Source organism: Microbacterium sp. ZXT2-5 (assembly GCF_055329545.1).
The window spans coordinates 2682616-2909347 of the sequence record NZ_JBUZWD010000001.1 but is presented as its reverse complement, the minus strand read 5'-3'; the positions used below and the strand labels follow the sequence as shown (position 1 = coordinate 2909347).

Annotated in this window: 204 protein-coding genes, 4 tRNA genes and 1 pseudogene (1 of these 209 cut by a window edge); 110 read left to right on the top strand and 99 right to left on the bottom strand. The window is 71.6% G+C overall.

The genetic code is table 11. The features are described from left to right. Window positions 1-43 precede the first annotated feature (43 nt). From ACZBH1_RS12975 to ACZBH1_RS12960, 4 genes are all read right to left on the bottom strand, one after another. Window positions 44-2806, bottom strand: a complete 2763-nt coding sequence (locus ACZBH1_RS12975; RefSeq protein ID WP_463646588.1) for a cation-translocating P-type ATPase — start codon at window positions 2804-2806, stop codon at window positions 44-46. A gap of 73 nt (window positions 2807-2879) precedes the next feature. Further along, window positions 2880-3914, bottom strand: a complete 1035-nt coding sequence (locus tag ACZBH1_RS12970; RefSeq protein ID WP_336396478.1) for a ribose-phosphate diphosphokinase — start codon at window positions 3912-3914, stop codon at window positions 2880-2882. Beyond that, window positions 3889-5361: a bifunctional UDP-N-acetylglucosamine diphosphorylase/glucosamine-1-phosphate N-acetyltransferase GlmU gene (gene glmU, locus ACZBH1_RS12965; RefSeq protein WP_463646587.1), complete on the bottom strand. Its 1473-nt coding sequence runs from the start codon at window positions 5359-5361 to the stop codon at window positions 3889-3891. The genes ACZBH1_RS12970 and glmU overlap by 26 nt, the downstream gene beginning before the upstream one ends. A 1-nt stretch (window position 5362) precedes the next feature. After that, a tRNA-Gln gene (locus ACZBH1_RS12960) sits at window positions 5363-5434 on the bottom strand. Between the two features lie 99 nt (window positions 5435-5533). Between ACZBH1_RS12960 and ACZBH1_RS12955 the strand changes: the two genes are divergently transcribed. After that, entirely contained in the window at window positions 5534-6037 is a 504-nt protein-coding gene (locus tag ACZBH1_RS12955) for a MarR family winged helix-turn-helix transcriptional regulator (RefSeq protein WP_336396480.1), read from the top strand. 11 nt (window positions 6038-6048) lie between these two features. Here ACZBH1_RS12955 and ACZBH1_RS12950 read toward each other — a convergent pair whose 3' ends face one another. Further along, window positions 6049-7848, bottom strand: coding sequence for an ABC-F family ATP-binding cassette domain-containing protein (locus ACZBH1_RS12950; RefSeq protein ID WP_378881517.1), 1800 nt, complete (start codon window positions 7846-7848; stop codon window positions 6049-6051). Window positions 7849-7858: 10 nt separating this feature from the next. Next, entirely contained in the window at window positions 7859-8143 is a 285-nt protein-coding gene (locus ACZBH1_RS12945; protein ID WP_378881520.1) for a metal-sensitive transcriptional regulator, read from the bottom strand. Between the two features lie 104 nt (window positions 8144-8247). Between ACZBH1_RS12945 and ACZBH1_RS12940 the strand changes: the two genes are divergently transcribed. The 5 genes from ACZBH1_RS12940 to ACZBH1_RS12920 are packed head-to-tail and all read left to right on the top strand — an operon-like array spanning window position 8248 to window position 11523. After that, window positions 8248-8433, top strand: coding sequence for a DUF8730 family Cys-rich protein (locus ACZBH1_RS12940; protein WP_336396483.1), 186 nt, complete (start codon window positions 8248-8250; stop codon window positions 8431-8433). Between the two features lie 11 nt (window positions 8434-8444). Continuing rightward, window positions 8445-8825 (top strand): thioredoxin, encoded by a 381-nt coding sequence (gene trxA, locus ACZBH1_RS12935; protein WP_336396484.1) that lies wholly within the window; start codon window positions 8445-8447, stop codon window positions 8823-8825. 21 nt (window positions 8826-8846) lie between these two features. Beyond that, window positions 8847-10289 (top strand): MBL fold metallo-hydrolase, encoded by a 1443-nt coding sequence (locus tag ACZBH1_RS12930; protein WP_463646586.1) that lies wholly within the window; start codon window positions 8847-8849, stop codon window positions 10287-10289. A 40-nt stretch (window positions 10290-10329) separates the two neighbouring features. Next, window positions 10330-11109, top strand: a complete 780-nt coding sequence (locus ACZBH1_RS12925; RefSeq protein WP_463646585.1) for a sulfite exporter TauE/SafE family protein — start codon at window positions 10330-10332, stop codon at window positions 11107-11109. A gap of 57 nt (window positions 11110-11166) precedes the next feature. Beyond that, window positions 11167-11523 (top strand): rhodanese-like domain-containing protein, encoded by a 357-nt coding sequence (locus ACZBH1_RS12920; protein ID WP_463646584.1) that lies wholly within the window; start codon window positions 11167-11169, stop codon window positions 11521-11523. Window positions 11524-11530: 7 nt separating this feature from the next. On the opposite strand, the gene ACZBH1_RS12915 is transcribed toward ACZBH1_RS12920, so the two are convergent. From ACZBH1_RS12915 to ACZBH1_RS12905, 3 genes are read right to left on the bottom strand one after another with little or no spacing between them, the layout of a single operon-like run. Continuing rightward, window positions 11531-12910: a GNAT family N-acetyltransferase gene (locus tag ACZBH1_RS12915; protein ID WP_463646583.1), complete on the bottom strand. Its 1380-nt coding sequence runs from the start codon at window positions 12908-12910 to the stop codon at window positions 11531-11533. Between the two features lie 48 nt (window positions 12911-12958). Next, the gene (locus ACZBH1_RS12910; protein ID WP_463646582.1) at window positions 12959-13885 is read right to left on the bottom strand and encodes a 4-(cytidine 5'-diphospho)-2-C-methyl-D-erythritol kinase; all 927 of its coding nucleotides are present in this window, start codon (window positions 13883-13885) and stop codon (window positions 12959-12961) included. Next, window positions 13882-14949, bottom strand: a complete 1068-nt coding sequence (locus ACZBH1_RS12905) for an aldo/keto reductase (protein ID WP_463646581.1) — start codon at window positions 14947-14949, stop codon at window positions 13882-13884. The genes ACZBH1_RS12910 and ACZBH1_RS12905 overlap by 4 nt, the downstream gene beginning before the upstream one ends. Window positions 14950-15132: 183 nt before the next feature. Between ACZBH1_RS12905 and ACZBH1_RS12900 the strand changes: the two genes are divergently transcribed. After that, on the top strand, window positions 15133-16719 hold the full coding sequence (locus ACZBH1_RS12900; RefSeq protein ID WP_463646580.1) for a stealth conserved region 3 domain-containing protein: 1587 nt from the start codon (window positions 15133-15135) through the stop codon (window positions 16717-16719). On the opposite strand, the gene ACZBH1_RS12895 is transcribed toward ACZBH1_RS12900, so the two are convergent. Next, window positions 16667-17587, bottom strand: coding sequence for a phosphodiesterase (locus ACZBH1_RS12895; protein WP_463646579.1), 921 nt, complete (start codon window positions 17585-17587; stop codon window positions 16667-16669). The two genes, ACZBH1_RS12900 and ACZBH1_RS12895, sit on opposite strands and share 53 nt — an antisense overlap. Before the next feature lie 120 nt (window positions 17588-17707). Next, the gene (rsmA, locus tag ACZBH1_RS12890) at window positions 17708-18565 is read right to left on the bottom strand and encodes a 16S rRNA (adenine(1518)-N(6)/adenine(1519)-N(6))-dimethyltransferase RsmA (RefSeq protein WP_378881538.1); all 858 of its coding nucleotides are present in this window, start codon (window positions 18563-18565) and stop codon (window positions 17708-17710) included. A 133-nt stretch (window positions 18566-18698) separates the two neighbouring features. Here rsmA and ACZBH1_RS12885 point away from each other — a divergent pair, with 133 nt between their 5' ends. The 3 genes from ACZBH1_RS12885 to ACZBH1_RS12875 all read left to right on the top strand — a co-directional run bounded on the left by ACZBH1_RS12885 (window position 18699) and on the right by ACZBH1_RS12875 (window position 23081). Then, a complete protein-coding gene (locus tag ACZBH1_RS12885) occupies window positions 18699-20135 on the top strand; it encodes a sugar porter family MFS transporter (RefSeq protein ID WP_336396494.1) in 1437 nt (478 codons plus the stop codon). Between the two features lie 77 nt (window positions 20136-20212). After that, a complete protein-coding gene (locus ACZBH1_RS12880; protein WP_463646578.1) occupies window positions 20213-21514 on the top strand; it encodes an MFS transporter in 1302 nt (433 codons plus the stop codon). Between the two features lie 52 nt (window positions 21515-21566). Next, window positions 21567-23081 carry an HNH endonuclease signature motif containing protein gene (locus ACZBH1_RS12875; protein WP_463646577.1) on the top strand — a complete coding sequence of 505 codons (1515 nt, stop codon included), beginning with the start codon at window positions 21567-21569 and terminating at the stop codon, window positions 23079-23081. A 109-nt stretch (window positions 23082-23190) separates the two neighbouring features. Here the strand turns inward: ACZBH1_RS12875 and ACZBH1_RS12870 are convergent, their stop codons facing one another. From ACZBH1_RS12870 to ACZBH1_RS12855, 4 genes are all read right to left on the bottom strand, one after another. Next, window positions 23191-23712 (bottom strand): NUDIX hydrolase, encoded by a 522-nt coding sequence (locus ACZBH1_RS12870; protein ID WP_463646576.1) that lies wholly within the window; start codon window positions 23710-23712, stop codon window positions 23191-23193. Window positions 23713-23715: 3 nt separating this feature from the next. Continuing rightward, complete coding sequence (locus ACZBH1_RS12865) at window positions 23716-24594, bottom strand: TatD family hydrolase (protein ID WP_336396499.1); 879 nt, start codon at window positions 24592-24594, stop codon at window positions 23716-23718. Continuing rightward, entirely contained in the window at window positions 24594-26168 is a 1575-nt protein-coding gene (gene metG, locus ACZBH1_RS12860) for a methionine--tRNA ligase (protein WP_463646575.1), read from the bottom strand. The genes ACZBH1_RS12865 and metG overlap by 1 nt, the downstream gene beginning before the upstream one ends. 121 nt (window positions 26169-26289) lie before the next feature. After that, window positions 26290-27306: a LacI family DNA-binding transcriptional regulator gene (locus ACZBH1_RS12855; protein ID WP_463646574.1), complete on the bottom strand. Its 1017-nt coding sequence runs from the start codon at window positions 27304-27306 to the stop codon at window positions 26290-26292. Window positions 27307-27497: 191 nt separating this feature from the next. On the opposite strand from ACZBH1_RS12855, the gene ACZBH1_RS12850 reads away from it, so the two are divergent. The 5 genes from ACZBH1_RS12850 to ACZBH1_RS12830 all read left to right on the top strand — a co-directional run bounded on the left by ACZBH1_RS12850 (window position 27498) and on the right by ACZBH1_RS12830 (window position 35706). Further along, window positions 27498-29534, top strand: a complete 2037-nt coding sequence (locus tag ACZBH1_RS12850) for a beta-galactosidase (RefSeq protein ID WP_463646573.1) — start codon at window positions 27498-27500, stop codon at window positions 29532-29534. Window positions 29535-29569: 35 nt separating this feature from the next. Then, window positions 29570-30799 carry a sugar ABC transporter substrate-binding protein gene (locus ACZBH1_RS12845; protein WP_194395841.1) on the top strand — a complete coding sequence of 410 codons (1230 nt, stop codon included), beginning with the start codon at window positions 29570-29572 and terminating at the stop codon, window positions 30797-30799. A 142-nt stretch (window positions 30800-30941) separates the two neighbouring features. Further along, entirely contained in the window at window positions 30942-32555 is a 1614-nt protein-coding gene (locus ACZBH1_RS12840; protein WP_463646572.1) for an ABC transporter permease subunit, read from the top strand. Further along, window positions 32555-33469 (top strand): sugar ABC transporter permease, encoded by a 915-nt coding sequence (locus ACZBH1_RS12835; RefSeq protein WP_336396504.1) that lies wholly within the window; start codon window positions 32555-32557, stop codon window positions 33467-33469. Before ACZBH1_RS12840 ends, ACZBH1_RS12835 begins: the two co-directional genes overlap by 1 nt. A gap of 41 nt (window positions 33470-33510) precedes the next feature. Next, window positions 33511-35706 carry a glycosyl hydrolase 53 family protein gene (locus ACZBH1_RS12830; protein WP_463646571.1) on the top strand — a complete coding sequence of 732 codons (2196 nt, stop codon included), beginning with the start codon at window positions 33511-33513 and terminating at the stop codon, window positions 35704-35706. A gap of 21 nt (window positions 35707-35727) precedes the next feature. Here the strand turns inward: ACZBH1_RS12830 and rsmI are convergent, their stop codons facing one another. Beyond that, window positions 35728-36546, bottom strand: coding sequence for a 16S rRNA (cytidine(1402)-2'-O)-methyltransferase (gene rsmI / locus ACZBH1_RS12825; protein WP_378881565.1), 819 nt, complete (start codon window positions 36544-36546; stop codon window positions 35728-35730). A gap of 23 nt (window positions 36547-36569) precedes the next feature. Between rsmI and ACZBH1_RS12820 the strand changes: the two genes are divergently transcribed. Then, window positions 36570-38153: a dolichyl-phosphate-mannose--protein mannosyltransferase gene (locus tag ACZBH1_RS12820; protein WP_463646570.1), complete on the top strand. Its 1584-nt coding sequence runs from the start codon at window positions 36570-36572 to the stop codon at window positions 38151-38153. Window positions 38154-38162: 9 nt separating this feature from the next. Here ACZBH1_RS12820 and ACZBH1_RS12815 read toward each other — a convergent pair whose 3' ends face one another. Together ACZBH1_RS12815 and ACZBH1_RS12810 are read right to left on the bottom strand one after the other, a co-directional pair. Further along, window positions 38163-40025 (bottom strand): thioredoxin domain-containing protein, encoded by a 1863-nt coding sequence (locus ACZBH1_RS12815; protein ID WP_463646569.1) that lies wholly within the window; start codon window positions 40023-40025, stop codon window positions 38163-38165. A gap of 26 nt (window positions 40026-40051) precedes the next feature. Then, window positions 40052-40888 (bottom strand): aldo/keto reductase, encoded by an 837-nt coding sequence (locus ACZBH1_RS12810; RefSeq protein ID WP_336396508.1) that lies wholly within the window; start codon window positions 40886-40888, stop codon window positions 40052-40054. Window positions 40889-40977: 89 nt separating this feature from the next. Here ACZBH1_RS12810 and hrpA point away from each other — a divergent pair, with 89 nt between their 5' ends. The 12 genes from hrpA (at window position 40978) to ACZBH1_RS12750 (ending at window position 57471) form a co-directional block, all read left to right on the top strand. Next, complete coding sequence (gene hrpA, locus ACZBH1_RS12805) at window positions 40978-44952, top strand: ATP-dependent RNA helicase HrpA (RefSeq protein WP_463646568.1); 3975 nt, start codon at window positions 40978-40980, stop codon at window positions 44950-44952. An 81-nt stretch (window positions 44953-45033) separates the two neighbouring features. After that, window positions 45034-45975 (top strand): quinone oxidoreductase family protein, encoded by a 942-nt coding sequence (locus tag ACZBH1_RS12800; RefSeq protein ID WP_452324982.1) that lies wholly within the window; start codon window positions 45034-45036, stop codon window positions 45973-45975. Window positions 45976-46057: 82 nt separating this feature from the next. Next, window positions 46058-47443 carry an O-acetylhomoserine aminocarboxypropyltransferase/cysteine synthase family protein gene (locus ACZBH1_RS12795; RefSeq protein WP_463646567.1) on the top strand — a complete coding sequence of 462 codons (1386 nt, stop codon included), beginning with the start codon at window positions 46058-46060 and terminating at the stop codon, window positions 47441-47443. Window positions 47444-47472: 29 nt separating this feature from the next. After that, window positions 47473-48465, top strand: a complete 993-nt coding sequence (locus ACZBH1_RS12790) for a Gfo/Idh/MocA family protein (RefSeq protein WP_336396512.1) — start codon at window positions 47473-47475, stop codon at window positions 48463-48465. Window position 48466: 1 nt separating this feature from the next. Further along, the gene (locus ACZBH1_RS12785) at window positions 48467-49330 is read left to right on the top strand and encodes an NYN domain-containing protein (protein ID WP_463646566.1); all 864 of its coding nucleotides are present in this window, start codon (window positions 48467-48469) and stop codon (window positions 49328-49330) included. Between the two features lie 63 nt (window positions 49331-49393). Beyond that, window positions 49394-50596 carry an ROK family transcriptional regulator gene (locus tag ACZBH1_RS12780; RefSeq protein ID WP_336396514.1) on the top strand — a complete coding sequence of 401 codons (1203 nt, stop codon included), beginning with the start codon at window positions 49394-49396 and terminating at the stop codon, window positions 50594-50596. Beyond that, complete coding sequence (locus tag ACZBH1_RS12775; RefSeq protein WP_336396515.1) at window positions 50593-51702, top strand: substrate-binding domain-containing protein; 1110 nt, start codon at window positions 50593-50595, stop codon at window positions 51700-51702. The genes ACZBH1_RS12780 and ACZBH1_RS12775 overlap by 4 nt, the downstream gene beginning before the upstream one ends. Before the next feature lie 54 nt (window positions 51703-51756). After that, on the top strand, window positions 51757-52674 hold the full coding sequence (locus ACZBH1_RS12770) for an ATP-binding cassette domain-containing protein (RefSeq protein WP_378881585.1): 918 nt from the start codon (window positions 51757-51759) through the stop codon (window positions 52672-52674). Next, a complete protein-coding gene (locus ACZBH1_RS12765) occupies window positions 52671-53918 on the top strand; it encodes a sugar ABC transporter permease (protein ID WP_378881588.1) in 1248 nt (415 codons plus the stop codon). The genes ACZBH1_RS12770 and ACZBH1_RS12765 overlap by 4 nt, the downstream gene beginning before the upstream one ends. Before the next feature lie 297 nt (window positions 53919-54215). Continuing rightward, window positions 54216-55304, top strand: coding sequence for a sugar ABC transporter substrate-binding protein (locus ACZBH1_RS12760; protein WP_378881591.1), 1089 nt, complete (start codon window positions 54216-54218; stop codon window positions 55302-55304). A 92-nt stretch (window positions 55305-55396) separates the two neighbouring features. Beyond that, window positions 55397-56206, top strand: coding sequence for an ATP-binding cassette domain-containing protein (locus ACZBH1_RS12755; RefSeq protein ID WP_336396519.1), 810 nt, complete (start codon window positions 55397-55399; stop codon window positions 56204-56206). Further along, window positions 56203-57471 carry a sugar ABC transporter permease gene (locus tag ACZBH1_RS12750; protein WP_336396520.1) on the top strand — a complete coding sequence of 423 codons (1269 nt, stop codon included), beginning with the start codon at window positions 56203-56205 and terminating at the stop codon, window positions 57469-57471. Before ACZBH1_RS12755 ends, ACZBH1_RS12750 begins: the two co-directional genes overlap by 4 nt. Window positions 57472-57551: 80 nt before the next feature. Here ACZBH1_RS12750 and ACZBH1_RS12745 read toward each other — a convergent pair whose 3' ends face one another. The 3 genes from ACZBH1_RS12745 to ACZBH1_RS12735 are packed head-to-tail and all read right to left on the bottom strand — an operon-like array spanning window position 57552 to window position 60444. Then, window positions 57552-58259, bottom strand: coding sequence for an NAD-dependent deacylase (locus tag ACZBH1_RS12745; protein ID WP_336396521.1), 708 nt, complete (start codon window positions 58257-58259; stop codon window positions 57552-57554). After that, entirely contained in the window at window positions 58256-58876 is a 621-nt protein-coding gene (locus ACZBH1_RS12740) for a hypothetical protein (protein WP_336396522.1), read from the bottom strand. Before ACZBH1_RS12740 ends, ACZBH1_RS12745 begins: the two co-directional genes overlap by 4 nt. Window positions 58877-58908: 32 nt before the next feature. Continuing rightward, entirely contained in the window at window positions 58909-60444 is a 1536-nt protein-coding gene (locus tag ACZBH1_RS12735; protein ID WP_378881599.1) for a CitMHS family transporter, read from the bottom strand. Between the two features lie 175 nt (window positions 60445-60619). Between ACZBH1_RS12735 and ACZBH1_RS12730 the strand changes: the two genes are divergently transcribed. Together ACZBH1_RS12730 and ACZBH1_RS12725 are read left to right on the top strand one after the other, a co-directional pair. Beyond that, the gene (locus ACZBH1_RS12730; protein ID WP_463646565.1) at window positions 60620-62284 is read left to right on the top strand and encodes a sensor histidine kinase; all 1665 of its coding nucleotides are present in this window, start codon (window positions 60620-60622) and stop codon (window positions 62282-62284) included. Next, on the top strand, window positions 62281-62937 hold the full coding sequence (locus ACZBH1_RS12725) for a response regulator (protein WP_378881605.1): 657 nt from the start codon (window positions 62281-62283) through the stop codon (window positions 62935-62937). The genes ACZBH1_RS12730 and ACZBH1_RS12725 overlap by 4 nt, the downstream gene beginning before the upstream one ends. 18 nt (window positions 62938-62955) lie before the next feature. Here the strand turns inward: ACZBH1_RS12725 and ACZBH1_RS12720 are convergent, their stop codons facing one another. Continuing rightward, window positions 62956-64521, bottom strand: a complete 1566-nt coding sequence (locus tag ACZBH1_RS12720; protein ID WP_463646564.1) for an ATP-dependent DNA ligase — start codon at window positions 64519-64521, stop codon at window positions 62956-62958. Between the two features lie 145 nt (window positions 64522-64666). Between ACZBH1_RS12720 and ACZBH1_RS12715 the strand changes: the two genes are divergently transcribed. Next, window positions 64667-65914, top strand: a complete 1248-nt coding sequence (locus ACZBH1_RS12715) for an endonuclease/exonuclease/phosphatase family protein (RefSeq protein WP_463646563.1) — start codon at window positions 64667-64669, stop codon at window positions 65912-65914. Between the two features lie 9 nt (window positions 65915-65923). Here the strand turns inward: ACZBH1_RS12715 and ACZBH1_RS12710 are convergent, their stop codons facing one another. After that, complete coding sequence (locus ACZBH1_RS12710; protein ID WP_463646562.1) at window positions 65924-66694, bottom strand: LLM class flavin-dependent oxidoreductase; 771 nt, start codon at window positions 66692-66694, stop codon at window positions 65924-65926. Next, entirely contained in the window at window positions 66691-67563 is an 873-nt protein-coding gene (locus ACZBH1_RS12705; protein WP_463646561.1) for an LLM class flavin-dependent oxidoreductase, read from the bottom strand. Before ACZBH1_RS12705 ends, ACZBH1_RS12710 begins: the two co-directional genes overlap by 4 nt. Window positions 67564-67690: 127 nt before the next feature. Between ACZBH1_RS12705 and ACZBH1_RS12700 the strand changes: the two genes are divergently transcribed. Next, window positions 67691-68410, top strand: a complete 720-nt coding sequence (locus ACZBH1_RS12700) for a DUF72 domain-containing protein (RefSeq protein ID WP_452324995.1) — start codon at window positions 67691-67693, stop codon at window positions 68408-68410. A 99-nt stretch (window positions 68411-68509) separates the two neighbouring features. Here the strand turns inward: ACZBH1_RS12700 and ACZBH1_RS12695 are convergent, their stop codons facing one another. The 3 genes from ACZBH1_RS12695 to ACZBH1_RS12685 all read right to left on the bottom strand — a co-directional run bounded on the left by ACZBH1_RS12695 (window position 68510) and on the right by ACZBH1_RS12685 (window position 72102). Beyond that, complete coding sequence (locus ACZBH1_RS12695; protein ID WP_463646560.1) at window positions 68510-71068, bottom strand: ATP-dependent Clp protease ATP-binding subunit; 2559 nt, start codon at window positions 71066-71068, stop codon at window positions 68510-68512. Between the two features lie 107 nt (window positions 71069-71175). Further along, window positions 71176-71640 (bottom strand): DUF3817 domain-containing protein, encoded by a 465-nt coding sequence (locus tag ACZBH1_RS12690; RefSeq protein WP_463646559.1) that lies wholly within the window; start codon window positions 71638-71640, stop codon window positions 71176-71178. Between the two features lie 24 nt (window positions 71641-71664). Further along, window positions 71665-72102, bottom strand: coding sequence for a MarR family winged helix-turn-helix transcriptional regulator (locus ACZBH1_RS12685; RefSeq protein WP_463646558.1), 438 nt, complete (start codon window positions 72100-72102; stop codon window positions 71665-71667). A gap of 92 nt (window positions 72103-72194) precedes the next feature. On the opposite strand from ACZBH1_RS12685, the gene ACZBH1_RS12680 reads away from it, so the two are divergent. Further along, window positions 72195-73304, top strand: a complete 1110-nt coding sequence (locus tag ACZBH1_RS12680; RefSeq protein ID WP_463646557.1) for a class I SAM-dependent methyltransferase — start codon at window positions 72195-72197, stop codon at window positions 73302-73304. A 3-nt stretch (window positions 73305-73307) separates the two neighbouring features. On the opposite strand, the gene ACZBH1_RS12675 is transcribed toward ACZBH1_RS12680, so the two are convergent. From ACZBH1_RS12675 to nrdH, 6 genes are all read right to left on the bottom strand, one after another. Further along, the gene (locus tag ACZBH1_RS12675; RefSeq protein WP_463646556.1) at window positions 73308-73970 is read right to left on the bottom strand and encodes a hypothetical protein; all 663 of its coding nucleotides are present in this window, start codon (window positions 73968-73970) and stop codon (window positions 73308-73310) included. Window positions 73971-74121: 151 nt separating this feature from the next. Continuing rightward, entirely contained in the window at window positions 74122-76182 is a 2061-nt protein-coding gene (locus ACZBH1_RS12670; RefSeq protein ID WP_378881631.1) for an elongation factor G, read from the bottom strand. A 738-nt stretch (window positions 76183-76920) separates the two neighbouring features. Then, entirely contained in the window at window positions 76921-77895 is a 975-nt protein-coding gene (gene nrdF, locus ACZBH1_RS12665; protein ID WP_463646555.1) for a class 1b ribonucleoside-diphosphate reductase subunit beta, read from the bottom strand. A gap of 32 nt (window positions 77896-77927) precedes the next feature. Then, the gene (gene nrdE / locus ACZBH1_RS12660) at window positions 77928-80081 is read right to left on the bottom strand and encodes a class 1b ribonucleoside-diphosphate reductase subunit alpha (RefSeq protein ID WP_336396538.1); all 2154 of its coding nucleotides are present in this window, start codon (window positions 80079-80081) and stop codon (window positions 77928-77930) included. Further along, the gene (gene nrdI / locus ACZBH1_RS12655) at window positions 80066-80509 is read right to left on the bottom strand and encodes a class Ib ribonucleoside-diphosphate reductase assembly flavoprotein NrdI (protein WP_452325001.1); all 444 of its coding nucleotides are present in this window, start codon (window positions 80507-80509) and stop codon (window positions 80066-80068) included. The genes nrdE and nrdI overlap by 16 nt, the downstream gene beginning before the upstream one ends. A gap of 3 nt (window positions 80510-80512) precedes the next feature. Continuing rightward, window positions 80513-80746, bottom strand: coding sequence for a glutaredoxin-like protein NrdH (nrdH, locus tag ACZBH1_RS12650; RefSeq protein WP_336396540.1), 234 nt, complete (start codon window positions 80744-80746; stop codon window positions 80513-80515). Window positions 80747-81110: 364 nt separating this feature from the next. On the opposite strand from nrdH, the gene ACZBH1_RS12645 reads away from it, so the two are divergent. Further along, a complete protein-coding gene (locus ACZBH1_RS12645; RefSeq protein ID WP_463646554.1) occupies window positions 81111-82319 on the top strand; it encodes an MFS transporter in 1209 nt (402 codons plus the stop codon). A gap of 55 nt (window positions 82320-82374) precedes the next feature. Here ACZBH1_RS12645 and ACZBH1_RS12640 read toward each other — a convergent pair whose 3' ends face one another. Together ACZBH1_RS12640 and ACZBH1_RS12635 are read right to left on the bottom strand one after the other, a co-directional pair. After that, window positions 82375-82779 (bottom strand): pilus assembly protein CpaE, encoded by a 405-nt coding sequence (locus tag ACZBH1_RS12640; protein ID WP_336396542.1) that lies wholly within the window; start codon window positions 82777-82779, stop codon window positions 82375-82377. 25 nt (window positions 82780-82804) lie between these two features. After that, entirely contained in the window at window positions 82805-83170 is a 366-nt protein-coding gene (locus ACZBH1_RS12635; RefSeq protein WP_336396543.1) for a DUF7882 family protein, read from the bottom strand. 129 nt (window positions 83171-83299) lie between these two features. On the opposite strand from ACZBH1_RS12635, the gene ACZBH1_RS12630 reads away from it, so the two are divergent. The 8 genes from ACZBH1_RS12630 to ACZBH1_RS12595 all read left to right on the top strand — a co-directional run bounded on the left by ACZBH1_RS12630 (window position 83300) and on the right by ACZBH1_RS12595 (window position 89317). Further along, window positions 83300-83530 (top strand): hypothetical protein, encoded by a 231-nt coding sequence (locus tag ACZBH1_RS12630; RefSeq protein WP_463646553.1) that lies wholly within the window; start codon window positions 83300-83302, stop codon window positions 83528-83530. Between the two features lie 21 nt (window positions 83531-83551). Further along, on the top strand, window positions 83552-84049 hold the full coding sequence (locus ACZBH1_RS12625) for a MarR family winged helix-turn-helix transcriptional regulator (protein ID WP_336396545.1): 498 nt from the start codon (window positions 83552-83554) through the stop codon (window positions 84047-84049). A 43-nt stretch (window positions 84050-84092) separates the two neighbouring features. Then, complete coding sequence (locus ACZBH1_RS12620) at window positions 84093-84848, top strand: alpha/beta fold hydrolase (protein WP_336396546.1); 756 nt, start codon at window positions 84093-84095, stop codon at window positions 84846-84848. A 39-nt stretch (window positions 84849-84887) separates the two neighbouring features. Next, a complete protein-coding gene (locus ACZBH1_RS12615) occupies window positions 84888-86060 on the top strand; it encodes an acyl-CoA dehydrogenase family protein (RefSeq protein WP_463646552.1) in 1173 nt (390 codons plus the stop codon). A 102-nt stretch (window positions 86061-86162) separates the two neighbouring features. Beyond that, entirely contained in the window at window positions 86163-87434 is a 1272-nt protein-coding gene (locus ACZBH1_RS12610; RefSeq protein ID WP_336396548.1) for a DUF445 domain-containing protein, read from the top strand. Window positions 87435-87531: 97 nt separating this feature from the next. Then, complete coding sequence (locus ACZBH1_RS12605; protein WP_336396549.1) at window positions 87532-87882, top strand: gamma-glutamylcyclotransferase family protein; 351 nt, start codon at window positions 87532-87534, stop codon at window positions 87880-87882. A gap of 80 nt (window positions 87883-87962) precedes the next feature. Next, window positions 87963-88850, top strand: coding sequence for an agmatinase family protein (locus ACZBH1_RS12600; RefSeq protein WP_463646551.1), 888 nt, complete (start codon window positions 87963-87965; stop codon window positions 88848-88850). Continuing rightward, window positions 88847-89317: a SixA phosphatase family protein gene (locus ACZBH1_RS12595; RefSeq protein WP_463646550.1), complete on the top strand. Its 471-nt coding sequence runs from the start codon at window positions 88847-88849 to the stop codon at window positions 89315-89317. The genes ACZBH1_RS12600 and ACZBH1_RS12595 overlap by 4 nt, the downstream gene beginning before the upstream one ends. A gap of 50 nt (window positions 89318-89367) precedes the next feature. On the opposite strand, the gene hutI is transcribed toward ACZBH1_RS12595, so the two are convergent. The 3 genes from hutI to hutH all read right to left on the bottom strand — a co-directional run bounded on the left by hutI (window position 89368) and on the right by hutH (window position 93911). Continuing rightward, the gene (hutI, locus tag ACZBH1_RS12590) at window positions 89368-90540 is read right to left on the bottom strand and encodes an imidazolonepropionase (RefSeq protein ID WP_463646549.1); all 1173 of its coding nucleotides are present in this window, start codon (window positions 90538-90540) and stop codon (window positions 89368-89370) included. 33 nt (window positions 90541-90573) lie between these two features. Further along, a complete protein-coding gene (hutU, locus tag ACZBH1_RS12585) occupies window positions 90574-92265 on the bottom strand; it encodes a urocanate hydratase (RefSeq protein ID WP_463646548.1) in 1692 nt (563 codons plus the stop codon). A 95-nt stretch (window positions 92266-92360) separates the two neighbouring features. Next, entirely contained in the window at window positions 92361-93911 is a 1551-nt protein-coding gene (gene hutH / locus ACZBH1_RS12580) for a histidine ammonia-lyase (RefSeq protein ID WP_463646547.1), read from the bottom strand. A 61-nt stretch (window positions 93912-93972) separates the two neighbouring features. Here hutH and ACZBH1_RS12575 point away from each other — a divergent pair, with 61 nt between their 5' ends. Next, complete coding sequence (locus tag ACZBH1_RS12575; protein ID WP_463646546.1) at window positions 93973-94770, top strand: IclR family transcriptional regulator; 798 nt, start codon at window positions 93973-93975, stop codon at window positions 94768-94770. Here the strand turns inward: ACZBH1_RS12575 and ACZBH1_RS12570 are convergent. Further along, a complete protein-coding gene (locus ACZBH1_RS12570) occupies window positions 94765-95781 on the bottom strand; it encodes a LacI family DNA-binding transcriptional regulator (protein ID WP_378881661.1) in 1017 nt (338 codons plus the stop codon). The genes ACZBH1_RS12575 and ACZBH1_RS12570 overlap by 6 nt on opposite strands. A 191-nt stretch (window positions 95782-95972) precedes the next feature. On the opposite strand from ACZBH1_RS12570, the gene ACZBH1_RS12565 reads away from it, so the two are divergent. From ACZBH1_RS12565 to ACZBH1_RS12550, 4 genes are read left to right on the top strand one after another with little or no spacing between them, the layout of a single operon-like run. Then, entirely contained in the window at window positions 95973-97232 is a 1260-nt protein-coding gene (locus ACZBH1_RS12565) for a sugar ABC transporter substrate-binding protein (protein WP_463646545.1), read from the top strand. An 11-nt stretch (window positions 97233-97243) separates the two neighbouring features. Further along, window positions 97244-98449, top strand: coding sequence for a carbohydrate ABC transporter permease (locus ACZBH1_RS12560; RefSeq protein ID WP_463646544.1), 1206 nt, complete (start codon window positions 97244-97246; stop codon window positions 98447-98449). 41 nt (window positions 98450-98490) lie between these two features. After that, complete coding sequence (locus tag ACZBH1_RS12555; protein WP_336396768.1) at window positions 98491-99351, top strand: carbohydrate ABC transporter permease; 861 nt, start codon at window positions 98491-98493, stop codon at window positions 99349-99351. Beyond that, on the top strand, window positions 99348-101297 hold the full coding sequence (locus ACZBH1_RS12550) for a glycogen debranching N-terminal domain-containing protein (protein ID WP_463646543.1): 1950 nt from the start codon (window positions 99348-99350) through the stop codon (window positions 101295-101297). The genes ACZBH1_RS12555 and ACZBH1_RS12550 overlap by 4 nt, the downstream gene beginning before the upstream one ends. 14 nt (window positions 101298-101311) lie before the next feature. On the opposite strand, the gene ACZBH1_RS12545 is transcribed toward ACZBH1_RS12550, so the two are convergent. Further along, window positions 101312-104464 carry a M14 family metallopeptidase gene (locus tag ACZBH1_RS12545; RefSeq protein WP_463646542.1) on the bottom strand — a complete coding sequence of 1051 codons (3153 nt, stop codon included), beginning with the start codon at window positions 104462-104464 and terminating at the stop codon, window positions 101312-101314. A 143-nt stretch (window positions 104465-104607) separates the two neighbouring features. Then, window positions 104608-105084 carry a YbaK/EbsC family protein gene (locus ACZBH1_RS12540; RefSeq protein ID WP_336396769.1) on the bottom strand — a complete coding sequence of 159 codons (477 nt, stop codon included), beginning with the start codon at window positions 105082-105084 and terminating at the stop codon, window positions 104608-104610. A gap of 224 nt (window positions 105085-105308) precedes the next feature. Between ACZBH1_RS12540 and ACZBH1_RS12535 the strand changes: the two genes are divergently transcribed. From ACZBH1_RS12535 to ACZBH1_RS12525, 3 genes are all read left to right on the top strand, one after another. Then, complete coding sequence (locus ACZBH1_RS12535) at window positions 105309-106394, top strand: Glu/Leu/Phe/Val dehydrogenase family protein (protein WP_452325011.1); 1086 nt, start codon at window positions 105309-105311, stop codon at window positions 106392-106394. 64 nt (window positions 106395-106458) lie between these two features. Beyond that, the gene (locus ACZBH1_RS12530) at window positions 106459-107241 is read left to right on the top strand and encodes a ZIP family metal transporter (RefSeq protein WP_378881682.1); all 783 of its coding nucleotides are present in this window, start codon (window positions 106459-106461) and stop codon (window positions 107239-107241) included. A 46-nt stretch (window positions 107242-107287) separates the two neighbouring features. Beyond that, window positions 107288-109198: a heavy metal translocating P-type ATPase gene (locus ACZBH1_RS12525; protein WP_463646541.1), complete on the top strand. Its 1911-nt coding sequence runs from the start codon at window positions 107288-107290 to the stop codon at window positions 109196-109198. A 25-nt stretch (window positions 109199-109223) separates the two neighbouring features. Here ACZBH1_RS12525 and ACZBH1_RS12520 read toward each other — a convergent pair whose 3' ends face one another. Continuing rightward, window positions 109224-110474 carry a glutamyl-tRNA reductase gene (locus ACZBH1_RS12520; RefSeq protein ID WP_463646540.1) on the bottom strand — a complete coding sequence of 417 codons (1251 nt, stop codon included), beginning with the start codon at window positions 110472-110474 and terminating at the stop codon, window positions 109224-109226. Between the two features lie 17 nt (window positions 110475-110491). Here ACZBH1_RS12520 and hemE point away from each other — a divergent pair, with 17 nt between their 5' ends. From hemE to ACZBH1_RS12485, 7 genes are all read left to right on the top strand, one after another. Continuing rightward, on the top strand, window positions 110492-111550 hold the full coding sequence (gene hemE / locus ACZBH1_RS12515; RefSeq protein ID WP_378881688.1) for a uroporphyrinogen decarboxylase: 1059 nt from the start codon (window positions 110492-110494) through the stop codon (window positions 111548-111550). After that, complete coding sequence (locus ACZBH1_RS12510; protein ID WP_463646539.1) at window positions 111543-112748, top strand: protoporphyrinogen/coproporphyrinogen oxidase; 1206 nt, start codon at window positions 111543-111545, stop codon at window positions 112746-112748. Before hemE ends, ACZBH1_RS12510 begins: the two co-directional genes overlap by 8 nt. 55 nt (window positions 112749-112803) lie before the next feature. Next, entirely contained in the window at window positions 112804-113487 is a 684-nt protein-coding gene (gene hemQ, locus ACZBH1_RS12505) for a hydrogen peroxide-dependent heme synthase (protein ID WP_463646538.1), read from the top strand. Next, on the top strand, window positions 113484-114401 hold the full coding sequence (hemC, locus tag ACZBH1_RS12500) for a hydroxymethylbilane synthase (RefSeq protein ID WP_463646537.1): 918 nt from the start codon (window positions 113484-113486) through the stop codon (window positions 114399-114401). Before hemQ ends, hemC begins: the two co-directional genes overlap by 4 nt. Then, the gene (gene hemB, locus ACZBH1_RS12495; protein WP_463646536.1) at window positions 114398-115375 is read left to right on the top strand and encodes a porphobilinogen synthase; all 978 of its coding nucleotides are present in this window, start codon (window positions 114398-114400) and stop codon (window positions 115373-115375) included. The genes hemC and hemB overlap by 4 nt, the downstream gene beginning before the upstream one ends. After that, window positions 115372-116688, top strand: coding sequence for a glutamate-1-semialdehyde 2,1-aminomutase (gene hemL, locus ACZBH1_RS12490; RefSeq protein ID WP_336396569.1), 1317 nt, complete (start codon window positions 115372-115374; stop codon window positions 116686-116688). The genes hemB and hemL overlap by 4 nt, the downstream gene beginning before the upstream one ends. A 67-nt stretch (window positions 116689-116755) precedes the next feature. Continuing rightward, entirely contained in the window at window positions 116756-117670 is a 915-nt protein-coding gene (locus ACZBH1_RS12485; RefSeq protein WP_463646535.1) for a macro domain-containing protein, read from the top strand. Between the two features lie 63 nt (window positions 117671-117733). Here ACZBH1_RS12485 and ACZBH1_RS12480 read toward each other — a convergent pair. From ACZBH1_RS12480 to galU, 4 genes are all read right to left on the bottom strand, one after another. Continuing rightward, a tRNA-Ala gene (locus ACZBH1_RS12480) sits at window positions 117734-117806 on the bottom strand. Window positions 117807-117872: 66 nt separating this feature from the next. Further along, the gene (locus tag ACZBH1_RS12475; protein WP_463646534.1) at window positions 117873-118898 is read right to left on the bottom strand and encodes a large exoprotein; all 1026 of its coding nucleotides are present in this window, start codon (window positions 118896-118898) and stop codon (window positions 117873-117875) included. A gap of 126 nt (window positions 118899-119024) precedes the next feature. Continuing rightward, window positions 119025-119654, bottom strand: coding sequence for a GNAT family N-acetyltransferase (locus ACZBH1_RS12470; protein ID WP_336396572.1), 630 nt, complete (start codon window positions 119652-119654; stop codon window positions 119025-119027). 23 nt (window positions 119655-119677) lie between these two features. Then, window positions 119678-120565: a UTP--glucose-1-phosphate uridylyltransferase GalU gene (gene galU, locus ACZBH1_RS12465; protein ID WP_336396573.1), complete on the bottom strand. Its 888-nt coding sequence runs from the start codon at window positions 120563-120565 to the stop codon at window positions 119678-119680. A gap of 82 nt (window positions 120566-120647) precedes the next feature. Between galU and ACZBH1_RS12460 the strand changes: the two genes are divergently transcribed. Genes ACZBH1_RS12460 through mscL form a run of 3 tightly spaced genes read left to right on the top strand, consistent with a single transcriptional unit; the run spans window position 120648 to window position 122013 of the window. Then, window positions 120648-121244, top strand: a complete 597-nt coding sequence (locus tag ACZBH1_RS12460; RefSeq protein WP_378881709.1) for a 5-formyltetrahydrofolate cyclo-ligase — start codon at window positions 120648-120650, stop codon at window positions 121242-121244. Window positions 121245-121264: 20 nt separating this feature from the next. Further along, window positions 121265-121546, top strand: a complete 282-nt coding sequence (locus tag ACZBH1_RS12455) for an FmdB family zinc ribbon protein (RefSeq protein ID WP_336396575.1) — start codon at window positions 121265-121267, stop codon at window positions 121544-121546. Between the two features lie 44 nt (window positions 121547-121590). Next, window positions 121591-122013 carry a large conductance mechanosensitive channel protein MscL gene (gene mscL / locus ACZBH1_RS12450; protein ID WP_463646533.1) on the top strand — a complete coding sequence of 141 codons (423 nt, stop codon included), beginning with the start codon at window positions 121591-121593 and terminating at the stop codon, window positions 122011-122013. A 96-nt stretch (window positions 122014-122109) separates the two neighbouring features. Here the strand turns inward: mscL and ACZBH1_RS12445 are convergent, their stop codons facing one another. Next, window positions 122110-122310, bottom strand: coding sequence for a hypothetical protein (locus ACZBH1_RS12445; protein WP_336396577.1), 201 nt, complete (start codon window positions 122308-122310; stop codon window positions 122110-122112). Next, window positions 122297-126088 carry an AAA family ATPase gene (locus tag ACZBH1_RS12440; RefSeq protein WP_463646532.1) on the bottom strand — a complete coding sequence of 1264 codons (3792 nt, stop codon included), beginning with the start codon at window positions 126086-126088 and terminating at the stop codon, window positions 122297-122299. The genes ACZBH1_RS12445 and ACZBH1_RS12440 overlap by 14 nt, the downstream gene beginning before the upstream one ends. 163 nt (window positions 126089-126251) lie before the next feature. Between ACZBH1_RS12440 and ACZBH1_RS12435 the strand changes: the two genes are divergently transcribed. Beyond that, window positions 126252-126797 (top strand): methylated-DNA--[protein]-cysteine S-methyltransferase, encoded by a 546-nt coding sequence (locus tag ACZBH1_RS12435; protein WP_463646531.1) that lies wholly within the window; start codon window positions 126252-126254, stop codon window positions 126795-126797. Window positions 126798-126853: 56 nt separating this feature from the next. On the opposite strand, the gene ACZBH1_RS12430 is transcribed toward ACZBH1_RS12435, so the two are convergent. Next, a complete protein-coding gene (locus ACZBH1_RS12430; RefSeq protein WP_336396580.1) occupies window positions 126854-128467 on the bottom strand; it encodes a monocarboxylic acid transporter in 1614 nt (537 codons plus the stop codon). Continuing rightward, complete coding sequence (locus ACZBH1_RS12425; protein WP_336396581.1) at window positions 128464-128820, bottom strand: DUF485 domain-containing protein; 357 nt, start codon at window positions 128818-128820, stop codon at window positions 128464-128466. The genes ACZBH1_RS12430 and ACZBH1_RS12425 overlap by 4 nt, the downstream gene beginning before the upstream one ends. Before the next feature lie 140 nt (window positions 128821-128960). On the opposite strand from ACZBH1_RS12425, the gene ACZBH1_RS12420 reads away from it, so the two are divergent. Together ACZBH1_RS12420 and ACZBH1_RS12415 are read left to right on the top strand one after the other, a co-directional pair. Then, window positions 128961-129866 (top strand): helix-turn-helix transcriptional regulator, encoded by a 906-nt coding sequence (locus ACZBH1_RS12420; protein WP_463646530.1) that lies wholly within the window; start codon window positions 128961-128963, stop codon window positions 129864-129866. Between the two features lie 167 nt (window positions 129867-130033). Then, window positions 130034-130390 carry a histone-like nucleoid-structuring protein Lsr2 gene (locus ACZBH1_RS12415; RefSeq protein WP_336396582.1) on the top strand — a complete coding sequence of 119 codons (357 nt, stop codon included), beginning with the start codon at window positions 130034-130036 and terminating at the stop codon, window positions 130388-130390. A gap of 43 nt (window positions 130391-130433) precedes the next feature. On the opposite strand, the gene pntB is transcribed toward ACZBH1_RS12415, so the two are convergent. Both pntB and ACZBH1_RS12405 read right to left on the bottom strand, forming a co-directional pair. Continuing rightward, the gene (gene pntB, locus ACZBH1_RS12410; RefSeq protein ID WP_336396583.1) at window positions 130434-131849 is read right to left on the bottom strand and encodes a Re/Si-specific NAD(P)(+) transhydrogenase subunit beta; all 1416 of its coding nucleotides are present in this window, start codon (window positions 131847-131849) and stop codon (window positions 130434-130436) included. Further along, the gene (locus tag ACZBH1_RS12405) at window positions 131846-133393 is read right to left on the bottom strand and encodes a Re/Si-specific NAD(P)(+) transhydrogenase subunit alpha (protein ID WP_463646529.1); all 1548 of its coding nucleotides are present in this window, start codon (window positions 133391-133393) and stop codon (window positions 131846-131848) included. Before ACZBH1_RS12405 ends, pntB begins: the two co-directional genes overlap by 4 nt. 300 nt (window positions 133394-133693) lie before the next feature. Here ACZBH1_RS12405 and ACZBH1_RS12400 point away from each other — a divergent pair, with 300 nt between their 5' ends. The 7 genes from ACZBH1_RS12400 to ACZBH1_RS12370 all read left to right on the top strand — a co-directional run bounded on the left by ACZBH1_RS12400 (window position 133694) and on the right by ACZBH1_RS12370 (window position 138876). After that, window positions 133694-134320: a DUF4956 domain-containing protein gene (locus ACZBH1_RS12400; protein ID WP_463646528.1), complete on the top strand. Its 627-nt coding sequence runs from the start codon at window positions 133694-133696 to the stop codon at window positions 134318-134320. Further along, window positions 134317-135165 (top strand): polyphosphate polymerase domain-containing protein, encoded by an 849-nt coding sequence (locus ACZBH1_RS12395; protein ID WP_463646527.1) that lies wholly within the window; start codon window positions 134317-134319, stop codon window positions 135163-135165. Before ACZBH1_RS12400 ends, ACZBH1_RS12395 begins: the two co-directional genes overlap by 4 nt. Next, the gene (locus ACZBH1_RS12390) at window positions 135147-136883 is read left to right on the top strand and encodes a carbohydrate-binding domain-containing protein (RefSeq protein ID WP_463646526.1); all 1737 of its coding nucleotides are present in this window, start codon (window positions 135147-135149) and stop codon (window positions 136881-136883) included. Before ACZBH1_RS12395 ends, ACZBH1_RS12390 begins: the two co-directional genes overlap by 19 nt. A 149-nt stretch (window positions 136884-137032) precedes the next feature. Then, window positions 137033-137314 carry a Fe-S cluster assembly protein HesB gene (locus ACZBH1_RS12385; protein ID WP_336396588.1) on the top strand — a complete coding sequence of 94 codons (282 nt, stop codon included), beginning with the start codon at window positions 137033-137035 and terminating at the stop codon, window positions 137312-137314. 137 nt (window positions 137315-137451) lie between these two features. Next, complete coding sequence (locus tag ACZBH1_RS12380) at window positions 137452-138018, top strand: hypothetical protein (RefSeq protein WP_463646525.1); 567 nt, start codon at window positions 137452-137454, stop codon at window positions 138016-138018. 22 nt (window positions 138019-138040) lie between these two features. Then, a tRNA-Arg gene (locus tag ACZBH1_RS12375) sits at window positions 138041-138112 on the top strand. 410 nt (window positions 138113-138522) lie between these two features. After that, window positions 138523-138876 (top strand): DUF7882 family protein, encoded by a 354-nt coding sequence (locus ACZBH1_RS12370; RefSeq protein WP_463646524.1) that lies wholly within the window; start codon window positions 138523-138525, stop codon window positions 138874-138876. A gap of 11 nt (window positions 138877-138887) precedes the next feature. Here the strand turns inward: ACZBH1_RS12370 and ACZBH1_RS12365 are convergent, their stop codons facing one another. After that, window positions 138888-139835 (bottom strand): diacylglycerol/lipid kinase family protein, encoded by a 948-nt coding sequence (locus ACZBH1_RS12365; RefSeq protein WP_463646523.1) that lies wholly within the window; start codon window positions 139833-139835, stop codon window positions 138888-138890. Window positions 139836-140273: 438 nt separating this feature from the next. Between ACZBH1_RS12365 and ACZBH1_RS12360 the strand changes: the two genes are divergently transcribed. Together ACZBH1_RS12360 and ACZBH1_RS12355 are read left to right on the top strand one after the other, a co-directional pair. Further along, window positions 140274-140537 (top strand): hypothetical protein, encoded by a 264-nt coding sequence (locus ACZBH1_RS12360; RefSeq protein ID WP_463646522.1) that lies wholly within the window; start codon window positions 140274-140276, stop codon window positions 140535-140537. A 106-nt stretch (window positions 140538-140643) separates the two neighbouring features. Next, window positions 140644-143316 (top strand): AMP-binding protein, encoded by a 2673-nt coding sequence (locus ACZBH1_RS12355; protein WP_463646521.1) that lies wholly within the window; start codon window positions 140644-140646, stop codon window positions 143314-143316. On the opposite strand, the gene ACZBH1_RS12350 is transcribed toward ACZBH1_RS12355, so the two are convergent. The 4 genes from ACZBH1_RS12350 to ACZBH1_RS12335 all read right to left on the bottom strand — a co-directional run bounded on the left by ACZBH1_RS12350 (window position 143276) and on the right by ACZBH1_RS12335 (window position 147305). Further along, window positions 143276-144406 (bottom strand): ABC transporter ATP-binding protein, encoded by a 1131-nt coding sequence (locus ACZBH1_RS12350; RefSeq protein WP_463646520.1) that lies wholly within the window; start codon window positions 144404-144406, stop codon window positions 143276-143278. The genes ACZBH1_RS12355 and ACZBH1_RS12350 overlap by 41 nt on opposite strands. Then, complete coding sequence (locus ACZBH1_RS12345; RefSeq protein WP_463646519.1) at window positions 144403-145893, bottom strand: ABC transporter permease; 1491 nt, start codon at window positions 145891-145893, stop codon at window positions 144403-144405. Before ACZBH1_RS12345 ends, ACZBH1_RS12350 begins: the two co-directional genes overlap by 4 nt. 62 nt (window positions 145894-145955) lie before the next feature. After that, a complete protein-coding gene (locus ACZBH1_RS12340; protein WP_463646518.1) occupies window positions 145956-147008 on the bottom strand; it encodes an iron ABC transporter substrate-binding protein in 1053 nt (350 codons plus the stop codon). Window positions 147009-147107: 99 nt separating this feature from the next. Further along, window positions 147108-147305 carry a hypothetical protein gene (locus ACZBH1_RS12335; RefSeq protein ID WP_336396616.1) on the bottom strand — a complete coding sequence of 66 codons (198 nt, stop codon included), beginning with the start codon at window positions 147303-147305 and terminating at the stop codon, window positions 147108-147110. Between the two features lie 66 nt (window positions 147306-147371). Here ACZBH1_RS12335 and ACZBH1_RS12330 point away from each other — a divergent pair, with 66 nt between their 5' ends. The 3 genes from ACZBH1_RS12330 to ACZBH1_RS12320 are packed head-to-tail and all read left to right on the top strand — an operon-like array spanning window position 147372 to window position 149152. After that, complete coding sequence (locus ACZBH1_RS12330; RefSeq protein WP_463646517.1) at window positions 147372-147707, top strand: DUF2188 domain-containing protein; 336 nt, start codon at window positions 147372-147374, stop codon at window positions 147705-147707. A gap of 12 nt (window positions 147708-147719) precedes the next feature. Then, the gene (locus tag ACZBH1_RS12325; protein WP_463646516.1) at window positions 147720-148421 is read left to right on the top strand and encodes an ANTAR domain-containing protein; all 702 of its coding nucleotides are present in this window, start codon (window positions 147720-147722) and stop codon (window positions 148419-148421) included. Further along, the gene (locus ACZBH1_RS12320; protein ID WP_463646515.1) at window positions 148418-149152 is read left to right on the top strand and encodes a GAF and ANTAR domain-containing protein; all 735 of its coding nucleotides are present in this window, start codon (window positions 148418-148420) and stop codon (window positions 149150-149152) included. Before ACZBH1_RS12325 ends, ACZBH1_RS12320 begins: the two co-directional genes overlap by 4 nt. Before the next feature lie 139 nt (window positions 149153-149291). Here ACZBH1_RS12320 and ACZBH1_RS12315 read toward each other — a convergent pair. Next, window positions 149292-149585, bottom strand: a pseudogene (locus ACZBH1_RS12315) (DUF7882 family protein); the annotation flags it as partial. Between the two features lie 110 nt (window positions 149586-149695). Here ACZBH1_RS12315 and ACZBH1_RS12310 point away from each other — a divergent pair. Further along, on the top strand, window positions 149696-150493 hold the full coding sequence (locus tag ACZBH1_RS12310; RefSeq protein WP_463646514.1) for a hypothetical protein: 798 nt from the start codon (window positions 149696-149698) through the stop codon (window positions 150491-150493). Window positions 150494-150587: 94 nt separating this feature from the next. Here the strand turns inward: ACZBH1_RS12310 and adhP are convergent, their stop codons facing one another. After that, window positions 150588-151622 carry an alcohol dehydrogenase AdhP gene (adhP, locus tag ACZBH1_RS12305; RefSeq protein ID WP_463646513.1) on the bottom strand — a complete coding sequence of 345 codons (1035 nt, stop codon included), beginning with the start codon at window positions 151620-151622 and terminating at the stop codon, window positions 150588-150590. Window positions 151623-151839: 217 nt separating this feature from the next. Between adhP and ACZBH1_RS12300 the strand changes: the two genes are divergently transcribed. After that, entirely contained in the window at window positions 151840-153096 is a 1257-nt protein-coding gene (locus tag ACZBH1_RS12300; RefSeq protein WP_463646512.1) for a WS/DGAT domain-containing protein, read from the top strand. 37 nt (window positions 153097-153133) lie between these two features. On the opposite strand, the gene ACZBH1_RS12295 is transcribed toward ACZBH1_RS12300, so the two are convergent. Continuing rightward, window positions 153134-153640 (bottom strand): flavodoxin family protein, encoded by a 507-nt coding sequence (locus ACZBH1_RS12295; protein WP_452325057.1) that lies wholly within the window; start codon window positions 153638-153640, stop codon window positions 153134-153136. Window positions 153641-153765: 125 nt separating this feature from the next. Between ACZBH1_RS12295 and ACZBH1_RS12290 the strand changes: the two genes are divergently transcribed. Next, window positions 153766-155739 carry an ABC1 kinase family protein gene (locus ACZBH1_RS12290; protein WP_463646511.1) on the top strand — a complete coding sequence of 658 codons (1974 nt, stop codon included), beginning with the start codon at window positions 153766-153768 and terminating at the stop codon, window positions 155737-155739. Here ACZBH1_RS12290 and ACZBH1_RS12285 read toward each other — a convergent pair. Then, a complete protein-coding gene (locus ACZBH1_RS12285; RefSeq protein ID WP_463646510.1) occupies window positions 155720-158308 on the bottom strand; it encodes a cation-translocating P-type ATPase in 2589 nt (862 codons plus the stop codon). The genes ACZBH1_RS12290 and ACZBH1_RS12285 overlap by 20 nt on opposite strands. Window positions 158309-158466: 158 nt before the next feature. On the opposite strand from ACZBH1_RS12285, the gene ACZBH1_RS12280 reads away from it, so the two are divergent. Further along, window positions 158467-160191, top strand: a complete 1725-nt coding sequence (locus tag ACZBH1_RS12280; protein ID WP_463646509.1) for a sensor histidine kinase — start codon at window positions 158467-158469, stop codon at window positions 160189-160191. Beyond that, the gene (locus ACZBH1_RS12275; protein WP_336396628.1) at window positions 160188-160823 is read left to right on the top strand and encodes a response regulator; all 636 of its coding nucleotides are present in this window, start codon (window positions 160188-160190) and stop codon (window positions 160821-160823) included. Before ACZBH1_RS12280 ends, ACZBH1_RS12275 begins: the two co-directional genes overlap by 4 nt. A gap of 12 nt (window positions 160824-160835) precedes the next feature. Here ACZBH1_RS12275 and ACZBH1_RS12270 read toward each other — a convergent pair whose 3' ends face one another. Both ACZBH1_RS12270 and ACZBH1_RS12265 read right to left on the bottom strand, forming a co-directional pair. Further along, a complete protein-coding gene (locus ACZBH1_RS12270; RefSeq protein ID WP_463646508.1) occupies window positions 160836-161309 on the bottom strand; it encodes a hypothetical protein in 474 nt (157 codons plus the stop codon). A gap of 37 nt (window positions 161310-161346) precedes the next feature. Further along, window positions 161347-162186 (bottom strand): universal stress protein, encoded by an 840-nt coding sequence (locus ACZBH1_RS12265; protein ID WP_463646507.1) that lies wholly within the window; start codon window positions 162184-162186, stop codon window positions 161347-161349. A gap of 186 nt (window positions 162187-162372) precedes the next feature. Here ACZBH1_RS12265 and ACZBH1_RS12260 point away from each other — a divergent pair, with 186 nt between their 5' ends. The 3 genes from ACZBH1_RS12260 to ACZBH1_RS12250 are packed head-to-tail and all read left to right on the top strand — an operon-like array spanning window position 162373 to window position 165004. After that, window positions 162373-163125: an SDR family NAD(P)-dependent oxidoreductase gene (locus tag ACZBH1_RS12260; protein WP_336396631.1), complete on the top strand. Its 753-nt coding sequence runs from the start codon at window positions 162373-162375 to the stop codon at window positions 163123-163125. 1 nt (window position 163126) lies between these two features. Beyond that, window positions 163127-163588: a pyridoxamine 5'-phosphate oxidase family protein gene (locus ACZBH1_RS12255; protein WP_336396632.1), complete on the top strand. Its 462-nt coding sequence runs from the start codon at window positions 163127-163129 to the stop codon at window positions 163586-163588. 51 nt (window positions 163589-163639) lie between these two features. Then, the gene (locus tag ACZBH1_RS12250) at window positions 163640-165004 is read left to right on the top strand and encodes an MBL fold metallo-hydrolase RNA specificity domain-containing protein (RefSeq protein WP_463646506.1); all 1365 of its coding nucleotides are present in this window, start codon (window positions 163640-163642) and stop codon (window positions 165002-165004) included. 73 nt (window positions 165005-165077) lie between these two features. Here the strand turns inward: ACZBH1_RS12250 and ACZBH1_RS12245 are convergent, their stop codons facing one another. Beyond that, the gene (locus ACZBH1_RS12245) at window positions 165078-165569 is read right to left on the bottom strand and encodes a universal stress protein (protein ID WP_463646505.1); all 492 of its coding nucleotides are present in this window, start codon (window positions 165567-165569) and stop codon (window positions 165078-165080) included. Window positions 165570-165707: 138 nt separating this feature from the next. Between ACZBH1_RS12245 and ACZBH1_RS12240 the strand changes: the two genes are divergently transcribed. Beyond that, window positions 165708-165911, top strand: coding sequence for a hypothetical protein (locus ACZBH1_RS12240; protein ID WP_336396636.1), 204 nt, complete (start codon window positions 165708-165710; stop codon window positions 165909-165911). Between the two features lie 30 nt (window positions 165912-165941). Here the strand turns inward: ACZBH1_RS12240 and ppsA are convergent, their stop codons facing one another. Continuing rightward, complete coding sequence (gene ppsA, locus ACZBH1_RS12235; protein ID WP_463646504.1) at window positions 165942-168362, bottom strand: phosphoenolpyruvate synthase; 2421 nt, start codon at window positions 168360-168362, stop codon at window positions 165942-165944. A 199-nt stretch (window positions 168363-168561) separates the two neighbouring features. Between ppsA and ACZBH1_RS12230 the strand changes: the two genes are divergently transcribed. Both ACZBH1_RS12230 and ACZBH1_RS12225 read left to right on the top strand, forming a co-directional pair. Then, complete coding sequence (locus ACZBH1_RS12230) at window positions 168562-169050, top strand: GyrI-like domain-containing protein (RefSeq protein WP_463646503.1); 489 nt, start codon at window positions 168562-168564, stop codon at window positions 169048-169050. A 75-nt stretch (window positions 169051-169125) separates the two neighbouring features. Continuing rightward, window positions 169126-169524 carry a DUF5655 domain-containing protein gene (locus ACZBH1_RS12225; RefSeq protein WP_463646502.1) on the top strand — a complete coding sequence of 133 codons (399 nt, stop codon included), beginning with the start codon at window positions 169126-169128 and terminating at the stop codon, window positions 169522-169524. Between the two features lie 167 nt (window positions 169525-169691). Here the strand turns inward: ACZBH1_RS12225 and ACZBH1_RS12220 are convergent, their stop codons facing one another. Beyond that, window positions 169692-169973 (bottom strand): hypothetical protein, encoded by a 282-nt coding sequence (locus ACZBH1_RS12220; protein WP_336396641.1) that lies wholly within the window; start codon window positions 169971-169973, stop codon window positions 169692-169694. 201 nt (window positions 169974-170174) lie between these two features. Between ACZBH1_RS12220 and ACZBH1_RS12215 the strand changes: the two genes are divergently transcribed. Beyond that, on the top strand, window positions 170175-170504 hold the full coding sequence (locus ACZBH1_RS12215; RefSeq protein WP_336396642.1) for a hypothetical protein: 330 nt from the start codon (window positions 170175-170177) through the stop codon (window positions 170502-170504). A gap of 18 nt (window positions 170505-170522) precedes the next feature. Here ACZBH1_RS12215 and ACZBH1_RS12210 read toward each other — a convergent pair whose 3' ends face one another. The 3 genes from ACZBH1_RS12210 to imuA' are packed head-to-tail and all read right to left on the bottom strand — an operon-like array spanning window position 170523 to window position 176535. Continuing rightward, window positions 170523-173948: an error-prone DNA polymerase gene (locus tag ACZBH1_RS12210; protein ID WP_463646501.1), complete on the bottom strand. Its 3426-nt coding sequence runs from the start codon at window positions 173946-173948 to the stop codon at window positions 170523-170525. 51 nt (window positions 173949-173999) lie between these two features. Next, window positions 174000-175730, bottom strand: coding sequence for a DNA polymerase Y family protein (locus tag ACZBH1_RS12205; protein WP_463646500.1), 1731 nt, complete (start codon window positions 175728-175730; stop codon window positions 174000-174002). 1 nt (window position 175731) lies between these two features. Further along, the gene (imuA', locus tag ACZBH1_RS12200) at window positions 175732-176535 is read right to left on the bottom strand and encodes a DnaE2-dependent mutagenesis accessory factor ImuA' (protein ID WP_378881898.1); all 804 of its coding nucleotides are present in this window, start codon (window positions 176533-176535) and stop codon (window positions 175732-175734) included. 108 nt (window positions 176536-176643) lie between these two features. Here imuA' and ppk2 point away from each other — a divergent pair, with 108 nt between their 5' ends. After that, window positions 176644-177456, top strand: a complete 813-nt coding sequence (ppk2, locus tag ACZBH1_RS12195) for a polyphosphate kinase 2 (protein ID WP_336396646.1) — start codon at window positions 176644-176646, stop codon at window positions 177454-177456. Here ppk2 and ACZBH1_RS12190 read toward each other — a convergent pair. Beyond that, on the bottom strand, window positions 177408-178328 hold the full coding sequence (locus tag ACZBH1_RS12190) for an EamA family transporter (RefSeq protein WP_378881901.1): 921 nt from the start codon (window positions 178326-178328) through the stop codon (window positions 177408-177410). The genes ppk2 and ACZBH1_RS12190 overlap by 49 nt on opposite strands. 39 nt (window positions 178329-178367) lie before the next feature. Between ACZBH1_RS12190 and ACZBH1_RS12185 the strand changes: the two genes are divergently transcribed. Continuing rightward, entirely contained in the window at window positions 178368-178886 is a 519-nt protein-coding gene (locus tag ACZBH1_RS12185; RefSeq protein ID WP_463646499.1) for a MarR family winged helix-turn-helix transcriptional regulator, read from the top strand. Between the two features lie 18 nt (window positions 178887-178904). On the opposite strand, the gene ACZBH1_RS12180 is transcribed toward ACZBH1_RS12185, so the two are convergent. The 4 genes from ACZBH1_RS12180 to ACZBH1_RS12165 all read right to left on the bottom strand — a co-directional run bounded on the left by ACZBH1_RS12180 (window position 178905) and on the right by ACZBH1_RS12165 (window position 182872). Beyond that, window positions 178905-179402 (bottom strand): HNH endonuclease, encoded by a 498-nt coding sequence (locus tag ACZBH1_RS12180; RefSeq protein ID WP_336396649.1) that lies wholly within the window; start codon window positions 179400-179402, stop codon window positions 178905-178907. Window positions 179403-179786: 384 nt separating this feature from the next. Next, window positions 179787-180605 (bottom strand): M23 family metallopeptidase, encoded by an 819-nt coding sequence (locus tag ACZBH1_RS12175; protein WP_336406420.1) that lies wholly within the window; start codon window positions 180603-180605, stop codon window positions 179787-179789. A 415-nt stretch (window positions 180606-181020) separates the two neighbouring features. Then, entirely contained in the window at window positions 181021-181722 is a 702-nt protein-coding gene (locus ACZBH1_RS12170; protein WP_378881908.1) for an iron-dependent transcriptional repressor DtxR, read from the bottom strand. A 316-nt stretch (window positions 181723-182038) separates the two neighbouring features. Then, the gene (locus ACZBH1_RS12165) at window positions 182039-182872 is read right to left on the bottom strand and encodes an endonuclease domain-containing protein (RefSeq protein ID WP_463646498.1); all 834 of its coding nucleotides are present in this window, start codon (window positions 182870-182872) and stop codon (window positions 182039-182041) included. A gap of 510 nt (window positions 182873-183382) precedes the next feature. On the opposite strand from ACZBH1_RS12165, the gene serC reads away from it, so the two are divergent. Continuing rightward, a complete protein-coding gene (gene serC / locus ACZBH1_RS12160; RefSeq protein WP_463646497.1) occupies window positions 183383-184498 on the top strand; it encodes a phosphoserine transaminase in 1116 nt (371 codons plus the stop codon). Here the strand turns inward: serC and ACZBH1_RS12155 are convergent. Further along, window positions 184474-185154 (bottom strand): TetR/AcrR family transcriptional regulator, encoded by a 681-nt coding sequence (locus ACZBH1_RS12155; RefSeq protein ID WP_378881916.1) that lies wholly within the window; start codon window positions 185152-185154, stop codon window positions 184474-184476. The two genes, serC and ACZBH1_RS12155, sit on opposite strands and share 25 nt — an antisense overlap. Before the next feature lie 200 nt (window positions 185155-185354). Between ACZBH1_RS12155 and ACZBH1_RS12150 the strand changes: the two genes are divergently transcribed. The 6 genes from ACZBH1_RS12150 to ACZBH1_RS12125 all read left to right on the top strand — a co-directional run bounded on the left by ACZBH1_RS12150 (window position 185355) and on the right by ACZBH1_RS12125 (window position 193234). Further along, window positions 185355-187010, top strand: coding sequence for an ABC transporter substrate-binding protein (locus ACZBH1_RS12150; RefSeq protein ID WP_463646496.1), 1656 nt, complete (start codon window positions 185355-185357; stop codon window positions 187008-187010). Window positions 187011-187118: 108 nt separating this feature from the next. Further along, on the top strand, window positions 187119-187943 hold the full coding sequence (locus ACZBH1_RS12145; protein ID WP_463646495.1) for an ABC transporter ATP-binding protein: 825 nt from the start codon (window positions 187119-187121) through the stop codon (window positions 187941-187943). Beyond that, complete coding sequence (locus ACZBH1_RS12140; RefSeq protein ID WP_336396657.1) at window positions 187940-188749, top strand: ABC transporter ATP-binding protein; 810 nt, start codon at window positions 187940-187942, stop codon at window positions 188747-188749. Before ACZBH1_RS12145 ends, ACZBH1_RS12140 begins: the two co-directional genes overlap by 4 nt. Further along, on the top strand, window positions 188746-189825 hold the full coding sequence (locus ACZBH1_RS12135) for an ABC transporter permease (protein WP_336396658.1): 1080 nt from the start codon (window positions 188746-188748) through the stop codon (window positions 189823-189825). The genes ACZBH1_RS12140 and ACZBH1_RS12135 overlap by 4 nt, the downstream gene beginning before the upstream one ends. A gap of 2 nt (window positions 189826-189827) precedes the next feature. Beyond that, window positions 189828-190880 carry an ABC transporter permease gene (locus ACZBH1_RS12130; protein WP_463646494.1) on the top strand — a complete coding sequence of 351 codons (1053 nt, stop codon included), beginning with the start codon at window positions 189828-189830 and terminating at the stop codon, window positions 190878-190880. Then, window positions 190877-193234, top strand: a complete 2358-nt coding sequence (locus ACZBH1_RS12125) for an exo-beta-d-1,3/1,6-glucosidase (protein WP_463646493.1) — start codon at window positions 190877-190879, stop codon at window positions 193232-193234. The genes ACZBH1_RS12130 and ACZBH1_RS12125 overlap by 4 nt, the downstream gene beginning before the upstream one ends. Window positions 193235-193307: 73 nt before the next feature. Here ACZBH1_RS12125 and ACZBH1_RS12120 read toward each other — a convergent pair whose 3' ends face one another. Together ACZBH1_RS12120 and ACZBH1_RS12115 are read right to left on the bottom strand one after the other, a co-directional pair. Then, on the bottom strand, window positions 193308-194129 hold the full coding sequence (locus ACZBH1_RS12120; RefSeq protein WP_463646492.1) for a DUF3027 domain-containing protein: 822 nt from the start codon (window positions 194127-194129) through the stop codon (window positions 193308-193310). Further along, window positions 194113-194496, bottom strand: coding sequence for a cold-shock protein (locus ACZBH1_RS12115; protein WP_336396662.1), 384 nt, complete (start codon window positions 194494-194496; stop codon window positions 194113-194115). The genes ACZBH1_RS12120 and ACZBH1_RS12115 overlap by 17 nt, the downstream gene beginning before the upstream one ends. A 161-nt stretch (window positions 194497-194657) precedes the next feature. Here ACZBH1_RS12115 and ACZBH1_RS12110 point away from each other — a divergent pair, with 161 nt between their 5' ends. The 3 genes from ACZBH1_RS12110 (at window position 194658) to ACZBH1_RS12100 (ending at window position 198375) form a co-directional block, all read left to right on the top strand. Continuing rightward, window positions 194658-194921, top strand: a complete 264-nt coding sequence (locus tag ACZBH1_RS12110) for a multidrug ABC transporter ATPase (protein WP_336396663.1) — start codon at window positions 194658-194660, stop codon at window positions 194919-194921. 5 nt (window positions 194922-194926) lie between these two features. Next, entirely contained in the window at window positions 194927-196645 is a 1719-nt protein-coding gene (locus ACZBH1_RS12105) for a helicase-associated domain-containing protein (RefSeq protein WP_463646491.1), read from the top strand. Between the two features lie 71 nt (window positions 196646-196716). Then, on the top strand, window positions 196717-198375 hold the full coding sequence (locus ACZBH1_RS12100) for a DNA repair helicase XPB (protein WP_336396665.1): 1659 nt from the start codon (window positions 196717-196719) through the stop codon (window positions 198373-198375). Between the two features lie 36 nt (window positions 198376-198411). Here ACZBH1_RS12100 and ACZBH1_RS12095 read toward each other — a convergent pair whose 3' ends face one another. After that, on the bottom strand, window positions 198412-199284 hold the full coding sequence (locus ACZBH1_RS12095) for an alpha/beta fold hydrolase (protein WP_463646490.1): 873 nt from the start codon (window positions 199282-199284) through the stop codon (window positions 198412-198414). Window positions 199285-199359: 75 nt separating this feature from the next. On the opposite strand from ACZBH1_RS12095, the gene ACZBH1_RS12090 reads away from it, so the two are divergent. Beyond that, complete coding sequence (locus ACZBH1_RS12090; RefSeq protein ID WP_336396667.1) at window positions 199360-199908, top strand: TetR/AcrR family transcriptional regulator; 549 nt, start codon at window positions 199360-199362, stop codon at window positions 199906-199908. Window positions 199909-199914: 6 nt separating this feature from the next. Here the strand turns inward: ACZBH1_RS12090 and ACZBH1_RS12085 are convergent, their stop codons facing one another. Then, window positions 199915-201135: an NAD(P)/FAD-dependent oxidoreductase gene (locus tag ACZBH1_RS12085; protein ID WP_463646489.1), complete on the bottom strand. Its 1221-nt coding sequence runs from the start codon at window positions 201133-201135 to the stop codon at window positions 199915-199917. Window positions 201136-201341: 206 nt separating this feature from the next. Between ACZBH1_RS12085 and ACZBH1_RS12080 the strand changes: the two genes are divergently transcribed. The 3 genes from ACZBH1_RS12080 to ACZBH1_RS12070 all read left to right on the top strand — a co-directional run bounded on the left by ACZBH1_RS12080 (window position 201342) and on the right by ACZBH1_RS12070 (window position 204242). Continuing rightward, window positions 201342-202034, top strand: a complete 693-nt coding sequence (locus tag ACZBH1_RS12080; protein WP_336396669.1) for a response regulator transcription factor — start codon at window positions 201342-201344, stop codon at window positions 202032-202034. 282 nt (window positions 202035-202316) lie between these two features. After that, complete coding sequence (locus tag ACZBH1_RS12075) at window positions 202317-203813, top strand: sensor histidine kinase (protein WP_463646488.1); 1497 nt, start codon at window positions 202317-202319, stop codon at window positions 203811-203813. 141 nt (window positions 203814-203954) lie between these two features. Then, window positions 203955-204242, top strand: a complete 288-nt coding sequence (locus ACZBH1_RS12070) for a WXG100 family type VII secretion target (protein ID WP_336396671.1) — start codon at window positions 203955-203957, stop codon at window positions 204240-204242. Window positions 204243-204317: 75 nt separating this feature from the next. Here ACZBH1_RS12070 and groL read toward each other — a convergent pair whose 3' ends face one another. The 5 genes from groL to ACZBH1_RS12045 all read right to left on the bottom strand — a co-directional run bounded on the left by groL (window position 204318) and on the right by ACZBH1_RS12045 (window position 208404). Then, window positions 204318-205937 carry a chaperonin GroEL gene (groL, locus tag ACZBH1_RS12065; protein WP_336396672.1) on the bottom strand — a complete coding sequence of 540 codons (1620 nt, stop codon included), beginning with the start codon at window positions 205935-205937 and terminating at the stop codon, window positions 204318-204320. A 188-nt stretch (window positions 205938-206125) separates the two neighbouring features. Further along, window positions 206126-206326: a cold-shock protein gene (locus ACZBH1_RS12060; protein ID WP_336396673.1), complete on the bottom strand. Its 201-nt coding sequence runs from the start codon at window positions 206324-206326 to the stop codon at window positions 206126-206128. 150 nt (window positions 206327-206476) lie between these two features. Then, complete coding sequence (locus ACZBH1_RS12055) at window positions 206477-207046, bottom strand: LytR C-terminal domain-containing protein (protein WP_336396674.1); 570 nt, start codon at window positions 207044-207046, stop codon at window positions 206477-206479. A gap of 65 nt (window positions 207047-207111) precedes the next feature. Further along, window positions 207112-207360 carry a DUF3263 domain-containing protein gene (locus ACZBH1_RS12050; RefSeq protein ID WP_336396675.1) on the bottom strand — a complete coding sequence of 83 codons (249 nt, stop codon included), beginning with the start codon at window positions 207358-207360 and terminating at the stop codon, window positions 207112-207114. A gap of 9 nt (window positions 207361-207369) precedes the next feature. Beyond that, window positions 207370-208404, bottom strand: a complete 1035-nt coding sequence (locus tag ACZBH1_RS12045) for a DUF2332 family protein (RefSeq protein WP_463646487.1) — start codon at window positions 208402-208404, stop codon at window positions 207370-207372. A gap of 126 nt (window positions 208405-208530) precedes the next feature. On the opposite strand from ACZBH1_RS12045, the gene msrB reads away from it, so the two are divergent. Continuing rightward, a complete protein-coding gene (msrB, locus tag ACZBH1_RS12040; RefSeq protein WP_336396677.1) occupies window positions 208531-208947 on the top strand; it encodes a peptide-methionine (R)-S-oxide reductase MsrB in 417 nt (138 codons plus the stop codon). Further along, window positions 208947-209483: a nitroreductase family protein gene (locus ACZBH1_RS12035; protein ID WP_336396678.1), complete on the top strand. Its 537-nt coding sequence runs from the start codon at window positions 208947-208949 to the stop codon at window positions 209481-209483. Before msrB ends, ACZBH1_RS12035 begins: the two co-directional genes overlap by 1 nt. A 52-nt stretch (window positions 209484-209535) precedes the next feature. On the opposite strand, the gene pucL is transcribed toward ACZBH1_RS12035, so the two are convergent. The 9 genes from pucL to ACZBH1_RS11990 all read right to left on the bottom strand — a co-directional run bounded on the left by pucL (window position 209536) and on the right by ACZBH1_RS11990 (window position 217342). Continuing rightward, window positions 209536-210435 carry a factor-independent urate hydroxylase gene (gene pucL / locus ACZBH1_RS12030; RefSeq protein WP_336396679.1) on the bottom strand — a complete coding sequence of 300 codons (900 nt, stop codon included), beginning with the start codon at window positions 210433-210435 and terminating at the stop codon, window positions 209536-209538. A 1-nt stretch (window position 210436) separates the two neighbouring features. Beyond that, window positions 210437-210763, bottom strand: coding sequence for a hydroxyisourate hydrolase (gene uraH, locus ACZBH1_RS12025; RefSeq protein ID WP_463646486.1), 327 nt, complete (start codon window positions 210761-210763; stop codon window positions 210437-210439). Next, window positions 210760-211257, bottom strand: coding sequence for a 2-oxo-4-hydroxy-4-carboxy-5-ureidoimidazoline decarboxylase (gene uraD, locus ACZBH1_RS12020; protein WP_336396681.1), 498 nt, complete (start codon window positions 211255-211257; stop codon window positions 210760-210762). The genes uraH and uraD overlap by 4 nt, the downstream gene beginning before the upstream one ends. A 109-nt stretch (window positions 211258-211366) precedes the next feature. After that, window positions 211367-211840, bottom strand: coding sequence for a thioredoxin-dependent thiol peroxidase (gene bcp, locus ACZBH1_RS12015; protein WP_336396682.1), 474 nt, complete (start codon window positions 211838-211840; stop codon window positions 211367-211369). A gap of 36 nt (window positions 211841-211876) precedes the next feature. Then, window positions 211877-212791, bottom strand: a complete 915-nt coding sequence (locus ACZBH1_RS12010) for an HpcH/HpaI aldolase/citrate lyase family protein (RefSeq protein WP_463646485.1) — start codon at window positions 212789-212791, stop codon at window positions 211877-211879. A gap of 55 nt (window positions 212792-212846) precedes the next feature. Further along, the gene (gene allB / locus ACZBH1_RS12005; protein ID WP_463646484.1) at window positions 212847-214199 is read right to left on the bottom strand and encodes an allantoinase AllB; all 1353 of its coding nucleotides are present in this window, start codon (window positions 214197-214199) and stop codon (window positions 212847-212849) included. Window positions 214200-214202: 3 nt separating this feature from the next. Beyond that, window positions 214203-215015, bottom strand: a complete 813-nt coding sequence (locus tag ACZBH1_RS12000; protein ID WP_463646483.1) for a bifunctional allantoicase/(S)-ureidoglycine aminohydrolase — start codon at window positions 215013-215015, stop codon at window positions 214203-214205. Next, complete coding sequence (locus ACZBH1_RS11995; RefSeq protein WP_463646482.1) at window positions 215012-216286, bottom strand: DUF6986 family protein; 1275 nt, start codon at window positions 216284-216286, stop codon at window positions 215012-215014. The genes ACZBH1_RS12000 and ACZBH1_RS11995 overlap by 4 nt, the downstream gene beginning before the upstream one ends. Before the next feature lie 99 nt (window positions 216287-216385). Continuing rightward, window positions 216386-217342: a DMT family transporter gene (locus tag ACZBH1_RS11990; protein WP_336396687.1), complete on the bottom strand. Its 957-nt coding sequence runs from the start codon at window positions 217340-217342 to the stop codon at window positions 216386-216388. 38 nt (window positions 217343-217380) lie between these two features. Between ACZBH1_RS11990 and ACZBH1_RS11985 the strand changes: the two genes are divergently transcribed. Continuing rightward, a complete protein-coding gene (locus ACZBH1_RS11985; protein ID WP_336396688.1) occupies window positions 217381-218040 on the top strand; it encodes a hypothetical protein in 660 nt (219 codons plus the stop codon). 39 nt (window positions 218041-218079) lie between these two features. Here ACZBH1_RS11985 and ACZBH1_RS11980 read toward each other — a convergent pair. Further along, window positions 218080-218152: transfer RNA gene (locus ACZBH1_RS11980), tRNA-Thr, on the bottom strand. Window positions 218153-218189: 37 nt separating this feature from the next. Further along, on the bottom strand, window positions 218190-219152 hold the full coding sequence (locus ACZBH1_RS11975) for a DsbA family protein (RefSeq protein WP_452325104.1): 963 nt from the start codon (window positions 219150-219152) through the stop codon (window positions 218190-218192). Window positions 219153-219376: 224 nt separating this feature from the next. Here ACZBH1_RS11975 and ACZBH1_RS11970 point away from each other — a divergent pair, with 224 nt between their 5' ends. Beyond that, the gene (locus tag ACZBH1_RS11970; protein ID WP_378881977.1) at window positions 219377-220483 is read left to right on the top strand and encodes an ABC transporter ATP-binding protein; all 1107 of its coding nucleotides are present in this window, start codon (window positions 219377-219379) and stop codon (window positions 220481-220483) included. A 69-nt stretch (window positions 220484-220552) separates the two neighbouring features. Further along, on the top strand, window positions 220553-221860 hold the full coding sequence (locus tag ACZBH1_RS11965) for a DUF4032 domain-containing protein (protein WP_452325105.1): 1308 nt from the start codon (window positions 220553-220555) through the stop codon (window positions 221858-221860). Window positions 221861-221919: 59 nt separating this feature from the next. Here ACZBH1_RS11965 and ACZBH1_RS11960 read toward each other — a convergent pair whose 3' ends face one another. From ACZBH1_RS11960 to cysS, 3 genes are all read right to left on the bottom strand, one after another. Then, entirely contained in the window at window positions 221920-222561 is a 642-nt protein-coding gene (locus tag ACZBH1_RS11960) for an NAD(P)-dependent oxidoreductase (RefSeq protein WP_463646481.1), read from the bottom strand. Between the two features lie 103 nt (window positions 222562-222664). Further along, window positions 222665-223669 carry a 23S rRNA (guanosine(2251)-2'-O)-methyltransferase RlmB gene (gene rlmB, locus ACZBH1_RS11955; RefSeq protein ID WP_378881981.1) on the bottom strand — a complete coding sequence of 335 codons (1005 nt, stop codon included), beginning with the start codon at window positions 223667-223669 and terminating at the stop codon, window positions 222665-222667. Beyond that, window positions 223662-225083, bottom strand: coding sequence for a cysteine--tRNA ligase (gene cysS, locus ACZBH1_RS11950; RefSeq protein WP_463646480.1), 1422 nt, complete (start codon window positions 225081-225083; stop codon window positions 223662-223664). Before cysS ends, rlmB begins: the two co-directional genes overlap by 8 nt. Before the next feature lie 78 nt (window positions 225084-225161). Here cysS and ACZBH1_RS11945 point away from each other — a divergent pair, with 78 nt between their 5' ends. Next, window positions 225162-226094 carry a DMT family transporter gene (locus ACZBH1_RS11945; protein WP_452325108.1) on the top strand — a complete coding sequence of 311 codons (933 nt, stop codon included), beginning with the start codon at window positions 225162-225164 and terminating at the stop codon, window positions 226092-226094. A 54-nt stretch (window positions 226095-226148) separates the two neighbouring features. Beyond that, entirely contained in the window at window positions 226149-226616 is a 468-nt protein-coding gene (locus tag ACZBH1_RS11940) for a GNAT family N-acetyltransferase (RefSeq protein WP_452325109.1), read from the top strand. Between the two features lie 5 nt (window positions 226617-226621). On the opposite strand, the gene ispD is transcribed toward ACZBH1_RS11940, so the two are convergent. Continuing rightward, window positions 226622-226732 carry the 3' portion of a 2-C-methyl-D-erythritol 4-phosphate cytidylyltransferase gene (gene ispD / locus ACZBH1_RS11935; protein ID WP_463646479.1) on the bottom strand. It continues 1092 nt past the right edge of the window, so only the last 111 of its 1203 coding nucleotides appear in the window; the start codon falls outside the window, past its right edge — the gene reads right to left on this strand; it ends in the stop codon at window positions 226622-226624.

Here is a 226732-nt window from a genome sequence, read left to right as displayed (position 1 = left end):
GTCGTCGACGCGTCGGGCGTCGCGGCGATCCTCGCAACCGGTCCTATGAGGAAGCTTTGAGCGCGGGTGCCGGTGCGGACGCGGGCGGCCGGGCGCGCAGCAGCGCCTTGAGCACCTCGACGGCGACGAAGATCACGACCGAGAGCACGATGGGGAGGATCCACGCCGACGGGTCGAGCGGACGCGAGTCGAACAGCACGTTCATGAACGGCACATACGTGTAGATCAGCTGGAGGACGATGAGAGCAAGCGCTGACCACCACACCGCGCGGTTGCCGCGCAGCACGTCGAGGGTGAAGCTGGAGCGGGTCAGGAGCCGGCAGTTGAAGAGGTAGGCGAGCTGCCCCAGCGCGAGCATGAGCACCGCCTCGGTGCGTGCCACCTCGATGTCGACGCCGGTCGCCACGACGCCGTAGAACACGCCCATCGCCGCCCCGCCGATGAGGAACGACACGGCGAGCACGAAGCCGAGCTCGCGGCGGTCGATGATCGGCCCGCCGGTGGCGCGCGGGGGGCGTCGCATGATCCCGCGCTCGGCGGGCTCGTAGGCCAGCGCGAGCGAGAGGGTGACGGCGGTGACCATGTTGACCCACAGCACCTGCACCGACGTGAGGGGAAGGGCGAGCCCGAAGACGACCGCGACCAGGATGACGAGCGACTGCGCGCCGTTGGTGGGCAGCAGGAACACGATGGACTTGCGCAGGTTGTCGTAGATGCGCCTGCCCTCGGCGACGGCGCTGCGGATCGTGGCGAAGTTGTCGTCGGCGAGCACGAACTCCGCGGCCTCCTTGGTCGCCTCCGTGCCCTTGATCCCCATCGCGATGCCCACGTCCGCGCGCGTCAGGGCGGGGGCGTCGTTCACGCCGTCGCCGGTCATGGCGACCACCTCGCCGTGGGACTGCAGCGCGCGCACGATGCGGATCTTGTGCTCGGGGCTGGTGCGGGCGTAGACGTCGACGTCGCGCACCACCTCCCGCAGCTGCTCCTGGCTGAGCGCCTCGAGCTCGGTGCCGGTGAGAACCTCGGCGTCGGCGCCGGCGAGGCCCATCTCGCGGGCGATCGCCAGGGCGGTGCCGGCGTGGTCGCCGGTGATCATCTTCACGCCGATGCCGGCGGTGTGGCAGTCGGCGATCGCGTCGATCGCCTCCGGGCGCGGCGGATCGACGATCCCCCAGAGCCCGATGAACTCGAGGTCGACGAGGTCGTCCAGCGCGAACTCCTCGGTCGTCGCGCGCACGGGCTTGCGGGCGGCGGCGAGCACGCGCAGCCCGCGGGAGCTCAGCGCGGCGACCTGCTCCTCCCAGTGCGTGCGGTCCAGGGGCTGGGAGCCGTCCTCGCTCCGCTGCGTGAGCGAGCGCTCCAGCAGGCGGTCGGGCGCGCCCTTCACGAGGATCGCGCGCGACACCTCCCCCGCCGCCCCACCCGAGCGCGGGCCCTCGTTGAGCGTCGCCATCAGCTTGTTGGCCGAGTCGAACGGGATGACGGCGACGCGCCTTCCCCCCGCGCCCCCGACACCGCCCTTCATCGCGACGACCTTCAGTGCGCCCTCGGTGGGCTCGCCCACGAGGCTCCATCCGCCGTCGTCGTCGCGCACGATGTGGGCGTCGTTGCAGAGCGTGCCGATCGCCAGGATCGCGGAGAGGTCTCCGGGCAGCCCGTCCCCGGGCAGCCCGGCTCCGCCCGCCGGGGCGATGCGCCCCTCCGGCCGGTAGCCCAGACCGGTCACCTCGTAGTGCGCGAGGGGCGTGACGATGTGCCGGACCGTCATCTCGTTCCTGGTGAGCGTGCCGGTCTTGTCGGAGCAGACGGTGGTCACCGAGCCCAGCGCCTCGACAGCGGGGAGCTTGCGGGTGATGGCGTTGTGGCGGGCCATCTGCTGCACGCCGATTGCCAGCGTGATGGTCACGAGCGCTGGGAGGCCCTCGGGGATCGCCGCGACCGCGAAGCCGATGGCCGCCGAGATGAGCTCGGGGTACGGCATCCCGTGCAGGAAGCGCCCGATCATCATCATCACGGCCGCCATGCCCAGGATCACGAGCGTGAGGATCCGGCCGAACCCGTCGAGCTGGCGTGTGAGCGGTGTGGCGAGCGTCTCGGCCTCTTCGGCGAGGCTCTGGATCCGGCCGAGCTCGGTGGTCGCCCCGGTCGCGGTGACGACGCCCCGGCCCTGGCCGGCGCTCACGATGGTGCCCGAGAACGCCATCGACCGGCGGTCGCCGACGCCGGCGTCGGGGTCGACCGGGTCGTCGACCTTCGACGACGGGACCGACTCACCGGTGAGCGCCGCCTCGTCGATCCGCAGCTGGAAGGCCTCGAACAGCCGGAGGTCGGCGGGGACCTTGTCGCCCGGCATCAGCCGCACCACGTCGCCGGGGACGAGATCGGCCGCCGCCACCGTGACCCACCCGCCGTCGCGGCGGGCGCTGGCCTCGGCCGACAGCATCCCGCGAATCCCCGCGAGCGCCCGCTCGGCGCGCCCCTCCTGGATGTAGCCGATGACGGCGTTGATGATCGCGACGACCATGATGACCCAGAAGTCCAGCCAGTCCCCCATCAGCGCCTTGATGACGGCGGCGCCGAGGAGGATGTAGATCAGGGTGTCGTTGAAGTGCGAGAGGAACCGCAGCACGGCGGGGCGGCGCGCGGGCTCGGGAAGGCGGTTCGGCCCGGCGATCTCGAGGCGTCGGCCGGCGTCGTCGGAGGTCAGCCCCGACGCGTCGGCCTCGAGGTGCGCGAGCACCGCGTCCACGGGGAGCGCCCAGGGTCGTGCGACCGTCAGGCGGGCTTCGGTCAGCGGCTGGGACATCCTCACTCCGTCCTTGCGGTGCCGCCGCCCCGGCCGGTCCCGGGGGTCCGGGCCGCCTCGTCCGGCGTCGGCGTCAGGCGGCCCCGTCGAACATGCTGGTCACGGAGCCGTCCTCGAACACTTCGTGGATCGCCCGTGCGAGCAGCGGCGCGATAGGCAGAATCGTAAGGCTCGGGAAGCGCTTCTCGTCGGGGATCGGCACCGTGTCGGTGACGACGACCTGGTCGATGGCGGGGCTCTGCAGGCGCTGCGCCGCGGGGTCGCTGAAGATCGCGTGGGTCGCGGCGACGATGACCTTGACCGCGCCGTTGGCCTTGAGGGCCTCTGCGGCCTTCACGATGGTGCCGCCGGTGTCGATCATGTCGTCGACGAGGAGGCATACGCGGCCGTCGACGGCGCCGACGATCTCGTTGACGGTGACCTGGTTGGCGACGTTCGGGTCGCGGCGCTTGTGGATGATGGCCAGCGGCGCGCCGAGGCTGTCGGACCACGTGTCGGCGACGCGGACGCGGCCGGTGTCGGGCGAGACCACCGTGAGCCGGTCACGGTCCTCCGCGCTCAGGGTGTTCTCGAAGTACTCCAGCAGCACCGGCTTGGCGAAGAGGTGGTCGACGGGGCCGTCGAAGAAGCCCTGGATCTGCGCCGCGTGCAGGTCGACGCTCATGATGCGATCGGCGCCGGCGGTCTTGAACAGGTCGGCGACCAGGCGGGCGCTGATCGGCTCGCGACCTCTGCCCTTCTTGTCCTGACGCGAGTACGGGAAGTACGGGGCGACGACGGTGATGCGCTTCGCCGACGCGCGCTTGGCGGCGTCGAGCATGATGAGGGTCTCCATCATCCACTCGTTGACCGGGGGCCCGAAGCTCTGGATGAGGAAGAGGTCGCAGCCGCGGATCGACACCTCGAAGCGCGTCAGGATCTCCCCCGACGCGAACGTGCGGTACTCGGTGGGGACGAGCTCGGTGCTCAGCTGCTCGGCGACCTCGCCGGCCAGCTCGGGGTGCGAGCTGCCGCGTGCGACGACGAGGCGCTTCTTGGTCTTCGCGACGAGACCGGGGGCGATGTCGTTCGCCCGGTCGAGCTCAACGGTCTTCTTCTTGCGCGCCATCGTCCGCCTTCTGTGCGCCACGGGCCTTGGCGGCGACGTCCGCCGCACCTGTTCCCGGTCTGTTCTTCTCGACCCACCCCTCGACGTTCCGCTGAGGGGCGACGCTCAGTGCGAGGGCGCCGGCGGGGACATCCTTTCGGATGACCGCCCCGGCTCCGGTCTTCGCGCCGTCTCCGATCCTAACGGGCGCCACGAAGACGTTGTGCGAGCCGGCGTGCACCTCGTCGCCGATCTCGGTGCGGTGCTTGGTGAGGTCGTCGTAGTTGGCCGTGATGGCGCCCGCGCCCAGGTTGACGCCCCTGCCGATCGTCGTGTCGCCGATGTACGACAGGTGGGGCACCTTGCTGCGCTCGCCGATGGTCGAGTTCTTCGTCTCGACGAACGTGCCGATCTTGCCCTTGTCGCCGAGGTACGTGCCCGGACGGAGGTAGGCGAACGGGCCGACCGTCGCCCCGGCGCCGATGACTGCCAGCGTGGCGTCGGTGCGGGTCACGACCGCGTTCTCGCCGACCTCGCAGTCCACGAGGCTGGTGTCGGGGCCGACGGTGGCGCCGCCGGCGATCACCGTCGCGCGCAGGATGTGCGTGTTGGGCAGCACCGTCACGTCGGGCGCGAGCTTCGCCTCGACGTCGATCCAGGTCGTGGCCGGGTCGAGGATCGTCGCGCCCTCCAGCTGCCACCGCCGCACGGTGCGCGCGTTGAGCACACGGGCGGCCTCGGCGAGCTGGACCCGGTCGTTCACGCCCAGGGCGGCGGCGGCATCCGGCGCGGGCTGGGCCGCCACGGCGAACCCGTCGCCGCGCAGCAGCGCAACGACGTCGGTGAGGTACTTCTCGCCCTGTGCGTTGGCGGTGCCGACGAGCGCGAGCTCGGTGCGCAGCGCCGTCGCCTGGAAGACGTAGACGCCCGCGTTGATCTCGGTGACGGATGCCTCCTCCGCGGTGGCGTCCTTCTGCTCGACGATCCGCGACACGGTGCCGTCGGCGTCGCGGATGACGCGCCCGTAGCCGGTGGCGTCGCCCACCGTGGCGCTCAGGACCGTCGCGGCGACGGCGCGATCGCGGTGCGTGCGCACGAGCGCGGCGAGCGTGTCGGTCTCGAGCAGCGGCACGTCGCCGCTGAGGACCAGCACGTCCCCGGCGAAGTCGGCCAGCGCGTCCAGGGCCACCTCGACCGCGCGGCCGGTGCCGGGGATCTCGTCCTGGTCGACCACCACGACGTCGGGCGCGGCGCCGGCGACGGCCTCCGCCACGAGATCGCGCTCGTGGCGGACGACCACGACCACGCGCTGCGGATGGAGGGAGAGCGCGGTGTCGAGCACGTGCCCGACCAGCGGACGGCCGCCGATGCGGTGCAGCACCTTCGGCAGCGAGGACTTCATGCGCGTGCCCCGCCCGGCGGCGAGCACGATGACGGCCAGGGGGGTGTCACGGGGGGTGTCGGTCATGCTCCGCCGCCAGGACTCGAACCTGGACCTCACAGCTCCAAAGGCTGTCGTGCTGCCACTACACCACGGCGGACCGCCGCTCGCGCGGCCTCGTCAAGTCTGCCAGACCGCCCACCGGTCACTGAGCCTGTCGATGGCGGTACCTGCCGCGGCGCCCCGCGATAATGAAGGCATGACGGCGCAGAGCGACGAGGTGGACCGCATCGTCGAAGCGTGGATCACCCAGCGACCCGACCTCGACTTCTCGCCGCTGGGCGTGCTGTCGCGCGTCGACCGGCTGTCACGTCATCTCGACCGCGCACGCCGCGATGCCTTCCGGCGCAGCGAGCTCGAGCCATGGGAATGGGACGTTCTGTCGGCCCTGCGCCGCGCCGGCGAGCCGTTCCAGCTCAGCCCGAAGCAGCTGCTGCAGCAGACCCTCGTCTCCAGCGGCACCATGACCAATCGCATCGACCGGCTGGTCGGCCGCCGCCTCGTGCGGCGCGAGGCCGACCCCGACGACGGCCGCAGCGTGCTGGTGACGCTGACCGACGAGGGCAGGATCCGGGTGGATGCCGCGATCACACGGCTCGTCGACGCCGAGGCGCTCCTGCTGGAGAGCCTCTCCCGCGCCGACAGGGACCGCCTGGCCGCGCTGCTGCGAAAGCTGAGCCTCGGGTTCGACAGCGCGGACTGAGCGGCCGGCGCTCAGCCGATCTGCTCCGTGAGCTCGAACCAGCGCTCCTCGACGCCGTCCCGCTCCTTCTCGAGCTCGCCGATGCGCGTCATCTCCGCGCCGAGGCCGACGTAGTCCGACTGGTCGTGGTCGGCGAGCGCCGTGCGTGCCGCATCGATCTGCGACTCGAGCTTCTCCAGCCGCCGCTCCAGCGCGGCGACCTCCTTCTGCGCCGCCCGCAGCCCCTGCCCCGACAGCGAGGGGGACGCCGCGGGCGCGGCATCCGTCGCCTTCTCGGTCGCCGGCGACGCCCCGCGCTCCCGCTCGCGCAGCCGCAGGTACTCCTCGACGCCACCGGGAAGGTGACGCAGGCGACCGCCGAGGATCGCGTACTGCTGGTCGGTGACGCGCTCGAGGAAGTAACGGTCGTGCGAGACGACCAGGAGCGTCCCCGGCCACGAGTCGAGGAGGTCCTCGATAGCGGCCAGCATGTCGGTGTCGAGGTCGTTCGTGGGCTCGTCGAGGATGAGGACATTGGGCTGCTCGAGGAGGATGAGCAGCAGCTGCAGCCGCCGCTTCTGCCCGCCGGAGAGGTCCTTTACCGGCGTCGAGAGCTGCGCGTTCAGGAAGCCCATGCGCTCGAGGAGCTGTCCGGGCGTCAGCTCCTGCGCCTTGGATCCGCTGCCGAACGTGTACGTGGTGCGCAGGCCCGCGATGACGACCCGCACGGGATCGTCGAGGTGCTCCTCGAGCTCGTCGAGACGCTGGGTCAGCGTCGCGACCTTGACGGTCTTCCCCCGCTTGACGCGGCCCGTCGTCGGCTGGACGTCGCCGGACACCAGGCCGAGGAGCGTCGACTTGCCGGCGCCGTTGACGCCGAGGATGCCGGTGCGCTCGCCCGGCGCGATGCGCCACTCGACGGGCCGCAGCACCTCACGCCCGGCGTAGGAGACGCCCGCGTCGAGAAGGTCGACGACGTCCTTCCCCAGCCGCGAGACGGCGAGGGAGCGCAGCTCGGTGGCGTCGCGGATCTCGGGGACGTCGGCGATGAGCACGTTCGCGGCGTCGATGCGGAACTTCGGCTTCGACGTGCGCGCGGGCGCACCGCGGCGCAGCCACGCCAGCTCCTTGCGTGCGAGGTTCTGGCGCCGCTGCTCGATGACGGCAGCCTGGCGGTCCCGCTCGACCCGCTGCAGGATGTATGCCGCGTAGCCGCCCTCGAACGGCTCGACGATGCGGTCGTGCACCTCCCAGGTCGTCGTGCACACCTCGTCGAGGAACCACCGGTCGTGCGTCACGACGAGCAGTCCGCCCTGGTTGGCGGGCCAGCGCCGCTTGACGTGGTCGGCGAGCCACGCGATCGCCTCGACGTCGAGGTGGTTCGTCGGCTCGTCGAGGAACAGCACGTCGTGGTCGCCCACGAGGAGGGCGGCGAGTGAGACGCGCCTCCGCTGGCCGCCGGAGAGCCCGGCGACGGGCCCGTCCCACGCGAGGTCGCCGAGGAGTCCGGCGATGACGTCGCGCGCGCGTGCGTCGCCGGCCCACTCATGATCCGGCCGGTCGCCGACGACCGCCTGACGCACCGTGAGCGCCTCGTCGAGGACGTCGGCCTGGTCGAGAACCCCGACCCGCACGCCCCCGCGCACGGTGACGCGTCCGCCGTCGGGTTCGAGGCGGCCGGCGAGCATCGCCAGCAGGCTCGACTTGCCGTCGCCGTTGCGTCCGACGACGCCGATGCGGTCGCCCTCGTCGATGCCCAGCGACACGCGGTCGAAGACGACCTTGGTCGGGAACTCCAGGTGCAGGGCCTCGGCCCCCAGAAGATGTGCCATCCCTTACAGGCTAGGCGAGGGAGAGGAACAGCTTCTCCAGCTCGTCGGGCTGCGGGCCGTCGGCGTCGGGGTCCGACAGACACCCCTTCAGCGCTGTCGAGATGACGAGGAAGCCCGCCCGGTCGATGGCTTTGGAGACGGCCGAGAGCTGCTGGACGACGTCGCGGCAGTGCGCGTCGCCCTCCACCGCCGCGATGACGGCGGCGAGCTGGCCGTGCGCCCGTCGCAGCCGGTTGGCGATCTTGCGCTGAGCCTCGGGGTCGTAGGCCGAGATGGCCCCAGTGGCGTCCGTCATGGCGGGTCCTTCCGATCGGATTTGACATCGATAATACCCCGTGGGGTATAGTTTGGAGATACCCCCCGGGGTATTCATCCAATCAACGGAAGCGAGTGGGATCCATGTGCCGAGCAACGACATGCCGCATCTGCGGGAAGACGACGTGGGCCGGATGCGGACAGCATGTGCAGTCCGTGAAGCGGACCGTGCCGGCGTCGCAGTGGTGCGACGGCAACCACACCGCAGCACAGCGCGACGCCGCCACCGCGACGAGCGGCGGATTCTTCGCACGCCTCTTCAGCCGATAGGACCGGACCCCATGACCACGACAGCACTCACCGCCGCCGACTTCGAGACCACCGTGACCGGCGAGGGCATCGTCCTCGTCGACTTCTGGGCCGCGTGGTGCGGCCCCTGCCGGGCGTTCGCGCCGGTGTTCGAGCAGGCCGCCGCCCGGCACCCCGACATCGTGTTCGCGAAGGTCGACACCGAGGCCGAGCAACAGCTCGCCGCGGCGATGCGGATCACCTCCATCCCCACCCTGATGGTCTTCCGCGACGGCATCCTCGTCTTCTCGCAGCCGGGCGCCCTCGCCGCGCCTCAGCTCGAGCAGCTCGTCGCGGGCGCCCGCGCCCTCGACATGGACGACGTCCGGCGACAGATCGCCGCACACGAAGCCCGCGGCGCGGACGCCGCCTGAGCCAGACGACGGAGACGCGACATGCTGCTCGAGCACATCTACGACGAGGACCTCGCTCAGGCGAGCTACGTGATCGGATGCCAGGCCCAGGGCGTGGCGATCGTCGTCGACCCGCGCCGCGACGTCGAGGTCTATCTCGAGATCGCCCGCAAGAACGGGATGAAGATCACCGCGGTGACCGAGACCCACATCCACGCGGACTACCTGTCCGGCACGCGCGAGCTCGCCGCCAGGACCGGCGCGACGATGCACGTCTCCGACGAGGGCGGGCCCGACTGGACGTACGGCAGCGGGTTCGCCGACGCGGTGAGGATGAAGGACGGTCACGAGATCCGGATCGGCAACATCACCGTCACGGCGGTGCACACCCCGGGCCACACCCCCGAGCACCTGTCATTCCTCGTCACCGACGGCGCCCATGCCGACGCCCCCGGCTTCATGCTCACCGGCGACTTCGTGTTCGTCGGCGACATCGGGCGTCCCGATCTGCTGGACGAAGCGGCGGGCGGCGTCGACACGCGCTTTTCCGGAGCCCGGGACCTCTTCGCGAGTCTGCGCGACAAGTTCCTCACACTGCCCGACTACGTGCAGGTGCTCCCCGCGCACGGCTCGGGAAGCGCGTGCGGCAAGGCGCTCGGCGCGGTGCCGACGTCGACCGTGGGCTACGAGCGCGCCTTCGCGTGGTGGAGCCGCTATCTCCGCGACGACGACGAGCAGGGCTTCGTCGACGAGCTGCTCAGCGGCCAGCCCGACGCCCACGCGTACTTCGCACGGATGAAGGCGCAGAACAAGAGCGGCCCCGCCGTCCTCGGGCCTCGGCCCCCGCTGGTCGAATACGCACCCGACCGCCTGCGGGCGGCGCTGTCCGCCGATGAGGTGATCTTCGTCGACACCCGCCACCACCGCCAGGTGCACGAGGGGACGGTCGCCCGTTCGCTCAACATCCCGGGTGCGGCGAAGGCCGCCACCTACGGCGCGTGGGTGTACGACCCCGAGCGCGAGAGCCGTCCGCTGGTCGTCCTGGCGGAGGACCGCGAACACGCCGACGAGCTGCGCGATCATCTGGTCCGCGTCGGGATCGACGCGGTCGCCGGCTTCGCGACGTCTCTCGCGGGCCTCGACCTCGTCACGCCCGCCACGGTGGCGCCGGACGCCCTCGGCGAATTCCCGCACTCGCTCCTGCTGGACGTGCGCAACAGGACGGAGTACGCGGCGGGGCACCTGCCCGGCGCGCAGCAGCTCAGCGGCGGGCGCGCCCTGTGGGAGCGGGCCCGGCTCGCGGGGTCAGGCACGATCGTCACGTACTGCCAGAGCGGCGTGCGCAACAGCGTCACGGCCAGCGCCCTGCGCCGCGGCGGGTTCGACGTCGTCGAGCTCGACGGGTCGTACCTGGGCTGGCTGGCCGTCCCGGGCAATGTGCCGGTGACCGACGAGACCGCGTCCGACACCACGCTCGCGGCATAGCGCGCCCTGCGCGCAGCCCGGCACCACCCGGAGATCCGCCATGGACCCCAGTCACCTCGTCGCAGGGCTGCTGCTCGCAGTGGTCGTCGGCGTCCTGCTCGGCCTCCTCGGCGGCGGCGGCTCGATCCTCACCGTGCCGATCCTCACCTACGTGCTCGGGATGCCGCCGCGCGAGGCGATCGCGTCATCGCTGTTCATCGTCGGGACGACGAGCGCCGTGAGCGTCATCACCCACGCCCGGGCGGGCAGGGTGCGGTGGCGGACCGGACTCCTCTTCGGCGCCGCCGGCATGGCCGGGGCGTTCGCGGGCGGCCTCGTCGGGGGTCTCCTGCCGGGAGCGGTCCTGATGGTGCTGTTCGCGGCGATGATGATCGCCACGGCCGTCGCCATGATCCGCGGCCGCCGCGGGGCCACCCCCGAGACGGCCCCGGAGCGCCCGGTGGGCCGCATCCTGCTCGACGGATTCCTGGTGGGCATCGCCACCGGCCTCGTCGGCGCCGGCGGCGGGTTCCTCATCGTCCCGGCGCTGACGCTGCTGGGCGGGCTGCCCATCGCGATCGCCATCGGCACGTCGCTGCTCATCATCGCGATGAAGTCGTACGCGGGCCTGGCCGGCTACCTCTTCGCGGTGCAGCTGAACTGGCCCGTCGTCCTCGCCTTCACCGGCACCGCCGTCGCCGGATCCTTCGTCGGCAGCGCCCTCGCCGGACGACTCCCCGAGCGCGCGCTGCGGACGGGCTTCGGCGTCTTCGTCCTCGCCATGGGTGCATTCGTGCTCTCCCAGGAGCTTCCCCGGCTGCTGGCGCTCGCGCCCGGCTGACGGCAGGACCCACCCCCTTCCCCCTCCCCCATTCCCCCGCATCACAAGGAGAACACCATGTCCCGCTTCCCCGCGATCATCCTGGGCGCCGCGGCGCTCGCGCTGACCCTCACCGGCTGCGCCGGGTCGCCCGTCGACGTCGGCGATGAGGCGATCATCATCGACGTGCGCACGGCGCAGGAGTACGCGGCGGGCCACCTCGACGGAGCGGAGAATCTCGACGTCACCTCGGGAGAGCTGTCCGCGGCCCTCGCGACGCTCGAGCAGGACGCGGAGTACCTCGTCTACTGCCGGTCGGGCAACCGCTCCGCCCAGGCCGTCCGGCTCATGCAGGACGCCGGGTTCACCGATGTGACCGACCTCGGCTCACTCGACCAGGCCGCGCAGTCGACGCAGCTCCCCGTCGTGGGCTGACCGGCGATCAGTACCAGAAGCTGAGGCGCGGCGTCGTGTGCCAGGACAGCAGGCGCGTCGCCGCGGCGATCGGCCCGGTGCCGTCGGGGCCCTCGTGCGAGGCATCCGTCACACGCACCCGGCCGGCCGCGGCGAGCGTCGCGAGCGAGACGCCGCCGAGGTAGGTCGCCGACAGCTCGGCGATGCCCAGCTCGACCACCGGCGCGTCCGGCTCCTCGTCGTCCGCGAGGCGCCGGACGCGGCCCGCGCCGGCCTCGTCCACCTCGAGCAGCCAGCGCCCGCCGGCGAGGTCCAGCGGATCGGAGACGTCGAGCACGACACGCCCCGCGGCACCGTACCGGCGCGCCTCCAGCGCGGTGACCACATCGATGATCCGCACGTACTGGTGGTCGCGCACCGTCACCTTCGCAGCGCGCTGGTCGGCGATCATCCACAGCAGCGGCTCGTCCGCCGAAAGCTCCGCCGCGTGCACCTCGGCCACCAGATCGAGCTCGAGCAGGAACCGCCACAGCGCGGCATAGGCGGCATCCGTCTCGGCCAGCAGGTAGCGGACCTCCACGGTCGCCTTCGTGAAGTCGTCGTGGTTCTCGCGCACCGTGTACACCGCCGCGCCGCGGACCTCGCCGTCGGCATCGGCGTACTGCACCGCGCGCCTGTCCCCGGCCTTCTCGGCCGTGGGGTTCGTACCGGCGAAGCCGTCCCAGTGACCTCCGGGCACGTCGATCTCGCCCGCGGTCCGCCGGCGGACGCGCTCGTGCAGCATCGGCAGCAGCTCGCGCACCCGCTCGCGGCTGATGAAGTCGATGCGCCCGTCGGGCCGAGGACCCACCCACCCCGCGCGCCTGGTCTCGATGCGCCACGAGGCCCCCGCCGCCGCCGGCCCGAAGCCGTAGCGTCCGTACAGGGTCGACTCGCTCACGGTGAGCATCGCCATGGGCACGCCGGCGTCCCGGGCTGCGCGCAGCTCGCCCTCGAGCATCGCGCGCGCCACGCCGCGCCGGCGGTGCGTCGGCGCCACCGTGACGGCGGAGATCGCGCACGACCGGATGACGCCGCCACCGGGCACCGTGAGCTCGCCGATCCACGACGCGATGGTCGCCACCGGGGTCTCGGGCGCGGGTCCCGCGCCGTCGAAGACGCCGGTGAGCCTGCGGTATCCGCTGCGCTCGCGCGCAGCGGCGATCTGCTCGTCGCTGCGCTCGCCGTCCTGGAAGCCGCGCGCGACCGACTGCAGCCAGGGCGCATACCCGTCGCCGTCGACGGCGACGCGGCGATAGTCCAGACCGGTGCGGGCGAGGCTCTCGCGGGACCGGGCGTCGACGTCGCCGGCGCGGAAGGCCGCGCGGTCGGACTCGCCGGCAGGGGCGTGGGCGTCGGGCTCGTTCATGGATCCTCCGTGTCTGCCGCGGGGCGCGGCCTGAGTCGATGCGGCGTGCTACGGCAGCACGCGGGCTCCGGCGACGGGACCGTGCACGTGCAGCGCCTCGTACCCCGCAGCCGACAGCGTGATCTGGACCTCGAGCGCCGCCTCCGGGTCGACGGCGAGGAAGGCGAGCGTCGGCCCCGATCCCGAGACCATCCCGCTCAGAGCGCCGGACTGCTCGCCGAGCTCCAGCACCTCGCGCAGCTCGGGGCGCAGCGAGAGCGCGGCGATCTGCAGGTCGTTGCGGGTGTGCTCGGCCAGCGCGACGGGGTCGCCCGCGCGCAGGGCCTGCAGCACGCCCGGGTCGACGGCGGGCACCCGGGCGCCGGCGGCGATGTCGGGGCGATCCCGCAGCTCGTCGAGGTGCGCGTACACCTCGGGCGTCGACAGCCCGGCGTCCGAGGGGACCACCACCCAGTCGAATCGTCCCTTCGCCAGGGCGGGGCTCAGCTGGTCGCCCCTGCCGGTGCCGATCGCCGTGCCGCCCAGCAGCGCGAAGGGCACATCGGCCCCCAGGCGCGACGCGAGCTTGAGCAGCTCGGCCGTGCCGAGCTCGGCGCCCCACAGCGCATCGCACGCGACGAGGGCGGCCGCGGCATCCGCGGATCCTCCGCCCATGCCGCCGGCGACCGGCACGTGCTTGACGATGTCGAGATGCGCGCCGCCCGTGTGGCCGATCCGCTGCGCGACGAGCCTCGCGGCACGCACCGCGAGGTTGCGGTCGTCGGCGGGCACGCCCGAGACGTCGACCGTCCCCGTGACGGCGACCGTGAAATCGTCGCTGGGCGTCGCCCACACGTCTTCGTACAGCGAAACCGCCTGATATGCCGACGCCACATCGTGGTAGCCGTCGGACTGCACGCCGCCGACCTCGAAGAAGAGGTTCAGCTTTCCCGGCGCCCGAACCCTGACGCCGTCGGCGGCGAGGGCCTGGCTCACCGGTTCGCCGATTCCGCCCAGAGGTCCACGTCGATCCCGTCCGACAGGGCGTCGATGCGCTCCTCCTCCTCCATCGTGAAGGCGGGACCGTCGAGCGCCTTGAGGTTCTCGTCGAGCTGCGCGGGACGCGACGCACCGATGAGCGCCGAGGCGACCACCGGATCGCGGAGCACCCACTGGATCGCCATCTGCGCCAGGGACTGCCCTCGCTCCTTCGCGATGACGTCGAGCGAGCGCAGCGTCGACAGGCCCTTGTCGCTGAGCGGGCCGCCGGGAAGCGAGGCCCGCTGCTGGGCGCGGTCGGCGGTGCCGCCGGCGAGGTACTTGTCGGTGAGCAGGCCCTGCGCCAGCGGCGTGAAGGCGATCGCCCCCATGCCCTCCTTCTTCAGCACGCCCGTCAGGCCGTCCTCGACCCAGCGGTTGAGGATCGAGTACGCGGGCTGGTGGATCACCAGCGGAGTGCCGAGCGACCGGGCGACGGATGCCGCCACCGCCGTGCGCTCGGCGCTGTACGACGAGATGCCGACGTAGAGCGCCTTGCCCTGCCGCACGAGGGTGTCGAGGGCTCCGACGGTCTCCTCGATCGGCACGTCCGGGTCGACGCGGTGGGAGTAGAAGATGTCGACGTAGTCGATGCTCATCCGCTTCAGGGACTGCTCGGCGCTGGCGATGATGTACTTCCGCGACCCGCCGTTGCCGTACGGGCCGTGCCACATGTCGTAGCCCGCCTTCGACGAGATGATGAGCTCGTCCCGGTACGGGGCGAAGTCCTCCCGCATCATCCGGCCGAAGTTCGTCTCGGCCGTGCCGTAGGGCGGGCCGTAGTTGTTCGCGAGGTCGAAATGGGTGATGCCCCGGTCGAACGCGTGACGCAGCAGCGCGCGCTGGTCGTCGAACGGGATGTTGTCGCCGAAGTTCCACCACAGCCCCAGCGAGACCGGCGGCAGCGTGAGTCCCGACGTCCCGACACGGCGGTAGGATGACCCCGCGTAGCGGTCGGCGTCGGCGGTGTAGGGGCGGTGGAGGTCTCCTCCACGGGACAGGTAGCGCGCGTCTTCGGTCACCGGTCCAGGCTAGCGACGTCGGCGGCGACGTGCAGGGGTTCGGGCACGCACACCCTCGGACAGCGTGTCAAGGGCCTGGCCCGAAACGTCCGCGTAACGGAACCTCTTTATGGTGGCGTCACCAGGCGTGAGCCCCGCCGCGCGCCACCACCCCGCCTCGCCTCGCCCCAGAAGGAGGACTGCATGACCGTGCTGTCTGCGCTGCCCCGTGCCACCGACCCGTCGACCGCGCTCATCGAGCGTCCTGACGTGGTCGTCGATCGCGGAGTCCTCCATCTCGTGCACGACGACCTCGCCCCGCACCAGGCGCGCGAGGCCGATCTGCTCCTGGTCGCCTCCGTGCTCGAGGAGGCGGGCATCGATGTGCTCCTCATCCGTCATGACCGCAGGCTTCCCGCGCTCGTGGTCGATGTCAGCCGACGCGAGGCCGCGCAGGCGGCCCTCGCGGCCGTGTGCGAGCGGGAGCCGCTGTACCTGAAGGCGAAGGGCCGGGCCCCGGTGCTGGCGTGCGACGCGCCCGCGCTCTCGGACGCCCCCTCCGTCGTGCGGGTGTACCGCCCGCGGCTGACGAGCTCGGGCGGGCATCGCTACGGCGCGGCGTGGGGCGTGCACCTGGAGTTCTGGCGCTTCGGCGCCGACACCGTCGACGCGCCGCGCGACAACGCGCTGACGCGCCGCGTCACGGCTACGGACGACATCGCGTACGAGACCGTCGAGCGGCACGGGCGCCCGTGGCGATCCGTCGCGGGGATGTTCGATCCGCAGCCGCTGGAGGTAGTCGACGACATCGACATCGTCTTCTCGTGGGTCGACGGCTCGACCAGCGAGTTCCAGCGGCAGCGCGCCGCCCAGATGGCCGAGTACGTGGTCGGCGACGGCGACGACGGCCCCGCCCGCTACCGGCACGTCGACGAGCTGCGGTACGCCCTGCGCAGCGTCCACATGTACGCACCGTGGGTCCGTCGCATCTTCATCGCCACCGACTCCCCCGCCCCGTCGTGGCTGCTCGACCACCCCAAGGTGACGATCGTGCGCAGCGAGGAGTTCTTCGCCGACCCGTCGGTGCTGCCGACGCACAACTCGCACGCGATCGAGGCGCAGCTGCATCGCATCCCCGGCCTCGCCGAGCACTTCCTCTACTCCAACGACGACATGTTCTTCGGCCGCCCCGTCGAGCCCGAGCTGTTCTTCACGCCCGGCGGCGTCACGAAGTTCGTCGAGTGCGAGGTGCGCATCGGGGCCGGTGCCCCGGCGCCGCACCGCAGCGGCCACGACAACGGTCTGCGGGTGAACCGCGCGCTCCTGCGCGAACGGTTCGGCCGCACGATCGTCCGCGACCTGGAGCACTGCGCCGCCCCGCTGCGCAAGAGCGTCATGGCCGAGCTCGAGGCGGCCTTCCCCGAGGACTTCGCGCGGACCGCGGCATCCCGCTTCCGCTCCGCCACCGACATCTCGGTGACCAACAGCCTCTACCACTACTACGCGCTGCTCACGGGCCGGGCGATCTCGACGCGCGCCCCGCGGGTGCGTTACGTGCAGACGACGGTCGCGTCCGGATTGCGCCGGATGCAGCGGCTCACCGAGCGCGCCGACGCCGACATGTTCTGCCTCAACGACGGCGGCGAGGTCGAGGTGCCGGAGGAGATCCGCGTACGGGCGATCCGCGACGCGCTGGAGCGCCTTTTCCCGGTGCGCGCCCCGTGGGAGCGCGACGAGCTCAGCGCAGCACGGGAATCGGCTCGGTCGGCGCATCCCTCCGCTCGGCGATGACGGGCGCCACGCCGGCGGACGCGAGCCGGCGGGCGGCCTCCGCCGCGTCGATGTGCTCGAGCGTGCGCGGCGCGTCGACCGGCACGACCGAGTGCACCACCGTGTCGTCGTAGACGTGCACGATGTTGAACGCCTGCGCGCCGTCCTGAGGCCGCGTGCCGCCGACCGGCACGGTGAGGTCCTGCGCGTAGCAGGTCGATGAGGCGACCGAGACCGGGATGCCGGCGAACGTCGCGAAGGTGGAGTAGTGCAGGTGGCCGGCGATGATCCCGCGCACGTCGGTGGCGCGCAGCACGTCGGCGAGCCGGCGCTGATCCCGCAGCTCGACGCTGGCCGCCAGGGGCAGGACGCTCGGCACCGGCGGGTGGTGCATCGCGAGGATCGAGCCCAGCGGCGCAGGCGTGGCCAGCACGTCGCGGAGCCACTCCAGCTGCTCGTCGCTCACCTCACCGTGGTGGTGGCCGGGCACGGTCGTGTCGAGCGTGACGACCCGGAGGCCGTCGAGCTCGTCGACCCGGTCCACCGGGAGGGCGGCGGATGCCTCGTCGAGGAGGCCCGCACGGAAGGCGCCGCGGTCGTCGTGGTTGCCCATCACCCACAGCACGCGCGCGCCGAGGCGCGCGGCGAAGGGCTCGACGAGCGCCCTCAGAACGGCGTAGGCGCCCGGCTCGCCGAGGTCGGCGAGATCGCCGGTGACGACGATCGCGTCGGGCAGGATTCCGCTCGCCTCAATGGCGTCGATGGTCTGCGCCAGGCGCTCGGCGCCGTCGACGGCGTCGAAGAGGCGCGGGGTGGCGGCATCCCGGAGGTGGGTGTCGCTCAGGTGCAGCAGGATGCGTTCGGGGGCCGGGTACTCGGCGGTGCGCATGTCGGGTTCACTCCGGTCCGCCGGATGGCGATCTGCCAGTGTAACCGGACGGCGGACGCTCGGAATGTTACCGGCTTGTTTCGAAAGGTCTCCGACGACGCGGTGAAGATCCGCTGAATATCACCTTTCCAGCGGCTCCGCCGCGCGGGCGATCCGCACGTAGTCGTCGACGGAGAGGTCCTCGCCGCGCGCCGTCGGCGCCACGCCCGCGGACTCGAGGACGGCGGATGCCGCGGTGGATGATCCGCCGAGCACCTGCGACAGCGCCTGGCGCAGCATCTTGCGCCGCTGCTGGAACGCGGCGTCGACGATGCCGAAGGTGCGGCGCCGCAGCGCCTCGTCGCCGCGCGGCTCGGGATCGCGGCGGAAGCCCACCAGCACGGAGTCGACGTTGGGCACCGGCCAGAACACCTGCCGCGACACCGTGCCGGCCAGTCGCCACGGTCCGTACCACGCCGCCTTGACGCTCGGCGCGCCGTACACCTTCGAACCCGGCGCCGCGGCCAGGCGCTCGCCGACCTCGGCCTGCACCATCACCACGCCCCGTTCGAGGCCAGGGAACGTCTCGAGGAAATGCAGGAGCACCGGCACGCTGACGTTGTAGGGCAGGTTCGCCACCAGCACCGCCGGGTCGCCGGGCAGCGCCGTGACGCGCAGCGCGTCGGCGTCCACCACGGTGAGCGCGCCGTGATCGACGCCGTGGGCTGCCGCCGTGGCCGGCAGCCGCTCGGCCAGACGGTGGTCGATCTCGACGGCGGTGACCGATGCCCCGGCCTCGAGGATGGCGAGGGTCAGCGACCCGAGACCGGGCCCCACCTCCACCACGCGGTCGCCCGCTGAGACCTGGGCGACGGCCACGATCTTGCGCACGGTGTTCGCGTCGACCACGAAGTTCTGCCCGAGCTTCTTCGTCGGCGTGACGTCGAGTTCTGCGGCCAGCGAGCGGATCTCGGCCGCACCGAGCAGTGTCACGGGCATGCACTCACTGTAGCCGCGCGATGCAGGTCGCCCGGACCCGCGCAACGCCTTGACAGCGTCGCCAGCGCCACGCCAGGGTGTGCCCCAGTGCAGGCGGGAACCGCATGCCGGGCGAACGAGGAGGATCCATCCCATGACTTCGGCGCACACGTCCGGTCACGACGTCTCGGTCCCGCTCGCGAGGGTGGTGCTCGTCGCCTCGACCGCCGCGCTCGGCGGGTTCCTGTTCGGCTTCGACACCGCCGTGATCAACGGCGCGGTGAGCGCGATCGGCGAGCAGTTCCAGACCGGGCCCTTCCTCCTGGGCTTCTCGGTCGCCTCGGCCCTCATCGGCTGTGCGATCGGAGCGTGGTTCGCCGGACGCATCGCGGACCGGTACGGCCGCATCCGCGTGATGATCATCGCCGCGATCCTGTTCGTCGCGAGCGCCCTCGGCTGCGGCCTCGCCTTCAGCGTGTGGGACCTGTCGTTCTGGCGGGTGGTGGGCGGTCTGGGCGTGGGCGCGGCATCCGTCATCGCCCCCGCCTACATCGCCGAGGTCTCACCCCCGGCGTACCGCGGACGCCTGGGCTCGCTGCAGCAGATGGCGATCGTCACGGGCATCTTCGTGGCGCTCCTCACCGACGCCGCCATCGTCGCCGCCGCGGGCACCGCCACCGCTCCGTGGCTGCTCGGCCTCGAGGCGTGGCGGTGGATGTTCCTGTCGGAGCTCGTCCCCGCGGTGATCTACGGCGCCCTCGCGCTCACGATCCCCGAGTCGCCGCGATACCTCATCGCGCGCGGTGAGATGAAGCGGGCCAAGGACGTGCTGTCGCGGTACGTGGGCGGCGACGTGGAGAAGACCTCGACCGACATCCTGAAGACCGTCGAGGGCAAGGAGGACCGGCCGCGATTCCGCATCCTCCGCGGCAACGCCCTCGGCCTGCTGCCGATCGTCTGGATCGGCATCGGCCTGTCGGTGCTCCAGCAGTTCACGGGCATCAACGTGATCTTCTACTACTCCACGACGCTGTGGCAGGCGGTCGGCTTCACCGAGCAGGACTCGCTCACGATCACCGTCATCACCTCGGTCACGAACATCGTCACCACGATCGTCGCGATCATGCTCATCGACCGCGTCGGCCGCAGGCCGCTGCTGCTCATCGGCGCGATGGGTCAGTTCGTGTGCCTCGGCGTGCTGACGGTGATCTTCGCCTCGGCCCCGATCGTCGACGGCGAGCCCGTCCTGGAGGGTGCGGCCGGCACGATCGCGCTGCTGGCGGCGAACCTCTACGTCGTCTTCTTCGGAGCGTCGTGGGGGCCGGTCGTCTGGGTGCTGCTGGGCGAGATGTTCAGCAACCGCATCCGCGCGGTGGCGCTGTCGGTCGCCGCGGCCGCCCAGTGGGCTGCGAACTTCGTCATCTCCACGACGTTCCCCGCACTCGCCGCGGTCGGGCTCGGACTCGCGTACGGCGTGTACACGTTCTTCGCGTTCGTGGCGATCTTCTTCGTGATCCGGTACGTCCGCGAGACGAAGGGGCAGACTCTGGAGTCCATGGTCGACTCGCCCGCGCGCCGGAGGGCCTCGTAGGGGCCGGCTCGCGAGGCGCGCCCCTGGCCGCCCCGGCCGAGGCGTCGACGCGCTCGCGGCGATCGTAGGATGGCGGGATGCCCTCCCTCGGCGACCTGATCGCGCCCCGCCGTCTGGGACGGGACTTCCGCTGGCTGCTGGCGTCGTCGTGGACGAGCAACCTCGGCGACGGCATCGCCCTGGCGGCGGCTCCGCTGCTCATCGCATCGCTCACCTCGTCGCCCATCCTCGTGGCCGCCGGCGCGATGATGCAGTTCCTGCCCTGGCTGCTGTTCGGCCTCCTCGCCGGCGCTGTCGCCGATCATCACGACCGACGGCGCCTGGTGATGCTGGCGAACGGCATCAGAGCCGTGGTCGTGCTGGTGCTCGTCGTCTTCCTCGTGACCGGCCAGGCGACGGTGTGGCTCGTGCTCGCGACCGCCTTCCTCTACGGCACGGCCGAGGTGTTCGCCGACTCGGCCGGGAGCACGCTCCTGCCGATGCTCGTCAGGCCCGCCGACCTGGGCATCGGGAACGCCCGCATGCAGGCGGGCTATCTCGTCGCCAACCAGCTCGCCGGCCCGCCGCTAGGCGCGTTCCTGTTCGCGCTGGGGTCCTTCTGGCCGTTCCTGCTCCAGGTGCTCTGCGTGTCGCTGGCCGTGCTGCTCATCTCGCGCATCGCGCGCACGCCGGTGCCCGAGCATCCCGCCTCCACCCCGGGCAAGGGGCACGCCATCCGCGAGGGGCTGCGCTGGCTGCGCCACAACGCGCCGGTGCGGACGCTCGTCATCATCATCCTCGTCTTCAACGTGACGTGGGCGGCGCCGTGGGGCGTGCTCGTGCTGTACGCCACGGAGCACCTCGGCATGGGCCCGGTCGGCTACGGCGCCCTGACGACGGCGTCGGCGCTCGGCGGATTCATCGCGATCTTCGGCTTCGGTTGGCTCGAGAAGCACGTGTCCTTCGCGACGCTCATGCGCGTGTGCCTCTCGCTCGAGGTGCTGATGCATCTGTCGTTCGCGCTCACCACGTCGCCGATCGTCGCGTTCGTCATCATGTTCGGCTTCGGCCTCTACGCGTTCGTCTGGGGCACGATCTCGACCACCGTCCGCCAGCGCCTGGTCCCCATGGAGCTGCAGGGCCGCATCGCCTCGGTCAACATGGTCGGCGTCTTCGGCGGTCTCGTGATCGGCCAGTTCATCGGCGGCATCCTGGCGCAGCTGTTCGGGCTGACCGCACCGTGGTGGTTCGCGTTCGCGGGGTCCGCCGTCACACTGCTGCTGGTGTGGCGGTCGATCTCGCACATCGCCGCCGCCAAGCCCGTGCTCGACGCCGAGACCGCCGATCGGATCCCGCCCGAGGATGAGCCCGGCACCGGCGGGATGCCGCTGCCCGACTGAAGGGCTTTTCGTCGTCATGTTCGAATGTCAGAGGTGGCTGACAGGATGAACCATGGACTTCTTCTCCGAACTCGAGACGCGGCTCGTTCTGCTGCGTGAGATGTTCGGCGGCGAGTTCGATGCGTGCGATCTACCCGTTGTCGTGGAGGGGCTCGGTGACGATGCCGTCGTGGCAGCCTTGGTCGCGGCGACGGAGCTCGTTCGCGCGGGCGAGAAGGTGCGAATCGCCGCGGCGGGCGTCGCTGCGGCGAGATCCGCGCGAAAAGCGGGTCACGACGGGCTCACACAGAGTCGGGGCCATCGCTGCCCCGCGGCGCTCATACAGGAGATCACCGGCGCCACCCGGGCCGAGGCCGTGAAGCACGTCCGTTTGGGGGAGTCACTCCGGATCGGCGCCGGTCTCGATCCCTTCGTTGACGTTGAAGGAGCGATGACGGATGCCGCGGCCCCGGCCGGACCGGCACCGGGATGCGCGGAACCTGAGCCGTGGCACGCGCCGCTCGGCCGCGCGCTTCTGGCAGGCTCTATCGGGTCCGCGCAGCACGACGCGATTCTTCGCGGGCTGGGTGAACCACCCGAATCCACCGACGGCGCCGAGGCGCTGCGTCGAGGGAGGGAAGCGTGGTCTCTCGCCGCCGAGCAGCTGATCGCCGAGGCGCAGGAGCGCACCGTGGAAGAGCTCGGACGAACCGCCCGCACGGTTCGCGACCAGCTCGATCCCGAGGGAGCGCAACGGCGTTTCGACGAGCGGTTCCTTCGGCGGTCGTTCCGCCTGTGGCGCGACGCCGAGGGTGTGCGGCGCGGTTCGATCGTGTTCGACGACTTCGGCGGCGCCTGGACGCAGGCGGTGCTCGATGCCGCCCTGCGGCCACGACGCGGCGGGCCCAGGTTCGTCGATCCGGATGAGAGGGCGAGTGCCGAGGCGCTCGCCGCCGACCCTCGCACCAACGACCAGCTTGCCTACGACGTGCTGCTCGATGTGTTCCGCGCCGGCGCGCTCGCCGACGCGAAGGCCGTGTTCGGGACGCGACAGGCCGGTGTGCGAGTCGTGATCAGCGCCGCCGGACTCGAGGTGGGTGCCGCCGGAGCACCAGCCGTCGGCCTCACCGAAGACGACCAGACGACGCTGCCGGCATGGCTTATCGCACAGCAGACGTGCGAGTCCGGCACCGTCACCTGCACTTTCGACGGCGCGGGGAATCCGCTCGACCTCGGACGCGATGCCCGCCTGTTCACGCCGAAACAGCGCATCGCGCTCGCGGCGCGCGACGGCGGGTGCCGGTGGCGCGGGTGCGACCGTCCCGCCTCCTACTGCGAAGCGCATCACATCGACTCCTACGCGACGGGGGGCCGCACCGACGTCGATCGCGGCATCCTGCTGTGCCGCTTCCATCACATGGAGCTTCATCACGGCGGCTGGCGCATCACCCGCCATAGGCGCGCCGACTTCGTGCTCCACTCGCCGCCGGGCAGGGGCGACCCCGTACTGCTACCGCCTCGCCTCGGACTCCGCTGTCTTTGGGCCGAACTCGAACCTCCGCCCCCACGCTTCCGGCCGGCGGCGTGAGCGGGCTGTGTCGGCGGATCGGGCACCCGCGAGGACCCGGTCAACCCGGGTGAACGGTACGGCGCCGCGCCGGTGATCGACCGCGCACGCCGGGCGCGTACGTGGCCCGCTACTCCGGGGAACGGCCGACCAGTTCGCGGAGCCTTTCGCCCAGCTGCTCAAGTCTCAGCACCCACGGACCTGCCATGTCACCGGCATCACAACGCCGCAGCGCCTCAGAGAACGGAACCCAGGCGCTCTCGGACACCTCTTCCGGATCGAGCTGCAGCACAGGATCGCCCGACACACGCGCGAAGTACAGGTCGAAGAGCGCCTCCCGCTCGACCACGCGACCGACGAACTCCAGTTCATCGACGCCGACGCGAACGCCGGCCTCCTCCTCGAGCTCCCGCACCGCACCCTCGGCGCTCGACTCACCCGCGAGCGCACTCCCGGCGGGGAATTCCCAGCACAGGGGCCAGTCCTTCGCCGCCGCCCTCCGCGTCATCAGGACGAGACCGTCACCGCGCAGGACGCACACCGACGCCACGATGTGGAACAGAGCCTTGGGAAAGTCGGGATCACCGCGACGGAAAGTCGCACCAGTCGGCACGCCCGAGGCATCCGTCAGGTCCCACAGCTCGCCGTCCATGGATCAGTCCTCGAACGCCCCGTACACCTCGAGCGTGTTGGCGGCCACCTGTGCGCACAGCTCGTCCACGTCCACGCCGAGCTCGGTCGCCATGAAGCGCATCGTCACGGGGATCAGGTACGGCGCGTTCGGCCGTCCCCGGTGCGGGACGGGGGTCAGGAACGGGGCATCCGTCTCGACCAGGATCCGCTCCCGCGGGATCACGGCGAGGGCGTCGCGGAGGTTCTGCGCGTTCTTGAACGTGATGTTCCCCGCGAACGAGAGGTAGTAGCCGCGCTCCCCCGCGATGCGCGCCATGTCGGCGTCGCCCGAGAAGCAGTGGAAGACCGTGCGCTCGGGCGCTCCGACGCGGTCCAGGGTCTCGAGCACGGCGTCGTGGGCGTCGCGATCGTGGATCTGCATCGCGATCCCGTGCTTCTTGGCCAGCGCGATATGCGCCTCGAAGCTCTCGGACTGCGCGGGCACGCCGTCCGCGTCGGTGCGGAAGAAGTCCAGGCCCGTCTCGCCGATCGCCCGCACCCGCGGCTGCGCGGCGAGCTCGTCGATCACCGCGATCGCCTCATCGAGGCGCCCCGCCCGCGCATACGCGGGCGCCTCGTTCGGGTGGATCGCCACCGCCGCCAGGACACGCGGGTGGGATGCCGCGGCCCACGCCGACCAGCGGCTCGAGTCGATGTCACCGCCGGCCTGCACGACGCCGATGACGCCGACCTCACCGGCGCGCGAAAGCTGCTCGTCGAGCGACAGCCCCACGCCGTCCTCGATCTCGAGGTGGGCGTGGTTGTCGTACACCGGCACCGCGAGCGGCTCGGGCGCCGCCGGATAGGTGACGTCGCGGGAGCCCTTCTCGCGCGTGCGGACGTAGGTGCTGGGGTCGCTCATCACGCCGTCTGCTCGACGCGCGGGAACAGCGGCGCGAGTCCGTTCACCGAGGTGCCGGGCTTGAGCAGGCCCCAGGCGCCGGCCTCGCGGATCGGCTGGTCCTGCAGGCGCCCGAGCGAGTCGGCCGCGCCCAGCGCGATCCACAGCTTCTCGGTCGCGACCGGCATCACCGGCGACAGCAGCACGGCGAGCGCGCGCAGACCCTCGGCCGCCGTGTACAGGACGGTGCCCAGGCGCTCGCGCCGGCTCTCGTCCTTCGCGAGCGCCCACGGCTCGTTCTCGGTGATGTAGTGGTTCAGCGCGTCGACGATCGTCCATACCGACGAGATCGCCTCGTCGATGCGGAACCGCTCGATGGCGGCGTCGGCGGCGGTCGCGGCATCCGCCACCGTCCGCTGGATGTGCAGGTCGGCGTCGGTGTACGTGCTCGGCGGCGGCACGACGCCTTCGAAGTACCGCTCGACCATCGCGGTCGTGCGCGAGGCGAGGTTGCCGAAGCCGTTCGCGAGCTCGGCCTGGTACCGCGCCGACAGGTCCTCCCACGAGAACGAGCCGTCCTGCCCGAACGCGATCGCCGACAGGAAGTAGAAGCGGTAGGCGTCCGAGCCGAAGACGTCGGTGATCTCGGTCGGCGCGATGCCGGTCAGCTTGGACTTCGACATCTTCTCGCCGCCGACGAGCAGCCAGCCGTGCGCGAACACGCCCTTGGGCACGTCGACGCCCGCGGCCATCAGCATCGCCGGCCAGATGACCGCGTGGAAGCGGAGGATGTCCTTGCCCACCACGTGGTACGCCGGCCAGCGGCGCGCGAACTGCTCGGGGTCCGAGCCGTAGCCGACGGCGGTGGCGTAGTTGAGCAGCGCGTCGACCCACACGTAGATGACGTGGGACTCGTCCCACGGCAGCGGGATGCCCCAGTCGAAGGCGGAACGCGAGATGGACAGATCCTTCAGCCCCGACCGCACGAACGAGACCACCTCGTTGCGCGCGCTCTCGGGCTGCACGAAGTCGGACTGGTACAGCTCGAGCAGGCGCTCCTGGAACTCGCTCAGCTTGAAGAAGTAGTTCTTCTCCTGCAGCAGCTCCAGCGGCTTCGAGTGGATCGCGCAGACCTTCAGGCCCTCGAACGGGCCCGTGCCGTCGACGATCTCGGACTCCGGCTTGAACTCCTCGCAGCCCACGCAGTACAGCGCCTCGTACTCGCCCGCATAGATGTAGCCGCGGTCGTAGATGGCCTGCACGAACGCCTTGACGCGCTCCTCGTGCCGCTCCTGCGTGGTGCGGATGAAGTCGTCGTTGGCGACGTCGAGCGTCTGCAGCAGCGGGAACCACGACTCGCTCACGAGCTTGTCGACCCACTGCTGCGGCGTCACGCCGTTCGCGCTGGCCGCGCGCAGCATCTTCTGCCCGTGCTCATCGGTGCCCGTGAGCATCCAGGTGTCGTCGCCGGCCTGGCGGTGCCAGCGCGCGAGGGTGTCGACCGCCACGGTGGTGTAGCCGTGGCCGATGTGGGGCACGTCGCTCGGGTAGTAGATCGGCGTCGTGATGTAGAAGGACTGGCGGCCGGAAGTCACCAGGAGAGTCTAGTTCGAGCGGATGCCGCGCCCGCCGTCGTGACAAGGCGGCGTCGTGGGCCGCCCGCAGCGGGGGCACTCGTAACACGCACGCGCCGCGCGCCCTCCGCGCATCCGCGGGTCAGGCGCTCTCGCGCACGATGAGCGTCGTCGGCAGGGTGATCGGCCCAGGCGCCCCGCCGGCGATGACCTCGAGGAGCAGCGAGACCATCTCGTCGCTCAGGCGCTCCCACGGCTGGCGCATGGTGGTCAGCGGCGGCATGTGCGTGGCGGCGAGCCCCGAGTCGTCGAAGCCGGCGACCGCGATGTCGTCGGGCACGCGCAGTCCCGCCGCGCGCAGGACCGTCACGGCGCCCGCCGCCATGCGGTCGCTGGCCGCGAACACGGCGTCGATGTCGCGCGTGTGCTCGAGGAGCCGGGACATGGCGGCGGCTCCGGAGTCCTGGCTGTAGTCGCCCTCTTCGACCAGGGTGGGATCGAAGTCCTCACCCATCTCCTGTTCGAACCCCACGAGCCGGAAGCGTCCGCCGGGGGTGTCGTGGGGCCCGGCGATCATCGCGATGCGGCGATGCCCGCGCCCTCGCAGGTAGCGGGTCATCTCGCGAGCCGAGCCGATCTCGTCGACCGAGACGGTGGGCACCTGCGCCTCGTGGCCCAGCGGGATGCCGCAGCACACGGTGGGCACGCCGGCCTCGAGCAGCTCCTCGACGAGCGGGTCGGCCTCGTGCGACGAGATGAGCAGCACGCCGTCGACGTGACCGGCGCTGACGAAGTGGGCGACGTTGGCCCGCTCGGCGGGCGTGCCGGCGACGAGGAGGACGAGGGTCATCGACCGCTGCGCCAGCGCCTCGGCCGCGCCGCGCAGCAGGAGCGCGAACGTCGGGTCGTCGAACAGCAGGTGCTGCGGCTCGGTGAGCAGGAACGCCAGCGAGCCGGCGCGTCCGGTCGCGAGGCTGCGCGCGGCGTGATTGGCGGTGTAGCCCGTGCGGCGGATGGCCTCCTCGACCGCGGCGCGCGCGTCGGGCGAGACCCAATGGCCCCCGTTGATGACGCGTGACACCGTGCCCCGCGACACGCCCGCCGCCGCGGCCACATCCCGGATCGTCGGCTTGCGCCGCACGGTCGTCGACTCCCCCACGACGAGCGACTCTACTCCCGTCGGGAGGCGTCGCCGGTGCCGACACGAAGAGAACCTGTGACCGGTCACAGTTCGGTAACGGTTGCGGGCGCACCCCTGCCGCACGATGCCGGCGCGGGTAAGACTGTGACCGGTCCCAGTCGGCACAGCCGCGTGACCGCCGATCCCACACCTGACCCGATGGAGCGTCCATGACCTCGCCCGACCGCTGGCCCGAGATCCGGGGCATCGCCTATGGCGGCGATTACACCCCCGAGCAGTGGCCGAGAGAGGTGTGGCGCGAGGACGCCGCCCTCATGCGCGAGGCCGGGGTCAACCTCGTCAGCGTCGGGATCTTCGCGTGGGCCCTCATCGAGACGAGCGAGGGCGTCTTCGACTTCGCGTGGCTCGACGAGCTGCTGGACCTGCTGCACGAGAACGGCATCTCCGTCGATCTGGGAACCCCCACCGCGTCGCCGCCGGCGTGGTTCTTCGCCGAGCACCCCGACGCGCGGGTCGTCTCCCGCGACGGCGTCACGATGGGGTTCGGCGCGCGCGGCATGGCCTCGCACGCCTCACCCGCGTACCGGGCGGCGATCGTCCGCATCGCGTCGGCCCTGGCAGAGCGCTACGGCTCGCACCCCGCGGTCGTGATGTGGCACGTCCACAACGAGTACGGCGTCCCGGTCGGCGAGGACTACTCCGCCCAGTCGGTGCGCGCGTTCCGCGAGTGGCTGCGTGAGAGGTACGGCTCGCTCGACGCGCTCAACGCGGCGTGGGGCACGGCCTTCTGGGGCCAGCGCTACGGCGAGTGGGAGCACGTCGGCGCCCCCGCCGCGGCACCGTCGGTGGTGAACCCGGCGCAGCGCCTGGACTTCGCGCGATTCACCGACCACCAGCTGCGCGCGTGCTTCATCGCCGAGCGCGACGCCATCCGGGCGCACGCCTCGCAGCCGGTCACCACCAACTTCATGGCCAACCAGAGCTGGACCACCGACATGTGGGCGTGGGCGCGCGAGGTCGACATCGTCTCGGACGACCACTACCTGTGGGCGGCCGATCCCGAGGGCGAGATCGGCCTCGCGATCGCCGCCGACCTCTCCCGCTCGGTCGGCGGCGGAAAGCCGTGGATCCTCATGGAGCACTCGACATCTGCGGTCAACTGGCAGCCCCGCAACGTCGCCAAGCGCCCCGGAGAGATGGCGCGCAACTCGCTCAGCCACCTCGCGCGCGGGGCCGACGCGATCCTCTTCTTCCAGTGGCGCGCCTCCCGCTCGGGGGCCGAGAAGTTCCACTCGGCGATGATCCCGCACGCCGGCACGTCGTCGCGGGTGTGGCGAGAGGTCGTTGGACTCGGCGACGCGCTCGGACGCCTCGACGAGGTCCGCGGCTCCCGCGTGGACGCCGACGTCGCGATCCTGTGGGACTTCGAGTCGTTCTGGGCGCAGGACCTCGAATGGCGCCCATCGGTCGACGTCTCCCACGCCGAGCGGGTCCGCGCCTTCTACGAGCGGCTGTGGCGCGACGGCATCACGGTCGACTTCGCACTGCCCGGCCACGACCTGTCGCGCTACAAGCTCGTGGTCGCCCCGGCGCAGTACCTGCTCGGCGCCGCCGACGCCGCGAACCTCACGCGGTACGTCGAGGCGGGCGGGACCCTCGTCGTCTCGTTCTTCTCGGCGATCGTCGACGAGAACGACGCGGTCCATCCCGGCGGCTTCGCGGCCCCGCTGCGTGACGCTCTCGGGCTGGTCGTCGAGGAGTTCCTGCCGCTGCGAGAGGACGCGCGGCACGCCGTGCAGTGGTCGGGGGCGGCATCGGCCACGACCCTCTCCGCGGATGCGTGGCAGGAGGACCTCGTCATCGCCTCCGCCGAGGTCAAGGGGACCTACGTCGACGGCCCCGGCGCCGGCAAGCCCGCCATCACCCGCAACGCGCACGGAGCGGGACACGGCTGGTACATCAGCACGCGGCTGGATGCCGCCGGCCTGCGCGCGGTGATGACCGACGTCTACGCCGACGCGGGGGTCGCCCCCGCGGCGCACCCGGAAGGACTGGAGGTCGTCGTCCGGCGCGGCCACGCCGCCGACTTCGCGGTCGCCATCAACCATCGCGACGAGCCCGCCGCGTTCGCCGCCACGGGCGTCGAGCTGCTCAGCGAGGCCGCCGTCGACGGCGAGCTCGTCGTGCCGGCCGGAGGGGTCGCGGTCGTCCGCACCGACCGTGCCGGCACGGCCGAATCGTCCTGACCCTGCAAGATCCATCCACCACCGAAAGGGAAACCATGCGAAAGCAGATCGCACTCGGAGCGCTGGCGCTCACGGCAGCGGTCGTCCTCGCCGGCTGCGCCGGCGGCGGCTCGTCCGACGACGGCGATGAGGCCGAAGGCAGCGGCGCCGAGCTCGTCATCTGGACCGACGAGGAGCGCGAGCAGGCCATCTCCGACGCCGCAGCGGCGTTCGAAGAGGAGACCGGCGCGACGGTCACGCTCGTGCAGAAGAACTTCGAGGACCTGCGCAACGACTTCATCGCCCAGGTGCCGACGGGCGAGGGCCCCGACATCACCGTCGGCGCACACGACTGGCTGGGGGCGCTCGTCGCCGCCGGCGTGGTCGACACCATCGACCTCGGCGACAAGGCGTCGGAGTTCGAGCCCGTCGCCCTCGAGGCGATGACCTACGACGGCCAGCTCTACGCCCTCCCCTATTCGCTCGAGACCATCGCGCTCGTGCAGAACGCCGACCTCGTGGGCGAGGAGGCGCCGGCGACGTGGGATGACATGATCCAGCGCGGGCTGGCCTCCGGCGCCGAGCGCCCCTTCGTCATCAACACCAACGGCGAGACCGGCGACGGTTACACCATGTACGGGTTCCAGACCTCCTTCGGCGCCCCGGTGTTCGTCCAGGACGACTCCGGCTCGTACACGACCGAGGTCGGGATGGGCGGTCCCGCGGGCGAGGCGTTCGCGACCTGGCTGGGCGCCAACGGCTCGGCCGGCACCGGCTACATCTCGACGACCGTGGACTACGACATCAACAACGAGCTGTTCAACACGGGCAAGGCTCCGTACACGATCCAGGGCCCCTGGGCGATCAGCGCCTACACCGACGTCGAGAACATCACGGTGAACCCGATCCCGTCGGCGGGCGGCCAGACGGCCGCGCCGTTCGTGGGCGTGCAGGGCTTCTACCTGAGCTCGCAGTCCGAGAACGCGCTCCTCGCGCAGGAGTTCCTGGTGAACCACCTCGGCACCGAGGAGGCCCAGCGCGCGCTCTACGAGGCCGACCCGCGCATCCCGGCCTGGTCGACCCTCGCCGCCGAGGTCGCCTCCGACCCGATCATCGCCGGATTCCTCGCCTCGGCGCAGAACGGCGTGCCGATGCCGAGCATCCCCGAGATGGGCTCGGTGTGGGACCTCTGGAACGCCGCGCAGTCGCAGATCATCAACGGCGCCGACCCCGTCTCGACGTGGAACACCATGGTCGCCGACGTCCAGGCGGCGGTCGCGGGCTGAGCCCGGCCGCCTGACGACCAGGCCGCGGGCGATCGCGGCCGACAGACTCCGGGAGGCGGGTGAGTGCCTCTCCCCGCCTCCCGGACCCCAACCCCGCTCCGCGCACAGGCCGCCGGAGCACATCCCGCGACAGGAGCCGACGGTGGACGCACCCCCTCAGACGACGACGGCCGGCGCGCCGCGACCGAGCGAGCCGCACGGCCGTCGCTGGCGCGGCCCCGGCTGGGGCTTCCTGGCGAAGCTCGCCCTGATGGCGCTCGTCAACGCGTTCGGGGTCATGACCCTGCTGAGCGCCTTCCGCGCCGAGTCCTGGCTCGTCTTCTCGGCCACGCTCGTGCTGCTGCTGGCGGCCGACATCGTGTACTTCACCAAGCGCGCGCTGCCGCTGAAGTACCTGCTGCCGGGGCTGGTGTTCCTGCTGGTCTTCCAGATCTTCATCTTCGCCTACACCGCCTACATCGCCTTCACCAACTACGGCACCGGTCACGCCGGCACGCAGGAGCAGGCCGTCGAGGCGGCCCTGATCCAGGGCGAGCGTCGCGTCGAGGACTCCCCCACCTACCCGCTGTCGGTCGTCGAGCGTGTCGGCGAGCTCGGTTTCGCGATCGTCGACGAGGACGGCGACGTGCTCGTCGGCTCGGCGACGCAGCCGCTGGAAGAGGCGCGGGACGCCGAGATCGGCAGCGCCGGAACCCCGTCCGAGGTGCCCGGCTGGGAGGTCGTCCCGCGGGCGACCGTCATCACCGATACCGCCCTGCAGGAGCAGATCGCGAGCCTTCGCGTGCGCGTGTCCGAGGATCCGAACGACGGCTCGGTCCGCACGCGCGACGGCTCGTCGGGCGCCGTCTACGAGTCGACGCTGGTGTGGGATGCCGACGCCCAGACGATCACCGACACCACGACCGGCACGGTCTACAGCGCCACCGCCAACGGCTCGTTCGTCGCCGGGGACGGCTCGGCGCTCCCCGCCGGCTGGTACGTGAACGTCGGATTCGAGAACTTCCTGCGGCTGTTCACCGATCCCGCGCTCGCCCAGACGCTCGCGATGGTCACGGTGTGGACCTTCGTCTTCGCGACGCTCTCGGTCGTGCTGCCGTTCGCGCTGGGCCTGCTGCTCGCGCTCATCTACAACGACGCGCGCCTGAAGGGCCGGCGGTTCCTGCGGACGCTGTACATCCTCCCCTACGCCTTCCCCGCGTTCATGTCGGCGCTGCTGTTCCGCGGCATGTTCAACGCGGAGTTCGGCGTCATCAACGACCTGTTCTTCTTCGGCGCCGACATCAACTGGCTGGGCGATCCGTGGCTGGCCCGTGCCGCGGTGGTGTGGGTGAACCTGTGGCTCACCTACCCGTACTACTTCCTGGTGTGCACCGGCGCGCTGCAGGCGCTCCCGCAGGACACGCTGGAGGCGGCATCGATCGACGGCGCCGGCCGCTCGCGCCAGCTGCGGTCGATCATCCTGCCTCTCGTCCTCGTGGCGACCGCCCCGCTGCTGATCTCGTCGTTCGCGTTCAGCTTCAACAACTTCACCGTGATCTACATGTTCAACAACGGCGGTCCGGCGATCCCCGGCGCGCCCTATGCGCTGGGCGCCACCGACATCCTGATCTCCGCCATCTACGACATCTCGGGGGTGTCCGGCGGCGCCGCCGACTACGGCCTCGCGAGCGCCCTGTCGATCCTCGTGTTCGCCGTCGTCGGGGGCATCTCGGCGATCGCCTTCCGCCAGACCCGCAAGCTCGAGGAGTTCCAGTGATGTCCACGACAACCGCTGCGTCCGCCGCCTCGACGACCGCGCGCGGCACGGGTGACCGCCGCACCGCGCGCCGTCGCCGCTGGCTGCTCGAGGTCGGCTGGAAGTACTTGCTGGCCGTCGTCGTGATCTTCTACGCGGTGTTCCCGCTCGTGTACGTGCTGTCGGCATCCCTCAACCCGAACGGCACGCTCGCCGCCAGCAACGCCCTGTTCAGCGTGATCGACCTGTCGAACTACGCGGCCCTGGGCGAGACGCGGTTCTGGACGTGGGCGGGCAACACGCTGCTCATCGGCGGCATCGCCGCCGTGGGCGCCGTGCTCATGGGAGCCGCCGCCGCGTACGCCTTCTCGCGCTTCCGCTTCGCCGGCCGGCGCCCCGGCCTCACCGGCCTGCTCATCATCCAGATGTTCCCGCAGGCACTGGCCTTCGTGGCCATCTTCCTGATGCTGCTCGCACTGGGCGAGGTCGTGCCCGCGCTGGGGCTCAACTCCAAGATCGCCCTCATCTGCGTGTACCTCGGCGGCGCGCTCGGCGTGAACACATTCCTGATGTACGGCTTCTTCAACACCGTGCCGATCGAGATCGACGAGTCCGCGAAGATCGACGGCGCGACGCACGCGCAGATCTTCTGGCGGCTCATCATGCCGCTGGTGACGCCGATCCTCGCCGTGGTCGCGCTGCTGGCGTTCATCGCCGCGTTCGGCGACTACATCATCGCCAAGATCGTGCTCGTCTCCGAGGAGAACTGGACCCTCGCGGTGGGCATGTACCAGTGGGTGTCCAACCAGCTCGCCTCCAACTGGGGGCTGTTCGCGGCCGGCGCCGTCATCGCGGCGGTCCCCGTGCTCGTCCTCTTCCTGTCGCTGCAGCGCTACATCGTCGGCGGCCTCACCGCGGGGTCCGTCAAGGGCTGACCCCTCCACCTGACACTGATCACCGTCGATCGGAGAATCGCATGTCCCACCCCTCCCGCCCCCGCCGCATCCGGATCGTGCTCAGTGCGGTCGCGGCATCCGTCGTCGTCTGCGCGGGTGCGCTCGCCGTGCCCACCGCCTCGGCGGCAACGGTCGATGACGGGCCCGTCGACGCCGGCGTCTTCGTCGACAGGGTCGACGGCCTCGCCGAGGATTTCGCGATGGGGGTCGACGTGTCGACCGTGCTGTCGCTCGAGGAGAGCGGCGTGGTGTTCCGCGACGCCGCCGGTGAGCCAGCCGACCTGTTCGCGGTGCTCGCCGACAACAGCGTGAACTCGGTGCGCATCCGCGTCTGGAACGACCCGTACGACGCGTCGGGCCGCGGCTACGGCGGCGGCACGGTGGACGTGGACCGGGCCGTCCGGATCGGGCAGCGCGCGACCGCCGCCGGCCTGGACGTGCTCGTCGACTTCCACTACTCCGACTTCTGGGCCGACCCCGCCCGCCAGCTGGCGCCGAAGGCGTGGCAGGGGCTCAGCGACGCCGACACGGTCACCGCGCTGCACGACTTCACCGCCGATGCGCTGCAGCGCTTCGAGGACGCGGGCGTGGATGTGCGGATGGTGCAGGTCGGCAACGAGACCAACAACGCCATCGCGGGGCACACGCGTCCGGGGCGCGAGATCGACGCGCAGTTCGCGGCGCTCGTCTCGGCGGGCAGCGCCGCCGTGCGCGAGGTGCTTCCCGACGCCCTCGTCGCCGTGCACTTCACGAACCCCGAGACGCCTGGCCGCTACGCGACCTATGCGGCGGGGCTCGACGCCTTCGACGTCGACTACGACGTCTTCGCGAGCTCCTACTACCCGTACTGGCACGGCGCGATCGACAACCTCACGGCCGTGCTGACGGAGGTCGCCACGACCTACGGCAAGCAGGTCATCGTCGCCGAGACGAGCTGGGCGCACACGCTCGAGGACGGCGACGGCTACCCGAACGTCATCGGGGCGGGCGGCATCACCGGCCAGTACCCGGTGAGCGTGCAGGGGCAGGCGTGGGAGCTGCGCGACGTGATCGCCGCGGTCGCCGCGGTCGGCGATGCCGGCATCGGCGTCTACTACTGGGAGCCCGCGTGGCTTCCGGTCGGGCCGCCGTCCGAGGTCGAGGCGAACCGACAGCTCTGGGAGCAGTTCGGCTCGGGCTGGGCGACGAGCGCGGCCGGCGACTACGATCCCGTCCACGTCGGCGAGTACTACGGCGGTTCGGCGTGGGACAACCAGGCCCTCTTCGCGTGGGACGGCACGCCGCTCGAGTCGCTGCGCACCTTCTCCTACGTGCGGACCGGCGCCGTCGCGCCGCGCGAGATCGTGTCGGTCGAGGAGGTGTCGCTCCTCGTCGTCGACGGCGCCCCGATCGCGCTGCCCGACACCGTCGAGGTCGCCTACAACGACCGCACCACCGAGCAGCACGCGGTGCACTGGAGCGACGCCGTCGCGTGGATCCGCGGACCCGGCACGTACTCGATCCCCGGGAGGACGGACTCCGGGCTCGACGTGACCGCGGACGTCACGGTCGAGGCGCCGAACCTCGTCGTGAACCCCGGCTTCGAGAGCGCCGACATGAGCGCGTGGACGCTCACCGGACCGGCGGCCAGGCAGGAGACGGCCGACGGCTTCGCGGGCGACTACGCCGTCACCTTCTGGAACGGGTCGGCGTACGAGACGTCGGCGTCGCAGACCGTCACCGGCGTGCCCGCCGGAACGTACGTGCTGCAGGCGACGACGCAGGGCACCAACAGCCCCGCCACCGACACCCGGACACTCGAGGCGACGACCTCGGCGGGCACCTGGACCGCGCCGCTGGAGTTCACCGTGTGGAACGACTTCCACACGGCGACGGTGCCCGGCATCGTGGTGGGAGAGGACGGCGTCGTCTCGATCTCGGCCGAGTTCTCGCTGTCGGCCGGAGCGTGGGGCGTTCTGGACGAGGTGCGACTCGTCGACGCGGCATCGGTGGGCGGCGGGTCGCAGCCCGACACGACGGCGCTCGAGCAGGCCCTCGCCGATGCGGCATCCGTCGACCGCGACCGCTACTCGGTCGACTCGCTCGCCGTCCTCGACGACGCGATCGCCGTCGGCGAGGTCGTCCTCGCCGGATCGAAGGCGACCGCTGCGGATGTGAAGGCCGCCACGAAGCAGGTCGACAAGGCGATCCACCGCCTGAAGAAGGTCAAGCGGTAGGGACCCGCCCACCGGCGGCGCTCAGTCCCGCGAGGACAGAGACGCCTGATAGAGCTCGCGGCTGGAGTGTCCCGTCACCTGGGACACTTCGGCCGCGGCGTCCTTGCGCCGCACGCCGCCGGCGACGAGGGCGACCACTTGGGCGACCGCATCCGGGAAGGCGACGGCGCGCGCGGCGGCCCCCGCCACCACGATGACCACCTCGCCGCGCACGCCGCCGTCGGCCCACTCGACGAGCTGGGAGAGGGTCCCCCGCGCGACTTCCTCGTGCAGCTTCGTCAGCTCGCGGCACACGGCCGCCCGCCGATCCGCTCCGAACTCGGCGGCCATGTCGGCCAGGGTCGCGGCCACGCGCGACGGCGCCTCGAAGAACACCATCGTGCGAGGTTCGCCGGCGAGGGCACGGAAGGCCGCGAGTCGCTCGCCCTGCTTGCGCCCGACGAATCCCTCGAATGTGAATCTGTCTGTCGGCAGGCCCGACACGGCGAGCGCGGTCAGGACGGCGCTCGGGCCGGGGATCGCCGTGACCTGCACGCCCGCCGCGGCGGCCGCGGCGACGAGCCCGTAGCCGGGATCGCTCACCGTCGGCATGCCGGCGTCGCTCAGGACGAGCACGTCCCCGTCGCGGGCGAGGGCGACGAGCTCGGGCGCCCGCTCCTTCTCGTTGTGGTCGTGCAGGGCGATCAGGCGCGGGCGGTTGCCGACGCCGAGCGCGGCGAGCAGGCGCTGCGTGGTGCGGGTGTCCTCGGCGGCGACGACCGTGGCGCTCTCCAGCGCCTCGACCAGCCGGCGGGAGGCGTCCCCGAGGTTTCCGATCGGGGTCGCCGCGAGGATGATCACGCCCTCAGCCTAGACTTGACCGGGTGACGGATGCCCCGCGGCTCGAGACCGACGAGACCGCCGCGCCGCTCCTCCCCCCGGCCCGGCCGAGCCTCTACGACCGGTTCACCCGCCGCCTCGGCGAGGACCCACGGGCGGCCCGCCTCTACGCCTGGCTGGGCCCCGCGATCGTCGTCCTCATCGCCGCGGTCCTGCGCCTGTGGAATCTCGCCGCCGCGCACGACCTGATGAACCAGTTCGACGAGACGTACTACGTCAAGGACGCCTGGACCCTGCTGAACCTGGGCTACGAGGGCTCGTGGCCGGCCGACGCCAACGACCGATTCCTGTCGGGCGATGTCGACGCCTTCACCGACGAGCCGTCGTTCGTCGTGCACCCGCCGCTGGGAAAGTGGATCATCGCGCTCGGCATGATGGCGCTCGGCCCCGGGTCCGGCTGGGGGTGGCGGATCACCGTCGCGCTGCTGGGCACGGCAGCCGTCCTGGTGCTGATGCTGATCGCGAAGCGGCTCACGCGCTCGACCACGTTCGCCGTCGTCGCGGGCCTGCTCATGGCGGTGGACGGACTGGCGATCTCGATGAGCCGCGTCGCGCTCCTGGACACGCCGCTGACGTTCTTCGTGCTGCTGGGGTTCCTGTTCGTCCTGATCGACCGCGAGCGGACGATGGGCCGCATCGCGGAGAGCGTCGCGGCGCGGTACGACGGCGACGAGCCGCCGTCGTGGGGCCCGCTGCTGTGGAACCGGCCCTGGATCGTCGCGGCGGGCGCGGCCATCGGCGCCGCCAGTGCCGTCAAGTGGTCGGGGGCGTGGGTCCTCGCGGGGCTCGGGATCTACCTCGTCGTGACCGACGCGCTCGCGCGGCGCCGTGCCGGCGTGCTGCTGTGGCCGACGGATGCCGTGCGCCAGGGTGTGGTCACGTTCCTCCTGTTCGTCCCGGTCGCGGTGGTCGTCTACGTGGCGTCCTGGACCGGCTGGCTGGTGACCGACAGCGGCTACGACCGCAAGTCCGGCGGCACGGCGCTGGAGAGCCTGTGGCGGTACCACGTCGCGATGTACGAGTCGACGTCGGGGATCGTCGCGCACCACGCCTACGCGAGTCCCGCGTGGCAGTGGCCGCTCCTGCTGCGTCCCACCGGGATCTACTACCGCCAGGACGCGTTCGGCGTCGACGGCTGCCAGGCGGCGAACGGCTGCTCCGAGGTGATCTCGTCGATGCCGAACCCGCTGGTCTGGTACGCCGGCGTCGCCGCTGTCCTCTACCTCGCCTACCGGTTCGTCGTGGCCCGCGACTGGCGCCACGCGATCGTCCTGACCGGCGTCGCGGTGACCTACGTGCCGTGGCTCTTCCTCCCTGACCGCACGGTGTTCCAGTTCTACACCGTGGCGATCCTGCCCTTCCTGCTCCTCGCGGTGACCTTCGCCCTGAGGGACATCGCCGGCGCGCACTCGGCGGACTCCTACCGGCGACTCACCGGTCAGCGTTTCGTGCTCGTCTTCCTCGGCGTCGCGCTGGCGCTGGCCGCGTTCTGGTACCCGATCATCTCGGCGATGAACGTGCCCTACGACTTCTGGCACCTGCACATGTGGCTGCCCAGCTGGGTCTGACGCGGCCCCTCAGGCGTCGAGTTGCGCGGGGTCGGTGACCGGCAGCCGGCACGCGAAGTCGCGGCAGTCGTACGCCGTCGGACGGCCGTCGCGCATCGCCTTGTCGGCGAAGAGCCCGAAGCCGGCATCCGCCCACGCCGCCGCCTGCTCGGGCGAGACGACCACCACGGCGTCGGCACGGATGCCGCGTGCACGGCCCGCCATCGGTGCATCGGGGTCTGCGCTCACGACGACCACCTGCCGCGGCGCGGCGGCCAGGGTCGTGGCCACCCGCAGGAGGCCGCCGTACGCGAGCGGCTGCGAGAGCGCGGCTCGGATGTGGGTGCCGACGAGCCGCCCGGCGAGGACGCGGTAGTCGTCGCCGGCCCCCAGGATCCACAGGGCGGCGGCCGCCTCGGCGAGGGATGCCGCGCCCGACGGCTCGTCGGCGTCGGAGGCGGTGTCGGGCGCGCCGATCCCCTGCCGCGACAGCAGCGGGTCCCCGCCGCCGGGCACGACGGCGGCGCCGCCGTCGTCTTCGGCGGCGGCGGCACAGGCGTGGACGAGCGCCCGCGCGGTCACGGCGTAGGCGACCTCGCCGGTCGCCGCGGCGAGCGCGAGGAGCCCGGACGCCAGCTGGCCGTGGTCGGCGAGGGTCGCGCGGGCGCGGGAGGGCACCTCGTCCAGCGAGGCCCTCACGAGCCGCCCCTCGGCATCGATGTTCACCTCGAGCACGGCGTCGGCGGCCCACCGCGCCGCCTCGATCCACGACGGCTCACCCAGCCGGGCGCCGGCGCGGGCCAGTGCGCCGATCGCGAGGCCGTTCCACCCGGTCACCACCTTGCCGTCGACGGCGGGCGCCTCGAGCAGCTCGCGCGCGGTCGCGTCGCGGAGGTAGTAGCCGCCCTCGCTGCGCACGCCGGCGATCCACGACTCCGAGTCCTGCGCGGCGCCGAAGCCGCCGCCGGGCTGCTGCAGGACCTCTGTGAGGAAGCCGGCGACGCCGCGCGCGACGTCCTGGCGGGCGGGTGCCGCGTCCATCGCGACGTCGAGCAGCTGTGCGTTGTCGGTCAGCATGCGCTCGTAGTGCGGCACCGTCCAGTCCGGACGGGTGGCGTAGCGGAAGAACCCGCCCTCGACCCGGTCGCGCAGCTCGGAGGACGCCATCGCCTCCAGCGCCCGGTCGGCGACGGCGGACGCCTCGGGCGCCCTGTCGCGCACGAGGATGGACTGCAGGAACCGCAGCGCCGTCGCGACCGGGAACTTCGGGGCAGGCGCGGCGGGATCGCCGAACCCGCCGTGCCGAGGGTCCTCCCGCGCCGCCAGTGCCACCGCGGCCGCCGCCAGCTCGTCAGCCGTCGGCAGCTCGACGTCACCGGCAGGCGCCGCGGCGCGGACGTCGGCGAGCGCGTCGGCGACGGCGTCCGCGGTCGCATCGATCTGATCGCGGCGCTCGGTCCAGGCCTCGCGCACCGCGGCGAGCACCTGGCGGAACGACGGCATGCCCGCGCGGGGCTCGGGCGGGAAGTAGGTGCCGGCGTAGAAGGGCCGCCCCTCGGGCGTGGCGAAGACCGTGAGCGGCCAGCCGAGGCTCTGGGTGAACGCGGCGGCGGCGGCCATGTACGCCGCGTCCACCTCCGGGTGCTCCTCGCGGTCGACCTTGATCGACACGAACCCGGCGTCGAGCTCGGCGGCGGTGCGGTCGTCCTCGAACGACTCGCGAGCCATGACGTGGCACCAGTGACAGGTCGAGTATCCGATCGACACCATGACCGGGACGTCGCGTCGGCGCGCCTCGGCGAACGCCTCCTCGCCCCACGGGAACCATGCGACGGGGTTGCCGGCGTGGGCACGCAGGTAGGGGCTGGTGGCCTCCGCGAGACCCGGGTTCACGGCATCCGCTCCCTCGCCGCTCGTGGTCAGTTCACCTCGTCGGGATGCGCGCTGACGCGGCCCGAGCCGTCGCCCGGGTCCATGGCGTCGATCGCGGCGACCTCATCGGCGGTGAGCTCGAAGTCGAAGACGTCGAGGTTCTCCTCGAGGCGCTCCCGGCGCACCGACTTCGGGAAGACGATGAAGCCCTTCTGCAGGTGCCAGCGCAGCACCGCCTGCGCGGGCGTCTTCGCGTGCGCGGCGGCCGCAGCGGCGACGGGCTCCGCGTCGAACAGGTCGTACTTGCCCTGGCCGAGCGGACCCCACGACTCGATCCGCACGTCGTGCGCCGCGGCCCAGTCGGTGATCTCGCGCTGCTGGTACGCGGGGTGCAGCTCGATCTGGTTCACGGCGGGCACGACCCCCGTGGCGGCGACGATCCGCTCGAGGTGCGGGACCAGGTGGTTGGAGACGCCGATGCTGCGGGTGAGGCCGGCGTCGCGGAGCTCGACCATCTTCTCCCAGGCGTGCACGTAGTCGTCCTTGGCGGGCGTCGGCCAGTGCACGAGGTAGAGGTCGACCTTCTCGAGGCCGAGCTTGCCGAGGCTCTCGCGGATGGCGGCGTGCGGCTCGTCGTCGTGGTGCCGGTCATTCCACAGCTTGGTGGTGATGAAGAGCTCGTCGCGGCCGATCCCGCTCGCCGCGATCGCCTTCCCGACGCCTTCCTCGTTGCCGTAGATGGCGGCCGTGTCGATGTGGCGGTAGCCGACCTCGAGCGCCTCGGCGACGGCCCGCTCGGTGTCGGCGGGCGGGACCTTGAAGACGCCGTAGCCGAGCTGAGGGATCGAGTTGCCGTCGTTGAGGGTCACGCTGGGGACTGTCATGCGTTCAGCCTAGGCGCGTCCGCGCGGGCGCGGCCGGGGAGGCTCCACCCATCGCCGTCAGCGGCTGCGACGGGATACGATCGAAGGCTATGTCTGCGCCCGAGCCCGTCATCTCGTATCCCCCCGAGCTGCCCGTCAGTGCGGCGCGGGAGGAGATCGCGCACGCCATCCGGGATCACCAGGTCGTGATCGTCGCCGGCGCGACGGGCTCGGGCAAGACGACGCAGCTGCCGAAGATCGCGCTGGAGCTCGGTCGCACGCGCATCGCGCACACCCAGCCGCGCCGCATCGCCGCGCGCACGATCGCCGAGCGCATCGCCGAGGAGCTGCGGGTCCCGCTCGGCACGACCGTCGGCTACAAGGTGCGCTTCACCGACAAGGTGTCGGAGGACACCCGGATCGCGCTCCTCACCGACGGCATCCTCCTCAACGAGATCCACCGTGACCGGCTGCTGCGACGGTACGACATGATCATCGTCGACGAGGCGCACGAGCGCTCGCTCAACGTCGACTTCCTCCTGGGGTACCTCCACCGCATCCTGCCCAGGCGGCCCGACCTCAAGGTCGTCATCACCAGCGCCACGATCGACCCCGAGAGCTTCGCGAAGCACTTCGCCCGCGCCGACGGCACGCCCGCGCCGATCATCGAGGTGTCCGGTCGCACGTACCCCGTCGAGGTGCGCTACCGTCCGCCGGCGCAGTCCGGCGACGAGGACTCCGACGACGTGGACGGCATCACCTCGGCCCTGCGCGAGCTCGACCGCGAGCCCGCCGGCGACGTGCTGGTGTTCCTGCCCGGCGAAGCCGAGATCCGCGACGCCGCCGACGCGGTGCGCGCCATGTACGCGAAGGATGCCGCTCCCACCGAGGTGCTCCCGCTCTACGGGCGCCTGTCCTCAGCGGAGCAGCATCGCGTGTTCGAGCCGTCGCGGCTGGCGGGGATCCGCCGGCGGGTGATCCTCGCCACGAACGTCGCCGAGACCAGCCTCACCGTGCCCGGCATCCGGTACGTCGTCGACACCGGCACGGCGCGCATCTCGCGCTACAGCAACCGCAGCAAGGTGCAGCGCCTGCCGATCGAGCCGGTGTCGCAGGCGTCCGCGCAGCAGCGCTCGGGTCGCGCCGGGCGCACCAGCCCCGGCGTGGCGATCCGCCTGTACGGTGAGGACGACTTCCAGACGCGGCCGGAGTTCACCGAGCCCGAGATCCTGCGGACCAGCCTGGCATCGGTCATCCTGCAGATGCTCTCGCTCGGCTTCGGCGACATCTCGTCGTTCCCGTTCCTCACACCCCCCGACTCCCGCGGTGTGAAGGCCGCGCTCGACCTGCTGATCGAGCTCGGCGCGGTCCGCCCCTCCGGCTCCGGCGCCGGACGCGACCACCCCGCTCTCACCGACATGGGCCGCGAGATCTCGCGTCTGCCCATCGACCCGCGCTTCGCACGCATGCTCGTCGAGGCGCGCCGAAGCGGCGTGCTGCGCGACGTGCTGGCGATCGTCGCGGGCCTGTCGATCCAGGACGTCCGCGAGCGGCCGGAGGAGCGGCGCGAGGAGGCCGACCGGCTCCACGCCCGGTTCACCGACCCGTCGAGCGACTTCGTGAGCCTGCTGAACCTCTGGAACCACCTCCAGGAGAAGCAGGCCGAGCTCGGCTCCAGCGCCTTCCGGCGCCTGTGCCGTGCCGAGCACCTGAACTACGTGCGCGTGCGCGAATGGGCCGACGTCCATCGTCAGCTGAGCGCGCTCGTGAACGCGCCACGCGCGTCGACCCGCGCGGGTGCGGGCGGTGCGGTCGCCGACCCCGACGAGATCCACAAGGCGATCCTGTCGGGTCTGCTGTCGCAGCTCGGCATCCTCGACGAGCGCACCGCCGGCGCCTCCGCCCGTGGACGGGGCGGGTCGGAGCGCTCCGACCGCGCCGAGCAGCGGCGCGGCGCCGAGTACGTCGGCTCGCGCGGCACGCGCTTCGCGATCTTCCCCGGCTCCGGGCTGAAGAAGAAGCGGCCGAGCGCCGTGATGGCCGCCGAGGTCGTCGAGACCAGCCGCCTCTTCGCGCGCACCGTCGCCGCGATCGATCCCGCGTGGGCCGAGCCGCTCGCGGGCGACCTGGCGAAGCGCTCGCTCAGCGAGCCGCACTGGTCGAAGGCGTCGGGAGCGGCATCCGCCTACGAGAAGGTCACGCTCTTCGGCCTCGAGATCATTCCGAAGCGCCGGGTGCAGCTCGCCCGGTTCGACCGCCCCTTCGCGCGCGAGCTGTTCGTGCGGCACGCGCTCGTCGAGGGCGAGTGGGACTCGTCGCACCTCGACAAGCGGCTGACCGCCTTCGAACGACGCAATCTCGAGCTGCGGCGCCGCCTGGAGAAGATCGAGGAGCGCGAGCGCCGCCGCGACATCCTGGTCGGCGACGAGGCGGTGTTCCGGTTCTACGACGCACGGATCCCGCGCGACGTGTTCGACGCCCGGTCGTTTGAGGCGTGGTGGAAGGAGGCGTCGGCCCGCACGCCGCGGCTTCTGGACATGACCGAGGCCGACCTCGTCGACGAGGGCTCGCGCGGCGACGAGCGCGATTTCCCTGCGCGCTGGACGCAGGGCGACCAGGTGATCTCGCTGGCCTACCGCTTCGAGCCCGGCGCACCCGACGACGGCGTCACGGCCGTGGTGCCGCTCGCGCTGCTCGCACAGCTGCGACCGGACGGGTTCGACTGGCAGGTGCCCGGCATGCGGGACGAGCTCATCACCGCGCTGCTGCGGTCGCTTCCCAAGGCCATCCGCCGGCACGTCGTGCCCGCCGCCGACTGGGCGGCGACGTTCGCCGCGGATCTGGCGGGGCAGGGCCCCGAGGCGCACGACGGCTTGCCGCCGCTGCCGCTGCGCCAGGCGCTCGCCGCCCGCATCCAGCGGGTCGCGAACCAGCCCGTCACCGCGGAGGACTTCGAGCTCGACCGCGTCCCGGCGCATCTGCAGGTCTCGTTCCGCGCGGTCGACGAGCGCGGACGCACCGTGGGCTCGGACCGCGACCTCCGGTCGCTGCAGGAGCGCCTGTCGGACCGGGTCCGCGCGTCCGTCTCGAAGTCGCTCACCGCCCGGGCCGCGTCGACCAGACCGGGTCCCGCGGCGTCGATGGCCGCTGCAGGCCCCGGCGCGGCCGGCCCGGGCGCGGCGAACGGTGCGGCCGGTGTGCAGGCCTCGCCGGGCTTCGCCGAGCGCGCGGGCCTGACCGAGTGGAGCTTCGGAGACCTCCCCGACGTGGTCGACACCAGAGTGGCCGGCGGCGTCGTGCGCGGGTACCCCGCCATCGTCGATGAGGGACCGACGGTCGCGCTCCGGATCGAGGCGACCCCGGAAGCGGCAGCACGGGCGACGCGGCAGGGCGTGCGCCGGCTGGTGCTGCTGTCGGTCGCCTCGCCGGCGGCGTACGTGCTCGAGCACCTCACCTCCGCGGAGAAGCTCGCGCTCGCGGCATCCCCGTACCCGTCCGCCAAGGCGCTCATCGAGGACTGCCGGGTGGCCGTCGCCGACGCGGTGATCGCCCGGACGGCGCACGACGGCACGGTGCGCACCCGGGCACGGTTCGAGGAGGTGCGCGACGCGCTGTCGGCCGTCGTCGTCGACGAGCTGTTCCAGACGGTGTCCCTCGCCGCGCGCATCCTCACCGCGGCCCGCGAGGTGGAGCGGACGATGCGCGACGCGAACTCGCTGACGCTGCTGGGGGCGCTGGGCGACGTGAAGGGCCAGCTCGCCGGGCTCGTGTTCCCGGGCTTCGCCGCCCGGACGGGGACCGACCGGCTCGCCCACGTCCCCCGCTACCTGCGCGGCGCGCGGGACCGGGTGCGCGCGCTGTCCGACAACCCCGGCCGCGACCGCCAGCGCATGACCGAGTTCGAGCGCGCGGCCGCGCTGTTCGCCGACGCGGGGGGCACGATCCCGCCGGCAGAGGACGCGCCGCCCTCCCTCGTGCACGCGCGCTGGCTGCTCGAGGAGTACCGCGTCAGCCTCTTCGCGCAGACGCTGGGAACGGCGGAGCCGGTGTCGCTGCAGCGGATCCAGAAGGCGCTGCGCGGCTGAGCGACCCAGTCGCCCGCACATTTGACAGGCTGGGAGTCCCGACGACGCCGACGACCGCCGCGAGACAGGAGCTCTGCCGACATGACCACCGCGATCGCTTACACCGAGTTCGGCGCCCCCGACGTCCTGCGCGTGATCGAGGCACCCGACCCGGTGCCCGGGCCGGGAGAAGTCGCCGTCGAGGTGACGGCGGCGGGGGTCAACCCGATCGACGTCAAGCTCCGCAGCGGCGTCCGCACGTCCGCGCCCATCACCACGCCGCGCCGGGTCGGCAGCGACGGCGCCGGCGTGGTCACCGCGGTGGGCGAGGGCGTCGACGGCTTCCGCGCCGGCGACCCCGTGGTGTTCGCCGGCGCCTCGGGCGCGTACGCGAGAGACGTCGTCGTCGGGGCCGGGCACCTCTTCCGGCGACCGCCGCAGGTGAGCGCCGCCGAGGGCGCGGCGCTGGGCATCCCCGTCGGCACGGCCTATCAGACGCTGCGCTCGCTCGGCGTCGGCTCCGGCGACACGCTGCTCGTGCACGGCGGCTCGGGCGCCGTCGGCCAGGCGCTGATCCAGTACGCGGTGCTCTGGGGCGCGACGGTGATCGCCACGTCGTCCGAGCGCCGGTTCGAGCGCGTGCGCGCGCTGGGCGGCATCCCCATCGCCTACGGGGACGGGCTCGCCGACCGTGTCAGGGAGGCTGCTCCCCGGGGTGTGACGGTCGCGATCGACGCCGCAGGCACCGACGAGGCCCTGCAGACCTCGATCGGGCTGGTCCCGGATCGCGACCGCGTCGCGACACTCGTCCGCGGACGGGATGCGCCCGGCCTCGGCATCCGCGCCTTCTCCGGCGGTTCGCCCGTGCCGCTCACCGCGCAGCAGCAGGCGTGGCGGATCGAGGCCGTGCCGGTGACGCTCGCGCTGCTCGCCGCAGGCGCGTTCTCCGTCGAGCTCGGCCCCTCCTTCGCCCTCGCGGCGGCCGCCGAGGCCCACCACGCTGTCGAGGCCGGCGTCGACGGCAAGGTCGTCCTCGTCCCCTGACCGCAGGCGCCCACCGCCCGGCGCCGCAACAGTACGACACACGACGCGCGCCGGGCAGCGGTGCGGCCCGACAATGCTCTGTATGCCCGAATCGGTCTGCGCGTCCGACACGCCCCACGCCGCCCCGCGCTCCTTCGCGACGGCCCAGGTGCAGGCCGGCTTCGTCCCGGGCGTGGCGGAGAACACCGCCGTGCCCTCGATCCACCAGTCCAACGCGTTCGAGTTCCGCTCGCTCAGCGAGGCCCGCGACCTCTTCGCGCTGCGCAAGGACGGCAACATCTACAGCCGGGCGGCCAACCCGACGGTCCTCGTCTTCGAGCGACGCGTCGCCGAGCTCGAGGGCGGGATCGCCGCGGCGGGCGTGTCCTCCGGCCAGGCGGCCGTCGCGGTCGCGCTGCTGGCGCTGGCCAAGCAGGGTGAGCACATCGTCGCCGCACGGCAGCTCTACGGCGGCACGGTCGACCTTCTGAACGACACGTTCGCCGACTGGGGCATCGAGGTGACCTTCGTCGACCAGGACGACCTCGGAGCCTGGCAGGCCGCCATCCGCCCGACCACCCGCGCCCTGTTCGCGGAATCGATCTCGAACCCCATCGCGCAGGTCCTGGATCTGGGCGCCGTCGCGGGCGTCGCACGCCGCGCCGGCGTGCCCCTCGTGATCGACAACACGGTCGCGACGCCCTACCTCCAGCGGGCGAAGGACTTCGGCGCCGACATCGTCGTGCACTCCGCGACCAAGTTCCTCGGCGGCCACGGCACATCGCTGGGCGGTGTGGTGGTCGATCTCGGCACCTTCGATTTCACGGCGGAGCCCGATCGCTGGCCGCAGCTGACGCAGACCTACGCCCGCGTTCCGGACGGCAGCCTCGTCGAGCGGTTCGGCGCCACCGGCTCCCCCTACATCGCGCTCGTGAAGACCAAGTACGTCCACGACCTCGGGCCCTCGCTCTCGGCGTTCAACGCCTTCCAGCTGCTGCAGGGCATCGAGACGCTCGACCTGCGCGTCCAGCGGCACACCTCGAGCGCGCTGACCGTCGCGCGGTTCCTCGAGACGCATCCGGCGGTGGCGCGCGTGCATCACCCCGGCCTGGAGTCCAGCCCGTGGCACCGCAGCGCGCAGACCTACCTGCCGCGGGGCGCGAGCTCGGTGTTCGCGTTCGACCTCCCCTCGTCGGGGGATGACGAGGCGGACTTCCGCCTCGTCGAGGAGGTCATCGCCCGCCTCCAGGTCGTCAAGCTGGTCGCCAACATCGGCGATGCCCGCAGTCTCGTCGCGCACCCGGCGTCGATGACCCACAGCCACATGACGCCCACCCAGCTGGCGGAGGCGCACATCGGCAGCACCACGGTGCGCCTGTCGATCGGCCTGGAGGATCCGCGCGACATCGTGGAGGACCTCGCCCGCGCGCTCGACCCGCTCGTCGTCGCACCGGGGCAGCCCGCGCTCGCCGACAGCCGCACGCAGTAGGGGGGCGGACGGGGCGATAGCCTCGGTTCATGACTTCCCCCTCGTCCCTGCGCTGGGGCATCCTCGGCCCGGGCGGCATCGCCCGCGCTTTCACGAGCGACCTCCGCACCGCCGGCCTGGACGTCGCCGCCGTCGGGTCGCGCCGGCAGCAGACCGCCGACGCCTTCGCCGCCGACTTCGGCATCCCCCGCGCCCACGGCTCGTACGAGGACCTGGTCGCCGATCCCGACGTCGACATCGTGTACGTCGCGACGCCGCATCCGATGCACGCGGCGAACGCGCTGCTGGCCATCGAGGCCGGCAAGCATGTGCTGGTGGAGAAGCCGTTCACGCTGAACGCCGCCGAGGCCGCGGAGGTCCGCGACGCCGCCGCAGCCAGAGGCGTGCTCGCGATGGAGGCGATGTGGACCCGCTACCTCCCGCACATGGTCCGCATCCGCGAGCTCATCGCATCCGGCGCCCTCGGCGAGGTGCGCGCCGTCATCGCCGATCACACGCAGCTCCTGCCGGACGACCCGGCGCACCGCATCAACGCCCTCGAGCTCGGGGGCGGCGCGCTGCTGGACCTCGGCATCTACCCGATCTCGTTCGCGTGGGACGTCCTGGGCGCCCCGCTGTCGATCGCGGCCTCGGCACGCCTCGGCGACGCCGGCTCCGACACCGAGGTCGCCACCGTCATGGCCCACGAGTCGGGCGCGATCTCGACGTCGCTGTCGGCATCGCGTGCGGCGGGTCCCAACACGGCCACGGTGATCGGCACGCAGGCCCGCATCGAGATCGACCGGGTGTGGTACTCCGCGACGTCGTTCCGCGTGGTCGGACCCGACGGAGCGGTCCGCGAGGAGTACCGCTCCGACATCGACGGACGCGGGATGCAGTACCAGGCGCTCGCCGCCGAGCGCGTGATCGGCGAGGGACGCACCGACTCCGACATCCTGCCGATCGACGAGACGGTCGCGATCATGGAGACCCTCGACGAGATCCGCGAGCTCGTCGGCGTGCGCTACCCCGGGGAGGAGTGAAGTGGCCGAACTGCAGAACGCCCGCGTGGCGGTCTACCTGGACTTCGACAACATCGTCATGTCCTGGTACGACCGCGTGCACGGCAAGAACTCGTACTCGCGCGATCGGCAGAAGATCTCGGCGGGCGGCTCGGACCCCGAGATCGCCGAGCGCCTGACCGCCGCCACCATCGACGTCGGAGCCATCATCGACTACGCCACGTCGTTCGGGACCCTCGTGCTCACCCGCGCCTATGCCGACTGGTCCGCGCCGGTCAACGCGGAGTACCGCTCGCAGCTCGTCGCGCGGGCGGTCGACCTGGTGCAGCTCTTCCCCGCCGCGGCCTACGCCAAGAACGGCGCGGACATCCGCCTCGCCGTGGACGCCGTCGAAGACATGTTCCGGCTGCCGGATCTCACCCACGTCGTCATCGTCGCGGGTGACTCCGACTACGTGCCGCTCGCCCAGCGCTGCAAGCGCCTCGGCCGGTTCGTCGTGGGCGTGGGCGTCGCCGGCTCGACGGCGAAGTCGCTGGCGGCGGCGTGCGACCAGTTCGACTCGTACGACGCCCTGCCAGGTGTGGCAGGACCCCCGGAGGACAAGAAGGATGCCGCGCCGCAGCGTCGTCGCAGCAGGAAAGCCGCGGCGGACCCGGCGGGCTCGCTGCTGGAGCGCGCGCTGCGCCTGGAGAGCGACAAGGACGACGTCGAGTGGCAGCACGCGTCCGCGGTCAAGAGCCTCATCAAGCGACTCGACCCGTCCTTCAGCGAGAAGGCTCTCGGCCACCGGAGCTTCTCGGAGTTCGTGAAGGCGCATACGGAAGTCGCGGAAGTCGACGAATCCGGCAACATCGTGCTCATCCGCCTCGCCGAAGGGCGCCGCTGACCGGCAGGTCCACCGGCGATTGCCGCCCGACCTGCGAAATCGGGGGTCCGCTACAGTGAAGCTGTGGCACGCCGTAACGCCCCGCCGGGCTCGCAGACCTCGCTGCGCGAGGCCAACCGCGCGCGCGTCGTCGAGTCGCTCAAGCGCCACGGCCGTCTGACGCAGATCGAGCTCGCCGGCAGCACCGGCCTGTCTCCGGCGACGGTCTCCAACATCGTCAAGGAGCTGACCGCGTCGGGCCTGCTCCACACGTCCTTCACCACCAGCAGCGGCCGCCGCGCCACGCTGGTGTCCCTCGCCCGCCGCCTCGGCCTCGTCGCCGGCGTGCACTACAGCTCCCGCCACCTTCACATCGCGATCGCCGACACCGCGCGCACCATCGTGACGCAGTCGTCGCTTCCGCTCCCCCTCGACCATCGCCATGACTCCGAGCTCGACCGGCTGGCGCTCCTGCTGGGCGACATGATGGAGTCGCTCGGAAGCACGCTCACCGACCTCCTGGCGGTGGGATTGGCGCTGCCTGCGCCGATCGACCCGCGTACGGGCATGGTCTCGACCCCGGGTCTGCTGCGCGGCTGGGAGGGCGTGGACGTCGCCGAGAGCCTGTCCGCGCGCATCGGGCGGCCGGTCTACGTCGACAGCGAGGCCAACCTGGGCGGGCTCGCCGAGGCGCGCGAGGGGAACGGCCGCGCGGCCGCATCCAGCGTCTTCATCCGCGTCGGCCACACGATCAGCGCCGGTCTCATCGTCGACGGCGACCTCTTCCGGGGCGTCAACGGCAAGGCAGGGCAGATCGGGCACGTGACGCTCGACGAGAACGGGCCGATCTGCCGCTGCAGCAATCGCGGGTGCCTCGAGACGTACGCCGGCGGGCCGGCGCTGCTGTCGCTCTTCCCGCCGAGCGAGGGCATGCACCGCCTCGGCGACCTGTTGCAGGCGGCCGAGACCGGCGACGGCGCCGCCCGGCGCGTCATCGCCGACGCCGGACGCCACATCGGCATCGCCGCGGCGAGCCTGTGCAACCTGGTCGACCCCGGGCTCATCGTGATCGGCGGCGAGCTGGGCCAGGCCGGCGAGATCCTCATGGCGCCGATGCGCCATGCCCTCGAGCGCACGGCGCTCGCGTCCGCCGACGGCCTCCCCGAGATCGTCGGGGCTTCGTTCGGCGAGTGGGCGGAGTCGCGCGGGGCGATCGCGATCGCCCTCGATCACGTCACGGTCGACGCACAGCTGCCGAGCGCGCCGTCGCTGCCCATCACCGCGTGAGCGTACCCATGCGCGGCATGCACCCCCACGGGTCGCGGCAGGGCCGCACCCGGCGCAGCGCAGCGGTCGCGGCATCCGCTCTCCTCCTCCTCGCCGCGCTGCTGGCGGCGTGCACGACGTCGCCCGCGCCGGGGCGCGCCCCCTCCGACGACACCGTCGCCCTGCTGCTGCCCGATGCGAAGACCGCGCGGTACGAGACGTTCGACCGCCCGCTGTTCGAGGCGCGGATCGCCGAGCTCGGCGACTACCGCGTCCTGTACGCCAACGCCGACCAGGACGCCGCGAAGCAGCAGCAGCAGGCCGAGTCCGCCCTCACCGCGGGGGCCGGCGTGCTCGTGCTCGACCCGGTCGACGCGAACGCCGCCGTCAGCATCGTGACCTCGGCGAACGCGAAGGGGGTGCCGGTGATCTCGTACGACCGCCTCGTGGCCGGCGGCGACCTGGCGTACTACATCTCGTTCGACAACGAGAAGGTCGGCGTCCTGCAGGCGGAGGCGTTCGTCGAGGGCGTGCGGGCCAACGGCGAGGACGGCGGCATCCTCATGGTCAACGGCTCGCCCACCGACAGCAACGCCGCGCTGTTCAAGCGGGGGGCGCACAGCATCATCGACGAGAGCGGGCTGCGCGTCCTCGCCGAGTACGACACCCCCGGCTGGAGCCCGGAGAAGGCCCAGGAGTGGGTGTCGGGCCAGATCGCGCAGCACGGCGACGCGATCACCGGGGTCTACGCCGCCAACGACGCCACGGCCGGGGGCGCGATCGCGGCGCTGCGCGTCGCCGACGTCGATCCCCTCCCGATCGTGACGGGACAGGATGCCGAGCTCTCGGCGATCCAGCGGATCCTCACCGGCGACCAGCACATGACCGTCTACAAGGCGATCAAGCCGCAGGCGGAGCTCGCCGCCGAGGTCGCCGTGAAGCTGCTGAACGGCGAGGAGGTGACGGCGCCGATGGAGATCGACGGGACGCCGGCGACGCTGCTCGACCCCGTCGCCGTCACCGTCGACGACATCATGGGCACCGTCGTCGCCGACGGCTTCTGGTCCGTCGACGACATCTGCACCCCCGCCTACGCCGATGCGTGCGAAGCCGCGGGGATCGGGTAGGGTCCTGTCTCTGGCGGCGAACGGCCGGGACGCGATGATGGGGACGGGGCGAGGATGTCGGTGACGCACCCGCGGACGGGAAGGCCGCGCGAGCGCGTGCTCACCATGCGCGGCATCGGCAAGCACTTCGGCGCCGTCAAGGCGCTCACCGACGTGGACTTCTGGGTCAACGAGGGCGAGGTGGTCGCCCTCGTCGGCGACAACGGCGCGGGCAAGTCCACGCTCGTCAAGGTGCTCGCCGGGGTCCATCCGCCGGATGCGGGGACCCTCGAGTTCGACGGCGAGCCGGTCGACATCCACTCCCCCGCGGACGCGCAGGAGCTCGGCATCGAGACGATCTTCCAGGACCTCGCGCTGTGCGACAACCTCGACGTCGTGGCGAACCTGTGGCTCGGGCGCGAGCTGCGCGACGGCGCCACCCTCGACGAGGTGGGCATGGAGCAGCGCACATGGACGCTGCTGCGCGAGCTGTCGGCCAAGATCCCCTCGGTCCGGGTGCCGGTGGCGTCGCTGTCCGGCGGGCAGCGGCAGACCGTCGCGATCGCGCGGTCTCTCATCGGCGAGCCGCGCGTGGTCATCCTCGACGAGCCCACCGCGGCGCTCGGGGTGGCGCAGACGGCGGAGGTCCTCAATCTCATCGAGCGGCTGCGCGAACGCGGCCACGGCGTCATCCTCATCAGCCACAACATGGCCGACGTCATGGCGGTCGCCGACCGCGTCGTCGTGCTGCGGCTCGGACGCAACAACGGCGTCTACAACGTCGCCGACGTCACGAGCGAGATCCTCATCGCGGCCATCACCGGCGCCGCCGACCACTCCGCGCTCCGGCGCACGCCGGATCGCGGCGCGGCGCCGCCGCCTCCCGTGGACGAGCCGCAGGTCGAGACCGAGACGGCCGGGGGCACGGTGATCCGGATGCCCCGACGCGGGTCGCGGCGGCCGCCGCGGCCCCGCGGGGAGGGGACGCGATGAGCGCGCGCGGCGACGAGCGTCTGGCCGAGCCGCTCCCCGAGGAGCGCGTGCTCAGCGGCAGCCGGCTCCGCCACGCGTGGGAGGGGTTCGTCGCCCGGATCCGCGAGGGCGAGCTGGGCACGCTGCCGGTCGTCCTGGGGATCGCGGTGATCTGGACGGTGTTCCAGCTTCTGAACCCGGTGTTCCTCTCCAGCGAGAACCTCGTGAACCTCACGATGCAGTGCGCCGCGATCGGCACGATCGCCCTCGGCGTGGTGCTGGTGCTGCTGGTGGGCGAGATCGACCTCTCCGTGGGATCGGTGTCGGGCCTGGCGGCGGCCGTGCTCGCGGTCACGTTCGTGCAGCTGCAGTGGAACCCCATCATCGCCGTCCTCGCGGGCATGGCCATCGGCTGTCTCGTCGGCCTGCTCTACGGCTACCTGTTCACCAGGTTCGGCCTGCCCAGCTTCGTCATCACGCTCGCCGGCCTGCTCGGCTTCCTCGGCCTGCAGCTGTGGGTGCTCGGCGAGACAGGCTCCATCGCCATCCCGTTCGACTCGTGGCTGGTGCAGTTCGCCCAGCAGCTGTTCCTTCCGCCCTGGGCGTCGTACGTCCTCGCCGTGGTGGCGGCGGGCGCGTTCGCGTGGTCGCTCGTGCGGCGGGCGCACCGCCGTGCCGCCGCCAACCTCGTCAGCCAGAGCTACGCCGAGATCGCGACCCGGAGCATCGCGCTCCTGGCCTTCCTCCTCGCCGCGACCTGGTACCTGAACCTGTACCGCGGCGTGGGCGTGATGTTCCTGTTCTTCCTCGGGCTCGTCGTCGTGATGAACTTCCTGCTGACGCGAACCCGGTGGGGACGCGCGGTGTACGCCGTCGGCGGTTCCGTCGAGGCCGCCCGTCGCGCCGGCATCCGCGTGAACCGGATCTATCTGTCGGTGTTCGCGATGTGCTCGACGCTCGCCGCCGTCGGCGGCATCCTCGCCGCGGCGCGACTGGCCTCGGCCAACCAGAGCTCGGGCACCGGCGACGTCAATCTGAACGCGATCGCGGCCGCGGTCATCGGCGGAACAAGTCTCTTCGGCGGGCGAGGGTCCGCGTTCTCGGCCCTCATCGGCATCGTCGTCATCCAGTCGATCTCGTCGGGCCTGACGCTGCTCAACCTCGACTCTTCGGTGCAGTTCATGGTCACCGGCGTCGTGCTCGTGCTGGCGGTGATCGTCGACTCGCTGTCGCGTCGCACGCGGGCGGCGACCGGTCGGGCGTGACGGGCGAGGGTCGCTCGCTGTCTTCACTTGACGAACACGCTACCGCGGCGTACCGTGCACACTACGTGGAGTCCTGCGCAATCTGCTTCTGATCTGCGCATCAGATAAGCATTCTGCACGGAAAGCGCTCTCGCGGCACGGGAACACGAGTGGGGCGATGACCCGGCGTCCCGGCGTTGTCAAAGCGTTATGTTCAAGACTTGACGCCAAGATTCGATCATCGCCATGATCGCTTTCAGCGCGATGCGCACGGGAAGGGACCCGGGCCTCGCTCGCTTCAATGACGAAAGGCGAATGATGAAGAAGTCTTCACTCCTCGCCGTGGCGGCCCTCACGGGCGCGGCCGCGGTGGTGCTGGCGGGATGCGCCGGCGGCAACGGCGACACCGGGGACGGGGGCGACGGCGGCGACGGCGGCGGCGACGCCGCGGGCCGCGCGTGCGTGATCCTCCCCGACGCGGCATCCTCGCCGCGCTGGGAGAACTTCGACCGCAAGTACCTCCAGGAGGGCCTGGAGGGCGCCGGCTTCGACGTCGACATCCAGAACGCCCAGGGCGACGTCAACAAGTACTCGACGATCGCGGACCAGCAGCTCACCCAGGGCTGCGGCGTCATGCTCCTGGTCGACTACCAGGGCGCTGCAGAGGCCGTGGCGGCGAAGGCGAAGGGCGAGGGCATCCCCGTCATCGCCTACGACCGTCCGTTCGAGGGCGCCGACTACTACGTGTCGTTCGACAACGTCGAGGTCGGCCGCCTCGAGGGCCAGACGGTCCTGGACGGACTGGAGGCCGCCGGCAAGGACCCGGCCACTGCTGTCGTGGTGTACATGGGCGGCGACCCGACCGACGGCAACGCGGCCATGTTCAAGGAAGGCGCGGTCGAGGTCATGGAAGGCGCCGGCATCACGCCGGCGGCGGAGCCCCCGGGGGTGTGGGACCAGGCCAAGTCGCAGACCAACTTCGAGCAGGCGCTGACCTCGCTCAACGGCCAGGTCGACGGTGTCTGGGTCGCCAACGACACCAACGCGGCCGGCGTCATCAAGGTGCTGCAGGACAACAACCTCGAGGGCGTCGCCGTCTCGGGACAGGACGCGAACGTCGCGGGCCTGCAGAACATCCTCCTCGGCTGGCAGACCGCCACGGTCTACAAGCCGGTGAAGGACGAGGCCGATGCCGCGGTCGAGACCGCGGTGGCGCTCCTGAACGGCGAGGACGTGACGACCGAGGCCGAGCTCGACGACGGCACGCCGTATATCCAGGTCACCCCGATCCTGGTGGGACCGGAGCAGGTCAAGGACGTCATCGCGGCGGGCGACGCCGAGTACGACGACGTCTGCACGCCGGAAGTGATGGCGGCCTGCGAGGAGTACGGAGTCACCGCAGAGTAGTCGGCGGGCCTGCGGGCTGAACCGCAGGGGCGTCGCGCCGCAGGGCGCGACGCCCCTTCTCGCCGGAACACCGTCATCGCAAGGAAGCGAGCATGTCAGACACACTCACCGCCACAGAGCCGATCATCAAGCTGGTCGGCGTCAAGAAGTCCTTCGGCCCCGTCAGCGTCCTCAAGGGCGTCGACCTCGAAGTCCGCCCCGGCAAGGTCACCGCACTCGTCGGTGACAACGGCGCCGGGAAGTCCACCCTCATCAAGGGCCTCGCCGGCGTGCAGCCGTACGACGAGGGCGAAGTCCTCATCGACGGCCAGCACCGCGACCTCCACGCGCCCCGGGATGCCTCCGGCCTCGGCATCGAGGTCGTCTACCAGGACCTGGCGCTCTGCGACAACCTCGACATCGTGCAGAACATGTTCCTCGGTCGCGAGGAGCTGTCGTTCGGCACGTTCGACGAGGGCCGCATGGAGAAGGAGGCGTCCGACACCCTCCGCTCGCTGTCCGTGCGCACCGTGAAGTCGGTGCGGCAGAAGGTCTCGAGCCTGTCCGGCGGGCAGCGGCAGACCGTCGCGATCGCCCGCGCGGTCCTCAAGAAGGCCCGCGTCGTCATCCTCGACGAGCCGACGGCGGCCCTGGGCGTCGCGCAGACCGAGCAGGTGCTGAACCTGGTCACACGCCTCTCCGAGCAGGGCGTCGCGGTGGTCCTCATCAGCCACAACCTCGCCGACGTCTTCCAGGTCGCCGACGACATCGCGGTGCTGTACCTCGGCCAGATGGTGGCGCAGATCCCGACGAGCCAGACCACGCGCGACGACGTGGTCGGCTACATCACCGGCACCAAGACACCCCAGGGCGTCACGATCCTCGACACCTCGACTGTCCGCACCGAAGGAGGCGTGGAATGACCGCGAATGCGACCCGCACCGAGGCCGCGCCCGATCCCCTCGCGAGCGACCTCATCGGCAGCGGCGTCGAGGGCGGCGTCGGCGACCAGCTCCGGGCGTGGTGGCAGCGCGTGCGCGGCGGCGACATGGGCGCGCTCCCGGCCATCGGCGGGCTCGTCGTCCTGTTCACCCTGTTCTCGATCCTGAGCCCGTTCTTCCTCACCGAGCGCAACTTCGCGAACCTGCTGAACCAGGCCGCGACCCTCGTGGTGCTCGGCATGGCGCTGGTCTTCGTGCTGCTGCTGGGCGAGATCGACCTGTCGGCGGGCGTCACCGGCGGTGTCGGCATGGCCCTGTTCGTGGTGCTCGCCTCGCAGGGCGTCCCGTGGCCGCTGGCGCTGCTGATCGGCTTCGGCTTCGGCTTCCTCACCGGCGCGCTGATAGGTTTCTTCGTCGCCAGGGTCGGCATCCCGTCGTTCGTCGTGACGCTGGGCCTGTTCCTGGGCTTCCAGGGGCTCGCGCTGGTCATCATCGGCCCGGGCGGGCTGTTCCGCCTCGAGGTGCCCGAGCTGATCGCGCTGCAGAACGGCAACCTGCCCGTGTGGGGCGGATGGGTGATGCTCGCGATCATGCTCGTCATCTCGGGCGCCACGTCGTTCTGGGACCGCGCGCGCCGCACGCGCGCGGGTGTCCCCAACCGGGCGCTGTCGCTGGTGTGGATCAAGCTGGCCGTCATCGCCGTCATCGGCGGCGTGGTCGTGTTCGTGCTCAACCAGAACCGCGGCCAGTCCGTGGTCGAGGTCGCCGGCGTCCCGATCGTCGTGCCCGTGGTGCTCGCCATCCTGTGGCTCGGCACGTTCCTGCTCGACCGCACCCGGTTCGGCCGCTACATCTACGCCATCGGCGGCAACGCCGAAGCCGCGCGCCGCTCGGGCGTCAAGGTGCGGTGGATCAAGTGGTGGGCGTTCGTCATCTGCTCGAGCCTCGCCGTGTTCTCCGCGCTCCTCAGTGTCGCCCGCGTCGGATCGGTCGACGCGACCGTCGGTCGTGACATCGTGCTCTCGGGTGTCGCCGCGGCGGTCGTCGGCGGCGTCAGCCTCTTCGGCGGCAAGGGGCGTCTGATGCACGCGGCGATCGGCGCGCTCGTGATCGCGACGATCACGAACGGCCTCGGTCTGCTGAACCTCCCCGCGGGGGTCAACCTGCTGGTCACCGGCGGCGTGCTCATCCTCGCCGCGACCGTCGACGCGCTCTCGCGTCTGCGCTCGGGCGGCGGGCGGACGTAGTCCGCACCCGTCGATGCGACGGCGCCGGGTGGAGCAACTCCGCCCGGCGCCGTCGCGTGCCGCCGGTGCGCGCAGCCGGTTCAGCCCGGCTCCGCCCGCCCCTCGACGATCTCGTCCACCCACTGCGGCACCAGCTCGCTCGCCCGGCCGGCGCGCGCATCGTCGAACGGGATGATCGCGTCGCTCGGATCCAGGTTCAGCTCGACCGTGCGAGCGCCGAATGCCGATGCGAGGGCGACGTAGCCGGCGGCGGGATAGACGGCGCCCGACGTGCCGATCGAGACGAACACGTCGCACGCGACGACGGCCTGTTCGATGCGGTCGAGCTCGTACGGCATCTCGCCGAACCAGACCACGTCGGGCCGCAGCATCCGCTCCCCGCACACCGGGCAGGCTGGTCGGCCGATGAGGTCGCCGTCCCACGCCGGGCGCGCGCCGCACGTCAGGCACAGCGCGCGGCGCAGCTCGCCGTGCATGTGCACGAGATTGCGACTGCCGGCCCGCTCGTGCAGGTCGTCGACGTTCTGCGTCACGAGGAGCAGGTCGTCGGCGATCGCCCCCTCGAGCCTCGCGAGGGCGCGGTGCGCGGCGTTCGGGGCGACGGATGCCAGCGCCCGCCGCCTCGCGTCGTAGAAGGCCAGCACGGTGTCGGGGTCGCGCTCGAACGCCTCGGGCGTCGCGACGTCCTCGACGTCGTGCCCCTCCCACAGCCCGCCGGCATCGCGGAACGTGGGGACGCCGCTCTCGGCCGAGATGCCCGCCCCCGTCAGCACGACGATGCGGGTCACCGCACGGTCCCCGGCGCGACGTGCGAGAGGACCCGCTCCCACACGTCGGCCAGAATGAGGCGCGACTGCGGATCCGACGTCTCGGGGATCATCTCCACGCGGGCCGACGCCAGGCGGTCGCCGAACCAGCGGGCCGCCGGGGCCGCGGCGTCGGGATCGTCCCGTCCGTTGAGGATGAGCGTGGCAGCGGTGACGCCGGCCAGCACCTCGGCGACCTCTGCGCCGCCGAGCTCGGTGTCCGGCCGGGGCACGGCGACGAGCGCCAGGCGGTCGACTCCGTCGCCCAGATGAGCGGCGACGAGGATCGCCACCTCGCCGGCGTCGCCGACGCCGACGACGCCGACGGGACGGCCGTGACGCTCCTCCGCGACGAATCGAGCGATCGTCGCGGCCGTCATCTCGGCCGCCGTCGCCCCGCGATACGCCGCGGGGTCGTCGATGTCGTCTATGGTCAGACCCACTGCCACGATGCGCGCGTCCCGCCGGGCGGTGAGGTCCGGTCGCGGGTCCGACAGCGTCGAGATGCCCGCCCTGAGCAGGAAGACGGTGCGCTGCGCACCCGGCGCGCCGAAGCTGCGGTGCTCATAGGAGGCGCTGGGCGCCGGTCCCTTGGTCATGCCGCGATCCTACGAGGGGGCGCCCGCGGCGGTCACGCCATCAGAGGAATGGCTCCGACCAGCACCCCGACGGCGAGCATCGCGAGCGAGACCACGCAGGCCCGCCACAGCACCTTCTTGTGGTGATCGCCGAGGTTCACGCTCGCCAGCGAGACCAGCAGCAGGATGGCCGGCACGAGCGGGCTCTGCAGGTGCACCGGCTGGCCGGTGATGGAGGCGCGAGCCATCTCCACCGGCGCGATCCCGAAGTGCTCCGCGCTCTGGGCGAGCACCGGCAGGATGCCGTAGTAGAACGCGTCGTTCGACATGAAGAACGTGAAGGGGATCGACAGGACGCCCGTGATGACCGCGAGGAACGGGCCGAGGGATGCCGGGATCACCGTCGTGATCCACGTCGCCATCGCGTCGACCATGCCGGTGCCGTTGAGCACCCCGACCAGCACGCCGGCGGCGAGCACCATCGACACGACGCCCACGATGCTCGGGGCGTGCGCGACGATCTCGTCGGCCTGCCCCTTGAGCTTGGGGAAGTTGACGACGAGGGCGACGGCGGCGCCCACCATGAAGACGTAGGCGAGCGGGAAGACGTCCAGCACGAGGAGCACCATAACGGCGATCGTGAGCGCCAGGTTGAACCAGATCAGCTTGGGCCGCAGGGACGCCCGGTTCGGGTCGAGGATCGTGTCGGCCATCGCGGTGTCCTCGCGGTCGACGACCGCCGTCGCGACGGGCACTGCGCTGCGCCCGCCGGCGAGCGTCACGATGTTGCCGGTGCGCAGCGTCGCGCGGGCGCCGGGCTTCGCGTCCGAGCCCCGGAAGATGCGCGGACCGGCGAGCACCCCGTCCCCGTCGTCCAGGCGCGACGTGTCGATGCTGCCCAGCCGCTTGCGCTCGGCGAGACCGAGGAACCACGAGAACGCCAGGGCGATGACGACGCCCGCCGCCAGCGACGGCAGCATCGGCACGAAGACATCGGTCGGCTGGAGGCCGAGCGCCGTCGCCGCGCGCACGGTGGGCCCGCCCCACGGCACGATGTTGAGGGTGCCGTTCATCAGCCCGGCGACGCACGTGAGCACGACCGGGCTCATGCCCAGGCGCAGATAGATCGGCAGCATGGCCGAGGTCGTGATGATGAACGTCGTCGACCCGTCGCCGTCGAGCGAGACGGCGCCGGCGAGGAGCGCCGTGCCGAGCACGACCTTCGCCGGATCGTCGCCGAGCAGACGGGTGATCGAGCGGATGAGGGGGTCGAAGAGACCCACGTCGATCATGATGCCGAAGTACATGATGGCGAACATGAGCAGCGCCGCGGTCGGCGCCATGCTGCCGATCGCGTCGAGGATCATGTCACCCAGTCCGAGTCCCGCACCCGCGAACAGCCCGAACGCGGTCGGCACGACGATGAGCGCCACCATGGGCGTGAGGCGCCTGGTCATGATGAGCGCCATGAACACCAGGACCATCGTGAACCCGAGTGCCACCAGCACCCACTCCGGCGGGACGAACGCGGTCGCGTAGCCCTCCTCCGCCTCGGCGGCCTGGACGATCAGCGAGGCTGCAGCCTGCATGTCGACTCCTTCGTCGTGTCGTGCGTCCGCACCCCTCGGTGCGCGTCCGGACACGTTACGAAAGGCCGGCGGCGCGGCGCGCGCTTGCTCGCATTGCCGCAGGTTCTGCGCGTAGGGTGTCTTCTGCGCATTGTGCTCACGTGCGCGCAAGACCGGGACGGACGCTGGGGGTGGGATGCGCTTCGCGACACGGCTCCTGCTGGCGCAGCTCGCGACCGTCGCCGCCGTCGTCGCGGTCTGCGCCGTCGTGTTCGGGTGGCTGGGGGTCCGCCAGCTGCGCGAGGAGTCCGAGGCCGCTGCGCTCAACATCGCCCGCACGATCGCCGAGGACAGGGACGTGAAGACGCTGGTCGCCGAGCTCTCGGCGGACCCCGGGACTCCGGATGCCGCGGATCTGCACGGCGGGCCGCTCCAAGCGATCGCGGCGGACGTCGCCGAGCGCACCGATGCCCTCTTCGTGGTCATCACCGACGATCACGGCATCCGTCTCGCCCATCCCACCGAGGCGCTCCTCGGCGAGGTCGTCTCCACGCCGTTCGCGGAAGTGCTCGAGGGCAACGAGGTCGTCGACTGGGAGGTGGGCACGCTCGGCGAGTCCGCGCGGGCGAAGGTGCCGATCTACCCCGAGGGCGAGGGCGCGCCGGTCGGCGAGGTGAGCGTCGGCTTCGAGCGCGCGAGCGTCTTCGACGACCTCCCGGCGCTGCTCGCGACGATCGCCGTCGCTGCCGTGGGCGGCGTCGCGCTCGCCGCGCTGGCCACGCTGCTGCTGCGGCGGCGGTTCGAGCGGCTGACCCTGGGCCTGCAGCCCGAGGAGCTCGTCGCGCTGGTGCAGAACCAGGCCGCGGTCCTGGAGGGAGTCGGCGACGGCGTCCTGGCGCTGTCGCCCGACGGCCGGGTGCAGGTCTGCAACCAGGCGGCGGAGCGGATGCTGGGGCTCGACGGACCGGTCGGCCGCCGGTTCGAGGAGCTGCCACTGCCCGACGCCGTCCGTGAGGCGGTCATCCAGGGCGCGTCCGCCGTCGAGGCGGTGGTGGGCGACCGCGTGCTGTACCTCGACACCCGCCCCGTCGTGCGCGGCGGACGCGCGCTCGGCCGGATCGTCGTGGTGCGCGACCGCACCGACGTGGAAGCGCTGGCCGGGCGCCTGGAGACCGTGCGTGCCATGACCGAGGCGCTGCGGGTGCAGCGGCACGAGTTCGCGAACCGGCTGCACGTGGCATCCGGTCTCATCGATGCGGACCGCGTCGACGAGGCGCGCAGCTTCCTCGGCGACCTCACGGAGCGCGGCGCGGTGGACTTCGGCGTGGCCGGCCTCGAGCGCGTGCCGGATGCGTTCCTCACGTCGCTCATCGGCGCGACCGCGGCCACGGCCCGGGAGCGCGGCGTGAGCGTCCGCATCTCCGACGACACGCTCCTGCTGAGCGAGGTCGTGGCGGCGGAGGACGTGGCCGCGATCCTCGGCAACCTCGTGGGCAACGCCGTGACCGCGGCGGTCGACGGATCCGGGCCTGCCTGGGTCGAGATCGCGCTGTTCGGAGACGAGGATGAGCTCGTCATGACCGTGTCGGACTCCGGCCGCGGCATCCGCCCCTCCGGCGCCGACCCGTTCGCGCGCGCGGGCTTCCGCGACCCCGTCGAGGCCGAAGCGGACGACGGGGCCGGCGACCGCGTCCACGGTCACGGCTTCGGACTGCCGCTGTCGCGCGATCTCGCCCGGCGCCGCGGCGGGGACGTCTGGGTGATCGACGCCGGCGGCGCGCAGTCGGGCGCCGTCTTCGGGGCGAGGATCCCCGGCGCGCTGCGCGCCGGACGGAACACGGACCAGGAGGAGAACCGGTGACCGGATCCATCCACGTGCTCGTCGTCGACGACGACTTCCGCGTCGCGGGACTGCATCGCGACATCGTCGCATCCCGCCCCGGCTTCACCGCGCTGGCTCCGGTGCACTCGCTGGGCGCGGCGCGGCAGGCGCTGCGGACGCAGCGCCCCGACCTGCTCCTGGTCGACGCCTTCCTCCCCGACGGTGACGGCGTCGACTTCGTCGCCGGCGTCGACACCGACGCGTTCGTTCTGTCGGCGGCGACCGATGCCACCACCGTGCGCCGGGCCCTTCGCGCGGGTGCGATCGCCTACCTCGCCAAGCCGTTCGACGCGCGCGCGCTCGCGGACCGGCTCGACCGCTACGCGCGCATGCGCAACCTGCTCCTCACCGACCGTCCTCTCGAACAGGAGCAGATCGACCGGGCGCTCATGATCATGCACGGCGGCGCGGAGCCGGCGACGGTGGCGCGATCGGCGACGGAGCAGCTGATCCTCGAGGGCCTCGGCGACAGCGAGGCCTCTGCGTCCGAGGTCGCCGAGCGGGTGGGGATCTCCCGCGCGACCGCCCAGCGTCACCTCGCGGGCCTGGCGAGCCGCGGGCAGGTCGAAGTCCGGCTGCGGTACGGCACGACGGGCCGGCCGGAGCACCGGTATGTCGTCGCAGGCGGTTGACGCGCGACGGGGGTGGACTCATCCGCGCAGCAGGGCTCGCAGCGTCTGGATCGTGTCGGCCTCGTCGGGCCGCTTGTCTGGCCGGTAGCCCTTGACCCGCGCGAAGCGCAGGGCGACGCCGCCCGGGTAGCGCGGCGAGCGCTGCACGCCGTCGATGGCGATCTCGACCACCGTGACGGGACGCACGTGCACGGCGGAGGACGAGCGATGGGTCTCGATCGCCGGGAAGTGCTCGGTCTGCCACCGCAGCGTCGCGTCGGTGAGGCCCTTGAACGTCTTGCCGACCATGACGAAGCCGCCGGGCTCGCCGAACTCCCCGGTCGGGTCGAGTGCGCCCAGATGGAGGTTGGAGAGCAGCCCGGTGCGGCGGCCCGAGCCCCACTCCACCGCGAGCACCACGAGGTCGTAGGTCAGCACCGGCTTCACCTTCAGCCAGCTCTTGCCACGGCGCCCCGCCGCATACGGCGCGTCGATGGCCTTGACCATGATGCCCTCGTGGCCGGCCGCGAGAGCCTCGCGCGAGAACTCCTCCGCCCGCCCGGGATCGTTCGTGACGATGCCCGGCATGCGCGCGTCGCCGGCGATGCGCGCGAGCTCGCCCAGCCGTGTCTCGAGGGGCTCGTCGATGAGATCGCGGCCGTCGACGTGCAGGATGTCGAAGAACCAGGGTCGCAGCACGACCGCCTGGGCGGACTCGGCGCCGAAGGCGTCGGCCGTCTCGGAGCCGAAGCGCGCCATGGTGTCCTGGAACGGCCGGGGGCCGCCGTCCTCGTCGAGCGCGAGCGTCTCGCCGTCGAGGATCACCCGCCGGGCGGGGAACGCCCGCACGACGTCGACGATCTCGGGAACGCGGTGCGTGATCTCGGCGAGGCTGCGCGTGTACACGTGCACCTCGTCGCCGTCGCGATGCACCTGGATGCGCGCACCGTCGAGCTTGAACTCCACCGACGCCGCGGCCTGCCCGCCGACCCCGCCGATCGACTCGAGCGCCGCCGTCGGAGACGACGCGGTGGCCGCCAGCATGGGCAGCACGGGCCTGCCGACCGCGAGCCCGATGGCGGCGAGGTCGGCGGGAGTTCCGGCCAGGGCCACGCGGGCTGTCGCGCCGAGATCGCCCGACAGCATCGCCGCGCGGCGCACCGCCGGCGCGTCGCGGTCGGACGCCTTCGCGATGGCGTCGAGCAGCACGCCTTCGAGCGCGCCGGTGCGGAGCTCGCCGAGCATCACGCGCTGGAGGAAGTCCCACTCCCCCGCCGTCGCGCGGGCCGCGAGCGCCTGCAGCTCGCCGCGTCGCGCCGCCACCGATCCGGGGCCGTCGGAGCCGGCGAGCCGGCTCAGCGCCGCGTCGACGTCGAGGATGCCGAGCGAGGGAGCGTCGGCGTGGCCGACGTCGAGGTCGCTGAGGCCGCGCCACCCGACGCCGAGCCGCCCCTGCCTCGGGCTCGCGACCAGGAACCCGATCGCGGGAGCGACCTCGTCGGGGTCGAGTTCGCGCACCACCGCCGCGAGCGCGGCCACCTTGGCAAGTCGCGACGACGTCGCGGCCACCGCCTCCGTCGCGAGGACGAGATCGTTGAGCAGCACCCCCGCATTGTCGCACCGTCCTCCGACAGTCCTCGCGCGCATCCGCGCGGACGCTTCCTCGGGTGTTCTTCCGCTGGTCACCTCCCGCGCCTAGCGTGGAGGCGGTATCCCCACCGTCACAGGATCTCGCCCCGAAGGAGCCCCGATGTCGACTCGACTCCGCGGCACGCTCGCCGTCGCCGCCGCTCTCGCCCTCGCCGCCACCGGCGCGGCGCCCGCCGTCGCGGCGCCCGGATCCCCGGGTCGCCCCGTCCAGGACGAGACCCTGCGGGTGGCGACCTTCAACCTCTCGCTGAACCGCGCGAACGCCGGCGACCTGGTCACGGATCTGTCCACCGGCGCGAACGCGCAGGCGCGGACCGTGGCCGAGATCATCCAGCGGGCGGATCCCGACGTCGTCCTCCTCAACGAGTTCGACTACGTCGAGGGCGGCATCGCGGTCGACCTGTTCCGCGAGAACTACCTCGAAGTCGGCCAGCAGGGTGCCGACCCCGTCGAGTATCCCTACGCGTTCGTCGCGCCGTCCAACACCGGCATCCCGAGCGGGTTCGACCTGAACAACAACGGCGCGGTCGGCGGCGGCGACGACGCGTTCGGCTTCGGCGCCTTCCCCGGCCAGTACGGGATGGTCGTGCTCTCGAAGCATCCGATCGTGGCCGACGACGTGCGCACCTTCCAGGGCTTCCTCTGGAAGGACATGCCCGGCGCTCTCCTGCCCGACGACCCCGCGACGGCCGCGCCCGCCGACTGGTACTCGCCGGAGGAGCTCGCGGTGTTCCGGCTGTCGAGCAAGTCGCACTGGGACGTCCCGGTGCAGGTGGGCGATCAGACCGTCCACGTGCTCGCATCCCACCCGACGCCGCCCACGTTCGACAGCACGGAGGACCGCAACGGACGCCGGAACCACGACGAGATCCGGTTCTGGGCCGACTACGTCACCCCTGGCCAGGGGCGCTACATCTATGACGATGAGGGTGTGCGCGGCGGCCTCTCACCCGCCGAGTCGTTCGTGATCCTCGGCGACCAGAACGCGGACCCGCTGGACGGAGACTCGGTCGACGCCGCGATCGACCAGCTGCTCGGCAACCGTCGCATCCAGGATCCGCTGCCGGCGTCGGCGGGGGCCGTCGAGGCGGCCGCGCTGCAGGGCGGCGCCAACGGCACCCACCGCGGCGACCCGCGCTACGACACCGCCGACTTCGCCGACACGGCACCGGGCAACCTGCGCGCGGACTACGTGCTTCCCTCGCGTCAGCTCGGCATCGCCGATGCGGGGGTGTTCTGGCCCGTGCAGGCCGACCCGCTGTCGGCGCTGACCGGCGTCTTCCCCTTCCCGAGCAGCGACCACCGCCTGGTGTGGGTCGACCTCGAGGTCCCGCGTACGGGACGCTGACCGGTTCGTTCAGGTCGCGGCGGTCGCCGCGACCTGAACGAACCGCTCGTACGCCGCCGGGGACTCCTCGGCCACGATCGCCCGGAGCACCACCTCGTCGACGTGAGGACGGTACGCCGCGAGGCCGTCGGCGACGGCGTCCGGACGCAGCACCGTCGCGCCGGCGTCGATGCCGAGCCGCTCGAGGTTCGCCGCATACGCCGGAAACCCCGCGTAGCGCGCCGTCTCGGCCTCCAGCCGCGGGATCGCCGCGTCCTCGACAGCGGTCCGCACGTACAGCGCGACGTGGGCGTCGGACGCGCGCCCGTGGGCTTCGGCCGCCTGTTCGCGCGCCGCCTCGGGCGTGAGCCAGCTCAGGAGCAGACCATCGGATGCCGTGGCCCCGAGCCGCCGCATCCGCGGGCCCAGCGCCCCGACGACGACGCGCGCGCGGGAGCCCTCGCGGAGCGCGGCGGCGGCGTCGCGCACCCGCGCGAGCGCGCCGACGGCGCCCGCGCCGGAGCCGATCCCCAGCACGAGCCGGTCGGCGGGCAGATCCAGCTCGGCGACGCGCTCGAGGATCTGCGCGGGCTCGCGCCGGTCGACGGGAAGCACCCCGGTCGCGAGGACCAGACGCTCCGACGCGCGAGCGGCCGCGGCGAGCACCTCCAGTGCATCGGAGCCCGGGGTGTCGTTGACCCACAGCGCGTGGAAGCCGGCGGCCTCGATCTGCGGTGCGAGGCGCGCAGCGAGATCGGCGCCGGCGGCCGCCGCGATCCCGATCGAGACGCGCGCGCTCACCGCCCGCGCTCCACGAGCCGGGCGACCTCTCCTGCGGCGGCGTAGAACTCCGGCATGCCGGTGCGCGACGCAGGGAGCAGGACCACCTCGTCGACGCCGGCGTCGAAGAACGCGCCCGCACCCGCCGCGACGGCCGCGGGATCCCCCCACAGGGCGCGCTCGGCGGGGTCGGGCTTGTCGCCGACGTCGGCGATCGCGCGGGCCTCGGCATCCGCCCCGAACGCCGTCACCACGTACGCGACGATGTCGTGCTCGCCGGCCCGGCCCGCGGTCATCCGCGCATCGCGGATCGCCGAGACGCGCTCGGCGACCTCCGTCGCGGTGTGTCCGGAATCGAGCACGGTGCCGTCGGCGACCTCTCCGCTCAACCGCACCGTCTTCGGACCCTCGGCTGCGGCGTACACGAGCGGCGGCGTCGCCGGCGGGTAGTCCAGCTGCACGCCGTCGAGCCGGACGTAGCAGCCGTCGACGTCGACGCGCTCGCCGGCAAGCAGGCTGCGCAGGACGGGCACGTACTCGCGCATGAGCGAGAGCGGCGAAGAGACGCGCGCGCCGACCTGACCCATCCACGGCAGCACCCCGTGACCGACGCCGGGCAGCAGCCGGCCGGGGAACAGCCGCTCGAGCGTCGCGATCTCCATCGCCGTCGCCGCGGCGTTGCGCAGCGGCATCGGCGCGATGCCGATCCCGACGCTCAGCCGTTCGGTCCACGCCAGTGCGGCCCCGACGGCGGCGAAGGCGGACAGTCGGAAGCAGTCCTCCCACACCCACAGCTCGGGGACGCCCGCGCGCTCGGCCGCCAGCACCGCGTCGCGGAACTCGTCGGGGGTGTGCGTGTACGGGTTGAAGATCGCGCCGATGCGGGTCATGGACCCACTCTGGCAGGCGGCGCCGACACCGCGCGATCACGCGGGCGGACAGCGCAGGGTCTACAAGCATCCCTGCCGGTTCGCAACCCGCTCCCGACGCGTCGAGGAGCACATGCATCCTGGGCACATGGCACGGATCGGGACGTCGGGCTGGGTCTACCCGCACTGGCGAGGTGTGCTCTACCACGGGGATCAGCGGGGGTGGCTGGACCAGTACGCCGCCGAGTTCGACGTCGTGGAGCTCAACGGCAGCTTCTACCGCTGGCCCGCCGACGCGCGCTTCGCCGCGTGGCGCGACCGGCTTCCCGAGGGGTTCGAGATGGCGGTCAAGGCGCCGCGGGGGCTGACCCATGCCCGGCGGCTGCTGGAGCCCGAGGTGTGGATCGATCGGGTCACGCGGGGCATGCACGAACTGGACGGGCGACGGGGCCCGCTGCTGGTCCAGCTCCATCCCGCGATGGAGCGCGACGACGCGCGGCTGGACCACTTCCTCTCGACTCTCCCGGCGTGGACCCGGCCCGCGATCGAATTCCGCCACCCGTCGTGGGTCGACGAGAACGTCTTCGGGATGCTGGAACGCCACGGCGCCGCCTACTGCGTCATGAGCGGGGCGCGGCTGCCGTGCGTCCTGCGGGCGACCGCGCACCTGGTCTACGTGCGCCTTCACGGCCCGGACCACAGGCACCTGTACCGCGGCTCGTACTCGGATGCCGACCTCGCGTGGTGGGCCGAGCGCATCCGCGAGTGGGAGGGCTCGGGTCACGAGGTGCACGCGTACTTCAACAACGACGGCGAGGGCCACGCGGTGCACAACGCGCGCACGCTGCGGAGGCTCCTGTCGGCGTGAGCCGCCGGCGCTTCCCGGCGCGGGGACGGGCTCCTCGCCGGCCGGACGACGAGAGGCGCCGTGCCCGACGGCACGGCGCCTCTCGGCCTGAGGGGTCCGCTATGCGGCCGCCGCGAACGCCGAACCGGCTGCGACGGACAATCCGTCCGCTGCGGCATCCACGGTGACGGTGCCGCCGTCGGCCAGCGCACCCGTCACGAACAGGTCCGCGATGCGGTCGTCGACCTCGCGCTGGATGAGCCGGCGCAGCGGGCGCGCGCCGTACTCGGGCTCGTAGCCGTGCTCGGCCAGCCACGCCACGGCGCCGTCGGTGACGATGAGGTCGACCTCGCGCCTGGCCAGACGCGACTCGGATGCCCCCAGCAGCAGGCGGACGATGCGCTCGAGCTGCGGCTTCTCGAGCTTGCGGAACAGCACGATCTCGTCGATGCGGTTGAGGAACTCGGGTCGCATCGCCTCGCGGAGCTTGCCGAACACGCGATCGCGCAGATCCTTCTCCGATCCGAAGCCGGTCGGACCGCCCCCGTCAGGGAGGAATCCGATGGCGCCGCCGCGCGAGGCGAGGAACTCCGAGCCGAGGTTGGACGTCATGACGATCACGGTGTTGCGGAAGTCGACCGTGCGGCCCTGTCCGTCGGTGAGGCGCCCGTCGTCGAGCACCTGCAGCAGCAGGTTGAACACGTCGGGGTGCGCCTTCTCGATCTCGTCAAACAGCACGATCGAGTACGGGTTGCGCCGCACGCGCTCGGTGAGCTGGCCGGCCTCGTCGTAGCCGACGTATCCGGGAGGCGCGCCGACCAGCCGCGACACCGTGTGCCGCTCGCCGAACTCGCTCATGTCGAAGCGGATGACGGCGCCCTCGTCGTCGAAGAGACTCGCCGCGAGCGCCTTGGCGAGCTCCGTCTTGCCGACGCCCGTCGGGCCGAGGAAGAGGAACGACCCGACCGGGCGCCGGGCGTCGCCCATGCCCGTGCGGTTGCGTCGCACCGCCTTGGCGACGGCGGTCACTGCGTCGTCCTGGCCGATCACACGGCCGTGCAGCTCGTCCTCGAGCGCCGCGAGGCGCTCCCGCTCGGTCTCGGTGAGGCGGTTCACCGGGATGCCGGTCGCACGGCTGATCACCGCGGCGATCTCCGGCTCGTCGACGATCGCATCCGCGCGGGTCGCGGCGCCGGCAGCGGTCGCCCGCTCGATCCGCCCCTGCACGTCGCCGATCTCGTCGCGGATGCGCGACGCCTCCTCATAGTGCTCGGCCGAGACGGCGGCGTTCTTGTCCGCCTCGAGGGTCGCCAGCCGCTCGATCAGACCGCTCACGTCGACCTGGGCGCCCAGGCGCAGCCGCAGCCGCGCACCGGCCTGGTCGATGAGGTCGATCGCCTTGTCGGGCAGGACGCGCTCGGTGAGATAGCGGTCGCTGAGCTCGACGGCGGCCCGCAGCGCCTCGTCGGTGTACACGATGCCGTGGTGCTCCTCGTACGCGGACTTGAGGCCCCGCAGGATGAGCACGGCGTCCTCGATCGAGGGCTCGCCCACCTTCACCGGCTGGAACCGGCGCTCCAGCGCCGGGTCCTTCTCGATGAGGCGGTACTCCTTGAGCGTGGTCGCACCGACGAGGTGCAGGTCGCCGCGCGCGAGCCGTGGCTTGAGGATGTTCCCCGCGTCCATGCCGCCGTCACCGGCGCCGCCCGCACCGACGACGGTGTGCACCTCGTCGATGAAGACGATCAGCTCGCCCTTGCGGGCGGCGATCTCGTCCATCGTCTTGGTGAGGCGCTCCTCGAAGTCGCCGCGGTAGCGCGTGCCCGCGAGCATCGCGGGCAGGTCGAGCGAGACCACGCGCCGGCCGAGCAGCTGCTCCGGCACCGCGCCGTCGACGATGGCCTGGGCGAGTCCCTCCACGATGGCGGTCTTGCCCACGCCGGCCTCGCCGACGAGCACGGGGTTGTTCTTGGTGCGGCGGCTCAGGATCTCGATCGTCTGCTCGATCTCGTCGGCCCGCCCGATCACCGGGTCGAGTTCGCCGGCCGCGGCGCGAGCCGTCAGGTCGGTGCCGTACGCGGCGAGCATGGGGGTGCCGGATGCCGCGGCATCCGTCTCGTCATCGCCGTCGGGTGCCGCGGACGGCGACACCGTCTCGCGGGCGCCCTGCGTGAGCGCCTCGGCGGTCACGCCGGCCCGTGCCAGGACCTGACCGGCAGGGGTGTCCTGCGCCAGCACCAGCGCGAAGAAGAGGTGCTCGGGGTCGACGTACGTCGAGCCGGATGAGCGCGCCACCTGGAAGGCGTGGAACAGGGCGCGCTGCACCGACGAGGTGACGACGGCCCCGTCGACGTCGGCAGCCGCCGACGCGGCGGGGAGGCGGTCCTCCGCGGCGCGCACGATCGCCGCGACGTCGGCGCCGATGCGACGGACCGCGTCCCGGGCCGGGGGCTCGGAGACGAGGACGCGCAGCACGTGGAGGGCGTCCAACTCGTGCTGGCCGCGCTCGAGCGCGTACCTGCCGGCGCGCTGGAGGAGCTCCTGCGTGCGGGCGCCGAGGTACCGGCTGAGATCGATGGAGCGCTCTGCGCGCGCACGCTCCCCCGCGAGGTAGCGTGCCAGGAACTCGTCGAACGAGCTCTCCTCGCCGCCGGCCTGTGGGGTGAAGTCTTCGGGCATTCCGTCTCTCCTGAACTTGAGTGGACGAGTATCAAGTCTTGAACTTGATACCTGCGATGTCAACTTCAACGCGAGCTCGGGCGCGGGCTATTCCCGGCGGTGACGGCTCAGTCGCGCCCGCCGGGCGGGCCGAGGATCAGCAGCACCACGAAGAGCGCGATCACCGCGAGCGCGATGAGCGCACCGAGAACCCACGGTCGCCGCAGGAACCAGCGCATCAGCCGGTCGAACCAGCTCGCGTCGCGCGGGTCATCGGTCTCCTCCAGCCGCCACGCTCCTGCCAGCCGTCCGGTGCGCTGCAGCCACAGCTCGGTCGGGATCGTCGCATAGGGGATCACGGCACTGACGAGTGCGACGGCGGTCGGGGCGACCCGCCACCGGTTGTTCAGCGCGACGAGGACGACCGTCGCCGCGTACGACAGGAAGATGAAGCCGTGGATGCCGCCGCCGATGGTGACGCCCGGCGCCCACCCCGTGGCGGCACGGGCGATGAGTCCGGCGATGAGGAGGGTCCAGGAGACGGCTTCCGCGATGGCGAGGAAGCGGAACAGGGAATGCGGGTTGCGAAACACACCTTCAGCGTAGCTGAAACTCCTTCAGGTTCCCTGAAGGCGTGGGGGGCGGTCCAACCCGTAGGGCTCCTCATGGAGTCCCTCGAGCGCGGTGGCGAGTTCCGGCGCGCCGTCCGCGAGGGCGGCGTCGAGCCTGGCCAGTCGCTCCTCGGCTGCCCGAAGCACCGCGCCGCCACGGTCGGTGACGCGAAGATCGGACGCCGCTCCGGCATGCGCGGTGGCGTCGGCGACGAGTCCGGCGTCCACGAGGGTCTGCACGGCGGTGTGCGCGGACTGCACCGTGATCTGAGAGCGGCGGGCGAGCTCGCTGAAGGAGATGCCCGGGGTCACGTCGATGTGCGCGAGCAGCCCGTACTTCCTGGTGGTGAGCCCGAGGTCGCGCAGCTGGGCGCCGAGGTGCTGGTCCCACACGCTCGCCACCGTCAGCAGCGCGATGACGGGGCTGAACGGACGCTCGGACACGGGCTAAATGCTAGCCCCCGGCGCGTCCGAGCGCCGCTCATCCGCGGCCGGGCGGCCGATCCATCCCACGCGGCGACCGATACCGTGGGACGGTGACGTTCTCGATCGACGGTCTGCGGCGGTGGCCCGACGTCGAGGCTCCCGATCTCCTGGCGGCGGATGCTGCGGACCGGCTGCTCCTCGACGAATCGGCCGCCGCCCGTCGCAGAGCCGACGCCGGCGAGCTCGTCGTCATCGGCGACGGCTACGGCGCCCTCACGCTGGGCGCAGCGGCCGAGGGGGCGCGCGGCGTCCGCGTCCACCAGGACCCGCTCACCGGCGAGCGGGCACTGGCCGCCAACGCCGCGCACTGCGGCCTGGGTGACGCCTTCTCGTCGCTGCCGCTGGACCCGGAGCTGGTGCGCGACGCGCGGGTCGTGCTGCTGCGCCTGCCGCGCTCCCTCGACGCCCTGCGCGACATCGCCGGGCTGGTCGCGGCGCACGCGGCCCGCGACGTGGAGGTCTACGCGGGCGGGCGGGTGAAGCACATGTCGCTCGCGATGAACGACGTCCTGCGCGAGCGATTCGCACGGCTGGACGTCAGCCACGCCCGCCAGAAGTCGCGGGTGCTCGTCGCCCGTGAGCCCCGCGGCGGCGCAGACCCAGAGCCTCGGATGCAGGTGCACGACGGCCTCGTCGTGTGCGCGTTCGGCGGCGCGTTCGCCGGCCCCTCGATCGACATCGGCACCCGGTTCCTCCTGGAGCATCTCCCCTTCGCAGACGATCGCGCGTCGCCGGCCATCGACTTCGCCTGCGGCACCGGCGTGATCGCCACCGCGCTCGCGCTGCGCAATCCAAAGCTGCGCGTGCTCGCGACGGACCAGTCCGCCGCCGCCGTGGCATCCGCCCTGGCCACGGCTGCCGCGAACTCCGTCGCGGACCGCGTCGAGGTGGTCCGCGACGACATGCTGCGTTCGCGGGCCGACCGCAGCGCTGCCTTCATCGCCCTCAACCCGCCCTTCCATTCCGGCTCAGCGGTGCACGAGGGCATCGCCCCGCTCATGTTCGCCGAGGCCGCCCGCGTGCTCCAGCCGGGCGGGCGGCTGTGGGCGGTGTGGAACTCCGGTCTGCGGTACCGCTCCGCACTCGAGCGCATCGTGGGCCCGACGACGCAGATCGGCCGGAATGCCAAGTTCACGGTCACCGCGTCGACGCGACGCTGAGGTCTACTCGTCCGGCGACGGCTCGGGCGCGGGCGTCGGGCCGAACAGCACCCACTCGCCGGCCGCGCACTGGTAGAACTGCACCGTCACAATGTCGATGAAGACATCTCCGTCCGTTGCGCAGGCGTCCGCGTCCGGTTCCGACGTGCCGAGCAGGACCTGGGTGCCGGGCGCACCCTGCTCCCCCTGCTCCCCCTGCTCCCCCTGCTCCCCCTGCTCGCCTTCCTCGCCCTGCTCGCCCTGCGGGCCGGCGGGGCCCTGGGCGCCCTCCGGGCCCTGCTCGCCGCTGAGGTTCTCAGCCGCCGCGTCCCGCAGGTTCGCCACGAAGGACCAGTCCTCCTGGAACAGATACAGGTCCGCGGTCAGGATGTCGATGTACACATCGCCTTCATACCCCTTGCCCGACTCCGGCGGTCCCGAGCCCGCCCGCACGGCGGAGCCCGCCGGCAGCACGTCGGCGAGCACCTCGTCGTACTCGGGCGTCGCGACGGTGGCGGAAGGCGACGGGGCGGGGTCCGCCGTGTCGACGCTCCTCGCCAGCCACGACCCGAGGAAGGCGGCGAAGAAGGACAGCAGCACGAACGCGAGGCCGAACCAGATCAGCGTTCCGCGCGTCACCGGCGCGGCGGTGGCCGCGTCGCCCTTGGATCCCGAGTCCATCTCCACGGCCCACTCCCCATTCCACCGCGTGCGACACCGGTCCGCAGGCTCCCACAGCCCGCGTCGATGTGACCACTGTAGGAACGCAGACGGCCCCGTGTCACGCGTTCGGCTTAATTCGCCTCCGGGCGCGTGCCGGTGCGGAGCGGGCGCCCCGTCAGCGCACCCCGTTGGCCGGCTCGTAACGCTCCGGCACGATCTCGAGCTCACCTTGGCCGGCAGTGAGCGAGCGCAGGTCGAGCACGTACCGGCGCAGTTCGGAGTCTGGGACCGTCGCCCTGATGCGGGCGCGGCCGTCGTCGCTGCGCTCGGTGGAACCGACGCGAGCCCTGCGGCCGGCGAGGTCGGTGAGAACCGGGCCCTGCAGTGTCGCCGGGACGGTGACGGTCACCCTCGAGACCGGCTCCAGCAGCACGGTGCCCGCCTGCGCCAGTGCCGCCTTCACCCCCAGCGATGCCGCCGTGCGGAACGCCATCTCGGACGAGTCGACCGAGTGCGCCTTGCCGTCGTAGAGCTCCACGCGCACGTCGACCACTGGATGCCCCTGCGGCCCTCCCGTCGCCAGCGCGTCACGGGCACCCCTCTCGACGGCGGGGATGTAGGAGCGGGGTACGGCACCGCCCACGACGGAGTCCTGGAACTCGAACCCGCCGCCGGGCGCCAGCGGCGAGACGCGCAACTGCACAACCGCGAACTGCCCGTGACCGCCCGACTGCTTCTTCAGCTTGCCCTCAGCGCTGGCCGTGCCCGCGATCGTCTCCCGGTAGGCGACCGGCGCCGGCGAGGTCTCGACGTGCACGCCCAGCACGCGGGCCAGCCGCTCGACGGCCACCGCGACGTGCGTGTCGCCGAGGCCCCGGAGGACCGTCGCCCCGCCTGCACGATCGACCACGAGCGTCGGGTCGTCCGATACGAGCCGCGCGAGCGCGGTCGTCAGCTTCGCGTCGTCGGACTGCGAGACCGGCTCCAGGCTCACCGCGTACACCGGATGCCGCTCCGGCAGGCGCCTCGGCCGCGCACCGGTGCGCGGCCTGCTCCACAGCAGCGAGCCCGACGGCGTGCCGGCGAGCTTGGCCACCGCGCCCACGTCGCCGGCGCGGAGAGCGTCGGCAGGGAGGTGCTCGGCGCCGCGCAGCCGGAACAGGGCCGGCATCCGCTCGTCCGCACCGGTCGTCGCGTTGTGCAGCCGGTCCCCCGGCCGGAGCACCCCGGAGAGCACCTTGAGCATCGCGACCTGTCCGACGAACGGATCGGCCAGCGTGCGGAAGACATGCACCAGCGGCTCGCCGGCCGCGTCGATCGCGACCGCCTGCTCGGTACCGCCCTCGCCGTCGTCGTCGACGCCGATGCGGATCGACCCGTCTCTCGTCCCCGGCGCGGGAGCGAGCTCGCAGAGCAGATCCAGCACGCGGTCGACGCCGGCCTCCGAGCCGGCGGAGCACAGCAGCACGGGGACGGCCTCGTTCGCGGCGACCTCCTTCGCGAGGGTGCGGCCGAGCTCGCGGGCGGACGGCTCGTCGCCGTCGAGGTACGCCTCCAGCTGGGCGTCGTCGTGCGACACGATCTCCTCGGTCGCATCCTGGTGGAGCCGGTGCTCCTCGTCGGCGATGTCAGCGGGGATGGGCTCCTCCTGATGACGACCCCCCTCGTCGTACACCAGCAGGTGCTCGCCGAGCACGTCGGCGATGGCATGGAAGCCCTGCTCCTCGCCCACGGGAAGCTCCAGCGGCACGAGCCGCGAGCCGAACGTGCTCCGCAGCTCTCCCAGCACGCGGCGGAAGTCGGCGCGCGCCCGGTCCTCCTGCGTCACGACGACGATGCGCGGGACACCGGCCCCCTCGGCGGCCGCCCACGCCGCCTTCGTGCCCGCCGTCACGCCGTCCACGGCGCTGACGGCGACGACAGCGACGTCGGCGACGGACAGCGCGGCGTCGACCGCGCCGATGAAATCAGGATGCCCCGGCGTGTCGGCCAGCGTCAGCGCGGTGCTGCCGCCCTCGGCCGCCCACACCAGGTACGCCAGCGACAGTCCCAGCGACACGCCTCGCGCGGTCTCCTCGGCCTCGAAGTCGCACACGGTGGTGCCCTGCTCGACGCTCCCCATTCTCGGGATCGCACCGGCGCGGTGCAGCAGGGCCTCGGCGAGAGTCGTCTTGCCGGCGCCGCTGGCCCCGATGAGCGCGACGGTGCGATGTGTGACAGGGGACGCGGCATCCACGAAGACCTCCCGCGACGGTGCGGACTCACGACTAGGTCCATCGTGTCGGGGAAGCCGCGACGGCGCCAGATGGCGATCGGTCGAGGGGAGATATGACCGGGGGGCCGACGCGAGAATGTCGGCACCCCCGGTAGCCGCAAGCTCGGGACTCGCGGCCGGGGCACCGGACCGGGGCTCCGGCGTCATCCCCCATTGAAGAGACACCGCACCGGGGTGTCTATTACGCGACTTCGGGGAGTTCGTCGGCGGGTTCGGAGCGATCCTGTGAAACACCTGTACGGCGCGCCTCGCGCGAGGATCGCGAAAAATGCCGTGTCCACTCGGTATGGTGGCACCGGGTCGATCCCCGCACATGTTCGGCCGCGTTACGAAGGCATCCCCAGTGCCGAGCCCCTCCCCAATGGGCGTGTGACAACGCTGCGGGGGACGCCCAGGTCCCTCGGACGCTACAGGCTCTATCTGCAGCGTCCGAGGGACCCTCCTATGCGCCGGGGGGTGCGCACGGGGAAGGTCGGCGGCGTAGCCCCAGAGATTCCCCAGTCGGCCGAGGAGAGGTCATATTCCCAGGACCTCGCTCCCCGCCCGGCCGCAACACTACCGTGTCCCCCATTCGGGGGACAATGCGCTGCACGCGAAACGCCCCGGCATCCCCCACCCGAGGGTGAGGAACGCCGGGGCGCTCGTGACTGTCCGGAGGCCGGCCAAACGGCGATTCACCCGCCGCGGCCCGGGGGTGATCTAGAAGTCCCAGTCCTCGTCTTCGGTGGCCTCGGCCTTGCCGATGACGTACGACGAGCCCGACCCCGAGAAGAAGTCGTGGTTCTCGTCGGCGTTCGGCGAGAGAGCCGACAGGATCGCCGGGTTCACGTTCGTGACCGTGGCGGGGAACATCGCCTCGTAGCCCAGGTTCATGAGGGCCTTGTTCGCGTTGTAGTGCAGGAACTTCTTGACGTCCTCGGTGAGACCGACGCCGTCGTAGAGGTCCTGCGTGTACTGCACCTCGTTGTCGTAGAGCTCGTACAGCAGCGAGAACGTGTAGTCCTTGACGTCGTTGCGAGTGGCCTCATCGACCTTCTCGAGCCCGCGCTGGAACTTGTAGCCGATGTAGTAGCCGTGCACGGCCTCGTCTCGGATGATGAGGCGGATGAGGTCGGCGGTGTTGGTGAGCTTGGCGCGGCTCGACCAGTGCATCGGCAGGTAGAAGCCCGAGTAGAACAGGAACGACTCCAGCAGGGTCGAGGCGACCTTGCGCTTGAGGGGCTCGTCGCCTCGGTAGTACTCCATGACGATCTGAGCCTTCTTCTGAAGGTTCTCGTTCTCCACCGACCAGCGGAACGCCTCGTCGATCTCCTTCGTCGAGCACAGCGTCGAGAAGATCGACGAGTACGACTTGGCGTGCACCGACTCCATGAACGCGATGTTCGTGTAGACGGCCTCCTCGTGCGGGGTGAGGGCGTCCGGGATCAGCGAAACGGCGCCGACGGTGCCCTGGATCGTGTCGAGCAGGGTGAGCCCGGTGAACACCCGCATGGTGAGGGTCTGCTCCTCGGGGGTGAGTGTGTTCCACGACTGGATGTCGTTGGACAGCGGCACCTTCTCGGGCAGCCAGAAGTTGTTCACGAGGCGGTTCCACACCTCGAGGTCCTTGTCGTCCTGGATGCGGTTCCAGTTGATGGCCTGGACGTGATCCAGGAGCTGGAGCTTCTCGCTCATCTTTCCTTCTTCTCCGAAAGTCTCAGGTCGGATCACAACGTGCACGAGACGCACTCGGACATGTCCGTGCCCTCGAGCGCCATCTGCCGCAGACGGATGTAGTAGATCGTCTTGATGCCCTTGCGCCAGGCGTAGATCTGGGCCTTGTTGATGTCGCGCGTCGTGGCGGTGTCCTTGAAGAACAGCGTCAGCGACAGCCCCTGGTCCACGTGCTGGGTGGCGGCGGCGTACGTGTCGATGACCTTCTCGTAGCCGATCTCGTAGGCGTCCTGGTAGTACTCCAGGTTGTCGTTCGTCATGAACGCGGCCGGGTAGTAGACGCGGCCGAGCTTGCCCTCCTTGCGGATCTCGATCTTGGCCGCGATCGGGTGGATCGACGAGGTGGAGTTGTTGATGTACGAGATCGAGCCGGTGGGCGGCACCGCCTGCAGGTTCTGGTTGTAGATGCCGTGCTGCTGGATCGACGCCTTCAGCTCGCGCCAGTCGTCCTGCGTCGGGATGTGGTGACCGGCGAACATGTCCTTCACCTTGTCGGTCGCCGGGACCCATGCCTGGTCGATGTACTTGTCGAAGAACTCGCCGGTCGCGTACTTGGAATCCCAGAAGCCGTCGAACACCTCGCCACGCTCGATGGCGATCCTGTTCGACGCGCGCAGCGCGTGGAAGAGCACCGAGTAGAAGTAGATGTTCGTGAAGTCGACGCCCTCTTCCGAGCCGTAGTGCACGTGCTCGCGCGCCAGGTAGCCGTGGAGGTTCATCTGCCCGAGGCCGATCGCGTGCGAACGGTCGTTGCCGTCCTCGATCGAGCGGACGGAGCGGATGTGACTCTGGTCGCTGACGGCGGTGAGGGCGCGGATGCTGGTCTCCACCGTCTTGGCCAGGTTGCCGCCGTCCATCGCGAGGGCGATGTTGAGGGAGCCCAGGTTGCAGGAGATGTCCTTGCCGATCTGCGCGTACGAGAGGTCCTCGTTGTAGGTCGTCGGCGTGTTGACCTGGAGGATCTCGGAGCACAGGTTGGACATGTTGATCCGGCCCTTGATCGGGTTGGCCTTGTTCACCGTGTCCTCGAACATGATGTACGGGTAGCCCGACTCGAACTGGATCTCGGCCAGCGTCTGGAAGAACTCGCGGGCGTTGATCTTCGTCTTCTTGATGCGCGGGTCGTCGACCATCTCGCGGTACTTCTCGGTGACCGAGACGTCACCGAAGGGCTGGCCGTAGACGCGCTCGACGTCGTACGGCGAGAAGAGGTACATGTCCTCGTCGTTCTTGGCCAGCTCGAAGGTGATGTCCGGCACCACGACGCCGAGCGACAGCGTCTTGATGCGGATCTTCTCGTCGGCGTTCTCGCGCTTGGTGTCGAGGAAGCGCATGATGTCGGGGTGGTGGGCGTTGAGGTACACCGCGCCGGCACCCTGACGGGCGCCCAGCTGATTGGCGTAGCTGAAGCTGTCTTCGAGCAGCTTCATCACCGGGATGATGCCCGAGGACTGGTTCTCGATCTGCTTGATCGGAGCACCCGACTCGCGGATGTTCGACAGCAGCAGGGCGACGCCGCCGCCCCGCTTGCTCAGCTGGAGGGCGGAGTTGATTCCGCGCGCGATCGACTCCATGTTGTCTTCGATGCGCAGCAGGAAGCACGAGACGAGCTCGCCGCGCTGCGCCTTGCCGGCGTTGAGGAACGTCGGGGTGGCGGGCTGGAACCGGCCGGAGATGATCTCTTCGACCAGGTCGGTGGCCAGCTTCTGGTCGCCGTCGGCCAGCGCCAGCGCCGTCATGACGACGCGGTCCTCGAAGCGCTCGAGGTACCGCTTGCCGTCGAAGGTCTTCAGCGTGTAGCTCGTGTAGTACTTGAAGGCGCCGAGGAACGTCTCGAAGCGGAACTTCTTGCCGTACGCGAAGTCGTTCAGCTGCTGGATGAACTCGAACGGGTACTTCTCGAGCACCGTCGGCTCGTAGTACTCCTTCTCGACCAGGTAGTCCAGGCGCTCCTTGAGGGAGTGGAAGAACACCGTGTTCTGGTTCACGTGCTGCAGGAAGTACTCCCGTGCGGCGCGCTTGTCGGCGTCGAACTGGATCTTCCCGTCGGCGTCGTACAGGTTGAGCATCGCGTTGAGGGCGTGATAGTCCATGCCCTCGAACCGTGCCTGAGTCTTGAAGTCGCTCTGCGTCAGAGTTTCCACCATCGTTCCAATCCCGCGTTCACGCGTTCCACATCTTCAGGCGTGCCGAATACCTCGAGCCGATACAAGTGCGGCACGTGGCACTTGCGGCTGATGATGTCGCCGGCGAGACAGAAGTGCTCGCCGAAGTTGGCGTTCCCCGCGGAGATCACTCCGCGGATGAGGCGCCGGTTGCGCTCGTCGTTGAGGAACCGGATGACCTGCTTCGGAACGGCGCCCTTCTCGACTCCCCTACCCTGGCCTCCGCCATAGGTGGGAGTCACGAGGACGTACGGCTCGTCGACCACGAGCGCCGGATCCGTCGTGTGCAGAGGGATCCGGACCGCCCGGGCGCCGAGCTTCTCGATGAAGCGTGCGGTGTTGCCCGACACGCTGGAGAAGTAGACCAGCAGCGGCGCGTCTGTCGCGACGCGCTGCGTCACGACGGACATCGGTCAGCCCAGTCGCGAGGCGAGCTCGTCGATCTTGTCGGGACGGAAGCCCGACCAGTGGTCCTCATCGGTGATGACGACCGGCGCCTGGAGGTAGCCCAGCGCCTTGACCTGCTCGAGGGCCGCGGGGTCCTCCGAGAGGTCGTGGATCTCGTACTCGATCCCCTTGGAATCGAGCGCCCGATAAGTGGCCGTGCACTGCACGCACGCGGGCTTGGTGTAAACCGTGATCGCCATGTCGATTCCGTCTCCTCAGTGCTTCCCCCGGTGGCATCCGGTGCGATTCCCGGTAGTCCCCCCACCGGGAGTCCAATACTACATATGGGTACCGACATCCGATAGCACCACAAGGGCTAGTAGTTACATCCGTGTGATTTTCCACCGTTCTCCCCATGTACAACACAGGTTGTCCACCGATCCATCCACAGCGGACGAAGCCTGGAAAACGCCTGGATCCCCACGCTTTCCCGGCCCCTGCCGCCCGTTCCTCCACAGCGGCGATGCCGCATCGGCGACCGGCATCGGATTCGCCTGTGGAGAGCCGCCTCGGCGTGTCGTCGGCGTGTCGTCGGCCGGGCCGCGCATGACGTAGCGTTTACAGGTGGCCGGCTACCGGGAACTCCTGCGCACTCCCGGGGTCGCCCGTATCATCGCCGCCCAGCTGACGGCACGATTCCCCAACGGGATGATCAGTCTCGTCATCCTGCTGCACACCGAGGGGATCACCGGTTCCTACGGCGCGGCGGGCGTCGTGCTGGCGGCGGTCTCGATCGGACAGGCCCTCGCCGGTCCCGTCACCAGCCGCTGGATGGGCCGCTGGGGCATGCGGCGCGTGCTCACGCTGACGACCGCGGTCTGCGCGGCATCCCTCTCCGCCATCGCGTTCCTCGTCGTCCCGGTGCCCGTCTACATCGTGCTCGGATTCCTCGCCGGCGCCTCGACCCCGCCGATCGTCGCCGCGGTGCGCACCATCTACGCCAAGATGGTGAACTCGACGCAGCTGACCGCGCTCTACTCGCTGGACGCGTCGCTGCAGGAGGTCATCTGGATCCTCGCCCCGGTGCTCATCACCTTCGTCGCCACGCAGGCCGGCACCGTCGTCGGGCTGGTGCTGGTCGTGGTGATCCTGGTGTCGGGCGGCACGTGGTTCATCCTCTCCCCCGAGGTCGGACGCGTCCGGATCCCGCGCAGCAAGAGGTCGTTCGGCACGGTGCTCACGCGCCCGGCGATCCTCATCGCCACGGTGATCGGCTTCCTCCTCATCGGCTCGTTCGCCGCCGTGGAAGCCGCCGTGGTCGCGACCTTCGATCACGGCGGACTCCAGGCGGGACTGGTGCTGGCGGTCTTCTCGGTCGGCAGCCTGATCGGCGGCTTCGCGTTCGGCCACCTGCCGATGGGGTCCTGGGCGATGGCCCGGCGGCTGACGGTGGTGACGCTCGGGCTCGCCCTGACGGCGCTGTGGCTGAACGTGTGGTGGATCGGAGCCACGCTCTTCGTCGCGGGCATCGGCATCGCTCCGGCGCTCGCCGTGCTCTCGGCGGTCACGACGGCGAGCGTGAAGTTCAGCGACACGGCCGAGGCGTTCGGGTGGGTCGGCACCGGGCAGCTCATCGGCGCGGCGGTGGGCTCGGCGGTGGCGGGGTTCCTCATCGACGGCCCCGGCGGCGTGGCTGCGGCCTACATCGCCGCGGCGGCGTTCTGCGGCCTCGCGCTCACGGTCGCCATCGCCTTCGTCCGTGGCCTCCCCGATCTGCGCGTGCGGGGCGCGAGCCCGATCCCCGACACCGAGCCGGTCAGCACGATCGGCTGACGTCCAGCCTGCGCACCGGCCGCGTCCGCCCTTCCGTCACGTCGGAGGGCTGACGTCACGCGAGACGGCCCAGAAGCTCCAGGACCGCGAGCGCGTAGGCGTCGGCGGGTTCGGGATGCTCGAACACCCGCCGCTCCCCGCCCAGCACGATCTCCACCTCGTGCGTGTCCGGAAGGCGCCGGAGCGCGCGGAAGGCCCCGCGCAGGAGTTCGCGCAGCTGGTGCTCGTGCGGCAGCCACAGCGCGTCCTCGAGGGCGACGGAGTCCAGCGCCCACTCCGTGGTGCCGTTGAAGGCGAGCAGCTTGCCGGTGGCGTACTCCCTCGGCTCGATCGTCATCTCGCTGACGGTGAAGACGTCGGCCTCGAACTCCGGCTCGTTCAGCTGGAACCGGTCGCCGGAACGCGGATGCCAGATGAGGCCGGCATCGCGCAGCGCCACCGCCAGTTCGGTCGAGATCACCAGTCCATTGTGCGCGTGCCGGGCGTCAGGCGGCGACCGCAGACACCGGGCGGGGCTGCTCCGGGCCTGTCTCGGCGCTCGGTGCGTCCGGCGCTTCGCCGTTCCACTCCAGCACGATCCCCCGGCCCGACATCGCCTCGTCGGCGAGCGTGCGGAGGTACTCGCGATCCAGGCTGTCCGGCTCGGGACCGTCGAAGACGAAGCGGAGCGGGATCGAAGGCTGCATCCACACCGAGGTGCGGCCCTGCGCCGGGTCCTCGCCGTTCGGCCACGTGAGCATGAACGACTCCCCGCGACGCAGCTTGGTCGCCGCCAGCACCTTGATGTGCGCCAGCACATGGTCGGGAATCTCGGCGGGACGGGCCTCTGCTCCGTAGTACAGCTGTGCCATCTCTCAATCCTCCTCACGCCGTCGGTGGCATACAGTCCACCATCTGTCAACACCAGTGAATATGTATCACAGCGGTTGTGTAATTCACTAGACGTCATAATCGCCAAGTGAGTATGCTACGGAGACAAAATGACGATGGTCGAACGCGTCGCAGGGCGCATCCGGGAAGATCGCTCGACCGCGACCTGGCACGAAGTCGACAGCGGCTTCTGGGTGGGGAACGCCTCCGGCGGATTCCTCGGCTCCATCGAGCGTCTGGGGCGCGCGCGGTACCTCGCGCGCGACGAGTTCAGTCGGCCCCTGGGCGAGTACGTCGGGCTGAGCTACGCGCGGGACGCCGTCGTCGAGCGCCATACGTGACTCGAGCACCGGGGAGGCCCCATGCCGCAGAATGTGATCCGCCACGAGAGCGAGCATCTCTACGCCGCGCAGCCGCGCTCCGCTGCCGGTCAGCGACTGAGCGCGGCGATCCTGCAGCTGCGCGCCGCCGAGCGCCGCCAGTCCGACCGGGCGCTGCGGGCCTCCGGCCTCTCGAGCCTGGACCTCACAGCACTGCGCCTGCTGGTCCAGGGTGTGCGCGACCACCGCGATCTCGGCCCCAAGGACCTCATCACGATGCTCGACACGTCCAGCGCCACAGTGACGAACGTGGTGGAACGCCTCGTGGGACGCGGCTTCGTCACGCGCGTCCAGCACCCGCGCGACCGGCGGGCCCACTTCCTGGTCCCGACGCCCGACGGCGTGCAGCGGGTGGACGAGGTGTTCGCCGCCCACCACTCGGCCATCGTGAAGGTCATCGACGACCTCCCCGACGACGAGTCCGAATGCGCGGCGACCGTCCTCGGCAAGATCGCCGACGCGCTCGAGCAGGTTCGCTGAGTTCGGCTCGTCCGCCGTGCGCCCGCGCTCCTAGGCTGGGCGCATGCCCACTCCCGTGACGCTGCCCCGCCTCTCGTGGGGTCACCACGCGGCCGAGCGCCGCGCCCTCCTCATCCACGGCCTCGGCTCGAACGGCGCGCTGATGTGGCGCTACGGCGTCGCCCTCGCCGACGCGGGATGGCGGGCCGATGCCGTCGACCTGCGCGGTCACGGATCGGCGCCGCGCGTCCTCGACTACACGCTCCCCGCCTACGCGGCCGACGTCGTCGTCGCCCGCGCCGGCGACCGCCCATGGGATCTCGTCATCGGTCACTCGCTCGGCGGCGCGGCGGCCGTGCTCGCCGCCGCGTCCGACCCCGGCTGGACGCGGCAGCTGGTGCTCATCGACCCGGCGATCGCACTGACCGATCGCGACCGCGGCATCGTCCGCGACAGCCAGACCCGCGCCTTCGACGACCCGTCCCAGGCCGCCGTGCGCGCGGAGCACCCCGACTGGCACCCGCAGGACATCGAGCTGAAGGCGCTGTCGGCGCAGCAGGCGAGCCGGTGGGCGGTGGAGCAGACCAGCGCGCAGAACACGCGCTGGGATGTGACCGAGGCGGCTCTGCGCATCGAGGTGCCGACCCACGTCATCGCCTCGGACCCCCGTGTGTACTCGATCTTCCGCGGCAAGCCCGCCGAGGCGGCGGTCGCGGCGAACCGGCACTTCACGGTGTCGGTGGTGGCGGGCGCCGGCCACTCACCCCATCGGGACCTGCCGGAGGCGACGATGGCGGCGCTGCGGGCCGTGATCGGCTGACGCGCCCGCGGGCGCGCATCCTCGCGGAAGAATGACGGGATGGCCCCCTTCGATCCCCGCGACATCCTCGACGACGATCTGCTCGAGCGCATCCGCTCCCGCGCTGCGGTGCACGACCGTGAGAACACCTTCCCCGACGACGATCTCGCCGACCTGAAGGACGCCGGATACCTGTCGATCCTCGTCCCCCGCGAGCTCGGCGGGGCGGGACTCGGCCTGGGCGAGGCATCCGTCCTCCAGCAGCGCCTCGCCGGGGCGGCGCCCGCGACGGCACTCGCGGTGAACATGCACCTCGTCTGGACCGGCGTGGCGAAGGTGCTCGCCGACCGCGGCGTGGACGCCCTGCGCTTCGTGCAGGAGGGAGCTGTGGCCGGCGAGGTGTTCGCGTTCGGGATCAGCGAGGCCGGGAACGACCTCGTGCTGTTCGGCAGCGGGACGGATGCCGCACCCCTCCCCGACGGCGGCTATACGTTCACCGGCACGAAGATCTTCACCTCGCTCGCACCCGTGTGGACGCAGCTGGGCCTGCACGGCCTGGACACCTCGACGGAGAACGCGCCGCAGATGGTGTACGCGTTCGTGCCCCGCTCGGAGGTGCAGACCGGCCGGGTGGTGGTGCGCGACGACTGGGACACGCTGGGCATGCGGGGCACGCAGTCGCGCACGACGGTGCTCCGCGACGCGGTGGCCCCGGCAGACCGGGTGGTGCGCACGCTGCCCCCGGGGCCGAACGCGGATCCGCTCGTCTTCGGCATCTTCAGCGTGTTCGAGCTGCTGCTGGCCTCGGTGTACACCGGCATCGCCCGCCGTGCGCTGGACCTCGCAGTCGACGCCGCGAACCGGCGCACCTCGAAGCGCACCGGCAAGCCGTACAGTCAGGACCCCGACATCCGCCGGCGCATCGCCGACATGGCACTGGCCTACGACGCCCTGCCGCCGCAGCTCGAGTCGCTCGCTCGCGACGTCGACACGCTCGTCGACCACGGACCGCGCTGGTTCTCGCTGCTGGCCGGCGTCAAGCACCGCGCGGTGACGTCCGCGAAGGCGATCGTCGACGACGCCGTGCTCGTGGCGGGCGGCTCGTCGTACTTCGCGGGCCACGAGCTCAGCCGGCTGTACCGGGATGTGCTCGCCGGGCTCTTCCATCCGTCCGACCCCGAGTCCGCGCACTCGGCCGTCGCGACGGCGTGGCTGGGCCCGACCGAGGACTGAGCGAGAGCAGCCGGTCGGCCGCCGTGTACCTCGTCGGGGACGCTGCCGCAACCACCGACGCGTATCGCGCTCGCGTCACCGGGCGCGTGCGAGGATGACCCCATGGCGAGGACCCCGACCCATCTGCTGAGCCCCGCCGACCAGGAGCGGCGGCGCGGCCTGCGCACCATGAAGGGCGTCGCCCTCGGCGCGCTGGTCTTCATGGCGGTGCTGTTCGCGTTCTCCTTCGCGTTCCAGCAGGACGTGCCCGCGCTCGCCTACGTCCGGGCCGCCGCCGAGGGCGGCATGGTCGGGGCGCTGGCCGACTGGTTCGCGGTCACCGCCCTGTTCCGCCACCCCCTCGGGATCCCCATCCCGCACACCGCGATCATCCCCAGCCGCAAGGACGAGATCGGCCAGACGCTCGGCGAGTTCGTCGAGACGGAGTTCCTGCGCGCCGACGTGGTGCGCGCCAAGCTCGAGCAGACGGCGATCTCGGCGCGCCTCGGCGAGTGGCTGAGCGAGCCCGCGCATGCCGAGCGCGTGGCGGCAGAGGCATCCGTCATGGCCGCCAGCGTGGTGCGCGCGCTCAGCGACGAGGACGTCGGCGACCTGCTCGAGGAGCTGGCCCGCGAACACCTCATCGCGCCCGAATGGGGGCCTCCGCTGGGCGGGTGGCTCGGCCGGATCATCGAGGCGGGCGGCCATCACGCGGCGGTCGACCTCGCCGCGGACACGGTCGCGGCGTGGCTGGCGGCCAATCGCGCCGCCTTCGGCGGGCTCGTCTCGCGCCGCCTTCCGTCGTGGGTGCCATCGGTCGCGCACCGGTTCGTCGACGACACGGTGTACAACGAGGCGGTGAAGCTGACAGCGGCCGTCCGCGCCGACCCGCAGCATCCCGCGCGCGTCGCCATCGACGGCTACCTCGCGCGGCTCGCCGAGAACCTGCAGCACGACCCCGCGACGATCGGGCGCTTCGAAGACGCCAAGCTCGCGGTGTTCGACAGCCCGCGCGTGCGCGAGCTCGCCTCCGAGGCGTGGACCACGGCGAAGGCGGGGCTGCTGGACTCCCTCGCCGACGCCGACAGCGGGCTGCGTCGCCGGGCGGCGGAGGCGCTCGGCGAGATCGGCGTGCGACTGACGACGGATGCCACGCTCCAGCGCCGCGTCGACGTGTGGGTGACCGACGCCGCCGTGTTCCTCGTCGACCGGTACCGCCATGACATCGCCTCGATCATCACCGACACGGTCGAGCGGTGGGACCCCGCCGAGACCACCGAGAAGATCGAGCTCATGGTGGGCCGCGACCTGCAGTACATCCGGCTCAACGGAACCATCGTGGGATCGCTCGCCGGACTCGCGATCTTCTCGATCGCGCACGCGCTGCTGGGCTGAGGCGCCGCCACGGCCGCGCCGGGCATCGGCGGATCCGCCGTGTAAACACTCGATGACAGATCCGCCGTGACGGCTGCGCAACGGGTTGGATGGAGGCGTGTCCGACGACCTGCCCAGCCAGCTCCTCTTCACCTACGGCACCCTGCGGCATCCCGACGTGCAGCTCGACACGTTCGGCAGGCTGCTCGACGGCGACGACGACGCGCTGCCGGGCTATACGGTCGACTACGCCGAGATCGCGGACCCGCGGGTCGTGGACCTGTCGGGTCTGACGGTGCACCCGATCGTGCGCGAGACCGGCAATCCCCTCGACAAGGTCGTGGGGCGGGTGCTGCGCGTCACCGACGACGAGATCGACGCGGCCGACGAGTACGAGGTGTCGCTGTACCGGAGGATCTCGGTCGTGCTGGCCAGCGGCCGGTCCGCCTGGGTCTACGTCGGCATCTGACCGGAGCCGGCGGATCGGCGGCGGTCCCGCGATGCGGGCGGGGGCTGCGCCCGCGCCCGACCGCCCGGTAGCGTCGGAGCGTGACGCTTCCGCATGACGTCCTGTGGCCGCGCGCGGGTGCGTGGCCGCCGATCGACGAGGGCAACTGGGATGCCGCGCTCCTCGGCGTCCCGGCCTTCCGCACGTCGCTGTCCCCCACCGGCGCGCATGCGACCCCCGCCGCGATCCGAGAGGCGCTGCGCCGCTACAGCCCCACCCTGCTCGGACCGCCGCCGGTCGACCTGGACGACCGCCTGCGCATCGCGGACGTCGGCGACATCGACGAGCCCGACGGGCAGGCCGGCGAGGCATCCGTCCGGCTGGCGGTGGCCGCCCTGCGGGAGCGCGCCGACCTCGTGATCGCGCTCGGTGGCGACAACTCGATCACCTACGCGGTGGCGCAGGGCGCGGATGCCGCGGGACTCATCACGATCGACGCGCACTTCGACCTCCGCGACGGCGTCTCGAACGGCTCGCCGGTGCGCCGGCTCGTCGAGGACGGCCTCGACCCGCGCCGCGTCGTGCAGCTCGGGATCGCCGACTTCGCGAACTCGGTCGCCTACGCGCGGCGCGCCGCCGACCTCGGCATCACCGTCGTCACGATGGACGACCTCCGCCGCCGCGGCACGGCCGACGTCGTCGCGGAGGCGCTCCGGGTCGCCGGGGCGGGCGGTGGGCCGGTCCACCTCGACATCGACGTGGACGTGTGCGACCGGTCGGTGGCACCGGGGTGCCCGGCCTCGGTCCCCGGCGGGCTCGCCGCCTGGGAGCTGCGCACCCTCGTGCGCGCCGTCGCCGCGGACGCCCGCGTGCACAGCGCCGACATCGCCGAGGTCGACGCGACGGCCGACGCCCCCGACGGTCGCACCGTGCGGCTGGCGGCGCTGTGCGTCCTGGAGCTCCTCGCGGGGAAGGCGGTCGGGCCATGATCCGTCTGGCGCTGGTGCGGCACGCGAAATCCGACTGGGGCGACCCGGAGCTGGACGATCACGACCGCCCGCTGAACGACCGCGGCCGGAGGGATGCCCCGCGCATGGCCCGCGGGCTCGCGGAGTCCGGATTCCGGCCCGACATCATCCTGTCCAGCACCGCGGTGCGCGCCCGCAGCACGGCGCGCGCGTTCGCCGAGGCGCTGGACGTCCGCGTCTCGCTCGATCCCGAGCTCTACGGAGCCCCGGCCGGCGTGCTGCTCGCGACGGCGGCCGGCAGCCGCGGCAGGTCGGTGCTCGTCGTGGCGCACGACCCCGGGTTGAGCGTGCTGGCCGGACGCCTGTCCGGCGACGCCATCGGCCACATGCCCACCTGCGCCGTGGCGACCTTCACGTGGTACGCGGACGACTGGGACGTCGCATCATCGCTCGACCCCGACGAGTGGACCTTCGACACGCCCCGCTGAGATCGTCGACGACCGGAGCCGCCCGGCCCTGCCCGGGCGACTCCGGCCCGTCACGCGACGGTCCGGCCGCCCACCCATGCGGTGTGGACGAGCGGGACGCCGGGCCGATAGGCCAGGTGCACGCGCGTCGGCGCGTCGAGCATCACCAGATCGGCGCGCATGCCGGGTGCGAGCGCGCCGACGTCGTCGCGCCGGAGCGCTCGTGCCCCGCCCGCCGTCGCCGCCCACAGCGCCTCGGCGGGTGTCATCCCCATCTCGCGCACCGCGAGCGCGATCATGAGCGGCATCGAGCTGGTGAAGCTCGAGCCGGGGTTGCAGTCGCTGGCGAGGGCGACGGTGACGCCGGCGTCGATCAGCCGGCGCGCATCGGGGTACGGCTGGCGGGTCGAGAACTCCACCCCCGGCAGGAGCGTGGCCACGGTCCGGGAGCCGGCCAGTGCCGCCACGTCGGCGTCGTCGAGATAGGTGCAGTGGTCGACGGATGCCGCGCCCGCCGCCACCGCGATGCGCACGCCCTCGCCGGGGCCGAGCTGGTTGCCGTGCACCCGGGGGGCGAGCCCCTGGGCCACCCCCGCGGCGAGGATCCGCCGGGTCTGGTCCGGCGTGAACGCGCCGCGCTCGCAGAAGACGTCGATCCAGCGGCTGTGCGGGGCGCACGCCCGCAGCATCTCGCCGCACACCAGCTCGACGTAGTCGTCGGGCCGCTCGGCGTACTCGGCCGGCACCACATGGGCGCCGAGGAACGTGACCTCCGGCGTCACCTCGGCCGCGAGCCGGGCGAGGCGCTCCTCGTCGGCGACCGTGAGCCCGTACCCCGTCTTGACCTCGAACGTCGTCGTGCCCTGGGCGTGCAGCTCGGCCACGAACGCGCGCAGTCGCGCGCGGAGCACCTCGTCACCGGCGGCGCGGGTCGCGGCGACCGTGCGTCGTATGCCGCCCGCCGCATACGGCGTGCCCGCCATCCGCGCCTCGAACTCGTCCGCGCGGTCCCCGCCGAACACCAGATGCGTGTGGCTGTCGACGAACCCCGGGATGAGCGCTCGGCCGCCGGCGTCGATCACCTCGGCATCCCCGGCGCTCGGGGCCTCCGCGCCCGGGCCGACCCACGCGACGCGGTCCCCCTCGATCAGCAGTGCGGCGTCGTGCAGCGTGCCGCACGGATCCCCGTCCCGCTCGACGTTCGTCGTCAGCTCGCCGATGTTCGTGAGCAGCATCGTGGTCACGGCATCCGTCCGTCCTCCTGCTCGCCGGCAGGCTCACGCATCGAGCATCGGCACCTTCAGGCCACGCTCACGGGCGACCTCCTTGGCGCGGTCGTACCCCGCGTCGACGTGGCGCATGACCCCGGTGCCGGGATCGTTGGTGAGCACGCGCTCGAGCTTCTCGGCGGCGAGCGCCGTGCCGTCGGCGACCGTGACCTGGCCGGCATGGATGCTGCGGCCGATGCCGACGCCGCCGCCGTGGTGGATCGACACCCACGCCGCGCCGCTGGCCGTGTTGAGCAGCGCGTTCAGCAGCGGCCAGTCGGCGATCGCGTCGGAGCCGTCGGCCATCGCCTCCGTCTCGCGGTACGGGGAGGCGACAGAGCCCGCATCGAGGTGGTCCCGGCCGATCACGATCGGGCCCGACAGCTCACCCGACGCCACCATCTCGTTGAACCTCAGCCCGGCGAGGTGGCGCTCCTGGTATCCCAGCCAGCAGATGCGTGCGGGCAGCCCCTCGAAGTGCACGGCGTCCCCGGCCTTCTCGAGCCAGCGGACGAGGCCGGCGTTGTCGGGGAACAGCTCCGCCACCGCGCGGTCGGTCTTGCGGATGTCCTCCGGGTCGCCCGAGAGCGCGACCCAGCGGAAAGGACCGCGACCCTCGGCGAACTGCGGCCTGATGTAGGCCGGCACGAAGCCGGGGAACGCGAAGGCGCGGTCGAAGCCGCCCAGCTGCGCCTCGGCGCGGATCGAGTTGCCGTAGTCGAAGACCTCGGCGCCGGCATCCTGGAATCCCACCATCGCGGCGACGTGCTTGGCCATGCTGCCGCGGGCGCGGGCGGTGAAGCCCTCGGGATCACGGGATGCCTCGGCCTTCCAGTCCTCGAATGCGATGCCGACCGGCAGGTAGGCCAGCGGGTCGTGGGCGCTCGTCTGGTCGGTGACGATGTCGACGGCGACCTCGCCGGCGCGGTGGCGGAGCAGCATGTCGCCGAAGACCTCGGCGGCGTTGCCGACCACTCCGACCGACAGCGCGCGGCCCGCCTCCTTCGCGGCCACCACCCGGGCGACGGCCGCGTCGAGATCGGTCGTGTACTCGTCGAGGTAGCCGTGCTCGACGCGCCGGGCCAGCCGCGACTCGTCCACGTCGACGATGAGCACCGCTCCCCCGTTGAGCGTCACGGCGAGCGGCTGCGCGCCGCCCATGCCGCCCGCGCCACCGGTGAGGGTCAGCGTGCCCGACAGGTCGTCACGGCCGAGCGACCGCGCCACCGCGGCGAACGTCTCGTAGGTGCCCTGCAGGATGCCCTGCGTGCCGATGTAGATCCACGAGCCGGCGGTCATCTGTCCGTACATCGTGAGCCCGAGCGCCTCGAGGCGGCGGAACTCGGGCCACGTCGCCCAGTCGCCGACGAGGTTCGAGTTCGCGATCAGGACGCGGGGCGCCCACTCGTGCGTCCGGAAGACGCCGACGGGCTTGCCCGACTGCACGAGCAGCGTCTCGTCGGGCCCCAGCTCGTCGAGCGTGCGCACGATCGCGTCGAAGGCCTCCCACGAGCGCGCCGCACGGCCGGTTCCGCCGTACACGACGAGATCCTCGGGATGCTCGGCGACCTCCGGGTCGAGGTTGTTCATGAGCATGCGCTTGGCGGCTTCCGCGCCCCAGCTCTTCGCGGTGCGCTCCGCACCGCGGGGTGCGCGCACCGGCGGGTGCGCGGTGGCCGCGTGCGTGTCGATCGTGGTCATGAGTCGATTCCACACACCGGCCGCGCCGCGGACAACACCCTCGCCCGGCGGCTTGTCTGGCATGACAGACATGCTGGCCCGGCCACCGGTCGGGATCAGCGGGCCGCGTGCGCGAACGCCGTCGTCGCGACCGCCCCCGACGCGACGAGATCGGTCGCGGCCTCGATGTCGGGCGAGAGGAACCGGTCGGGTCCCGGGCCGCCGACGACGGTGCGCACCACGTCTCGCACGGCGGCGGTCGCCGCCGCGGGCTCCAGGGGCGCCCGCAGATCGAGAGCTCGGGACGCCGTGAGCACCTCCACCGCCAGGACCCGCGACAGCCCGTCGATCGCGCGGCGGAGCTTCCGGCCGGCCGCCCAGCCCATCGAGACGTGATCCTCCTGCATCGCCGAGGACGGGATCGAGTCGACGGATGCCGGCACCGCGAGCCGCTTGAGCTCCGAGACGATGCCCGCCGCGGCGTACTGCGCGATCATGAGCCCGGAGTCCACGCCCACCTCATGCGCGAGGAACGGGGGCAGGCCGTTGCTGCGGGCCGGGTCCAGCGCCCGATCGATGCGCCGCTCGGCGATGGACGCGACATCCGCGACGGCGATCGCCAGGAAGTCCAGCACGTACGCCACCGGCGCGCCGTGGAAGTTGCCGTTGGACTCGACGCGGCCGTCGTCGGTGATCACCGGGTTGTCCACTGCGGCCGAGAGCTCGCGCGCGGCGATCAGCTGCGCGTGGTCGGCCGTGTCGCGGGCGGCGCCGTGCACCTGCGGCGAGCAGCGCAGCGAGTAGGCGTCCTGCACGCGCGTGCAGACGGCCGGGTCGCGGTGCGATGCGACGATCGGCGAGCCGGTCAGCACCGCACGCAGGTTCGCCGCCGACACCGCTTGGCCTGCCTGCGGGCGCAGCGCCTGCAGGTCGGCCGCGAAGACCGCGTCCGTCCCGAGCTGCGACTCCACCGACATGGCAGCGGCGACGTCGGCCGTGTCGAGCAGGACCGAGAGGTCGTGGAGGGCGAGCAGCAGCATCCCGAGCATGCCGTCGGTGCCGTTGATGAGCGCAAGGCCCTCCTTCTCGCGCAGGACGAGCGGGGCGATGGATGCCGCCGCGAGCGCTTCGGCGGCGTCGGTCGCCGTCCCGTCGGCGGTGCGCACGCGTCCCTCGCCCATCGCGGCGAGGGCGACGTGCGACAGCGGCGCGAGATCGCCGGAGCACCCGAGGGATCCGTACTCGCGCACGATCGGCGTGATTCCGGCGTTGAGCATGGCGGCATACGTCTCGACGACCACCGGCCGGACGCCGGTCCGGCCGGTCGCGAGGGTCTGCAGCCGCAGCAGCATCAGCGCGCGGACGACCTCGCGCTCGACCTCGGGCCCGGTGCCCGCGGCGTGGGAGCGGATGAGGCTGGCCTGCAGCTGCATCCGCCGCTCGGGGGCGATGAAGGTCGTCGCCAGCGCACCGAATCCGGTGGAGATGCCGTAGTGCGGCTCGGGGTCGTCGGCGAGGCCCTCGACCAGAGCCCTGGTCGCCGCGACGCGCTCGAGCGCTCCGGGATCGATCTCCACGCGGGCGTCGTGCCGCGCCACCGCGGCGACGTGCTCCCGGGTCAGCGGTGCGGCGCCGACGGTGACCAGCTGCTCGGTCGTAACGGTCATGGTTCGATTGCACACCCCGGGTGTTCCCCGGCACGGCGGGCCGTGGCATCCTGTGTCTGTCATGGCAGACATCCCCGCTCACCCGCCCGGCCGTCCGCAGGTGCCGGCGGCGGATCAGACTCTGCGGATCCTGTCGTTCCTCGCACGTCAGCGCGGACCGGTGCCCGCACGCACGGTCGCCACGGGGCTCGGGATCCCCCGGTCGAGCGTGTACCACCTGCTCGCGACGCTGCACGAGCATCAGTTCGTCGTGCATCTCCCGGAGGAGCAGCGCTGGGGACTCGGGATCGCCGCGTTCGAGCTCGCCGGCGGGTACTCCCGGCAGCAGCCGCTCGCGCGCCTGGGCCGCCCTGTCCTGGCCGACCTCGTGGATCGAGCCGGCGAGAGCGCCCACCTCGCGGTGATGCACGGGCGGGACGTGCTCTACATCGTCGAGGAGCGGGCGTCCCGACGGCCGGCGCTCGTCACCGACGTCGGCGTGCGCCTGCCCGCGCACCTGACGGCGACCGGGCGCGCGATGCTGGCGGCGCTTCCCCGGGAGCAGGTGCGCGCCCTGTTCCCGGACGCCGCGTCCTTCTCGGACCGCACGGGTCGGGGTCCGGGCCGGCCCAGCGAGCTGCGGGAGCTGCTGAGAGAGGTGCGGTCGCGGGGCTGGGCCTTCGAGGACGGCGAGGTGACCCTCGGGCTCGCCTCGGTCGGGGTCGCCGTCCTCGACCACGTCGGCTGGCCGATCGCGGCGATCGCGGTGACCTACCCGGCCGACGGCGAGCGGGACCCGGCCGCCGTCGCAGCACTGCTGGCCCCCGCGGCCCGGGAGCTCGAGCGCCGCATCCGGGGCACGAGGCCCGCGCCGCTATGACGCGTCCTCGCGTTGTCGCACGATCAGCTCGGGCTCGATGAGGCGGTGCCAGGCGCCGTCGTGCGTCTCGGTGTCGGCGACCAGCAGGTCGAGCACGGCGTCGGCCACTCGCTCGGGCCGCTGCTCGACGCTCGAGAGCTCGAGCGCCTCGGCGACCGGGGTGTTGTCGAATCCGACCACCAGCATGTCGGGGTGCCCGCCGTGCGATGCTGCGAGGTGTGCACCGACGGCGAGGGTGTCGCTCGCGCACACGATGGCGTCGACGGCGCCGGCGGCCAGCCCCTGCTCCGCCACCGCGCGCGCCGCCGACACCGTGTCCACCGCCGTCCATCGGAGGGCCTGAAGATCTTCGCCGCGGCCCATCGCCTCGCGCCAGCCGCGCTCGCGGTCATCGCCGGTCCCCGACCCGCTCGGCCACCCGAGGAACGCCACCCGCGGACCGTGGGTCAGCGCGTGCACGGTGGCGGCACGGGTTCCCGTGGCACCGTCGACGTCGACCCAGGGCCGCTCGGGGTTCCCCATCGCGGCGCCCTCGCCGGGCTCGCCCCACGGACGGCCGAAGGCGACGAACGGGATGCCGTGCTCGGCGAGCCAGTCGGCGCGGGGATCGCCCGCGTAGGTGCCGGTCAGCACGATGCGGTCGATCTCTCCCCCTTCGCGGAGCTGGCGCACGCGCCTCAGCTCCTCCTCGGCGTCGTCGGCCGCGTACACGAGGATGCGAAGCCCGCGCGGAGTGGCCCGCTCGGTGAGGGCGTGGATGAACCGGTCGAGCACGATGCCCGAGATACCACCCGCATACGGGTCGAGGTGAATGCCGATCGTCGCACTGCGCTGGGTGCGAAGCCGTCGAGCGGCCATCGACGGCGCGTAGCCCAATCGGGTGATCGCGGCACGGACGCGCTCCCGCGTCGCCTCCCGCACGATCTCCGGCGTGTTCAGGACATTAGACACGGTCTGCCGCGACACCCCGGCCGCTCGAGCGACGTCCTCGACCGTCGGCGACTTCGCCATCGCACCTCCCGGGCACCCGACTTGAGCGTTCAAATCGTTATCCTACGGCTCCGTCAAACGGGTTGACAGTCGCGGGAGAGCCGTTCTACCGTGACCCTCGACGGCAGACTTTGATCGTTCAAATTAGAACGACCCCACACGAAGTCGACTCCTCGCCGGCCGTCGCGCCTGACTCATCAAAGGAGAGAGACATGACACGGCACATCGCGCGCGCCGCCCTCGGGGCCGGGGCGCTCCTCGTCACCGGGGCACTGGCCCTTGCGGGCTGCGGTTCCGGATTCGACGACTCCGGCGACACCGGCGGCGGCGCCGCCGACGGCGAGCTCACCAGTTCCGACGAAAGCCTCACCATCCTGTTCGGATCGAGCGGTGACGCCGAGACCGACGCGGTGACGGAGGCGGCCGCGGCCTGGTCGGAGCAGTCGGGCATCGACGTCGAGGTGAAGGTCGCCACCGATCAGGCGCAGGAGCTCTCGCAGGGCTTCGCGGCGGGAGACCCGCCGGACCTGTTCTACCTGGCCCCCGAGTTCCTCGCGGGCTACGCCGACAACGGCTCGCTGGTCGCGTACGGCGACCTGCTGGAGAACAAGGACGACTTCTACCCGTCGCTCATCGAGAACTTCACGTACGACGACCAGTTCTACTGCGCTCCGAAGGACTTCTCGACGCTCGCCCTCATCATCAACAAAGGACTGTGGGATGCGGCAGGCCTGACCGAGGACGACATCCCGACGACATGGGACGAGCTGGCGACGGTCGCCCAGACGCTCACGAAGGACGGCGTCGTGGGCCTCGGATTCGGCTGGGAGTGGCAGCGCATCGGGACGTTCATGGCGCAGGCCGGCGGCGGCCTCATCGAGGACGGCGAAGTCATCGCCAACAGCCAGGAGAACGTCGACGCCCTCACCTACGTGCAGGAGCAGATGGCGGCGGGCTCGTTCGCGTACGCGCAGGATCTCGGCGCCGGCTGGGGCGGTGAGGCATTCGGAAAGCAGCTGAGCGCGATGACGATCGAGGGCAACTGGATCACCGGTGCCATGACGAACGACTTCCCCGACGTGGAGTACATCGTCGCGGAGCTGCCGGAGGGACCCGCCGGAAAGGGCACCCTGCAGTTCACGAACTGCTGGGGCATGGCGGCCGACAGCCCGAACCAGGAGGCGGCACTCGACCTCGTGGAGTTCATGACGAGCGCGGAGCAGCAGCTCGCGTTCTCGGAGGCGTTCGGGCCGATGCCTTCGGCGGAGTCCGCTGCGGACCAATGGACCAGCGACAACCCGGAGCTCGCGGCCTTCCTCGCGGGCGCCGACTACGCGCAGGGCTTCCCGACGTACGACGGGTCCGCCGACGTCATCACCGACTTCAACTCCGCGCTCCAGGGACTGAAGGACGGCGATCCGCAGGAGATCCTCGACACGGTCCAGTCGAACTTCGAGGCGATCGTCGGCTGAGGGCGACTGCGATGACCGCCACCGCTTCAGCGTCTCGCCGTGCACGGGGCTCCCGATCGGGGATCCGTCGCGGCGAGACGCTGGCGGGCTGGGTCTTCACCCTGCCCGTCATCGTCATCCTCGGCGTCTTCCTGCTCGTCCCGGTGCTCATGGCGCTGTGGGTCAGCGTCTCCGACTGGAGCGGGCGCGGAAGCCCGTTCTCGGGCAACGTGAGCTTCGTCGGCCTCCAGAACTACGCCAGCGTCGCGACCGGCGAGGGCCTGACCGCGCGCGACTTCGGCACCGCCATGCGCAACAACGCGTGGTATGTGCTCCTCGTCGTGCCGCTGCAGACGGCCCTGTCGCTGTTCCTCGCCCTGCTCGTGAACGGGGCGGTGCTCCGCGGTCGCGGGTTCTTCCGCACGGCTTTCTACTTCCCGTCGGTGACCGCGAGTGTGGCGATCACGGTGCTGTGGCTGTTCCTGTTCAACCCGCGCGGCGTGGTCAACGCCGTGCTCGCCGTCGTGGGCATCGACGGACCCAACTGGTTCGCCGATCCACGAGGCATCTTCCACGTGCTGCTGTCCGGCCTCGGCGTCCGGGAGGGTCCGACGGTGCTGACCGAGAACGGGTTCATCGCCGTCTCCTGGTGGAATTGGATGGCCGGGCCGTCGGTGGCGATGTCGGCCTTCATCCTCATGGCGATCTTCACCACGAGCGGCACGTTCATGCTGCTCTTCCTCGCCGCACTGCAGAACATCGGCCCGGAGATCCAGGAAGCGGCGATGGTGGACGGGGCGAACGCCTGGCAGCGCTTCTGGCAGGTCACGCTCCCGCAGCTGCGTCCCGCGCTGTTCACCGTACTGACCCTCGGGCTCATCGGCTGCTGGCAGGTGTTCGACCAGATCTACACGGGCACCCGCGGTGCACCGGCGAAGACCACGCTGACCCCGGCCTATCTGTCGTACGACGCGAGCTTCCTCGACCAGAACTGGGGTCAGGGCGCGGCGATCGCGTTCATCCTCTTCGCGATCATCGTGGTGTTCACGATGCTGCAGCGCTGGGTGCTGCGCGAGCGTCCGGTCTCACGCCGGCGCGCCCGCCAGTACGAGCTGCCCACGCGTCCGTCGACGGCGACTCCCGCCACAGTCGCCGCCAACCAGGTCCCCAGTCCGCCCGACCGGTCTCGCGCGCCCGACGCCGGCGACCCCGACCGCACGAACGGAGCCGAGCGATGACCGAGACGACCGTCGGCCGGCCGCAGACCGCGGCGCCCGCAATGCCCCGACCACGAACTCCGCAGCGACGCCGCACCTCCGGCATGGGTTGGCAGATCCTGCTGTACGCCGTGCTCATCGCCATCGCGCTCGTCTACATCTATCCGTTCCTGGTGCAGCTGTCGACGTCGTTCAAGACGGACGCCGAGGCGGCCGCCAACCCCGTGTCGCTCATCCCCCAGGTCTGGTCGACCGCGGCGTACGAGCGTCTCTTCCTGCGCAGCGACTTCCCGGTGTGGTTCGGCAATTCGGCGATCGTGACCATCACCGTCACGATCCTGCGGGTGTTCTTCGTCTCGCTCGCGGGCTACGCCCTGGCCCGACTCGACTTCCGCGGTCGGGGGATCGTGTTCGCGGCCGTCATCGCCGTCATGGCCGTTCCGAGCGTCGTGCTGCTGATCCCCAGGTTCCTCGTCATCAACCAGCTGGGCATCTACGACTCGTACGCGGGCATGATCCTGCCGCTGCTCGTCGACGCCGCGGGCGTGTTCATCATGAAGAACTTCTTCGAGTCGATCCCGGTGTCGGTCGAGGAGCAGGCGCGTATCGACGGGGCGGGCACCTTCCGCATCTTCTGGTCCGTCGTCCTCCCGATGGCCCGGCCCGCGCTGATCACGATCGTCATCCTGTCGTTCCAGGGCTCGTGGAACGAGCTGTCGCACTTCATCGTCTCGACGCAGTCGCCCGAATTGACGACCCTCACCAAGGGCGTCGCCGGGCTCGCGTCGGGCCAGCTGAGCCAGGGCACGCAGTATCCACTCAAACTGGCGGCCGCACTGATCATGACGATCCCGGTCGCGGTGCTCTTCTTCATCTTCCAGCGGAGGATCATGAACGCCAGCCAAGGAGCCGTCAAGGAATGAGTCACGTCCCGGGCACCACGCCCCCTACTCCCCTGCAGCCGTTGCTCGACGACGCGACGATCGTATTCCGCGCCCCGACGCAGACGTGGTCGGGTCCTCACGGCGATCTGGGCGTCGCGCCGATCCATGGGCTCTACCACGGCGACGTGCGCCACGTGCGGGCGCTCTCCCTGTCGTGCGAGGACTCGCCCGTGGAGTGGATCTCCGCCGCACCGGACGGGCCCGACCGGCTCGTGTTCGGAGGGCTCCTCCGAGGCCTGGACGATCCCACCCCGGATCCGAAGGTGCGGATCGCCCGCGATCGCCGGGTCTCATCCGGTCGCGTCACCGAGACGATCACCGTCGCGTCCCGGCTCGCGACGCCCGTGAGGACGACCCTCACGCTCCGGCTCACGCCGGACTTCGCCCCGCTGCACGACGTGAAGGCCGGCCTCCCCGCCCCGCGCGTCGCCGACATCGGGAGCCTGTCGACGGATGCCGCCACCGCGGCCTCGACCGCCGGGCAGCGGCTCTCCGTCCACGCCCCGGGAGCAGCCGTCGCCGTCGACGGCGGTGAGGTCGCCGCGAGCTGGCCGGTGGAGGTGCCGCCCGGCGGTCGTGCCGAGGTGACGTGGTCGCTCGAACTGGAGGACGACGCGCTCGTCGTCCGCGAGGCGCCCTCGCCCGCACCGTGGGACGCCGGCGAGCTCGCCGCCGAGGTCGCCGTCCGCGAGCCGCGGCTCGCACGGTGGCTCGAGACGGCGCTCGGCGACCTGGACGCGCTGCGCCTGAGCCTCCCGGAGCACCCCGACGACGACTTCTTCGCCGCCGGCGCCCCCTGGTTCTTCACGCTGTTCGGACGCGACGCCCTGTGGGCGGCCCGCCTCGTGCTCCCCGTCGACGCGGGGATCGCGGCATCCACTCTCCGCGTCCTCGCGAGGCTGCAGGGGAGCAAGGACGATCCCGACACGGCGCAGGAGCCGGGCAAGATCCTCCACGAGCTTCGCGCGACGACGCTCGAGATGCCGGGCGAAGGCATCGTGCTGCCGCCGCTGTACTACGGGAGCGTCGACTCGACGCCGCTGTGGGTGTGCGTGCTCGCCGACGCCTGGCGCGCCGGGATGCCCGACGCCGAGGTCCGCGACCTCCTCCCCGCGCTCGTGCGGGCTCTCCGGTGGATCCTCGACCACGGCGACAGCGACGGCGACGGATTCCTCGACTACGTCGACCGCACGGGCCGCGGGCTCGCCAACCAGGGATGGAAGGACTCCGGCGACTCGATCCAGTGGCGCGACGGCCGCCTCGCGGAGGGCCCGATCGCGCTCTGCGAGGTGCAGGCGTACGCGTACGAGGCGGTGATGTCGGGCGCCGATCTCCTCGACGCCTTCGGCGATGAGGGGCGGGATGGCTCGCCCGGCGTGCCGGCGCCGGACGAGCTGCGCGCATGGGCGGCGCGGCTGCGCGAGCGGTTCGCCGCCGCTTTCTGGGTGGAGACGCCGGAGGGGCGCTATCCCGCGATCGCGCTGGACCGCGAGAAGCGCCCCGTCGACACGCTGACGAGCAACATCGGGCACCTCCTCGGGACGGGCCTGCTCGACCCCCAGGAGGAGGAGCACGTCGCGGAGCTGCTCGTGTCGCCCTCGATGGCCAGCGGCTTCGGGATCCGCACCATGTCGACCGGGGCGGCCGGCTATTGGCCGCTGTCGTACCACGGCGGCAGCGTCTGGACCCACGACAGCGCCATCTGCGCGCACGGCATGGCCCGCGCAGGACTCCGGGAGCCCGCCCGCCGGGTGGTCGACGGTCTCTTGGCCGCGGCCGAGGGGTTCGGCTATCGCGTGCCCGAGCTGCACGCCGGTGACGCCTCCGTCGACACGTCACGGCCTACGCCGTACCCGGCCGCCTGTCGCCCCCAGGCGTGGTCGGCCGCCGCGGCGGTCACGTGCCGCGAGGTCCTCCGCGGCTGAGCCCCACGGCCCGGCTACCCGGCGAAGTGCGCCAGGATCCTCGCCGCCACCTCCTCTCGCGCCTGGTTGGACTCCAGCTGCTCCAGGCCGAAGCCGAACAGGAGCGTGTCGGGCGTCGCCGTCGCACTGTGGAACGGTCCCTCGGCGTCGTACCGGAAGAAGTCCGCCGCGTTGCCCGGGCTCGACTCCGGCGCCCCGAGCACCTGCCATGCGCCGGTGCCGGTCTCGAAGCCCTCGACCTCGGTCGCGACGCCGCCGACCACGAGGGCCGTGTCGTCGAGCATCAGCCCGGTCTCGCCGGTGAACGGGTCGGTGACATAGCTGACGACGATCTCGACCTCTTGGCCGGCATACGCCGAGAGGTCGAACGACACCGGGATCCACCCGCCCGAGTTGCCCGTGAACGAGTTCCACTCCCCCGTGGCGGTCGTCGGCAGGCACGGGTCGCCCTGCGTGATGTACTCCGCCAGCTGCGGGTGAATGGCCAGGAAGAAGCCCGCCTCGCACTCGGCGGGCACCTCCGTCGAGGTGGCGCCGTTCTCGTCCGCGAGCGTGGTCCAATGGTCGCCGCCGACGACACGGGCCTCGACGATGACGTGGTCGTAGCCGAGCTCCGTGGAGTACGACATCTTCGCGTCGAAGGTCGCCGTCTCGCCCGCTCCGAGCGACGGCACCGTGTAGGTGCGCCCCAGCCGCTGATAGCCGTCGTCGATGTGCGACGCGAACATCGCCCACTCGCCTCCGACCGGGATGAACGGGCCCGAGGGCGCCACGTACTCGGCCGCCGCCCAGCTCTCGAACTGCGGGAACTGCTCGACCGGGAGCACGTCGCTCGTCGCCGTGAGCAGGCCCGCCTCGTCGATCGGGTTGTCCGCGACGGCCGGTCCGCCGAACAGGGCTTCCAAATCTGTCAGCGGTTCGGCGATGCCGGTGATCCCGTCGGCGGCGACCGGCGTGCGGTCGTACGCGCCGAGCCAGTACTGCGTGAAGTCGTCGGCCAGAAGCAGGCAGTCGGCGAAGAAGTCCGACGTCACGACGCAGTCCTCATCCGGCGCACCGTCCAGGCCGTAGTAGATGCCGCCCAGCGCGGCGCCGAGCTGGCCGTAGTACCCGACCGTCTCGCCGGCGAGCGCGAGCTTCCCGCCCTCGTTGAGGAAGTCCCGCACCGCGATCGTCAGGTACTGCTGGCGCTCGGCGACCGAGAGGTCGGTGACCTCGCCGAACAGGTAGGTCTCGGTGAGGAGGTCCTCCTCGTCCTGCGTCAGCCGGTTGTCGCCGAGGTACCACAGCACGGCGTCGTAGTGGCTGAGCACGCCGAGGTCGTGCGGCACGCCGTCGACGTCGACGTCCCACACGTCGGCGGCGACGCCGTTGGCCTCGAGCGCGGCCACGTGTGCGTCGGCGTACTTCGGCCCGTCCTCCTGTCGCGGCTCGCCGGCGTTGCGGGCGCCGGAGTAGTCCTCGTTGGCGATGACCAGCACCGCGCTGGAACTGTCCTGCACCACGTCGTACGTGAAGTGCGTGCTCTCCACGCGCTCGTTCGCACCCCGACCCCTGGTGTCGCCCGCCGCGGGTCTGGCAGAGAACCACACCTCCACACTGTCGCCCGGCCCGGCGCCGGTGACGCTGCCGCGGTACTCCGCGTAGTAGTCGGTGTTCTCGTCGCCGTAGCGCTCGCCGCCGCGCCACTCCTCGACCGGGACCGAGACCGCCGGCCCGCCGTCGATCCGGTAGTTCATCTCCATCTTGCGGAGGTCGCGCTTGGCCCACACCGCGACCGTCTGCGGGTCGCCGTACGAGACCGAGAACGTGTCGACGCGGAAGTCCTCGGCGTCGCGTCCGACCACCGAGACGGGGTCGTCCGGGTCCTTCGCCGACTCGGCGACCGCCAGCGCGAACGGGATGTTCTTCTCGAACTCGGCCTGGATGAGCTCCTCGTCGTCGGGGAAGTGGAACCCGCTCGCGCAGTCCTCCGCCTCCCATTCGTCGTCGGGCACCGAGTCCGAGGCCGACTCGCACGTGGCCATCTCCGGTGTGAAGCCGAGCACGCCGTACGCCTCCTGCGCGTGCGAGTCGGTGTCGCCGTTGGTGGTGTAGAGCTCCGCCGAGAGGTCGGGGTCGTAGCCGGGCACCGCCGGGTCGGCGTCGTCTCCGACCATCGCCTCGTACACGACATCGTCGGGAGAGGGCGTGGCCACCTGCCAGCCGATGCCGTGGAGCAGCAGCTCGGCCGCCGAGTGGTAGTTGACGAGGAACTCCGGCGTGAGCTCGGCGAAGAGCCCGTCGAGCGCCTGCGTCTCGGGCTCGGAGGCCGGCGACGGGCCGCGGTAGGTCTCGGAGCCCGGCGACGGCGAGGACCCCTCGTTGTCGTAGCCCCAGCGCGTCGGGAAGTTGCGGTTGAGATCGACGCCGTCGCCGGCCGTGATGGCGCCGTCGCCGTTGTTGTCTTTCAGGTTCTTCCGCCACAGGCGCCGGCCGGGCTCGAAGCTGAAGTCGTAGCCGTCGGGGTTCGCCACGGGCACGAACCAGAGCTCCGTGGTGTCCACGAGGTCGGTGATCCGCGGGTCCTCCCCGTACGAGGTGACGATGTGGTCGAGCAGCCGCCGCACCATCTCGGGGGTGATCCACTCGCGGGCGTGCTGCGCCCCGACATAGATCGTCGTCGGCCGTGCGCCGTCGTTCCGGCTGCCGGCAGCCTTGGTGATCCGCACGGCACCGATGTCCTGCCCCTGCGTGGACTGGCCGATGACCCGGAAGTCCGCGATCTTCGGATGCTGCGCCGCGACGTCCTGGAGCTCCTCGAGCAAGCCCCCCGGGCCGCCGTACATGCGGAACACGCCGTCCCCCGCGGCCAGGGAGCGCAGGCCGGCGGTCGGCCGCTTCGGCTCGAGCGCCGTCCCTTCCTCCGCGAGCGCCGCTGCCTGGTCGGGGCTGAGGATGACCTGCACCCCCATCTCGCCGGGTGCGTCGCCTGCGGTGGTCACGACCTCGTGCCGGTCCACGCCGAGGCCGACGATCGCCGCCAGGCCGTCGGCATCCACCGAACCGGTGTAGACGGCGAGGGCGTCGTCCGTCGCCGGCGGCTCGGGACCGGCGAAGGCGGGGCTCACCGTGAGACCGGTGAGGACGAGGGCTGCGGCGGCGGCCGCGGCGAGCGTGCGGATCATGAGCTTCCCCTTGTCACGCGTGTGCGGTGACCGGGTCGCGGCGGGTGTCCCCCGGCGCTCGGCGCGACGCGGACGGTCAACTTCTACCCCTCGCGCGATGACGCGTCAAGGGGACGGCGCGCGGGTGCCCTGCGTTCGGCTGCTCAGTCGACCTTGGCGACCGTGCCGCCGGTGAGGCGCACGAGCTCGTCGAACGTGAGGGGGAACACGGTGTGCGGCGTGCCGCCCGCCGCCCAGATCTCGGGATAGCCCGCAAGGTCCTCGTCGACGACGGTGGCGAGCGGTGCCGGGTGCCCTGTCGGTGCGACGCCGCCGATCGCCTGACCGGTCGCCTCGCGCACCTGCTCCGGGGTGGCGCGCCGGATCCTCCCGCGACCCAGGCGCTCGGCCAGCAGCGTCGTGTCGACACGGTGCGCACCGCTCGTCATGACCAGGAGCGGCTCGTCGTCGCTCCAGAAGACCAGGCTGTTGGCGATCGCGCCGACCTCGACACCGAGAGCCGCCGCGGCGAGGGCCGCGGTGGACGCGGCATCCGGAAGCACCACGATGTCACCGGCGATGCCGGCCGCGCGCAGCGCGTCGTGCACGAGCCGACTGCGGGCGGGAAGGGAGTCGGGGATGGTCACCGCATCAGCCTAGGGCGAACGCGCACGCGCGAGGGGCACCGCGGCCGCGCACTCTGCGCCCCACTGCGCGAGGAGCCCCGCGCTCACGGGGCATTGTGCGCAATCGCCGCCGAGACGGTTGAACAATCCGCAGGATCGGTGTGCAATGAGAACGGATGCCGCAACGCCGCGGCATCCGCAGCGCACTGCCCACGAGGCCCGCCGAAGGAAGTATCGCGATGACGCACTCTCTGCCCTCCCTGCCCCTGCCTGATTTCACGCACGAACGGGTGGAGGTGATCACCGGCCGGCGGAGCGGCCTGTTCATCGCCGTGGCGCTGCACTCCTCGGTGCTCGGCTCCGCGCTGGGCGGCGCGCGGCTGTGGTCGTACCCGCACTGGAGCGACGCGCTCGGCGACGCACTGCGGCTGTCGGCGGCCATGACGCTCAAGAACGCCGCGGCCGGCCTCGACGCCGGCGGCGGCAAGTCCGTCATCGCGCTGCCCCCCGGCCTCACGCTCGACGCCGATCGCAGGCGCGCGGCGTTCCTCGATCTCGGCGACGCGGTGGAGTCGCTGCACGGCCTGTACCGCACGGCGGAGGACGTGGGCTCGACGACCGACGACATGCTAGTCGTGAGCGAGCGCACCGAGCACGTCGTCGGCCTCCCCGACGCCGTCGGCGGCTCAGGCGAGCCGGCCGGCCCCACGAGCCTCGGCGTGTACGAGTCCATCCGCGCGACACTCGAGCGCATCGCCGGCTCGGCCGACGTCTCAGGGCGCCGCATCACCATCTCCGGACTCGGTCAGGTCGGCAGCCGCCTCGCCGTGCGGCTGTCCGCCGAGGGCGCGCACCTCACCGTGACGGACGTCAACCCTGCCAAGCGCGACCTCGCCGCCGAGATCGACGCCCGCTGGGCGCTGCCCGGCGAGGAGCACCTCATCCCCGCGGACGTCTTCGTGCCGGCCGGGATCGGCGGCCTCCTCACCGACGAGGTCATCGACGCCCTCGATGCGAAGGCCGTGTGCGGGCCGGCGAACAACCCGCTCGCCGACCACAGCGGCGCCGACCGGCTCGCCGCCCGCGGCATCCTGTACGCACCCGACTTCGTCGTCAACGCCGGCGGCGTCATCTACCTCGACCTCGAGGCGAAGAAGCTCGGCACGCGCGCCGAGATCATGGACCGTGTCGCCCGCATCGGCGACACGGTGCGGCGCATCTTCGACGAGGCCGAGGCACGCGGGGTGACGCCACTCGAGGCCGCGGAGGGGCTCGCCGCCGAGCGCCTGGCATCCGGCGGGCGCCAGCCCGTGCTCGCGCACTGATCCGGGGGCCGGCCCGTCCGCGCGTCCCGCCGCCGCGGACGGCCGCCACGGCTAGGTTGGCGCCATGGAAGGGCTGTGGCTCGCGGCGCTGAGCGGCCTGATCGGCGGCGGCACGCTCCTGGTCGGCGCGACGGTCGCCTGGTACGTCGACATCCCGCAGCGGGTCGTCGCGGGCATCATGGCGGTCGGCGCGGGCGTGCTGATCTCGACGCTCGCCTTCGAGCTCGTCGAGGAGGCCGCCGAGGACGGCGGCCTCCTCCCGACGACGGTCGGCTTCCTGGGCGGCGCGGTCCTCTACATCGTCGCCGACCAGCTGCTGTCGCGACGGAGCAGACCGGCGCAGGCCCCGACGCCCACGCGGGACGGGACCCCGGCGAACATCGCCGCCCGACGGGCAGGGACCCGCATCGCCGGCGGTGCAGGGCTGGTCATCGCGGTCGGCGCCCTCATCGACGGCATCCCCGAGTCCCTCGTCATGGGCCTGTCGGTGCTGCAGGGCGGAATCAGCATCCCGATCGTCGCGGCGATCGCGATCAGCAACTTCCCCGAGGGACTGGGCTCCACAGCAGCGCTCAAGCGAGGCGGCAGCAGCGGCCGCTTCGTCGCCCTGCTGTGGGGCGGCATCGCGCTCATCACGGTCGTGGCGGCGGTGCTCGGCTACGTCGCGTTCCAATCCGCCACACCGAACCTCATCGCACTGATCACCACCATCGCCGCCGGAGGCCTGCTCGCGATGGTGTGCAACACCATGATTCCCGAGGCGTTCGACGAGCAGCACGCGCTCACCGGCCTGTGGGCGACGATCGGCTTCCTCGCCGCGTTCCTGCTGCACGAGCTGGCGGGCTGAAAGCCGGGGCGGCGGCGGGGCGCGCGTCGATGCCAGAGTGGGTGCCATGAGACTCCTGCGCCGGCTCGCGCGCTACCCGCTGGTGTGGCTCACGCTGGCGGTGCTGATCGCCGTGCTGTCGCTCGGCGCGGCCGGCAGCACCGACGCGGCGAAGTGGCTGGCGATCGTGTACGTGGGCGGCGTCATCGCCTGGACGCTCCTCGGCATGATCCGGGACGTGCTCCGCGGCCACGTCGGGCTCGACATCCTCGCCGTCGTCGCGATGATCGCGACGCTGGCCGTCGGAGAGTACGTCGCCTCGCTCGTGATCGTCCTGATGCTCTCGGGCGGCGAGGCGCTGGAGGACTATGCCGGCCGTCGCGCGAGGCGGGAGCTCACCGCTCTCCTGGACCGCTCCCCCCGGATCGCGCACGTGCTGGTCCATCCGGGGTCGGGCAGCGACGAGGCGCAGGACACGGATGCCGACGACGTGCGCATCGGCGACATCCTCCTGATCCGCCCCTCCGAGATCGTCCCGGTCGACGGCACGCTGCTCTCCGGCGAGGCCTCGTTCGACGAGTCGTCGCTCACCGGCGAGAGCCTGCCCGTGCACCGTGCCGCCGGCGACGAGGTGCTGTCGGGGTCGGTCAACGGCTCGCACGCCGTGCACGTCCGCGCGCTGCGGCGCAGCGCCGACAGCCAGTACCAGCAGATCGTGGAGCTCGTGAAGCAGGCGCAGGACGAGCGGGCGCCGACGGTGCGGCTCGCCGACCGCTTCGCCGTCCCGTTCACCGCCGTGTCACTGGTGATCGCCGGCACCGCATGGGCGGTCTCGGGCGATCCCACGCGGTTCGCCGAAGTGCTGGTGCTGGCGACGCCGTGCCCGCTGCTCATCGCGGCGCCGGTCGCGTTCCTCGGCGGGCTCTCGCGCGCGGCGAAGGCGGGCGTCGTGGTGAAGGGCGGCGGCGTCATCGAGCAGCTGGCGCGGGCGCGGTCCGCCGCGTTCGACAAGACGGGCACCCTCACCGAAGGGCGCCCGGACCTCGTCGCTGTCGATGCCGCCGACGGGTTCGACGAGGACGAGCTCCTCGCGCTCGCCGCCTCCGCCGAGCAGTACTCCAGTCATGTGCTGGCCGCCGGCATCCGGCGCGCGGCCGCGGACCGCGGCATCCCCCTTCGCCCCGCCGCCGACGCGCAGGAGGTCGCCACGAACGGCGTGACGGCCGTGATCGACGGCCGCACGGTGGTCGTCGGAAAACCCGCGTACGTGGCCTCCTTGGCGCCGGACACCGTCCGCCGCGACGTCGACACCGGTGAGGCCGCGGCGTACGTGGCCGTGGACGGGCGGTTCGCGGGGACGCTGGTGCTCGCCGACGACCCGCGCCCGGAATCGGCCGCCGTCGTGGCGTGGCTGCGGGAGCAGGGCATGGAGCGCATCGTCATGCTCACGGGAGACACGAAGACGACAGCGGATGCCGTCGCCCGCGCCGTCGGCATCACCGACGTCAACGCCGAGCTCCTCCCCCGCGAGAAGGTGCACCTCGCCGCCGAGATGCGGCCGCGGCCGGTCCTCATGGTGGGCGACGGGGTGAACGACGCCCCGGTCCTGGCCGCCTCCGACATCGGCATCGCGATGGGAGCCAAGGGCGCCACCGCCGCGGGTGAGGCGGCCGACGCGGTCGTGCTGAAGGACTCGCTGCTGGGCGTGACCGAAGCGATATCGATCGGCCGGCACACCCTGCGCGTCGCCTACGTCGCCATCTGGATCGGCATCGCACTGAGCATCGGGCTGATGCTGGTCGCGACCACGGGTGTGATCCCGGCCGTCGTGGGCGCGCTCATCCAGGAGGTCGTCGACCTGGCGACGATCCTGTACGCCCTGCGGGCCCTGACCGGTCCGCCGACCGGGCTCACGGCCCCCGACGGGTCCGCTCCCGCACACGCGAGCACCGGTGGGCCCGGCGCGCGCGCGGCCTGAATCCGCCCCTCTGCCGGGCGTCGGCTCAGGCCGTGGCCCAGAGGCCGTCGTCGTCGGCGACGGGTGCCGGAGCGTCGGCCGAGAGGCCGTGCAGCAGCTCGAGCGCGGCGCGCGCGTCGTCGATGCGCCCTTCGACGGCGAGCTCCTTGATGCGCACCGACGGACGGTGCAGCAGCACGCCGGCGAGGTGGCGCAGCGCCGCCTCGACGTCGTCGCCGGCGCCGCGCGAGCGGGCGCGGGCGATCTCGTCGTCGACGATCTTCAGCACGTCGCGGCGGAGCGCGGTGATCGCGGGTCCGGCCTCGCGGTCGGCGTGGAACTCCGTCGCCGCGTCGCCGACGATGGCGCGGGCGTCGGCGTGCGCGTTGAACTGCTCCAGCGGAGCGTGGAGGCGGATGGTCTCGAGGTCGAGCAGCTCGACGGCCTGGACGGCGCCGACGGCCGGGTCGACGTTGCGAGGCAGGCCCAGGTCGATCACGAGCACCCGGTGCCCCGGGACGAACGCGTCGGCGTGCACGACTGCGTCGGCGGTGCACGTGATGACGACGTCGGCCTGCGCCGCCGCCGCGGCGAAGTCCGTCACCGGGATGAGACCGCGCTGCGCGGCGAACGCCTCCGCGCGGCCCGAGGGAGAGAAGACGTGGATGTCGCCGGCACCGCGGGCTCGGAGCGCGTCGACGGTGCGGGCGGCGTAGCGGCCGGTGCCGACGAGCACGACGCGGGCGGTGGCCCAGTCGGCGACGCGGCTCGACGCGAGCTCGAGCGCCAGGCGCACGAGGGACCGGTGCGCGCCGCGCAGCTGCGTGCGGTTGCGCACGCCGCGGCTGGTGTGCGTGGCCTTCTGGAAGAGACGCTCGAGCTCACCGCTGGTGAGTCCGTCGGCCCGCGCGGCGTCGAGGGCGCGGCGCACCTGCCCGGAGATCTCGTCCTCGCCGACGACGACCGATTCGAGGCCGCTGGTGACGGCGAAGAGGTGGGCGGCGGCATCCGCCCCGGAATGCACGGCGACCGACGCGCGCAGCAGATCCGCGGAGACGCCGGATGCCTCGGCCATGGCCTCGACCACGGACTCGACCGCGACGGCCTCGCCGCCGGTGAGGGGCTCGTCGATGTCGAGGTACGCCTCGAACCGGTTGCACGTCGCGAGCACGACGGCGCCCGACACGAAGAACTCGTCCTCCACGAGCGCCCGGGTCGCCGTGGGCGCACCCACGGACAGACGCTCCAGGACGTCGAGGCTCGCGTTCCGATGGTTCGCGGTCAGACAGAGGAGCACGAGCCTAATCTTAACGTGTGCTGTTGCATGACTCTCACCCTTCCGTCCTTCAGAGAAACGATCCCCCGCCGCTGATACGCGCGTATCGCGGCGAGCGGCCGACCCCGACCCCGGTGTGGTTCATGCGGCAGGCGGGCCGATCACTGCCCGAGTACCGCGAGCTGCGGGTGGGCACCGACATGCTCGACGCGTGCCTGAACCCGGAGCTCGCCAGCGAGATCACGCTGCAGCCCGTGCGGCGGCACGGTGTCGACGCGGGGATCTTCTTCAGCGACATCGTGATCCCCGTGCGCCTGTCGGGCGTCGACGTGCGCATCGTCGCTGGCCGCGGTCCTGTGCTGGAGAACCCGGTGCGGACGGCTGCGGATGTCGCGAACCTCCCGCCGCTGGACCCCGCAGCGCTCGCTCCGATCCGTGAGGCCGTGGCCCTCACCGTCGCCGAGCTCGGCACGACGCCGCTCATCGGCTTCGCCGGAGCCCCTTACACGCTGGCCTCGTACCTCGTCGAGGGCGGCCCCTCGAAGGAGCAGCTCAGGACGCGCGCGCTCATGCACTCGGATCCCGAGACCTGGGCCGCGCTGCTCGGCTGGTGCGCCGAGATCACCGGCGCGTTCCTCGCGGCCCAGATCGAGGCGGGCGCTTCGGCCGGGCAGCTGTTCGACTCGTGGGCGGGCTCACTGAGCCTCGCCGACTACACGCAGCACGTCGCGCCGTTCTCCGTCCGCGCGCTGGACGCCGTGCGCGACCTGGGCGTGCCCCTGGTGCACTTCGGTGTCGGCACCGGCGAGCTCCTCGCCGCGATGCGCGACGTCGGCGTCGATGCGGTCGGCGTGGACTGGCGCCTGCCGCTGGACGAGGCGGTCCGCCGGCTCGGGACCGGCGTCTCGGTGCAGGGCAACATCGATCCTGCTCTCCTGCGCGCGCCCTGGCCGGTGCTCGAGGCGCACATCGTCGACGTGCTCGAGCGCGGGCGGGCGGCGCGGGCCCACGTGGTGAACCTGGGGCACGGCGTGCCCCCGGACACAGACCCGGCGGTGCTCACACGCATCGTGGAGTTCGTCCACGCGCATGACTGACTTCTCGGTCGTCGGAGGCGGCGTCGCGGGTCTGGTCGTCGCCCGCCGGCTCGCGGCCTCGGGCGCGGCGGTGACCCTGTTCGAGGCATCCGACCGCCTCGGCGGAACCGTGGCGAGGCATGACGTGGCCGGCATCGCGCTGGATGCCGGCGCCGAGAGCTTCGCCGTCCGCGGCGGGGTCGTCGCGGCCCTGCTCGCGGAGTTGGGCCTCGCCGACGACATCGTCGCCCCCGCCCCCTGGCCGGCGTGGCTGCAGCCCGTGGTCGGCGAAGCCGTGCCGCTGCCGGCGACCGCGCTCCTCGGCATCCCATCCGATCCCCTCGCCGACGACGTGGTGCGGGTGGTAGGCCGCCCCGCCGCAGAGCGCGCGGTCGAGCTCGACGCCCGCCCGTGGGGGGCAGCAGTGCCGTCGACACTCGGCGCGCTCGTCCGCGAGCGCTTCGGCGACGACGTGCTCGATCTCCTCGTGGCGCCCGTCGTGCACGGCGTGCACTCGCAGCATCCCGACGAGCTGCCCGTCGCCCGCGCGCATCCCGGGCTGCCCGAGGCCCTCACCAGCGCCGGATCGCTCGGGGGCGCCGTCGCGCGGCTCCGCGCCACCGCAGCGCCGGGTGCGGCGGTGGCGGGCATCCGCGGCGGCATCAACCGCGTCGTGCCGGCCCTCGCCGACGATCTCGACCGCCACGGCGGCGACATCCGTCTCTCCACGCCCGTCGGCGATCTCGCGACGCTGGGCGGCACCGTGGTCGTCGCCGCGCCCCGCCTCGCGGCGCCCGCCGCCCCCGGTCGACGCATCGACCTCGTGACGCTCGTCGTGGAGCAGGACCGACTGGATGCCGCGCCCCGCGGCACCGGACTGCTCGTCGCGGCGGGGGCACCGGTGGGCGCACGCGCCCTGACCCACGCCACGGCCAAATGGGAGTGGCTGCGCGAGGCGGCCGCCGGCCGCCACGTGCTGCGCCTGTCGTACGACGCCACCCCGGCCGATCCCGTCGCCGCCGCGCGCGCCGACGCCGAGACGCTCCTCGGCGTGCCGCTGCCGGTCGTCGTCGGCACCGCACACGTCTCGTGGGTGCGGCCTGCGGCGGCGACCCCGCCCGCCGGGCTCACGGTCGTCGGCGAGACGGTCGCCGGGTCGGGCCTGGCGGGCCTCATCGCCCACGCCGAGCGCACCGCCGCCGAGCTGCTCGCCCGCTGAGCCTCGGACGGCGCCACCGGAAACGCTCCCCGCGAGGAGTGGAAGGATAGAGGGTATGACCGATGTCCCGGCGACCACCCCCTCTGAAACCCTCGGCTACACCCTGTGGGCGGTCTTCCGCCGGGACCCTTCCCGGCCCGCGCCGGCCGGCGATCTGACGGCCGCGGTGGCCGAGGTCGAGGCATCCGGAGTCGTGGTCCGCGGGTTCTACGACGTCTCGGGGCTGCGCGCCGACGCCGACATCATGATCTGGCTCACCGGCATCGGGATCGCACCCGAGGCGCTGCAGTCCGCGCTGCGGACGCTGCGCCGCGCCGAGCCGCTCGGGTCGCTGCTGCCGATCTGGAACGCCATGGGCGTGCACCGCGACGCCGAGTTCACCGCCAGCCACCTGCCCGCCTTCATGCGCGACAAGGATCCGGAGGCCTGGCTGACCGTCTACCCGTTCGTGCGCTCGTACGACTGGTACATCCTCCCCGACGAGGAGCGGCGGCAGATGCTCGCCGACCACGGCCGCAAGGGCGCCGCGCACCGCTCCGTGCTGAGCAACACCGTCGCCTCCTTCGCACTCGGCGACTACGAGTGGATCCTCGCGCTCGAGGCGCCGGAGCTGGTCGAGCTGGTCGACCTGATGCGGGACCTCCGCCAGACGGAGGCGCGGCGCCACGTGCGCGAAGAGGTGCCGTTCTACACCGGCCGCCGCATCGAACTCGCCGAGATCGCCGAGGTGCTGGCGTGACCACGCTCCGGATCGGCACGCGGGGCAGTGCGCTGGCGCTCGCCCAGACCGGCATGGTCGCCGACGACCTCGCCGACGCCACCGGCGTCACGACCGAGCTCGTCACCATCACGACCGACGGCGACCGCTCGAACGAGCCGCTGTCACGCGCGGGCGGAACGGGCCTGTTCACCGGCGCGCTCCGTGACGCGCTCCTCGCCGGCCAGTGCGACGTCATCGTGCACTCGCTCAAGGACCTCCCCACCGCACCACACGACGAGCTCGTCGTCGCCGCGATCCCCGTCCGCGAGGACCCGCGGGACGCGCTGTGCGCCCGTGACGGGCTCACGCTCGAGCAGCTTCCCGCCGGCGCGCGCATCGGGACGGGTTCGCCCCGCCGCATGGCGCAGCTGCGGGCGCGCCGCCCCGATGTGGAGGTCGTCGACATCCGCGGCAACGTCGACACGCGCCTCGGAAAGGTGAGCGGCGGAGAGCTGGATGCCGTCATCCTCGCCGCCGCCGGGCTCCGTCGCGTCGGCCGCACCGACGTCGTGACCGAGTACCTCGACGCCGACGCGTGGCCCACCGCGCCCGGCCAGGGGGCCCTCGCGATCGAGGTGCGCCGCAGCCAGGAGCACCTCGTCGACGCCCTCGACCACCGCGAGACCCGCGCCGCCGTCGAGGCGGAGCGCGAGGTGCTCGCCCTCCTCGAGGCCGGCTGCTCGGCGCCCGTCGGCGCGCGCGCCGTCGTCGACGCCGGACTCCTGCTGCTGTCGGCGAGCGTCTACAGCCTCGACGGTGCGACGAGGCTCACGTCGTCGCACGCCACCACGTGGCCCGAGGACGAGGGCGATCCGCCGCGCGAGGTCGCGGCATCCGTCGCCCGTGAGCTGCTCGATGCCGGCGCGGCCGGCCTGACGGGAGAACGCCCGTGACGTACGCACCCGCCGACCGTCCCCGCCGCCTGCGCGCCACCCCGGCGATGCGTCGCCTCGTCGCCGAGACGCGGCTGCACCCGGCCGAGCTGATCCTCCCGATGTTCGTGCGCGAAGGCGCCGGCGAACCGGTCCCCATCTCGTCCATGCCCGGCGTCGTGCAGCACACGACCGAGAGCCTGAGGCAGGCGGTGGCGGATGCCGCGGCCGCCGGCATCGGCGGCATCATGCTGTTCGGCGTGCCCGAGCACAAGGACGCGGTGGGCTCCGGCGCGACCGATCCCGACGGCATCCTGAACGTCGCGACGCGCATCGCGGCCGCCGAGGCGGGCGACGCTCTCGTCGTGCAGACCGATCTCTGCCTCGACGAGTTCACCGACCACGGCCACTGCGGCGTGCTCGACGCCCACGGCTACGTCGACAACGACGCGACCCTCGAGCGGTACCGCGAGATGGGTGTGGCCCAGGCCGAGGCCGGGTCGCAGCTGCTGGGCCTGTCGGGCATGATGGACGGCCAGGTCGCCGCGGTGCGCGACGCGCTCGACGACGCCGGTTACGGGAACACCCCGATCCTCGCGTACGCGGCGAAGTACGCCTCGGCGTTCTACGGCCCGTTCCGCGAGGCCGTGCAGTCCTCGCTCGAGGGCGATCGGCGCACCTACCAGCAGGACCCCGCCAACCGCCGCGAGGGTGCCCGCGAGCTCGATCTCGACATCGCCGAGGGCGCCGACATCGTCATGGTGAAGCCCGCGATGAGCTACCTCGACGTGCTGGCCGACGCCGCGGCCGCGAGCCCGGTGCCGGTCTGGGCGTACCAGGTGTCGGGCGAGTACGCCATGATCGAGGCGGCCGCCGCGCACGGCTGGATCGACCGCCGCCGCGCCATCGAGGAGTCGGTGATCGGCATCCGCCGCGCCGGCGCCGACGCCGTGCTGACCTACTGGGCCCAGGAGCTTGCGGAGTGGATCCGATGACGACGAATCAGCAGGAGTTCGCCCGCGCCCGCGGCGCGATGCCCGGCGGCGTGAACTCGCCCGTGCGCGCGTTCGGCTCGGTGCACGAGACACCGCGCTTCTTCGTGTCGGCGTCGGGCCCCTACGTCACCGACGTCGAGGGTCGCGAGTACGTCGACCTCGTCGGCTCGTGGGGGCCGGCGATCCTCGGGCACGCCCACCCCGCCGTCGTGAAGGCGGTGCAGGATGCCGCGGCCCGAGGCCTCGGCTTCGGCGCGTCGACGCCGGGCGAGACCGAGCTGGCCGAGCTCATCGCGGCGCGGGTGCGCCGGGACGGTGCCGCCGCCCCCGTCGAGCGGGTGCGGCTGGTGTCGACGGGCACCGAGGCGACGATGACCGCGATCCGCCTCGCGCGCGGCGCCACCGACCGCGACCTCGTTGTCAAGTTCGCCGGCCACTACCACGGGCACTCCGACGGCCTGCTGGCCGACGCGGGATCGGGTGTCGCGACGCTCGCGCTGCCCGGATCGGCGGGGGTCCCCGCCGCCATCGCCGCGCAGACGCTCGTCATCCCCTACAACGACCTCGACGCCGTGCGCGAGGTGTTCGACGCCCGCGGTGACGACATCGCCGCCGTGATCGTCGAGGCGGCGCCCGCCAACATGGGCATCGTGCCGCCGGCCCACGGGTTCAACGCCGCCCTCGCCGACATCGCGCACGCGCACGGCGCGCTGCTGATCCTCGACGAGGTGCTGACCGGCTTCCGCGTCGGCCCGGCCGGGTGGTACGGCATCGACCCGGTGCCGTTCTCCCCCGACCTCATCACGTTCGGCAAGGTGGTCGGCGGCGGCCTCCCGCTCGCCGCGCTGGGCGGCCCGGCCGCGCTGATGGAGCTCCTCGCCCCGCTCGGGCCGGTGTACCAGGCGGGCACGCTGAGCGGCAATCCGCTCGCCGTCGCGGCGGGACGCACGACGCTGGACCACCTCGACGCGGCCGCGTACGCGCGGATCGACGCCGCCGCGGCGACGATCGCGGAGGCCGCGGCATCCGCACTCTCGGACGCGGGCGTCACGCACGTCGTGCAGCGCGCGGGCAGCCTCTTCTCGATCCAGTTCGCCGAGACCCCGCCGACGGACTACGACACCGTCAAGGCGCAGGAGACGTTCCGCTACCCGCCGTTCTTCCGGTCGATGCTGGAGCAGGGCGTGTCACTGCCCCCATCGGTGTTCGAGGCGTGGTTCGTCTCGGCCGCGCACGACGACGCCGCCGTGTCGCGCATCGTCGAGGCGCTCCCCGCGGCCGCCCGGGCTGCGGCCGAGGCGACGCCCGCCTGACGGGTGCGCGTCCGACCGATCTCCTGATCCGGGGACGCGCGAGCCCGGCGGCGCGCATGATGGGAGCATGACGAAGCTCGTCGCGGTGCACGGCGACATCACCACCCAGGACGCCGACGCGATCGTCAACGCCGCGAACAACGCCATGCGCGGCGGTGGCGGCGTGGACGGCGCGATCCACCGTGCCGGCGGACCTGAGATCCTGCGGGAGTGCATCGAGCGTTTCCCCTACGGCCTTGCCACCGGCGACGCGGGGTGGACCCGCGGCGGCGCGCTGCCCGCCCGCTGGGTGGTGCACACCGTGGGGCCGAACTACGGTGCCGGACAGCGCGACCGCGCGCTGCTGGAATCCTGCTATCGCAGGGCGCTCGAGATCGCCGACGAGCTGGACGCGCGCCACGTCGCCTTCCCGCTCATCAGCGCCGGCGTGTACGCCTGGCCCCGGCGCGAGGCCATCACCGCGGCGATCGACACGATCGCCGCGTCGTCGTCCGGAGTCGAGCGGGTGTCGCTCGTCGCGCACGACGCGGGCACGCACCAGGAGATCGCATCGGCGCTCGCCATGGCCGGCTCGGTGCGGATCCTCCAGGGCGTCCGCGAGCTGCACCGGCGGGGCTTCCACAGCCTGCGGGTGCACCCGGGCGTCGCACCGTCGGGCATGCACTGGCGGGTGGTGCTGACGGATGCCGCCGACCCGGCGTCCTCCGTCCGCTACACCTCCGCGGCCGGGACGGCCTTCGCGGACGGGGTGGTCGACGCCACGACGGATGCCGGCGATGTCGCCGACCTCATCCTGCGGGCCCTGCCCGGTCTCTCGGCCGGCGCGGACGCCCCTCGGTACGCCGAGTGGTACGAAGGACTCCTCGCCCGCGTCGAGCCCGAGCACCGGCTTCCCGTGTCGTTCGCCGACTACTTCGACGACCGCACCGGGTGGGAGATCGGCTGGGGCAGCGGGGAGCGGTATCCGGCGCCGCCGGACTGACCGCTCGCCCGCGAGGGGCACCGGAAACGACAAGACCCCCGGCTGTGCGGGGGTCTCTCTCGGTGGACCTGAGGGGATTCGAACCCCTGACCTCTTCATTGCGAACGAAGCGCGCTACCAACTGCGCCACAGGCCCTTGAACCTCAGAAACACTATCACGGTTGCCCACCCGCTCCGAATCCCGAGGGCGCCGCCGAGGGGTCTACTGGCCGGCTACGCGGCGGGTCAGCAGCTGCCGGACGTGCGCCTCGATCTCGGCGTCGTCGACGTACCCCATCCGACCGTACACGCTGCCCTCCGAGGCGCTCCGAGCGGTGCGGGCCGCCTCGATCGGCGCGGGCTGCGGCGCCTCGGAACGCGCGAGCATCGCCTGCTCCAGCGCCGCCTGCCGCAGCGCCGCACGCGCGGCCTCCGCGTCCAGCACGGCGGCCGCCCGCGAACCCGCCGACGCCGTGAGGGGCCGGGGAAGGTCGCGCGGCTCCCAGGCGCGCTCTGCGCGCTCGAGCTCGACGTCCTGGAGTTCGGCGGCGCGTCGGGGCGCGGCATCCGCCGACCTCGACACGGCGCGTGAGGCGACGCGTGACAGACGCTGAAGCGTGAGGACGGATGCCGCGGCCATGCCGACCCCGGTCCACAGCAGCGCCTGCGCTCCCGCGGTGAGGGTCTCGAACACTCCCCACCCGGCCAGCGCGATGCCGGCGAGGCCGGCGAGCGTCGCGACGAGCCGGAAGCGGCGCCGTGCGCGGGCACGACGCGCGTCGGGAAGCGCGCGTGCCGCGGCGATCTCGGCACGGGCGGCCGCCCCGGCGGCCTCACGCTCGGCGCGGGCGTGCTCCAGGCTGACGCGGGCGGCGGCTTCGGCAGCGACCCGCTCGGCACGGGTGCGCTCCCGATCGAGCCGGGCGGCCACCTCGGCGGCCTCGCGCTCGGCGCGGGCGCGCTCCAGCTCGACGCGGGCGCCCTCGAGGGCGGCCTGCTCGCGTTCTGCGAGCGCCCGCCTGGCCAGCCGCTGCTGCGCGGCGGCGGTGCGCGCGTTGAGCTCGAGCCGCACCTCTTCCGGAGTCTCACTCGTCTCGGCGAGCACGCGCAGCGCCTGGCTCAGGCGCACGGCGTTGCGCTCGGCGGCGTCGTACTGGCGACGGCTGTGCCACGTCGGCAGCAGGTAGATCAGCCAGAGGGCGGCGGCGACGAGGACGATGACGCCCCCGCCCAGCACCTGCCCATCCATAGACCCCACGCTAAGGGACTGGATGCCGATGACCGCGGCATCCGGTCGCGTGTCACGCAAGCCGGTTTTCGCCGGGTCAGCGTCGGGATCCGCCGGGACGCGCACCCGGCGGGCGCCGGGGAGCGCTCAGGCGTGCAGGCGGTCGGCGGGCGGGATCGTCGCGGCGTCCTGCGGGGCGTGGCCCGACACCCACCGCTGCAGCACGCCCTCGGGGACCTCCTCGCGCACGAGGGCGAACGCGTAGTGGTCCCGCCAGTCGCCGTCGATGTGGATGTACCGCCGTCGCAGCCCCTCGTAGCGGAAGCCGAGCTTCTCGACGACCCGCAGGCTGGCCTGGTTCTCGGGCCGGATGCAGATCTCCATGCGATGCAGCCGCAGCTCGGAGAAGCAGATGTCGGTGGCCAGCGCGACGGCGGTCGGGGTGATCCCGCGTCCGGCGAAGCGCTCGCTCACCCAGTAGCCGATCGTGGCGGAGGCCAGCGAGCCGCGCGCGATGCCCCACACGTTCAGCTGGCCGGCGATGTCGCCCGCGTACTCCATCACGAACGGCACCCCGGCGCCGTCGCGATACTGCTGCAGCAGCCGGCGCACACCCATCCGCATGTCGAACGACACCGGCCCGTCGGGGCTCGTCGCCTCCCACGGGCGCAGCCAGCCGCGGTTCGACAGCAGCTCGTTCTGCAGCACGCGCGCGTCGCGCTGGCGGACCAGCCGGATCGCCACCGATCCGTGGCTGCGGGGAGCCGTCAGATCCACGTGACCCCCTCGTACGGGCGGCGTCAGAGGCCCGCCGCGAACTCCTTGAACCAGGGACGCAGCGCCGGGCCGAGATCGTCACGATCGGCCGCGAGCTGCACGATGGCCTTGATGTAGTCCACCCTATCGCCGGTGTCGTACCGGCGGCCACGGAAGACGACGCCGTACACACCGGGTCCGTCGGGGTCGGCCGCGAGCTCCTGCAGCGCGTCGGTCAGCTGGATCTCGCCGCCCTTGCCGGGCTCGGTGCGCTCGAGGATCTCGAACACGTTCGGCGAGAGCACGTAGCGGCCGATCACCGCGAGGTTCGACGGGGCGTCCTCGGCCTTGGGCTTCTCGACCAGGCCGTTGACCTTGACCACGCCGTCGCCGTTGGTCGACTCGACCGAGGCGACGCCGTACAGGTGGATCTGCGACGGGTCGACCTCCATGAGGGCGATGATCGCCGCCCCGGTGCGCTCGTGCTCGGCGATCATCGTGGTCAGCAGCTCGTCGCGCTCGTCGATGAGGTCGTCGCCCAGCATGACCGCGAACGACGCGTCGCCGACGTGCGCCTTCGCACGCAGCACCGCGTGCCCCAGACCCTTCGGCTCGCCCTGCCGCACGAAGTGGATGTCGGCGAGGTCGCTCGACTCCAGCACACGGTGCAGGCGATCGACGTCGCCCTTGTCCTTCAGCTTCTCCTCGAGCTCGGGCACCGAGTCGAAGTGGTTGGAGATGGCGTTCTTGTTGCGCCCGATGATCACGAGGATGTCGTCGATCCCGGCCTGCGCGGCCTCTTCCACGACGTACTGGATCGCCGGCTTGTCGACGACGGGGAGCATCTCCTTGGGCATCGCCTTGGTTGCGGGGAGGAAGCGGGTGCCGAGACCGGCGGCCGGGATGACGGCCTTGATCGGAGTATGGGGCATGACCTGAGTCTAGAGGGGCGTCCGACACGGCCCCGCCCGGCGTGCGGACCCGTTACGATTCGCGCCACGTAGAATCGACGTCATGTCCGACGCGATCGCCGACGCGAAACGCGCACTGCGCGCCGAGTTGCGCGAGCGCCGGCAGCTGCTGTCCGACCAGGCCCGCGAGGCGGCCGAGGCCGGCATCCACGCGCAGCTCGACGCCCTCGTCGCCGAGCACGGCGCGCGGTCGATCTCCTGCTTCCTGTCCACTACGGCCGAGCCCGGGACGAGGTCCTTCGTGACGGATGCCGTCGCCCGCGGCATCCGCGTGCTCCTGCCGGTGACCCGTGCCGACGGCCTGCTGGACTGGGCGGTGGCCACCCCCGAGGGCGACATCGCCGAGGGCATGTACGGGCTGCCCGAGCCGGTGGGCGAGCTGCTCGGGCCGATCGCCGTCAACGACGTCGACCTGCTCGTCATCCCGGCCGCCGCCGTCGACGAGTCCGGCATGCGACTCGGCTGGGGACGCGGCTTCTTCGACAAGACGCTCGGCTCGATGGAGCGGTGCCCGCCGGTCTACGCCGTGGTCTACGACTCGGAGGTGCTCGACGAGCTGCCCAGCGACGTCCACGACCAGCCGGTCACCGGCGTGGTGACCCCCACGCGCACCATCACCCTCGCGCCCACCCGGCGCTGACAGAACCCACCGAGAGACACATGCCCACCTACGCCTACGCCTGCAAGCAGTGCGGTCATCGCTTCGACGCGGTGCAGTCCTTCGCCGACCCCACCCTGACGGAGTGCCCGGAATGCGGCGGGCCGCTGCGCAAGGAGTACGGCTCGATCGGCGTGACCTTCAACGGCTCGGGCTTCTACCGCACCGATTCCCGCGCCGGCGCGAAGTCCGGTGGATCCGACGCGTCGGGTGGCGGGGCGGCACCCGCTACGACATCATCGAAGCCTGAGGCGAAGGCCTCGCCCGCGTCGTCCGGATCCTGAACGTCCGGCGCCCGTCGCGGGATCCACGACCCCGGGGGTTCATCGTGATCAAGGGATTCAAGGAGTTCATTCTCCGCGGCAACGTCATCGACCTGGCCGTCGCCGTCGTCATCGGCGCGGCGTTCACGGCGATCGTCAACGCGCTCGTCGAAGGCTTCGTCAACCCGCTCATCGGCGTCATCTTCCAGGTGGGCGACCTGAGCGCGTGGGTGTGGGAGGTGCCGACGCTCTCCGGCGGCACGTCGACCTTCGCCATCGGTGCCATCATCGGCGCGCTCATCAACTTCCTCGCTGTCGCGCTGATCGTCTACTTCGTGTTCATCGTGCCGATGAACCGGTGGAAGGAGAAGCAGGCCGCGAAGGCCGGCGCCGGCCAGGCTGGCGCGGAGCCGCTGCCCACCGAGCAGGAGCTCCTCGCCCAGATCCGCGACCTCCTCCAGAGCCAGGGCCCGGCGCAGCCGCGCTGAGCCGTCTTGCGCGAGATCTCGATACGCTCGTTCCTCGCTACTCGATCTTGACCCGAGCCGCGTCAACGCTCGTCCCTCGCATCGACCCGTCTCGCGTCAATAGTGCGGGGGCACGTCGCGACGGAGGCGCTCGTCGTTCGGTCCCGGGGAGCCCTCGGATGCCGCGTCCGGCCGGGACGCGGCATCCGCCTCCTCGTCCGCGGGGACGGGCTCCGCGGTGGACCCGGGCGCAGGCGTCAGCTTCGCGCGGCGGGCGCCCGCGACCCGCTCGATCCGCTGGCGGTCACTCGAGGACATCGAGCGGCTGGGTCTCGCTGTCGACCCGCGGCGCGTCTGGCGGCACACCGAGCATCGCGGCGATGCGCTGGGCGACGTCGGCCGGGTCCCGATACAGGTCGAAGGAGTGCACGCGGACGTAGTGCCAGCCGAGGCGGCGCAGGATCTGCGGGCGCAACCGCAGCGACTCGCGCAGCGACTCGCCGATCGTCTCGGGGTCGCTCTCGACCACGACCGCCTTGCCGTCGTACTGGGCGACCAGCGGCAGCAGGCCGCGGTAGTGCACGTCGACCGAGAGTCCGGCGCGCCGCAGCTCGCGAGCCAGGGCGCGTGTGAGGGGGTCGGCGAGGTCCTCGAGGCGCGCCTCGCGCGAGCGGGCGGCGATGCCGCCGAGGATCGACATCAGCGTCGCCGCACCGTACTCCAGACGCCCGTCATCGAAGGCCGACGGGCGGATCGACGACACGATCACCATCGAGCGGCGAGCCCGGGTCATCCCGACGGTGAGCAGCCGCTCGCCGTCGGGCGTGGACAGGTCGCCGAAGTCGCTCAGCACACGGCCGTGCTTGGTGAGGCCGTAGCCCAGCGAGAAGACCACGCGGTCGCGGCTCTCGGCCACCGACTCCTCGAGCGTCAGCACCGCGAACGGCTCCGCCGTGTCGCGCGAGACGAAGTCGGCGACGTCGGAGCGGCCGGCGAAGGCGGCTTCGACGGCCGCGCGGATGCGCTCGGCGTGCCGGACGCTGGCGGTGACCACCATGAGCGACTCGCTGCCGCGGTTGACGGCGTGCTCGACGACGAGCGTCACCACCCGCGCGACCTCGGCGTCGGGGCTCTCGACGGCCCCGGTGATCGGGTCGGGCGTGCCGTTGCCGCCCTCGACGTAGTCGACGGCGAGGCTCCCCCGCCCGAGGTACGAGCCGGCCCACGGCAGCGACACGAGCTCGCCGCCGTAGAACGCCTCGTTCACGAGCGCGGCGAGATCCTCTCCCCCGGCGCGGTAGCTGCGGGTGAGGGTCTCGACGGGGAACAGCTCCGCGAGCCGCTCGAAGACGCTCGTCGCATCGAACGGCACCTCGTCGGGGGCGTCGGGCTCCGCCACGGGGCCGGTGCCGTTTCCGTTCGTCGAGGTCGCAGCCGCGGGCGCCTGCCCCACGTACACCGACGCGACGCCGAACGGCGTCGGCTTCTGGGTGACGGGATCCCCGAACGCCACGACCTGGCCCGCGCGGCGCAGGGCCGGAGCGGCCTCGGCCAGGCAGAGGGCTCCGGCATCCGCCAGCACCACCACATCGAATCCTGCCGCCTCCGGGATCCGGGGGACCTCGTACGGCGAGGCCAGCCAGACCGGCGCGAGCGTGCGCGAGAGCGCCGGCGCGACGGTGACGAGCTCGTCGGGCGTGATCGTGCCCCGCTTCAGCGCACGCTTGAGCGCGTCGGCCTCGGCGGCGTGATCGACGATGCCGATGCGCCACTGCGTGGCCAGGTGGGCGGCCAGGAGCGGGCCGGATGCCGCGGCGTGGGCCTCGTCCACGAGGCGGAAGTCCCTCTCCAGCCGGTCGACGACCGCCGTGTTGGCGCCGAGCACCGCGCGATCGGTGCGCAGCAGCACCTCGAGCGCGGACTGCCACCACGCGTACTCGAGCTCGGCGGCCACCTGGTCCTCGGGAACATGGCGGACCGAGAGCTCGAGCAGGAGGGGCTCGAGCCCGAGCACGGCGAGCTCGGTGCGCAGCGTCGCCCGCTCCTTCAGGTTGTCGAACACGTCGGAGTCGGCGGCGAGGCCGGCGAGCGTGCGCACGAGGTTCGTGACGGGGATGGTCGCGAGCCGGTCGGCGCCGTCGCGGCCGAGCGCGGCGTCGAGCTCGCCCAGCTCGGCGTCGACGCGCTGCCACGCGACCTGGACGTCGCCGAGCCCCAGCGGCACCTCGGGGGTGACGCCCGGGTCGACGTAGCGCTGCCATTCGGTGCGCTGCTGCTGGATGCGCACGAGCGCCTCGTACATGTCGGGCACGTGCACGCCCGGGCGCAGGTACTCCCGCGACAGCCGGCGGAGGCGGCGGCGGTTGGCGCCGCTCATCTCCGGCGTGTCGCGGCGGGGCGCGTGGGCTCGGATGAGCTCGCCGAGCGGACGCTCGAACACGGTGAGGCTGAACTTGTCGAGCGAGTCGCGGATGCCGCGGAGCAGCCGGAGGTAGACGCCGAGCTCGGCGACCGTGTGGAACGGGCGCATGCGCGTCTGGCCGATCATCTCGTACCCGCGCTCGAGGAGCGTCGGCACGTCGCTGCGGTGGAGCTTCCCCGCGAGCGCGTGCGTCCCGCGGGCCTGCTCGACGGTGTCGAAGCTCACTCCGTACCACGGCGAGTCGTCGGGCCCGAAGCGGAACTCGCCGAGTCGCGCCGCCGCGGCCAGCTTGGCGGCGGCCTCGGCGCGCTTGTCGGCGAGGTTCGCGAGCGCCTCCGCGTCGAACCGGGCCTCGGTGGCCGGCGCGACGCCCCGCTCGGCGAGGGCGGCGAGTTCGCGCAGGATCTCCAGCACCGACACCCCGAACGACGGATGCCGCGCCGTCACGGCCGCGCGGTAGTCGCGGAGCACCCCCCGCAGCCGCACGAGGGCGTCGTCGATGTCGGCGACCTTCGGCGGCTGCGCCTTCTCGTTGCGGCCGATCGCGCGGATGAGGTCGCGCTGGAGCCGGTCGGGCGACACGGCGAGGCCGGAGAGCCCGATGCCGGCGAGGCGGTGCCGCACGCCGTCGAGGGTCGACCGCCTGGCGCTCACGACGAGCACGCGCTTGCCGTCGCGGACGAGGGCGCCGACGGCGTTGATGACCGTCTGCGTGCCCCCCGTGCCCGGAAGGGTGTGGACGACGAGCGACTGGCCGTCGGCGATCCGCGCGAGCACCCGCTCCTGCTCGGAGTCGGCGTCCAGCAGCAGCGTGTCGGCGGCGGGCGGACGCTCGTCGGGGTTGGTCGGCTCGAGGCCGCCGCGGCGAGCGGTGATGGTCTCGCGGTCGGCGACGTGCCCGGCCAGGGCGTTGAGCACCCGATGGTCGAGGTCGGCCGCGTCGGACGCCATCGCACCGCCGACGTCGGCGAAGGTCGACACGAGCAGCCGGGGCTTCACCGCATAGCTGTCGATCGACGCGGTCAGCGCACGGAGGTGGTCGATCACCGGCTGCGGCTTGAAGACGCCGCCGTCGTGCGCGAGCGCGGCGAGCGCGCCCGCGTCGATCGCGATGCCGAAGTGCGTGCGCATGGCGCGCACCAGCTCGGGGTTGACCGAGAACGATCCGTGCAGCTTGAGCTCGAAGTCGCCGTGGTGCCGCCGGATGGCGAGCGGCCGCAGCAGCACCGGGGCGCTGCAGGAGAGGCCGCCGATCCGCCAGTTCGCGAGCCCGACGGCCAGCCGCACCGCGTCCAGGCCGCGCGTCGTGCGCAGCTCCTGGTCCTTCGCGGTGATGCGCTCGGCCGCGAGCCGCGCGTTGCGCAGAGCGACCTCGTCGCGGAACAGGTTCGACAGCAGCGTCGAGCGCCCCGTGATGAACTGCGGAAGGCTCCCCGGGTGCGCCTTGGTGATCTCGATGGCGGCGTCGTGGCCGTCGGTGAAATGCAGGAGCGTCGACCTGCCGCCCAGCGTCGCGGCCTGAAGACGCAGCCGGTCGCGCTCGGGATCGGCGACGTGCGCGACCGTGACGCCCGGCTCGGCGAGGCCGAGGTCGCCGGGGGTCACGTCGTGCCCGCGCTCGGCGTTCTCCGCGCCCAGCACGGCGCTCAGTTCTCCTCGCCACACACGAGACACCCTAAGCGCGCGGCTCGCCCGGCTCTTGCAATGGACCTGAGTTTCGCGGTATTGAACCGGGCCACGCGGGCACCGCTCCTCCACAGGTGCCCACTCGCGGCGATTCCCCCCATGCCGCCAGGCGTCCCGCCGCCGCGTCCGTCGCGAGGACCAGGATGATCACATGACCCCCTCGGACCCGCCGCGCTACCGCGTACACCCCTCGCCCGTGGGCGACATCCTCATCGTCGCCGCCGACGACGGCATCGTGACACTGCACCCGTTCGACGGCCCGCTGGGCGGCGAGCTGGAGCGGGTGGGGCTGCGCCTGCGCGCGCACCCCGTCCCGGACGACGGCCCGGCGCTGGACGACGTCGCGCTGCAGCTCGACGAGTACTTCGAGGGACGGCGACGGGAGTTCGACCTCCCGCTGGACTGGCGGCTCGTGCGCGGCTTCACGCGTGCGGCCCTCCAGGCGGTGCGCGACATCCCGTACGGCGAGACGGCGAGCTACGGCGAGGTGGCCATCGCGGCGGGCGTTCCTCGAGCGGCCAGGGCGGTGGGGACGGCGTGCGCGACCACGCCGTTCTCGGTGGTCGTCCCCGTGCACCGAGTCGTGCGGGCCGACGGGTCCCTCGGGGAGTACGGCGGGCGCCCGGAGGTGAAGCGGTACCTCGTCGAGCTCGAGCAGGGCCTCGCGATCCCGCCCGCTCCGGCGGCGGGCGTGTAGGCCGCCCGCACGCCGCGGGGCCCGGGCGGATTCCGCCCGGACCCCGCGATCGCCCGTCAGTGGTGCGTGGCCTTCTCGGCGCCGAAGCCCGTCAGCGACCGCACCTCCATCTCGGCCGCCTTGGTGCGGCTCTCCGCCGTGCGGGAGGTGACCGAGCCGAGCCAGCCGAGGAAGAACCCGAGCGGGATCGACACGATGCCCGGGTTGTTCAGCGGCCAGATGGGCGTGCCCGTCTTGAACACGCTGGTCTCGCCTCCCCAGAACACCGGCGACAGGAAGATGAGGATCACGGCGGCGGCGAGGCCGCCGTACATGCTCCACACCGCGCCGCGCGTCGTGAACCCCCGCCAGAACAGCGAGTAGAGGATCGTCGGGAGGTTGGCCGATGCCGCGACGGCGAAGGCGAGCGCCACCAGGAACGCGACGTTCTGCCCCTGCACGCCGATGCCGCCGAGGATCGCCAGGACGCCGATGACGATCACCGTGCGACGGGCGACCTTGACCTCGCCGTCCGGGGGCACGTCGCCCTTCTTCACCACGTTGGCGTAGATGTCGTGCGCGAACGACGCCGCGGCGGTGATGGTGAGGCCCGCGACCACCGCGAGGATCGTCGCGAAGGCGACCGCCGAGATGAAGCCGAGCAGGATCGGGCCGCCCAGCTGCAGTGCCAGCAGCGGTGCCGCCGAGTTCACGCCGCCGGGTGCCGCAGCGATCTGCTCCGGCCCGACGAGCGCGCCGGCGCCGTAGCCGAGCACGAGCGTCAGCAGGTAGAACAGGCCGATCAGCCAGATCGCCCAGACCACTGAGCGCCGCGCCTCCTTGGCGGTGGGCACCGTGTAGAAGCGCATGAGCACGTGCGGCAGGCCCGCGGTGCCGAGCACCAGCGCGATCGCGAGCGAGATGAAGTCCCACGGGTTCGCGCCGTACTGCAGGCCCGGTCCGAGGATGGCCTCGCCCTTGGGCGACGCGGCGACCGCGCTCTCGAGCAGGGCGTTGAAGCTGAAGCCGTTGATCGCGAGCACCCAGATCGTCATGACGAGCGCGCCGCCGATGAGCAGGAACGCCTTGACGATCTGCACCCACGTGGTGCCCTTCATGCCGCCCACGAGCACGTAGACGATCATGAGGACGCCGACGACCGCCACGACGATCGACTGGCCGAGCTGCTCGGTGATGCCCAGCAGCAGCGAGACCAGCCCGCCCGCCCCCGCCATCTGGGCGAGCAGGTAGAAGAAGCACACCGCCAGGGTCGTCACGGCAGCCGCCATCCGGACCGGGCCCTGCTTCAGGCGGAACGACAGCACGTCGGCCATCGTGAACTTGCCGGTGTTGCGCATGAGCTCGGCGACGAGCAGCAATGCCACGAGCCAGGCCACGAGGAAGCCGATGGAGTAGAGGAACCCGTCGTAGCCGTTGATCGCGATCGCGCCGCAGATGCCGAGGAACGACGCCGCCGAGAGGTAGTCCCCCGAGATCGCGAAGCCGTTCTGCGGCCCGGTGAACGAGCGGCCGGCGGCGTAGTAGTCCGCGGCGGTGCTGTTGTTGCGGCTGGCGCGGATCACGATGAAGAGGGTCACCGCGACGAACGCGCCGAAGATCGAGATGTTGAGGATGGGGTTGTTCTCCACCGTCTGCACGGCGGCGTGGACGGCACCGAGGACGTCGTTCATGCGCGGGCCTCCTGCTCCTGCAGCTCGAGGTCCTCGCGGATCTCCTCGGCGATCGGGTCGAGCTTGCGGTTGGCGTACCAGACGTACGTCATGGTGATGGCGAACGTCGTCACGAACTGGCCGAGCCCGAACAGCAGCCCGACCGTGATGTCGCCCCACACGCGCTGCGACATGAAGTCGCGGGCGAAGGACGAGAGCAGGACGTACGCGAAGTACCAGACGAGGAACGCGATCGCGAGCGGGAAGACGAACCCGCGCTGACGCCGCTTCAGCTCGACGAATCGCGGTGACTCCTCCACCGCGATGTAGTCGATGTCGCCCGGCGGAGCGGTTTCGGTCGTCGGTTCGGACATGTGGCCTCCTTGCCTCATGGATGTGCGCGGCATCGCGCCTGATCGGGGGGAACCCGGCCCACGTGAGCCCGTGCGCCCGGTGGTAGGGTCGACGCTACGAAAAACGGCGAGGACGCCGTCACCCCCGGAAGTAGGTAGTCGTGGGCGCGTCTCTTCCACACCGCGCAGCCACCCCCGATCGCACACGCACGGGGGCGCTCGGCGCTGACGCCGGCGATGCGAGCGCGCTCGACCACGCCGTCGCCGAGCTCGTGCGCCGCACCCGCTTCCCCGTCGCCTTCGGCGGCTTCGCCGTGGGCGATGCGGTCCACATCTCCGCCATCCACGGCGCGCGCACGCCGAGCCTGCAGGGACTGGTCGTGCAGGCCACGCGCGGGCTGGGCGGTCGCGCGCTGGTCGAGAAGCGTCCGCGGCTCGCGCTGGACTACGGCTCTTCCAAGAGCATCACCCACGACTACGACCGCGCCGTTCTCGGCGAGGGCATCGCGACGCTCTTCGCGGTCCCCGTCATGGTGGGCGACCGTGCGCGTGGCGTGATCTACTGCGGGTCCCGGGCGGAGTCGCCCGTCGGCGACGTGGTCGCGCGGCCCGCCTTCGCCGTCGCCGAAGAGCTCTCGAGTGAACTGCGCATCCGTGAAGAGGTGCAGCGCCGACTCGCCCTCTCCCCCGCGCGCACCGAACCCGTCTCCCTGGCGGCCTCGGCCCGTGAGGAGCTGCGCGAAACGTACGCCGAGCTGCGCAGCATCGCGGCGATCGTCGACGACCCGCAGCTGCGCGTCCGCCTCGCCCGGCTCGAGACGCGCCTCGCCGCTCTGTCGCACGACGCGTCGGAGCCTGCGATCGACCTCGATGTGCGACTCTCGCCCCGCGAGGTCGACGTGCTGGCGTGCGCCGCGCTGGGCTCCACCAACGCCGAGATCGCAGCGACCCTCGAGCTCAAGGAGGGCACGGTCAAGTCGTACCTGCAGTCGGCGATGGCGAAGCTGGATGCCTCGACCCGGCACGCGGCGGTGGTGACGGCTCGCCGGGCCGGACTCCTGCCCTGAGCCGTTCCCTCATCCCGACTCTTTTGAATTCGCATCCCATCGACGCCATGAATTCGAGCGGAAAATGGTGCGCAATTCGCCGTGCCCGCAGAATTCCTCGCGCAGTTGTCCACCGACGACGGCCGGCGAGATAGTCGCGCAACACGAATGCGCGTATCGTGCCTTCCATGGCCCGCAGAATCGTGCATCAGCTCGTCGACGACCTCGACGGATCACTTCTTGAAGTCGGCGAAGGCGAGACCGTTCTGTTCTCGCTGGACGGTGTCGCCTACGAGATCGACCTCACCGACGAGAATGCCGCCGCGCTGCGCGGCGCCCTCGAACGCTATATCAACGCTGCGAGGACCGTGTCCTCCGCACGCGCCGCGTCCGGAGCGGCGTCGAGCGGGGGGCGCAGGCGTCGCCGCACCGGGCAGCAGGATTACAGCCAGGTGCGTGAATGGGCGAAGAAGAACGGCTATCAGGTCTCGGATCGGGGCCGGGTTCCGGCATCCGTTCTCGAGGCTTATGAAGCGGCGCACTGACGCACGCCTGCCGACGGAATTCAGCGCCTGATCCGCACCTCTCTCACGTGCGCGAAAGCTGCACGAGGATTTCGTCGACTTTCTCCTTGGCATCGCCGAAGAGCATCTGCGCGTTCTCGCGATAGAACAGCGGATTCTGCACGCCCGCATATCCGGACGCCATCGAGCGCTTGAAGACGATCACGTTCGCGGCCTCCCATACCCGCAGCACCGGCATGCCGGCGATCGGGCTGCCGGGATCCTCGGCTGCGGCGGGATTGACGGTGTCGTTCGCGCCGATCACGAGGACGACGTCCACCCGCGAGAGGTCGTCGTTGATCTCGTCCATCTCCAGCACGATGTCGTAGGGCACCTTCGCCTCGGCCAGGAGCACGTTCATGTGCCCCGGAAGCCGCCCGGCGACGGGGTGGATGCCGAACCGCACGTCCACGCCGCGCTCGCGCAGCCGGTGCACCAGGTCGGCGACCCCGTGCTGCGCCTGTGCGACGGCCATGCCGTAGCCCGGCGTGATGACGACCGACGATGCCCCGGCGAGCAGGTCGGCGGCCGTCTCGGCGTCGATCTCGCGGTGCTCGCCGTGGTCCTGCTCGCCGGAGCGCGGCGCCTCGATGCCGAAGCCGCCGGCGATGACCGAGAGGAACGAGCGGTTCATCGCCTTGCACATGATGTAGCTGAGGTAGGCACCGGACGAGCCGACGAGGGCGCCGGTGACGATGAGCAGGTCGTTGTTCAGCAGGAAGCCGGCGGCGGCGGCCGCCCACCCCGAGTAGCTGTTGAGCATCGAGACGACGACGGGCATGTCGCCGCCGCCGATCGAGGCCACGAGGTGCCAGCCGAGGGCGAGGGCGAGCGCGGTGACCGCCACGAGGAGCCACAGCTCCGGCGTGATCACGTACCAGACGGTCAGGGCGAGGAAGAGGACCAGCGCCCCCACATTGAGGACGTTCTTGCCCGGCAGCATCAACGGCTTGGACGAGATGCGCGCCGACAGCTTCAGGAAGGCGACGACGGATCCGGTGAAGGTCACACCGCCGATGAAGACGCCGATGAAGACCTCGGCGTGATGGATGTCGGCGAGCGCCCCCTCGAGGCCCGCGTCGTACAGCGCGCCGTTCCACCCGACCAGGACGGCGGCGAGGCCGACGAAGGAGTGCAGCAGCGCGATGAGCTCCGGCATCCCGGTCATCTCGACCCGGCGCGCCCGCCACAGCCCGATGGCGCCGCCGACCGCCACGGCGGCCACGAGCAGCACGAGCCCGGTGGTCGCCGACGCGTCGCCCCACGCGCCGGCCGCGGTCGCCCACACCGTGGCGGCCAGGGCGACGGTCATGCCGACGATGCCGTACGTCACGCCTCGGCGGGATGTCTCGTGCTTGCTGAGACCCGCGAGGCTCAGGATGAACAGCAGGGCGGCGACGATGTAGGCGGCGCCGGCGACCGCTCCCGCGACGCCGATCATCGGGCCTGGTCCTTCTGGAACATCGCCAGCATGCGCCGCGTCACGGCGAACCCGCCGAAGATGTTGATGCTGGCCAGCAGCACGGCGACGGCCGCCAGGATCTGGACGGTGAGATCGGGCAGCGTGATCTGCACCATCGCCCCGACGACGATGATGCCCGAGATCGCGTTGGTGACGCTCATGAGCGGCGTGTGGAGCGCGTGGGCGACGTGACCGATGACGTAGAAGCCGACGACGATCGCGAGCGTGAGCACGAGGAAGTGCTGCGGCAGGGGCGGTGGCGCGAACGCGCAGACCGCGAACAGCGCGGCGATGCCCGCGACGATCAGCCCCGTCCGCCTGGCACGTGACATCGGCGGCTTCGGCGCGACCGCCGACCCGGCGGTGACGGGCTTGGCGGCGGGGGCGGCCGAGACCTGGACGGGAGGCGGCGGCCACGTCACGGCGCCGTCGCGCACGACGGTGACCCCGCGCTGCACGACGTCGTCGAAGTCCAGGACGAGCCTGCCGTCCTTGCCGGGTGTGAGGAGCTTGACCAGATTGACGAGGTTGGTGGCGAACAGCTGCGACGCCTGCTGGGGCAGGCGCCCCGGCAGGTCGGTGTAGCCGAGGATCACGACGCCGTTCTCGGTCACCACCCGCTCCCCCGCCACCGAGCCCTCGACGTTGCCGCCCTGGGCCGCCGCCATGTCGACGATGACGCTCCCCGGCTTCATCGTCGCGACATCCGCGGCCGTGATGAGGCGAGGCGCGGGCCTGCCCGGGATCAGGGCGGTGGTGATGATGATGTCGACATCGGCGGCCTGCTCGGAGTAGATCTCCGCCGCCCGCCGGTCGTAGGCCTCGCTCGTGGCCTTGGCGTAGCCGTCGGCCGACGCCTGCGCGGCCTCGTCGGGCACGATGACCGCGAGATACTCCCCGCCGATCGACGCGACCTGGTCGGCCACCTCCGGCCGCGGGTCGGTCGCCCGCACGATCGCGCCCAGGCTCGACGCGGCGCCGATCGCCGCGAGGCCGGCGACACCGGCGCCCGCCACGAGGACCTTCGCCGGCGGCACCTTGCCCGCCGCGGTCACCTGGCCGGTGAAGAAGCGGCCGAACTCGTGGGCGGCCTCGACCACGGCGCGATACCCCGAGATGTTCGCCATCGAGCTCAGCACGTCCATCGACTGCGCCCGCGAGATGCGCGGCACCGCATCGAGCGCGATCGCGGTGATCCCCCGCGTCGCGAGGGACTCCACGAGGTCCGGGCGCAGTCCCGGGCTGAGCATCGCGACCAGCGTCGCACCGTCGGCCAGCCGGCCGATCTCGGCCGGGGTCGGCGCGTCCACCTTCAGCACGATCGGCGACGCCCATGCGGTGCGGTCGTCCACGATCGTCGCGCCGGCCTCGGCGTACGCGGCGTCGGGAAACGACGACGCGGCGCCGGCGCCGGCTTCGACGACGACGTCGTAGCCGAGGCCGATGAGCTTCGGGACAGTGGTCGGGGTCGCGGCCACCCGGTTCTCGCCGGGCGCTTCGGCGACGATGCCAATGCGGGTCATGCGTTCCTCTGGATCTGGTGCGACGCGGATCGGACGAGCGCTTCGGTGTGCGCGCGTCGACGCCTCCACCCTTGCAGACGCCGGGGAGGATGCGCCCCTCATTGCGCCCGACACGGTGTCAAGAACCGGCCATCTTGCTCCACCGGCATGCGTCGGTGCTCCTCAGCGCGAGGGCGCCGTGACTCAGCGTCGGCCTCGCGGTCGTGCCGAACTCATCTCCTCGCCAGACGCGGGGCATAGCAACCGCATAGTCGCGCCGACTCGGATGGAGGCGAACGAACACCCCATCGGGAGGAACCCATGACCACCAGCGCGCTGATCCTGATCGGCATCGATCTCGCCGCCGCCCTCGTGCTAAGCCTCGGGCTCTACTACCGCCGGCACCGCCGTCGCGACCTCGTCGTCGCCTTCCTCGGCGTCAACGTCGGCGTGATGGCGGTGGCCGCGGTGCTCGGGACGGCCGAGGTCGCGCTGGGACTGGGACTGGGCCTGTTCGGCGTGCTGTCGATCATCCGGCTCCGCTCGTCCGAGATCTCGCAGCGCGAGGTGGCGTACTACTTCGCGGCGCTCGCGATCGGCCTCGTCACCGGCCTTCCGCAGACGGATCCGTGGCCGGTCGCCGCGCTCGTGGTGCTGATCCTCGGCGTCCTGTGGGCCGCCGATCACCCGGCGATGCTCTCGCGCAGCCGGCATCAGGTGGTGCGACTCGACCGGGCGCTGAGCGACGAAGCCGAACTGCGGGCGGAGCTCGGCGAGCGGCTCGGCGGGACGGTGACAGCCCTCACCGTCCAGGAGCTCGACCTCGTCAACGACACGACGCTCGTGGACGTGCGGTTCCGGATGCCGCGCGCCGCCGCCGGCGCTGACGACGACCTCAGCACGCGGCCGGCAGACGCCGCCCCGGTGCGGGAAGGAGCGGTGCGGTGACCGCCCTCGACCGCTTCGCACCGGTGCGGCTCGACGAGCTCGTGGCGGAGGCATCCCTCCTCACTCGCGTCGACCGCAAGTACGTGGTGCCCCGCGAAGACCTCGCCGCGGTGATCGCCGCCCTCGACCCGAGCACGCGGGTGCTCGAGATCGACGGCGCCCGCGACTTCGCGTATGAGTCGGTGTACTTCGACACTCCCGACCTGCTGAGCTTCCGCATGGCCGCGCAGCCGCGGCGACGCCGCTTCAAGCTGCGCACCCGCACGTACCTCGACGCGGGCACCGCCTACCTCGAGATCAAGACGCGCGGCGCCCGCGGCACGACGGTCAAGGACCGTGACGAGTACGACCTCCGCACGCGCGACCGGCTCACAGACGACGCGCGCGGCGACGTCGCGGATGCCTTCGACGCCATCGGTCTCGCGGCCGAGCGCGCACACGAGCTCGATGCGACCCTGGTGACGCGATACCGGCGCGCGACGCTGCTGGCCCCCGACGGCGCGGGGCGCGCCACGATCGACACCGCGCTGGAGTGGATCGAGCCCGACGCGGACGGCTTCGCCCTGCCCGAGACCGCGATCGTCGAGACGAAGTCCGGAGCGCGCCCGTCCGACGTCGACCGAGCCCTGTGGCGCGCCGGTCATCGCCCCGCCACTGTCAGCAAGTACGCGACCGGCCTCGCCGCGCTGCACCCCGGGCTCCCCCGCAATCGCTGGGCGCGCCTCCTTCACGGGCCCTTCGCTCCGGGCCGGCGAGCGGCTCCGCACCCTCACCCCTCCGCTGTCACCCCGATCCCCGACCCGACCGTCCCCAAGGAGGACACATCATGCTCCGTCGCCGCCTGATCCTGGCCGCCGCCCCTCTCACCCTCGCCGGCCTGGTGCTCGCCGGCTGCGCCACCCAGACCGCCGCGTCGTCCGGTGCCGTAAGCCTGAGCACCGACGACACGTCGACGCCCGAGGGGACGGCCGTCGTCGACTCCGATCTCAGCGCCGCCGCCGTGCTCGCCGCGAACGCCGATGCGACGGTCGTCCGGGACGACGAGTGGAGCGACGCGGATGCCGTCGACATCGCGCTCGACGGCGATTCGGCGTCGAGTGACTCCGACGCCGTGACCGTCGACGGCTCCACCGTCACGATCACCGGTGCCGGCGTGTTCCGGCTCTCCGGATCGCTCGACGGGCAGGTCGTCGTCGCGGCGCCGGAGGACGCGCAGGTCGTGCTGATCCTCGACGACGCCGAGATCTCGGCATCCGATTCGCCTGCCATCACCGTGATGACCGCCGACGACGTGGCCCTCCATCTGGCGGACGGGAGCCAGAACGCGGTGTCGGACGCGTCGTCGTACGCCGACGACGCCGGGGCGAACGCGGCGATCTACGCCGACGCCGACCTGACCGTCTCGGGCACCGGCTCATTGACCGTATCGGGCAACGGGAACGACGGCATCGCGAGCACCGACGACCTCGTCGTGCTCTCGAGCGAGATCACTGTCGAGGCAGTCGACGACGCGCTGCGCGGCAAGGACTCGCTGACCGTCGAGGGCGGGACCGTCGTGCTCGAGGCGGGCGGCGACGCGCTGAAGAGCGATCAGACGGACGACGCCACGCAGGGCTTCGTCGCCGTCACCGGGGGCGACGTGGTCGCCACGAGCGGCGACGATGCCATCGCCGCCGCCACGGATGCCGTCATCACCGGCGGGACGATCGCCCTGACGGCCGGGACGGCGGCGACCGGATCGGACGACTCGCCCAAGGGCGTGTCCGCCGGCGCGGTCGTCGCGATCGACGGCGGCGACGTGTCGGTCGAGGCGGTGGATGACGGCGTCCACTCCGACGGGTCGGTCGGGATCGGCGGCGGCACGCTGACCGTGACCTCCGGCGACGACGGGATCCACGCCGAGCAGCGACTCGAGGTCCGCGACGGCGCGGTCACCGTCGCCGAGTCGGTGGAGGGCCTGGAGGCGACCGACATCGCGATCTCCGGCGGCACCGTCGACGTCACCTCGAGCGACGACGGCATCAACGCGGCCGGGGCGACGGCGTCGACCGCCGCGCAGGGTGGCGGAATGGGCGGCGGCGAGCAGGACACCGGTGAGACGCTCACGATCTCGGGCGGCACCGTGCGCCTCGCCGCGACGGGCGACGGCCTCGACTCCAACGGCTCGATCGCGATCACGGGGGGCGCCACCGTCGTCAGCGGTCCGAGCTCGGCGGGCGGCCAGGGAGCGATCGACGCGAACGGCTCGGTCGCGGTGGACGGCGGGGAACTGTTCGTCGCGGGCTCTGTGCTCGTCACGCCCACCGGCGCACAGCAGTGGGTGGCCGCGACCGTCTCCGGTTCGGACGGCGACACGGTGGAGGTGACGGATGCCGCGGGCACTTCGATCGCCTCGTTCGAGGCCGATCAGAGCTTCGGCGCCGTCTTCTACAGCGGTCCGGGTCTCACGGACGGCGGCGCCTACATCGTCACCGTCAACGGCGTCTCGGCGACCACGGTCACCGAGGGAGTCGCCGTGTCGGGCGGCGCCGGCGGTGGTCCGGGAACCGGGCGGCGTCCGTGACGGCGTGGGCCGCCGGCGATGCCACGATCCCGCCGCCGGTCAACATGGGAGAACCCTCCGAATGCCCGGTGAACGGCGCGCTGAGGTTGCATCCGTAGGCCGTTCTCGGAATCGTGGCCCGTCCGGAACCGCAAACGGAAAGGAAGAGCATGCTTACTCTCACCCAGACCGCCGCCGACGCCGTCAAGGAGATCGTGGCCCGCGTGCCGCAGGCCGAAGACGGAGGCGTCCGGATCCGCGAAACCGGAGGTACGGGCGGGTTCGAACTGAGCGTCGCTCCCGACCCTCAGCCGCACGACACGATCGTCGTCACCGACGGCGCCCGCGTCTTCCTCGACGAGACCGCGGCGGTCGCCCTCGACGACCGCGTGCTCGACGCCGAGGTGAGCGATGAGGGCGCCGTGCGCTTCGCCCTGGCGACCCAGGGCTGACGTCGGACTTCGGGCCCCGGCATCCTTCGCGGATGCCGGGGCCTTCGCGTGTGTCGGGCCTTTCGGCGCGCGGGCACGCGCGGGAGGATGGCGGCGAGCGCGGGGTGCGCCGTCGGTCCTCGAGCGGAGGTGAGGGGATGCTGCTCGCTGAGCCTGCCACGACCGCGACGGTCGCCGAGCCCTTCGTGCCGATCGTCGTCGCTCTCGTCACCGCCACGGCGGCCGTCCTCGCGCCGCGGGTCGCGGCACGCGCCGACGACCTCAAGCGCGCGGAGCGCCTCACCGCACTGCTGGGTGACATGCCGCCGTCGCCGCAGCGCGACCTGCTGGCGGAACTGCGCGACGACTACGCCACCGTGTGGGCGCTGCGGCAGGCCGCGCCGACGGCATCACCGCTGCGCACCGCCAGTCGCATCGCGTACTACGCCGGCGTGCTGATCCTGATCATCGGCGCGGTCTCGCTGCTGCTCACGCCGGGGATGCAGTGGTGGTACTGGGCGTGGTACCTCGGCGCACTGGCACTGCTGCTCGTCGGCGTCCTGCTGCATCGACGAATGATCGCGCACCAGCGCGGATGGATGGTCGGCGAACTGCGACGGCGTGGCCTGCGCGCGCCGCTCGACGGGCGACTGGGCGGCGGCTCCGCCACGGCATCCGCGCCGGACCGGGCCGGGCAAAAGTCCCGACGGAGCCGCGAGCGTTGACCGCATAGACTGGATGCCGCCAGCCTCTGTAGCTCAATGGAAGAGCAGTTCCGTCCTAAGGAAACGGTTGGGGGTTCGAGTCCCTCCAGGGGCACCGTAGTTTTCCACTCCTGACCGACGAGATTCATCTCGAGACTCGAGTCACGTAGGGGTCATATGCCCACACTCTCGGCGGGTGGAGCAGGGCCGGGTCGGGCTTTCGCGGGGCTCGCCAGGGCAAACCACGAACAGGTTGGCCCACGTCTCGCCGCTAACCCGGAAGCAGCGGCGGGCTAGCAAGAGGTGGTCGCGCGGTCGATGCTCGCGCTTCCAGCGCGGGGCACCGCGCCCCGGAGATGGTGGCGACGCGCAAGCTCGTCCTCATAGGCGGCCGGCGGCGGCGCAACGGGACCGAGCGCTCGCCCTTGCGGGGCCTATGGACGCGACATACTCTGAAGTGAGTGCCCCAGACCCCGGTCAACTCCACCGACCCGACGGCGTGGGAACGCGGACTGGAAAACCACGATGGGCACCTTCACGTATGGCCAGCTGGGGCAAGGCTCCGTGATCGACGACCGCATGCTGCTGCATCTGCAGGTCGTCATCGTCACCAAGCTGCGCCGTGGCGAACGGTTTCTGTTCCGCTGCGACATGGATGAGCACATCCGCTTCGCGGAAAGCTTCTGGATGTCACCGGACATTCCCCTCAGGTTCGCGTTCGACCGACCCACCGCCGCGACGATCAACCCGGCCTGGCTGGCGATCCTGGCTTTCGCCGCCGCCACCACCGCCGGCCTGTGGCTCATTCCCGAACCTGTCGACCTGTCGCTCGACCGCGCCGCGCACCGTGAACCAGAGTTGGCCCGCGTCGGCACCTGATACGTTCCCCGTCAGTCGCTGGATTCGGCGGGCACTCGCACAGTGAGCTGTCGCGGCTCCACCCAGGTGCGGATGGCCACCGCGCGGCCGAACTCGTCGCCGTCGAGCTCGATCAGCTCGGGGCGACTCACGATGAGGGTGAACAGGGCTCCCCTGATGTAGTTGAGGGCGTCCACCTCCTTGGTGCGGAACTTCCGGCCCAAGCGGGTGCGGCTGAGCACGCCGTTCTCCCAGATGATCTTCGTCACGATCTGCGCCCAGCTGATGAATCCTTCGGGCCGGAGCAGGACGATGTCCAGCAAACCGTCGTCGACGGCAGCATCAGGCAGGAGCAGCACATTCGCTTGCAGCGACCCGCAGTTGCCGATGATGATCGTGTGCGCGCGCAGCGACCGCACTCGGTGTCCGTCCAGGCGGTAGCGCACCCTGAGCTGGTTCTTGTCGCGCAACGCCGTCGCGATGGCCTTCACGTAGGCGAGCCAGCCGACCTTGGCCTTCAGCTCGTCATCGGTGTGAGCGAGCATCTTCGCGTCGAGTCCGAGCCCGGCCATGACCAGATACGCGTGGCGGTCGACAGTCCCGTCTTCGCGGCGGATCTCGATCATCCCGAGATCGATCTGCCGATCCTCCCCCGTGAACGCGGAGTGGATGGAGTGCTCGAGATCATCCAGCGTGAGCTTCAGATTCCGGGCGAGGAGGTTGCCGGTGCCGGAAGGCAGCAGAGCCAGCGAGACAGGCCGCCCGCGCACGGCTTCGGCCACGGCCCGCACCGTGCCATCACCGCCCGCGACGATGATCATCGTCACGCCCCGGGCAAGCGCCTCCTCGGTCATGCCCTGCCCCGGGTCTTCAGCACTGGTCTCGAACCACAGCGTCTCACCCCAGCCCGCAGCCGTCTGCTCGGCCGCGACCGCGGCCCTGATCGCCGGCAGGTCGACCTTGATCGGGTTGTAGATCACTGCAGCCAGTCGCGTGGATCGAGCGGAATCCCCGCTTGGGCGGTCCCTATCCGCTACATCAGTCATGGCGTCATCCATCGGTTGCTGCGTTCCTCTATTTCGTCGCGATCGTCGGCGTTGCCGAACGAGCCGGGCACGCGTGCACCCGTGCTACGAGCGAATCAGACTGTCTCGATATGCGCGCCCCCCTTGCTTTTCGCGCCCACCGTCGCGACCGAGCGGGCTCGCGCACCGAGAGTCGAAAGCCCTGCCGGCTCTGAAGGCGCGTCGTCGGCGGCGCGTCAGCGGCAGGCGGGCAGTGCCCCCGGACGGCGTCGCAGGAATGGGCGGAAGCAGGCGGCCCGTCATCACCGGGCACTGAGCACGGACATCGGCCGTGCGCAACCCCCGAGGTGGTGCCGGATCAGCCGACGTACCGTGCGGGGGAAGGGAGATTTCGTGCACGCAATCGATCTGATCATCGGCGACTACGTCCATCGCCTCCCGATGGACGTCGACGAGGAAGCTGTGCTGGCGCAGCTGATGGCGGGGATCCTCGCGGGCGGAGGTGTCGTCGACCTGCCGACGGCGTCGACGAGCGCGTCCGTGTCGGTCCTCATCAGTCCCGGCGTTCCCGTGTTCGTCGAGCGCACGGAGATTCCGAACGCACCCGGCGAGGAGCAGGCACTCCCCGGTGACCACTCCGAATGGCCGTTCCGCTGAGCTCCTCGCGAGCGGCTGACGCGGACGAGCAGGTTAGGATAGCCATACCTGCCCTGCCCGTCGCGTGCTCCCGCCAGCCGCACCCTCGGAGGAATCCCCCGCCTCGATGACTGCGACCGCCACCGCGCCCGGCCTCTCGCTCCTGGGAGGCAGCCCGGACCACCCGGCACTGATCGCCGACGGCGTTCGCGTGGATTACGACGAGTTGCGCGAGCGTGTGGCACGTCGTCGCGACGAGATGGGCGGCATCCGCCGACTCGTCATGATCGCGGCGAGCAATGCGGTCGAGCCGATCGTGACGTACCTCGCAGCCCTGGAGGGCGGACACCCGGTGCTGCTGGTGGACGGGTCCGACGAGGAGGGCGCGCGAGCGCACCGCGCCGCACTCATCGCCCGGTTCGACCCCGACGTCGTCGCCACGGACGGCCCGTCGGGCTGGGTGCTCGAGGAGCGTCGCGTCGGCAGCCGGCACGATTTCCACCCGGATCTCGCGGTGCTGTCGAGCACGTCGGGGTCGACCGGATCTCCCAAGCTGGTGCGGCTGTCGGCCGAGAACGTGCGCAGCAACGCGGCGGCCATCGCCGAGTACCTGCGGCTGAGCCCCGCGGACCGTGCGGCGACCACGCTTCCGCTGCAGTACTGCTACGGACTCTCGGTGGTCAACAGTCACCTGCTCGCGGGCGCCAGTGTGGTCCTCACCGGCAGGTCGGTCGCCGATGAGGAGTTCTGGATGCAGGCCCGCCGCGACGGGGTGACGTCGTTCGCCGGAGTGCCGTACACCTTCGACCTCCTCGATGCGGCGGGCTTCGCCGCGCGCGAGCTGCCCTCGCTCCGCTACGTCACCCAGGCGGGCGGGCGCATGGCGCCCGAATCGGTGCGGCGGATCGCGCAGCTCGGCCGAGAGCGCGGCTTCGAGCTGTTCGTGATGTACGGGCAGACGGAGGCGACGGCGCGCATGGCATACCTCCCGCCGGAACTGGCCGCGACCCACGCGGGCTCGATCGGCCGGCCGATCCCCGGCGGGTCCTTCCGCATCGACGCCGTCGACGCAAGCGGAACCGGCGAGCTGGTCTACCAGGGCCCGAACGTCATGATGGGGTACGCGCACACTCCCGAGGATTTCGCGCTCGGTCCCAGCCTGACCGAGCTGCGCACGGGCGACGTGGGACGACGACGCGACGACGGCCTGTACGAGATCGTCGGCCGGATCAACCGCTTCGTGAAGGTCTTCGGCCTGCGCCTCGACCTCGACCGCATCGAGCAGCTGCTGGCCGAGGAGGGCATCGAGGCGCGCGCGACGAGCGCCGACGAGCGCCTGCTGCTCTTCGCGACGTCGGAACGCGCGGCCGAGCGGGCCCGCGCTCGCGCCGCCGCGCTGACCGGCCTGCCGGCGCGCGTCATCTCGGCATACGCCGTCGCCGAGTTCCCTCGCACGTCCAACGGGAAGCGCGACTATGCCGCTCTCGCGCGGTACGCCGAGCTGCGCGACCGTGCGATCCGCGCGAGCGAGGCGACCGCGCCACCGGGCGACGCGGTGACGGCCGAACGCGTGCGCGATCTCTACGCGGCACTGCTGGGAGAGCCGGATGCCGGGCTCGACGACTCGTTCGCGGGGCTCGGCGGCGACTCGCTCAGCTACGTCGAGATCTCACTGCGACTCGAGGAGATGCTCGGATCGCTGCCGCGGGAGTGGCCGGCCCTCACGCCGCGGGAGCTGGCAGCGCAGCACCGGCCACCGGCACCGCCTGCCCCGTCGGCAGACGGCAAAGCCGCACCGACGACCGGGAGCGAGCTGCCGGCAGCGACCGCTCCCCCGGCGCGCCACGCCTCTCCACCGCGCCGCAGAGTCTGGACGCGGCTGGAGACGCCGGTGCTGCTGCGCGCGGCCGCGATCTTCCTCATCGTCGCCACGCATGCCGACCTCCTCACCCTGCAGGGCGGCGCGCACCTGCTGCTGGCCGTCGCCGGGTACAACCTGGCGAGGTTCCAGCTGGCGCCCGTCGCCGGCATGACGCGGCTGCGGCGCCTGGGACGCAGCGCGTCCCAGCTGGTGGTGCCGGCCGTGCTCTGGATCGGAGCGGTCGCGCTCGTCACCGGGCAGTACGCGCCGACGACGGTCGCACTGGTCAACAACTTCGTCCCCGGCGATGGCCGGTGGAGCGAACAGTGGCAGTTCTGGTTCCTCGAGGCGATGCTCTGGGCCATCGCCGGTGCGGCTCTGCTGTTCGCGGTGCGCCCGCTCGATCGGCTGGAGCGGCGCGCGCCCTTCACCTTCGCGCTGGTGGTCCTCAGCGCCGCGCTCGCCGCGCGGTTCGCACTCACCGGCCTCACCGCCGAGCACGTCGAGCGCTACACCGCCCCCGTCGTGCTCTGGCTGGTCGCGCTCGGCTGGCTGGTCGCGCGGGCCGACACCACGGCACGGCGGCTGGCGGTGTCGGCGCTCGCCGTGGCATCCGCGTATGGCTTCTTCGGCGACCCCGGGCGCGAGGCGATCGTCCTCGGCGGCATCCTGGCGCTCCTGTGGATTCGAGCGGTCCCGGTCCCCCGCGTCGCCGTTCCGGTGCTCGTCACGGTCGCCGCCGCGTCGCTGTTCGTGTATCTCACGCACTGGCAGGTCTACCCGCCGTTCGAGCAGAGCGCGCCGTGGCTCGGGACGCTGCTCTCGTTCCTGGTCGGCGTGCTCGCCTACCGGGCCTATGTCACCGTCAGCGGTGCCACGCCGGCCGTGATGAAGAGGCTCAAAGCGGGGCGGAAGCGGTCCCGGGCCCTCCAGCCGTGACGATGCTCCCCGTCGTGGCGGCGGCCGCGGAGTAGAGCACGACACCGCCTTCGACGACCACCCGCACCGCCGTGCCGGGAGCGAACGCCGCGGCACGGTGCTGGGGAACCCGGTACACCAGCTCGGTCGCGAGCTCCCCCGCCCCGACGCGCAGGCGCAGGTCGGCGGTCGACCCCGCGGGACGCACGGCCGTCACGACCGCGTTGGCCACCGCGGCGAGTGCGGCGGCGGCGCCGTGCGTGGCCGCGGCGACCCGCAGCTGCGCCGGCCGGACCATCGCGCGCACGTGCTCCGCTCCGCCGGAGAGATCGTGCCGGACGGCGAGGCGGCCGAATCCGCACTCGACGCCGTCGGCGTCGACGTGGGCGGGGATGACGAGGGCGTCGCCGAGGAAGAGCGCCACCGAGGCGTCGACAGGCGCGTCGTACACGGCCATCGGGTCGCCCGACTGCACCAGCCGGCCGCCGACGAGCACGCCGACCTGGTGGCCGAACGAGAGTGCCTCTTCCTGGTCGTGCGTGACCAGAACGGCGGTGACGCCGCTGCGCTCCAGCACCTCGATCACGGCGTCCCGGGTGGACGAGCGCAGTCCGGTGTCGAGGGCGCTGAACGGCTCGTCGAGGAGGATCATTCGGGGCTCCTGGGCGAGCGCCCGGACCAGGGCGACTCGCTGCTGCTGCCCGCCGGACAGTTCGTGCGGCATGCGATCGGCGTAGGCCGGGGGCAGCGCTGCGAGCTCGAGCAGCTCCCGCACTCTCTGGACGCGACCGGGGCCGCGGGGCAGGCCGAAGGCGATGTTGCGCCCCACCGACAGATGCGGGAACAGCGCGCCGTCCTGCGCCACGTAGCCGATGCCGCGGCGGTGGGTGGGGACGCTTCGGCCGGGTCGCGACAGCTCGTCGCCACCCAGGCTGATGACACCGGCGTCGGGATCCACGAAACCGGCGACGAGACGCAGCAGCGTCGTCTTCCCGCTGCCCGAGGCGCCGACCAGTGCAAGGCGCGTGCCGCGCGGCACCTCGAGCGAGACGTCGCGCAGCACCTCGGTGTCGCCGAAGGCCTTCGACACGCCGTCCAGTCGCAGGGTCATCGAACGGTCCTCCCCGTCGCGTGGGTGAACATCAGCGCGACCGCCGGTACCGACAGCAGCACGAGCAGCACCGCGTGCGGCGCCGCGGCGGGATAGTCGAGAGCGGATGCCGCAGACCAGAAGCTCGTCGCCACGGTGCTGGTGCCCGTGGGAGCGAGCAGGAGCGTGGCGGTGAGCTCGTTCGCCGCGCCCAGCGCCACGAGGGCGGCTCCCGCTCCGATCGCCGGGAGCAGGAGAGGCACGGTGACGCGCATGCGGGCGGCCGCCGGGCTCACCGCCAACGCGCGCGCGGCCTCCTCGAGCGACTCCGGGACCTGCGAGAGGCCGGCTCGAAGCGGCACCAATGCGCGCGGGAGGAAGATGACGACGTACGCCGCCACGACGGTGAACGGGGTCTGGTACAGCGCCGGTGCGAACGCGAGCGTGGCGGCGACGAGCGCCAGCGCGACGATGATGGCGGGCAGGCTGCTGGCGAGATACGCCGCCCCCTCGAGCACGCGCGAGACCCGTCCCGGATAGCGCACCGCGAGCCACGCGAACGGCAGCGCGACGGCGATCGTGCACACCGCCCCGGCCAGTGCGAGAGCCAGCGTCTGCAGCGCGGCGACCCCGACCTCTGCGAACGCAGCCGGATCGGCCCTCATCAGCCACCGCCCGACGCTGCTGAGCGGCACCACGAGCGCACCCGTCAGCACCACCGCGACGGCGACCAGCGATGGTGCGGTGAAGCGGCCCAGCCGCAGCGTGGCGGCGGGGTGGGGCGAGCCGCTCCCCAGGCGGGCATACCGGGCGCGGCCGCGCGCGGCCGACTCCGCGACGAGCAGCAGCAGGCACAGCAGCGCCAGCACCAGGCCGAGCGCGGCGGCGTTCGGACCGGCGAACGTGCTTTGGTAGGCGACCACGATCGCCGTGGTGAACGTGTCGAAGCGCAGGAACGCGAACGCTCCGTACTCGGCGAGGAGGTGCAGCGCGACCACCAGCGCCCCGCCCAGCACCGCCAGACGCAGCTGAGGCGCGACGACGCGGAAGAACACCGCCCACGACCCCATGCCGAGCGTGCGGGCCGACTCCTCCAGCGCCGGATCCAGGCCGCGGATGGCGGCGAGCGCCGGCAGGTACACCAGCGGGAAGTACGCGAGCGTCGCCACCAGCACGGCGGCCCACAGCCCGTTGAGGGAGGGGATCGCGCTCGCCCAGCCGTAGCTGGCGACGAATGCCGGGATGGCCAGCGGCGCGGCGAGCGCGACCTTGATGACGGCGCGTCCGGGGAGCGTCGTACGCTCCACCAGCCACGCCCCGCCCACCCCGAGGAAGATCGTGGCCGGCACGCCGATGAGCACCAGCAGCACGGTGTTCACCAGCAGCTCGCCGACCTTGGGCCGCAGCACGAGCGCCGACAGCTGGTCCCAACCCATCGCCACGGCGGCCTGGACGACGTACACGATGGGCACCAGCGCGCCGAGCGCGAGCACCGCGACGACAGCCACGAGCGCGGCGGGCGGGCGCCTCTCGGCCGCTCCACCCGCCGTCGCGCGCGTGTGCAGCTGGGTCAGAGGAGTCCGGCTTCCGTCATGAGCTCGATGACGGCGGGACCGTTGAGCGTGGAGGGGTCGATGACGGGAGCGTCGAGCTCGGCGAGCGCGGGCAGCTCGGTCTTGGCGGGGACGTCCGACGCTACGGGGTACTCGAAGCTGTAGCCCTCGCCGAGGATGGCCTGGCCCTGCGCCCCGGCGAGGAACGCCAGGAACTGCTGGGCCTCGTCGGCGTGCGGCGCGTTCTCGAGCACGCCGCCGCCCGACACGCTGACGAACGCACCTGGATCCTGGTTGCCGAAGTAATGCAGCGCCGTGTTCGAGCTGTCTTCGGCGGCGGCATCCTGATCTCGGTACCAGTAGTAGTGGTAGATGATCCCGACCGGCACCTCGCCGGCGTTGACGGCCTTCATCGTGACGATGTTGTTGCGGTACTCCACGGCGTTCTCGGCCATGCCCTCGAGCCACTCCCGCGCGCCGTCCTCGCCCTGCGTGGCGAGCACCGCGGACACGATCGCCTGGAAGTCTGCCTTGGCGGGCGCGGCACCCCAGCGTCCCTTCCATTCCGGCTCGGCGAGATCGAGAAGCGACGCCGGAAGCTCATCCTCGGAGATGAGGTCGGGGTTGTAGACCAGGACCGTGGAGCGAGCGGCGATGCCGGTCCACAGGCCGGACGCGGGCCGGTACTGCTCCGGCACCAGGGCGAGCGTGCCGTCGTCGACCGGTGCGAAAAGGCCTGCCTCCTCGACGAGCGACATCGCGGGCGAGTTCTCGGTCAGGAACACATCGGCCTTCGACGCCGTGCCCTCCTGCACGAGCTGGTTCGCCAGCTCGCTGTCATCGCCGTTGCGCAGCACCACGTCGATGCCGGTCTCAGCGGTGAACGCCTCGGCCCATTCCTCGGTCAGCTGCTCGTGCTGCGCGTTGTAGACGACGAGGGCGTCGGCGTCAGCGGCGGTGTCCGCACCGCCCGCGCCGCCGGCGCAGCCGGCGAGTGCGAGGACGGCGAGGACCGCCGAACCGGCGAGGAGGCGGCCGGGGCGCGCGGACAAGCGCGGGCGTGAAGGCATGGGAGATCTCCTGGGGACGAGACAGGTAAGGCTAGCCTAATGCACGCCGCTTCCCGGTTACGACGACGTCGCCGCACCGGACATCACGATGCCGGCCTGTCAGAGCCGCCTCACGTAGACGGCGACGCCATCCTGGTCTTCGACGTCCAGGCGGAACTCCTCGCCGTGGAACCAGGCCTCGGTCGGGATCGAGCCGTCGGACTCTCGATCCCGAAGCTCGACGCCCACGGTGAGCCGGACCTGCCCGCCGACGCTCACTTCATCGAACTGAGCGGTGTACGGCTCGCCGGATTCCATTCTGTGAGGCTACGCCCGCGGGCGCTTGTCTGTGAGCCGCACATGTTCACGGCGTACGGTCAGGTCATGACGACAGCGGGCGGTCACGGCGAACTCGAAGAGCGGGACGATGCCGGCCTGCCGGGCGGGTCAGGTCCCGCGAGCTTTCCGCCCCGGCCACGGAGGACCGAGCCAGGCGGTCGCCGCCGCGGCGAGATCTGGGTGGTGGCGCGGAACGAGTCACGAGGCGGATGGGATGTCTGCAAAGGCCACGCACGGCGGCCGTCGGCGCATTACGACACCGAGGCGGAGGCCGTCGAGGCGGCGGCCGCGATCGTCCTCCGCCGCGAACGCGGTGAGGTCCTGATCCAAGGCCCGGACGGCACGCTCGTGCCGCACCCATCCGGTGCGGGGGGCGACTAACCTCTCAGTTGTATGGGCGACAGCGTGGGCGACGTCATGCAGGCTCTCGATCGTGGATCGTTCCGGCCTGCCGACTACAGCGCGCCCTTCGTCCGCCTCTTCCCCGTGAGCGGCGCGTCGGTGTCCACACTGGGCGACGTGCTGGGCAGCGAGACGCTGTCGGCGTCGGACGATCGCGCCGCCCGACTGGACGAATGGCAGATGGACCTCGGTGAGGGGCCGTGCTGGGACGCGCTGCGCTCGATGGCACCCGTCGAGGAGCCGAGCTTCGCGACCGCGGGCCGCACCCGCTGGCCCGCCTTCTCGGCTGCCAGCAGCGCGGAGTCCGTGGCGTCGATCTTCGCGTTCCCGCTCGCCGTCGGGCCGCTGCGTCTGGGCGCCGTCGACCTCTATTCGCTGATGCCGGTCGCGCTGACCACGCGGCACACCGGGGAGGCATCCGCCATCGCGGACGCCATCGGACGCGACATCCTCACCCGTGCGATCGGTGAACAGGGCGACCTCAGCTCCACGAGCCCCGCCTCTCGCCGAGTGGTCCACCAGGCGACCGGCATGGTGCTCGCACAGTTGCAGGTCGGTCCGGACGCCGCGCTTCTGGCCATCCAAGGTCACGCCTTCGCCTCCGACCGCGCGGTCGCCGAGATCGCCGAGGACATCGTTCAGAGGCGCCTGCGGTTCGTGAACCATGATGGCCGTATCGAGGTGGAGCAATGAGCGCCATCGTGCGAGAGGCCGAGCTGGTGCGAACGTTCGCGAAGCTCGCCGACACGCTCGTCGCCGAATACGACGTCGTCGACCTCCTGCAGGTGCTGGTCGACGCCTGCCGTGACATCCTCGGAGCGTCCGCGGCGGGAATCCTCCTCGCCGGCGACGACAATCGCCTCGAGCTCGTGGCGTCGACCAGCGAAGCGAGCCGGCTCGTCGAACTCATCCAGCTCGCCGCGCAGGCCGGTCCCTGCATCGAGGCGTTCGGCACGGGCGAAGTGGTGACGGTGCCCCGGATCTCGGAGTCGCCTCCGGAGTGGTCCGCCTTCCGCGAGAGCGCCGTCGAGCTGGGGTTCGGGGCGGTCACGGCGATTCCGATGAAGCTTCGCGAACACATCATCGGCACGCTCAATCTCCTCGTCACCGGAGACGGCCCCCTGGAGGAATCCGACCTGACCGCGGCCCGGGCCTTCGCCGACGTGGCGACGATCGGCATCCTCCAGGAGCGTTCCATCCGGCGGGGCGAGCAGCTGACGGCACAGCTGCAGCACGCGCTGCGGAGCAGGGTGATCATCGAACAGGCCAAGGGAGTGGTCGCCCACACTCACGGCGTCGCCATCGACGACGCGTTCGAGATCATCCGTGCGTATGCACGCAGCCACCAGCAGAGTCTCAGCGGCGTGGCGGCAAGGCTCGTGAGCCGCGAACTGGTGATCGACCCGAGACAGCTGTCGAGCTGAGCTACCCTCGGACGCTCTCCCCCGACACCTCCGCGCCCCCGACGGTCAGTCTGCTCACCTCGAGGCTCTCGACTTCGACGCTGCCGAGCGAGACGTCGCCGGGGACACCCTGCTCCTCAGGCACCGGACCGGCAGCCACGTTCTCGTCCACCAGCGTGACGCCACCCGAGCTGTTCGCGGACTGCGCGAGGTCCTCGATCCACCGGCGGCTCAGCTCGGGAGGCTCCGCGTGATCGAACACGAACCGCAGCGGAATGGACGGGTGCAGCCAGATGGTGCTGCGTCCGCCCGGTTGATCGTCCTGGTGACGCCACGTCAGCGTGAAGCTCTCGTTGCGACGCAGCTTCGTGGCGATGACGACTTTCAGGTGAGCCAGCGCGCGATCCTCGATGTGGATCGGCGTGGCGTCACCGCCGTAGAAGATCGTTCCCATGGCTCGAAGCATAAGCCGTCACGGCGGCCCCCGACGACGCGGAGCGGGCGGGTGATTGACGGCGCTCTGAGATGGGTGCATGCTCAGCCCAACTGGGGAACGGGGCGCTCATGTCTCTTGATTCTGCACTCGCCGTGGCGGCGGAACCGTCGCCGGGTCCGACGCCGGGCGATGCGGCCGCGGTCGACGTCGCACTGTCGAACTACTACCTGGCCGTCGGGCTGCTCGTCAGCGCCATCGTGGTCATCATCCTGGCCCTGGCCTTCGCCTGGCTCTATCATCGCGACGCGCTCCGGGTCATCGAGAAGCTCGCCACCACGGAGGGCGGCCCCCCGGTGGGGATCGACTCCGGCGCGGCGGTGGAGCGGGGCGTTCGCGTGGGGCCGGCGATCGTCGGCGGCAGCACCGGGCAGAAGGACACGGTTCTGATGTTCACCGTCGAGAACCTCCCCGACGACGCCACCGTCGCGTGGGACGTGGAGGGGGCGACGATCGAACGGATCGACGGCGGCCGCACGATCCTCGCGACGTTCGCGGCCGACGGCAGCCACAAGGTCGCCGCCACCGTGACGCAGGCCGATGGGAACCGGATCGAGCTCGAGGCGAAGGAGGTGGAGATCGGACCGAAGCCGGCGGCCGCGGCATCCGCTCCCCCCATCGTGATCCCGTTCGTGGTCAAGAACTGGGGGCGGCTGGTCATCGTCCTGTTCGGGGTCGGGGTGATCTCGGCGCTGATGGCGTCGCAGATCCTCGACGCCGCAGCGGGGATCGGCATCCTGGGAGCCCTGCTGGGCGCCGGCGCCGTCTCGGCGACGACCGGCGGGTCGTCCGAAGCGCCCGCCGCCCCGCGGTCCGGCTCGGCGCCGGGCGGCTCTGACGGCACCGCCGGCGGCGGCGGCCAGGCCTGATCGCCCCCCGCTCGGCGCCCGCTCCGCGGCGTCGGCGCGGTCCTGCGCGCGGCGGAGGGCGGATGCCGCGTGGCATCCGCCCTCCGCCCGGCCGTCAGCGCTGCATCACGTCCGCGGGGTGGTAGGTGAAGACGAGCCGCGCCGGAACCGTGCCCTCCAGCACCTCGTCGACCGCGCTGTTGACCTGGTCCAGGTCGCGCGTCTCGGTGATGACCCGGGTGCGACCGGCGGCGTGAAGGGTGAAGACCTCGGTGAGGTCCTGGCGGGTCCCCACGATCGAGCCGATCACGCTGATGCCCTTGAGCACCGTCTCGAAGATGGGGAGCGTGATCGTGCCGTCGGCAGGCAGCGACACCAGGACGAGCCGGCCGCCGCGGTTGAGCGCGTCGAACGACTGACGGAAGACCGCCGGAGCGACGGCGAGCACGACGGCGACGTCCGCTCCGCCGAGGTCGCGGATCGCCTCCACCGGATCGGTGGTCCGGGCGTTGACGGTGTGGTCCGCGCCGAGCTCGGTCGCGAGGGCGAGCTTCTCCTCGGTGACGTCGACCGCGATCACCTTCGCGCCCACCAGTCGCGCGTACTGGACCGCGAGGTGGCCGAGGCCGCCGACGCCGAACACGGCGACCGTCTCGCCGGGGATCACGTGCGCGTTCTTGATCGCGGCGTACGTCGTGACGCCGGCGCAGGTGAGCGGCGCAGCATCCAGCGGCGTGACGCCGTCGGGGACCACCACCGCATAGCGCGCGTCGGCGAGCATGTACTCCGCGTACGCTCCGTCGACCGCGTAGCCGTTGTTGTACTGGCTCTCGCAGAGGTTCTCGCGGCCGTCCACGCAGTAGCGGCATTCGCCGCACGCGTGCCCGAGCCACGGCATCGCGACGCGCTGTCCGACCTGACGCGTGGTGACGCCCTCGCCGAGCGCCTCGACGATCCCGACGCCCTCGTGACCGGGCACCAGGGGCAGGTTCGGCTTCACAGGCCAGTCTCCGCGCATCGCGTGGATGTCGGTGTGGCACAGTCCGCAGGCCTCGAGGCGGATCAGGATCTGTCCGGGCCCCGGCTGCGGGACGGGACGCTCCTCGACCTGGGCCGGCGTTCCGAGCTGTCGGACGACTGCACTTCGCATTGGTCTCTCCTCTGTGGGATCTGTACGGAACCAGCCTCGCGGCATGGCTGCCGCGCCGCTGGGACGTAAGTCCTCCGGCGACGCGCTGCGCCCGGCGGGACCATCGACCCGCGGGACCGGTGGGCGCCGCCGCACACTGGAGCACGCGCCATCGGTGCCGCGATGCCGTCGGTGAGCGGAACGGATGCCGCACCACGGCGCGGGAGGGAGGCCTGACGTGCGACGGGAGCGAGCACTCAGACCGGCCGACGAGGCCAATCTCGTCCTCGACCACCCCGGCCAGGTCAACGTCTTCCTGGTCGCCGGCCTGCTCGCACCGGGAGGGTTCGTCTCAGACGCCGGCGAGCTCGACGCGGAGGCCGTCCGGGCGGCGGTGGGGCGCCGGGTCGCCGGCATCCCGGAGCTGCGACAGGTGCCCGTCCGCGCCGGCCGCCACCACGAGTGGGCGGAGCGCGAACCGGATCTCGCTGCGCAGGTCCGCGTCGTCCCGGCCATCGAGGGACTCGAGGAGCTCGAGCGGAGGTGCGGTGCCCTCATGGTCGAGCCCCTGCCGCTCACGAGACCGCCGTGGGAGCTGCTTCTCGCGCCGGCGCACGGCGGCGCCGCGATGATCCTCCGGATCCACCACGTCCTCGCGGACGGCATGGCCGCGGCGGACCTCATCCGGAGGCTGCTGGCGGACGCGACGGCGACCACCGACGAGCCGATCGCTCCGCCGCGGCGCCCGTCCCCCGCGCTGGCGGCGGGCAGCCGCGTCGGCCGCGCCCTGTTCGGGCTGCGGCGGACCATGACGACGCTGACCGCGCGAGGCCTTCCCGAGACGGTGCTGCTGGGTGCGCGCAGCAGCCGTCACGGCGTGATCTTCGCCGACGCCGATCTCGGGCGGATCGCCGCGGCCGCCCACGGCGTGGACGCGACGGTGAACGACGCCGCGCTCGCCGTCGCCGCGGCCGGGTACCGCGCCGCCCTCGCGCAGAGCGGTCATCCGGTGCCGTCGGAGCTGCCGGTGTCGGTCCCCGTCGCGCTGACCCGGCGCGGAGATTCCCGCAACCAGGTGGGGGTCATGCTCGTCCGCCTGCCGTTGCGTGGCGACGAGGTGAGGGACAACGTCGCCCGGATCGCCGTGCAGACGCGGACGGAGAAGGTGCAAGCGCGCCGCCAGGGCACGCTGGAGCTCATGCGCGGCCCGGTGGGCGCTCGGATCATGGACCGCATCGCGCACCGGCAGCACCTGGTCGGCGGGTTCGTGACGAATGTGCCCGGTCCGGCTCACGAGCTGCACCTCGCCGGCGCTGCGCTCACCCAGCTCTGGCCGGTCTCCGTGCTGGCCGCGAACGTGCGACTGGGCGTCGCGGTGGTCTCGTATGCCGGGCGGCTCTGCGTCGGCGTGCACTTCGACGCCGGCTACATCGACGGCGCCGCTGTGGCATCCGCGGTGCGCAGCGAGCTGGCCGCGCTCGAGTCGATCCGCTGAGCACCGCCGCCCCGCGGGCCCGGTTCGGGACCGGCGCTCACCCCGCGAGCTGCTCGGTCAGGCCATGCCCCCACTCGCGGGCGCGCTGGAGCTCCCCGTCCACGAGGGGTCCCTCGTAGCCCTTCACCAGGAAGCTCGCCGGATCCAGCACGTCGAACCCGAGCTTCCTCGCGAGGCGCGTGGCCGTGTGCGAGGCCGCCCCGGGCAGGAGCGCCATGTCGTCCACGCGCGTGTCGAACGCGGCGAAGGCGTAAGGCCGTTCCGGCGCCGGCAGTGCCTCCAGCCACTCGCGGATGCCTTCGGGCACATCCGTGAACGCGCCGCCGTGACGAGCCGCCTCCCGGCGTGTGACATCCCGGGACAGCGAGAAGACATGGGTGGGCGCCCCGACGACGACCATGTCGATGTCGGCGGGCACCGCGGTGGGCGCATCGACGACGTCCGCGACGGCGACATCCGCTCCGTCCGCCATGCCGTCGGCGATCGCCTGCGCGATGCGACGCGTGTTGCCGAACATCGATTCGTAGACCACCAGCGCGCGCATGGCGACTCCTTCCGTCGGCGGCTCCTGTCGCCGCTCCCCCTCCAGCGTCGTCGTCGGAGCCGCGAGGGATGGGGTCTTTGGTCCTTCCCCGCCGCCGCGGCAGTCGCGTCTGCAAGAATTCGGACATGCCGCAATGGCTCCTGTTCGGTCTGTTCTCGGTCGGTTTCGCCGCGCTCGCAGCCTGGGCCGCGCGGCGTCTCCTGGACGGGACGGTGGGCTGGGTCCGCTCCGTCGTGACGGCGCTCGTCGTGTTCCTGGCCGCGCTTCCGCTGGCCACCTGGTCGCTGCAGGTCGCCGGTGTGGTGGAGGGCGACCGGATCGTGGCAGACACCCCCGTCGCCCTCTCGTTCCTCGCCCTCACGCTGGGCTGGCTGTTCGCCGCCGTCGTGGCCTGCGTCGTCACCCTCGAGTTCGCCTGGCCGTCGCACGGGCTGCGGAATCCGATCACCTCCATCCGCGAGGCGTTCCGCCGCCGCGACCGCGCGCGGCGGTACACGCAGATCCTCTCGATCGCCTCCCGTCACGGCATCGGGCTGTTCGGCACGCCCCGCACCCCGCCCGCACCGCGGGAGCTGGCGGTCGCCCTCGTCGCCGCGATGAATGAAGCGGGAGTCACCTTCGTCAAGCTGGGGCAGGTGCTCTCCGCCCGCGACGACGTGCTCCCTCGCGAGCTGGTGACGGCGTTCGCGACACTGCAGATGGAGTCGACTCCGATCCCCTGGTCCGAAGCCGAGGCGGCCATCCGCGCCGAGGTGAACGGGACGATCGGCGACGTCTTCGCGCACATCGATCCGGAGCCGCTCGCCGCCGCCTCGGTCGCCCAGGTGCACGCGGCGCAGCTGCGCAACGGCGACGACGTCGTCATCAAGATCCAGCGCCCGCTCGCCCGGCGGCAGGTCACCACCGACCTCGACATCCTCCACCGACTGGCCACCGACCTCGAGCGGCGCACGGACTGGGCGAAGGAGTACGGCGCGGTCGCACTCGTCGACGAGTTCGCCCGCGCGCTCCACGACGAGCTCGACTACCGCATCGAGCTCGACAGCACCGAGATGCTGCGGGCCGCCACTGCGGCCTCCGCCTCGTCGCTGCGCATCCCCCGGACGTATCGCGAGCTCTCGACGGAGCGGATGCTGCTGCTGGAGCGCGTGGTGGGGACCCCGTTCACGCACGTCTCATCGGCGATCCTGCCTCCGGAGGAGTCGTCGGCGATCGCGGACGAGATCGTGAGGTCGGTGTTCGACCAGGTGCTGGTGCGCGGCGTCTTCCACGCCGACCTCCACGCCGGCAATCTCATCCTGGGCGACGCCCGAGAGGACGGAGCCGCGCGCGAGGTCACCCTCATCGACTTCGGGTCGGTCGGGATCGTCGAGAAGAGCCTGCGCCGCCTCCTCATCCCGCTGCTGATCGCGATCTCCAACGAGGACGACGCCGTGACCACGGACCTCGTGCTGCTGATCTGCGGACACGGCGAATCGCTGAACAAGGCGGCGCTCCAGCGCGACATCGGCGTCGTGATCACCCGCGTGCACAACAGCCCCACACACGAGAACATCTTCCGGCTGCTCCTGGATGCGCTGCGCCGGCACCGCCTGGCCATCCCGCCGTCGCTGCTCCTCGTGCTGCGCACCCTCGGCTCGCTCGAGGGCACGCTGCGGCTGCTCCAGCCGGATTACGACCTCACGCGGCGGGGCCTGGAGCTCGCTCCGGCCACGGCGCTGCGGCGGATCTCGATGCACGACATGCTCCTGACGGCGCAGTCGCAGGGCGCCGTGCTCATCGAGGGGGCGCGCCGCCTCAGCCGCCGCATCGAGAGCATCTCGCGCGACCTGGACAGCGGCACGTTCTCGGTGCGCGTTCGGATGTTCGAGGACGGACGGGAGCGCTCGTGGGTCGACGGGATCGTCTCCCGCATGACGATCACGATCGTGGGCGTGACCCTCGTGATCGCCGGCGTCATGCTCAGCGTCAGCGACACCGGCCCCATGGTCACCGACCAGGTGCCGGCGTTCTCGTTCCTGGGCAGCGTGCTCACCCTGGGCGGGCTCCTCCTGCTGCTGCGGAGCCTCAGCCGATCTTTCACGAGCCGCGGGTCGTAGCATCCGGCGCGGTTGATGCCGGGAGCCTCCCCTCCCGCTCGCGGATCCGGCGACGCCGAAGCTTCGAGAGCCCGTCGACCATCACGATCGCGGGCACCGCGAGCGCTGCCAGCCCCCATCCGAGAAGCGGCGGCCAGGCGCCGCCGAGGAGGTCCACGAGGAACGGGATGCCGAGGAAGGCGACGAGCAGGACCGCCTGAGCGGCGACCGCGACGAGCAGCAGCCGGTTGGTCCGCGGGTGCATCCGCCACACCGGCCGGACCGTGCTGCGGCACGCGAACGCCGTCGCCATCTGGCCCAGCACGATCGCGGCGAACGCCGTCCCCGAGGCGCCGGCCATCACCTCCGGGTCCACGTCGTCACCCCACTGCCACCCCGCGACGAGCAGGACGCCCAGGAAGGCGCCGAGCGCGACGACGGCCTCGGTGAGCCCGAGCAGGAAGAACGCGCGTGAGAGCAGGGCCCGGTCCACGATCGACCGTCGCGCGGGCCCCTGCATCACGTCATCCCGCGCCGGTTCGGCACCGAGCGCCAGGGCGGGCAGCATGTCGCTCCCGATGTCGAGCGCGATCACCTGCATCACCCCGATCGCGAGCGGGACGGAGCCGCCCGAGAGCGCCCACACCACGAACGGGGCGAGCTCGGCGACGTTGTCGGTGAGGTGGTAGGTGAGGAAGCGCCGGATGTTCTTGAAGGTCGCCCTCCCGAGTTCGACGGCGGCCACGATCGTCGCGAGATGGTCGTCCAGCAGCACCACGTCGGCCGCCTCGCGCGCGACGTCGCTTCCGCTGGCCCCCATGGCGACCCCGACGTCGGCTTCGCGCAGCGCGGGCGCGTCGTTGACGCCGTCCCCCGTCATGGCGACCACGTGCCCGTGGCCGCGAAGGGCCCGGGCGATCCGCAGCTTGTCGGCGGGCGTCGCCCGCGCCACCACCACCCCGTCGTCGTGGTCGACAGCGTCGGCCAGCTCCTCGTCCGTGGTGGGCAGGCTTGGCCCGTCCAGGACGACCCCCCGGGGGCCGAGCAGACCGACCTCGCGGGCGATCGCGGCACCGGTGCGCGGGTGGTCGCCGGTGATCATCGCGATCCGGATGCCGGCATCCCGGCATTTCTCCAGCGCCTCGCGCACCCCCGCGCGGGGCGGATCCTCCAGGGCCAGCACCCCGGCGAAGTCGAGGTCGTGCTCCATCTCGGGCGACGGCGCGGCGGTCCAGGTGCGGGTGGCGACGGCGAGCACGCGCCTGCCCGCGCCCGTCAGCTCGTGCACGGCGTCCGCGATATGAGGGGGAACCGCGCGGCAGCGGGCCAGGACCGCCTCCGTCGCACCGAGCACCGACACCTGATCGCCGTCCAGCGACGAGCTCAGCAGGCGGTCGGCCGTATAGGGCACGCGATGACCTGTGGCCTCGGCATCCGTCCCCACCCGCAGCGCGAGGCTGTGGAACGCCGCCTCCATCGGGTCGCCCGCCGCCTCCCACCGGCCCTCGCGCTCGACCACCCTGCCGGCCACGCACCGCAGCGCGGCCCGCGCGGCGCGGGGAACGAGCGCGACCGCCTCGGGTGGCCCGGCCAGGTCGGCGGTGGGAGCGTACCCCTCGCCGCGGATCCGGACGATCCCCGCAGCCGTCACGACCTCGAGCACGTTCATGCGGTTCTCGGTGAGGGTGCCGGTCTTGTCGCTGCAGATGAAGGTCGTGGCGCCGAGCGTCTCGACGGCGTCCAGCCGGCGCACCAGAGCGTGCTTCTCGGCCATCAGCTCGGCGCCGCGCGCCAGGGAGAGCGTCACCGTCGGCAGCATCCCCTCTGGCACCAGCGCCACCGACACGCCGATGGCGAAGACGAAGGCCTGGGTGAGCCCCAGCCCCAGCAGGAGGGAGGTCGCCCCCAGGCCCACCCCGACGATCGCGGCGATGACGGCGATGACGCGCACGACGCGCTTGAGCTCGAGGGTCATCGGGCTCGGCGGGCGCTGCGCACCGGCGGTCAGACGGCCGATGTCGGCCAGCACCGTCCGGGAGCCGGTGGCCACGACCACGGCGCGCGCCTCGCCCTGGACGACGAACGTCCCCCCGCGCAGGATGTCTCCGGGGGCGTGTCGCACGACGGCGCTCTCCCCCGTCAGGAGCGACTCGTCCAGCGCGAGATCCGCGGCGCTGACGACATCCAGGTCCGCCGCCACGCGATCGCCCGCCGCCAGCAGCACGACGTCCCCCGGCACGAGGTCGGCCGCCGGGACGGTGACCGCCTCGCCGTCACGCACCACGCGGGCTGCCATCGGAAGCAGCCGGCTCAGCCGCTGGGCCGACCTGTCGGCCCGGTACTCCTGCGCGAACGCGAACGCGGCGTTCAGGGCCACGATGACGACGATGGCGATCGCCAGCGCCGGGATGCCGGCCAGCACCGCGAGCGCGGCGGCGATCCACAGCAGCACCGCCAGGAGGTGCGTGAGCTCACGGAGGATCATCCGCCAGGGCGACACGCGTCTGCCGTGGGGCACGACATTCGGCCCGACTTCCGCGAGACGGGCTGCTGCTTCTCTCGACGTGAGGCCGGTGTCGTTCAAGACCACCTCCGTATGGTCTCGCCGAGCCGCCCCGGATGTCGGGACCTTCGTCCCCGCTCCGCCGCGGTTCGGACGCGCGCTCCGCGGCTGCGCGTCGCCCCAGCCCTGGCGGCACCGGTAGCGGTGTCATACTGTGGGCCTCGGCGCCGAGGGGAGCGGACAGGATGGCGGAGGATGAGCTGGCGTTCCCCGATGGTCCGCGCCTGGACCTCGACGAGGCGCTGGCGACGCTCCTCGTGCAGGCCGAGAGGGTGCGAACCAGCCAGGGACGACTGCGCGCACTGCTGGGCGCCACCCGGGCTGTCGTCGAAGAGAGCGATCTGAGCTCGGTGCTGCGGCGGATCGCGGAGGCTGCGACCTCGCTGGTGAACGCGCAGTACGGTGCGCTCGGGGTGATCGCCCCCGAAGGGGACGCCCTGGAGGAGTTCATCTACGTGGGTCTCTCGCCGGAGCGGGCTTCCCAGATCGGCGATCTGCCGACCGGGCACGGCCTGCTGGGAGCGCTCATCGCCGACCCGCGACCCATCCGCCTTCCGCAGATGTCCGACGACCCGCGGGCGGCGGGATTCCCGGCGCACCACCCGCGGATGGACTCGTTCCTCGGTGTGCCCGTGCGCGTGCGCGGCGAGGTGTTCGGCAACCTCTACCTCACGAACCACCGCGACGGCGCCTTCTCGGACGAGGACGAGAGGCTCGTCGAGGCCCTGGCCACCACCGCGGGGTTCGCGGTGGAGAACGCGCGGCTGCTCGACGAGGCGCGCACCCGCGAGCGGTGGATGACCGCGGCCGCCGAGCTGTCGGCGGCACTGCTGTCGTCGGCCACCGACACCGCGTTCGACCTCATCGCCGGCCGGCTGTTCGACGTGCCCGGCAACGACAAGGTGACCGTCCTGCTCGCCGACGAGTCCACCTCGGCGCTCAAGATCGTCGCCGCGCGGGGTCTCGATGAGGCGGAGCTGCGCGGAAGGGTCGTGGAGACGGATGCCACGTGCGCGGGCGAGGTGGTCACCTCGGGCCGCGCCCGCGCGGTCGGGCGGGAGCCGGCGTCCGCGGACGACCCGGTGCGCATGTGGGAGGACGGCCTGGCGGGACCGATCGCCGCAGCGCCCCTGCGCACCCGCAGCCGGCTGTGGGGCGTGGTGTGCGCAGCGCGTCACCCGGACCGGCGACGCTTCACCGCCACGGAGCTGACGAGCATCGCCGACTTCGCCTCGCGCGCGACCATCGCCCTGGAGCTCGCGTACGCGCGGGAGGAGGGCCAGCGGTCGCTGCTGGCCGAGGACCGCCGGCGCATCGCGCGAGACCTCCACGACCACGTCATCCAGCAGCTGTTCGGAACCGGGCTGACCCTCCAGGCGATCGCCGGCAGCACCGCGCCGGGACCCGATGCCGACCGCCTGAACGAGTCCATCGACCAGCTGGACGATGCGATCTCGCAGATCCGGACCGTCGTCTTCGCCCTGTCGCATCGGGACGAGAGCTCGCTGCGTCACCGGGTGATCGACGTCGTGGCGGATCTGTCGGCCACGCTGCGGCATCCGCCCGCCATCAGATTCACCGGACCGGTGGACCATGCGATCACCGGCCCGTTCCTCGAAGACGTCGTGGGGGTCGCCCGGGAGCTGCTGAGCAACGCGGTGCGGCACTCCGGCGCCGACCGGATCTCGGTGGAGGTGGCCGTCGTAGAGGACGACGTCGTGGTGCTGGTCGAGGACGACGGAGTGGGAGTGGACGAGGGCGGACGGCGCAGCGGCCTGGCCAACCTGACCGAGAAGGCGGCGCAGCGCGGCGGAGTCTTCGCGGTCGAGTCCCGCGCCGGCGCGACCGCGGCCCGGTGGAGCGCCCCCCTGCACCCGAGCCGGTCCCAGGGCGAGGGAGGCAACCGGTGATCAGCGTCTTCCTGGTCGACGATCACGAGATCGTCCGTCGCGGGCTCTCCGACCTCGTCCGGTCGCAGGCGGACCTCGAGGTCGTCGGCGAGGCGGGGACCGTACGCCAGGCGATAGGGCGGATCGAAGCCACCGTGCCGGATGTCGCGGTGCTGGACGTGCGCCTGCCCGATGGCAGCGGCATCGACCTGTGCCGCGACATCCGCTCCCGCATCCCCACCGTGGCCTGCCTCATCCTCACCGCCTACGACGACGACGCCGCGGTGAGCGCGTCGGTGCTCGCCGGCGCGGCGGGGTATGTGCTCAAGGACGTCGGCGGGCCCAGGCTCGTCGACGCGATCCGCGCCGTCGCGGCCGGTCGTTCGCTGATGAACGACGCCGTCGTGCAGCGTGCGACGGCCAGGATCCGCGAGCGCGCCGACGACCCCGACCCACGCCTCGGATCACTGGGGCTGCGGGAACGCCAGATCCTGCGCCTGATCGCCGACGGACTGACCAACCGGCAGATCGGTGAGCAGCTGGGCATCGCCGAGAAGACGGTGAAGAACTACGTCTCCTCGCTGCTGAGCAAGCTCGGGCTGGAACGCCGCACCCAGGCGGCGGTGTTCGAGCTGGAGCACCGCGGCGACTGATCCGCGCGGAGCTCAGCCGTGCGCGTGCGGCGCGCGGCGGGACCGGAGGGGGACGAACGTCGACCGGTGCATCGCCCTCACCTCGTCCAGGAGCCCCAGCAGCACCATGGTCAGCGCGAGCTCGACCAGGCCGATGACGAAGTACAGCGCCTGCAGGAAGCTGAACGGGATGTAGGCCATCTGGACGAAGATCCAGACGACGCAGCTGAACCCGCCCACCGCCGCGAGCAACGTCCCCCACCGGGAGTCGGTCAGCACGGCGACGAACGCCATGGCGTGGACGCCGGCCACGAGCACGATGAGCGCCAGGCCCGGAACGAGGTACGACCGGAAGGGCGAGCCCTCGAGATACTCGGCCGGCGGCATCAGCACCGTTGCGAGCGTCGGATCGATGCTTCCCACGACGAGCGCGAGACCTCCCGCGAGCGCCGTGACGGCCACGAAGGCCTGCACGATCAGCAGGGTCATGCGAGAGACGCGGACCATGGTTCACTCCTCATCGAGTCCGGGACGCAGCGGCGTCTCAGCCAGTCCGGGACGCGGCGGCGTCCTGTGGAACGACGGCGACCGGGCATTCGGCGCGCCAGAGCACCTCCTGCACGACCGAGCCGAGCAGGCTCCCCGCCAGCACACCGCGGTGGTGCGTGCCCATGACGAGCATCGAGCTGCGGGGTCCGTAGCGCAGCAGGGCGGCCGACTGGCTGTCGCGCACGAGCTCGGTCTTGAGCTCGAGGGTCGGATACCGCTCCATCACCCAGCTCACCGCGTCGTCGAGCGTCGCGCGGTGCTCGGCCATCGCGCTCTCGGGGGTGAGCACGAGCGCGGTGGCGCCGGAGAAGGACGGAGCGGGCATGAGCCAGGCGTGCACGAGCCGGATCGCGGTGCGGGTGGCGGCCGCCTCTGCAGCCGCGAAGGCGAGCGCGGCGCCGGACGAGTCGTCGTCCGAGATCCCGATGGTGACGGGTTCTCCGAGATCCACCCAGCCGGCCGGCACCATCACGACCGGCACCTGCGCCATGGTGCTGAGCCGCAGCGGGATCGCACCGGCCATCGCCGTGCGGATCGGGTGCCCGGGATTGATGCCGACGACGAGGAGATCGGTGTCGTCCGCGATCTCGGCCAGCGACTCCGGCACCCCGCCCTCGAGCCGGTGCAGCTCGACGCCGATGCCCGGGACGTGCTCGCGGAGGAACTCCTCGGCGTGCGCCAGCTGATCCAGCGCCGACGCGCGGTCCGTCGCCGAACGCCCCACGACGTTCACGAGACCGACGTTCGCGATCTCGCGGCTCGCGCGCCCGGCCACCCAGGACAACGCCGAGACGGATGCCGGACTCCCGTCGTAGCCGAGAACGATGCGTTCCATGAGCCGCTCCCCTGTGTCGCGCGGCAGGTCTGCCGCTGCTGAGAGTCAAACCCCGGCGTCGTCGCCCGCTCGGGCCGAAGGTCCCACGGCCGTCGCCGTGCTGTCTCGGGCCGCGCCGACGGGACCTTCGACCCGAGCCAGGAGACGACGATCGGCTCGGATGAGGGTGACAGGAAAGGGACAGCCATGACTCTCCAATCCCAGCGGTTCACCGGGCGCACCGTCGTCGTCACCGGAGCGGGTGCCGGCATCGGTCGTGCGACCGTGGAGCGCCTCGCCGCGGAGGGGTGCCGCGTCATCGCAGTCGATGTCTCCGCCGAACGACTGACCTCCCTCGCCGACGAGATCGGCGGCGACCTCGTCACCGTCACCGCCGACATCTCGGACGCGGCGGGCGTCGACGACATCGTCGCCGCGGCGGGGCCCCGCATCGACGGCCTCGCGAATGTGGCGGGCATCATGGACGGCTTCGAGCCGACGGCGGAGATCGCGGATGCGACATGGGAACGGGTCCTCGCGGTGAACCTGACCGGCATGATGATGCTGACCCGCGCCGTGCTGCCGGGGATGATCGCCCGCGGGGCCGGAAGCATCGTCAACGTCGGCTCCGAGGCGGGTCAGCGCGGCTCGGCCGCCGGCACCCCCTACACGACGTCGAAGCACGCGGTGAACGGCTTCACCGTCAGCACGGCCTTCTTCTACACGCCGAAGGGAGTGCGGTGCAACGCCGTGGCTCCGGGTCCGGTGGCGACGAGCATCGAAGCCCCCTTCCGCTCGGAGTGGGCGCAGACCCGCCTCGGGCCGTTCTTCCAGACCAACCTTCCGCCGGTCGCGCAGCCCCCGCAGCTGGCCGCCGCGATCACCTGGCTGCTCAGCGACGATGCGTCGAACGTGTCGGGGGCGGTCATCCCGGTGGACGGCGGATGGGCGGCGATCTGAGATGCCGCGCCGAGACGCCGACCCGCCCCGCATCCTCCCCGCCCCGGTGCACGCCGCGCTGATCGCCACCGCGGTCGACGAGCTGGACGAGGCAGAGTGCTGGATGCTGCTCGCCGGCGCCCACGTCGGCCGCCTGGCCGTGATCGGCTCCGACGAGCGGCCCGACATCTTCCCGATGGACTATCTGGTCTCGGCTGGACGGGTCTTCGTCCGCTCCGGGCCCGGACAGAAGCTGAAGGACCTCGCCCGCAACCCGCACGTCGCCTTCCAGGCCGACGGGGACGCGGACGGCTTCCGCTGGAGCGTCGTGCTGCGCGGCACCGCTCGCCGCCTCGATCGGGACGACGAGATCGAGGCGTCCGGCGTGCTCGACCTCCAGTCCACCAGCCCGACCGGCAAGTACGACTACGTCGAGATCGCACCGGTCACGGTCACCGGCCGACGATTCCGTCCGCAGCGCTGACGCACCCGCGGCGTCGTCGGAGATGAGAAAGGGGATCTGATGAGCCCGGCGATGAGCGCGCAACTGCGGTTCCTGGGCGCGGCCGACACCGTGACCGGGTCACGCTATCTCGTCACGGTCGGAGAGCGGCGGGTCCTCGTGGACTGCGGCATGTTCCAGGGATACAAGGTGCTCCGCGACCGCAACCGCGCCGCGTTCCCGGTGCCGCCCTCGTCGATCGACGCCGTCGTGCTGTCGCACGCGCACCTCGATCACTCCGGATACCTGCCGGCCCTCGTCCGCGACGGCTTCCGCGGCCGCGTCCACACCACCGACGGCACCGCAGAGCTGTGCCGCATCATGCTGCCGGACTCCGCACACCTGCTCGAGGAGGAGGCCCGGTACGCGGCCAAGGGAAGGTGGTCCAAGCACGCTCATCCCGAGCCGCTGTACCGGGTGGACGACGCGATGGCCGCGCTCGAGCACCTGCATCCCCAGCCGTTCGGCGAGCAGCGGGCCGTCGCCGACGGCGTCGAACTGGAGCTCGTTCCCGCCGGGCACATCCTGGGAGCCGCGGGCGTGCGCCTTCGCGTCGCCGGCCGCGTGATCCACTTCACGGGCGATCTGGGGCGGGCGGACGACCCCCTCATGCGGCCTCCTGCTCCGATGGCGGCCGCCGACGTCCTCGTCACGGAGTCCACGTACGGCGATCGGCATCACGTCGCCGAGAACCCGGAGCGTCTCCTCGGCGACGTCGTCCGCCGCGTCACCGGTCGCGGCGGCGTGGTGCTGATCCCCGCGTTCGCCGTCGGCCGCACCGAGACGGTCCTGCTGCACCTGTCGAGACTGCTCGACCGCGGCGAGATCCCCGCCGTGCCGATCTACGTCAACAGCCCGATGGCCGTCGACGTGGTCGACGTCTATCGGCGGCATCCCTCGGAGCACCGGATCGCGGTCGACGAGCTGGAACGGATGTACCGCCTGCCCACGCTCGTCACCAGCGTCGACGACTCGAAGCTGCTGAATCTTCGCGGAGGGCCGATGGTGATCATCTCGGCGAGCGGGATGCTCACCGGTGGCCGCGTGCTGCATCACCTCGCCGCCTACGGCCCTGAGCGATCGAACGCGATCGTGCTGACCGGGTTCCAGGCCGGGGGAACGCGCGGCGCGGCACTGGCCCGCGGCATCCGGTCGCTGCGGGTCTTCGGCAGGGACGTGCCCATCCGCGCGGAGGTCCACAACCTCGACACCATGTCGGCGCACGCCGACGCCGATGAGCTGATCGAATGGATGACGTCCGCGCCGCGCGCCCCCGGCGCGGTCTACGTGACGCACGGCGAGCCATCCGCCGCCGACACGCTGCGAGCGCGGATCACCCACGAGCTGGGCTGGCCCGCTCGCGTGCCCGAGCACATGGAGTCCGTGGCTATCGCGTGACCCGCCTGGCCGGCCGGGACAGGCACGCGAAAACACGGCCCGGGGCCCCACACCCCGGGCCGCTCCCCCAGCTCTAGTGGTCGCGGACGATGAGGACCGGGCAGTGCGCGTGCGTGGCGCAGGCGGAGCTCACCGAGCCGAGCAGGAGGCCGGTCAGCCCCCCGTGCCCGCGGGTGCCGACGACGAGCATCGCCGCATCCTTCGACGCGGCGACGAGATCGCGGGCCGCACTCCCGTTCCACGCGCTGCTGGTGAACCAGCTCGGCGTGCCGTCCGGGAAGACGCGGGCTGCGGCATCCGCCCCCAGCTCTTCCGCGTTGCGCTGCAGGTCGTCGTAGGTGCCCGGGTAGTACCATCCCAGCCCGTCGCTCCACTGCAGCGTCGGATAGTCCCAGACGACCAGTCCGTGCACGGGAAGGCCGAGCTTGGGCGCGATGTCGGCGGCGTAGGCGAGGGCGTCCAGCGCCTCGGCGGAGCCGTCGACGCCGACGAGGATCCCGGGCTCAGACCAGGGCAGCGGCGGACGTGCCGCGTGACGGTCGGGAGCGGTCTGCGACTCGGACATGCGGCCATCCTCGCGCCCGCCGCGCCGCCCCCCATAGGCCGAAGGTCCCGCGCGCCGACGGCCCCGGTCCGCGGGACGTTCGACCCGACCGCGAGGGCCCCCGCGGTCGAGTCTGGTGGCGAGCGAAAGGGGTCGGCCATGACCGAGAGCCGCCGCAGCGTCCAGGTGGTCGAGAGCAACGGCACGTGGGGGGTGTTCTTCCTGCTGGCGTACATCGGGGCGGCGATCTACTTCGTCTCGGCGTCCGACGGGTCCTTCTGGGGCGTGATCCTGGGACTCCTGCAGGCGATGGTCTGGCCGGTGTACGTGATCTACCACGTGCTCGTCCTGCTCGGCGCCTGATGTGCGACGGATGCCGCGCCCCGCGCGCCCTCAGGCGCCGACGCGGTCCGGCGCGGCGTCACGGCCCGGTTCGCGCGACGACGGGCGGCCGGCGAGCCGCAGCCAGGTGTCGACGACGGAGTCGGGATTGAGCGAGATCGACTGGATGCCCGCGTCGACGAGCCAGTCGGCGAAGTCGGGGTGATCGGACGGGCCCTGGCCGCAGATCCCCACGTACTTCCCACGACGGTTGCACGCGTCGATCGCCAGGCGCAGGATCTCGAGCACGGCGGGGTCGCGCTCGTCGAACCCCGCCGCGACCAGGTCGGAGTCGCGGTCGATCCCGAGCACGAGCTGCGTCATGTCGTTGGAGCCGATGGAGAAGCCGTCGAAGTGGTCGAGGAAGCGATCGGCCGTCAGCGCGTTGGACGGGATCTCGCACATCATCATGACCTCGAGGCCGTTGCGCCCTCGCTGCAGCCCGTTGGCCTCCAGTGCCGCCGTCACCGCCGCGGCCTCCGCGACGGTCCGCACGAACGGCACCATGATCTTGAGGTTGGTCAGGCCCATCTCGTCGCGGACGAAGCGCAGCGCCTCGCACTCCATGGCGAAGCACTCCTCGAAACTCGGCGTGATGTAGCGCGACGCGCCCCGCCACCCGAGCATCGGGTTCTCCTCGCGCGGCTCGTACCGCTCGCCGCCGAGCAGGTGGGCGTATTCGTTGGATTTGAAGTCGCTCGTGCGCACGATTACCGGCTCGGGCGCGAAGGCCGCGGCGATCGTCGCCACGCCCTCCGCGACGCGCCGGACGAAGAAGTCGCGCGGCGACGGATAGGCGGCGACGCGTCGCACCACCTCCGACCGCAGCGGTTCGTCGAGCGCGTCGGCGTCCAGGAGCGCGCGCGGATGGATGCCGATCTGGTGGCCGACGATGAACTCGAGCCGGGCCAGGCCCACACCCTGGTGCGGCAGCGCCGCGAGCGCGAAGGCCTGCTCGGGCGTGCCGACGTTCATCATCACGCGGACCGGGGGCTGCCCCATCCGCTCGACCGGGATGGTCTGCTCCACGAAGTCGAGCCGGCCGGCGTACACGAAGCCGTCGTCGCCCTCCGCGCACGAGACGGTGACCTCGGTGCCGTCGACGAGGTCGCTCGTCGCGGTGCCCGTTCCCACGACGGCGGGGATGCCGAGCTCGCGCGCGATGATCGCGGCGTGGCACGTGCGACCGCCCCGGTCGGTCACGATCGCGGCGGCCCGCTGCATGACCGGCTCCCAGTCGGGGTCGGTCATCTCGGCCACGAGGATGTCGCCGGGTTCGACCTTCGACATCTGCGCCGGGGAGGTCACCACGCGCACCCGACCCGCGCCCACGCGCTGTCCGATCGCGCGCCCCTCGAGGAGCACCGGCCCGCGCTCGCGCAGGACGAACCGCGTCAGGACGGGCCCGTGTGCGCGTGAGACCACCGTCTCGGGTCGGGCCTGCAGAATGTACAGACGTCCGTCGACCCCGTCTCGAGCCCACTCGATGTCCATGGCTCGGCCGTAATGGTCTTCGATGGTCAGCGCGTACCGGGCGAGCTCGTGCACCTCGTCATCCGAGATGCTGAAACGACGCCGGTCCTCCGCGGCGACACTGGTCATGGCGGTGCTCGTCCCCACATCGTGCCCCTCCGCGAACCGCAGCGCGACCGCCTTCTCACCCAGCTGCCGCTGCAGGATCGCCGGCCGCCCGTCTCGGAGCGAAGGCTTGTAGACCATGAACTCATCCGGGTTCACCTCGCCCTGCACCACGGCCTCACCCAGTCCGTAGGCGCTCGTGATGAGCACCGCGCGGTCGAAGCCCGACTCGGTGTCCACGGTGAACATCACTCCGGACGCGCCGATGTCCGACCGCACCATCCGCTGCACCGCGGCGGACAGCGCGACGTCGCCGTGGGCGAATCCCTGATGCACGCGGTAGGCGATGGCGCGATCGTTGTAGAGCGAGGCGAAGACGCTGCGCACCGCGTGCAGCAGATGGTCGATGCCGGCGATGTTCAGGTACGTCTCCTGCTGTCCCGCGAACGATGCGTCGGGCAGATCCTCGGCCGTCGCCGACGAGCGCACAGCCCAGGTCGCACCCTCGGCCGCGGCATCCGTCCCCGTCGACTCGGCGAAGGCGACGCGGATGTCGCGCTCGAGGTCGGCAGGAAGGGGCTGCGCCTCGATCCAGCCGCGGATCACGGCGCCGACACGGCTGAGCTCCACCACGTCCGACACGTCCAGCCGGGCCAGCTCCGCCTCGATGCGGTCGGCCAGGCCGTCGACCGCGAGGAACGAGCGGTACGCATCGGCCGTGGTGGCGAAACCGCCGGGAACCCGGACGCCGGCCGTGCTCAGCGTCGTGATCATCTCGCCCAGTGAGGCGTTCTTCCCGCCGACCTGCGGCAGGTCGGTCATCGTGATCCCGCTCAGCGGAAGGATGTTGGTCATGGGACGACCCTGTCGGCCGGTGGCGGCCGGCGGCGGGTCCAAGGTCCTTTCGATTCCTCCGCAGGCCGGCGGTGTGCGGCGGGACCAACGGCCCGGATGGGTGTGGGTTCGCGCCGCAGCCTGGAGTCACGCAGAGAACCGCCCGCCCGCGAGCGACGCTGAGGCGTTCGCGCGCCGGGCCGATCCGTGAGGAGCCGAGATGACCACCGAGGTGCAGGTGACCGAGCGTGCCGGGGCGCACACCGCCGGAGTGCGCAGGACGGTGCCCATGAACGAACTGACCGACTTCTTCTCGCGCGCCTTCTCCGAGACCATGCGTGTGCTCGGGGCGCAGGGGCTTCAGCCATCCGGACCGCCGTTCGGCAAGTACTACGGCATGCCCGGCGAGACCGTGGATGTGGAGGCGGGATTCCCCGTCGACCGGCCGGTGACCGGCTCCGGAGATGTGGTGCCGGGATCGCTGCCAGGGGGCAGGGTCGTCGAAGCCGTGCACGTCGGCCCGTACGACACCATGCAGCAGACGTACGCCGTCATCGAGCGGTTCTTCGCCGCCGAAGGCTGGACGCCGGGTGACGTCATGTGGGAGAGCTATCTGAGCGATCCCGGGACCGAGCCGGATCCGGCGACCTGGCGCACTCTCATCTCGTGGCCGGTCGCCGGCGGTGACCGCGCCGCCGCGACGGCTTAGCCGCTCAGCGTCGCCCCCTCCACCATCAGTCGACGATCAGCCGGCGATATCGGATGGCGATCCGGAGGAGGAAGGATGGATCCCACCACGCCGGAGGAGTACTTCCAGCACAGCCCGCTCGGACTCGCCGTTCATCGCGAGGTGCACCATCTGCTGGTGACGAACTGGCCGGACGTCGCCGTCCGGACGACGAAGAGTCAGGTGGCCTTCCGCCGGGAGCGCGCGTTCGCATTCCTGTGGCGCCCGCGGCAGTATCTGCGCAGCGCTTCCGCGGACGTCGTGCTGTCCCTCGCCCTGTCGCGACGCCTCGAGTCGGTGAGGTTCAAGCAAGTCGTGCAGCCGTCCCGAGGCACCTGGATGCACCACCTCGAGATCGGCGCGGTGGAGGACGTGGACCAGCAGGTCGAGGAGTGGCTCGACGCGGCGGCCGCCGCTGCTGGGCCACGGCTCGGTCCACCGACACCGGACGCGTGAGGGTCGTGCGACTGAGCGGCAGCGGCGGGTCCGCGCGGTGTTCGAGGGACGTTCGTCCCGGCGCGCGAGCATGCGCCGCGCGACGCTGGATGTGCGATCCCGCCGCCGCGGCACGTCGGTCCGGGCGGGAGGCGGAGAGGCAGAGATCACCTCCGGCGGGGGTCCGCTCAATAGATCATGTCGTCGTAGACGCCGTCACCGGGCTCGATGCTCGGCGGATGGAACTCCCATTCCTCCACCTGCTCGGGGCTTCGCTCGATCGTCTCGAAGCGGACGCCGATGTACGGCGTGATCATGACCGAGATGCCGGAGCGACCCACGGTCTGGAAGTCGACGAATCCCGCGCCCTGCTGGACGGCCTCGATGATGAGCCGCTGCAGTTCCGCGACGTCCTGCTCGGGGTCGAGGATGAACATCTGTCCGTCGACGCGAGCCCTGACAACCTCCATGGCGCTCCCCTCGGTTCGCCTCCACAGTACGCCGATTCGCTAGCCAAGCTAGTGAATCTCCGAAGCCTCAGGAATCACTCAGACGGCGGGTGCCCTTCTCCGTGGGAACCCATGGCTGAGCGCCCCTCGCCCTGTACCCCTTCCCTCCCCCGGCTGCAACCCCCCAGAGGTACCGCCGCACCCAAGAGTAGAAAGGGGCACGTGAAGAGGGTGATCTACGCGGGAAGCGAATTCATGACCGGGGATGACATCACCTCAGCGCTGCTGAAGTGCAGCCAGGCTCTCGCCGAGGCAGGTGAAGCCGAAACGGTGTCGGTGCCCATCGTCGAGCCTGACGGGAGCGTCACGACGATGACGGTGCTCATCGGCCCTGCCAGTCAGATCGTCGCCAAGGAGGCGAAGGTGGAGGTGGATGAGCTCGTGGATGTCACCGCTGTGGAGCGACTGAACGCCATCCAGCGCCGGCTCCACCCGGTGGCGGTCGTCGACGCCGAGCCGCCCAGCGAACGGGACTGGGACGCGCTGGATTAGGAAATCCTCCGTACGGCATCAGCGGAAGTCCCGCGCCTTGTGCTGCACACCCACGCGGAGGTCTTCGAAGCCGTCGGCGACGAGGTTGGTGACCCCCTCCGGGGAGCGCTCGAGAATGCCCCGCGCGATGAGCGCCGGAGAGTCGCGGACGATCCGCCGGTACCTGTTCCACACCCCGACCGAGCACACGATGTTCACGAGGCCGTGCTCGTCCTCGAGATTGATGAACGTGACACCGGATGCCGTCGCCGGCCGCTGCCGATGGGTCACGAGTCCTGCGACCTCCACCCGCCGACCGGTCTCGTGGCTGCGCAGTTCGCGCGAGGTGAGGACGCCGCGGGCATCCAGTCCGGAGCGGTAGTGCGTCATCGGGTGGTCGTCGGTCGAGATCCCGGTGGCCCACAGATCTGCTGCGAGACGCTCGTAGCTGGTGGGGTCCGCGAACAGCGGCGGCTGCACCGCGATCAGCGAGTTCGGCAGGTACTCGGGGCGGTCCTGCGCCGCCGATCCGGCGAGCCAGATCGCCTCGCGCCTGCTGAGTCCCAGGCACTCCAGCGCCCCCGCGGTGGCGAGGGCCTCGACCTGCGCGGCGGAGATGCTGGTGCGACGCACGAGATCACGCGGGTCCCGGAACAGCCCTCCGGAGGCACGGGCGTCGACGATGCGCTGGGCGACCTTGGCGCCGATGCCCTTCACCCCTGCGAGGCCGAGCCGCACCGCGAACCCCGTGTCACGGCGATGCGCCGCCGACTCGTCGGGCGCATCGATGTCGAAGGTCCCGACGGGCGGCTGATGGCGTCGGAGGCACGAATCCAGGCCGGTGGGCCCCGCGACGGGCTCGGTGGCCGACGCGCCGCCCACCGCCTCGAGCACCGCCTCGACGTCTGACAGGTGCAGGTCAGGCCGCCGCACGTCCACACCGTGGCGGCGCGCGTCGGCGACGAGCGTCGCCGGCGAGTAGAAGCCCATCGGCTGTGCGCGCAGCAGCCCCGCGAGGAACGCCCCCGGGTAGTGCAGCTTGATCCACGAGCTGGCGTACACGAGCAGCGCGAACGACAGCGAGTGCGACTCGGCGAACCCGAAGTTCGCGAACGCCTGGATCTTGGCGTAGATGGCGTCGGCGGCATCCCCCACCAGCCCGTTCTCGGCCATGCCGGAGTAGAGCTTGTCGCGCAGCGACTCGATGCGCTCGATGCCGCGCTTGGACCCCATGGCCCGGCGCAGCAGATCGGCGTCCTCGCCGCTGAGTCCGCCGATGACCATGCCCATCTGCATGAGCTGCTCCTGGAAGACGGGGATGCCCTTGGTGCGCTCCAGGACCGGCTTGAGCTTCTCGTGCGGATAGGTGACCGGCTCCTGGCCGAGCTTGCGGCGCACGAACGGGTGCACGGCGCCGCCCTGGATGGGTCCGGGGCGGATGAGGGCGATCTCGATGGCCAGGTCGTAGAACTCGCGAGGCTGCAGCCGCGGAAGCAGCCCCATCTGCGCCCGCGACTCGACCTGGAACACCCCGACCGCGTCCGCGCGGCACAGCATGTCGTAGACCGCCTTCTCCTCTTTGGGGATCGTCGAGAGCTCCCAGTCCTCCCCCGTGGAGGCGCGGATCATGTCGAAGCAGTACTGGATGGCCGCGAGCATCCCCAGGCCGAGCAGGTCGAACTTCACCAGCCCCATCCACGCCGCGTCGTCCTTGTCCCACTGGATCACCGTGCGGTTCTCCATGCGCGCGTGCTCGATCGGCACCACCTCGCCGACGGGCCGGTCGGTGAGCACCATGCCGCCGGAGTGGATGCCGAGGTGCCGCGGCGCCTTGAGCAGCTCGCCGGCGAACTCGATCACCTGATCGGGGATGTCGTGCCCGGCTGCCGTGTCGAGGTGGGCGCCCCACCCCTCGACCTGCTTCGACCACGCGTCCTGCTGTCCCGGCGAGTGGCCGAGCGCCTTGGCCATGTCGCGGACGGCGTTCTTCGGCCGGTACTGGATGACGTTCGCGACCTGCGCCGCACGATCCCGGCCGTACTCCTGGTAGACCCACTGGATGATCTCCTCGCGGCGGTCGGAGTCGAAGTCGACGTCGATGTCGGGCTCCTCGTCGCGCAGCGACGACAGGAAGCGCTCGAACGGCAGCCGGTAGTAGATGGCGTCGATCGCGGTGATGTCGAGCAGGTAGCAGACGGCGCTGTTGGCGGCAGAGCCTCGCCCCTGGCACAGGATGCCTCGCCGCCGCGCCTCCTGGACGATGCCGTGGACGATGAGGAAGTAACCGGGGAAGTCCTTCATCTCGATCACACCGAGCTCGCGTTCGATGCGCTCCCGGTCCTCCGGACGGAGATCGGGATACTTCCGCGGCACCGCATCCCATACGAGCGAGCGCAGCCACGACATCGGCGTGTGCCCCTCGGGCACCTCCTGCTTCGGCAGCGCGGGCTTCGCGCGCCGCAGCGGGAAGGCGAGCTCGTCGGCGAGCGTGACGGTGCGGGCGACGGCGTCCGGGAACCGGACGAACCGCTCCGCCATCTCGGCGCCGGACCGCAGGTGCGCGCCGGCATGGGCGGGCAGCCAGCCGTCGAGCTCATCGAGCCCGCGATTGGCGCGCACCGCCGCGACGGCGGCCGCCAGCAGCTGCCGCTGCGGCACCGCGTAGTGCACGTTGTTCGTGGCGAGGAGCGGGAGTCCGCGCTCCCGGGCGAGACCTGCCAGCACGTCGTTGTGGCGGGTGTCGAGCGGATTGCCGTGGTCGATGAGCTCGACGTGGACGGCGTCGCGCCCGAACAGGGCGATCAGCCGGTCGAGCTCGTGGGCGGCCGCGTCGGCCCCCGCCCTTCCGGGAGACGACACCAGGGCCTGGCGGACGGCGCCCTTGCGGCATCCGGTGAGGACGGCCCACTCCCCCGCCGCCTGCGCCGCCAGCTCGTCGAGGTCGTACACCGGGCGCCCCTTCTCGGCGCCCTGCAGCTGCGCGTGCGTGATGGCGCCGGCGAGCCGGTGGTAGCCCTCCTCGCCGCGGGCGAGCACCAGCAGGTGGCCGCCCACCGGGTCGGCTTCGCCGTTCTGGGGCTTGGGCAGCTCGAGTGACAGCTCGGCACCGAAGACCGTCTTCAGGTCGAGCGCTTCGGCGGCCTCGGCGAAGTGGACGATGCCGTAGAAGCCGTCGTGGTCGGTGATCGCGAGCGCGTGGAGCCCGAGCCGCTCCGCCTCTTCGGCGAGCTCTTCGGGTGAGGACGCCCCGTCGAGGAACGAGAACGAGGAATGGGCGTGCAGCTCGGCGTAGGGGATGACCTCGGCCGGTCGCTCGATCCTGGGCGGCACATAGGGCCCGCGCTTGTGCGACCAGGCGGGGCTGTCGCCGCCGTCCGCGCCGGCCGGTCGCGGGTCCGGCCGACGCCGGTCGCTGAGCACGCGCTCGATCTCCGACCACGACACACCGGGGTTGTTGAAGCCCATCAGCCGCTCCTCGATCGGCTGATGAGCCCGTGGGAGCACAGGTACCGGGGGTCAGTCATAGGTCGCCTCCGCGGTCCAGGCGTCGCCATCGCACACCAGCAGCCATGCGCCTCCGTCGGCGTCGACGACCTGGAACCGGTACGCACGGCGCGAGCGCGCGGCATCCCATCCCCGCTCCACCACCGGCCACGGACCTGCCCACGCCTCGATCGGACGCCGGCGCCCGCTCTCGATGAAGAACGCGGGCACGGCGGCGACATTGCCCCGGTCGTCGACGTCGACGAGCTCGCCGCCCAGCGCCCGCACGTCGACCGGCACCGGATCGGCGAACACCGTCGACGGCAGCGGCTCGGGAAGGCTCCCCGGCCACGGCCGCGCGCGCTGCGCCGCGAGTCCGCCCCCGCCCTTCGCCTGCCGATCGCGCTCGTCGCGGTCGCCCCACGGGACGAGCACCTGTCGTTCCGCGAGCCACCTCCCGCCGCCGATCGCTGGGGTCACGACGCCGCGGTGCCCGAGCATCGCCTGCACCCGCGACAGCGCGTGGTGCACCCTCTCTTCGGGGCCGCCGCCGAACAGCGCGGGGGCATGGTGGGATGCCGCGTCGACCGCCTCCGGTGAGATCCGCACGAGCGTGACCCCGCTGCGGAGCCCGGCTGCCGGATCACCGGCGCCGACGTCCTCCGCGAGCTGCCAGCGCACACGGTCGACGACCGCCGCCGCGTCGAACGAGCCGGGATGAAGCCACACCCGTTCGCTGCGCTCCCCGCGATCCCCGACGAGCTCGACGCGCAGCTCGGTGCACACGAGGTCGACCGCGCCGAGCCCTGCGACGAAGTCGTCGGCGGTGACGCGCATCGCGAACGCGACCTGATCGGCGATCTCGAGGGGCGGCTCGAACGCGATCTCGCGCTCCAGCTCGGGCGGCGGCGTGCGGGGCTGCACGGGCCGGGAGTCGCGCCCGGCGGCGAGCGCATGGAACCGGACGCCCCGTTCACCGAACCGCTCGCGCACCCTGTCGGCCTCCATCGCGGCGAACCCGCCGAGGGTCTGCACGCCCAGCCGCGCGAGCAGACCCACCAGATCGGTCGCCGCCGTGACCTCCTCCGCCCGGCCCCCGAGCATCGCCGACGCGTCGAGCACCGAGATCGGCAGCGGTGCGAGGAAACCGGCCGCACCGCCGGCGGGCACGACGAAGACCGGGTCGTCGGCGCTCGTGCCGCCCCTGGCCGCCTGCTCCGCCGTGAACGGCCCGTCGGCGACGCCGGCCCGCACGTCGTCGAGCCCGGCTTCGCGCAGCACGCCGATCAGCACGCGGGCCGCCTCGATCTCACCGCCGTAGTAGCGCGCCGGGCCACGGATGCGCAGCGCGCACAGTCCCGGCCTCACCAGCTGCACACCCGGCGCGCTCTCCTCGATCAGCGACACGATCGACGCGAAGGCGCGGTGATCGCGCGCGGCATCCGCGTTCACCAGGACCAGTCCGGGACAGCGCGCCTGCGCATCGCGCCGCCGCATCCCCCGGCGCACCCCCTCCCCGCGCGCATCGACTGAGCACGCGACGATGAGATTGCGCTCCACCACGGCGATCGGATGCCGCCTCCCCTCGCCCCGGTGCGGACGGTCGTCGCCCGGGCGTTCGCCCGCCGCAGTCATCACCGCTTCGGGGGCACCGCCCGAGGAGCCCGGGCGCCCTGCGCCTGCGCCCGCCTCCCGTTCGAGCGCCGTCACAGGCCAATCGGGGAACCACAGCACGAGGCTCCGGACCGGTGTTCCGGGCGTCATGTCACCCCACCGCCCTCGCCTCGAGCGGATAGGACTCCGGTGCTGCGACCGCGTGCAGTCTCTCGACCGGACGCATGCGCTCGGGCGCGACGGAGACGTGCCCGGCGGCATCCGGAAGCAGGACACGCGTCCGGCGCGACCGCGGCCATCGTCGGCTCGACGAGGTCAGCGTGACCTCCCGGCCGGAGAGGTACCCGTGCCCCCGGCCCACGCCCTCCCATGCCGGCTCACCCACCTCGATCACGGCTTCGGCCTGCGGCCACGGCCCCTGCACGAGCAGCACGGCGCCGCGATCGCGCAGTCGCGCCGCGAGGCGCGCCACCTCGCCGTCGGCGGCACGCCCGGACGGCCGCACCGCGACCACCGGCAGCACTTCGGCGACGGTCGCGGTGACGGCGAGCCATCGCGCACCGGGATCGGGGATGAGGACGAGCCGCGACAGATCCACCCCCAGCCCCTCCGCCGCCTCGGCGCCGAGACGCGGCATGCCGATCACGCCGCACCACGACCCGGACTGCGACGGCTGGGCGAGCAGCGCCAGCAGTACCGACGTCGAGCGCGGCAGGCAGTAGGCGGATCCGGGCCGCAGTCCCCCGCCGGGCAGCAGCGAGGCGAGGGCGGGATGCACCGGCAGTACGGGGGCATCGAGGCGCCGGCCCTGCACTCGCTCGAGCTGGGCGCGCAGGCGTGCCACGGTGCCCGTCGATCCGCCAGGCGATGCGAGACCGGCGGGATCTGGCGCCGTCGGCTCGTGCTCGACGGGCTCGTGCACATGCTGTGCGGTGAGCTGCACGATCGCCCCCATTTCCACAGGCTAGAACAGATGTTCTAACTTCTCAACCGGTAGGGAACGAGAGTACCTCCTGCTTCCGACACTTTTGTTCGACCCCGCGCCGCCGTGTAGCCTCTGGCCATGAGCGAGCGACGGATCCCCAAGCCGGCCTACGAGCGGGAGCTGCGCCGACTTCAGGCCCAGCTCGTCGACATGCAGGCCTGGGTCCAGGCGACCGGCGCCCGCATCGTGGTGATCTTCGAAGGGCGCGATGCGGCGGGCAAGGGGTCGACGATCAAGCGCGTGTCGGAGTACCTGAACCCCCGCGTCACGCGCATCGTGGCCCTGCCCACCCCGACCGAGCGCGAGCGCACCCAGTGGTACTTCCAGCGATACGTCCCGCACCTTCCCGCCGCGGGCGAGATCGTGCTGATGGACCGATCCTGGTACAACCGGGCGGGCGTCGAGTACGTCATGGGCTACTGCACCAACGCCGAGTACCACCGGTTCCTCCACCAGGCGCCGATCTTCGAGCGGATGCTCGTCGAAGACGGCATCCTGCTGCTGAAGTACTGGTTCAGCGTCTCACCGGACGAGCAGGAGGCGCGCTTCCGGTCGCGGGCCGACGACCCGATGCGCCGCTGGAAGCTGAGCTCCAACGACGTGCTGTCGATCACGAAGTGGGAGGACTACTCCCGCGCGAAGGACAGCATGTTCGTGCACACCGACATCCCCGAGGCCCCCTGGCACGAGGTGCCCTCGGTCGACAAGCGTCGCAGCCGCATCAACATGATCTCCCACCTGCTCTCGCGGATCCCCTACGACGTCGTCGACCGCGAAGAGGTCGTGATCCCGCCGCGTCCGCCGTCGCGCGGCTACGAACGCCCGCCGAGGAACCTCGAGAACTACGTGCCCGACGTCGCGTCCAGGCTTCTCGGCACGCGCGACAGCTGACGGACGCCGCCCTCGGCGCGACGAGCCGGACGCGCTGCGCCCACCACGATCCCGGCGAGGACGAGCGCGATGCCGACCGCCTGAGGCACACCGAACGCCTCCCCGGCGACGATGACGCCGAGCACCACGCCGGTGACCGGATTGAGCAGCCCGATCACGCCGACGACCCCCGGTGACAGGCGCCGCAGTCCCGCGAACCACGCCGCGTACGCGAGCGCGGTGGCGACGAGCGCCAGGTAGGCGAACCCCAGGGCGGACGACACGGTCAGCACCGGCGGAGCGCCCTCGACCAGCACCGCGACCGGCATCAGCACGATGGCGCCTCCGACCAGCTGCCATGCCGCCATCGGCAGCGCAGGCACATCGGCGCCCCAGCGCGAGGTCAGCACGAACCCGAGCGAGGACGCCACCATCGCCCCCACCGAGGCGACGACGCCCCACGGATCCGCCCCCGCCGCATCGAAGCCCAGCATCACGCCCACCCCGACGAGCCCGACCCCGGCCCCCGCCACGGCCGCGAGCCGCGGCCTGCGTCGCAGCAGCACCCACGCGAACAGCAGCATGCACGCCGCGGATGCCGACATCAGCGTCGCGGCGAGACCCGACGTCAGGCGCTGGCCGGCGATGTAGACGAGCACGAAGAAGCCTCCGACATTGAGGGTTCCCAGCACGAGCGAGCGCCACCACCAGGATCCGCGCGGAAGCCGGCGGGCGATCAGCAGCACGATGATGCCGGCCGGAAGCGCCCGCAGCACCCCTCCCCACAGCGGCGCCTCGGCCGGGAGCAGGGCATGCGTGACCACGTACCCGCTCCCCCATGCGATCGGAGCGATCGCCGTGAGGGCGATCCATACCCACCGTTTATCTTCCATGGAAGACACTTTATCTTACTGGGAAGATAAAGTGGACCCATGGCCGAAGACCGTCTCCCCGACGACGCGCTCGACCGCGTCGCACAGATCCAACGCGAGTGGCGGCGCGAGCGGCCCGACCTCGATCCCTCCCCTCAGGGCGTCATCGGCCGGCTGCACCTGGTGGCCCTCGAGCTGACCGAGCGACTGGTCGACGTCTACGGCCGGTTCGGGCTCAGCGAGGGCGAGTTCGACGTGCTCGCCACGCTCCGCCGTGCCGGCACGCCGTACGAGCGGCCGGCGGGCGAGCTCGCCGACCACACGCTCGTCACCACGGGCGGGCTCACCAAGCGCGTCGACCGGCTGGAGGCACGGGGTCTGGTCGAGCGCCGGACCGAGGCATCCGACGCACGAAAGCGCCTCGTGCGACTCACGCCGGAGGGCCGCCGGCTCATCGATCAGGCGATCGCCGCCCACCTCGAGAACGAGCATCGCATCGTCGACGAGCTGGGGAGAGCGGATGCCGCGACGCTCGAGCGCATCCTCACGCGCTGGCTGCGCATCCTCGACGGGCCCTGAACCGTCTTCGAGGAGAAATCAGGCCGCGAGCGCCAGATACGGCTCCCACCGCGGGTCCGTACGCTCGGTGCCCCGAACGGTCCACTGCGCGCCGCGAGGCGGGCGCGGCGTGAAGCGGAGCTGCCAGTCCATCTCCTGCGGCGTGCGGTCGCCCTTGACGTTGTTGCAGCGCAGGCAGCACGCGACGAGGTTCTCCCACGAGTCCGCGCCGCTGCGCGAACGCGGCAGCACGTGGTCGATGGTCGACGCGGCCTTGCCGCAGTACGCGCAGCGGTGGTTGTCGCGACGGAGCACCCCGCGACGCGTGACCGGCACGTGCCGACCGCCCGGCACGCGCACGTAGCGGGTCAGGATGATGACCGCCGGGCGTTCGTACGCACGTCTGGTCCCCCACACCGGATCGGTCTCGGTGTGTTCCACCACGGTGGCCTTCTCGTTCATCACGAGCACCAGCGCCCGTTTGAACGACACGACAGCGAGCGGCTCATAGCCCGCGTTCAGCACCAGAGTGCGCATTGATCATCCTCTCGAATGGCCGGGACGGCTTCTCGGTATTCGACATGCGACGATCAAGGGCGCAGGGGCATGAAAAAAGGCGCTGTCTTATAGACAGCGCCTTGGAACCACGGCAATGCCGCGGCATCCGCTCGTGCAATGCCGAAGGACGAGGCGTCCGAGCGCATCCATGGTGCGGATGCGTGGTGTGCAGCCCATCGGCTCCCTCCGCTCTCTCAGCGTCGGGACTCAGGCTAACGCACTGGGCAGACACCGGGGCCGCAGCGGTGTGAACGACCCATGGCGTGTCGAAGAACGGATGCCTCCACCCGGCCGGGTGGAGGCATCCGTTGCGCTGTGATGCAGGAGCCGGTTCGACGTCCGCGACGGGCTCGGGGTTCGGGCTCAGCCGGCGTTGGACTGCAGCCACGCCCAGGGATCGACGACAGAGCCGTTGATGTGGACCTCGAAGTGCAGGTGGCAGGCGGTGGAGCTACCCGTGCTGCCGACGAACCCGATGAGCTGCCCGGCCGAGACGGTCTGACCGACCGAGACCTGCCGGCTGCCGTAGGTCATGTGGCCGTACAGCGTGTTGACGCGCTGACCGCCGATGACGTGGTCGATGGTGACGCCGACGCCGTAGCCGCCGTAGCTCTCCTGCGAGACCTTGACGACACCGGCCGCCGCCGCATAGAGGGGCGTGCCGCACGAGGCGAGGAGGTCGACACCCTGGTGGTACCCGGAGTCCCACAGGCCGCGGCCCTTGGTGAAGTTGAGGATCGGCCAACGCACCTCGCCGTTGCCCGGCGACGTCATGGCGATGTTGACCGGGGCTGAGCTCCGAGACGCGGCGGCGGCGGCAGCGGCGGCAGCAGCAGCGGCGGCTCGCGCGCGCTCGGCGGCGGCCTCTTCGGCCTTCTTCTTCTCGATCTCCTCCGCGGTCGTGGCCGCGTAGCTCTCGCGGGTCAGCTCCGACGCGTTGGCGTCGGACGCGGCGACGAACGTCTGGGCGTCGTCGACGGCCATCTGCTGGACCGTCACGGGCGCCTCATCGGTCTTCGCGGCACCCGCGGCGAAGGCCGGCAGAGCGACCGTGGCGACCAGTCCGCCGACCATGCTGAGGACCACGAGGCTCCGCAACGGCTTCGCCACGCGGCTCGGCCCCTTCTTCGGCGGCACGGCGCGTGCGACGCCACGGGGCGTCGAGCTCGAGGTCGCGGGCACGGTGGATCGGGGTCGCTGAGCGGGGGTCCGGCGATCGCGCGCGCGGCGGCTCAGGCGCGCCGCGTCGTTCTCGGGTCCGTTCGCGGGCGACTCGATATGTTCAGCCAAGCTTGTCCTCCGGCGCCTCCGCGCCCTGGGGCGCCTGGCTCGTCAGCACTCGATGTCGGGGCACGATGTGCGGGCTTCACCACATGTGGACGACGAGCCGGAGAGGCAATCCACGTGGGGTCCGGTCGGCGGGCTTCTCGCCTGTGGACTGTTCGAGGCTACCCGAAGGTCACGATTCTGTCACGCTGTGCGACTGGCAATTCTCTGGACGGCTCGTCGACGGATGCCTCGATCCCCGGCCGGGCGCGGCTTCACACGGCCACACAGGGCCCCACCGCCGGGGCCCTGGCGGGCGAGCGCTATCCGGTCAACGAGTCTCGTCGACGAGGAAGATGTGGGAGGCGACCTCGACGGGAAGCTCGAGGCCCTCGTCGCTGCCCTGCATCTGCACGAGCACGTAGCCCTCGCTATAGCGGTAGTCGCCGACGGCGCCGGGCACGACGCCCGCGCCCTTGAGCTGCTGCAGCAGCTCGGGGTCGACCTGGGCCGGCTCGGCGAGGCGGCGGACCGTTCCCGTGATCGGCTCGCCGGCGTCGTTCAGCCTGCGGACGAGCCCCACGACGCCCTGTTCGAACCCGCTCGTCGGCATGTCGCCGAGCTGGTCCAGCCCCGGGATCGGGTTGCCGTAGGGCGACTCGGTGGGGTGTCCGAGCAGCTCGACGAGGCGACGCTCGACCTGCTCGCTCATGACATGCTCCCAGCGGCATGCCTCTTCGTGCACGTACGCCCAGTCGAGGCCGATCACGTCGGAGAGCAGGCGCTCGGCCAGCCGGTGCTTGCGCATGACGTCGACGGCCTTCTGCCGGCCGGCGTCGGTGAGCTCGAGGGTGCGGTCGTCCGAGACGACGACGAGCCCGTCGCGCTCCATGCGCCCGATCGTCTGCGACACCGTGGGACCCGAGTGTCCGAGACGCTCCGAGATGCGCGCGCGCAGCGGCACGATGTTCTCCTCTTCGAGCTCGAGGATCGTACGCAGGTACATCTCAGTGGTGTCGATCAGGTCGGTCATGTCGCGGCATCCTCGATGTCTGGAGTGTAAGGACAGCCTATCTTCTGGCGTCGTCACCAAGGCGGGGCCGGGGCGGAGCCGGCGGCCGGCGGGCGCCTTCGGCGGCGGCCGGCGGCCAGCGGGCGCCTTCGGCGGCGGCCGGCGGGCGCCTTCGGCGCTCTGCCTGGCCACGGGGCTTTCAACAGGTCAACCGCGCTTCCACAGGAGGTTGGAAGGATGCAACCTCCTGTCGAAGGCCGGTTGACCTGTTGCACAGAGTCGGCGGAGGGCGACGAGCAGCCGAGGACCGACCAGCTGCGACCGGCGACGCAGAGAATCAGCGCGGTCGGTCGAGGCCCTGCGCGATTGCTCGCATGATGAGTTCCTGCACCTCGTGCCAGCGGTCGATGATCTGGGTATAGGTCACCCGAATCACGTGGTACCCCAGCAGGGTGAGCGCCGCGTCGTGCGCGACGTCTTGGGCGCGCTGGAGTCCCACGTGGTGCCCGCCGTCGATCTGGACCACGAGTCGCTCTCCGATCAGGAAGTCGACACGATGCTCGAGTATCCAGATCTGCGCCCGGATCGGAAGCCGCAGCCACTTCAGTCGGATCGCGAAGATCGTCTCGAGTCCGGAATCCGAGAACGGGGTCGCGGCGTCGAGCACCCGCCGGGCGGCCGGTCGCAGCGGCAGGCGGGCGAGCTCCATCGTGGTGACCAGTCCACGATTGAGCGCCGAGTTCCACACTGCCAACGCCGCCACGTACGGCTGGCATCCCGCGACGTTCACGAGCGCGTTCAGGATGCCGTCCTCCAAGGCGCCGGGCTCACGCGGCTGGACCGGAACCGACCAATGCACCTTCGTCATCGGATTCTGCAGACTCAGTCGGGAGGCGGACGGCGGCGCTCCGACGTGCGGCGCCTCGTCGGTGAGCACCCACAGCCCCAGCCTCTTCGCCCGGGTGACGCAGGTCAGCACGACGCCGGCCCTCGCCGCGGCCACGAGGTAGGGGTCGGCATCGACCCCCGCGACCCAACCGCGGCGAGGAACGGTGAGGATGCCTTCCGCGACCGCGCCGGCAACCGTCAGGCGACTGAATCCTTCGTCGAGAAGCGCCCGCACGCGTGCGACGCCGCCCAGACGGGTCACCGCGTCGATCAGTCCGGTCATCCTGGAACAATCGCGGGCCGCGCGACCCGTGGGTCACACCTCCTGGGCCACGGTGAACAACTCGTGCGCGCGGCATCCGCTCGCTCTCCTGTGGAGGAGGCGCCCGACAGGTCAACCGCTCCTCTACAGGACGCTGGAAGGTTCGAACCTCCTGTGGAAGCCCGGCTGACCTGTTGGCGACGGATGCCGCGCCGCAGCGCGGTGCGCGATGCCGCGCCGCAGCGCGGTGCGCGACGCTACGCCGCAGCGCGACCCCGCGACCAGCCTGGCGACAACGAGCTGGCCCGGCATCGGTCCGCCCTCCTGTGGAGGAGGCACTCGACAGGTCAACCGCGCCTCTGCAGGACGCTGGAAGGTTCCAGCCTCCTGGAGAAGCCCGGTTGACCTGTTGGCGACGGATGCCTCGACCCGCGGTCGCACCCCCTGTCGGGCACCCCCGCGCAGGCCCGCGCGCGTCACGGGCTGTCACGGGGGCGAGGCCGGCGGCCGGCGCCTCTCTAGAATCGACGCATGTCCCACGTGCTGCTTCCCCGCGAGATCCTGCCCGCCGACGGACGCTTCGGGTGCGGCCCGTCGAAGATCGCGCCCGCGCACCTCGAGGCGCTGGCAGGACCGGGTTCGGCGCTGCTGGGCACGTCGCATCGCCAGGCGCCCGTCAAGAACCTGGTGGGCCAGGTGCGCGCCGAGCTGAACCAGCTGTTCCGCCTGCCGAACGGGTACGAGGTGATCCTCGGCAACGGCGGCTCGACCGCGTTCTGGGATGCCGCGGCCTTCGGCCTCATCGAGAAGCGCAGCCAGAACCTCGTGTTCGGCGAGTTCGGCGGCAAGTTCGCCGCTGCGGCGAAGACGCCGTGGCTCGAGGCTCCCGACGTCCGCAAGGCCGAACCGGGTACCAGCACGGTTGCCGAAGCCGTCGAGGGCGTCGACCTATACGCCTGGCCGCACAACGAGACCTCGACCGGCGTCTCGACCGCGGTCACGCGCGTGCACGGCGACGAGGGCGCCCTCACCGTCATCGATGCGACCAGCGCGGCGGGCGGCATCGACTTCTCGGTGCACGAGGCCGACGTCTACTACTTCGCACCCCAGAAGAACCTCGGCTCCGACGGCGGCCTGTGGTTCGCGCTGGTCTCTCCGGCGGCGATCGAGCGCATCGAGCGCATCGCAGCGTCGGGTCGCTACATCCCCGAGTTCCTGAGCCTCAAGAACGCCCTCGACAACTCTCGCCTCAACCAGACCCTCAACACCCCGGCGCTCGCGACGCTGTTCCTCCTCGACAAGCAGCTCGACTGGATCCTCTCGTCGGGTGGCCTGCAGTGGGCCGACACCCGCACGCGCGAGTCGTCGCAGGCGCTCTACGACTGGGCCGAGGCATCCGCCTACGCGACGCCCTTCGTCGCCGACCCCGCTGACCGTTCACCGGTCGTCGTGACGATCGACTTCGACGAGTCGGTGGATGCCGCGGCCGTGGCCAAGAGCCTCCGCGCCAACGGCATCGTCGACACCGAGCCGTACCGCAAGCTCGGCCGCAATCAGCTGCGCGTGGCGACGTTCGTGTCGATCGAGCCCGACGACGTCCGTCAGCTCCTCCGCTGCATCGACTACACGGTCGAGCGACTGGGCTGATCCGCTTCTTCCTCGTCGGCCCTGTCCACCAGAGGTGACGGGGCCGGCGACAGCACCGCGGAGACGATCGCCTCGATCGCGAACTCCGACGCGCGCGCCAGGTCGACGGCGTCGGGGTCGAGCAGCCACTGCACCTGGAGCCCGTCCATCACGGCGAGGATGGCCGCCGAGGCCACGTCGACGGTGTCGGGAGCGGTGACGCCCCGCTCGGCGCAGACGACCGCGAAGGCGTGCGCGACCTCCGCGCGCAGCGTGCGATAGCGCTTCTCGAAGAATTCGCGACCCGGGTGGTCGTCGGTCACCGACTCGGCCGAGAGCACGACGTAGGCCTGCACGATGCCCGCGCGGTGGGCGTTGACGAACGCCGTGCGCACAAGATGGCGGAACAGGGGCATTCCGTCGGGGATGTGCTGTTCCTCGAGGTCGGCGACGTCGGTCTCGTCGCGGTGCTGCAGCACTTCGAGCAGCAGCTCGTGCTTCGAGCCGAAGTGATGGAGGATCCCCGCGTGGGTCATGCCGACCTGGTCGGCGATCTCCTGGAGCGTGCCTCCGCTGAAACCCTTGCTGCCGAAGATCTCGACCGCGGCGTCGAGGATGTCGCGCCTGCGGGCGAGGGTCTCGGGTCGCGAACGCGGCTGCCGGCGCGGTGCGGCCATGGGTCGGCACCCCCTTCTTCGCCGGTGCGTCGGATCGGTTCTTGCCGGCGACTGCGAGTCTACGCACGCCCTGCCCGCGCGTTCTGGTGCACCGTGGTTGCAAAAGTTACTTACTTGATTGTAAGTTAAACCGGCAATCACCCCGACGGCGCCGTCACTGCAGGAGACACGACGTCGTGCTCACACATCAAGGAGAAGCAATGAGGCTCAGAACAACGCTCGCCGCCGCCGGTGTCGCCGCGGCGCTGGTGCTCACCGGCTGCGCCGGTGGCGGCGGCGACGACGCGGACTCCGGCGGAGCGGCGGCGCTCACCATCGCCAAGCCCGACGGCGCGATCACCACCGAGTCGAACAACCCCTACCTGGGCGACTCATCCGCCTCGAAGTACGGCTACGGCAAGGTCATCTTCGAGTCCCTCGCCCTCGTGAACCCGACCGGCGACCTCGGAACCACGCCCTGGCTCGCCGAATCCGTGGAATGGAACGACGACTACACGCAGCTCACCGTCGTCGCGCGCAGCGGCGTGACCTGGAGCGACGGCGAGGACTTCACGGCCGACGACATCGCGTTCTCGTTCAACCAGGTGCTCGACGGCAAGCTCAACGACACCAACGCGCTCGACCTCGAGAACGTCGCCGTCGACGGCGACACCGTAACCATCGACTTCAACAGCTCGAAGTACACCCAGCAGGCGCGCGTGCTGCACTTCCAGATCGTGCCCGAGCACATCTGGCAGGACATCGACGACCCGAACACCGACCCGGTCACCGGCGAGGGCCAGGCCGTCGGCACCGGTCCCTACGTGCTCGACTCGTGGACCACCGAGTCGGTCACCCTCACGGCGAACCCCGACTACTGGGGCGGGGAGCTGGCAGTGCCCGAGCTGCACTACGTCTCCTATGGTGACAACGCCGCCCTGACGACCGCGCTCGCCACCGGCGAGGCGGACTGGGCGCAGGCGTTCATCCCGCAGATCCAGGAGAGCTACCTGTCGGCCGATCCCGACAACAAGTTCCTCGTTTCGCCCACGGCGGGCGCGGGCACGCTGTTCATGAACCTGCAGACCAAGCCCTTCAACGACCCCGCGCTCCGCCAGGCACTCGCGTGGACGATCGATCGTCAGGCTTACGTCGACATCGCCCGCGAAGGCGCGAGCGAGGCGGTCTGGAGCGTCACCGGTCTCGGCGCCCTGCTCCAGGACGAGGTGATCCCCGAATACGCCGGCCAGGAGTACTCGGTCGACGTCGACAAGGCCCGTCAGATCCTGACCGACGCCGGCTACACCTGGCAGGACGAGACGCTCATCGACCCGGACGGCGAGGCCGTGTCGTTCTCGATCTCGGTCCCGGCCGGCTGGAGCGACTGGAACACCGAGCAGGCGCTGATCGCCGAGGAGCTCAAGGAGGGCCTCGGCATCGAGGTCAAGGTCGACCAGCCGGACTGGGGCGGCTGGGACGCCGCGCGCCAGGAGGGCACCTTCCAGGCGATCATCCACTGGCTCGAAGACACCGGCAACGCGTACGGCCTGTACACGTCGACGATGGACCCGAAGTGGATCGTCGACGGCAAGGCGGCGTTCAACTTCGGCCGCTTCGACGACCCGGCGGTCACCGACGCGCTGAACACCTACGCGAATGCCTCGTCGGACGCGGACCGTGACGCCGCGCTCGCAGTGATGCAGACGGCGTTCGTCGAGAACGTGCCGGCCATCCCGCTGGGAGCGCACCCGCTCCTGGGCGAGTTCAACACGCGCAACTACGTCGGCTGGCCCTCGGAGGAGGACCAGTACGCCTCGGCAGACCCGACGCAGCCCGCGATCGTGCAGATCCTCACCGAGCTGCAGCCCGCCGACTGACACTCCGCGGGCGGGACGGATGCTGCGGCATCCGTCCCGCCCGTCGGAACCGCTGCCTCGGCATCCGCTCCGCCCGCACGTCGGCCTTCACGAAAGCGAACAGCACCGATGAGAGACCCGCTGCTCTCCGTCCACGACTTCTCGATCGTCTACGACGTCGATCCCCCCGTGGAAGCGGTCAAGAACGTCACCCTCGAGCTCCAGCGTGGTGAGATCCTCGGACTCGCCGGCGAGAGCGGGTGCGGCAAGACCACCCTCGCCTACGGCGTCCAGCGCCTCCTCAAGCCCCCGGCGGTCATCACCGGCGGGTCCGTCACCTTCCACGACGCGAACGGCGAGGACGTCGACATCAATGGACTCGAGGCCGAGGAGATGCGCCGCTTCCGCTGGGACAAGATCTCGATGGTCTTCCAGGGCGCGATGAACTCGCTGAACCCGGTGGCCACCATCGGCTCCCAGCTCGAGGACGTCTTCGAGGTCCACCGTCCGAGCTTCACCCGCTCGCAGCGGCGCGACGCGGCCATCGAGCTTCTCGACATCGTCAAGGTCGGCGCGCAGCGCTACCGCTCGTACCCGCACGAACTGTCGGGCGGCATGCGCCAGCGCGTCATGATCGCCATGGCGCTTGCGCTGCGCCCGCAGCTGATGGTGATGGACGAGCCGACGACGGCACTGGACGTGCTCGTGCAGCGCGAGATCCTGCGCCAGATCTCCCACCTGCGCCACGAGTTCGGCTTCTCGGTCATCTTCATCACCCACGACCTGCCGCTGCTGCTCGAGATCAGCGACCGCATCGCGATCATGCGCGAGGGAGAGATCGTCGAGCTCGACGCCGCGGAGCGAGTTTGGACCGATCCGCAGGACGGGTACACCCGGACGCTGCTCGCCTCGTTCCCCCGACTCACCGGAGAGAGAGGGGTGGTCCACCGATGACCGTCCTCGAATTCGACGCCGTCACCAAGGTGTACTCCGTGCGCGGCGCCGGGCAGATCAAGGCGCTCGACGACGTGAGCTTCACGCTCCGCTCCGGCCAGACGATCGGGCTCGTCGGCCAGTCCGGCAGCGGCAAGTCGACGATCGCGAAGATCCTCACCCAGCTCGAGACGCCCACGAGCGGCGAGGTCCGCTTCGACGGTGCGCCCATCCCCCGTCGCGGCAAGGGACTGCGCGCCTACCGGCAGCAGCTGCGCATGGTCTTCCAGGATCCGTTCGCGTCACTGAACCCGTATCACACCATCCGCTACGCCATCCAGCGGCCGCTGCAGCTCGACCGCGTCGTGCCGAAGGACCGACTGGACGACGAGGTGCGCCGCCTCCTCGGACGCGTCCGCCTCGACGCCGACGCCGTCATCGACCGCCGGCCGCACGAGCTCTCGGGAGGGCAGCGCCAGCGCGTCGCGATCGCCCGCGCGCTCGCCTCCCGCCCGAAGCTGCTCGTGGCCGACGAACCGGTCTCGATGCTCGACGTCTCGATCCGCCTGGGGGTGCTGAACCTGCTCGCCGATCTGCAGCGCGAGCATGGGCTGGGGGTGCTCTACATCACGCACGACCTGGCCACCGCCCGGCACTTCAGCGACGAGGTCCTCGTGCTCAACCAAGGGCGCGTCGTCGAGCGCGGCCCCGCGGACGACGTGATCCTGCGTCCTCAGAACCCGTACACCCAGGAGCTGCGCGCGGCATCCCCCGATCCCGACACCTACTTCGCGCACGCAGCCGGCATTCTCGGAGGTGAGAGATGAGTGCCCTCGCCCCTCAGCTGCCGTCCCCGGACTTCGACGCGATCGAGGCGGGCACGACCGCGACAAGCGTCGTCAAGGGCCGCGCCCGCGTCCCCTGGCGCTTCCTCGGCAACCGCGCCCTGTTCTACCTGTTCACGCTCTGGGCGGCCATCACCATCAACTTCTTCCTGCCGCGCCTGATGAAGGGCGATGCGGTGAGCGCGTATCTCGCGCGCAACCGCAACGTCACGCCGGAGGCGGCCGAGGCTCTGCGCACCCTGCTCGGGATGGATGCCGACACCTCGCTCTGGCAGCAGTACGTGGATTACTGGGGCCTCCTCCTGCGCGGCGATCTCGGCATCTCGCTGCTGCACGGCATGCGGCCGGTGACCGAGGTGGTCGGCCAGTCACTGATCTGGACGGTCGGCCTCGTCGGCTTCGCGACGCTCCTCGCATTCGCGATCGGCACCATCGGCGGCGCGATCGTCGGCTGGCGCCGGGGCAGCAGACTCGACGTCCTCATCCCCATCACCACCTTCTTCAGCACCATCCCGTACTTCTGGCTGGGCCTGCTCGCGATCTCGGTCTTCTCGGTCGCGCTCGGGTGGTTCCCGATCGGCAAGGCCTACGGCGTCGGCGTGGCGCCCGAGTGGTCGTGGGAGTTCATCGGCGACGTGATCCATCACGGCTTCCTCCCCGCGGGGACGATCGTCATCGCCTCGCTCGGCGGCTGGATGCTGGGCATGCGGAACATGATGCTCACGGTGCTCGACGAGGACTACGTCACCGTCGCGCAGGCCAAGGGCATGCCCAACGACCGGGTGCTCTGGCGCTACGCCGCCCGCAACGCCGTGCTCCCTCAGATCCAGAGCTTCGCGCTGGCGCTCGGCTTCATCGTCGGCGGCACGATCGTGATGGAAGTGGTGTTCAGCTACCCCGGGATCGGCAAGCTCCTGCTGGACGCCACCAACGCGAAGGACTACGCCCTGATGCAGGGGGTGTTCCTCGTGATCACGATCTCGGTGCTCCTGGCGAACCTCCTCGCCGACGTCGCCTACGCGTTCCTCGACCCGCGCACGCGCCAGACGGAGGCCTGAGCATGAACACGATCGTCAACGACACGACGGCGCAGCGTCCGGCGCGCACGCCGGCGACCGCCACCGTCCGCAGCCCCGCCCCCGCCGGCAAGCCGCCCGGGAAGCCGACCTTCTGGTCCAGGCTGGGTGCCGCATTCGCGATGTTCCGCAACCGGAAGTCGATCACGGGCCTGTCGATCCTCGGGTTCTTCGTGCTCGTCGCGATCTTCGCGGACGTGCTGGCCCCGTACTCCCCCACGAAGGTCGACAACACCGCGCGCTTCCAGCCGCCTTCGGCGGAGCACTGGCTGGGCACGACGCACATCGGCGAGGACGTGCTGAGCCAGGTCATCCACGGCACCCGCGGCGTCATCGTGGTCGGTTTCCTTGCAGCGATCATCGCCACGGTCATCGCGATCGTCGTCGGTGTGCTCTCCGGCTACCTGCGCGGGTGGCGCAGCGAGGGCCTGTCGGCTCTCACGAACGTCTTCCTGGTGATTCCCGGCATCCCGTTGATCATCATCGTGGCGTCGATGTTCGAGGATCCGCCCCTCATCCTCGTCGCGGGAGTGCTCGGCCTCATCGGCTGGGCGTGGGGCGCGCGCGTGCTGCGCGCGCAGACGATGTCGCTGCGCGGCCGGGACTTCGTGCAGGCCGCCCGCGCCAACGGCGAACCCCTCCGGCGGATCATCGCCGTCGAGATGCTCCCGAACCTCATGGCACTGATCGCCGCCAGTTTCGTGGGCACCGTGACGGCCGCGATCATCGGCCTCACGACGCTGTCGTACATCGGGATCATCCCGGTGACGACCTACAACTGGGGCACGATCCTCAACTGGGCGAGCGCGCAGGGGGCCTTCCGCCAGGGCCAGTGGTGGTGGTTCCTGCCTCCGGGTCTGTGCATCGCCGCCATCGGCGTTGCCCTCTCGCTGATCAACTTCGGGATCGACGAGTACGTCAACCCGCGCCTGCGGTCCGCCGGTGAACGCGCCCGTGCCATGAAGAAGAAGGGCATGAACGTCAACGACGCCGTCACGGTCGTGCGAACGAACACGAACACGCAGGAGACCTCGTGACCGCCACCTCACATCACCACGGAGGGCGCCCGGCCTACCTCGACGTCTCCCTTCCGGTCGCCGACCGCATCGCCGACCTCCTCGGTCGCATGACGGTCGAGGAGAAGATCGGGCAGATGCTGCAGCTCGACGCGCGTGACGACCTGGAGGAACAGGTGGTGCGCATGCACGCCGGGTCGATCCTGCACGCCTCCCCCGAGAAGGTGCTGCACGCCCGCGAGCTGACCCTGCAGACGCGCCTGCAGATCCCGCTGCTCGTCGCCGAGGACTGCATCCACGGGCACTCCTTCTGGGAGGGCGCGACGATCTATCCCACCCAGCTCGGCATGGCCGCGTCATGGGATGCCGGCCTCGCCGAGCGTGTCGCGCGCGCGACCGCCGTCGAGGTCTCGGCGACGGGCATCCACTGGACGTTCTCGCCGGTGCTGTGCATCGCCCGCGACCTGCGCTGGGGCCGCGTCGACGAGACGTTCGGCGAGGATCCGTTCCTCATCGGCGAGCTCGCCTCGGCGATGGTGCGCGGCTACCAGGGCGGCGGCCTCGATGATCCGACCGCGATCCTCGCAACGGCGAAGCACTTCGCCGGGTACTCCGAAACGCAGGGCGGCCGTGACGCGAGCGAGGCCGACATCTCGCGCCGCAAGCTCCGGTCATGGTTCCTGCCGCCGTTCGAGCGGGTGGCGAAGGAGGGATGCCGCACCTTCATGCTCGGCTACCAGACCACCGACGGGGTGCCGATCACGGTCAACGACTGGCTGCTGAACGACGTGCTGCGCGGCGAGTGGAGCTACACCGGCACCCTCATCACGGACTGGGACAACGTCGGACGCATGGTGTGGGAGCAGAAGGTGCAGCCCGACTACGCCCACGCCGCCGCGGCCGCCGTGCTCGCGGGCAACGACATGATCATGACGACGCCCGGGTTCTTCCAGGGCGCCCAGGACGCCCTGGCGCAGGGACTCATGACCGAGGAGGCGCTCGACCGGGCTGTCACCCGCATCCTTCTGCTGAAGTTCGAGTTCGGCCTCTTCGAGGATCCGCGCCTTCCTGACCGCGATCGCATCGCGATGGCCGTCGGGTCCGCCGCGCACACGACGCTCAATCTCGAGGTCGCGCGTCGCTCGCTGGTGCTGCTGCGCAACGACGGCACGCTGCCGCTCGCCGGCGGGCTCACCGCCGATGCATCCGGACGAGCGGTGGTCGCAGCATCCGGTCGCCGTCGTATCGCGGTGGTCGGCCCGCTCGCCGACGACGCGCAGACGCAGCTGGGAGACTGGGCCGGCTCGTCCGGTCAGGTCGACTGGATCCGCGACGGGCACCCGCGCGAGATGATCACGACGGTGCTCGACGGACTGCGCGCGCACGCTCCCGAGGACTGGGAGATCACGCACGCGCAGGGCGCCGGCATCCTCACCCTCGAGGAGGACCCGGCGGGCGCGTTCTTCCCCGACGGACAGCCGCGGCCCCAGGTGGTCGTGCCGAGCGCACCGGACGCGGACCGCATCGCCGAGGCGGTCGCCGCCGCAGAGGCGGCCGACTACGTCGTCGCCGTGGTGGGCGACCGCATCGAGCTCGTCGGCGAAGGCCGGTCGACCGCGACGCTCGAGCTCGTCGGCGGACAGCTCGCCCTGCTCGACGCGCTCGCCGCGACCGGGACGCCCCTCATCGTGGTGCTGCTCGCCTCGAAGCCGCATGTGCTCCCACCGGCGGTGACGGATGCCGCAGCCGTGGTGTGGGCGGCGAACCCCGGCATGCGCGGGGGCCAGGCCGTCGCCGAGCTGCTGCTGGGCCTGATCGAGCCGGGCGGCCGCCTGCCGCTCTCGTTCGCCCGCCATGCCGGCCAACTGCCGATCTACTACAACCAGATCCGCGGCCAGCACGGCGAGCGCTACGCCGACCTGACGCAGAGCCCCGCGTTCGCCTTCGGCGAGGGCCTGTCGTACACGACGGTCGAGTACTCGGGCCTGCGCATCGTCGAATCCCACGTCGGTCGGGGCGACACCGTGCGCGCCTTCGTCGAGCTGCGCAACACGGGCCACAGGCCGGCGCACGAGATCGTCCAGGTCTACGTGCGTGACAGTGTGACCTCGGTCAGCTGGGCTGACAAGGAGCTCAAGGCGTACCGCCACGTCGACCTGCAGCCGGGCGACACGGCGACGGTCGAGCTGTCGCTGCCCGTCGCGGAGTGCACGATCGTGGATGCCGCGGGCCGGCGCCTTGTCGAAGCCGGCGACTTCGAACTGCTCGTCGGGCCGTCGTCGCGCGATGACGTGCTGCTGAGCGCACGCTTCCACGTCGCCGATGCGGTGGCGCGCCCGGCGGCGCCCGCCGAGCACGCGGTCGAGCGCCGCTGAGAGAACGCGAAGGGGTGGATCCCACCGCGCTGCGGGCGGCGGGAGTCCACCCCTTCGTCATGTCTGGAGGAGGTCAGGCACGTTCGGAGTCGAAGTCCTCGTCGTCGTCCTCGTCAGCGCCGTCCTCGTCGTCGAAGTCGTCCTCGTCGTCGTCGTCGTCGGAGTCGTCCTCGTCGTCGGAGTCGTCCTCGTCGTCGTCGGAGTCGTCCTCGTCGTCGTCGTCGGAGTCGTCGTCGACCTCCTCGTCGGAGTCGTCGTCGTGGAGGTCGGCCAGCTCGTCGATGTCGACGCCGTCGACATCGCCGGCGTGGAGGATGGGCGAACCGTCGTCGTCGAAGTCGGCTGCATCGAGGTCGTCGACGTCGTCGAGCTCCTCGCCCTCGGCCGTCTCGTCGTCGTCATCCGCGGCCGACTCCGCCTGCGCGGCGGCCTGCGCGGCGTGGTAATCGGCCAGGCGCACGGCCCAAGGCACCCAGTCCGGCGCGATGAGCGCTCCCTCGCCGGGCAGCAGCTCGACCTCGAGAACGGTCGGCTCGGCGTCCTCGACGCGCGCGAGGCTGACAGTCCAGAACCAGCCCGGATACCCGGCGAGCCGGTTGGTGAACCGCAGCGAGACGACGCCGTCGGCCTCCATCCGGTAGTCCGCGGGCTCGCCGATCGTCGATGCCGGCGTGATCTCGCGCAGGGCCGCGAGCGCCAGGTCATGGGCCTCGAGCAGCCGCGGGTCGGGCGACGCGGGCTCCGCCGCCTCGTCAGCGGGCGCCGCCGCCTCGTCAGCGGGCGCCGACGCCTCGGCAACCGGCTCCGCCGGCTCGGCAGCGGGCTCGACCGGATCGACGACCGGATCCAGGAGGAAGTCGGCGTCGGGATCGATGGGATCAGGCGTCGAGCTCATCGGCCACCTTGCGCAGAACTGCGGCCACCTTCTTGGCGTGCGAGCCGCTGGGATAGCGGCCGCGACGCAGGTCGCCGCCGATGCCGTCGAGCAGCTTCACCAGGTCTTCGACGATGATCGCCATATCGTCCGCGGGCTTGCGGGAGCGCTTGGCGAGGCTGACGGGAGCCTCGAGCACTCGGACCGAGAGCGCCTGCGGCCCGCGCTTGCCGTCGGCGATGCCGAACTCCAGCCGCGTGCCCGTCTTCAGAGCGGGAGTGCCGGCGGGCAGGGCGGTGGCGTGCAGGAAGACGTCCTGACCGTCGTCGGAGGAGATGAAGCCGAAGCCCTTCTCCTCGTCGTAGAACCTGACCTTGCCGGTGGGCATGGAAACCTCGCTGGATCGGGCGCCGCGCCCACGCGCGGCGGCATGACGAAATCGGGGTTCTGAACCCCACCCACCAGCCTAATGGCACGCCCTGGCGGCAGGCCCCACCGGCTCGGCATCGTCCCTCCGCAAGGTCAGCGCCAGCGGGTAGGCTGGAGCGGATGAGCACGAATCCCTCCGGCGACGTCCCCGTCCGCCGCATCGACCGCGTCCTGGCCTTCATGTCGCTCGGGCTGCTCGTGCTCTCGATCGTCTGCTTCTTCGCGATCATGATCGCGTCGGCCGCGGGCGCGGACTTCAGCGCCGGAATCTGGCCGCTGGTGGGCGTGCTCGTGTACATCGCGCCGATCGTGGCGTTCGGGCTGCTGCTCGCCGTGCTGATCATGAGTCTCGTCCGGAGGTCGCGGGCCAACAGAGGGGGCTGACCGGGTTGGTCTCCGACGCGCGCGCACTCGCGACACGGCTCGCCGATCTCGGGGATGCCGCGCTCGCGGCGACGCTCGCGGCACGGGGCGTGACTGCCCAGGCCGGATGGCACGACTTCTTCGACGCCGCGGAGAGCCTGCTCGAGTCCTCATCGGTCGACCGTGCGCTGACCCGCCTCGACCGCCGCGATCTCATCGCCCTGCGGGACGGGCGAAGCCGGGCCGACGGCACAGCGTCGCTCCTCGCGCTCGTCGACGCCGACGGTGCGCCGTACGCGGTGGTGGCCGAACGGGTGGCCGCCGCGGCGGCCACCTCCCCCGAGGCGTTCACCCCCGCCGCCGACGAGCGCGAGCCGGCGCCCGCCGAGCCGCGATCCTCCGCCGGGGCCGCAGAGCGGGCGTTCACGACGGCCGGCTCCCTCGCCGACGTGCTCCTCGCGTGTCTGCACGCCCCTCTCGCGCGGACGGGCGCCGGTCCGGTGAGCGCGGCGGACCGCCGCCGGCTCATGGATGCCGGGGCCATCGAGTTCTCGGACGACCTCGAGGATCTGCTGACCTCCGCCGCGGGAGCGGGCCTCGCCGTCGCGCACGACCGCGAGTGGGTCGTGACCGACCTGGGCGAACGGTGGCTGGAGGCGCCTACTCCGCAGCGCTGGGAGGCGATCGCCGAGGGGCTGCGCGCCAGCCTGCCCGCGGGGCTGCGCACCCCGGCGGGTGGATTCGCCTCGCCCGCCTCGTGGCCGACGGCGTACCCGCTCGACCCGGACTGGCCGGCGCGCGCCGGTGAGCTCCACCGCCTCGGCGTGCGCTGGGGCCTGTTCGATCCCGCCGGCGCCGCCGAGTTCCCCTGGACGGCGGCGCTGCGCGCGGGCGAAGCGGCCGACGCCGCCACGATGGCGCCGTACCTCCCCGCCGAGATCGACAGGGTGTATCTTCAGGCCGATCTCACCGCGATCGCGCCAGGGCCGCTCGCGCCCGCACTCGACCTGCGGCTGCGCTCCATGGCCGCACGCGAATCGCGCGCGCAGGCGTCGACCTACCGCTTCACCGCCGCGTCGCTCGCCGCCGGCATGACCGAGGGCGAGACGGCGGAGTCGATGCGGGCCTTCCTCGCCTCGCTGTCGCTCACCGGGATCCCCCAGCCGCTGGAGTACCTGATCGAGAGCACGGCAGCACGACACGGCATGGTGCGTGTGCGCGCCCACGAGGGCACCGGCCGCACCCGGGTCGAGAGTCCCGACACGAGCCTGCTCGACGCCATCGCGATCGATCAGGCGCTTCGTCCGCTCGGACTCGTGCCCGACGGCGAGGCCCTCACCTCGCGCGTGGCCAGGGACGCGGTCTACTGGACGCTCGCAGACGCCCGGTACCCGGTGATCGCGCTCGATGCGGCAGGACGCCCGGAGTCGATCCACCGGCGCACCTCGGGCACGCCCTCGGAACCCGCGGCGACGGCGGAGCAGGCGTACGCACGACTCATCGCCATCCTCCGCGGCGGGCACGGCACGGACGGCGAGGCGGGGTGGCTCGAGCGCGAGCTCGAGCAGGCCGTGCGCAGCCGCGCCGAGATCATCGTGGTGGTGCGCATGCCCGACGGCGCGGAGCGCTCCTTCACCCTCGAGGCGGCCGGGCTCGGCGGCGGCCGCCTGCGCGGACGCGACCGCGCCGCCGACATCGAACGCACCCTGCCCGTGTCGAGCATCGTCAGCGTCGGCGTCGCGTGAGTCGCGGCATCCGCTTCGCCCTCCGAGCCGTCACGCCCGTCCCGCCCGGGGCGCCGGTAAACTAGCTCGTTATGGCTGACGGCCCCCTCATCGTCCAGAGCGACCGCACGGTGCTCCTCGAAGTCGCACATCCCGACGCCGAGAGCGCCCGCCACGAGCTGGCGATCTTCGCCGAGCTCGAGCGCGCCCCCGAGCACATCCACACCTACCGCATCACGCGGCTCGGGCTGTGGAACGCACGGGCCGCCGGGCACGACGCGCAGGACATGCTCGCGACGCTCGACCGGTGGTCGCGGTTCCCGGTGCCCCCGTCGGTCTCGATCGACATCTCCGAGACGGTGGGCCGGTACGGGCGTCTGGTCATCGAGCGCACCCCGGTCGCCGAGGACGGCAGCGGAGGCGAGCTGATCCTGCGATCGACGGATGCCGCGGTCCTGGCGGAGGTGTCGAAGAACAAGCGCATCCAGCCGCTGCTGATCGGCCACCCCTCCCCCGACGTCTACGTCGTCGACGCGTGGGCCCGCGGCCAGATCAAGCAGGAGCTGCTGAAGATCGGCTGGCCGGCCGAGGACCTCGCCGGCTACACGCCGGGGACGCCTCACCCCATCGACCTCGCGGAGGACGGCTGGGAACTGCGCCCGTATCAGCGGCAGGCGGTCGACATCTTCACCGACGGCGGGTCCGGCGTCGTGGTGCTCCCCTGCGGCGCCGGCAAGACCCTCGTGGGCGCGGGCGCCATGGCCGAGACGAAGACGACGACCCTCATCCTCGTGACGAACACGGTCAGCGCGCGCCAATGGCGCGACGAGCTGCTCAAGCGCACGTCGCTGACCCCCGAGGAGATCGGCGAGTACTCGGGGCAGGTCAAGGAGATCAAGCCGGTCACGATCGCGACCTACCAGATCCTCACCGCGAAGCGGAAGGGACAGTACGCCCACCTCGCGCTGCTGGACGCCCTGGACTGGGGTCTGATCGTCTACGACGAGGTGCACCTCCTGCCGGCGCCGGTGTTCAAGCTCACCGCCGACCTGCAGGCGCGGCGACGGCTGGGCCTGACGGCGACCCTCGTGCGCGAGGACGGCCGCGAGGGCGACGTCTTCAGCCTCATCGGCCCCAAGCGGTTCGACGCGCCGTGGAAGGAGATCGAGGCTCAGGGCTTCATCTCCCCCGCCGTCTGCTACGAGGTGCGCGTCGACCTGCCGGCCGGCGACCGCCTCGAGTACGCCGCCGCGGCCGACGACGAGCGGTACCGTCTCGCCGCCACGGCGCCGGCGAAGATCGGCGTCGTGCGTCAACTCGTGGAGCGGCACGAGGGCGAGCGCATCCTCATCATCGGGCAGTACCTCGATCAGATCGACGTGCTCGCCGAGGCGCTGAACGCCCCGAAGATCACCGGGCAGACGCCGGTCGACGAGCGCGAGGAGCTGTACCAGGCCTTCCGTGTGGGCGAGATCTCCGTGCTCGTGGTGTCGAAGGTCGCGAACTTCTCGATCGACCTGCCCGAGGCATCCGTCGCCATCCAGGTCTCGGGCTCGTTCGGGTCGCGCCAGGAGGAGGCCCAGCGCCTCGGCCGGCTCCTGCGCCCGAAGCAGTCGAACCACACCGCCAGCTTCTACACGCTCATCGCGCGCGACACCGTCGACCAGGACTTCGCGCAGAACCGGCAGCGGTTCCTCGCCGAGCAGGGCTACGCCTACACGATCCTGGACGCGCACTCCCTCGCGGCCTGAGCGGCCACATCCAAGGACAGGCCGGCCCTTTTCCGATCAGACCCCGAGGAACTCGCCGATGCGCCGCGCCACCTCGGCGGGGTTCTCGTCGACGACATAGTGCCCGCCGCCGGGCACGTATTCGATGGTCGTGTGCGGGGCGTCGTCGGGACTCACCTCGAGCGCATCCTTGGGGAGCAGCCCGTCATCCGCGCCGAAGAGCACCAACGTCGGCGTCCTCAGTACCCGCCCGTGGTAGGAGCCGTTCACCGCCCTCATGAAACCGGGGAGTATCAGTCCGCGGTACAGCTTGGACGCTGCGCGGGCGCGCGCCGGATCGGCCAGCGCGCGCTCATAAGCCGCCTCGTCGGCCTCCGCCTTCGGGCGCACCTGGAAGGCGTGGAGGATGTAGTTCGCGAGCCGCTGCCGACCCCGCGACAGCAGGGCGGGCCCGAGGCCGGGGGTGGCCACTGCCCACTGGAACCAGAGGTGCGGCAGTGCTTTCATCAGCCCGAGCGCGAGCCCTCTGTTCATGCGCAGATACGGGGCGGGCACCGCGATGGCGACGTACCTCCGCACCCGCTCGGGATGCGTCAGGCACAGATCGAATCCGACGATCGCGCCCCAGTCGTGGGCGACGAGATCGACCTGCTCCAGCCCCAGCTCGTCCAGCAGTGCGATGACATCGCGCTGCACCGTCTCGGAGTCGTAGCCCGAGCTCGGCGCGTCGGTCTCCCCCGCTCCTCGCAGATCCGGCGCGATGAGCCGCGCCCGATCCGACAGCGCCGCCATGACGGGCGCCCACTCCCTGGAGCTCTGGGGGAACCCGTGCAGCATGAGCACGGGCCTTCCCGTTCCGGCCTCCGTGACGCGCATACGCAGTCCGTTCGCGGTGACCATCGACGAGCGGATGCCGGCGATATCGGTCATGCGACGAAGGTTACTACTTTCATAGTGGATTGTCACTACTTCTATAGTAGATCGGTATCGCCTACAGTCGGGATCATGGCATCGACACGCGAGCGAGCACTCGACGCCGCGCTCGCACTCGTCGGCGAACAGGGCATCCGGGCGCTGACCCACGCGCGCGTGGACGAGCGCGCGGGTCTGCCGAAGGGATCCACGTCGAACTGGTTCCGCACTCGCGATGCGCTCGTGGCGGGGGTCGTGGCGTGGCTCGCCGAGACCGAGCGGGCGGAGTTCGCGGCCGGCGGCACATCCCCGGTGGAGACGCCCGGCCAGCTGGTCGAGGCGCTCAGCGCCCTGATCGAGTGGCAGACGGGACCGCTCGCGAAACGCACGCGGGCCCGCTACGCGCTGTTCCTCGAGGGCGCCGGCGATGCCGAGCTCCTCGCCCCGCTCCTGGACCAGCGCCGCGCGTACGTCGAGTGGACCACGGCGATCCTCGCGCGCGTGGGGGCGAACGCGCCCGATCAGGCCGTCCGCACGCTGATGGCCGCGGGCGACGGACTCGTCCTGCACCGCGTGACGGTCGATCCGGATGCCGAGGTCCGGCCAGTCGTCGAGCGCGCGGTACGTGCGTGCCTGGACTGACGACCTTCAGCCGAGGAGCCCCTCCAGCGGCACGTTCTCGTCGCGCAGCCGCTCGCGATCCACCCGATCGCCCGAGCGGATCAGCGCCTGCACGGTCTTGGTGGTCTTCGGCACATTGACGCTCATGGCGCCCACCACCGTGTCCTCACCCACCCAGAAGGCGATGAACTGCCTCGCCTCCGCATCGCCGCGCACGACCAACTCGGCATCCCGCATCAGCGGCGGATAGCCCGACAGCTCCATCGACACGTCGAACTGGTCGGTGTAGAAGTACGGGATGGAATCGTGGGACGCCTCGATCCCGAGCATCGATCGCGCCGCGACGGCGCCGCCCTTGAGGGCGTTGTCCCAGTGCTCGCTGCGGAGGCGACGCCGGATACCCGGGTGGAACGCGTTGGCGACGTCGCCGGCCGCGTACACGCCGGGGGCGTCGGTGCGCAGACCCGCGTCGGTCAGGATGCCGTTGTCGACGGCGATGCCGGCTTCCTCGGCGAGCGCGAGGTTCGGTGCCGCGCCGACGCCCACGACGACGAGGTCTGCTGCGACCTCCTCGCCGTCCACGACCACCGCGGTGACCCGGTCGCCGCCGAGGATCCGTTCGACGCCGACGGAGGCGCGGAGGTCGACGCCGTGGGCCCGGTGGAGGTCGCGGAACACGGCCCCCATCTCCGCACCGATGGCCGAAGCCAGTGGAACCTCGCCTCGCTCGAGCACCGTGACGTCGTTGCCCAGCGTCCGCGCGGTCGCCGCCACCTCCATCCCGATCCATCCGGATCCGATCACCACGAGCCGTCTGCCGCCGTCGCGCAGGTCGGCCGCGAGCGCGTCGGCGTCGTCGAGCGTGCGGAGCGTCCGCACCCCGGGCAGCTCGGCGCCCTCGAGCGGGAGGCGTCGCGGCGACGACCCCGTCGCCAGGAGCAGAGCATCGAAGGCGAGCGTCGTGCCGTCATCCAGCACAACCCGCCCGTCGCCGGGCTCCACAGCGACCGCGACGGTGCCGGTCCGAAGATCCGCCATCCCGTCGGCGTACCACTCCGAGGGGTGCAGCACGACCGCATCCGGCCCCTCGACCCCCTGCAGATATCCTTTCGACAGCGGCGGACGCTGATATGGCGGATGCCGCTCCGCGGTCACGACCGTGACGTCGCCGTCGAAACCCTCTGTGCGGAGCCGCTCCACGGCCTTGCCCGCGGCGAGCCCGCCTCCGACGATCACGAAGTGCGCCATGATGCCTCCTCGAGCACGGTCGCATCGCGCGGCGGGCCTTCGTCCCCCGTGGCCTGCGGCAGCGTGCGCGCGCGGGTCTGTGATTGCCATGCTCCCCCTGCCCGCCCGCTTGTTCAAGGGGCGCTCCTCCGTGCCGGGCGCGCGGGGAAGCCGGACTCGGGAGCGATATCCAGACATCCCATGGCATCCGCCGACATAATGAGGGCATGACCGCACCGCGCATCCTCGTCGTGGACGACGAACCGAACATCCGCGACCTGCTGATCACGAGCCTGCGATTCGCCGGGTTCCAGGTCCGCGCCGTGTCGAATGGCGCGCAGACGATCTCGGCCGTCCTCGAAGAGGAGCCCGATCTCATCATCCTCGACGTGATGCTGCCCGACATGAACGGCTTCAGCGTCACCAAGCGCCTGCGCGGAGCCGGATACACCGCCCCGATCCTCTTCCTCACCGCCAAGGACGAGACCGAGGACAAGATCACCGGACTCAACGCCGGAGGCGACGACTACGTCACGAAGCCCTTCAGCCTCGACGAGATCGTCGCACGCATCCAGGCGATCCTGCGGCGCACCATGCAGGCCGACGAGGAGTCGATCATCCGGGCGGGCGAGCTGACCATGGATCAGGACACGCACGACGTGCAGGTCGGGGACGTCTCGATCGACCTCAGCCCGACCGAGTTCAAGCTGCTGCGCTACCTCATGCTCAATCCCAACCGGGTGCTGTCGAAGGCCCAGATCCTCGACCACGTGTGGGAGTACGACTTCAACGGCGATGCCGGCATCGTGGAGAGCTACATCTCGTACCTCCGCCGCAAGATCGACCCACACTCGTCCGAGCCCCTCATCCAGACCAAGCGCGGCTTCGGCTACATGCTGAAGGCCGGCAAGACCGCCTGACGGCGGACCCGGAAACGGAGGGGCGACCTGGCTCACCAGCCCGATGCGGTCACCCGGTGGTGGCGCGGCACGAGTCTGCGCGCGAAGGTCACCGGGGTCACCGTCGCGCTCCTGGCCGTCGGCCTGTTCGCTGCCGGACTCGGCACGGCGGTCTTCCTGCGCAACGCCCTGGTCGCCAGCGTCGACGAGCAGACCCAGCAGCTGGCCGCCACCGATGTCGCCAGCACGCTCTTCGACATCGAGATCACTGCGACCGGCCCGCGGTTCACGAAGAAGACCGATGTGCCCTCCCCGTCGTACTTCGTCGCGATCTACGGTCCCGACGGCGCCTTCGAGACGAGCGCCGGCGGCAACGGCGGGCCTCCCCCCGACTTCCCCGAGGTGATGACCATCGAGGAGGTCACCATCCGCGGTGTGTCGACCTTCCCGCTCACCAACGCCGAAACCGGCAACACGTATCTCGCGAGCACCGACCTGTATCTCATCGAGAGCGTCTCGGACTACTACACGCAGCTCGTCGCGCTGCCGCTGGCGCCCAGCAACCAGATCGTCGCCCAGTACATCGGCATCTACGGCATCCTCGCGCTCGTCATCCTTGTCGTCGGCGCGGTCGCCACCCGCTACCTCGTCACCCTCACGTTCCGCAGCCTCGGTCAGGTCGAGTCGACCGCCGACGCGATCGCGGCGGGCGACCTCAGCCAGCGCATGACGGACATCGAACCGACCACGACCGAGGTCGGCAGGCTCAAGACCGCCATCAACGCGATGCTCGATCGCGTAGACAGCGCGATCTCGCAGCGCGATGCCACGGTGCGTCAGATGCGGCGCTTCATCGGCGACGCCAGCCACGAACTGCGCACGCCGCTGGTCACCGTTCGCGGGTACGCCGAGCTCTACCGCATGGGCGCGGTGCGCGGCGAGGACGACGTCGCCCAGTCGATGGACCGCATCGAGAAGGAGGCCGTGCGCATGGGCCTGCTCGTCGAGGACCTGCTCGCGCTGGCGCGTCTCGACGAACGGCGCGACGTGATCATCGCTCCCGTCGACCTGCGACCCATCGCCCGTGACGCCGCTCTGGATGTGCGGGCCGCCTCCCCCCGGCGCCCGGTCACCACGATCGACACCACGATCGTGGAGCCCGCGCTCCCACCCGACGAGGAGGACGACGCCGTCAACCCCGACGCGAAGCGGCGGACCGGCGGCCCGTCGGCGATCTCGCGGGCAGGCGCGACGCTGTCGCTGCTGCGGAGACGCCCGAAGCCCGTCCCGGCCTCCAGCGCGAACGGGTCCAGCGAGATGCCTTCCGTGCTGCCCGAATCGGAGCCTTCGCCGCGCGCCGGCGCCCTCGCGCCGATCGTGCTGGGAGATGAGAACCGCATCCGGCAGGTCGTGACGAACCTGCTCGGCAATGCGCGCCGCTTCACGCCGGAGGACTCCCCCATCGAGCTGCGGGTCGGCATCGACGCACGGGCGCACATGGGCTGGGTCGAGGTCGTCGATCACGGCGAGGGGGTGCCCGACCAGATCAAGGAGAAGATCTTCCAGCGCTTCTGGCGCGCCGACACGTCGCGCACGCGCGAGACGGGCGGCTCCGGCCTCGGGCTGTCGATCGTGGCGTCGATCGTCGAGGCGCTGCACGGCTCGGTCGGGGTCGTCGACACCCCCGGAGGCGGAGCGACCTTCCGCGTGTCGTTCCCGCTGGCCGACATCCGCGACGCCGCCGAGCACCTCGATACGCCGACGCAGCCGCTCGCTCGCCTCGCCGACGCCTCGGAGTGACGGGGCTCCTCCCCATCCCGGCCCCGCGACGCCCGATGCACAGATGAGGGCGGATGCCGCGCCTCCCCCCGTGCCGCGCGCTTAGCGTTGCGGGCACGGCGGGTTCGGCATCCGGCCACCGCACATCGATCAGGAGCACCTATGGCCGTCTTCACCGTCGACAGCGACACCATCCTCGCCTCCACCACCTCCGTGCGGGGCACGATCGACCGGCTCCAGGCCGAATCCGACGCGATGCTGGCCCAGCTGACGCAGCTGCAGTCGTCGTGGACGGGAGCGGCGTCCGCCGCCTTCGCGGGCGTCGTCGAGCAGTGGCGCGCAACCCAGCGCCAGGTGGAGGAGTCGCTGGCGCAGATCAACGCCGCACTGGCGTCCGCCGCGCGCCAGTACGCCGACACCGAGCTCGCGGCGACCAGCATGTTCCGCTGACCCCCGGAGAACACAGAACGGCCCCTCCAAGCGGAGGGGCCGTTCTGTGGAGACGCTACGCGGTCGTGGACGTGGTCAGAAGTCCATGCCACCGGTCGGGTCGCCGGCCGGGGCCGCGACCTTCTCGGGCTTGTCGGCGACGACGGCCTCGGTCGTGAGGAACAGACCGGCGATCGACGCGGCGTTCTGCAGCGCCGAGCGGGTCACCTTGGCGGGGTCGATGATGCCCTGCGCGAACAGGTCGCCGTACTCGCCCGTGGCGGCGTTCAGGCCGTGACCCGCGGGGAGCTCCGACACCTTGTTCGCCACGACGCCCGGCTCGAGACCGGCGTTGAGGGCGATCTGCTTCAGCGGAGCCTCGATCGCGACACGCACGATGTTGGCGCCGGTCGCCTCGTCACCCGTCAGCTCGAGGGCGTCGAGCGCCTTCTTGCCGGACTGGATCAGGGCGACGCCACCACCGGGGACGATGCCCTCCTCGACGGCCGCCTTCGCGTTGCGAACGGCGTCCTCGATGCGGTGCTTGCGCTCCTTCAGCTCGACCTCGGTGGCCGCACCCGCCTTGATGACGGCCACGCCGCCGGCGAGCTTGGCAAGACGCTCCTGGAGCTTCTCGCGGTCGTAGTCGCTGTCGGTGTTGTCGATCTCGCGGCGGATCTGGGTCACGCGACCCTCGATCGCAGCGGCGTCGCCCACACCCTCGATGATCGTGGTCTCGTCCTTGGTGACGATGACCTTGCGCGCACGGCCGAGCAGGTCGAGGGTGGCGTTCTCGAGCTTGAGACCGACCTCCTCGGTGATGACCTGGCCGCCGGTGAGGATCGCGATGTCCTGCAGCTGCGCCTTGCGACGGTCGCCGAAGCCGGGAGCCTTGACGGCGACCGACTTGAAGATGCCGCGGATCTTGTTGAGCACGAGCGTCGCGAGAGCCTCACCCTCGACGTCCTCGGCGATGATGACGAGCTCCTTGCCGTCCTGGATCACCTTGTCGACGACGGGCAGAAGGTCCTTGATGTTCGAGATCTTCTGGTTCGCGATGAGGATGTACGGGTCCTCGAAGACGGCCTCCTGGCGCTCCGGGTCCGTGACGAAGTAGGGGTTGATGTAGCCCTTGTCGAAGCGCATGCCCTCGGTGAGCTCGAGCTCGGTGCCGAAGGTCTGCGACTCCTCGACGGTGACGACGCCCTCCTTGCCGACCTTGTCGATGGCCTCGGCGATGAGCTGGCCGATCTCCGGGTCAGCGGCCGAGATCGACGCCGTGGCGGCGATCTGGTCCTTGGACTCGACCTCCTTTGCGGACTCGAGCAGCTCGGCGGTGATGGCGGCGACGGCCTTCTCGATGCCCTTCTTGAGCGAGATGGGGTCGGCGCCGGCTGCGACGTTGCGCAGACCCTCGCGCACGAGCGCCTGAGCGAGGACGGTCGCGGTGGTCGTGCCGTCACCGGCGACGTCGTCGGTCTTCTTGGCGACCTCCTTGACGAGCTCCGCGCCGATCTTCTCGTACGGGTCGTCCAGCTCGATCTCCTTGGCGATCGAGACACCGTCGTTCGTGATCGTGGGGGCGCCCCACTTCTTCTCGAGCACGACGTTGCGACCGCGCGGGCCGAGCGTCACCTTGACGGCGTCGGCCAGGATGTTGAGGCCGCGCTCGAGGCCGCGACGGGCCTCCTCGTCGAAAGCGATGATCTTTGCCATGTGTGTGTCGTCCCTCCGGAACGTTGGCTTTGGGAATTAGCACTCAATGAAGACGAGTGCTAAATCATTCTGGCACTCGACCCTACCGAGTGCAAGCCGCGGGAAGGAGATGCCGAAACGCAGAGAGACGGAGTGCCGTGAGGCACTCCGTCTCGGGTGTCGTCAGCGTCGGGCGCTGAGCCGAGGGCTCAGACGACGCGCACCGCCTCGGCCTGAGGACCCTTCTGGCCCGCCCCGACCGTGAACTCCACGGTCTGCCCCTCCTCGAGCACGCGGAAACCCGTCATGTCGATGTTGGAGTAGTGGACGAAGACGTCCTGGCCGTCGGCGACGGTGATGAAGCCGAATCCCTTCTCGGCGTTGAACCATTTGACGGTGCCCTGGGTCATGCGTTTCTCCTGTTGCCGGCGTTGCTGGGCTTCATCGTATGCAGGCGCGCGGACGCCGATCGGGCGATTCGTCACTTGTTGACACGCCGGCACACAAGTGTTTACCGGCGCGAAACACACTCCCGCCCGAGCGCTGCAGAGCGGTGCGCGTCAGGGTGTGGGGGCGGGCGTCTGTCCGGCGGCCGTGCGGTCCAGGCCGACGACGACGGTCAGCTGCGGCGTGTCGGGCGAGGTCGACGGGTAGGCGTCGCTCTGCTCGATGGCGGCGCCCCCGATCACCTCCGCCAGGCCGGCGGCCGCGGCCTCGTCGGCGGCGGCGCTGTAGAAGACGGTGGTCGTCGGGAAGTCCTCGGAGCCCGCCTCTCCCGCCGTCACGGCATCGTCGGCCCACCCGGCGGCGACCACGACGTCCTTCAGCTGGGTGGCGAGCCCCTGCTCGGGAGTCGCGTTGAGGATCATCACGGCGTAGGTCGTGTCGACGACCGGTGTCACCTCGGGAACCGGCTCGACGGTCGGCACCGGGGTGGGTGCCAGCTCGATGCGGCCCGAGGCGATCAGGGTGCCGAAGATGCCGACTGCGATGAGCACGAGGGTGGCCAGCGCGGCCCACAGCAGCACGACCCAGCCCCGCATGCGCGGGTTCTCCGCCCGGTGCGCGCCGACGCGGTCCGTCTCCGGCACGTCGTCGAAACGATCGCGGGGGAAGCTCGTGGTCGGCACCCGACGATGCTACCGGGCGAACGCGGGGTGTTCAGGACCGGCGGACCCGCGACCCCGCCGGGCGATCAGCGGGCGTCGGCGGCGCGCGCCGCGCGGTCGTGCACCCGCGCGTCCCGCAGGCGCCGCAGGCGCTTCACCAGCATCGGGTCGTGCTCCTGCGCGTCGGCCGTGTCGATCAGACGGCCGAGCAGCTGGTAGTAGCGCGCGGGTGAGATGCCGAGGTCGGCCCGGATCGCCTCCTCCTTGGCCCCCGCGTGGCGGCGCCACTCCGCCTCGAAGTCGAGGATGGCGCGGTCGCGGTCGGTCAGAGGCACGCGTCCACGCTAGCCCGCGGCATCCGTCTCTCCGTGGCGCGACGCGCGCCAGCGCACGAACGCGCCGAGCGGATCGACGGCGGCGAGCGCGCGGCCGTCGACGCCGAGGACGAACCCGCCCCAGGTCGCAGGGTCGACGGCGGGCTGCCACGCCCAGGATGCTGCGGAGTGCAGGCCGGGCGGGTCGATCGTGACCCAGACGGCGTCCAGCCCCCGCACGGTCTCGACGAGGCGCTCGCGCTCCGGGCGGGCGATGTGGGGCAGCACGCCCGGCGTGGTCACCACGAGCGTCGCCTCCGGCGGCGCGAGGGCGGCGGCGGCGCGCAGCGTGTCGGGGTCGGCGGCGTCCCCGGCGCGCAGCAGCGGAGGGTCGGCGGCGACGATGTCGAGCGCGGCGAGGATCCTGCCGCCGCGTCCGCGCTCCCCCGGCCAGACGAGACTCGTGAGGAAGCGGCGGTCCGCAGGGTCGCCGGCGTCGAGCGGTTCGAGATCGATTCCCGCGCGCCACACCACGTCCGGCATCCGCAACGGCACGTCGCCGGTCACCTCGCAGTCCAGCACCACGGTCGACGGTCCGTCGACCGGATCGAGCGCCACGACCGCCCCTTCGGTGCGGTATCGGTAGGAGTAGCGGTCCGGGTACAGGCAGAGCCCCGCGCTCGCGCCGACCTCGAGAAGGGCGATCGGGCCCTCGACGGCCGCGAGCGCGGGAAGGAGCGCCGCGCACCGCTGCGGCTCGTTGGTCTGCAGTCGGCGACGGGATGCCTCCGCCACGACGGTGTCCGCGTGCACATGCAGCCACTCCGCCCAGGCGGGGAACCCCGCTTCCGGGGCGCCGAGCATGCGGCTGACGGCGAAGACGAGGGGCGGCTGTCGCCGCGTCGCAGGGATCCGGGCAAGGACGGCCGCCGTCGCGGGGTCCGCGGCGACGCCCGCCGCCCACTGGGCGTACAGCGCGGAGCGGCCGGGCGCCTCGTCTCGGGCGAACCGCGCGTATCGCTCCGCGACGTCGGCCGCATCCTGGTCCCGGTTCTGGTCCGCCACCCCGCCATCCTGGCGGATCGGCGGATGCCTCGCAGTTCTGGGGGTTCCCCCAGCGGGCACCGACCGCGCCTCGTCATGCTGCGGAAGAATGGACTGCGTGCCGCATCCGCGGCAGAGGAGGGACCCATGACCTACGCCGTCGACAAGAGCGACGCCGAGTGGCGCGCCGAACTGACCCCCGAGCAGTACGCCGTGCTGCGAGAAGCCGGGACGGAGCGACCCTGGACGGGTGAACTGCTCGATGAGAGCCGTGCCGGCCTTTACACGTGCGCGGCGTGCGGCGCCGAGCTCTTCCAGAGCGGCACGAAGTTCGACTCGCACTGCGGCTGGCCGAGCTTCTACGAGTCGATCCGGCCCGAGGCGGTCGACCTCATCGAGGACCGCAGCCACGGCATGGTGCGCACCGAGGTGCGCTGCGCGAACTGCGGCTCGCATCTCGGACACGTCTTCCCCGACGGCTTCGGCACGCCGACGGGCGACCGCTACTGCATGAACTCGATCTCGCTGAACTTCACGCCGGGCGACGGTCCGGTCCAGGCCTGATGCCCGGCGCCCTCGATGCCGCTCTCGCGCGGCGCTCGTGGTCGAAGGTCACCGACGAGGCGCCGACGCACGAGCAGCTGCTGGAGCTCGTGGCCGCGGCGGGCCGCGTCGCCGACCACTCTTCGCTGCAGCCGTGGCGGATCATCGAGCTGCGCGGCGACGACAGAGAGCGGCTCGGCCGTGCGATCAACAAGGCGCAGGGCGACAAGGGCGTCTCGTCCAAGCCGCTGCGCGCCCCACTGCTCGTGGCGGTCGTCGCGAGCTATCGCAAGAGCCACAAGGTGCCGCGATGGGAGCAGGAGGCGGTGGCCTCCGGCGTCGCCCACATGCTGAGCCTGCTGCTCGACGAGGCCGGCTGGGGCGTGATCTGGCGAACCGGGCACTACACCCGCGCGAAGGCGGTGGCCAAGGCGCACGGCCTGAAGAAGAACGAGGAGCTGCTGGGCTGGCTCTACGTGGGAGGCAAGCCCCGCACGTCGCGTCCCGAGCGGCGCAAGACGGTGGACGCGCGCAGGCTCGTCACCCGCATGCCCTGACACGGATGCCACGCCCCGCCGCGCCGCTCACCAGGCCGGCGGAGGCATCCGCTCAGCAGAAGCCGGCCATGCCGCGCCACGCGGGATGATCGCCGTCGGCGCCCTCGCGCAGCACCGCCGCCTCGATGAGCCCGTACGGACGGTCGGCGGGAAAGAAGACCTCGCCGGGGTTGTCGAGCCCGAAGGGACTGAGGTCCACGGCGAAGTGGTGCAGGTTCGGCATCGACAGCCGCACCTCGTCGATCTCGGAGTGCGCGGCCAGGGTGTGCCGTGCCATCTCGAACAGCGTCTGCTGGAGTGCCAGCGAATGCGTCTGGGCGAAGGTCTCCAGCAGGACCCGGCGCACGTCGGCGTACGTCTGGTCGAAGTCGACGTCGAGTCGGTTGTACCGCCATCGCGCTCTCACGCGGGTCGCCAGCACGCGATCGGTCACGTCGGCCAGCGTCGTGAAGCGGTCCCGCGGGAAGCCGCGGAACTCCGACCCCGTCGTCTTCAGGAGGGCGAGGTCCTGCAGTCCCGCGACGACCGTCTCGTCGCGCCCGTCGATCGTGACCACCGCCACGCGGGTCTCCGTCCCGCCGCGGACGAATGAGTGCTCGTGCCCCTCGCCGCCCACCGGGATCCGGCTCCACGCGGCCTGCTCCGCCTCCCATCGCCCGCCGCTCACCCACGGGAAGCTTCCCGTGAAGTGACGGCCCAGCCGCAGCAGGAAGGCCTCCGGCGATCCGACGTCGTCGCGGGCGAGCGCGTAGACGGTGTTCTTCTGGGTGTCGGTCGCTACGATCCGCGCGTTGTCGCCGCGGACGTGAGCGGCTTCGAAGTCCCCGCGCAGCTGCGAGGTCACGGTGAGATCGGTGATCTCGTGGCGCGGGGTCGCCCGGTCGATGCGGACGAGCCGCACCTCCGCCTTGCCGTACTGGTTGGCACCGAGGACGAACGCGCTGTCCTCCATCTCAGTTCCCGCGATACGTGGAGTACGAGAACGGGCTGATCAGCAGGGGCACGTGGTAGTGCTCGTCGGCGTCGGCGACGCTGAAGTCGACCGACACCGCCGGGTAGAACGTCTCCCGCCCGGAGGCTGCGAAGTAGTCGCCGATGGCGAAGGACAGCCGGTACGCGCCCGGCTCGAGCCGCTCGGGCCCCAGCTCGGCGACGCGCCCGCGCTCGTCGGTCACGCCGGCGGCGATCCCGACGCCGTCGCCCGTGGCGAGGGAGACGCGGACCCCGGAGGCGGGTCTGCCGGTCGAGGCATCCAGGACGTGGGTGGTGATGTGGCTCATGCGGTGAGGATCCCTTCCATCCGGAGGGCGGCGATCTGCCGGAGCTGCTCGGCGATCACCGGGATCTCCTCGGCTTCGGAATGCGTCAGTCGTTCCTGCAGCGCCTCGAGGATCTCCTCGGCGCTCCGACCGGCTGCACGGATGAGGAACACGCGTGAGAACGTCGCCTCATACGCCCGGTTCCCGGCGGCGAGCGCCGCGGCGACATCGGCGGACGCCGTCCCGACGCCGGCCTGCTCGGCACGCGACAGCGCGGCCTCGGCATCCGCGCCGCCCGCCTGCTCGCCGATCCGCGGATGACGTGCCAGCGCGCGGTCGATCTCGGCCGTCGTCCAGGGCCGCGCCGCCGTACGGGCGGACTCGACCGCCGCCGCGAGGTCACGGTACGGGCGGCCGGCGACGACGGCGTGCACCCACCGATCGATGTCGAGGCACGGTCGCAGCAGCTCGGCCGCCGACCGCGCGTCGAGCCGGTTGAACTCCTCGAGCTCCATCGCCCGCCCTTCGCCGTCTCACGAGCCATCGTGTCGCGGCGGCGGGCCTGCGTCCAGCATCGCGGGAAAGGGATCCGGCGCGACGAGGAGCGGATCGCGGCGCGGCGCCTCAGGCCGCGAGCTGCGCGCGGAGCCGGTCGACGTGCCCGTTCGGGTCGACGCCGTACTCAGCGGACTCGATCGTTCCGTCGGGTGCGAGCACGAAGGTCGAGCGGATGAGCCCGATGCGCTCCTGGCCCTTCACCACCTTCGGTCCCCACGCACCCCACGCCTCGGCGACGGCGTGGTCCTCGTCGGACAGCAGCGGGAACTCGAGCCGCTCGGCCTCGGCCCACTCCGCCAGCCGCTCGACCGAGTCCGGCGAGATGCCGACGACTGCGACCCCTGCTGCCTGCAGCGAGGCGAGGTTGTCGCGGAAGTCGCAGGCCTCGGTGGTGCAGCCCGGGGTGAACGCGGCCGGGTAGAAGTACACGATGAGGCGGCGCCCGGCGAAGTCCTCCGGCCGGACCGCGGCACCGGTGGAGTCGGGCAGCGCGAAGCCCGGATTCGGTGCGCCCTCGCTCAGCCGATTGCCTTCAGTCATGTCGTACGTCCCTTTCGCTCTCTGCTCGGTGGCGGCTCACGACGTCGGGTGGACGCCGAACGCGAGAGCCAGCTTCTCGATCTTCTGCGCACGGCCGAGACGCGGCAAGTCGCTGCCGTCGCGGATGACGCGCCCGCGGCCCTCGAAGTCGGCGAGGAAGTCCAACGCCCACTCCACCTCGCTCGGCGTCGGGCAGATCACCTCGTTGATGACGGGCGCCTGCTCGGCGGCCAGGCACAGCTTCCCCGTCATGCCCATCGACACCGTGATCGCGGAGTGCTCGCGCAGCGTCGGCATGCTGGTGCCCACCGTCGGCCCGTCGATGGGACCGGGGAGGTCGCCGACGCGGCTGGCGACGACCAGACGGGCGCGCGGGTACGCCATCGCCTCGGCATCCGCGCTCATGCCCGTGTCGCGGCGGAAGTCGCCGCTGCCGAACGCGAGCCGGAAGGCGCCGCGTGCGCGGGCGATGTGGGCGGCGTCCTCCATGCCGATCGCCGACTCGATGAGGGCGACCACCGGCGCGTTGCCGCCGAGCCGGTCGAAGGAGCTCGTCACCTGGTCGGGCGACTCGGTCTTGGCCAGCATGACGCCCAGGAGCGACGGGATGCCGGCGAGCGCTGCGAGGTCGTCCGACCAGAAGGGGCTCGCGGCGTCGTTGACCCGCACCCACGCCCGTCCCCCCGCCCGCAGCCAGTCGACCACGTCCGCCCGGGCCTGCGGCTTCTTGCTGGGGTCGACGGCGTCCTCGATGTCGAGCACCACCGCGTCGGCCCGCGACGCCGCCATGTCGTCGAATATGTCGGGACGGGTGCCGGGCACCAGCAGCCAGGACCGGGCGATGGCGGGGTCGACGGCACGGTGGCGTCCTGGACGCGTCGCGACCGGCCTGCAGAGGTCGGTGTCGGCGTCGAGGAGGTCGGGGCCACCGCCGTAGGGATCTGCGGACATGTCACTCTTCTTCCGGGCTTGTCGGTCTGCGGTCAGGCGACCGCGGACTCGGCGCTCACGCGGCGCCGCGGCGCAGCAGGCGTCCGCCGGGCTCGGCGAAGTCCACGCGCCGCCCCCGCACGAACGTCTCCCGCACGACGCCCGACAGCGTGCGGCCGTCGTACGGGGTGAGGGGGTTCCTGTGGTGCAGGCGGTGGACGTCGACGACGAACTCGCTGTCCGGTGCGAACACGACGAGGTCGGCGTCGAAGCCGAGCGCGATGCCGCCCTTTCGGGCAAGACCCGCCAGGGCCGCCGGTCGCGCCGACATCCATTCCACCACCTTCTCGAGTCGGATGCCGTGCCGCCGCGCCTCCGACCACACCAGCGGCAGTCCCAGCTGCAGCGATGCGATGCCTCCCCAGGCCGCCGCGAAGTCGCCGTCGTCGATGTGCTTGAGGTCGACGGTCGAGGGCGAGTGGTCGCTCACGACCGCGTCGATCGTGCCGTCGGCGAGTCCGCGCCACAGCCCCTCGCGGTTGGGCGCCTCGCGGATCGGCGGGCAGCATTTGAACGCGGTCCCGCCCTCGGGGATCTCCTCCGCGACGAGCGTCAAGTAGTGCGGGCACGTCTCGACGCTGAGGCGGACGCCCTCGCGCTTCGCGCGCGCGAGCATCGGGAGGGCGTCCGACGACGACAGGTGCAGGATGTGGGTGCGCGCGCCGGTGCGGCGGGCCAGCCGCACCACGTCGGCGATCGCGCGGTCCTCGGCGGCGCGAGGACGTGACGCGAGGAAGGCGCCGTAGCCGGTGCCCGCGGCGGCGGGTGCCTGCGCGAGGGCGTCGGCGTCCTCGGCGTGGACGATGAGCAGCGAGCCCAGGCGGGCGGTCTCGGCCATGGCGCGCTCCATCTCGCGGGCGTCCAGCGGGGGGAACTCCGCCACGCCCGACGGTGCCAGGAAGCACTTGAAGCCGAACACGCCCGCGTCGTGCAGCGACGCGAGATCGCCGGTGTTGCCCGGCACCGCTCCGCCCCAGAATCCGACGTCGATGAAGACCTGACCGGCCGCCGCGCTGCGCTTGCGCTCCAGCGCGGGGACCGAGACGGTCGGCGGAACGCTGTTCAGCGGCATGTCGATGATGGTGGTGACTCCTCCGGCGGCCGCCGCCTTCGTGGCCGTCTCGAACCCCTCCCACGCCGTGCGCCCGGGCTCGTTGACGTGGACGTGCGTGTCGACGAGTCCGGGAAGGAGCACCTCGTCCTCGCGCAGCGTGACGAGCCTGCGGCCGGGGAGCGAACGCCCGAGCGGCTCGATGGCGGCGATCGCCCCGTCGTCGACGCCCAGCTCGCAGGCTCGGACGGCGCCGCCGACGAGGACGCGCCCGCCCCGCACGACGAGGTCGTACGTGTGCTCGTCGAGATCCGTCACGGCTCAGGTCAGCCGGATCTGCCGGTTGACGTCCTTGTACAGCAGGTACCGGAACGGCTCCGGCCCGCCGGCGTAACAGGCCTGCGGGCAGAACGCCCGCAGCAGCATGTAGTCCCCCGCCTCGCACTCCACCCAGTCCTCGTTGAGCCGGTAGACCGCCTTGCCCTGCAGCACGAACAGACCGTGCTCCATGACGTGCGTCTCGGCGAACGGGATGGAGCCGCCCGGCTGGAAGGTCACGATGTTGACGTGCATGTCGTGCGCGAGATCTTCCGGGTCCACGAAGCGCGTGGTCGCCCACGCGCCGCCGGTCCCGGGCATCGGCTGCGGCTCGACGTCCTGGTCGCGGGTGACGAACGACCCGGGCGCGGGGACACCGGGGATCGGCTCGTAGGCCTTGCGGATCCAGTGCAGGCCGACGGGCTCGTCGCCCTCGTTGGCCAGCGACCAGTCCGCCCCGGCGGCCACGTACGCGTAGCCGCCCGGCTCCAGTGCGTGCCTCGTGCCCTCGACCGTGAGGCTGAGGACGCCGGCGGTGACGAACAGCACGCCCTCCACCCCGCTCTCCGCCTCCGGCGCGTCGGACCCCCCTCCGGGTGCGATCTCGAGGATGAGCTGCGCGAACGTCGTCGCCGATCCGGCGACCGGCCGGGCGAGGACCCATGCCCGCGTGCGCTCGAATCCGGGCAGGCTGCTCGTGACGATGTCGCGCAGCACGCCCCGGGGGATGAACGTGTACGCCTGCGTGACGACGGCGCGGTCGGTCAGCAGGTCCGTCTGGGGCGGCAGACCGCCCCGGGGCGTGTAGTAGCTCATGCGGACTCCCTGCGGGCGGTCTCCGGGTGTGCCAGGACGGCGAGCGTCGCGATCTCGATGCCGGCGGCATCCGTCGCCTCTTCGGCCGTGATCGCCCCGCATGCGACGCCCCGGGCGACGAACGCGGCGAGCGCACGGGCGGTGGCGGGCTCGTCACGGACGGGACCGTCGAGCCGCCGCGCCCAGTCCCGCAGCCGCGCTGCGGCCGGTGCGAGCCCCTCGCGAAAGAACAGCCCGTTCGCGGCGAACCGGGGCACGAGCTGGGCGGGGTGCAGATCCCACCCCTGGAAGAAGCCGCGCTCCAGCGACCGCCGGACCAGACGCGCGCTCAGCCGCCACGCCGAGCGCACCGACTCCGGATCCCCGACGGGGAGGATGTTCGTCGAGCCGTCCGACAGCCGCACCCCGGTCTCCGCGGCAGCGACCTGCATGACGCTCTTCGCGTGATCGGCGGCGGGATGCTCCATCGACTGGTGCGCGGGGGCGATCCCCAGCGATGCGCTGTAGTCGTAGGTCCCGTAGTGCAGCCCGCTCAGGCGACCGCCGGCCGCGGCGATCGCACGCGGCAGCGGCGAGATGCCGTCAGGGCCGAGCACGAGCTGCGGCGTCTCGACCTGGACCTCGAAGCGCAGACGCCCGGGCGCGAGCCCGCAGCGCTCCTCCAGCCGGCCGCATACCGCTGCCATCGCCGCGACCTGCGCCGAGGTCGTCACCTTCGGCAGCGTCAGGATCAGCCCGTCCGGCAGGTCTCCGCCTTCTCGGAGTCCGGCGAGGAAGAGCTCGAGAGATCGGATGCCGCGACCGCGCGTGCGGGCCTCGAGGCCCTTGATGCGCACGCCGACGAGCTTCGGCGCCGTCCCTTCCGCCACCGCCGCGACCACCCGTTCCGCGGCGCGGCGCACATCGGCGTCCTCGACCTCGTCACCGCGATCGCCGTAGCCGTCCTCGAGATCCAGCCGGAGGTCGTCGATCGGCTCGGCGGCCAGCCTGCGCCCGACGAACGCGCCGACGGCACCGGCATGAGCGTCGGGGATCCCGAGCTCCCGCATCGCCGACGCCATCCCGCCCTGCCGCTCGATCGCCTCGAGCGCCGCCTCGCCCCACTCGCGCGGCAGCGCGGGCGTGTAGCGGTCGGCGGGCACGTACACGGTGTGCAGGGGCTGGCGGGAGCCGTCGTCCCCCGGGTAGCGCTCGGCGAGCAGCTCATCGGTGGGCGCGAGCATCCGGTCGAGCTCGGCGAGATCGTCCGCCCGCAGCAGCGGGCGCGTCATCGCGCGACCGCCCGCGGGTCGCGAACGAGGGGTGACACCTTCGGCACGATGACCAGCTTGCCACCAGGAGGTCCCCGGCGGGGCGGCTCGGGTGCCGGGTCAGCGCCCGGAGCGGGGCATCCGTCTCCAGGGCACGACGGCCACCACGACCGAGAGGATCGCGAGCGACGACATGAGCAGCGACGACAGCAGTCCCGGTGCGGCGCTCGTCGGCCATGCCGCATCGATCGCCACGGACGTCACGACCTGTCCGACGACCGTTCCGAGCCCGAGCAGCAGCACACCGGTGTAGGGCACGAGGGCGGCCGCGAGGAAGATGTAGGCGACGCCCATCACGCCGCCGAGGTAGAGCCACGGATCCGGCGGGAAGGACGTCGGCGGACCGGCGATCGCGGTGTGGATCAGCTCGGCCACGGCCAGCACCGCGGTGCCGCCGATGAAGTTGACGAGGGTCGCGGTGAGCGGTGATCCCACCCGCTGGCGCAGGCGGCCGTTGACGGCGGACTGCCACGCGATGCCGGCGCCCACGAGGAACGGCAGCACCATGAGGGCGACGGGAGCCTCGACTCCCCCAGCCAGCGACACCGCGACCGCGAGCAGCGACAGGGCGCCGCCCGCGAGGCGCGCCGGCGTCACCGCGACGGTGCCGGCGGGGCCGATCCCCGACCGGTCGAGGAGCAGACCGCTCACCGCCTGGCCGGCGACGACCCCCACCGTGAACAGCGCCACGCCGATGATCCCGACGGCCAGCGACTGCGTGGCGACCGAGAGCGCACCCGCGACGCCGCCGCAGAGCATCCACACCGGGATCCGGCGCTCGCGCAGTCCGGTGGCCAGGGCGGCGAAGCCCCGGCGGCCCCGCGGAAGCCCGACGGAGAGCACGACCAGCACGAGCAGGCCCGACCCGAACGAGATGACGGCGGCGGCGAACCCGTCGCCGATGCGCAACCCGAGCTCACCGTTGATGCGCGCCTGGGCGGCGGTCAGGACGCCGATCAGGACAGCTCCGCCGATGCCGATCCATGCGGGCAGTCGGCGAGAGGTCACCTGATCCATCTTGCCGTGCCGCGCGCGGCCCCCGGTTACGCTGAGACGTGGCCACCCGCTCCCGCACCCGCGCGCTCCTCGCCTGGCTGCCCGCCGCGGTGCTCGCCCTGATCATCATCGGCGCGGTCGTGGCGGCGCTGGCCATCCAGGGGTCGTGGTGGACGCAGGAGCGCCCCGCCGCCTCCGACGACCAGAAGGCCGCCGACGGATCGAGCATGCTCACCGACGCGGGCTTCGACTACGTCAACGTCGAGGGCACGCTGCGCATCCGCGTGGGCTCGGGCGGTCTCTCGGCGACCGAGCTCGGACTCCCGGCGGACGGCGAGAAGTCCGCCGAGTTCCGCAGGCCGGTCAGGGCGATCATCGCCGCCGGCGACGAGGTGTACGTGCTCGACGACGTCTCGGGGCTGACGGTGAACGCCGAGGACGATCGACTGGTCGCCGTCACCCTCTCGCCCGACGTCGTGCGCGGCTGGGCGGGGGCGCTGGATCATCTGCGCGCGCTCGCGCCCGAGCTGGGGTGGGACCCCGCGGAGCTGGAGCCGCTCGACGAGCGGCTGGGCGAGTTCAACCGCAGTGCGGACGGCGACACCTTCACCGCCACCATCGGACCGTCGACCGGTCCCGCGCGCGTGACCGGGACGCTGGTGTACGACCGGGCCACCGGCGCGGCGCCCGTGACGATCACCTTCGAGCCCGCTCCCTGAGAGGCGGCGCGAGCCGCAGTCTCGTGCGGGTGATTCCGGTGCCGGCTACAGGACTTGAACCTGCAACCCCCTAATTACAAGTTAGGTGCGCTACCAATTGCGCCAAGCCGGCAGAGCGCCCAGTCTACCGGCGCGCCGCTCCGACCCGATCAGGGGGTCGGCGTGGGCGTCGGGGTGGGCGTCGGCGTCGCCTTGAAGTACGCGTCGCTGGCGACCGTCAGGACGAACTGCGCGAACTCCTTGGGGTCGTCGAGCGCGCCGACGTACTGCGTGCCGTTGACCATCACCATCGGCGTCGTCGTCAGGGCGATGCCGTCCGTGCCGGGAAGCTCCTTGAGCGCGCGCTCCGTCTCGGTCTTGGCCCACGACGTGTAGGCCTGCTCCTCGATGCAGCTGCGGACGTCCTTCGGCCCGTCCACACCCGTCGCGATCGCGAGGGCGGCGAGCTCGCTGTCGCTGTAGCCGTCGGAGTCCAGGTCGGGCTGCTCCCGCAGCAGGGCGTCGTTGAACGCGAAGAAGTAGTCCGGGGAGTTCTGGGCCACGCACGCGGCGGCGCCGGCGGCGCGCAGCGAGTACTTCGTGCCGTTCGACTTCGCGGTCAGCATGGCCACCGGATGGTACGTGAGCGTCGCGGCGCCCTCGCCGACCCACTCCGACAGCTGCGTCATGTTGGCCAGCTGGAAGTCGCGCGAGCCGGTGGACAGGTAGTCCACGTACACGTGGATGTCGACGGCGGGCGTCTCGGTCGGGGATGCGGTGGGCGTGGGGGTCGGCGCAGGCGTGGTGGGGGTGGGCGTGGGAGTGGCGTCGCCCTGCACCTGGCCGTCGGCCCCGGAGGCGTCCGACGCGATGCCGAGGCCTGTGACGCCCGTCACCATGAACCCGCCGTCCACGTCGTTGCCCGGGCTCATGGTCGGCTTGGACGCGCTCGAGGACACCGTCCACGTCACCACGACCGCGATGACCGCCACGAACGCCACCGCGACGGCAGCGAGCGAGGCGCTGCGGATGAGTCGCGCACGGGACTGGCGCGCCTTCACCTGCTGAGCCTTCTCGCGCACGGCGTCGCGGCGCTCGCGCGGCGCTGCGTTCGGTGACTCGTCGCTGGACATGGAACCTCTCGGGACGTGAAGAAGGCCGGGATTCCGGCGGGGCCGGACGGGAAAAGGGCCGTTCACGATGCTAGCCAGCCACCCTGGGAAATGCCCAGACGCAACCTCCGCGCGCGCCGTGTCATACTGTTCGTGCGCCCGATGGCGGGCGTGCGGGTCAAGCCCCCGCTCATTCCTCACTACGGATCGTCCGGCACGTACCTGCCGGTGAAGGAGAAGAGAACATGGCGTCCGTCACGTTTGACAACGCAACTCGTCTGTACCCCGGGGGCACCCGCCCCGCCGTCGACAAGCTCAACCTCGAGGTCGGTGACGGGGAGTTCCTCGTTCTCGTCGGCCCGTCGGGCTGTGGCAAGTCCACCTCGCTGCGCATGCTGGCGGGCCTCGAAGAGGTCAACTCCGGCCGCATCCTCATCGGCGACCGCGACGTTACCGACGTCCCGCCGAAGGACCGCGACATCGCGATGGTCTTCCAGAACTACGCGCTGTACCCCCACATGACGGTGGCCGAGAACATGGGCTTCGCGCTCAAGATCGCCGGTGTCGGCAAGGAGGAGCGCGCCGCGCGCGTCCTCGAGGCCGCCAAGCTGCTCGACCTCGAGCAGTACCTCACCCGCAAGCCGAAGGCCCTCTCGGGTGGTCAGCGTCAGCGTGTCGCCATGGGCCGCGCGATCGTCCGCCAGCCGCAGGTGTTCCTCATGGACGAGCCGCTGTCGAACCTCGACGCCAAGCTCCGCGTCCAGACCCGTACTCAGATCGCGTCGCTGCAGCGCCGCCTCGGCGTCACCACCGTCTACGTCACGCACGACCAGACCGAGGCCCTCACCATGGGCGACCGCATCGCGGTCCTCAAGGACGGCCTCCTCCAGCAGGTGGGCACCCCGCGCGACCTCTACGAGAAGCCGAACAACGTGTTCGTCGCCGGCTTCATCGGCTCGCCCGCGATGAACCTCTTCCCGGCAGCGCTCGCCGAGGGCGGCGTGCAGTTCGGCAGCGAGGTCGTCCCGCTCGACCGCGACACCGTCGGCCGCGCCCACGGCAGCGAGGTCACCATCGGCGTCCGCCCCGAGGACATCGTGGTCGGCCCGGCCGACGGCAAGGGCCTGTCGGTGGTCGTCGACCTCGTCGAGGAGCTCGGCGCCGACGGCTACCTGTACGGCCACACCGACATCAACGGCAAGCGCACCGACATCGTGGCGCGCGTCGACGGACGCAGCCACCCGCACGCGGGCGAGACCGTCACGCTCGCGGCGACCGCGGGGCACGTGCACGCCTTCGACATCGAGTCGGGCGAGCGCCTCAACGACGCCCCGGTGGTCTCGGGCGCCTGACGTCATCCATCGCGACGGCGCGGGTGGGAGCCATCCCCCCGCGCCGTCGCGCTGTCTCCAGGAGTTGATGTGTCCGAGGCCCTGAGCATCACCGCCAGCAGCGTCGATCCGGGGCTGCTGACCCTCCCCTGGTCGACGCCGCTGGGCGACTGGCCGTCGAACCACATCGTCTTCCTCCCCAAGGGCATCTCGCGGCACCTGGTGCGCTTCGCCAATCTCTCGGGACGCGTCGTCGCCATCAAGGAGACGACCCAGGCCATGGCGCAGCGCGAGTACGACATGCTCGGCAACCTGGCCCGTCTGGACGTCCCCTGCGTCGAGCGCGTCGCGGTGATCGCGGGACGGACGGATGCCGCGGGCGAGCCGCTGCCGGCCGCCCTGGTGACGGCGCACCTGAAGTTCTCCCTGCCCTACCGCGCGCTGTTCACGCAGGTCCTGCGGCCCGACACGGCCACCCGGCTGGTGGACGCGCTCGCGCTGCTGCTCGTCCGCCTGCACAACGTCGGCTTCTTCTGGGGCGACGTGTCGCTGTCGAACACGCTGTTCCGCCGTGACGCGGGGGCGTTCGCCGCGTACCTCGTCGACGCGGAGACCGGCGAGCTCCATGAGAGCGGGCTCACCCGCGGTCAGCGCGCGCACGACCTCGACGTCGCCCGCACGAACATCGCCGGCGAGATCATGGACCTGGAGGCCGGCGGCCGGCTGGAGGGCGGTGTCGACGCGATCGAGATCGCCGACGGGATCGTGTCGTCGTATCACGCGCTGTGGGCCGCGCTCACCGACGAGGAGACGTTCCGCGCCGACGAGGCGTGGCGGCTCACGGAGCGCGTCCAGCGTCTCAACGACCTCGGCTTCGACATCGGCGAGATGTCCATCCACGCCACCGCCGACGGCACCAAGGTGTCCATCCAGCCGAAGGTGGTCGACTCCGGCCACCACCAGCGGCGGCTCCTGCGCCTGACCGGCCTGGACGTCGAGGAGAACCAGGCCAGGCGGCTGCTGAACGATCTGGACGAGTTCCGCGCCCGCATCTCGCGTCTGGGCTCCGACGAGGAGATGGTCGCGCACGAGTGGCTGACACGCGTGTTCGAGCCGGTGGTGAAGGCGATCCCGTGGGACCTGCGCTCCAAGCTCGAACCCGCCGAGGTGTTCCATCAGCTGCTGGAGCACCGCTGGTACCTCTCGCAGGCGAAGGGCAAGTCGGTGCCGCTCGCCGAGACGCTGACGAGCTACATCGACAACGTGCTGCGGCACCGTCGCGACGAGGCGACGCTCATGGGTCCCTCCACCGAGACGGTCTCGCTCCCGGTCATCACGTCGCCGAATCCGGTCCTGGACGACGACGAGGCCGCGATCGACTGGCGCGACCTGGTCTGACCTGCCCGAGGAGAAGGGCTGCCGTCCGCGGACGGCGACCCCTCCTCGTCAGCGGGAAGTCAGTACCCGACGGTGAATCGCCGGCGCGGGTGCTTCGGGTGCTCGATCTCGTCGAGGACGGCGACCGCGAAGTCCTCCCCGGAGATGAAGGACTCACCCTCGGCATCCGTCACGATCACGTCGCCCCCGGTGCGGTACGAGCCGGTGCGCTCGCCCGGGTTGTACGCGCCGAAGCCACCCGCCGGGTGGATGTAGAACCAGTCCAGCGACTCGGGGCCCGCCTGCAGGTCCTCGAGCACGCCGATCGCCTCCAGCGCCTCGGCCTTGTAGTCCTCGGCGAACGACGGCAGGTCCACGACGCGCTGGCCGTCCTCGGTGACGAGGCTCCCGCCGGCGCCGCCGATGACGCCCAGGCGGACGCCCTCGGGCAGGAGCGACGCGAGCGCGCCCAGGTTGGGCCGCACGAGCCCCTGCATGTCGCCGCGAGCTGCGACGGCCGACACCACCACGTCGACGCCCTCGAGTTGGGCCAGGAGGTCGGGCACGTCGGTCAGCGAGCCCTCGGTGTACAGCGCGCCCTCGTGACGTTCCGCGGGGATGCGGCGCGCGATGGAGAGCACCGTGTGGCCGCGACTCACCGCCTCAGCGACGATGTGGCGGCCGGCGTAGCCGGAGCCTCCGATGACGGCGATGCGTGCCATGGTGTGCCTTTCGACGAGTCGTTGCGCCGGCGTCGGCCGGCCCTTCGTGTGACAAGCCCGCGCGGCGCCGGTGCATTCCCCGGAATGGGAATGCGTCGCCGCGTCAGGTGGTCGGGGCGCTGCGGAGCGTGGAGACCTGGTACAGGGCGACGGATGCCGCGATCCCCGCGTTGAGCGACTCGGCGGCCGCCGAGATCGGGATCGAGACGATCTGGTCGCAGGTCTCGGTCACCAGGCGCGAGAGCCCCTTGCCCTCCGAGCCGACGACGACCACGACGGGGCGGTCGGCGAGCTGCAGCGCGGGCAGCGAGACGTCGCCGTCGCCGTCGAGGCCGAGGACGAACACGCCCTGCTTCTTGAACTCCTTGAGCATCGTGGTGAGGTTGGCGGCGACGGCCACCGGGATCCGGGCCGCGGCGCCCGCGCTCGTCTTCCACGCCGCCGAGTTCACCCCGGCGGACCGGCGCTGCGGCACGATGACGCCCTGTCCGCCGAACGCCGCCGTCGAGCGGATGATCGCACCCAGGTTGCGCGGGTCGGTGACGCCGTCGAGCGCCACCAGCAGCGGCACCTCGCCGCGGTCGAGGATCTGCTCGAGGAGGTCCTGCGGATGCGCGTATTGGTACGGGGGCACCTTCAGCGCGACGCCCTGGTGCACGCCGTCGAAGCCCGCCATCCGATCGAGCTCCGGCCGCGTCACCTCGAGCACCGGGATCTCGCGATGCGTCGCGAGGGCCAGCATCTCCTTGACGCGGTCGTCCATCTCGACGCGCTGCGCGATGTAGAGCGCCGTCGCGGGGATCTTCGCGCGCAGCGCCTCCAGCACCGAGTTGCGGCCGGTGACCGTCTCGGTGTCGTCGCCCGCCTTCGTCTTGGCGCGGTTCGGGCCCGCGCCCTGCGGTGGCCGCTGCCCGGGCTTGCCCTTGCCGCCGGCGGCCGCGTAGCGCTCGGCGGCCGCCTTGCGCTTGCCCGCGACGTGCCAGCCGCGGTCCTCGGCCTTCGGGGTGGGGCCCTTGCCTTCGAGGGACTTGCGGCCGTGGCCGCCGGTGCCCTTCATGGCGCCCTTCTTCTTGCTGTTGCCCGCTCCGGGGCGTGCCGGCTTAGCCATCGATCAAACTCCAGTGGGTTCCGTCTGCGGTGTCTTCCAGGGCGATCCCGGCCGCCGCGATCGCGTCGCGGATGCGGTCGGCCGCCGCCCAGTCCTTCGCGGCGCGCGCGTCGGCGCGCTGCGCGATCATCGCCCCCACCAGCGCGTCGAGGGCGGATGCCTCGGCCGAGGCGTCCGCCGCGTGCCAGTGCGGGTCGAGGGGGTCGATTCCGAGCACGCCGGTCATCACGGCGACGTCGGCGAAGGCTCTGAGCGCGGCGTCCCGGTCGCCGGCATCCAGTGCCGAGTTGCCGTCCCGCACCGTCTCGTGCAGGACGGCGAGCGCCTCCGGGACGCCGAGGTCGTCGTCGAGGGCGGCAGCGAAGGCGAGGGGCACCTCGGCCGTGAGCCGCAGGTCGTCCGTGTCGTCGCGAAGCGTGCGCAGCGCCCTCTCGAGGAACGTGCGGATGCGCCCGATCGCCGCCTCGGCCTCGTCGAACGTCGACGTGGTGATGTCGAGGCTGGAGCGGTAGTGGGCGGCGGCGAGGGCGTAGCGGATGACGAGCGGGTCGCGCTCGCGGAGCACGTCCTCGGCGAGGATGAAGTTGAACAGCGACTTCGACATCTTCTGCGCGCCGACGGTGACCAGGCCGTTGTGCACCCAATAGCGGGCGAACCCGTCGCCCGCGGCGGTGGACTGCGCGAGCTCGTTCTCGTGGTGCGGGAAGCGCAGGTCGAGACCTCCGCCGTGGATGTCGAACTCGGCGCCGAGGTACCGCCGCGACATGGCGGAGCATTCGATGTGCCAGCCCGGCCGTCCCGGCCCCCACGGCGAGTCCCACATCGCGGAGGACGGCTCGTCGGCTTTGGCGCCCTTCCACAGCGCGAAGTCGCGGGGGTCGCGCTTGCCGCGCGCGTCCGCGTCGGCGGCGGGCTCCATGGCGTCGATGCTCTGGCGGGTCAGCGAGCCGTAGTCCGCCCACGAGCGCACGTCGAAGTACACGTCGCCGGCGGCGGTGCCGCCGGCGGCGTACGCGTGACCGGACTCGATGAGCCGGGCGATGAGCTCCTGCATCTGCGGGATGGACGCCGTCGCGCGCGGCTCGTACGTCGGAGGAAGGATGCCGATGGCCGTGTAGGCGCGGGTGAACTCGAGCTCCATGCGATAGGCCAGTGCCCACCACGGCTCCCCGTCGGTCGCGTTGAGCAGCACCTTGTCGTCGATGTCGGTGACGTTGCGGACGAAGGTGACCCGGCCGTAGCGGTGCGTCAGCCACCGGCGGAGGATGTCGAAGCTCAGTGCGCCGCGGAGGTGGCCGATGTGGGGTCCGGACTGCACCGTGGGACCGCAGACGTAGACCGTGACGTTCTCGGGGTCGAGTGGCACGAAGTCGCGCAGGGCCTGCGCCTTGGTGTCGTACAGCTGAACCGTCACCGCACCAGCCTACCGGCGGGTCGTGCGGGGTCACTGGGCGAAGGCCCCGCGCAACCGCCGGGGGCGGGATATAAACGGATGGTGCATGTGCTCGCCGTCCTCGCCGCCGCCGTGCTGTTCGGCACCACGGGCACCTCTCAGGCCCTCGGCCCCGAGGGCACCACGCCGCTGTCGATCGGCGTCATGCGCATGGTGATCGGCGGCACCGGTCTCGCCGTCATCGCGTTCTCCCTCGCCGCCCGCCACGCACGCCGGCGGCCCTCGGCGGCGACGCGCCCCCGTCTCACGCTGCAGCCGCTGTCGCTGATGGTGCTCACCGGGGCGTGCCTCGCGCTGTACCAGCCGCTGTTCTTCCTCGGCACCGCCCGCAACGGCGTGGCCGTCGGCACGGTCGTCGCGCTCGGGTCGGCGCCGATCCTGGCCGGTCTCCTGGAGTGGGCGCTCACCCGGCGGACACCGACCCCGACCTGGATGGCGGCGACGGCGCTCGCGACGCTCGGGGTGGTGCTGCTGGGGTTCGGCGGCGAGGCGGGCGACGGCTCGGGGACGGACCCCCTCGGTCTTCTCGGCTCCGTGGGGGCGGGCGCGTCCTTCGCGGTCATCGCGAACGCCCAGCGGCGGCTGCTCGACGCCGGGTGGGATCCCTTCACCGTGGTGGGTGCGATGGGTGCGAGCTCGGCGGCGATCTGCGCCTTCGCGCTGCCGTTCGTCGACCTCGCGTGGCTCGGCACGGGCTCGGGCGTCGCGATGGCGCTGTGGCTGGGCCTGGGCACCATCTCGATCGCGTACGTGCTGTTCACATGGGGGCTCAGCGGGCTCACCGCGGCGACGGCGGCGACCCTGACCCTCGGCGAGCCGCTGACGGCCAGCGTCCTCGGGATCGTCGTGCTGGGCGAACGGCTGTCGGCGCTGGCCGTCGTCGGGCTCGTCGTGCTCGCCGCCGGTCTGGCGTTGCTCGCCTGGGGATCACGCGCACCGCGGGACCCCGCACCCTACGCCGTGGAGGCGTGACGGCGCGCGGGCCGAAACACGGCGGCAATCCGGCGATGGCACACTGGGCGGGACATGCAGCGCACCATCGAGATCCGCACCGACGACCTGAGCGGCGACGCGACCAGACGCCTCATCGCCCGCCACCTCGCCGGCATGCACGACACCTCTCCTCCCGACAGCGTGCACGCGCTCGACATCGACGCGCTGCGGCATCCGTCCCTCTCGGTCTGGTCGGCGTGGATCGACGGCGAGCTGGCGGGCGTGGGCGCGCTGAAGGCGCTGGACGCCGACCGAGGCGAGATCAAGTCGATGCGCGTCGACGACCGCTTCCTCGGGTTCGGGGTGGGCCGGGCGCTGCTGCGGCACATCATGGACGACGCGCGCCGGCGCGGGATGGGCACGCTGTGGCTCGAGACCGGGACGACGCCCGAGTTCCTGCCCGCGCAGCGGCTCTACGAGAGCGAGGGATTCACGCACTGCGGACCGTTCGGGGACTACGCGCTCGACCCGTTCTCGGTCTTCATGACCCGCGTGCTCTGATCCGCTCAGGCGGGCACGACGAGCGCCACCGCGAACGCCGACACGCCTTCGCCCGCTCCGGCGAAGCCCAGACCGTCGGTGGTCGTGGCCGAGACCGACACCGGCGCTCCCCCGAG

Excerpts from the sequence above, each read along its gene's own strand:
- ACZBH1_RS12975 (WP_463646588.1), bottom strand. The coding sequence starts at position 2,806 with ATGTCCCAGCCGCTGACCGAAGCCCGCCTGACGGTCGCACGACCCTGG.
- ACZBH1_RS12970 (WP_336396478.1), bottom strand. The coding sequence starts at position 3,914 with ATGGCGCGCAAGAAGAAGACCGTTGAGCTCGACCGGGCGAACGACATC.
- glmU (WP_463646587.1), bottom strand. The coding sequence starts at position 5,361 with ATGACCGACACCCCCCGTGACACCCCCCTGGCCGTCATCGTGCTCGCC.
- ACZBH1_RS12955 (WP_336396480.1), top strand. The coding sequence starts at position 5,534 with ATGACGGCGCAGAGCGACGAGGTGGACCGCATCGTCGAAGCGTGGATC.
- ACZBH1_RS12950 (WP_378881517.1), bottom strand. The coding sequence starts at position 7,848 with ATGGCACATCTTCTGGGGGCCGAGGCCCTGCACCTGGAGTTCCCGACC.
- ACZBH1_RS12945 (WP_378881520.1), bottom strand. The coding sequence starts at position 8,143 with ATGACGGACGCCACTGGGGCCATCTCGGCCTACGACCCCGAGGCTCAG.
- ACZBH1_RS12940 (WP_336396483.1), top strand. The coding sequence starts at position 8,248 with ATGTGCCGAGCAACGACATGCCGCATCTGCGGGAAGACGACGTGGGCC.
- trxA (WP_336396484.1), top strand. The coding sequence starts at position 8,445 with ATGACCACGACAGCACTCACCGCCGCCGACTTCGAGACCACCGTGACC.
- ACZBH1_RS12930 (WP_463646586.1), top strand. The coding sequence starts at position 8,847 with ATGCTGCTCGAGCACATCTACGACGAGGACCTCGCTCAGGCGAGCTAC.
- ACZBH1_RS12925 (WP_463646585.1), top strand. The coding sequence starts at position 10,330 with ATGGACCCCAGTCACCTCGTCGCAGGGCTGCTGCTCGCAGTGGTCGTC.
- ACZBH1_RS12920 (WP_463646584.1), top strand. The coding sequence starts at position 11,167 with ATGTCCCGCTTCCCCGCGATCATCCTGGGCGCCGCGGCGCTCGCGCTG.
- ACZBH1_RS12915 (WP_463646583.1), bottom strand. The coding sequence starts at position 12,910 with ATGAACGAGCCCGACGCCCACGCCCCTGCCGGCGAGTCCGACCGCGCG.
- ACZBH1_RS12900 (WP_463646580.1), top strand. The coding sequence starts at position 15,133 with ATGACCGTGCTGTCTGCGCTGCCCCGTGCCACCGACCCGTCGACCGCG.
- ACZBH1_RS12895 (WP_463646579.1), bottom strand. The coding sequence starts at position 17,587 with ATGCGCACCGCCGAGTACCCGGCCCCCGAACGCATCCTGCTGCACCTG.
- rsmA (WP_378881538.1), bottom strand. The coding sequence starts at position 18,565 with ATGCCCGTGACACTGCTCGGTGCGGCCGAGATCCGCTCGCTGGCCGCA.
- ACZBH1_RS12885 (WP_336396494.1), top strand. The coding sequence starts at position 18,699 with ATGACTTCGGCGCACACGTCCGGTCACGACGTCTCGGTCCCGCTCGCG.
- ACZBH1_RS12880 (WP_463646578.1), top strand. The coding sequence starts at position 20,213 with ATGCCCTCCCTCGGCGACCTGATCGCGCCCCGCCGTCTGGGACGGGAC.
- ACZBH1_RS12875 (WP_463646577.1), top strand. The coding sequence starts at position 21,567 with ATGGACTTCTTCTCCGAACTCGAGACGCGGCTCGTTCTGCTGCGTGAG.
- ACZBH1_RS12870 (WP_463646576.1), bottom strand. The coding sequence starts at position 23,712 with ATGGACGGCGAGCTGTGGGACCTGACGGATGCCTCGGGCGTGCCGACT.
- ACZBH1_RS12865 (WP_336396499.1), bottom strand. The coding sequence starts at position 24,594 with ATGAGCGACCCCAGCACCTACGTCCGCACGCGCGAGAAGGGCTCCCGC.
- ACZBH1_RS12850 (WP_463646573.1), top strand. The coding sequence starts at position 27,498 with ATGACCTCGCCCGACCGCTGGCCCGAGATCCGGGGCATCGCCTATGGC.
- ACZBH1_RS12845 (WP_194395841.1), top strand. The coding sequence starts at position 29,570 with ATGCGAAAGCAGATCGCACTCGGAGCGCTGGCGCTCACGGCAGCGGTC.
- ACZBH1_RS12835 (WP_336396504.1), top strand. The coding sequence starts at position 32,555 with ATGTCCACGACAACCGCTGCGTCCGCCGCCTCGACGACCGCGCGCGGC.
- ACZBH1_RS12830 (WP_463646571.1), top strand. The coding sequence starts at position 33,511 with ATGTCCCACCCCTCCCGCCCCCGCCGCATCCGGATCGTGCTCAGTGCG.
- ACZBH1_RS12810 (WP_336396508.1), bottom strand. The coding sequence starts at position 40,888 with ATGACAGTCCCCAGCGTGACCCTCAACGACGGCAACTCGATCCCTCAG.
- hrpA (WP_463646568.1), top strand. The coding sequence starts at position 40,978 with ATGTCTGCGCCCGAGCCCGTCATCTCGTATCCCCCCGAGCTGCCCGTC.
- ACZBH1_RS12800 (WP_452324982.1), top strand. The coding sequence starts at position 45,034 with ATGACCACCGCGATCGCTTACACCGAGTTCGGCGCCCCCGACGTCCTG.
- ACZBH1_RS12795 (WP_463646567.1), top strand. The coding sequence starts at position 46,058 with ATGCCCGAATCGGTCTGCGCGTCCGACACGCCCCACGCCGCCCCGCGC.
- ACZBH1_RS12790 (WP_336396512.1), top strand. The coding sequence starts at position 47,473 with ATGACTTCCCCCTCGTCCCTGCGCTGGGGCATCCTCGGCCCGGGCGGC.
- ACZBH1_RS12770 (WP_378881585.1), top strand. The coding sequence starts at position 51,757 with ATGTCGGTGACGCACCCGCGGACGGGAAGGCCGCGCGAGCGCGTGCTC.
- ACZBH1_RS12765 (WP_378881588.1), top strand. The coding sequence starts at position 52,671 with ATGAGCGCGCGCGGCGACGAGCGTCTGGCCGAGCCGCTCCCCGAGGAG.
- ACZBH1_RS12760 (WP_378881591.1), top strand. The coding sequence starts at position 54,216 with ATGAAGAAGTCTTCACTCCTCGCCGTGGCGGCCCTCACGGGCGCGGCC.
- ACZBH1_RS12755 (WP_336396519.1), top strand. The coding sequence starts at position 55,397 with ATGTCAGACACACTCACCGCCACAGAGCCGATCATCAAGCTGGTCGGC.
- ACZBH1_RS12750 (WP_336396520.1), top strand. The coding sequence starts at position 56,203 with ATGACCGCGAATGCGACCCGCACCGAGGCCGCGCCCGATCCCCTCGCG.
- ACZBH1_RS12740 (WP_336396522.1), bottom strand. The coding sequence starts at position 58,876 with ATGACCAAGGGACCGGCGCCCAGCGCCTCCTATGAGCACCGCAGCTTC.
- ACZBH1_RS12735 (WP_378881599.1), bottom strand. The coding sequence starts at position 60,444 with ATGCAGGCTGCAGCCTCGCTGATCGTCCAGGCCGCCGAGGCGGAGGAG.
- ACZBH1_RS12730 (WP_463646565.1), top strand. The coding sequence starts at position 60,620 with ATGCGCTTCGCGACACGGCTCCTGCTGGCGCAGCTCGCGACCGTCGCC.
- ACZBH1_RS12715 (WP_463646563.1), top strand. The coding sequence starts at position 64,667 with ATGTCGACTCGACTCCGCGGCACGCTCGCCGTCGCCGCCGCTCTCGCC.
- ACZBH1_RS12705 (WP_463646561.1), bottom strand. The coding sequence starts at position 67,563 with ATGACCCGCATCGGCGCGATCTTCAACCCGTACACGCACACCCCCGAC.
- ACZBH1_RS12700 (WP_452324995.1), top strand. The coding sequence starts at position 67,691 with ATGGCACGGATCGGGACGTCGGGCTGGGTCTACCCGCACTGGCGAGGT.
- ACZBH1_RS12695 (WP_463646560.1), bottom strand. The coding sequence starts at position 71,068 with ATGCCCGAAGACTTCACCCCACAGGCCGGCGGCGAGGAGAGCTCGTTC.
- nrdF (WP_463646555.1), bottom strand. The coding sequence starts at position 77,895 with ATGAGCGAGAAGCTCCAGCTCCTGGATCACGTCCAGGCCATCAACTGG.
- nrdE (WP_336396538.1), bottom strand. The coding sequence starts at position 80,081 with ATGGTGGAAACTCTGACGCAGAGCGACTTCAAGACTCAGGCACGGTTC.
- nrdI (WP_452325001.1), bottom strand. The coding sequence starts at position 80,509 with ATGTCCGTCGTGACGCAGCGCGTCGCGACAGACGCGCCGCTGCTGGTC.
- nrdH (WP_336396540.1), bottom strand. The coding sequence starts at position 80,746 with ATGGCGATCACGGTTTACACCAAGCCCGCGTGCGTGCAGTGCACGGCC.
- ACZBH1_RS12635 (WP_336396543.1), bottom strand. The coding sequence starts at position 83,170 with ATGGCACAGCTGTACTACGGAGCAGAGGCCCGTCCCGCCGAGATTCCC.
- ACZBH1_RS12630 (WP_463646553.1), top strand. The coding sequence starts at position 83,300 with ATGACGATGGTCGAACGCGTCGCAGGGCGCATCCGGGAAGATCGCTCG.
- ACZBH1_RS12625 (WP_336396545.1), top strand. The coding sequence starts at position 83,552 with ATGCCGCAGAATGTGATCCGCCACGAGAGCGAGCATCTCTACGCCGCG.
- ACZBH1_RS12620 (WP_336396546.1), top strand. The coding sequence starts at position 84,093 with ATGCCCACTCCCGTGACGCTGCCCCGCCTCTCGTGGGGTCACCACGCG.
- ACZBH1_RS12615 (WP_463646552.1), top strand. The coding sequence starts at position 84,888 with ATGGCCCCCTTCGATCCCCGCGACATCCTCGACGACGATCTGCTCGAG.
- ACZBH1_RS12610 (WP_336396548.1), top strand. The coding sequence starts at position 86,163 with ATGGCGAGGACCCCGACCCATCTGCTGAGCCCCGCCGACCAGGAGCGG.
- ACZBH1_RS12595 (WP_463646550.1), top strand. The coding sequence starts at position 88,847 with ATGATCCGTCTGGCGCTGGTGCGGCACGCGAAATCCGACTGGGGCGAC.
- hutU (WP_463646548.1), bottom strand. The coding sequence starts at position 92,265 with ATGACCACGATCGACACGCACGCGGCCACCGCGCACCCGCCGGTGCGC.
- hutH (WP_463646547.1), bottom strand. The coding sequence starts at position 93,911 with ATGACCGTTACGACCGAGCAGCTGGTCACCGTCGGCGCCGCACCGCTG.
- ACZBH1_RS12575 (WP_463646546.1), top strand. The coding sequence starts at position 93,973 with ATGGCAGACATCCCCGCTCACCCGCCCGGCCGTCCGCAGGTGCCGGCG.
- ACZBH1_RS12570 (WP_378881661.1), bottom strand. The coding sequence starts at position 95,781 with ATGGCGAAGTCGCCGACGGTCGAGGACGTCGCTCGAGCGGCCGGGGTG.
- ACZBH1_RS12565 (WP_463646545.1), top strand. The coding sequence starts at position 95,973 with ATGACACGGCACATCGCGCGCGCCGCCCTCGGGGCCGGGGCGCTCCTC.
- ACZBH1_RS12560 (WP_463646544.1), top strand. The coding sequence starts at position 97,244 with ATGACCGCCACCGCTTCAGCGTCTCGCCGTGCACGGGGCTCCCGATCG.
- ACZBH1_RS12555 (WP_336396768.1), top strand. The coding sequence starts at position 98,491 with ATGCCCCGACCACGAACTCCGCAGCGACGCCGCACCTCCGGCATGGGT.
- ACZBH1_RS12550 (WP_463646543.1), top strand. The coding sequence starts at position 99,348 with ATGAGTCACGTCCCGGGCACCACGCCCCCTACTCCCCTGCAGCCGTTG.
- ACZBH1_RS12545 (WP_463646542.1), bottom strand. The coding sequence starts at position 104,464 with ATGATCCGCACGCTCGCCGCGGCCGCCGCCGCAGCCCTCGTCCTCACC.
- ACZBH1_RS12535 (WP_452325011.1), top strand. The coding sequence starts at position 105,309 with ATGACGCACTCTCTGCCCTCCCTGCCCCTGCCTGATTTCACGCACGAA.
- ACZBH1_RS12530 (WP_378881682.1), top strand. The coding sequence starts at position 106,459 with ATGGAAGGGCTGTGGCTCGCGGCGCTGAGCGGCCTGATCGGCGGCGGC.
- ACZBH1_RS12525 (WP_463646541.1), top strand. The coding sequence starts at position 107,288 with ATGAGACTCCTGCGCCGGCTCGCGCGCTACCCGCTGGTGTGGCTCACG.
- ACZBH1_RS12510 (WP_463646539.1), top strand. The coding sequence starts at position 111,543 with ATGACTGACTTCTCGGTCGTCGGAGGCGGCGTCGCGGGTCTGGTCGTC.
- hemQ (WP_463646538.1), top strand. The coding sequence starts at position 112,804 with ATGACCGATGTCCCGGCGACCACCCCCTCTGAAACCCTCGGCTACACC.
- hemL (WP_336396569.1), top strand. The coding sequence starts at position 115,372 with ATGACGACGAATCAGCAGGAGTTCGCCCGCGCCCGCGGCGCGATGCCC.
- ACZBH1_RS12485 (WP_463646535.1), top strand. The coding sequence starts at position 116,756 with ATGACGAAGCTCGTCGCGGTGCACGGCGACATCACCACCCAGGACGCC.
- ACZBH1_RS12475 (WP_463646534.1), bottom strand. The coding sequence starts at position 118,898 with ATGGATGGGCAGGTGCTGGGCGGGGGCGTCATCGTCCTCGTCGCCGCC.
- galU (WP_336396573.1), bottom strand. The coding sequence starts at position 120,565 with ATGCCCCATACTCCGATCAAGGCCGTCATCCCGGCCGCCGGTCTCGGC.
- ACZBH1_RS12460 (WP_378881709.1), top strand. The coding sequence starts at position 120,648 with ATGTCCGACGCGATCGCCGACGCGAAACGCGCACTGCGCGCCGAGTTG.
- ACZBH1_RS12455 (WP_336396575.1), top strand. The coding sequence starts at position 121,265 with ATGCCCACCTACGCCTACGCCTGCAAGCAGTGCGGTCATCGCTTCGAC.
- ACZBH1_RS12445 (WP_336396577.1), bottom strand. The coding sequence starts at position 122,310 with ATGTCCTCGAGTGACCGCCAGCGGATCGAGCGGGTCGCGGGCGCCCGC.
- ACZBH1_RS12435 (WP_463646531.1), top strand. The coding sequence starts at position 126,252 with ATGACCCCCTCGGACCCGCCGCGCTACCGCGTACACCCCTCGCCCGTG.
- ACZBH1_RS12430 (WP_336396580.1), bottom strand. The coding sequence starts at position 128,467 with ATGAACGACGTCCTCGGTGCCGTCCACGCCGCCGTGCAGACGGTGGAG.
- ACZBH1_RS12425 (WP_336396581.1), bottom strand. The coding sequence starts at position 128,820 with ATGTCCGAACCGACGACCGAAACCGCTCCGCCGGGCGACATCGACTAC.
- ACZBH1_RS12415 (WP_336396582.1), top strand. The coding sequence starts at position 130,034 with ATGGCCCGCAGAATCGTGCATCAGCTCGTCGACGACCTCGACGGATCA.
- pntB (WP_336396583.1), bottom strand. The coding sequence starts at position 131,849 with ATGATCGGCGTCGCGGGAGCGGTCGCCGGCGCCGCCTACATCGTCGCC.
- ACZBH1_RS12405 (WP_463646529.1), bottom strand. The coding sequence starts at position 133,393 with ATGACCCGCATTGGCATCGTCGCCGAAGCGCCCGGCGAGAACCGGGTG.
- ACZBH1_RS12400 (WP_463646528.1), top strand. The coding sequence starts at position 133,694 with ATGACCACCAGCGCGCTGATCCTGATCGGCATCGATCTCGCCGCCGCC.
- ACZBH1_RS12390 (WP_463646526.1), top strand. The coding sequence starts at position 135,147 with ATGCTCCGTCGCCGCCTGATCCTGGCCGCCGCCCCTCTCACCCTCGCC.
- ACZBH1_RS12385 (WP_336396588.1), top strand. The coding sequence starts at position 137,033 with ATGCTTACTCTCACCCAGACCGCCGCCGACGCCGTCAAGGAGATCGTG.
- ACZBH1_RS12380 (WP_463646525.1), top strand. The coding sequence starts at position 137,452 with ATGCTGCTCGCTGAGCCTGCCACGACCGCGACGGTCGCCGAGCCCTTC.
- ACZBH1_RS12370 (WP_463646524.1), top strand. The coding sequence starts at position 138,523 with ATGGGCACCTTCACGTATGGCCAGCTGGGGCAAGGCTCCGTGATCGAC.
- ACZBH1_RS12355 (WP_463646521.1), top strand. The coding sequence starts at position 140,644 with ATGACTGCGACCGCCACCGCGCCCGGCCTCTCGCTCCTGGGAGGCAGC.
- ACZBH1_RS12350 (WP_463646520.1), bottom strand. The coding sequence starts at position 144,406 with ATGACCCTGCGACTGGACGGCGTGTCGAAGGCCTTCGGCGACACCGAG.
- ACZBH1_RS12340 (WP_463646518.1), bottom strand. The coding sequence starts at position 147,008 with ATGCCTTCACGCCCGCGCTTGTCCGCGCGCCCCGGCCGCCTCCTCGCC.
- ACZBH1_RS12335 (WP_336396616.1), bottom strand. The coding sequence starts at position 147,305 with ATGGAATCCGGCGAGCCGTACACCGCTCAGTTCGATGAAGTGAGCGTC.
- ACZBH1_RS12330 (WP_463646517.1), top strand. The coding sequence starts at position 147,372 with ATGACGACAGCGGGCGGTCACGGCGAACTCGAAGAGCGGGACGATGCC.
- ACZBH1_RS12325 (WP_463646516.1), top strand. The coding sequence starts at position 147,720 with ATGGGCGACAGCGTGGGCGACGTCATGCAGGCTCTCGATCGTGGATCG.
- ACZBH1_RS12320 (WP_463646515.1), top strand. The coding sequence starts at position 148,418 with ATGAGCGCCATCGTGCGAGAGGCCGAGCTGGTGCGAACGTTCGCGAAG.
- ACZBH1_RS12310 (WP_463646514.1), top strand. The coding sequence starts at position 149,696 with ATGTCTCTTGATTCTGCACTCGCCGTGGCGGCGGAACCGTCGCCGGGT.
- adhP (WP_463646513.1), bottom strand. The coding sequence starts at position 151,622 with ATGCGAAGTGCAGTCGTCCGACAGCTCGGAACGCCGGCCCAGGTCGAG.
- ACZBH1_RS12295 (WP_452325057.1), bottom strand. The coding sequence starts at position 153,640 with ATGCGCGCGCTGGTGGTCTACGAATCGATGTTCGGCAACACGCGTCGC.
- ACZBH1_RS12290 (WP_463646511.1), top strand. The coding sequence starts at position 153,766 with ATGCCGCAATGGCTCCTGTTCGGTCTGTTCTCGGTCGGTTTCGCCGCG.
- ACZBH1_RS12280 (WP_463646509.1), top strand. The coding sequence starts at position 158,467 with ATGGCGGAGGATGAGCTGGCGTTCCCCGATGGTCCGCGCCTGGACCTC.
- ACZBH1_RS12270 (WP_463646508.1), bottom strand. The coding sequence starts at position 161,309 with ATGGTCCGCGTCTCTCGCATGACCCTGCTGATCGTGCAGGCCTTCGTG.
- ACZBH1_RS12265 (WP_463646507.1), bottom strand. The coding sequence starts at position 162,186 with ATGGAACGCATCGTTCTCGGCTACGACGGGAGTCCGGCATCCGTCTCG.
- ACZBH1_RS12260 (WP_336396631.1), top strand. The coding sequence starts at position 162,373 with ATGACTCTCCAATCCCAGCGGTTCACCGGGCGCACCGTCGTCGTCACC.
- ACZBH1_RS12255 (WP_336396632.1), top strand. The coding sequence starts at position 163,127 with ATGCCGCGCCGAGACGCCGACCCGCCCCGCATCCTCCCCGCCCCGGTG.
- ACZBH1_RS12250 (WP_463646506.1), top strand. The coding sequence starts at position 163,640 with ATGAGCGCGCAACTGCGGTTCCTGGGCGCGGCCGACACCGTGACCGGG.
- ACZBH1_RS12245 (WP_463646505.1), bottom strand. The coding sequence starts at position 165,569 with ATGTCCGAGTCGCAGACCGCTCCCGACCGTCACGCGGCACGTCCGCCG.
- ACZBH1_RS12240 (WP_336396636.1), top strand. The coding sequence starts at position 165,708 with ATGACCGAGAGCCGCCGCAGCGTCCAGGTGGTCGAGAGCAACGGCACG.
- ppsA (WP_463646504.1), bottom strand. The coding sequence starts at position 168,362 with ATGACCAACATCCTTCCGCTGAGCGGGATCACGATGACCGACCTGCCG.
- ACZBH1_RS12230 (WP_463646503.1), top strand. The coding sequence starts at position 168,562 with ATGACCACCGAGGTGCAGGTGACCGAGCGTGCCGGGGCGCACACCGCC.
- ACZBH1_RS12225 (WP_463646502.1), top strand. The coding sequence starts at position 169,126 with ATGGATCCCACCACGCCGGAGGAGTACTTCCAGCACAGCCCGCTCGGA.
- ACZBH1_RS12220 (WP_336396641.1), bottom strand. The coding sequence starts at position 169,973 with ATGGAGGTTGTCAGGGCTCGCGTCGACGGACAGATGTTCATCCTCGAC.
- ACZBH1_RS12210 (WP_463646501.1), bottom strand. The coding sequence starts at position 173,948 with ATGGGCTTCAACAACCCCGGTGTGTCGTGGTCGGAGATCGAGCGCGTG.
- ACZBH1_RS12205 (WP_463646500.1), bottom strand. The coding sequence starts at position 175,730 with ATGACGCCCGGAACACCGGTCCGGAGCCTCGTGCTGTGGTTCCCCGAT.
- imuA' (WP_378881898.1), bottom strand. The coding sequence starts at position 176,535 with ATGGGGGCGATCGTGCAGCTCACCGCACAGCATGTGCACGAGCCCGTC.
- ppk2 (WP_336396646.1), top strand. The coding sequence starts at position 176,644 with ATGAGCGAGCGACGGATCCCCAAGCCGGCCTACGAGCGGGAGCTGCGC.
- ACZBH1_RS12190 (WP_378881901.1), bottom strand. The coding sequence starts at position 178,328 with ATGGAAGATAAACGGTGGGTATGGATCGCCCTCACGGCGATCGCTCCG.
- ACZBH1_RS12185 (WP_463646499.1), top strand. The coding sequence starts at position 178,368 with ATGGCCGAAGACCGTCTCCCCGACGACGCGCTCGACCGCGTCGCACAG.
- ACZBH1_RS12180 (WP_336396649.1), bottom strand. The coding sequence starts at position 179,402 with ATGCGCACTCTGGTGCTGAACGCGGGCTATGAGCCGCTCGCTGTCGTG.
- ACZBH1_RS12170 (WP_378881908.1), bottom strand. The coding sequence starts at position 181,722 with ATGACCGACCTGATCGACACCACTGAGATGTACCTGCGTACGATCCTC.
- ACZBH1_RS12165 (WP_463646498.1), bottom strand. The coding sequence starts at position 182,872 with ATGACCGGACTGATCGACGCGGTGACCCGTCTGGGCGGCGTCGCACGC.
- serC (WP_463646497.1), top strand. The coding sequence starts at position 183,383 with ATGTCCCACGTGCTGCTTCCCCGCGAGATCCTGCCCGCCGACGGACGC.
- ACZBH1_RS12155 (WP_378881916.1), bottom strand. The coding sequence starts at position 185,154 with ATGGCCGCACCGCGCCGGCAGCCGCGTTCGCGACCCGAGACCCTCGCC.
- ACZBH1_RS12150 (WP_463646496.1), top strand. The coding sequence starts at position 185,355 with ATGAGGCTCAGAACAACGCTCGCCGCCGCCGGTGTCGCCGCGGCGCTG.
- ACZBH1_RS12145 (WP_463646495.1), top strand. The coding sequence starts at position 187,119 with ATGAGAGACCCGCTGCTCTCCGTCCACGACTTCTCGATCGTCTACGAC.
- ACZBH1_RS12140 (WP_336396657.1), top strand. The coding sequence starts at position 187,940 with ATGACCGTCCTCGAATTCGACGCCGTCACCAAGGTGTACTCCGTGCGC.
- ACZBH1_RS12135 (WP_336396658.1), top strand. The coding sequence starts at position 188,746 with ATGAGTGCCCTCGCCCCTCAGCTGCCGTCCCCGGACTTCGACGCGATC.
- ACZBH1_RS12130 (WP_463646494.1), top strand. The coding sequence starts at position 189,828 with ATGAACACGATCGTCAACGACACGACGGCGCAGCGTCCGGCGCGCACG.
- ACZBH1_RS12120 (WP_463646492.1), bottom strand. The coding sequence starts at position 194,129 with ATGAGCTCGACGCCTGATCCCATCGATCCCGACGCCGACTTCCTCCTG.
- ACZBH1_RS12115 (WP_336396662.1), bottom strand. The coding sequence starts at position 194,496 with ATGCCCACCGGCAAGGTCAGGTTCTACGACGAGGAGAAGGGCTTCGGC.
- ACZBH1_RS12110 (WP_336396663.1), top strand. The coding sequence starts at position 194,658 with ATGAGCACGAATCCCTCCGGCGACGTCCCCGTCCGCCGCATCGACCGC.
- ACZBH1_RS12100 (WP_336396665.1), top strand. The coding sequence starts at position 196,717 with ATGGCTGACGGCCCCCTCATCGTCCAGAGCGACCGCACGGTGCTCCTC.
- ACZBH1_RS12095 (WP_463646490.1), bottom strand. The coding sequence starts at position 199,284 with ATGACCGATATCGCCGGCATCCGCTCGTCGATGGTCACCGCGAACGGA.
- ACZBH1_RS12090 (WP_336396667.1), top strand. The coding sequence starts at position 199,360 with ATGGCATCGACACGCGAGCGAGCACTCGACGCCGCGCTCGCACTCGTC.
- ACZBH1_RS12085 (WP_463646489.1), bottom strand. The coding sequence starts at position 201,135 with ATGGCGCACTTCGTGATCGTCGGAGGCGGGCTCGCCGCGGGCAAGGCC.
- ACZBH1_RS12080 (WP_336396669.1), top strand. The coding sequence starts at position 201,342 with ATGACCGCACCGCGCATCCTCGTCGTGGACGACGAACCGAACATCCGC.
- ACZBH1_RS12070 (WP_336396671.1), top strand. The coding sequence starts at position 203,955 with ATGGCCGTCTTCACCGTCGACAGCGACACCATCCTCGCCTCCACCACC.
- groL (WP_336396672.1), bottom strand. The coding sequence starts at position 205,937 with ATGGCAAAGATCATCGCTTTCGACGAGGAGGCCCGTCGCGGCCTCGAG.
- ACZBH1_RS12060 (WP_336396673.1), bottom strand. The coding sequence starts at position 206,326 with ATGACCCAGGGCACCGTCAAATGGTTCAACGCCGAGAAGGGATTCGGC.
- msrB (WP_336396677.1), top strand. The coding sequence starts at position 208,531 with ATGACCTACGCCGTCGACAAGAGCGACGCCGAGTGGCGCGCCGAACTG.
- ACZBH1_RS12035 (WP_336396678.1), top strand. The coding sequence starts at position 208,947 with ATGCCCGGCGCCCTCGATGCCGCTCTCGCGCGGCGCTCGTGGTCGAAG.
- pucL (WP_336396679.1), bottom strand. The coding sequence starts at position 210,435 with ATGGAGGACAGCGCGTTCGTCCTCGGTGCCAACCAGTACGGCAAGGCG.
- uraH (WP_463646486.1), bottom strand. The coding sequence starts at position 210,763 with ATGAGCCACATCACCACCCACGTCCTGGATGCCTCGACCGGCAGACCC.
- uraD (WP_336396681.1), bottom strand. The coding sequence starts at position 211,257 with ATGGAGCTCGAGGAGTTCAACCGGCTCGACGCGCGGTCGGCGGCCGAG.
- bcp (WP_336396682.1), bottom strand. The coding sequence starts at position 211,840 with ATGACTGAAGGCAATCGGCTGAGCGAGGGCGCACCGAATCCGGGCTTC.
- ACZBH1_RS12010 (WP_463646485.1), bottom strand. The coding sequence starts at position 212,791 with ATGTCCGCAGATCCCTACGGCGGTGGCCCCGACCTCCTCGACGCCGAC.
- ACZBH1_RS12000 (WP_463646483.1), bottom strand. The coding sequence starts at position 215,015 with ATGAGCTACTACACGCCCCGGGGCGGTCTGCCGCCCCAGACGGACCTG.
- ACZBH1_RS11995 (WP_463646482.1), bottom strand. The coding sequence starts at position 216,286 with ATGACGCGCCCGCTGCTGCGGGCGGACGATCTCGCCGAGCTCGACCGG.
- ACZBH1_RS11990 (WP_336396687.1), bottom strand. The coding sequence starts at position 217,342 with ATGGATCAGGTGACCTCTCGCCGACTGCCCGCATGGATCGGCATCGGC.
- ACZBH1_RS11975 (WP_452325104.1), bottom strand. The coding sequence starts at position 219,152 with ATGTCCAGCGACGAGTCACCGAACGCAGCGCCGCGCGAGCGCCGCGAC.
- ACZBH1_RS11970 (WP_378881977.1), top strand. The coding sequence starts at position 219,377 with ATGGCGTCCGTCACGTTTGACAACGCAACTCGTCTGTACCCCGGGGGC.
- ACZBH1_RS11960 (WP_463646481.1), bottom strand. The coding sequence starts at position 222,561 with ATGGCACGCATCGCCGTCATCGGAGGCTCCGGCTACGCCGGCCGCCAC.
- rlmB (WP_378881981.1), bottom strand. The coding sequence starts at position 223,669 with ATGGCTAAGCCGGCACGCCCCGGAGCGGGCAACAGCAAGAAGAAGGGC.
- ACZBH1_RS11945 (WP_452325108.1), top strand. The coding sequence starts at position 225,162 with ATGGTGCATGTGCTCGCCGTCCTCGCCGCCGCCGTGCTGTTCGGCACC.
- ACZBH1_RS11940 (WP_452325109.1), top strand. The coding sequence starts at position 226,149 with ATGCAGCGCACCATCGAGATCCGCACCGACGACCTGAGCGGCGACGCG.